General features: G+C 45.5%; 225 protein-coding genes, 7 tRNA genes, 23 pseudogenes, 2 CRISPR repeat arrays and 2 riboswitches. Of the genes and pseudogenes, 46 read left to right on the forward strand and 209 right to left on the reverse strand.

From position 1 onward, the window contains the following. Nucleotides 1–185: 185 nt before the first annotated feature. The 28 genes from ACWGOO_RS03025 to ACWGOO_RS03160 all read right to left on the reverse strand — a co-directional run bounded on the left by ACWGOO_RS03025 (nt 186) and on the right by ACWGOO_RS03160 (nt 21,480). Nucleotides 186–338, reverse strand: a complete 153-nt coding sequence (locus ACWGOO_RS03025) for a YjcZ family sporulation protein (RefSeq protein ID WP_452481367.1) — start codon at nt 336–338, stop codon at nt 186–188. 111 nt (nt 339–449) lie between these two features. Beyond that, nucleotides 450–1,070, reverse strand: a complete 621-nt coding sequence (locus ACWGOO_RS03030; RefSeq protein WP_452481368.1) for a glycoside hydrolase family protein — start codon at nt 1,068–1,070, stop codon at nt 450–452. Continuing rightward, nucleotides 1,070–1,336, reverse strand: coding sequence for a phage holin family protein (locus ACWGOO_RS03035; protein ID WP_452481369.1), 267 nt, complete (start codon nt 1,334–1,336; stop codon nt 1,070–1,072). The genes ACWGOO_RS03030 and ACWGOO_RS03035 overlap by 1 nt, the downstream gene beginning before the upstream one ends. A 2-nt stretch (nt 1,337–1,338) precedes the next feature. After that, entirely contained in the window at nt 1,339–1,596 is a 258-nt protein-coding gene (locus ACWGOO_RS03040) for a hemolysin XhlA family protein (protein ID WP_452481370.1), read from the reverse strand. A 72-nt stretch (nt 1,597–1,668) separates the two neighbouring features. After that, the gene (locus tag ACWGOO_RS03045; RefSeq protein WP_452481371.1) at nt 1,669–3,339 is read right to left on the reverse strand and encodes a tail fiber protein; all 1,671 of its coding nucleotides are present in this window, start codon (nt 3,337–3,339) and stop codon (nt 1,669–1,671) included. Between the two features lies 1 nt (nt 3,340). Then, nucleotides 3,341–3,901, reverse strand: a complete 561-nt coding sequence (locus tag ACWGOO_RS03050; protein WP_452481372.1) for a phage tail protein I — start codon at nt 3,899–3,901, stop codon at nt 3,341–3,343. Then, nucleotides 3,894–5,024: a baseplate assembly protein gene (locus ACWGOO_RS03055; protein WP_452481373.1), complete on the reverse strand. Its 1,131-nt coding sequence runs from the start codon at nt 5,022–5,024 to the stop codon at nt 3,894–3,896. Before ACWGOO_RS03055 ends, ACWGOO_RS03050 begins: the two co-directional genes overlap by 8 nt. Next, nucleotides 5,008–5,358: a GPW/gp25 family protein gene (locus tag ACWGOO_RS03060; protein WP_452481374.1), complete on the reverse strand. Its 351-nt coding sequence runs from the start codon at nt 5,356–5,358 to the stop codon at nt 5,008–5,010. Before ACWGOO_RS03060 ends, ACWGOO_RS03055 begins: the two co-directional genes overlap by 17 nt. Beyond that, nucleotides 5,355–5,756 (reverse strand): phage tail protein, encoded by a 402-nt coding sequence (locus ACWGOO_RS03065; RefSeq protein ID WP_452481375.1) that lies wholly within the window; start codon nt 5,754–5,756, stop codon nt 5,355–5,357. The genes ACWGOO_RS03060 and ACWGOO_RS03065 overlap by 4 nt, the downstream gene beginning before the upstream one ends. 2 nt (nt 5,757–5,758) lie before the next feature. Beyond that, complete coding sequence (locus ACWGOO_RS03070) at nt 5,759–6,328, reverse strand: phage baseplate assembly protein V (RefSeq protein ID WP_452481376.1); 570 nt, start codon at nt 6,326–6,328, stop codon at nt 5,759–5,761. Between the two features lies 1 nt (nt 6,329). Next, the gene (locus ACWGOO_RS03075; RefSeq protein WP_452481377.1) at nt 6,330–7,460 is read right to left on the reverse strand and encodes a phage late control D family protein; all 1,131 of its coding nucleotides are present in this window, start codon (nt 7,458–7,460) and stop codon (nt 6,330–6,332) included. A gap of 2 nt (nt 7,461–7,462) precedes the next feature. After that, on the reverse strand, nt 7,463–7,669 hold the full coding sequence (locus ACWGOO_RS03080; RefSeq protein ID WP_452481378.1) for a tail protein X: 207 nt from the start codon (nt 7,667–7,669) through the stop codon (nt 7,463–7,465). Continuing rightward, nucleotides 7,666–10,401 (reverse strand): phage tail tape measure protein, encoded by a 2,736-nt coding sequence (locus ACWGOO_RS03085; protein WP_452481379.1) that lies wholly within the window; start codon nt 10,399–10,401, stop codon nt 7,666–7,668. Before ACWGOO_RS03085 ends, ACWGOO_RS03080 begins: the two co-directional genes overlap by 4 nt. A 4-nt stretch (nt 10,402–10,405) precedes the next feature. Beyond that, a complete protein-coding gene (locus ACWGOO_RS03090; protein ID WP_430041974.1) occupies nt 10,406–10,603 on the reverse strand; it encodes a hypothetical protein in 198 nt (65 codons plus the stop codon). Between the two features lie 35 nt (nt 10,604–10,638). Beyond that, nucleotides 10,639–10,974, reverse strand: coding sequence for a hypothetical protein (locus ACWGOO_RS03095; RefSeq protein WP_452481380.1), 336 nt, complete (start codon nt 10,972–10,974; stop codon nt 10,639–10,641). Nucleotides 10,975–10,988: 14 nt separating this feature from the next. After that, a complete protein-coding gene (locus ACWGOO_RS03100) occupies nt 10,989–11,513 on the reverse strand; it encodes a phage major tail tube protein (protein ID WP_452481381.1) in 525 nt (174 codons plus the stop codon). 15 nt (nt 11,514–11,528) lie between these two features. Continuing rightward, nucleotides 11,529–12,980, reverse strand: a complete 1,452-nt coding sequence (locus ACWGOO_RS03105; protein WP_452481382.1) for a phage tail sheath family protein — start codon at nt 12,978–12,980, stop codon at nt 11,529–11,531. Nucleotide 12,981: 1 nt separating this feature from the next. Further along, a complete protein-coding gene (locus ACWGOO_RS03110) occupies nt 12,982–13,323 on the reverse strand; it encodes a hypothetical protein (RefSeq protein WP_452481383.1) in 342 nt (113 codons plus the stop codon). Further along, entirely contained in the window at nt 13,316–13,786 is a 471-nt protein-coding gene (locus ACWGOO_RS03115; RefSeq protein ID WP_452481384.1) for a hypothetical protein, read from the reverse strand. Before ACWGOO_RS03115 ends, ACWGOO_RS03110 begins: the two co-directional genes overlap by 8 nt. Then, entirely contained in the window at nt 13,786–14,331 is a 546-nt protein-coding gene (locus tag ACWGOO_RS03120) for a phage tail protein (protein ID WP_452481385.1), read from the reverse strand. The genes ACWGOO_RS03115 and ACWGOO_RS03120 overlap by 1 nt, the downstream gene beginning before the upstream one ends. Continuing rightward, nucleotides 14,328–14,732: a hypothetical protein gene (locus ACWGOO_RS03125; RefSeq protein ID WP_452481386.1), complete on the reverse strand. Its 405-nt coding sequence runs from the start codon at nt 14,730–14,732 to the stop codon at nt 14,328–14,330. Before ACWGOO_RS03125 ends, ACWGOO_RS03120 begins: the two co-directional genes overlap by 4 nt. Next, complete coding sequence (locus ACWGOO_RS03130) at nt 14,698–15,003, reverse strand: hypothetical protein (RefSeq protein ID WP_452481387.1); 306 nt, start codon at nt 15,001–15,003, stop codon at nt 14,698–14,700. Before ACWGOO_RS03130 ends, ACWGOO_RS03125 begins: the two co-directional genes overlap by 35 nt. Then, nucleotides 15,003–17,030, reverse strand: a complete 2,028-nt coding sequence (locus tag ACWGOO_RS03135) for a prohead protease/major capsid protein fusion protein (protein ID WP_452481388.1) — start codon at nt 17,028–17,030, stop codon at nt 15,003–15,005. Before ACWGOO_RS03135 ends, ACWGOO_RS03130 begins: the two co-directional genes overlap by 1 nt. Continuing rightward, complete coding sequence (locus tag ACWGOO_RS03140; protein ID WP_452481389.1) at nt 16,987–18,504, reverse strand: phage portal protein; 1,518 nt, start codon at nt 18,502–18,504, stop codon at nt 16,987–16,989. The genes ACWGOO_RS03135 and ACWGOO_RS03140 overlap by 44 nt, the downstream gene beginning before the upstream one ends. A gap of 5 nt (nt 18,505–18,509) precedes the next feature. Then, on the reverse strand, nt 18,510–18,743 hold the full coding sequence (locus ACWGOO_RS03145; protein WP_452481390.1) for a hypothetical protein: 234 nt from the start codon (nt 18,741–18,743) through the stop codon (nt 18,510–18,512). Then, nucleotides 18,734–20,554: a phage terminase large subunit family protein gene (locus tag ACWGOO_RS03150; RefSeq protein ID WP_452481391.1), complete on the reverse strand. Its 1,821-nt coding sequence runs from the start codon at nt 20,552–20,554 to the stop codon at nt 18,734–18,736. Before ACWGOO_RS03150 ends, ACWGOO_RS03145 begins: the two co-directional genes overlap by 10 nt. Then, nucleotides 20,532–21,065, reverse strand: a complete 534-nt coding sequence (locus ACWGOO_RS03155) for a hypothetical protein (protein WP_452481392.1) — start codon at nt 21,063–21,065, stop codon at nt 20,532–20,534. Before ACWGOO_RS03155 ends, ACWGOO_RS03150 begins: the two co-directional genes overlap by 23 nt. A gap of 121 nt (nt 21,066–21,186) precedes the next feature. Next, nucleotides 21,187–21,480 (reverse strand): hypothetical protein, encoded by a 294-nt coding sequence (locus ACWGOO_RS03160; RefSeq protein ID WP_452481393.1) that lies wholly within the window; start codon nt 21,478–21,480, stop codon nt 21,187–21,189. Nucleotides 21,481–22,258: 778 nt separating this feature from the next. On the opposite strand from ACWGOO_RS03160, the gene ACWGOO_RS03165 reads away from it, so the two are divergent. Both ACWGOO_RS03165 and ACWGOO_RS03170 read left to right on the forward strand, forming a co-directional pair. Then, nucleotides 22,259–22,828 carry a hypothetical protein gene (locus tag ACWGOO_RS03165; protein WP_452481394.1) on the forward strand — a complete coding sequence of 190 codons (570 nt, stop codon included), beginning with the start codon at nt 22,259–22,261 and terminating at the stop codon, nt 22,826–22,828. A 24-nt stretch (nt 22,829–22,852) separates the two neighbouring features. Continuing rightward, entirely contained in the window at nt 22,853–23,032 is a 180-nt protein-coding gene (locus ACWGOO_RS03170) for a hypothetical protein (RefSeq protein WP_452481395.1), read from the forward strand. Nucleotides 23,033–23,245: 213 nt separating this feature from the next. On the opposite strand, the gene ACWGOO_RS03175 is transcribed toward ACWGOO_RS03170, so the two are convergent. The 22 genes from ACWGOO_RS03175 to ACWGOO_RS03280 all read right to left on the reverse strand — a co-directional run bounded on the left by ACWGOO_RS03175 (nt 23,246) and on the right by ACWGOO_RS03280 (nt 33,285). Continuing rightward, nucleotides 23,246–23,680 (reverse strand): ArpU family phage packaging/lysis transcriptional regulator, encoded by a 435-nt coding sequence (locus tag ACWGOO_RS03175; RefSeq protein WP_452481396.1) that lies wholly within the window; start codon nt 23,678–23,680, stop codon nt 23,246–23,248. Nucleotides 23,681–23,772: 92 nt separating this feature from the next. Then, on the reverse strand, nt 23,773–24,051 hold the full coding sequence (locus ACWGOO_RS03180) for a hypothetical protein (RefSeq protein WP_452481397.1): 279 nt from the start codon (nt 24,049–24,051) through the stop codon (nt 23,773–23,775). Between the two features lie 2 nt (nt 24,052–24,053). Beyond that, entirely contained in the window at nt 24,054–24,287 is a 234-nt protein-coding gene (locus ACWGOO_RS03185; RefSeq protein WP_452481398.1) for a hypothetical protein, read from the reverse strand. 86 nt (nt 24,288–24,373) lie between these two features. Further along, nucleotides 24,374–24,868, reverse strand: coding sequence for a hypothetical protein (locus ACWGOO_RS03190; protein ID WP_452481399.1), 495 nt, complete (start codon nt 24,866–24,868; stop codon nt 24,374–24,376). Further along, on the reverse strand, nt 24,861–25,088 hold the full coding sequence (locus ACWGOO_RS03195) for a DUF7167 family protein (protein WP_452481400.1): 228 nt from the start codon (nt 25,086–25,088) through the stop codon (nt 24,861–24,863). Before ACWGOO_RS03195 ends, ACWGOO_RS03190 begins: the two co-directional genes overlap by 8 nt. A 49-nt stretch (nt 25,089–25,137) precedes the next feature. After that, entirely contained in the window at nt 25,138–25,530 is a 393-nt protein-coding gene (locus ACWGOO_RS03200; protein ID WP_452481401.1) for a hypothetical protein, read from the reverse strand. A 236-nt stretch (nt 25,531–25,766) separates the two neighbouring features. After that, a complete protein-coding gene (locus ACWGOO_RS03205; RefSeq protein ID WP_452481402.1) occupies nt 25,767–26,819 on the reverse strand; it encodes a phosphoadenosine phosphosulfate reductase domain-containing protein in 1,053 nt (350 codons plus the stop codon). 54 nt (nt 26,820–26,873) lie between these two features. After that, nucleotides 26,874–27,095 (reverse strand): hypothetical protein, encoded by a 222-nt coding sequence (locus ACWGOO_RS03210; protein WP_452481403.1) that lies wholly within the window; start codon nt 27,093–27,095, stop codon nt 26,874–26,876. Then, nucleotides 27,092–27,376, reverse strand: coding sequence for a hypothetical protein (locus tag ACWGOO_RS03215; RefSeq protein ID WP_452481404.1), 285 nt, complete (start codon nt 27,374–27,376; stop codon nt 27,092–27,094). Before ACWGOO_RS03215 ends, ACWGOO_RS03210 begins: the two co-directional genes overlap by 4 nt. A 51-nt stretch (nt 27,377–27,427) precedes the next feature. Then, a complete protein-coding gene (locus ACWGOO_RS03220) occupies nt 27,428–28,135 on the reverse strand; it encodes a hypothetical protein (RefSeq protein ID WP_452481405.1) in 708 nt (235 codons plus the stop codon). Nucleotides 28,136–28,164: 29 nt separating this feature from the next. Beyond that, nucleotides 28,165–28,575 (reverse strand): replication terminator protein, encoded by a 411-nt coding sequence (locus ACWGOO_RS03225; RefSeq protein WP_452481406.1) that lies wholly within the window; start codon nt 28,573–28,575, stop codon nt 28,165–28,167. Between the two features lie 88 nt (nt 28,576–28,663). Beyond that, complete coding sequence (locus ACWGOO_RS03230) at nt 28,664–29,185, reverse strand: Holliday junction resolvase RecU (RefSeq protein WP_452481407.1); 522 nt, start codon at nt 29,183–29,185, stop codon at nt 28,664–28,666. After that, a complete protein-coding gene (locus tag ACWGOO_RS03235; RefSeq protein WP_452481408.1) occupies nt 29,182–29,427 on the reverse strand; it encodes a hypothetical protein in 246 nt (81 codons plus the stop codon). Before ACWGOO_RS03235 ends, ACWGOO_RS03230 begins: the two co-directional genes overlap by 4 nt. Then, a complete protein-coding gene (locus ACWGOO_RS03240; protein ID WP_452481409.1) occupies nt 29,402–29,560 on the reverse strand; it encodes a hypothetical protein in 159 nt (52 codons plus the stop codon). Before ACWGOO_RS03240 ends, ACWGOO_RS03235 begins: the two co-directional genes overlap by 26 nt. After that, nucleotides 29,557–30,669, reverse strand: coding sequence for a DUF4373 domain-containing protein (locus tag ACWGOO_RS03245; protein ID WP_452481410.1), 1,113 nt, complete (start codon nt 30,667–30,669; stop codon nt 29,557–29,559). Before ACWGOO_RS03245 ends, ACWGOO_RS03240 begins: the two co-directional genes overlap by 4 nt. After that, nucleotides 30,620–31,009: a hypothetical protein gene (locus ACWGOO_RS03250; protein WP_452481411.1), complete on the reverse strand. Its 390-nt coding sequence runs from the start codon at nt 31,007–31,009 to the stop codon at nt 30,620–30,622. Before ACWGOO_RS03250 ends, ACWGOO_RS03245 begins: the two co-directional genes overlap by 50 nt. Continuing rightward, the gene (locus ACWGOO_RS03255) at nt 31,006–31,407 is read right to left on the reverse strand and encodes a hypothetical protein (protein ID WP_452481412.1); all 402 of its coding nucleotides are present in this window, start codon (nt 31,405–31,407) and stop codon (nt 31,006–31,008) included. Before ACWGOO_RS03255 ends, ACWGOO_RS03250 begins: the two co-directional genes overlap by 4 nt. An 83-nt stretch (nt 31,408–31,490) precedes the next feature. After that, nucleotides 31,491–31,853, reverse strand: coding sequence for a hypothetical protein (locus tag ACWGOO_RS03260; RefSeq protein WP_452481413.1), 363 nt, complete (start codon nt 31,851–31,853; stop codon nt 31,491–31,493). After that, nucleotides 31,838–32,017, reverse strand: a complete 180-nt coding sequence (locus ACWGOO_RS03265; RefSeq protein WP_452481414.1) for a hypothetical protein — start codon at nt 32,015–32,017, stop codon at nt 31,838–31,840. Before ACWGOO_RS03265 ends, ACWGOO_RS03260 begins: the two co-directional genes overlap by 16 nt. A 17-nt stretch (nt 32,018–32,034) precedes the next feature. Further along, on the reverse strand, nt 32,035–32,769 hold the full coding sequence (locus tag ACWGOO_RS03270; RefSeq protein ID WP_452481415.1) for a Rha family transcriptional regulator: 735 nt from the start codon (nt 32,767–32,769) through the stop codon (nt 32,035–32,037). Then, nucleotides 32,766–33,059, reverse strand: a complete 294-nt coding sequence (locus tag ACWGOO_RS03275) for a helix-turn-helix domain-containing protein (protein WP_452481416.1) — start codon at nt 33,057–33,059, stop codon at nt 32,766–32,768. Before ACWGOO_RS03275 ends, ACWGOO_RS03270 begins: the two co-directional genes overlap by 4 nt. After that, entirely contained in the window at nt 33,046–33,285 is a 240-nt protein-coding gene (locus ACWGOO_RS03280; RefSeq protein ID WP_452481417.1) for a helix-turn-helix domain-containing protein, read from the reverse strand. Before ACWGOO_RS03280 ends, ACWGOO_RS03275 begins: the two co-directional genes overlap by 14 nt. 229 nt (nt 33,286–33,514) lie before the next feature. Here ACWGOO_RS03280 and ACWGOO_RS03285 point away from each other — a divergent pair, with 229 nt between their 5' ends. Beyond that, complete coding sequence (locus ACWGOO_RS03285) at nt 33,515–33,880, forward strand: helix-turn-helix domain-containing protein (RefSeq protein ID WP_452481418.1); 366 nt, start codon at nt 33,515–33,517, stop codon at nt 33,878–33,880. A 154-nt stretch (nt 33,881–34,034) separates the two neighbouring features. Next, the gene (locus ACWGOO_RS03290) at nt 34,035–35,219 is read left to right on the forward strand and encodes a tyrosine-type recombinase/integrase (RefSeq protein ID WP_452481419.1); all 1,185 of its coding nucleotides are present in this window, start codon (nt 34,035–34,037) and stop codon (nt 35,217–35,219) included. A gap of 111 nt (nt 35,220–35,330) precedes the next feature. Here the strand turns inward: ACWGOO_RS03290 and ACWGOO_RS03295 are convergent. From ACWGOO_RS03295 to ilvB, 10 genes are all read right to left on the reverse strand, one after another. Beyond that, nucleotides 35,331–35,401 (reverse strand) — tRNA-Gly (locus ACWGOO_RS03295). A gap of 306 nt (nt 35,402–35,707) precedes the next feature. Continuing rightward, complete coding sequence (locus ACWGOO_RS03300; RefSeq protein ID WP_452481420.1) at nt 35,708–35,893, reverse strand: hypothetical protein; 186 nt, start codon at nt 35,891–35,893, stop codon at nt 35,708–35,710. Nucleotides 35,894–36,063: 170 nt separating this feature from the next. Continuing rightward, a complete protein-coding gene (locus tag ACWGOO_RS03305) occupies nt 36,064–37,167 on the reverse strand; it encodes an ATP-binding protein (RefSeq protein ID WP_452481421.1) in 1,104 nt (367 codons plus the stop codon). 342 nt (nt 37,168–37,509) lie between these two features. Then, a complete protein-coding gene (locus tag ACWGOO_RS03310; RefSeq protein WP_007429530.1) occupies nt 37,510–37,926 on the reverse strand; it encodes a hypothetical protein in 417 nt (138 codons plus the stop codon). 268 nt (nt 37,927–38,194) lie between these two features. Continuing rightward, nucleotides 38,195–38,734 (reverse strand): peroxiredoxin, encoded by a 540-nt coding sequence (locus ACWGOO_RS03315; protein ID WP_354452010.1) that lies wholly within the window; start codon nt 38,732–38,734, stop codon nt 38,195–38,197. 301 nt (nt 38,735–39,035) lie between these two features. Beyond that, nucleotides 39,036–40,112: a 3-isopropylmalate dehydrogenase gene (leuB, locus tag ACWGOO_RS03320; protein WP_452481422.1), complete on the reverse strand. Its 1,077-nt coding sequence runs from the start codon at nt 40,110–40,112 to the stop codon at nt 39,036–39,038. 204 nt (nt 40,113–40,316) lie between these two features. Further along, entirely contained in the window at nt 40,317–41,858 is a 1,542-nt protein-coding gene (locus ACWGOO_RS03325) for a 2-isopropylmalate synthase (protein ID WP_452481423.1), read from the reverse strand. A gap of 123 nt (nt 41,859–41,981) precedes the next feature. Further along, on the reverse strand, nt 41,982–42,974 hold the full coding sequence (gene ilvC / locus ACWGOO_RS03330) for a ketol-acid reductoisomerase (RefSeq protein WP_014280566.1): 993 nt from the start codon (nt 42,972–42,974) through the stop codon (nt 41,982–41,984). 163 nt (nt 42,975–43,137) lie between these two features. Continuing rightward, the gene (ilvN, locus tag ACWGOO_RS03335) at nt 43,138–43,623 is read right to left on the reverse strand and encodes an acetolactate synthase small subunit (protein ID WP_452481424.1); all 486 of its coding nucleotides are present in this window, start codon (nt 43,621–43,623) and stop codon (nt 43,138–43,140) included. 1 nt (nt 43,624) lies between these two features. Then, nucleotides 43,625–45,370: a biosynthetic-type acetolactate synthase large subunit gene (gene ilvB / locus ACWGOO_RS03340; protein WP_452481425.1), complete on the reverse strand. Its 1,746-nt coding sequence runs from the start codon at nt 45,368–45,370 to the stop codon at nt 43,625–43,627. Nucleotides 45,371–45,985: 615 nt separating this feature from the next. On the opposite strand from ilvB, the gene ACWGOO_RS03345 reads away from it, so the two are divergent. Beyond that, on the forward strand, nt 45,986–46,426 hold the full coding sequence (locus ACWGOO_RS03345; RefSeq protein WP_452481426.1) for a GNAT family N-acetyltransferase: 441 nt from the start codon (nt 45,986–45,988) through the stop codon (nt 46,424–46,426). A 34-nt stretch (nt 46,427–46,460) separates the two neighbouring features. Here the strand turns inward: ACWGOO_RS03345 and ACWGOO_RS03350 are convergent, their stop codons facing one another. From ACWGOO_RS03350 to ACWGOO_RS03390, 9 genes are all read right to left on the reverse strand, one after another. Further along, the gene (locus ACWGOO_RS03350) at nt 46,461–46,811 is read right to left on the reverse strand and encodes a hypothetical protein (protein WP_452481427.1); all 351 of its coding nucleotides are present in this window, start codon (nt 46,809–46,811) and stop codon (nt 46,461–46,463) included. Nucleotides 46,812–47,079: 268 nt separating this feature from the next. Further along, nucleotides 47,080–48,039, reverse strand: coding sequence for an ABC transporter permease (locus ACWGOO_RS03355; RefSeq protein ID WP_452481428.1), 960 nt, complete (start codon nt 48,037–48,039; stop codon nt 47,080–47,082). Between the two features lies 1 nt (nt 48,040). Further along, nucleotides 48,041–49,120, reverse strand: coding sequence for an ABC transporter permease (locus ACWGOO_RS03360; protein ID WP_452481429.1), 1,080 nt, complete (start codon nt 49,118–49,120; stop codon nt 48,041–48,043). After that, nucleotides 49,113–50,651, reverse strand: a complete 1,539-nt coding sequence (locus tag ACWGOO_RS03365) for an ABC transporter ATP-binding protein (protein ID WP_452481430.1) — start codon at nt 50,649–50,651, stop codon at nt 49,113–49,115. Before ACWGOO_RS03365 ends, ACWGOO_RS03360 begins: the two co-directional genes overlap by 8 nt. A 139-nt stretch (nt 50,652–50,790) precedes the next feature. After that, on the reverse strand, nt 50,791–51,828 hold the full coding sequence (locus ACWGOO_RS03370; protein ID WP_452481431.1) for a BMP family lipoprotein: 1,038 nt from the start codon (nt 51,826–51,828) through the stop codon (nt 50,791–50,793). 366 nt (nt 51,829–52,194) lie between these two features. Continuing rightward, a complete protein-coding gene (gene rplT / locus ACWGOO_RS03375; RefSeq protein ID WP_007429517.1) occupies nt 52,195–52,554 on the reverse strand; it encodes a 50S ribosomal protein L20 in 360 nt (119 codons plus the stop codon). A gap of 53 nt (nt 52,555–52,607) precedes the next feature. Beyond that, nucleotides 52,608–52,808, reverse strand: a complete 201-nt coding sequence (gene rpmI / locus ACWGOO_RS03380; RefSeq protein ID WP_013309379.1) for a 50S ribosomal protein L35 — start codon at nt 52,806–52,808, stop codon at nt 52,608–52,610. Between the two features lie 20 nt (nt 52,809–52,828). Beyond that, nucleotides 52,829–53,326: a translation initiation factor IF-3 gene (gene infC / locus ACWGOO_RS03385; RefSeq protein WP_014280557.1), complete on the reverse strand. Its 498-nt coding sequence runs from the start codon at nt 53,324–53,326 to the stop codon at nt 52,829–52,831. A 319-nt stretch (nt 53,327–53,645) separates the two neighbouring features. After that, on the reverse strand, nt 53,646–54,884 hold the full coding sequence (locus ACWGOO_RS03390) for a glycosyltransferase family 2 protein (protein WP_452481432.1): 1,239 nt from the start codon (nt 54,882–54,884) through the stop codon (nt 53,646–53,648). A gap of 593 nt (nt 54,885–55,477) precedes the next feature. Here ACWGOO_RS03390 and ACWGOO_RS03395 point away from each other — a divergent pair. Both ACWGOO_RS03395 and ACWGOO_RS03400 read left to right on the forward strand, forming a co-directional pair. Beyond that, complete coding sequence (locus ACWGOO_RS03395) at nt 55,478–56,005, forward strand: phosphatase PAP2 family protein (RefSeq protein WP_452481433.1); 528 nt, start codon at nt 55,478–55,480, stop codon at nt 56,003–56,005. A 51-nt stretch (nt 56,006–56,056) separates the two neighbouring features. Then, entirely contained in the window at nt 56,057–57,190 is a 1,134-nt protein-coding gene (locus ACWGOO_RS03400; RefSeq protein ID WP_452481599.1) for an MGDG synthase family glycosyltransferase, read from the forward strand. A 27-nt stretch (nt 57,191–57,217) separates the two neighbouring features. Here ACWGOO_RS03400 and trmB read toward each other — a convergent pair whose 3' ends face one another. Further along, nucleotides 57,218–57,931: a tRNA (guanosine(46)-N7)-methyltransferase TrmB gene (gene trmB / locus ACWGOO_RS03405; RefSeq protein ID WP_452481434.1), complete on the reverse strand. Its 714-nt coding sequence runs from the start codon at nt 57,929–57,931 to the stop codon at nt 57,218–57,220. Between the two features lie 103 nt (nt 57,932–58,034). Further along, nucleotides 58,035–58,232 carry a hypothetical protein gene (locus tag ACWGOO_RS03410; protein WP_452481435.1) on the reverse strand — a complete coding sequence of 66 codons (198 nt, stop codon included), beginning with the start codon at nt 58,230–58,232 and terminating at the stop codon, nt 58,035–58,037. A gap of 304 nt (nt 58,233–58,536) precedes the next feature. Between ACWGOO_RS03410 and ACWGOO_RS03415 the strand changes: the two genes are divergently transcribed. The 4 genes from ACWGOO_RS03415 to ACWGOO_RS03430 all read left to right on the forward strand — a co-directional run bounded on the left by ACWGOO_RS03415 (nt 58,537) and on the right by ACWGOO_RS03430 (nt 62,194). Then, nucleotides 58,537–59,490 (forward strand): TIGR01212 family radical SAM protein, encoded by a 954-nt coding sequence (locus ACWGOO_RS03415; protein ID WP_452481436.1) that lies wholly within the window; start codon nt 58,537–58,539, stop codon nt 59,488–59,490. Then, complete coding sequence (locus ACWGOO_RS03420; protein ID WP_452481437.1) at nt 59,491–60,072, forward strand: class I SAM-dependent methyltransferase; 582 nt, start codon at nt 59,491–59,493, stop codon at nt 60,070–60,072. 144 nt (nt 60,073–60,216) lie between these two features. Continuing rightward, nucleotides 60,217–61,191 (forward strand): type I phosphomannose isomerase catalytic subunit, encoded by a 975-nt coding sequence (locus ACWGOO_RS03425; protein ID WP_452481438.1) that lies wholly within the window; start codon nt 60,217–60,219, stop codon nt 61,189–61,191. Nucleotides 61,192–61,216: 25 nt separating this feature from the next. After that, the gene (locus tag ACWGOO_RS03430; protein WP_452481439.1) at nt 61,217–62,194 is read left to right on the forward strand and encodes an alpha/beta fold hydrolase; all 978 of its coding nucleotides are present in this window, start codon (nt 61,217–61,219) and stop codon (nt 62,192–62,194) included. Nucleotides 62,195–62,292: 98 nt separating this feature from the next. Here ACWGOO_RS03430 and ACWGOO_RS03435 read toward each other — a convergent pair whose 3' ends face one another. The 7 genes and pseudogenes from ACWGOO_RS03435 to ACWGOO_RS03465 form a co-directional block, all read right to left on the reverse strand. Then, a complete protein-coding gene (locus ACWGOO_RS03435) occupies nt 62,293–62,823 on the reverse strand; it encodes a YfiT family bacillithiol transferase (RefSeq protein ID WP_452481440.1) in 531 nt (176 codons plus the stop codon). A 138-nt stretch (nt 62,824–62,961) separates the two neighbouring features. Beyond that, entirely contained in the window at nt 62,962–64,248 is a 1,287-nt protein-coding gene (gene odhB / locus ACWGOO_RS03440; protein WP_452481441.1) for a 2-oxoglutarate dehydrogenase complex dihydrolipoyllysine-residue succinyltransferase, read from the reverse strand. A gap of 5 nt (nt 64,249–64,253) precedes the next feature. Further along, nucleotides 64,254–67,145: a 2-oxoglutarate dehydrogenase E1 component gene (locus ACWGOO_RS03445; RefSeq protein ID WP_452481442.1), complete on the reverse strand. Its 2,892-nt coding sequence runs from the start codon at nt 67,143–67,145 to the stop codon at nt 64,254–64,256. Between the two features lie 302 nt (nt 67,146–67,447). Beyond that, nucleotides 67,448–68,664: pseudogene (locus ACWGOO_RS03450) on the reverse strand (ABC transporter ATP-binding protein); the annotation flags it as partial. A 694-nt stretch (nt 68,665–69,358) separates the two neighbouring features. Beyond that, nucleotides 69,359–70,066 carry a tyrosine-type recombinase/integrase gene (locus ACWGOO_RS03455; protein ID WP_452481443.1) on the reverse strand — a complete coding sequence of 236 codons (708 nt, stop codon included), beginning with the start codon at nt 70,064–70,066 and terminating at the stop codon, nt 69,359–69,361. Next, a pseudogene (locus tag ACWGOO_RS03460) lies at nt 70,063–70,831 on the reverse strand (Tn3 family transposase); the annotation flags it as partial. The pseudogene ACWGOO_RS03460 and the gene ACWGOO_RS03455, both read right to left, overlap by 4 nt. Before the next feature lie 2 nt (nt 70,832–70,833). After that, a pseudogene (locus ACWGOO_RS03465) lies at nt 70,834–71,210 on the reverse strand (transposase); the annotation flags it as partial. Between the two features lie 575 nt (nt 71,211–71,785). On the opposite strand from ACWGOO_RS03465, the gene ACWGOO_RS03470 reads away from it, so the two are divergent. The 6 genes from ACWGOO_RS03470 (at nt 71,786) to ACWGOO_RS03495 (ending at nt 77,889) form a co-directional block, all read left to right on the forward strand. Further along, nucleotides 71,786–73,372 carry a spore germination protein gene (locus tag ACWGOO_RS03470; RefSeq protein ID WP_452481444.1) on the forward strand — a complete coding sequence of 529 codons (1,587 nt, stop codon included), beginning with the start codon at nt 71,786–71,788 and terminating at the stop codon, nt 73,370–73,372. A 13-nt stretch (nt 73,373–73,385) separates the two neighbouring features. Continuing rightward, on the forward strand, nt 73,386–74,486 hold the full coding sequence (locus ACWGOO_RS03475) for a GerAB/ArcD/ProY family transporter (protein WP_452481445.1): 1,101 nt from the start codon (nt 73,386–73,388) through the stop codon (nt 74,484–74,486). Then, nucleotides 74,483–75,631, forward strand: a complete 1,149-nt coding sequence (locus tag ACWGOO_RS03480) for a Ger(x)C family spore germination protein (RefSeq protein WP_452481446.1) — start codon at nt 74,483–74,485, stop codon at nt 75,629–75,631. Before ACWGOO_RS03475 ends, ACWGOO_RS03480 begins: the two co-directional genes overlap by 4 nt. A gap of 854 nt (nt 75,632–76,485) precedes the next feature. Continuing rightward, a complete protein-coding gene (locus tag ACWGOO_RS03485; RefSeq protein WP_452481447.1) occupies nt 76,486–76,620 on the forward strand; it encodes a hypothetical protein in 135 nt (44 codons plus the stop codon). 80 nt (nt 76,621–76,700) lie between these two features. After that, complete coding sequence (locus ACWGOO_RS03490; RefSeq protein WP_452481448.1) at nt 76,701–77,057, forward strand: RidA family protein; 357 nt, start codon at nt 76,701–76,703, stop codon at nt 77,055–77,057. A gap of 613 nt (nt 77,058–77,670) precedes the next feature. Next, nucleotides 77,671–77,889, forward strand: a complete 219-nt coding sequence (locus ACWGOO_RS03495; RefSeq protein WP_452481449.1) for a helix-turn-helix domain-containing protein — start codon at nt 77,671–77,673, stop codon at nt 77,887–77,889. Nucleotides 77,890–78,009: 120 nt separating this feature from the next. Here the strand turns inward: ACWGOO_RS03495 and ACWGOO_RS03500 are convergent, their stop codons facing one another. The 9 genes and pseudogenes from ACWGOO_RS03500 to ACWGOO_RS03540 all read right to left on the reverse strand — a co-directional run bounded on the left by ACWGOO_RS03500 (nt 78,010) and on the right by ACWGOO_RS03540 (nt 88,591). Beyond that, nucleotides 78,010–78,975, reverse strand: a complete 966-nt coding sequence (locus ACWGOO_RS03500) for an NAD(P)H-dependent flavin oxidoreductase (protein WP_452481450.1) — start codon at nt 78,973–78,975, stop codon at nt 78,010–78,012. A 563-nt stretch (nt 78,976–79,538) separates the two neighbouring features. Then, nucleotides 79,539–80,192, reverse strand: coding sequence for a hypothetical protein (locus tag ACWGOO_RS03505; protein WP_452481451.1), 654 nt, complete (start codon nt 80,190–80,192; stop codon nt 79,539–79,541). Between the two features lie 178 nt (nt 80,193–80,370). After that, the gene (locus ACWGOO_RS03510) at nt 80,371–80,508 is read right to left on the reverse strand and encodes a hypothetical protein (RefSeq protein ID WP_452481452.1); all 138 of its coding nucleotides are present in this window, start codon (nt 80,506–80,508) and stop codon (nt 80,371–80,373) included. Nucleotides 80,509–80,696: 188 nt separating this feature from the next. Then, nucleotides 80,697–80,933, reverse strand: a pseudogene (locus ACWGOO_RS03515) (RHS repeat-associated core domain-containing protein); the annotation flags it as partial. 242 nt (nt 80,934–81,175) lie between these two features. After that, a complete protein-coding gene (locus tag ACWGOO_RS03520; protein WP_452481453.1) occupies nt 81,176–81,760 on the reverse strand; it encodes a hypothetical protein in 585 nt (194 codons plus the stop codon). Beyond that, nucleotides 81,757–83,448 carry an RHS repeat domain-containing protein gene (locus ACWGOO_RS03525; protein ID WP_452481454.1) on the reverse strand — a complete coding sequence of 564 codons (1,692 nt, stop codon included), beginning with the start codon at nt 83,446–83,448 and terminating at the stop codon, nt 81,757–81,759. The genes ACWGOO_RS03520 and ACWGOO_RS03525 overlap by 4 nt, the downstream gene beginning before the upstream one ends. A gap of 822 nt (nt 83,449–84,270) precedes the next feature. After that, nucleotides 84,271–84,603 carry a hypothetical protein gene (locus ACWGOO_RS03530; protein WP_452481455.1) on the reverse strand — a complete coding sequence of 111 codons (333 nt, stop codon included), beginning with the start codon at nt 84,601–84,603 and terminating at the stop codon, nt 84,271–84,273. Nucleotides 84,604–84,632: 29 nt separating this feature from the next. Next, nucleotides 84,633–87,878 (reverse strand): RHS repeat-associated core domain-containing protein, encoded by a 3,246-nt coding sequence (locus tag ACWGOO_RS03535; RefSeq protein WP_452481456.1) that lies wholly within the window; start codon nt 87,876–87,878, stop codon nt 84,633–84,635. Between the two features lie 74 nt (nt 87,879–87,952). Further along, the gene (locus ACWGOO_RS03540; RefSeq protein WP_452481457.1) at nt 87,953–88,591 is read right to left on the reverse strand and encodes a hypothetical protein; all 639 of its coding nucleotides are present in this window, start codon (nt 88,589–88,591) and stop codon (nt 87,953–87,955) included. Between the two features lie 407 nt (nt 88,592–88,998). Between ACWGOO_RS03540 and ACWGOO_RS03545 the strand changes: the two genes are divergently transcribed. Continuing rightward, nucleotides 88,999–89,757, forward strand: a complete 759-nt coding sequence (locus tag ACWGOO_RS03545) for a DUF2087 domain-containing protein (RefSeq protein ID WP_452481458.1) — start codon at nt 88,999–89,001, stop codon at nt 89,755–89,757. A 32-nt stretch (nt 89,758–89,789) separates the two neighbouring features. Next, on the forward strand, nt 89,790–90,131 hold the full coding sequence (locus ACWGOO_RS03550; protein ID WP_452481459.1) for a GIY-YIG nuclease family protein: 342 nt from the start codon (nt 89,790–89,792) through the stop codon (nt 90,129–90,131). A 2-nt stretch (nt 90,132–90,133) separates the two neighbouring features. Here ACWGOO_RS03550 and ACWGOO_RS03555 read toward each other — a convergent pair. From ACWGOO_RS03555 to ACWGOO_RS03610, 12 genes and pseudogenes are all read right to left on the reverse strand, one after another. Beyond that, nucleotides 90,134–90,451: pseudogene (locus ACWGOO_RS03555) on the reverse strand (GNAT family N-acetyltransferase); the annotation flags it as partial. 66 nt (nt 90,452–90,517) lie between these two features. Beyond that, complete coding sequence (locus ACWGOO_RS03560) at nt 90,518–91,075, reverse strand: hypothetical protein (protein WP_452481600.1); 558 nt, start codon at nt 91,073–91,075, stop codon at nt 90,518–90,520. 264 nt (nt 91,076–91,339) lie between these two features. Next, nucleotides 91,340–91,756: an HD domain-containing protein gene (locus tag ACWGOO_RS03565; RefSeq protein WP_452481460.1), complete on the reverse strand. Its 417-nt coding sequence runs from the start codon at nt 91,754–91,756 to the stop codon at nt 91,340–91,342. A 53-nt stretch (nt 91,757–91,809) separates the two neighbouring features. Further along, the gene (locus ACWGOO_RS03570) at nt 91,810–92,754 is read right to left on the reverse strand and encodes a class I SAM-dependent methyltransferase (protein WP_452481461.1); all 945 of its coding nucleotides are present in this window, start codon (nt 92,752–92,754) and stop codon (nt 91,810–91,812) included. Between the two features lie 361 nt (nt 92,755–93,115). Further along, nucleotides 93,116–93,412, reverse strand: a pseudogene (locus ACWGOO_RS03575) (lysophospholipase); the annotation flags it as partial. A gap of 76 nt (nt 93,413–93,488) precedes the next feature. Then, nucleotides 93,489–93,962, reverse strand: a complete 474-nt coding sequence (locus ACWGOO_RS03580) for a ribosomal maturation YjgA family protein (RefSeq protein WP_452481462.1) — start codon at nt 93,960–93,962, stop codon at nt 93,489–93,491. A 107-nt stretch (nt 93,963–94,069) separates the two neighbouring features. Then, entirely contained in the window at nt 94,070–94,909 is an 840-nt protein-coding gene (locus ACWGOO_RS03585; RefSeq protein ID WP_452481463.1) for a hypothetical protein, read from the reverse strand. A gap of 191 nt (nt 94,910–95,100) precedes the next feature. After that, nucleotides 95,101–95,685, reverse strand: a complete 585-nt coding sequence (locus tag ACWGOO_RS03590; RefSeq protein ID WP_452481464.1) for a GNAT family N-acetyltransferase — start codon at nt 95,683–95,685, stop codon at nt 95,101–95,103. Beyond that, a complete protein-coding gene (locus ACWGOO_RS03595) occupies nt 95,682–96,395 on the reverse strand; it encodes an HAD family hydrolase (RefSeq protein WP_452481465.1) in 714 nt (237 codons plus the stop codon). The genes ACWGOO_RS03590 and ACWGOO_RS03595 overlap by 4 nt, the downstream gene beginning before the upstream one ends. Before the next feature lie 24 nt (nt 96,396–96,419). Then, the gene (locus ACWGOO_RS03600) at nt 96,420–96,599 is read right to left on the reverse strand and encodes a hypothetical protein (RefSeq protein WP_452481466.1); all 180 of its coding nucleotides are present in this window, start codon (nt 96,597–96,599) and stop codon (nt 96,420–96,422) included. A gap of 280 nt (nt 96,600–96,879) precedes the next feature. Further along, nucleotides 96,880–97,965, reverse strand: a complete 1,086-nt coding sequence (locus ACWGOO_RS03605) for a saccharopine dehydrogenase family protein (RefSeq protein ID WP_452481467.1) — start codon at nt 97,963–97,965, stop codon at nt 96,880–96,882. Next, entirely contained in the window at nt 97,952–98,737 is a 786-nt protein-coding gene (locus ACWGOO_RS03610; protein ID WP_452481601.1) for a class I SAM-dependent methyltransferase, read from the reverse strand. The genes ACWGOO_RS03605 and ACWGOO_RS03610 overlap by 14 nt, the downstream gene beginning before the upstream one ends. A 313-nt stretch (nt 98,738–99,050) precedes the next feature. Between ACWGOO_RS03610 and ACWGOO_RS03615 the strand changes: the two genes are divergently transcribed. Further along, nucleotides 99,051–100,163 (forward strand): LuxR C-terminal-related transcriptional regulator, encoded by a 1,113-nt coding sequence (locus ACWGOO_RS03615; RefSeq protein ID WP_452481468.1) that lies wholly within the window; start codon nt 99,051–99,053, stop codon nt 100,161–100,163. A gap of 101 nt (nt 100,164–100,264) precedes the next feature. On the opposite strand, the gene ACWGOO_RS03620 is transcribed toward ACWGOO_RS03615, so the two are convergent. The 8 genes and pseudogenes from ACWGOO_RS03620 to recQ all read right to left on the reverse strand — a co-directional run bounded on the left by ACWGOO_RS03620 (nt 100,265) and on the right by recQ (nt 106,141). Continuing rightward, on the reverse strand, nt 100,265–100,444 hold the full coding sequence (locus ACWGOO_RS03620) for a hypothetical protein (protein ID WP_452481469.1): 180 nt from the start codon (nt 100,442–100,444) through the stop codon (nt 100,265–100,267). Nucleotides 100,445–100,574: 130 nt separating this feature from the next. Beyond that, nucleotides 100,575–100,901 (reverse strand): annotated as a pseudogene (locus ACWGOO_RS03625) (sugar kinase); the annotation flags it as partial. Beyond that, nucleotides 100,898–101,515: pseudogene (locus ACWGOO_RS03630) on the reverse strand (SPFH domain-containing protein); the annotation flags it as partial. The pseudogenes ACWGOO_RS03630 and ACWGOO_RS03625, both read right to left, overlap by 4 nt. Before the next feature lie 17 nt (nt 101,516–101,532). Continuing rightward, nucleotides 101,533–102,198 (reverse strand): HD domain-containing protein, encoded by a 666-nt coding sequence (locus tag ACWGOO_RS03635; protein ID WP_452481470.1) that lies wholly within the window; start codon nt 102,196–102,198, stop codon nt 101,533–101,535. Nucleotides 102,199–102,324: 126 nt separating this feature from the next. Continuing rightward, nucleotides 102,325–103,037, reverse strand: a pseudogene (locus tag ACWGOO_RS03640) (NAD(P)/FAD-dependent oxidoreductase); the annotation flags it as partial. Between the two features lie 126 nt (nt 103,038–103,163). Next, nucleotides 103,164–103,511, reverse strand: a pseudogene (locus tag ACWGOO_RS03645) (GNAT family N-acetyltransferase); the annotation flags it as partial. Continuing rightward, nucleotides 103,503–104,192: pseudogene (locus ACWGOO_RS03650) on the reverse strand (B12-binding domain-containing radical SAM protein); the annotation flags it as partial. The pseudogenes ACWGOO_RS03645 and ACWGOO_RS03650, both read right to left, overlap by 9 nt. Nucleotides 104,193–104,242: 50 nt before the next feature. Further along, complete coding sequence (gene recQ, locus ACWGOO_RS03655) at nt 104,243–106,141, reverse strand: DNA helicase RecQ (RefSeq protein WP_452481471.1); 1,899 nt, start codon at nt 106,139–106,141, stop codon at nt 104,243–104,245. Nucleotides 106,142–106,387: 246 nt separating this feature from the next. On the opposite strand from recQ, the gene ACWGOO_RS03660 reads away from it, so the two are divergent. Both ACWGOO_RS03660 and ACWGOO_RS03665 read left to right on the forward strand, forming a co-directional pair. Further along, nucleotides 106,388–107,434 carry an RluA family pseudouridine synthase gene (locus tag ACWGOO_RS03660; protein ID WP_452481472.1) on the forward strand — a complete coding sequence of 349 codons (1,047 nt, stop codon included), beginning with the start codon at nt 106,388–106,390 and terminating at the stop codon, nt 107,432–107,434. 197 nt (nt 107,435–107,631) lie between these two features. Further along, nucleotides 107,632–108,481, forward strand: a pseudogene (locus tag ACWGOO_RS03665) (IS30 family transposase); the annotation flags it as partial. On the opposite strand, the gene ACWGOO_RS03670 reads toward ACWGOO_RS03665, so the two are convergent. Together ACWGOO_RS03670 and ACWGOO_RS03675 are read right to left on the reverse strand one after the other, a co-directional pair. Next, on the reverse strand, nt 108,453–109,301 hold the full coding sequence (locus ACWGOO_RS03670) for a hypothetical protein (RefSeq protein ID WP_452481473.1): 849 nt from the start codon (nt 109,299–109,301) through the stop codon (nt 108,453–108,455). The pseudogene ACWGOO_RS03665 and the gene ACWGOO_RS03670 overlap by 29 nt on opposite strands. A 323-nt stretch (nt 109,302–109,624) precedes the next feature. Then, nucleotides 109,625–109,792, reverse strand: coding sequence for a hypothetical protein (locus ACWGOO_RS03675; protein WP_452481474.1), 168 nt, complete (start codon nt 109,790–109,792; stop codon nt 109,625–109,627). 589 nt (nt 109,793–110,381) lie between these two features. On the opposite strand from ACWGOO_RS03675, the gene ACWGOO_RS03680 reads away from it, so the two are divergent. Then, a complete protein-coding gene (locus tag ACWGOO_RS03680; protein ID WP_452481475.1) occupies nt 110,382–111,800 on the forward strand; it encodes a malic enzyme-like NAD(P)-binding protein in 1,419 nt (472 codons plus the stop codon). Between the two features lie 89 nt (nt 111,801–111,889). On the opposite strand, the gene ACWGOO_RS03685 is transcribed toward ACWGOO_RS03680, so the two are convergent. After that, complete coding sequence (locus ACWGOO_RS03685) at nt 111,890–112,570, reverse strand: serine/threonine protein kinase (RefSeq protein ID WP_452481476.1); 681 nt, start codon at nt 112,568–112,570, stop codon at nt 111,890–111,892. Nucleotides 112,571–113,015: 445 nt separating this feature from the next. On the opposite strand from ACWGOO_RS03685, the gene ACWGOO_RS03690 reads away from it, so the two are divergent. From ACWGOO_RS03690 to ACWGOO_RS03700, 3 genes are all read left to right on the forward strand, one after another. Continuing rightward, nucleotides 113,016–113,882: a hypothetical protein gene (locus tag ACWGOO_RS03690; protein WP_452481477.1), complete on the forward strand. Its 867-nt coding sequence runs from the start codon at nt 113,016–113,018 to the stop codon at nt 113,880–113,882. Between the two features lie 110 nt (nt 113,883–113,992). Beyond that, a complete protein-coding gene (locus tag ACWGOO_RS03695; protein ID WP_452481478.1) occupies nt 113,993–114,748 on the forward strand; it encodes a threonine/serine exporter family protein in 756 nt (251 codons plus the stop codon). 20 nt (nt 114,749–114,768) lie between these two features. After that, entirely contained in the window at nt 114,769–115,203 is a 435-nt protein-coding gene (locus ACWGOO_RS03700) for a threonine/serine exporter family protein (RefSeq protein WP_452481479.1), read from the forward strand. Between the two features lie 133 nt (nt 115,204–115,336). On the opposite strand, the gene ACWGOO_RS03705 is transcribed toward ACWGOO_RS03700, so the two are convergent. Further along, nucleotides 115,337–115,858 carry an N-acetyltransferase family protein gene (locus ACWGOO_RS03705; RefSeq protein ID WP_452481480.1) on the reverse strand — a complete coding sequence of 174 codons (522 nt, stop codon included), beginning with the start codon at nt 115,856–115,858 and terminating at the stop codon, nt 115,337–115,339. 213 nt (nt 115,859–116,071) lie between these two features. Between ACWGOO_RS03705 and ACWGOO_RS03710 the strand changes: the two genes are divergently transcribed. Then, nucleotides 116,072–116,800, forward strand: coding sequence for an MBL fold metallo-hydrolase (locus ACWGOO_RS03710; RefSeq protein ID WP_452481481.1), 729 nt, complete (start codon nt 116,072–116,074; stop codon nt 116,798–116,800). Between the two features lie 73 nt (nt 116,801–116,873). After that, on the forward strand, nt 116,874–117,962 hold the full coding sequence (locus tag ACWGOO_RS03715) for a M24 family metallopeptidase (RefSeq protein ID WP_452481482.1): 1,089 nt from the start codon (nt 116,874–116,876) through the stop codon (nt 117,960–117,962). A 71-nt stretch (nt 117,963–118,033) separates the two neighbouring features. On the opposite strand, the gene ACWGOO_RS03720 is transcribed toward ACWGOO_RS03715, so the two are convergent. From ACWGOO_RS03720 to cobD, 9 genes and pseudogenes are all read right to left on the reverse strand, one after another. Further along, nucleotides 118,034–118,732 (reverse strand): queuosine precursor transporter, encoded by a 699-nt coding sequence (locus tag ACWGOO_RS03720; protein WP_452481483.1) that lies wholly within the window; start codon nt 118,730–118,732, stop codon nt 118,034–118,036. 103 nt (nt 118,733–118,835) lie between these two features. Further along, the gene (locus ACWGOO_RS03725) at nt 118,836–120,455 is read right to left on the reverse strand and encodes a cobyric acid synthase (RefSeq protein WP_452481484.1); all 1,620 of its coding nucleotides are present in this window, start codon (nt 120,453–120,455) and stop codon (nt 118,836–118,838) included. A gap of 39 nt (nt 120,456–120,494) precedes the next feature. Next, nucleotides 120,495–120,943: pseudogene (locus ACWGOO_RS03730) on the reverse strand (adenosylcobinamide-GDP ribazoletransferase); the annotation flags it as partial. Further along, a pseudogene (locus ACWGOO_RS03735) lies at nt 120,944–121,122 on the reverse strand (nicotinate-nucleotide--dimethylbenzimidazole phosphoribosyltransferase); the annotation flags it as partial. Between the two features lie 75 nt (nt 121,123–121,197). Then, nucleotides 121,198–122,064, reverse strand: coding sequence for an ABC transporter ATP-binding protein (locus ACWGOO_RS03740; RefSeq protein ID WP_452481485.1), 867 nt, complete (start codon nt 122,062–122,064; stop codon nt 121,198–121,200). Further along, the gene (locus ACWGOO_RS03745) at nt 122,061–123,107 is read right to left on the reverse strand and encodes a FecCD family ABC transporter permease (RefSeq protein WP_452481486.1); all 1,047 of its coding nucleotides are present in this window, start codon (nt 123,105–123,107) and stop codon (nt 122,061–122,063) included. The genes ACWGOO_RS03740 and ACWGOO_RS03745 overlap by 4 nt, the downstream gene beginning before the upstream one ends. After that, a complete protein-coding gene (locus ACWGOO_RS03750; RefSeq protein ID WP_452481487.1) occupies nt 123,104–124,108 on the reverse strand; it encodes an ABC transporter substrate-binding protein in 1,005 nt (334 codons plus the stop codon). Before ACWGOO_RS03750 ends, ACWGOO_RS03745 begins: the two co-directional genes overlap by 4 nt. A gap of 204 nt (nt 124,109–124,312) precedes the next feature. After that, nucleotides 124,313–124,506: riboswitch (cobalamin riboswitch) on the reverse strand. Between the two features lie 127 nt (nt 124,507–124,633). Beyond that, nucleotides 124,634–124,948, reverse strand: a pseudogene (locus tag ACWGOO_RS03755) (cobalamin biosynthesis protein); the annotation flags it as partial. A gap of 51 nt (nt 124,949–124,999) precedes the next feature. Further along, a complete protein-coding gene (gene cobD / locus ACWGOO_RS03760; RefSeq protein WP_452481488.1) occupies nt 125,000–126,103 on the reverse strand; it encodes a threonine-phosphate decarboxylase CobD in 1,104 nt (367 codons plus the stop codon). Nucleotides 126,104–126,264: 161 nt separating this feature from the next. Between cobD and ACWGOO_RS03765 the strand changes: the two genes are divergently transcribed. Further along, on the forward strand, nt 126,265–127,266 hold the full coding sequence (locus tag ACWGOO_RS03765) for a lipoate--protein ligase (protein ID WP_452481489.1): 1,002 nt from the start codon (nt 126,265–126,267) through the stop codon (nt 127,264–127,266). Between the two features lie 162 nt (nt 127,267–127,428). Beyond that, nucleotides 127,429–128,229: a Cof-type HAD-IIB family hydrolase gene (locus ACWGOO_RS03770; protein WP_452481490.1), complete on the forward strand. Its 801-nt coding sequence runs from the start codon at nt 127,429–127,431 to the stop codon at nt 128,227–128,229. A gap of 113 nt (nt 128,230–128,342) precedes the next feature. On the opposite strand, the gene ACWGOO_RS03775 is transcribed toward ACWGOO_RS03770, so the two are convergent. Beyond that, nucleotides 128,343–129,254, reverse strand: a complete 912-nt coding sequence (locus ACWGOO_RS03775) for a DMT family transporter (protein WP_452481491.1) — start codon at nt 129,252–129,254, stop codon at nt 128,343–128,345. A gap of 133 nt (nt 129,255–129,387) precedes the next feature. On the opposite strand from ACWGOO_RS03775, the gene ACWGOO_RS03780 reads away from it, so the two are divergent. Next, nucleotides 129,388–130,881 (forward strand): aminotransferase-like domain-containing protein, encoded by a 1,494-nt coding sequence (locus ACWGOO_RS03780; RefSeq protein ID WP_452481492.1) that lies wholly within the window; start codon nt 129,388–129,390, stop codon nt 130,879–130,881. Between the two features lie 9 nt (nt 130,882–130,890). Here the strand turns inward: ACWGOO_RS03780 and ACWGOO_RS03785 are convergent, their stop codons facing one another. Beyond that, the gene (locus ACWGOO_RS03785; protein WP_452481493.1) at nt 130,891–131,661 is read right to left on the reverse strand and encodes an MBL fold metallo-hydrolase; all 771 of its coding nucleotides are present in this window, start codon (nt 131,659–131,661) and stop codon (nt 130,891–130,893) included. Nucleotides 131,662–131,811: 150 nt separating this feature from the next. After that, complete coding sequence (locus ACWGOO_RS03790; protein ID WP_452481494.1) at nt 131,812–132,873, reverse strand: sulfate/molybdate ABC transporter ATP-binding protein; 1,062 nt, start codon at nt 132,871–132,873, stop codon at nt 131,812–131,814. Nucleotides 132,874–133,099: 226 nt separating this feature from the next. Here ACWGOO_RS03790 and ACWGOO_RS03795 point away from each other — a divergent pair. After that, nucleotides 133,100–133,231, forward strand: a pseudogene (locus tag ACWGOO_RS03795) (YjbQ family protein); the annotation flags it as partial. A gap of 169 nt (nt 133,232–133,400) precedes the next feature. On the opposite strand, the gene ACWGOO_RS03800 reads toward ACWGOO_RS03795, so the two are convergent. The 3 genes from ACWGOO_RS03800 to ACWGOO_RS03810 form a co-directional block, all read right to left on the reverse strand. Next, a complete protein-coding gene (locus tag ACWGOO_RS03800) occupies nt 133,401–133,982 on the reverse strand; it encodes a TetR/AcrR family transcriptional regulator (RefSeq protein ID WP_452481495.1) in 582 nt (193 codons plus the stop codon). 5 nt (nt 133,983–133,987) lie between these two features. Then, nucleotides 133,988–134,620 carry a YigZ family protein gene (locus tag ACWGOO_RS03805; RefSeq protein WP_452481496.1) on the reverse strand — a complete coding sequence of 211 codons (633 nt, stop codon included), beginning with the start codon at nt 134,618–134,620 and terminating at the stop codon, nt 133,988–133,990. A 149-nt stretch (nt 134,621–134,769) separates the two neighbouring features. Further along, nucleotides 134,770–136,125 (reverse strand): glucose-6-phosphate isomerase, encoded by a 1,356-nt coding sequence (locus tag ACWGOO_RS03810; RefSeq protein ID WP_452481497.1) that lies wholly within the window; start codon nt 136,123–136,125, stop codon nt 134,770–134,772. Between the two features lie 252 nt (nt 136,126–136,377). Here ACWGOO_RS03810 and ACWGOO_RS03815 point away from each other — a divergent pair, with 252 nt between their 5' ends. Continuing rightward, nucleotides 136,378–137,277, forward strand: coding sequence for an NAD(P)-dependent oxidoreductase (locus tag ACWGOO_RS03815; protein ID WP_452481498.1), 900 nt, complete (start codon nt 136,378–136,380; stop codon nt 137,275–137,277). Nucleotides 137,278–137,388: 111 nt separating this feature from the next. Here the strand turns inward: ACWGOO_RS03815 and ppnP are convergent, their stop codons facing one another. The 6 genes from ppnP to ACWGOO_RS03845 all read right to left on the reverse strand — a co-directional run bounded on the left by ppnP (nt 137,389) and on the right by ACWGOO_RS03845 (nt 144,142). Continuing rightward, nucleotides 137,389–137,703 carry a pyrimidine/purine nucleoside phosphorylase gene (gene ppnP / locus ACWGOO_RS03820; protein WP_452481499.1) on the reverse strand — a complete coding sequence of 105 codons (315 nt, stop codon included), beginning with the start codon at nt 137,701–137,703 and terminating at the stop codon, nt 137,389–137,391. Between the two features lie 171 nt (nt 137,704–137,874). Further along, a complete protein-coding gene (gene tkt, locus ACWGOO_RS03825; RefSeq protein ID WP_452481500.1) occupies nt 137,875–139,920 on the reverse strand; it encodes a transketolase in 2,046 nt (681 codons plus the stop codon). A 354-nt stretch (nt 139,921–140,274) separates the two neighbouring features. After that, nucleotides 140,275–141,390: an RNA-guided endonuclease TnpB family protein gene (locus tag ACWGOO_RS03830; protein WP_452481501.1), complete on the reverse strand. Its 1,116-nt coding sequence runs from the start codon at nt 141,388–141,390 to the stop codon at nt 140,275–140,277. 11 nt (nt 141,391–141,401) lie between these two features. Continuing rightward, nucleotides 141,402–141,800 (reverse strand): IS200/IS605 family transposase, encoded by a 399-nt coding sequence (gene tnpA / locus ACWGOO_RS03835; RefSeq protein WP_452481502.1) that lies wholly within the window; start codon nt 141,798–141,800, stop codon nt 141,402–141,404. Nucleotides 141,801–142,101: 301 nt separating this feature from the next. Beyond that, nucleotides 142,102–142,992 carry a formyltetrahydrofolate deformylase gene (gene purU, locus ACWGOO_RS03840; protein ID WP_452481503.1) on the reverse strand — a complete coding sequence of 297 codons (891 nt, stop codon included), beginning with the start codon at nt 142,990–142,992 and terminating at the stop codon, nt 142,102–142,104. Nucleotides 142,993–143,014: 22 nt separating this feature from the next. Further along, nucleotides 143,015–144,142 (reverse strand): deoxyribonuclease IV, encoded by a 1,128-nt coding sequence (locus tag ACWGOO_RS03845; protein ID WP_452481504.1) that lies wholly within the window; start codon nt 144,140–144,142, stop codon nt 143,015–143,017. A gap of 236 nt (nt 144,143–144,378) precedes the next feature. Here ACWGOO_RS03845 and ACWGOO_RS03850 point away from each other — a divergent pair, with 236 nt between their 5' ends. Then, the gene (locus tag ACWGOO_RS03850; RefSeq protein WP_452481505.1) at nt 144,379–145,293 is read left to right on the forward strand and encodes a TIGR01777 family oxidoreductase; all 915 of its coding nucleotides are present in this window, start codon (nt 144,379–144,381) and stop codon (nt 145,291–145,293) included. 126 nt (nt 145,294–145,419) lie between these two features. On the opposite strand, the gene ACWGOO_RS03855 is transcribed toward ACWGOO_RS03850, so the two are convergent. The 18 genes and pseudogenes from ACWGOO_RS03855 to ACWGOO_RS03940 all read right to left on the reverse strand — a co-directional run bounded on the left by ACWGOO_RS03855 (nt 145,420) and on the right by ACWGOO_RS03940 (nt 160,784). Then, nucleotides 145,420–147,315, reverse strand: coding sequence for a DUF6382 domain-containing protein (locus tag ACWGOO_RS03855; protein WP_452481506.1), 1,896 nt, complete (start codon nt 147,313–147,315; stop codon nt 145,420–145,422). Nucleotides 147,316–147,380: 65 nt separating this feature from the next. Further along, nucleotides 147,381–147,893: an A24 family peptidase gene (locus ACWGOO_RS03860; RefSeq protein WP_452481507.1), complete on the reverse strand. Its 513-nt coding sequence runs from the start codon at nt 147,891–147,893 to the stop codon at nt 147,381–147,383. Nucleotides 147,894–148,010: 117 nt separating this feature from the next. Next, complete coding sequence (locus ACWGOO_RS03865) at nt 148,011–149,006, reverse strand: pilus assembly protein (protein ID WP_452481508.1); 996 nt, start codon at nt 149,004–149,006, stop codon at nt 148,011–148,013. Then, on the reverse strand, nt 148,975–151,191 hold the full coding sequence (locus ACWGOO_RS03870) for a hypothetical protein (protein WP_452481509.1): 2,217 nt from the start codon (nt 151,189–151,191) through the stop codon (nt 148,975–148,977). Before ACWGOO_RS03870 ends, ACWGOO_RS03865 begins: the two co-directional genes overlap by 32 nt. A 39-nt stretch (nt 151,192–151,230) precedes the next feature. Beyond that, nucleotides 151,231–151,899, reverse strand: a complete 669-nt coding sequence (locus tag ACWGOO_RS03875; protein ID WP_452481510.1) for a TadE family protein — start codon at nt 151,897–151,899, stop codon at nt 151,231–151,233. Beyond that, a complete protein-coding gene (locus ACWGOO_RS03880; protein WP_013309278.1) occupies nt 151,899–152,090 on the reverse strand; it encodes a Flp1 family type IVb pilin in 192 nt (63 codons plus the stop codon). Before ACWGOO_RS03880 ends, ACWGOO_RS03875 begins: the two co-directional genes overlap by 1 nt. A gap of 13 nt (nt 152,091–152,103) precedes the next feature. Further along, the gene (locus tag ACWGOO_RS03885) at nt 152,104–152,982 is read right to left on the reverse strand and encodes a type II secretion system F family protein (protein ID WP_452481511.1); all 879 of its coding nucleotides are present in this window, start codon (nt 152,980–152,982) and stop codon (nt 152,104–152,106) included. Between the two features lie 12 nt (nt 152,983–152,994). Then, on the reverse strand, nt 152,995–153,792 hold the full coding sequence (locus tag ACWGOO_RS03890) for a type II secretion system F family protein (RefSeq protein WP_452481512.1): 798 nt from the start codon (nt 153,790–153,792) through the stop codon (nt 152,995–152,997). Then, nucleotides 153,789–154,196 (reverse strand): annotated as a pseudogene (locus tag ACWGOO_RS03895) (ATPase, T2SS/T4P/T4SS family); the annotation flags it as partial. The pseudogene ACWGOO_RS03895 and the gene ACWGOO_RS03890, both read right to left, overlap by 4 nt. Before the next feature lie 42 nt (nt 154,197–154,238). Beyond that, on the reverse strand, nt 154,239–155,954 hold the full coding sequence (locus ACWGOO_RS03900) for a recombinase family protein (RefSeq protein WP_452481513.1): 1,716 nt from the start codon (nt 155,952–155,954) through the stop codon (nt 154,239–154,241). Nucleotides 155,955–156,119: 165 nt separating this feature from the next. Beyond that, nucleotides 156,120–156,578, reverse strand: a complete 459-nt coding sequence (locus tag ACWGOO_RS03905; protein WP_452481514.1) for a putative toxin-antitoxin system toxin component, PIN family — start codon at nt 156,576–156,578, stop codon at nt 156,120–156,122. Further along, a complete protein-coding gene (locus tag ACWGOO_RS03910; protein WP_452481515.1) occupies nt 156,575–156,736 on the reverse strand; it encodes a hypothetical protein in 162 nt (53 codons plus the stop codon). Before ACWGOO_RS03910 ends, ACWGOO_RS03905 begins: the two co-directional genes overlap by 4 nt. Before the next feature lie 394 nt (nt 156,737–157,130). Continuing rightward, nucleotides 157,131–157,925: a hypothetical protein gene (locus ACWGOO_RS03915; RefSeq protein WP_452481516.1), complete on the reverse strand. Its 795-nt coding sequence runs from the start codon at nt 157,923–157,925 to the stop codon at nt 157,131–157,133. A gap of 163 nt (nt 157,926–158,088) precedes the next feature. Continuing rightward, on the reverse strand, nt 158,089–158,706 hold the full coding sequence (locus tag ACWGOO_RS03920; protein ID WP_452481517.1) for a hypothetical protein: 618 nt from the start codon (nt 158,704–158,706) through the stop codon (nt 158,089–158,091). Between the two features lie 29 nt (nt 158,707–158,735). Next, complete coding sequence (locus tag ACWGOO_RS03925; protein ID WP_452481518.1) at nt 158,736–158,960, reverse strand: hypothetical protein; 225 nt, start codon at nt 158,958–158,960, stop codon at nt 158,736–158,738. Nucleotides 158,961–158,996: 36 nt separating this feature from the next. Next, entirely contained in the window at nt 158,997–159,245 is a 249-nt protein-coding gene (locus ACWGOO_RS03930) for a hypothetical protein (protein ID WP_452481519.1), read from the reverse strand. A 482-nt stretch (nt 159,246–159,727) separates the two neighbouring features. Beyond that, nucleotides 159,728–160,501 (reverse strand): hypothetical protein, encoded by a 774-nt coding sequence (locus ACWGOO_RS03935; RefSeq protein ID WP_452481520.1) that lies wholly within the window; start codon nt 160,499–160,501, stop codon nt 159,728–159,730. A 37-nt stretch (nt 160,502–160,538) separates the two neighbouring features. After that, nucleotides 160,539–160,784: a DUF5659 domain-containing protein gene (locus tag ACWGOO_RS03940; protein WP_452481521.1), complete on the reverse strand. Its 246-nt coding sequence runs from the start codon at nt 160,782–160,784 to the stop codon at nt 160,539–160,541. Between the two features lie 1,829 nt (nt 160,785–162,613). Here ACWGOO_RS03940 and ACWGOO_RS03945 point away from each other — a divergent pair. Next, nucleotides 162,614–163,066 (forward strand): hypothetical protein, encoded by a 453-nt coding sequence (locus tag ACWGOO_RS03945; RefSeq protein WP_452481522.1) that lies wholly within the window; start codon nt 162,614–162,616, stop codon nt 163,064–163,066. A 440-nt stretch (nt 163,067–163,506) separates the two neighbouring features. Here the strand turns inward: ACWGOO_RS03945 and ACWGOO_RS03950 are convergent, their stop codons facing one another. From ACWGOO_RS03950 to ACWGOO_RS04005, 12 genes are all read right to left on the reverse strand, one after another. Continuing rightward, nucleotides 163,507–164,877, reverse strand: a complete 1,371-nt coding sequence (locus ACWGOO_RS03950; RefSeq protein WP_452481523.1) for a helix-turn-helix domain-containing protein — start codon at nt 164,875–164,877, stop codon at nt 163,507–163,509. A 727-nt stretch (nt 164,878–165,604) separates the two neighbouring features. After that, nucleotides 165,605–166,222 (reverse strand): recombinase family protein, encoded by a 618-nt coding sequence (locus tag ACWGOO_RS03955; protein ID WP_452481524.1) that lies wholly within the window; start codon nt 166,220–166,222, stop codon nt 165,605–165,607. Nucleotides 166,223–167,085: 863 nt separating this feature from the next. Next, nucleotides 167,086–167,439: a DUF3102 domain-containing protein gene (locus ACWGOO_RS03960; RefSeq protein ID WP_452481525.1), complete on the reverse strand. Its 354-nt coding sequence runs from the start codon at nt 167,437–167,439 to the stop codon at nt 167,086–167,088. A gap of 505 nt (nt 167,440–167,944) precedes the next feature. Further along, nucleotides 167,945–168,415: a hypothetical protein gene (locus ACWGOO_RS03965; protein ID WP_452481526.1), complete on the reverse strand. Its 471-nt coding sequence runs from the start codon at nt 168,413–168,415 to the stop codon at nt 167,945–167,947. 78 nt (nt 168,416–168,493) lie between these two features. Then, complete coding sequence (locus ACWGOO_RS03970; RefSeq protein ID WP_452481527.1) at nt 168,494–169,126, reverse strand: hypothetical protein; 633 nt, start codon at nt 169,124–169,126, stop codon at nt 168,494–168,496. 23 nt (nt 169,127–169,149) lie between these two features. Beyond that, on the reverse strand, nt 169,150–169,698 hold the full coding sequence (locus ACWGOO_RS03975; RefSeq protein WP_452481528.1) for an RNA 2'-phosphotransferase: 549 nt from the start codon (nt 169,696–169,698) through the stop codon (nt 169,150–169,152). A gap of 34 nt (nt 169,699–169,732) precedes the next feature. Next, the gene (locus ACWGOO_RS03980; RefSeq protein ID WP_452481529.1) at nt 169,733–169,945 is read right to left on the reverse strand and encodes a hypothetical protein; all 213 of its coding nucleotides are present in this window, start codon (nt 169,943–169,945) and stop codon (nt 169,733–169,735) included. A gap of 1,024 nt (nt 169,946–170,969) precedes the next feature. Continuing rightward, on the reverse strand, nt 170,970–171,605 hold the full coding sequence (locus ACWGOO_RS03985; RefSeq protein WP_452481530.1) for a restriction endonuclease: 636 nt from the start codon (nt 171,603–171,605) through the stop codon (nt 170,970–170,972). A 172-nt stretch (nt 171,606–171,777) separates the two neighbouring features. Continuing rightward, nucleotides 171,778–171,927, reverse strand: a complete 150-nt coding sequence (locus tag ACWGOO_RS03990; RefSeq protein WP_452481531.1) for a hypothetical protein — start codon at nt 171,925–171,927, stop codon at nt 171,778–171,780. A gap of 273 nt (nt 171,928–172,200) precedes the next feature. Beyond that, nucleotides 172,201–172,488, reverse strand: a complete 288-nt coding sequence (locus ACWGOO_RS03995) for a hypothetical protein (protein WP_452481532.1) — start codon at nt 172,486–172,488, stop codon at nt 172,201–172,203. A gap of 126 nt (nt 172,489–172,614) precedes the next feature. Beyond that, nucleotides 172,615–173,064, reverse strand: a complete 450-nt coding sequence (locus ACWGOO_RS04000) for a hypothetical protein (RefSeq protein WP_452481533.1) — start codon at nt 173,062–173,064, stop codon at nt 172,615–172,617. Nucleotides 173,065–173,109: 45 nt separating this feature from the next. Beyond that, nucleotides 173,110–173,757, reverse strand: coding sequence for a hypothetical protein (locus ACWGOO_RS04005; RefSeq protein WP_452481534.1), 648 nt, complete (start codon nt 173,755–173,757; stop codon nt 173,110–173,112). Nucleotides 173,758–173,943: 186 nt separating this feature from the next. Here ACWGOO_RS04005 and ACWGOO_RS04010 point away from each other — a divergent pair, with 186 nt between their 5' ends. Continuing rightward, on the forward strand, nt 173,944–174,180 hold the full coding sequence (locus ACWGOO_RS04010; protein ID WP_452481535.1) for a helix-turn-helix domain-containing protein: 237 nt from the start codon (nt 173,944–173,946) through the stop codon (nt 174,178–174,180). A gap of 116 nt (nt 174,181–174,296) precedes the next feature. Here ACWGOO_RS04010 and ACWGOO_RS04015 read toward each other — a convergent pair whose 3' ends face one another. The 4 genes and pseudogenes from ACWGOO_RS04015 to ACWGOO_RS04030 all read right to left on the reverse strand — a co-directional run bounded on the left by ACWGOO_RS04015 (nt 174,297) and on the right by ACWGOO_RS04030 (nt 177,472). Beyond that, entirely contained in the window at nt 174,297–174,995 is a 699-nt protein-coding gene (locus ACWGOO_RS04015) for a hypothetical protein (RefSeq protein ID WP_452481536.1), read from the reverse strand. A 193-nt stretch (nt 174,996–175,188) separates the two neighbouring features. Then, nucleotides 175,189–175,401 (reverse strand): hypothetical protein, encoded by a 213-nt coding sequence (locus ACWGOO_RS04020; RefSeq protein ID WP_452481537.1) that lies wholly within the window; start codon nt 175,399–175,401, stop codon nt 175,189–175,191. Between the two features lie 7 nt (nt 175,402–175,408). Beyond that, a pseudogene (locus tag ACWGOO_RS04025) lies at nt 175,409–176,299 on the reverse strand (CpaF family protein); the annotation flags it as partial. A 15-nt stretch (nt 176,300–176,314) separates the two neighbouring features. Beyond that, nucleotides 176,315–177,472 carry a ParA family protein gene (locus tag ACWGOO_RS04030; RefSeq protein ID WP_452481538.1) on the reverse strand — a complete coding sequence of 386 codons (1,158 nt, stop codon included), beginning with the start codon at nt 177,470–177,472 and terminating at the stop codon, nt 176,315–176,317. A gap of 239 nt (nt 177,473–177,711) precedes the next feature. Here ACWGOO_RS04030 and ACWGOO_RS04035 point away from each other — a divergent pair, with 239 nt between their 5' ends. Next, complete coding sequence (locus ACWGOO_RS04035) at nt 177,712–178,038, forward strand: hypothetical protein (protein ID WP_452481539.1); 327 nt, start codon at nt 177,712–177,714, stop codon at nt 178,036–178,038. Nucleotides 178,039–178,052: 14 nt separating this feature from the next. Here ACWGOO_RS04035 and ACWGOO_RS04040 read toward each other — a convergent pair whose 3' ends face one another. The 6 genes and pseudogenes from ACWGOO_RS04040 to ACWGOO_RS04065 all read right to left on the reverse strand — a co-directional run bounded on the left by ACWGOO_RS04040 (nt 178,053) and on the right by ACWGOO_RS04065 (nt 182,520). Continuing rightward, a complete protein-coding gene (locus ACWGOO_RS04040) occupies nt 178,053–180,380 on the reverse strand; it encodes a histidine kinase (RefSeq protein ID WP_452481540.1) in 2,328 nt (775 codons plus the stop codon). Continuing rightward, on the reverse strand, nt 180,367–180,558 hold the full coding sequence (locus ACWGOO_RS04045) for a hypothetical protein (protein ID WP_452481541.1): 192 nt from the start codon (nt 180,556–180,558) through the stop codon (nt 180,367–180,369). Before ACWGOO_RS04045 ends, ACWGOO_RS04040 begins: the two co-directional genes overlap by 14 nt. A gap of 357 nt (nt 180,559–180,915) precedes the next feature. After that, entirely contained in the window at nt 180,916–181,743 is an 828-nt protein-coding gene (locus ACWGOO_RS04050; protein WP_452481542.1) for a metal ABC transporter permease, read from the reverse strand. Between the two features lie 28 nt (nt 181,744–181,771). Continuing rightward, nucleotides 181,772–181,858: pseudogene (locus tag ACWGOO_RS04055) on the reverse strand (manganese ABC transporter ATP-binding protein); the annotation flags it as partial. Between the two features lie 46 nt (nt 181,859–181,904). After that, nucleotides 181,905–182,345 carry a metal ABC transporter solute-binding protein, Zn/Mn family gene (locus tag ACWGOO_RS04060; RefSeq protein WP_452481543.1) on the reverse strand — a complete coding sequence of 147 codons (441 nt, stop codon included), beginning with the start codon at nt 182,343–182,345 and terminating at the stop codon, nt 181,905–181,907. Continuing rightward, nucleotides 182,332–182,520: a hypothetical protein gene (locus ACWGOO_RS04065; protein WP_452481544.1), complete on the reverse strand. Its 189-nt coding sequence runs from the start codon at nt 182,518–182,520 to the stop codon at nt 182,332–182,334. The genes ACWGOO_RS04060 and ACWGOO_RS04065 overlap by 14 nt, the downstream gene beginning before the upstream one ends. Before the next feature lie 236 nt (nt 182,521–182,756). On the opposite strand from ACWGOO_RS04065, the gene ACWGOO_RS04070 reads away from it, so the two are divergent. Beyond that, nucleotides 182,757–183,566: a DUF3153 domain-containing protein gene (locus ACWGOO_RS04070; protein ID WP_452481545.1), complete on the forward strand. Its 810-nt coding sequence runs from the start codon at nt 182,757–182,759 to the stop codon at nt 183,564–183,566. Nucleotides 183,567–183,570: 4 nt separating this feature from the next. On the opposite strand, the gene ACWGOO_RS04075 is transcribed toward ACWGOO_RS04070, so the two are convergent. Both ACWGOO_RS04075 and ACWGOO_RS04080 read right to left on the reverse strand, forming a co-directional pair. After that, nucleotides 183,571–184,011, reverse strand: coding sequence for a thiol-disulfide oxidoreductase DCC family protein (locus ACWGOO_RS04075; protein ID WP_452481546.1), 441 nt, complete (start codon nt 184,009–184,011; stop codon nt 183,571–183,573). A gap of 124 nt (nt 184,012–184,135) precedes the next feature. Continuing rightward, entirely contained in the window at nt 184,136–184,462 is a 327-nt protein-coding gene (locus ACWGOO_RS04080; protein ID WP_452481547.1) for a hypothetical protein, read from the reverse strand. Nucleotides 184,463–184,897: 435 nt separating this feature from the next. On the opposite strand from ACWGOO_RS04080, the gene ACWGOO_RS04085 reads away from it, so the two are divergent. Beyond that, nucleotides 184,898–186,220 carry an Nramp family divalent metal transporter gene (locus tag ACWGOO_RS04085; protein WP_452481548.1) on the forward strand — a complete coding sequence of 441 codons (1,323 nt, stop codon included), beginning with the start codon at nt 184,898–184,900 and terminating at the stop codon, nt 186,218–186,220. A 96-nt stretch (nt 186,221–186,316) separates the two neighbouring features. On the opposite strand, the gene kdpC is transcribed toward ACWGOO_RS04085, so the two are convergent. From kdpC to ACWGOO_RS04115, 6 genes are all read right to left on the reverse strand, one after another. Further along, nucleotides 186,317–187,045 carry a potassium-transporting ATPase subunit KdpC gene (gene kdpC / locus ACWGOO_RS04090; RefSeq protein WP_452481549.1) on the reverse strand — a complete coding sequence of 243 codons (729 nt, stop codon included), beginning with the start codon at nt 187,043–187,045 and terminating at the stop codon, nt 186,317–186,319. Nucleotides 187,046–187,103: 58 nt separating this feature from the next. Continuing rightward, nucleotides 187,104–189,134: a potassium-transporting ATPase subunit KdpB gene (gene kdpB, locus ACWGOO_RS04095; protein ID WP_452481550.1), complete on the reverse strand. Its 2,031-nt coding sequence runs from the start codon at nt 189,132–189,134 to the stop codon at nt 187,104–187,106. Nucleotides 189,135–189,186: 52 nt separating this feature from the next. Next, complete coding sequence (gene kdpA / locus ACWGOO_RS04100; RefSeq protein WP_452481602.1) at nt 189,187–190,863, reverse strand: potassium-transporting ATPase subunit KdpA; 1,677 nt, start codon at nt 190,861–190,863, stop codon at nt 189,187–189,189. Between the two features lie 150 nt (nt 190,864–191,013). After that, complete coding sequence (gene kdpF, locus ACWGOO_RS04105) at nt 191,014–191,091, reverse strand: K(+)-transporting ATPase subunit F (protein WP_082067099.1); 78 nt, start codon at nt 191,089–191,091, stop codon at nt 191,014–191,016. A gap of 206 nt (nt 191,092–191,297) precedes the next feature. Further along, entirely contained in the window at nt 191,298–191,693 is a 396-nt protein-coding gene (locus ACWGOO_RS04110) for a hypothetical protein (RefSeq protein WP_452481551.1), read from the reverse strand. 115 nt (nt 191,694–191,808) lie between these two features. Further along, nucleotides 191,809–191,984, reverse strand: a riboswitch (cyclic di-AMP (ydaO/yuaA leader). A gap of 172 nt (nt 191,985–192,156) precedes the next feature. Next, a complete protein-coding gene (locus tag ACWGOO_RS04115) occupies nt 192,157–192,312 on the reverse strand; it encodes a hypothetical protein (RefSeq protein ID WP_452481552.1) in 156 nt (51 codons plus the stop codon). A gap of 136 nt (nt 192,313–192,448) precedes the next feature. Here ACWGOO_RS04115 and ACWGOO_RS04120 point away from each other — a divergent pair, with 136 nt between their 5' ends. Beyond that, nucleotides 192,449–192,934, forward strand: a complete 486-nt coding sequence (locus tag ACWGOO_RS04120) for a glutathione peroxidase (protein ID WP_452481553.1) — start codon at nt 192,449–192,451, stop codon at nt 192,932–192,934. A 157-nt stretch (nt 192,935–193,091) separates the two neighbouring features. On the opposite strand, the gene ACWGOO_RS04125 is transcribed toward ACWGOO_RS04120, so the two are convergent. Beyond that, nucleotides 193,092–193,174 (reverse strand) — tRNA-Leu (locus ACWGOO_RS04125). A gap of 90 nt (nt 193,175–193,264) precedes the next feature. Continuing rightward, nucleotides 193,265–193,561 carry a hypothetical protein gene (locus tag ACWGOO_RS04130; RefSeq protein ID WP_452481554.1) on the reverse strand — a complete coding sequence of 99 codons (297 nt, stop codon included), beginning with the start codon at nt 193,559–193,561 and terminating at the stop codon, nt 193,265–193,267. A gap of 196 nt (nt 193,562–193,757) precedes the next feature. Here ACWGOO_RS04130 and ACWGOO_RS04135 point away from each other — a divergent pair, with 196 nt between their 5' ends. Beyond that, nucleotides 193,758–193,979, forward strand: a complete 222-nt coding sequence (locus tag ACWGOO_RS04135) for a hypothetical protein (protein WP_025715646.1) — start codon at nt 193,758–193,760, stop codon at nt 193,977–193,979. 127 nt (nt 193,980–194,106) lie between these two features. On the opposite strand, the gene ACWGOO_RS04140 is transcribed toward ACWGOO_RS04135, so the two are convergent. The 6 genes from ACWGOO_RS04140 to ACWGOO_RS04165 all read right to left on the reverse strand — a co-directional run bounded on the left by ACWGOO_RS04140 (nt 194,107) and on the right by ACWGOO_RS04165 (nt 196,106). Continuing rightward, nucleotides 194,107–194,490: a helix-turn-helix domain-containing protein gene (locus tag ACWGOO_RS04140; RefSeq protein ID WP_452481555.1), complete on the reverse strand. Its 384-nt coding sequence runs from the start codon at nt 194,488–194,490 to the stop codon at nt 194,107–194,109. 107 nt (nt 194,491–194,597) lie between these two features. After that, complete coding sequence (locus ACWGOO_RS04145) at nt 194,598–194,972, reverse strand: helix-turn-helix domain-containing protein (protein WP_452481556.1); 375 nt, start codon at nt 194,970–194,972, stop codon at nt 194,598–194,600. A 185-nt stretch (nt 194,973–195,157) separates the two neighbouring features. Then, the gene (locus tag ACWGOO_RS04150) at nt 195,158–195,613 is read right to left on the reverse strand and encodes a MarR family transcriptional regulator (RefSeq protein ID WP_452481557.1); all 456 of its coding nucleotides are present in this window, start codon (nt 195,611–195,613) and stop codon (nt 195,158–195,160) included. Between the two features lie 161 nt (nt 195,614–195,774). Then, nucleotides 195,775–195,857, reverse strand: a tRNA-Leu gene (locus tag ACWGOO_RS04155). A 15-nt stretch (nt 195,858–195,872) separates the two neighbouring features. Next, nucleotides 195,873–195,948 (reverse strand) — tRNA-Lys (locus ACWGOO_RS04160). Nucleotides 195,949–196,034: 86 nt separating this feature from the next. Beyond that, nucleotides 196,035–196,106: transfer RNA gene (locus tag ACWGOO_RS04165), tRNA-Glu, on the reverse strand. A gap of 242 nt (nt 196,107–196,348) precedes the next feature. On the opposite strand from ACWGOO_RS04165, the gene ACWGOO_RS04170 reads away from it, so the two are divergent. Next, complete coding sequence (locus ACWGOO_RS04170) at nt 196,349–196,804, forward strand: HAD-IIB family hydrolase (RefSeq protein WP_452481558.1); 456 nt, start codon at nt 196,349–196,351, stop codon at nt 196,802–196,804. Nucleotides 196,805–196,898: 94 nt separating this feature from the next. On the opposite strand, the gene ACWGOO_RS04175 is transcribed toward ACWGOO_RS04170, so the two are convergent. From ACWGOO_RS04175 to ACWGOO_RS04185, 3 genes are all read right to left on the reverse strand, one after another. Continuing rightward, nucleotides 196,899–196,987, reverse strand: a tRNA-Ser gene (locus tag ACWGOO_RS04175). A gap of 1 nt (nt 196,988) precedes the next feature. Beyond that, nucleotides 196,989–197,064 (reverse strand) — tRNA-Asn (locus tag ACWGOO_RS04180). 34 nt (nt 197,065–197,098) lie between these two features. Then, nucleotides 197,099–197,620, reverse strand: coding sequence for a SprT family protein (locus ACWGOO_RS04185; protein WP_452481559.1), 522 nt, complete (start codon nt 197,618–197,620; stop codon nt 197,099–197,101). A gap of 161 nt (nt 197,621–197,781) precedes the next feature. Between ACWGOO_RS04185 and cmpA the strand changes: the two genes are divergently transcribed. After that, nucleotides 197,782–197,916 carry a cortex morphogenetic protein CmpA gene (gene cmpA / locus ACWGOO_RS04190; RefSeq protein ID WP_452481560.1) on the forward strand — a complete coding sequence of 45 codons (135 nt, stop codon included), beginning with the start codon at nt 197,782–197,784 and terminating at the stop codon, nt 197,914–197,916. 104 nt (nt 197,917–198,020) lie between these two features. On the opposite strand, the gene ACWGOO_RS04195 is transcribed toward cmpA, so the two are convergent. The 5 genes from ACWGOO_RS04195 to ACWGOO_RS04215 all read right to left on the reverse strand — a co-directional run bounded on the left by ACWGOO_RS04195 (nt 198,021) and on the right by ACWGOO_RS04215 (nt 204,139). Next, complete coding sequence (locus ACWGOO_RS04195; protein ID WP_452481603.1) at nt 198,021–200,243, reverse strand: Tex family protein; 2,223 nt, start codon at nt 200,241–200,243, stop codon at nt 198,021–198,023. Between the two features lie 180 nt (nt 200,244–200,423). Continuing rightward, entirely contained in the window at nt 200,424–200,774 is a 351-nt protein-coding gene (locus tag ACWGOO_RS04200) for a type II toxin-antitoxin system PemK/MazF family toxin (RefSeq protein WP_007429335.1), read from the reverse strand. Between the two features lie 6 nt (nt 200,775–200,780). Further along, a complete protein-coding gene (locus tag ACWGOO_RS04205) occupies nt 200,781–201,062 on the reverse strand; it encodes a CopG family ribbon-helix-helix protein (RefSeq protein ID WP_007429334.1) in 282 nt (93 codons plus the stop codon). Between the two features lie 294 nt (nt 201,063–201,356). After that, entirely contained in the window at nt 201,357–202,553 is a 1,197-nt protein-coding gene (gene alr, locus ACWGOO_RS04210; RefSeq protein WP_452481561.1) for an alanine racemase, read from the reverse strand. Nucleotides 202,554–202,816: 263 nt separating this feature from the next. Further along, nucleotides 202,817–204,139, reverse strand: a complete 1,323-nt coding sequence (locus ACWGOO_RS04215; protein ID WP_452481562.1) for a LolA family protein — start codon at nt 204,137–204,139, stop codon at nt 202,817–202,819. Between the two features lie 183 nt (nt 204,140–204,322). On the opposite strand from ACWGOO_RS04215, the pseudogene ACWGOO_RS04220 reads away from it, so the two are divergent. After that, nucleotides 204,323–204,430 (forward strand): annotated as a pseudogene (locus ACWGOO_RS04220) (Crp/Fnr family transcriptional regulator); the annotation flags it as partial. 5 nt (nt 204,431–204,435) lie between these two features. Here the strand turns inward: ACWGOO_RS04220 and ACWGOO_RS04225 are convergent. The 5 genes and pseudogenes from ACWGOO_RS04225 to ACWGOO_RS04245 all read right to left on the reverse strand — a co-directional run bounded on the left by ACWGOO_RS04225 (nt 204,436) and on the right by ACWGOO_RS04245 (nt 208,960). Next, nucleotides 204,436–206,067 carry a formate--tetrahydrofolate ligase gene (locus tag ACWGOO_RS04225; protein WP_452481563.1) on the reverse strand — a complete coding sequence of 544 codons (1,632 nt, stop codon included), beginning with the start codon at nt 206,065–206,067 and terminating at the stop codon, nt 204,436–204,438. Between the two features lie 271 nt (nt 206,068–206,338). Continuing rightward, nucleotides 206,339–206,842 (reverse strand): DUF6933 domain-containing protein, encoded by a 504-nt coding sequence (locus tag ACWGOO_RS04230; protein ID WP_452481564.1) that lies wholly within the window; start codon nt 206,840–206,842, stop codon nt 206,339–206,341. Between the two features lie 361 nt (nt 206,843–207,203). Further along, nucleotides 207,204–207,373, reverse strand: a pseudogene (locus tag ACWGOO_RS04235) (transcriptional regulator); the annotation flags it as partial. A 361-nt stretch (nt 207,374–207,734) separates the two neighbouring features. Beyond that, nucleotides 207,735–207,917 carry a hypothetical protein gene (locus ACWGOO_RS04240; RefSeq protein ID WP_452481565.1) on the reverse strand — a complete coding sequence of 61 codons (183 nt, stop codon included), beginning with the start codon at nt 207,915–207,917 and terminating at the stop codon, nt 207,735–207,737. Beyond that, a complete protein-coding gene (locus ACWGOO_RS04245) occupies nt 207,911–208,960 on the reverse strand; it encodes a hypothetical protein (protein WP_452481566.1) in 1,050 nt (349 codons plus the stop codon). The genes ACWGOO_RS04240 and ACWGOO_RS04245 overlap by 7 nt, the downstream gene beginning before the upstream one ends. A 116-nt stretch (nt 208,961–209,076) precedes the next feature. Here ACWGOO_RS04245 and ACWGOO_RS04250 point away from each other — a divergent pair. Together ACWGOO_RS04250 and ACWGOO_RS04255 are read left to right on the forward strand one after the other, a co-directional pair. Continuing rightward, nucleotides 209,077–209,163, forward strand: a pseudogene (locus ACWGOO_RS04250) (transposase); the annotation flags it as partial. Between the two features lie 309 nt (nt 209,164–209,472). Then, nucleotides 209,473–209,571, forward strand: a pseudogene (locus ACWGOO_RS04255) (IS3 family transposase); the annotation flags it as partial. Nucleotides 209,572–209,633: 62 nt separating this feature from the next. After that, nucleotides 209,634–211,843: a CRISPR direct-repeat array (repeat unit 30 nt; unit sequence ATTTCAATACATCTCATGTTGTGGTTAAAG). A 176-nt stretch (nt 211,844–212,019) separates the two neighbouring features. On the opposite strand, the gene cas2 reads toward ACWGOO_RS04255, so the two are convergent. From cas2 to ACWGOO_RS04295, 8 genes are all read right to left on the reverse strand, one after another. After that, a complete protein-coding gene (cas2, locus tag ACWGOO_RS04260) occupies nt 212,020–212,301 on the reverse strand; it encodes a CRISPR-associated endonuclease Cas2 (protein ID WP_452481567.1) in 282 nt (93 codons plus the stop codon). 4 nt (nt 212,302–212,305) lie between these two features. Beyond that, on the reverse strand, nt 212,306–213,316 hold the full coding sequence (gene cas1b / locus ACWGOO_RS04265) for a type I-B CRISPR-associated endonuclease Cas1b (protein ID WP_452481568.1): 1,011 nt from the start codon (nt 213,314–213,316) through the stop codon (nt 212,306–212,308). Between the two features lie 15 nt (nt 213,317–213,331). After that, nucleotides 213,332–213,826: a CRISPR-associated protein Cas4 gene (locus ACWGOO_RS04270; RefSeq protein ID WP_452481569.1), complete on the reverse strand. Its 495-nt coding sequence runs from the start codon at nt 213,824–213,826 to the stop codon at nt 213,332–213,334. Continuing rightward, the gene (cas3, locus tag ACWGOO_RS04275; RefSeq protein ID WP_452481570.1) at nt 213,823–216,534 is read right to left on the reverse strand and encodes a CRISPR-associated helicase Cas3'; all 2,712 of its coding nucleotides are present in this window, start codon (nt 216,532–216,534) and stop codon (nt 213,823–213,825) included. The genes ACWGOO_RS04270 and cas3 overlap by 4 nt, the downstream gene beginning before the upstream one ends. A 120-nt stretch (nt 216,535–216,654) precedes the next feature. Continuing rightward, nucleotides 216,655–217,485, reverse strand: a complete 831-nt coding sequence (gene cas5b / locus ACWGOO_RS04280) for a type I-B CRISPR-associated protein Cas5b (protein WP_452481571.1) — start codon at nt 217,483–217,485, stop codon at nt 216,655–216,657. A 3-nt stretch (nt 217,486–217,488) separates the two neighbouring features. Then, nucleotides 217,489–218,487, reverse strand: coding sequence for a type I CRISPR-associated protein Cas7 (locus ACWGOO_RS04285; RefSeq protein WP_452481572.1), 999 nt, complete (start codon nt 218,485–218,487; stop codon nt 217,489–217,491). Beyond that, nucleotides 218,471–220,531, reverse strand: a complete 2,061-nt coding sequence (locus ACWGOO_RS04290; protein WP_452481573.1) for a hypothetical protein — start codon at nt 220,529–220,531, stop codon at nt 218,471–218,473. The genes ACWGOO_RS04285 and ACWGOO_RS04290 overlap by 17 nt, the downstream gene beginning before the upstream one ends. Nucleotides 220,532–220,552: 21 nt before the next feature. After that, nucleotides 220,553–221,257, reverse strand: coding sequence for a CRISPR-associated protein Cas6 (locus tag ACWGOO_RS04295; protein ID WP_452481574.1), 705 nt, complete (start codon nt 221,255–221,257; stop codon nt 220,553–220,555). Nucleotides 221,258–221,568: 311 nt separating this feature from the next. Further along, nucleotides 221,569–223,648: a CRISPR direct-repeat array (repeat unit 30 nt; unit sequence ATTTCAATACATCTCATGTTGTGGTTAAAG). The last annotated feature ends 96 nt before the right edge of the window (nt 223,649–223,744 follow it).

Genomic DNA, 223,744 nt, shown 5'->3' on the forward strand with positions numbered 1-223,744 from the left:
ATGCTCCACCTTCATATCCACTCATGGCTTGAACCTCCTTTATTTGTAGTACAACATAATATATGCACAAAGACTTCAGAGTACAGGGTATACAGGTAATAATTACAAAAGATCATCGATCACATATCAATAGAGCCTTTTTACCTAAACAATGATTGGACATTACCGTGACATTGCTTTAAAAATTAAATCCAAAATGCTTTAGTGATGATAACCAACAGAATAAAGAGCACCAAAATTGCTGCTGGCGATGTGAAAGCACCAAAACAGTTTTCCCTACGCTCTTCCCTACGTTCAGCTCCTCCAACACATCCGCTCACATGAACTCCTCCTTTCATTTAGACACCATACACCGTATGTGTCACTCAATAAATTTGGCAAGGCTAAGTGGAAATGACTTCAACGAAAAAAAATCCCCGCCGACCAGTTAAGGTTAGCGGGGATTTGTCTTACTTGCTCAATGTAGCCGTATTAGTCTTACCATCCCAACCTACGGTAGCTCCTAATGCCTCGCCCACATCCCGCAACGCAACATACGTCGTGCCGTCAATAAGCTTAACGTCCGTAATGGGCTTGCCGTATAAGATTACATTTGCTTTTTCCATCTTTTCACCTTCTCCCTTTTCCGCATCCATCTTGTTAAATAAGGCCAATTCCGCCGCTCTGCGCCGTGTAAGGCCCACCAGCACCGTTCCGCTGGATTTATTGTACTTTGTTATATTGGCAGCTATCTGCGCCACCGTGCGGCCTTTACAGAGTGTTCTCAGACTTCCGGCCCCGCAGTTGTAACAGAAGCTAGTGAGCGCGTCGAACTGGCTTTGCGTTAGTTTGTCCGTCACTGGCACATACGCCTTATCGTTGACGTATGCCTCGTATTTAGCCATATCGGTGACCAGCATTGCGTCCGCCTGTGCCTGCGTGATGGTCATGCCTGCTTTGATATCCTGTCCATAATGCCCCCAGCCAATGGTCCAATACGTTTCGGTTGGTACGGGTTTATAGGCTGTCAAGCTGCAGCCCTCAAATGACTTGATTAGATCAATGCCTGCTTTGGATATTTTACGTGTCATTACTCGTCACCTCGCTTACCAAACTGCTTGACTACCTGATTGCCATAAACAGCAAATGCCCCGACCAGCACGCCCTGAATAACCGCCTGTGGTCCCCATCCTATCATCCAGACTGTCAGGATCACGGCGGCAGCAGTGACGATATATACAATGCTCCAGTCCGGCACGCGCGGTATTTGTTTTATTCCGATACCGATTACCCAACACACTGCCACAACGATTAATAATTTAGGGTCGATTAACGACCATACAGTATTCCAATCCATAATTAAACGCCTCCCATTTTAAGTACGGCGACGATTGCGCCGATTACTACAGTAATTGCGGAACCACTAACTGTGCGCCATAACCATTTTTGAGCGTCCTCGATCTTGTCCAGCCTATGGTGTGCTGACTTCGCTGACTGCGCTGCCGATATCGCCATATCTCGGACATCAATTGCTGAATCAAGCTTCTCTTCGATGTTGTCGATTTTAGTTTCTACCCTTGTGATACGTTGCAACGTTTCAATTTGTGGATCTTGCATCCTTCTTTCCCCCGTCTCTCACAATATAAGGCGCAAAGCCATAAAAACAGCGCATCCGATTGGATACGCTGGTTATTCAAATGCGAACCATTCGTAAGCCTCAACTACCGCGACGGGCGAGCCTCCGGCATAGTCGAGTATTCTGGTTGTTTCCACAGTGGCCCTAAACCCTCCGGGCTGTGCGGTAAGGCTGTATATGTTTACGCGGTTGTTAAATCTGCCTGACATTTCTATGTTGCCTGAACTAGAAGCTACAGCGAACCCATCAAGGTACAGGACATTACTGTTATCCCTCAGCCGCGTCCTGATGAATACACGGGCTGGCGAAAAAGTCATGCTGCTGACTGATAGGGTCATGGTCGCGCCGCTGCTAAAGTTTGGTGCGGTTGCTGACTGACCATTAAATGTGCCTGACGCGAACCTTTTTACAGGAAGGTTCGTTATAGCTGCTGCCAACTCTGCAAACGTATTGCTGCCGCTTGCATTGCCACCCTTGCCGTTAATTACGCCAGCAATAGCGCCTTTACCATTAACGACAGATGTAAAAAGGTCTTGGGACCAAGGCCCCCAAGTGTTATTCCTTCTTGTACGTATATAAAGAGAGTACTCTCCATGCAGGTTATAAAGTTTCTGAATTACGTAACCACCGCCTGGGTCCAAGGCCATAACCTCTACATACGCCCAAGCGCCAAAAGCTGTACCCAATGGACAATTCGTAAGATTTTCACCCACATATTCCCCGTTCTTCAACAGGTTGTTTAAATCGGTACTAGAGATAATTTGGTTAGAACCCACATCCGTTGTTAGTTTATGCTTTTGCCAATTTGAAGTCGTGTTGCTCGTTATTACCTCCGTCCACGCCCTCCAATCCGTATCATTGAAGGAAACGCGAGTGTATACACGTCCAGGGTTGTCGTGTGTGTGGTACGTTTGAATACGTAATCCATAATCGCCGTGAACAACAAGTTTCCCGTAAGTGTATGATCCAGCGGGGTAATTAGAGTATCCCGTCCAATTCGCAATCGACACGGCATAGTTGCCAGATAATATTGCGGTGTTCCAGTCGTTTGGCGCGTTCCCTCTATGTCTGTAAGCACTGTTAGCCAAGTCATAAGTAGTCTTCAATGCCTTGGCGTTCGGAGCTAAAGTTTCGGATGTGCTGTTCGTAGAGTTGGTAAGCTGTACGATCCCCTTTTGAGTTGTGCTGGCATCTGGCACTTTTACATTAGCTATTTGCTCGTTCGTGTACTCCTTAGATTCATTCAATGCCTCCGCTACATCTTGCGGGGTAGCATAGATAATTGTGTCGTCAACAACGACAGTTACTTGAGCTGTGTTACTGACGGTCAACTCGAAGTTAAAGAGTTTCTTTAATACAGCCGATGTATTTTGAGCATCTATATATTCCGCCCCTTCACCCGAATTTCCATAGGCGTAAAGTATCTCGCCTAAGTCTGGATCAGTGGCCCACAATCCAACCTCACGAAAGAAAAAACCAGCGCTGACACCTTGGTTGCTAAACTCGAAGCCTGGAACAACAACATTTTCATTTTGTATCTTCAACCGACTGACCGGGAAGGAGATTTTTTCGTTGATGAGTGCCTTTAATGCAATCGGCATTTGCCCAGCTAGTTTCCCGTCTCCCGCTGAAAATTTTGTATACGTAATCTTGGTCTGTCCAGCTTCTGTTTTAGCCAGAAGATTCCTGCCTCTATTAGTAATCTGAATACCATCAAACGCCAATTTAGTTCACCTGCCTTAAAGTAATAATATCCACTTGCTGTGTACCTACACCATAGTAATGTGTGCCCTTTGCCGAATCCAAGACGACAACGCGGCGCAAATGGGCGCTTTTCCGTTTTACGGACTCGACAACCTCGATGAACTGCTGCGCCTGTTCTTCTGTGGCCTTTGGATTGGAGACAACAACCTGAAAGTAACCAGGATCGTCGCCATACTCCCACCATTCCTCTACCTTGCCATAGCCGAATATAGTGGTCACCAATTCTTCCACAGCGCTTGGTGTCCCTTTTCGTCGATGGATGGGGATAGACTGACGTACAAGCTCCCTGCGCTGCTCAAGAGGCAATGTAGGGTCATAGTAGTCTACATGGAACTGCCAAGCCAATTCGTCGGTTTCTTCGTCTGTCCAGTCAGTACGACCGAACAAATCAACACGCTGAATCTTCGCTGTTAGCTCGTCCATCTTTACATCAAGAGCCATCGCTGCATCCTGTACTTGCTTATCAGTCCGTAAGTTATCAGGCAGCAGGTCTAATAAGCTTAATTCGGATAATTTAATCATCGACCAGCCCCCCGAAAGTCATTGTAACCGTGCCTTCCTTGGCAACCTGGTTTGACCCAAGATTCAGGAATATAGGCGATTTAATATCTACCCGTGAAGCTCCAGCCGCAACAAGCATATGTGTTAGCTGAGATGGGTTTATGTCTCGGCCTAATCGCGACTTTTGCCATAGCTTGTACTCGGATAAAGCGGCCTCTACTGCCTTTTGAATACTTGCTACGTCTGTTGCCCTTGATTTACGAATATAGTAGATCAAATCAATATCGTAGCTGACTTCTGGAGGAGCTTGAACGGTAACCTTATCCGTTAGAGGTCGCCGCTTTCTGTCATCTAGCACTGCAAATACCTCGTCCAATACAGTTTGTGAAGGGATAACGCCACCAGCAAGCAAAACAGTAGCCACTACCTGCATAGGGCTTGGTGAATCAACATGTACGTCGATAATTGAAGCACTGGCAGTTTTGGCCCAATATTCATAAGCCCCTTCCGGCCCAGCCACACTAAAAGACTCTGGAGCAATGTGAATACGCTCGCGGTATGGATCATTGTCCTCGACGGCAGCTCCGCCCGCTGTTTCGGTCAGATTGGTTACAGATGCCACGTATGGAAGAGGGTCAATCAGCGTCGTAAGTTGGCCTGCGATATATCCATTACCTTCTGTGCCAGACACATTACATTCGGCTGCAGCCGTGACCACAACATCACCGATCAGCACCGAAACGGCCTCCTTGGTAGAAAAATATATGGTCCCGTCTCCCTCAGTCGGACCTATACGGGTCCCTGCGGGGATAATCTGGACATTCGTGAGTGGCGTGGACAAAGTAAACTGTATTAACGTAACGGCATAATCAGCACCCAAACGCGGTGTTTCCACGAAGGCCCCTAGATGATCCAGCACAGTGCCGCGTGCATACCGGAGTAGTTGCCCCTTGGCGACCTGATTCAATTTAACCTCTTGCATTAACATCTTGTACGATATCGCATTTATGAAAGTGCGAAGCGGATCGGCTGGAGCAAGCTGTCGTTTTGCAATTGATTCGTACAGCTTTATAAGCGAATCCTGCATAGCCTTAACATCCGCTTGGACAAAATCAATATCTGGTAGTTCAGCCAATGTAGTCATCTGCGTTCACCTCCTGTTCCTCGAAGTAAATGACCGGAATTAACCGCCCGTTGTCAGGATCATCCTGCGGATTCACAAACTGCACTTCCTGAATTAAAATTCTTGGCTCATATTCACCAACCAGCTCATAGATTTGCGATGTGATAAGCGCCTTGGCAACTTCTGTCGACTCGTCCAAAGCAGACGGATCAAATCCAAATTGTCGATTTAAAACAACCGAACCACGCCAAGATGTGAGCAGCGTAAACAGGTTCTGTCGCAATTCAATCTCGCGTGAGGCCGGGGCAAAATCAATCGGGCGGGTACCGGATAACGTAAGATTGTACTGGCTCATTTAACGTACTCCTTTAGCGTTATGTTGATAGTTCCAGACAATAGGTTCCCTCGGTTATCCACGTGCGTCCAAGCCTGCTCAAGCCCTGTTACAACCCACAGACCAACGCCCAACTTTTTACCGCCAATCGTCAACGCTCCGGCTTTTCCTTTTCGATCCCAGTCAACCAGTTTGTCCATTTCTTTGCGGGGGTTCGTGCCATGCCATGCAGCAAAGTACATCGTGAATGTCACGGTGTCCAACCCCGGCCCTAAAAACTGGCTTTTGGGCTTTTTCAACATGATTTCATGGTCTGCCCATCGGCTGGCACTGGACCGGGTAAGCTCACGGAATGTGCGTATCACCTTGGGGGTGACGACAAAAGGAATATCCCCGTAACTGCCTATTTTAGCTGCCACATTCAGCCCCCTCCAATCTCCTGATTAAGTACATCCAACTTGCCTACAACCGTCACATTGCTGTTCATACGAACCTTAGGGGCATCGACACTAAATGACTTACCGTTTATTTGCACGGTTTCGGCGTTAACACTTACCGTCTTAGCCTGAATAGTCACGGATTCCCCATTTATTTGAACAGACTCGGCTTTAATGCTCACATCCTTGGCTTGTACATTCACAGCTCCAACCGCATTAATCTCTATTGAGCCAGTATTTTTATCAAAATACACGTAACTTCCATCCTCAAAATAGATCCCCCGCTGAGATTGGTCAGCAGGCATATCATAGCTACCGTCATATAATGCGCCAAGACAAACTCCATCTGTGCGCCCGTTCCCACGGAAAACGCACAGAACATTATCGCCCGGCTCAGGCATCGCGTTTGATAGCCCCCAACCAGTTCCGGTTGTTAGAAGCGGCAGTTCCGGGGAAACCATGTCGGACATGTCTGGAAAGACTACCCGGACCATTCCCGTGTCCGTATCTACGCTGGAAACAACGCCGATCCGTACTAATTCATCTGCCGCCATATTACCACCCCAATACCTTCCTAATTTCCAAATTGGTTGTATACCCCGATCCGCCCACCGCATGAGTAGCGGAAACGATAATGTACTTACCATCAAAGCGACCAAAGCCCTTGATTGTAATGGTCATCCCGGCTGCAAGACCGACATTACCCATAAGAGACAAAGTAGCTTTACCAGCCTCTTTATTCTTTTCACGGAGACTCTTACGAGCTGCGTTCAGGGCCTCCGCCTGTGACCCTACACTTTGGGACACCTTTAGAATCGGACCATCTTTTGGAGCACCAGGCGGACGATAAATAACCTTAATAGGCTTTGGCTGCTCGGATTTCTCTTTCTTCTTTTTCGAATCCTTAGAAGTAGATTCAGCAGCAGCTTTTGTTGTACTCTTATCATCTTTTTTCTTAGACGTGCTCTTTTTTGCGGCAGGCTGATAACTGACCTCACAGCCTGCATATGCTACGTCCTGAGTAGAGAATGAAAATCCATAGCTGATAATGTCCGACACTCCGCGCTCAATCGTCAACGCTGGCGCTTTCTGTTCATACACATATTCATCAAACAGGACTAGCTTTTTACCAGTCACTTTCAAGGCTATTCCTTCCTGTTTACAAAGGTCATTCAGGAAAGCGAGGTCAGATACATCCGTCTGATCCTGACGGTCGAACTTCGGGTTCCCATGAGCTTCATACATCAAGGCGAAACCCGCACGCTTGGCAATTTCAACAGCAATAGACTTGAGCGTCACAGACTCCCAAGCCTTCGTTTTTTTCTCCTGCCGAACATTTGTTGAAACCGGAAGCGATACCGCTTTAATACTGACGGTATCGGGTGGCCCAGCAAAGTCAATTGAGTCTACTTCGAACGTGCCACAATTAAGCCGTTTAATCTCTCCAGGCTTATCCCACCCGGTCGTCTTTATATAGGCAGTTATCCTGTCTCCAGCGCTTGGCGACCAAGGTCCTGACCATTTACGGTCCTTATCCTCCAGGTTAATCTGCAAATCATCCAACGTACCTGGCTCCGCATCGGTATAAGTAAAATCCAACAAATAACCGGACAACTCTTTTGTTATGTCCTTACCGTTGTAATTAACAACTACCTGGGCACGCCTTGCATTAATGATATTGTTCATTGTCACACCTTCCACGGTGGCAGGTCAGAGGCGGTTTCTTCAACCGTAGAAACATCCGGCAGTTGCAGAATTGTACCCGCTGAAAAAACAGAAACGTCGATGTAGTCCAAATTAAGATTCATAATCTGGATCATCAACGTTTCATCGGAAAATACCTTATAGGCAATCATATCCCAGGTATCCCCTTGGATTGTTGTGTATGTCGTCATAGGCTCGTCCTCGCATTCTGACGCTTCATGGCCTGATACTGCTGGCGGAAGGTCGGCTGAGCCGCCTGAATGGCCTGCTGTACCACTTCTTTATCCGCATTTCCTTGGATAGTGATGTCGAACTGTAATACGATGGAATCCCCGCCGTTATTAGTGGTGGTATACCCCATCATCCGGTTTGTTTTTTCCAGCAGGTTCATGCTCCGTTGCTTATTATTCAGCGGAATTACGGCTTCTGTTCCAGCCTCACCTGCGATGGACGGTCCTGTTGTAAATCCACCTTTTGCGAGCATCGGTATTTCAGGGATACCCAAACTACCGACCGTCCCCCCACCTGCCCATTCAGGTAGATCAAAGCTGAAGCTATTTATTTTTTGAATTGCTGAATTAATAATCCCAATGACTGCGTTAAACGCTTCTTTAACAGCACCTGTGATGCCATCCCAAATGCCGACTGCAACCTGTTTAATTCCATCCCAGGCCAATGACCAATTACCAGTAAATACCCCTGTCAAGAAGTCTATAACGCCACCCAATACATCAATAATCCCTCCGATAATCGGCTTGAGAATATTTATAGCACTTGTCACAACCGTAGTAATAACGGGCCACGCCCATTTGAATATACCGACCAAACTATCAATTACAGGCGCAATACCTGTGTTGTATATAGCCATAATCAGACCGCCGACTTTACTAAATAGCGCTCCGATTTTAGGCACCCATGCAGCCAATACAGAACTGACCTGAGGCAACAAAGTCTTCGTTAAATATCCAAAAACCGAAATGAACACAGGTGCAAGCTTGCTATATAAAGAGGACGCAAGTTTTAAAACTAAAGGAATTATTGCATTAAACGCCTGTTTCCCCATTTTCATAAGCGGGGTCAACAGGGACGTAACGGAACGTAAGGCCGGGGCAATGCCTGATAGCATAGCATCCAGTATAGGATTGACAGACTTTTGAAGCTCACTGACGTTATCTATTATGCTTCCAAAATCCAAAGAGCCGTCAAACGAAAATGCCTCCTTTAGATATCCCGTCATGTCGTCCAAAACGGGTTTCATACTTTTAACCAAACCATCGACTTTGCCTCTGATCCTATCAAATGTATCAACGACACCATTCGATATTTTAATGGCTTGATCCGGGCTGAACCCAATAGACTGCAAGCCTTTATTAATATCTTGCACGCCGCTGATATCTCCGGTACCCATTAATGCGTTGGTTAATAAGCTCCCTGCACCCTTGATTATGTTTTTTTCAGCAGCAAATTTATCAAATATATCAGATAATGCCGCCGAAAACTTATATGCCTTGTCTTCTCCAACACCGAGATTCATTAAGAACTTGCTAATGCCAGTAGCTGCCGACATATCCCCTGTGCCTGCCATCGAATTAGCAAACAGATCCCCTACATTCTGCAAGGCTTTAATAAAAGGTTGTATAACTTTCAGACCCTGCTTGAAATAACCCTTTATTTTAGGGATAGCTGTTTCCAATCCTTTACCAAAGCTAGCAAGGGCGGGCAATGCAAGGTCAGAAAGCGGGTATACAAATTCAGTGAGCAATTGCCTACCGATGGATCGGAAGGCATAGCTTATGGAGGAATATTTTATTTTCTGAACTTCTTGCATTGTATTTTTTGTTTTATCAAAGGCATTATTTGTACGCAAAATGGCCTGTATCGTTGATTTCTCTAAATCTTCACCCTGCGTACCAAATAGATTCAAAAGAGCCGTATTTTGCTTGATAGGGTCCTTAACTTTGTTCAATGCATCCCGAACTTCAAAATAAGCCTGACGTGCCACATCGCCACCAGAAGCAAACTTCTTCTGCATTTTATCTGCATTCAGCCCCAGAATCTTGTATGCCTCGTTCGTTGTCTTAGATCCATCTTTACTCCGAATTCCAAATTCCTTGATGGCATCACCAACTTTGTCCAGGTTGAATGCACCTGCATCCAGACCATTTTTAAAACTATTGAACATATCCTCCGCGCCCAAACCTATCGTTTTGTAATAAACCGCATACTCATTTGCAGAGTCCAGCAATTCTCCCGATTTATCAAGTCCCTTTTGCTTACCTTGTGCGAGTAGGTTGAAAGCTTCAGTATTGCTCAGATTTTTAAATTGCTTCGTCATGGTCTGTATAGCTTTATTTGTTTCTGGAATGTCATCCTTGAACACATCCCGAAAGACGATTGCATTTTTCGTCGCTTTTTCAAGCGCAGGACCTGTAAGTTGCAAAACCTGGCGCGTGTTCTCCATCGCGCCTCCAAGATCGTTCCAATCCTCACCAAGATTCTGATTATATAAATTCCGGGCTTCTTTTTTGATGGCCTGCATATCCTTAACGCTCGTGCCAGTGGATGCCGCATACTGGTTAAATGCTTCCTGCTGATCACCAATAGCACTACCGATATTGTTGATGGTACCCGTGACTGAATCCAATATAGCCATAGCACCTGATACTTCTGCGACTTTTCGAAAAGTGCGACCAAAAGAAGAAGCGGCGCTGCTCAGTTTCCCGAACGCGCCGCCTGCTTTTTTGGTTTGATCTGTAAGGTCTTCAACTTCACGTCGAGCCCGATCCGGGCCACGTGAATTTTGCAATTCTCGTAATTGACGCTGCAACTCCTCAACCTGATTATTAGCCTGGTCAAAGGCACGCCTGTACCTCTGATCAACCTCAGCAATGAGGTTCATTGCTACATCATATTCATGGGACATTAGATCACCGTCCTACGCGCCCTCTACGTCCGTTAGGAGCTTTGTTTTTACGTTTCTTTTCCGCTTCTTCCATTTGCTTTTCTAACGCCTCATTTTTCAAATTAACATAAGCTTCAAATGCCTCATGCCACTGATACAACTCATAAAGACTCTGGTCCAACCAAAAATCCAGAGAATTCCTTGTTTCAATTGAAAGTGTCATTATGATTTGCCTTATTTCCGCTCCGGCGTTACCGTTTATTCCAAACCGAGCAAAAAACTTTGTGCCATTGCGGTTGCACGCCCAAATACGCCGCCCGGTAATTCCTCAATTAGTTGAAACGGAACACCTGCAGCTTCGGCACACACGGCGGCCTGAAACTTCATGTTTACAGCTTTAATGGGTGAATCCATATCATTCAATGCCAAACGTTCGCTTAGAGCAATGAGTTTACGACCATTTACTTTGTCCCAATCAAAAGCTAATTCTGTAATTGGTTCTTGGTCTTCAAACTTAAAAGGCTTTGAGAATTTAAGGACATTTTTCCCCTCGTTATTTTCTTCTGCCGGGGTTGCTGTTTTCTTTTCAGTCATAGTCTTATCCTCCATTATTTGCCGAGCGCAGCCCGGATTTTAGCGCCGAAATCAACTTCATTCACGACAAAAACATCGTTAAATTTGTCAATTTCAATTTTATTCACACCGTTAATTGTGATCTTGATATAAGTGACCTCGTGTTCACAAGAATTATCCGACCCTGCTGCCGTCTCCAAACTGCCCATCGACAGAGTTTTCGGAGAACCTTTGATGGTTATTTTGATTGGAATAACGTCAATGCTGCCCGTTACCCGGTTCTGGCTCTGAATACCTGCACGCAGATCAACCGTATGTGTCTCCTGAGCAAATAGGTCAAAATAACCTTCTTCCCAAGTTGCAAAGTTGTATGTCACCTGCATGGAGTCAGTTTGTCCAAGCGTAGCAACGTTCACGGTACCGTTAATTCCAGCACCTGTGACATCATCAGCAAGCATAGCAATGTCCGGCAAATCAACCGTAGTTGTCCCAAGGTATTGGCTACCGTTACGTATAGCTTCGTATTTAATTGTCCGTAAATTAATTTTTTCTTGGCTCAAGGTTCAGCCCTCCCTTTACGCTGCTGTGAATAGCGCAGCAAAGTAAGATGCATCGTATTCCAGCACAAAATCAATATCCTGTGCCGGAGACGGCGGTGTAACATAGACATGAAACTTCATTTTCCCATCCATCAGTGCGGAGACAGGGTTTTCAGACGCATTAAATTCCACGCGTCCGCCCAAAATGTACCCTGCAGCAGCCAGGCCATTAAGCCAGAAATTCACTGCATCCGTAATCGACTCGATCAGACGCTTATCAGTGGAACCGTCAAGGTATTTCCAGTAAGTGAGCGTCAAGGTGTTGCTGATCCAGTCGAACATGCGGCGCACCGGAATGAATGACGACTGCGGGTCTTTTTGATCCGGGTACACACCTGTGCGGTTACCCCAAAGTACAAAGCCTCCAACAAAATTCAGTGCTGTGAAAATGCCATTCGCATTCATATACTGTGCCTGTTGGGGGCCAAGAGCAATACCCCTGCTATCCATTTTTGTTCCATCAATCTTTACCGATTTATTCGATGGTGATTCAGATGGAACCCCACCGTTATTGACGTCGGTTTGGATAATTCCCGCAGCTGCCACAGTAGATGAATGATAGGTACGTTCATCGTAGGTGAAAAGCGGATAAGTGTTTATCTGTCGCGGGTCAGTATAGGAATTTGTTTTCTTCCATGCTGGCAAGTCCGTATAAACACGATCTGCTGGCAGGTCTGTAATCGCCTGCGCTTTGAAGTGTCCACCGTTGAGGCTTGCTGCCTTTTCGGTCATTACTGCTGCAACAGTTGGATTTTGTGAAAATCCCGGTGCAACGATCAGAGCAGGAACGATTCGGAACAGCGGGAATACCTGATCAAGCAACTCCAGCCCCGTTGCCTCCCCTGTAGCCTCAATCACTCCGCCAATGATGTCCGCTGCTGTCACTTTGCTGCGGTCCAGCTTAGAGTATGAAATTTTAACAGCGCTGTTGGATGTCAGAGCGCCGGAAGCAATGCGGGATACTACGAGATTACCGGAAGTATTAAAGCTCACGCTGTAGTCCTTCCCTGCTGTGTAAGTGGTCGCTCCGTCATCTGAGGTGACGACCACAGACGATTTAATAATTCCTTGCACCGCTACAGTTACCACACCATCAGTCAATGAAAAGCTTGATGCGGCTACCGTTGCGTTATGTTTCGTTGGGTCCAAGACGTTCACGAACACAACTGGCGACAGCTTCGCCACTTTGAAGAAGTAATGCGTGAATTCAGACAGTGTGAAGCTTTCCCAGTCGTCCGAGTATCCAAAAGCAGCAACCACATCGTCCCGGCTTTCGCACAGGATTGGTTTATTTACTGGTGCGTCCTCCAGAGTTGTTAGATTGATTGGAGCAGTGCCGAACACGACTGGTAAAGTAATATTCAAAGGTACTGGCGTAATGACTTCCGCCGGCTGCTCGCTAACAAAAATGCCGTGACGTTCTGCCATTTTAAATTCCTCCTTTTACTGCTGCGATGACAGCAGCATAGGCAATTTGTAGGGCACTCCCTGGCACAGATAGTGCAGCTTTTGATGTTGCCAATTCGGCTACAGGTACGAAAAGCTGCCGTATTTCTGGTGCCTTCTCCGCTACATCTGCCAAATATGCCGGGAAGCCATCGCGAACAATAAGAGACTTCGCCAGCCGCCCACCGGGCAAATTCGGACCGATGTAAATAAGTTGCTCCGGTTCAGTAGCGTCCTTAGCTGCTTGAGCGACTTTTTCAGTCGCAGTAATAGTTCGTCGCGTTTTCGACTCCGTAGCTTCCTGTTTTTCTTGCTCTTTATCCAAAATAAACATCCTCTCTGCTTATGCCTGGAATTTTCCACTTCATGTTGACGTAGCCAAAAAAATATGGTGATAAGTCTTCGTCATCAAAAAGGGAACAGGTCAGGGGAAAATCCAATTCAAACATCCGTTCTAAAATCGGATGCGTCATGAATGCATGCCGGATACGCTGTGTGATGTTTTGAATTGTTCTTTCACCTTGCATATCCAACGATTCATCAAAAATGCCCACACCAAGCAAAACAGAACAAGATGACTGGACTTCATGCCCTTGGTCCACTGTCTCGCCAAAGCGTACAGTGATAAAAGGAAAATGAGCGCGGTCATCTTGCTCTTCTTTTGCAGGAAGGTTTTGGGCATAGATATTAAGAGGCACCATTTCATATTGAGCATTCATGTATACCGAATCATGAAAAAGACGCTTTAGTTTAGCTACCAAAGCGTCTTGCAGTATAAAGGGTGTCATTATCCGCCCAACTCCCTATTCAATTCGTGTTCCAGTCGCTGTGCATATAAAATACGGGCTTTACTTTCCACCGACTCCCGTATTTGCACATTGTTGAACATTTCTGGCGCAGGTGGACCGTATAATCGCTTAATCGGTAGCCTGTTTCTGCCTTCACGAATGAAGATTTTAACTCCATTTTTTTCAGCAACAAAAGCGCCTGTAACCTTTTTCATACCGCCCTTTTTAACAGCGACCTTTAGCACTTTTGGGCGCTTACCTGTCGTTCGGCGGGGTGAAAACTTGTATTTATCCAGACCTGTCCCACGGCTGCGGGAGCGTATAGTAGCAGACAAGCTCCCTTTGTCAGCTTTTTTTATGGAAAAGGTACTGCTTAAGTCCCCGGCCTTGATGACATATTTTTCTCTTATTTCCTTACTAGCGTTTGTCTTTGCGTTCTGAGCGACCCGATTAAGCGCCCGATACATAGCGACTTTCGTTTTCTTTTTGACTTCTTGAAGGTGCCGTTGCGCTTCTCTTAAAGCAGAGGTGTCAATTTCAATCATGATCCTTTACGCCCCAAAGTTACAGTTATCATGTTCCCATCATCCTGTAGATCCGCAACAGTGTAGATGCGACCATCAAACTTGATTTTGCTCTGTAGGGCCGGAAGCCTGCCAAAGTGTAGGAATAAGTCAGAACGCTGGGCATAAAACAAAAGATCGGCATCGTAAACGCCATCTGTTGGATTCGAGGCGCTGCTTTTCCGATCTCTTAGTTCATCATCATCTACAGTAACCAGCAAGCGGACAGGCGGTTCAGGGATGGCGGGCATTCCGTTTTTCGGCGGACTCATAAAAGATATTTCATGCCAATCCGCAAACTCTTTCTCGTTCAGAAAAACATCCTTCACATCCTTCTCAAGCTGATCCTTAAAGTTCATCATTTTCAGCCAGCCATTTTTCATATTGCTCTTGGCGGCCCTCTTTATTACTGGATGCTGTCAGCCCAAGCAATTCAAGGCGTGTTTTTTGTTCGTCCGCCCCCAATGCAGCAAAATCAGCAGCAGAAACAGCAGTAGGCGTTACGCCTTCCGCTTCCTGCGCCGGGGATTCTTCCTTATCAATCGCGCCGCTTTCTTGGAGCTGCAATATTAAATCAACGGGAAGCTGACCCGTTACTTTCTCGCCAGATTCGTATAATCTACCGCCGTAATTAAGTGGTTGCTTCAAAATCATTAGCCGTTACCTCCTGCGCCCGGATTTTTGAACATTCCGCGACTATCTAGCACCGTAACCCCGTAATCAAAGTAAATGCGGAAGTCCAAGCCAAGACGGTCAAACGGCACATCTGTTTCCAACGTTGGCTCCTCTTGTCCGCGCAGATAGGTGACCTCAATTGTGTCCGCAATATTCGGGTTAGCTGCCATATACCAAGCCGCTGCTGAGTATTGATCCAACTCCGCATCCACGATAATATCCATTGAGTTACGGAAAACGTTGGATACTCCGCTGTGTTTGCCAGATGGGTCCGCATCACTGTGCAGGAATTGATTAGCGCCAGTTTCCAAAGAAGCGGGAACCAACAAAAATTGTGGTGCGATATTCAGCGTTGCTTCCCCGCGCTGTCCCTTTTGCGTTCTCATAGCCGTGCGACCTTCGGACATTGAAACAGTATTGATATCTGCCCCAGTTCCCAGGTTCTTATGGTCCGTACCAAACAGGGCTTTTCCATCCCAAATAAGCGGGTTAGATGCCAGCATTTTATACACCAAAGCGTTGATACCACGTTTCGCAGCGATTACATAGGATTGTGGCACTTTGGAAAGCATGTCCAAGTCGTCATTAATGAACGCTTCCCGCGTGAATCCCCAGCGCTTGGAGTATGTGAGCACTGCTTTTGTTACCTTTTCATCCTTCATCGCTGCATCATACGGAATTGGAGCATTTTGCGCTGTCAGCTCCAAACTTCCCGCCTCGGAAAGTCGGTAATGCTCCGCTGCCTTGAAATCTGAGTTACTGCCGCGCCCTGTCCAGTGTTGGAACGTAGTCGGGGCCTCCGCATAAGCCTGTGACAGTGTTTTGTTAGCAGCGTTGGAGATAATGCCTTGGAACGTGCTATCAGGCGACAACGCCCGTTTCAACAAATCTTCATCGCGTAGCAAGTGTGCTCCCGACTCCCCAGCGCGTACCAAGCACTCAACAGCCAAGTCGCGCAGACGAAGCGAACGCAGCTCCGGCGCACCCGGCGCAGGCTTCGCAACACCTCTGCCAGCACGCATAAGCAGGGCATCGGATGCAGCGGCACGGAATTTGTCCGTTTCCTCTGTCGTGACCTGTACACCGGAAGCGTGTGGTTTACGATCTTCGATTTGTTTTTGCAAGATGGCCTGACGAACTTTATCAGTGCTGCTTCCATCCTCAATGTACGGTGAAGCATCTACGCCGAAGTTACGGCACAGCGCATTAATTTCTGTTACCCGGCTCCGTTCTGCCGCTGCCGCTGCTGCCCGAATACCCTCTTCGTTAATCGGCGGTGCTGGTGGTGCCTGTGGTTCGCCGGATCGTTCTCCTGTACCTGCCGGGGTTCCGCCCCCAATCCCTGCTCCTGTATCCGGTGCATGCATCAATCCCTGTGCGGCTAAAGCCAGCATTTTCAATCCCTTCATTCCTTCGTCCTCGCTTTCATTTTGTAAAGTACGACCAATGCCCACACTAGGATCGGCTGGCGTTGGCTCGATTGATATTTCAAACGGCTGCCATTTAAGAGCTACATAAGCTGGCCCAGTGAATCGACCATTGGCAGAAGTCTTTCCGGCCTTCACTTCTTCCCATGAACTGACCTCATAGCCAACTGACACCCCTTTGACAATCCCCTTTTTGACCTTCTGAAACACCCGGTCACTGTCAGGGTCGTTGTCAAACTCCACAATGGCCCGCGCTTTCCGCTCGGCATCATCAATCCAGACTTGTTTAATGGTACCGATTGGCATGTTACCGTAATTTGGATCACGTCCATGAGCGAATAATAAAACCCCGACATCGTTTAACCGTGATAGGTCAAGCGCTCCGGGGTCATGAGATAGAATTTCATCACCGAACCACCTACCATATGGGGCTTCGGATGAAAATGAAAGCTCAATCGTTCTATCTTCTTCGTTTACAGATTCAGTATTGATAGTCAATACACGAGATAGTTGCTTATCCGGTACCGTTGCATTTCTATGCAGCATCATCGGCATCTTCTGCATCTTTTTCTTCTTCATCTGGATCATTGTCTGCTCCTTCCTTTGGAATATCCGTGGCTGTCGGTTCTGGACCGGACAATTCGCGGATCAATTGCTGTTCTGCTGCACGCTGCGCCACCACATCGCGCCAATCCTCCCCGCGCTCGGCACAGATACGGGCTAGAGTGTCCTGATTGGAAGCAAGAGCTGTTTCATTTGCTTTCACCTCCTTCAAAGGGTCAATCCATGTCGAACCCGGTGGAATCCATGCATGGGTGGTATATTGCTCTTTATTTTGTTGGTATTTGGGTAGATCCAACTGACCGGAAAGAACCATAGCGTCCAAAAACTCCAAATAAATCGGGGTTAGCACACGCTCGGTCACCATTTTTTGCAGTTTCTTATACAGCTTCCGATCTTCAATAAGTCCTTGACGGGCAGAAGAATAATTGACTTGGGACAGATCCCGCGACACAGCTTCATAGCTAAGGCCGATTCCGGCAGACGTGAGCCGGACCAATGTGGTAATCCACTCCTTGGCATTCGATGCCTGACCGGACGGAACAACCGTTTGAACTTCATCACCTGGATTGAGTTCCCCGATCATCCCCGGAGCAAGTGACACTCCAGAATAATCAATCGTTTCGCTGCTGGTTCTCACTCCCCGCCCCATACTGCCGGAAGGAACATCTTTTTTTATAAAAACGGACAAGCAGGCCAGCACGCGTTCCTTGATGGAAACTGCTTCTACGAATTGATTCGCATCCTTAACACGCGGCAGAGCCGTTGCCAAATTGGATACCTCCCTGACCTGTTGCGGCGAAGTCTTTTTATACAAAAAAATCACGTCTTTAGCTGGAATCTTGACCGTTTTAACGGGATTGAGATAGTAACCATCTACATCCTTGAAATGGTAGGCTATGGGTCTGTTGTATTCGTCAATCTCTACACCTTCAACAATCCGGTTGCCTTCTCCCGGCGTGACGATGGTGTTTAATTCCTCAACTGCCCGGACTTGAAGTTTGAAAGGGAATTTATCATCCTCAACGTAGACCTTAACCAAGAAAATACCGCCATCTACCACATAACGACGGATAGCCATTTCCTCTATCTCTTCCAGCGATTGCGTAGCGGTCAGGTCTACATTTTCCGCCTTGCAAAATTCTTTCCAAAGCCTTTCAATCTGCTGATTAAGCTCACCGTTCATATTCCCAGGAATGTCATGCGCCAATTTTGCTTGCAGCATAATCCCGGTTCCGACAACATTGCGCTCAAATGCGGACAAGATTGCCCCGCCGATATCACTATTACGCTCCATATCCTGCGCCCGCGCCCGGATTAGTGACCTTTCTGTCGCCTTAATGTGCTCGTTTGGCGTTTGGGATGGGTTCCAATTATGGTTAAGCCGTCCACGACTGCCGGAATCAAAAACATCCATCCCGGTTCGCCACGCCATACGCTTATATGCCCACCTCGGGCTTACGGCGGCAATTGATCGGTCCAGCCAATTCATTACGATTACCTCCCCTCAAAATAAACTCGGCGGAACATCCCCGTTCCACTTTCCAAAGCGTCAATTTCCTTTTGTAGCCTATCCCGTTCGGCATACAACGTGGACAAGTCCGCTCGTTTCAATGAACGGTTTGCAATCGAGTATTCCTGCGCCCCTGTTTGTATGGCACTAATTGCCGTCTGAACCTCAAGCAGTTGTTCACGTAGTTGTAAGAGCCTTTCTTCCGGTGTCATAGCCATGATTCACTTCCACCACCTACCCAAGAATTTTGTTTTGCAACAGGTTTGCTGACTGCTTTTTCCGGTTCTGGCTTCGCTTCAAATCTCATGTACCGAATACCCAAACAGTCAGCAGCAAAAGCCGCATAAACCTCTGTGTCAAGGTAATGGTTATCCGCGTGCGCTGTCTTCGGTCGCCAAACTTCGTATTCATTGCGACCTCGCTTCTCAATGACCTTTTCCTCTGCTGTGACTTGCTCGGCATATTCCAGGTCACAACCCGTATAAACAAACCAACCGCCCGGCTCGTCATTTTTGCGAACCATGCGGTTGGAAATAAAATCTTTATAAAATCCGCCATCAACCATGTACAAGGATATGCCGTACATGCCACGTTCCTCGCGGTCAATTTTGGATAATTTGTACTTGCTGGGTAATGCCGCGTTGGAACCTTTTACCGCGACTGCCCACTCGCTGTTGTTTACGCAGAATGTATAGGTGTCGTCCGCGTTATAACCGGAGTCAATCGCACAGAGATTAACAAAATACTCCGTACCGTCTCGGGCGCAGTAGGATATATTCATCACGTCTTCAATCTGCGCCCATGTTTCGACCACTCCATGCCGAATATTTTGACTGCTCATTCCTTCGCCCCATGCCCGGATGGTGTAATAGAAGCGGTCTTTCTGCACGTCCACGCCTCCGGTCAATAGGATGGTTTGGTCAGGAACGACACCTTCCTCATACCCGCTGTCCTTCTCTAAAACCTTGTCACTGTTAAGCTTAATCTGAGTGTTTTCCCAACACTCCGCTAACCAAGAGTTAACAAAGTTCATTAATTCTTCTGGCGTTCGCTTGGACGTGATGAACTCCGCCGCCACATCCCCGAATCTAACCCAAGGACTGTAAATAGCATTTAGGCCGAATCCAGTTTTACGGCGGAGCTGCGTTGAGCCGGACTGATCGCGCCACCCACCAGCTCGAAGCATTGCAGGCTTGTGAGCATCCCGTATAGTTTCATTACATTGCTCGCATTGATAATGAGCTGTTCCCCGGATGGACTCGGCATCAAGGCCCTTATCAAACTTAATTTGTTTAAATTTGAACGTCTGATAATGTCCGCAATGTGGACACGGCACATAATATTCAAGTTGAACGTCAGCAGCTTCCCACGCCTGCCAAATAGGTCCGGTGCGAACGGTAGGCGTAGAAGTTTGCATGATCTTCTTATTAAATGGGAAAGTCTTGGTACGCTCTCTCGCCAGTGAACGTGGGTCCGCTTCCTTACCCGCCGATTTAGGATACTTGTCCACTTCATCCATGAACAAAAAGCGAATCGGACGGCTGGAAAGTGATGCCGGACTGTTTGCCCCAGCGATAACCGTATACATGCCATCAAATTGAAGTTCCAAATCCTTTGAGTTGCCTGGACGAAAGCGACTACGTAAGGCAGGGCTTAACTCCATCATTGGTTGCAGACGATTTTCTGACGTAAATTTAGCCATATCCAAATTCGGATACATGACAAGTGCAGGGCTTGGGTCCTGCGCGACAACGAAAGCCAGCATATTATTAAGGCATTCCGTCCCGCCTACCTGTGTCGGCTTTAGAAAAATAATTTCTTCGACACGCGGATCGGTAAAAGCGTCCATAATTCCGCGCAAATAAGGTGTCCTGTCTGTGGACCACTGCCCCGGCTCGGCGGATGTTTTACTATCCAACACCCGGTATCGGTCTGCCCATTCAGCTACTGTCAACTTTTCAGGCGGTCGCAATACTTGGAAAGCTTCAGTAAGCCAGTCAGCCCACTTACTTTTTGCCTTTTTTGGCATAATACACGCCCCGGACAGACATTTGTTCCAACACTGCTCCTGTTGTATCGGCTATATTTTGTTCAATCAGCCTGACCGTTTCAGGATCAACATAAGGTGCGACCTCCATTGCAACACGGCGACTAATTCCAGTCATAGACCGTTTTAACGTAGTAAAAAAACGTTGAAGCTCTGAAACTACTTCATCACGTTTGATATACTCGCCTTTGGTAACTGCATTTTTAAATTCCGCTGCTTCCGCCTGCTTCTCTTTCAACTTCGCTTCAAAACGAAGCTTCCGGGCAGCATCGCTTTTCGGTTCCTCATCGTCTTCGTCGTCTCCACCCAAACGGTACTCCATTACCCAATCAAAACAGGTTTTAAGAGGATACCAACCGTTTCCCGCTTTGGGCATTCCAAGCTTTACCCACTGTGCAAGTGTGTTACGGTGTACCCCGAACAGGTCGACAGCATAAGAAGCGCTGATACACAAGACTTCATCAATCATTTTCACCTGCTTTTCCATGCCCAAAATAACACCCCCAAAATGCACAATGCACAGTGAATTTTTTTAATAAAAAATAGCCAAATTCCGGGGTCATTCGTACCCGCATGGTACCCCCGGCCTGGGAAGGACCCAAATTTAAAATAATTTACAAATTAATCTTTCCGAATGCCTTCTGACCTAAATCATGAAAGTATTCCAGTTCAGCGTTCTTCTTACGGCAGATGCCTTCCCACTTCTCAAACACTTTCCATACCTTGTCCTGTATCTTGATGCCGCGAAGCCTATCCAACAGAGTCAGGTTCACAATGATCCTGTCCTGCTGGTTAACTCCGGGTATATGAATGCCTATAATCGCTTGAGAATAGCTCTTTATTACAACGCCCTTCATATACCAACTGTAGATGGTTGCGCGGTTGAACAAGCTGGGTCTACTCTTCATATGGTCGCCCCCTCCCGTAACCTTCTTATTTACGATGAACAACTACGGATACTATGACACATATGATTGCTATCACGACCCATAAGGGCCAATATGCAATTAGCCGTTCTCCCTCTGTCATGTGTATCATGTCATCTATGAATTGACTTATCACTACGGCGCTCCTTTCGGTTGCGTGGAGACTCTGAGCGGGCTGCTGTCAGTTGTACAAGCCACTTGAGTATTTTCATATCGCACCTACTTCCCCTTTCTACAGTCCGCCCACATGCATGTCTGCTTTGTTCCTGTCCAGTTACCCCATACACATCCTTTGCATTGATCGGGCTGGAGAGGTGATACAGCAGGCACAGGCGGCGGACGCTTGGTTGATTTAATCATGCGTGTTCCTCCGTATAGTAATGGCGCACAGCGGAATCGAACCGCCCATAGTCCTGTATGCACCACAAGCCCGGCATAAGCCGGGTAAGTATTACAATATATGGTTTATTGAAAAATCAAAAAGGCCAGCACATTGGCCGACCTGATCACCGAGCCTCGAAAGCTCCGGTGTGTTCCTTATTTGATTTTCCATGATACAAATTTACCACATAAAAAGTCTAACGAACGGCCATCATTCGGTCATAAATCATTCAACAAACAGTCACTATTATTTAAACGCTATAAATAGCTATTCTTAAAGGAAAAACAATCCACTATATCCCTCTATTTTACAAAACTATATAACTCATGGTAGTATATTGATGTAAAATACCAAATATATGAAGAGAGGATTGATTTTATGCAAAAGTTCAAGCAATTAGGTATCGCCTCATTATCAGCTCTTTTGTTGTCATCGTTTACACTTCCTGCTTTCGCCAATGCTCAAGCTACCAACAACGTAGAATCTTCTATAGCTTCGGAGACTAAGATAGACTTGGAAAATGGAATTGTTGATGAAAGAACAGAACAAGAATTAAGACAAGTTGATTATGACGACCTTTTCAAAACTGTAGGTACTAATCTTGGTCTGGTCGATAAGTCATCTGGAGAAGTAAGCACACAAGGTTGGAGAACAAAGGCCGCAAAAGAAGTTGCACTGAAATTAATCTCCAAACTCAAGAATATTGGATCACGTGCTTATAATGAACAGATAAAAATTTATGTAGATAAGATACCATTTTTGTCCGACGGCGCAAAAGAAACTTTGAAATATTATCTTGGCTATCAAGTATTAATGCAAGCTTTGGATATCATGGTAGATTTCTCAGGCACAGCAGAGGATGGTATTGCTTATGGCTTAAAATATGTTGGATTGCCTTGGTGGTTAGCCGAACCCGCATCCAGAGCTGTTGTCTTCTTCCTGCTGTAAAACCGAACAAAAGGAGGACTAAACGTGTACATACTCGCATTGATTATACTTATTACTACAGGTTTGGTATCCATAGCTGATATTCTGTTTGATATAAAAGATTCCAACGAAGGAATCATGTTGATGGTTAAAACTTCACAGGCTCTATTTTTCTTATCATCGTTGTTTTTTGTAATAAAAAGCGGTACCAAGAAAAAAGACTGAAATCATCAAACATAGAACAAGGGTGGAGTGATATATTTTATCAACTCCACCCTTGTTTGTTATGCTGCCCGACCTCTTATGCTCATACGCCCTTCGCCCAGTTAAGGAAAAGTTTCCTGATCACCAAATCTTTGATGATACAAATATAACACGGCAAAAGTCCAAGGATCGGTCATAGAGCGGACACAAAGCGGACATAAAGCGGACATTTTGTTATTCATCGCACAACACCACCAATCCAAGTATCCCAGCAAGGCGATGAATAGCCATAGATTTAATGCGGCGGTAATGTCTGGTACTGTAACCCAACTCTTCTGCTGCATCATAATCAAGTACATAATCATCCTCCATATATCGGAAGCGGATTAATCTTTGCTGTTTAGTACCCAATCTATTTATGGCCCGTTCTGCTCGTTCTATATGTCTTCTACGGCGTTCTGGCTCATCCACATTCCGAATAGCAAGATTCGCTGTTTGATCGCTCGTTTGACCCGTGTAACTACGTGGCATATCAGAATACGAAGCCGTTACCGATGCCTCAGCAGGGATGTACTCCGTTACCTTGTACTCACGGGCTTGAAGCAAATATTTTTCCACAGCGTCCTTTGTTGCTTCTTCGTCCACAGCTTGTATTGAAACTGCCTGCATCCTCTCAACCCCTCATGTGATATAATGAGTATGAGAGTTTTGTTCAACATGCCCCCGTGCGCCCTGCCAAGGATGCGGGGGCTTTGTTGTGTTCATCCTTCATATTTACGTACCATTTCTTGATATCGGTCATGCCACATCCTCGCCGTGGCTTTATGATCCTCTATTAGCTCGTCTGACAACCTAATTGTCTCGGATAAAGCAGAAGAAGATTCTTTCATGATAGTTTTCATCCGGTCTATTTCATCCACCAGTTGCCCCGCTACTTCTTGCCAATATGAATTACCACCTAATTTAAGTTCAAAGCGTATCCGGTTTATATTCAATGCTGGAGGACCAGGTAATCTAACTTTCTTTTTGAATTTAGGCAATATCATCCCTCCCTTGTAACATCACTCCACACTTTAGGATCAATGAACATCAACACCCCAACCGGAGCATCCCATTTCCGGGCTAAAGATTCGGCCCTAAAATCAGATACAGCAACCTTAATGAATCCTTTTTTTCGATCAGCGGACTTGTTAATCTCCAGCAGATTGCCGTTTAATGGCTGGCACTTTACCCCGCCCTGTTCTATTGCTTTTATAAGTGCTTCTTTCATTAACATATCCTTGCTCCTTTCATCATTACGTGCAAATGAACGATATGATAGATGCCGTGTGACCGACACCCTGTATAGGCTGTATTGGTGGATTACTCCCTTGCCAGCTTTTTAAGGCCAGAAATTCCGTACTGCCAACCGCTGATATTTTTGAATTGGAACCGATCATGGACATACTGGATGGCTGAAATTCTTCCTTCCAACCCAGTCAGTGTAACAACCACTCTATCCCCCGTTTGAATCAGCGGTGAATTTTTCATGTCAATTACATCCTGAGCGCATTCCACTGATTCTGGATCATCGCTGTTTTCAATGATAGCTTCAAGGGCCGTCTCCATTCGCTTGTTCATTATATTAGCGTCTTCAAGATCGCCTGTGAGCCGGGCTATTGTCCGCTGCTTTACCTCAACCTCATTATGGTATGCATCCAGTAGATCATCCTTAGCCGTTATTGTCCGGTCCCTCTCTGCCATCTGCTCCAAAAGGTATGGAATATCTTCGTATTCAGCGCCCATTGCTCCTATTGATTCTGCTATTTTTAAATTGAATTCGAATCTTTCTTTGATTTCTCTAATCCGTTCACTCACCTTTACCGCCTCCAATCAACTTGTCGATCTGCTCAGCAATATCTGCCGTATTGGTTGGGTAGGCATCCACATACTGCACGGCATCCTCCCATATAGCCTCATCTATTTTTGTATTAATCTGATCCCGGCTCAGTCCTGCCAACTCTTTATCATCTATTTCGACTTCTCCCTCTCGACGGGCGCCAGGGTAGCCGATAGACATTTCCCATTCAATTTTCATACTGCTATCGCTCCTTATATAGGGGTATAGGGTAAGAGACAGAAGATCTCTATTCATCCAAATCAATATCTTCCAGACCTGTCCAGTAAGTCTCGCCCATATTGTCGGATACACGCACATCAACTCCATGCTTCCCTTTCTTAGCGTCAATCACCTTAATTCGTTTTGTGGTGCTGCCTGTTTGTCCAATAAGGTCCCTTACTTGTTGATCTGTCAACTGTTCATTAGCAGATACATTTTGGTTATAGTGGAGCATCTGGTTGATTCTAAGAATGCGTTTCAAAAAAACTTGCTTGATTACTTGGTATCGTCGTTCTAATTCCGGTTCGGAGACTATCAACTGTCTGACCCGTGGAAGCTCTTCATATGTTATTTGTTCTTTTTCCTTTTTCAGGGCGACTACTCCCTGGCGTGACAACCAGCAAATATATCTTCTATCCATGTAAATCTCTCCTTTATAGGTAAGGGGGTGTATCCCCCTTAATCAATCGTCATCTATAATGTCAAATGGTGTTTCCCTGCTCCGATCCCGTATATATGTCTTCCAGCGGTTGCCGCAGTTACATTTCATAAAAGCTACGATGGACCATGGACATTGCCGCTTGAGGTCAACCCGTCGATGCTCTATACCCTCCTTGCCGCAGCTGGGACAAATGAATTGATGGAATTTACGCTCCATCACTCACACAGCCCATAGGCACTGGAGCAAGCTGGCACGTTGTCGAACTCAATTGCTTTCAGTAAATCGTACTGTTTGCCACCACGAACCGTCTTGGACCACTCTACCCAGCCGTCAATGCCCTCTGGCATATTTCGGGCCGTTGGAAAAAATGTAGCGGCCTGATGCTTTGATGCCATCTTAACGATTCGTTCCCACTCAGCCACTCGCGCTATTTCTTTTGTAAAGCGGCGCGCAATCTCGAACAATTCTGCTTTATTGCAGTTAATGCAGGGCATGCAACCTACTCGGCCCATACCAAGCTTGTACAAAGGGTTTGGATAAATTCCGTGTTTACGGTGCATCGCGAATACATCTTCCGCTGTCCAATGGATTAGGGGTCGATAAATGCTAAATCCATCCCCTTCTTCCCGTTCTGGCAGTTTAGAGCGGGCTGTACTTTCATCGGCCCGAACGCCCTGCCAACTCACAATGTCCCATCCTTCCGCCAAGATCGGGTCATATACCTGTTCCTCAATGACTCGCACCTTGAGAAATTCTGTACAGAACCGTGCTTTGGTACTTGGGAACCGCCCTTTCCAGATGCATAAATCAAGAAAAGGTATACCTGTTGGATACAGCACTGATAAAGCCCTCTTCACCACATCCGCTGCCTTTTTATCCGTCATGCCTTTTTGTGCAGGTAACCAAGTCCACTGTCCAGTGGTATGCTCGGATAGCTTGTCCTCTGGCTCCCAGTCAGGAGCTTCACCAGCCTCCTCCGTATCTGTCCACCAACGGCCCGGTACATCTGCCGTAAGCTTGCGGGGCCAATGCTCCTGTACATACTGCCGCTTCTTCTCGATCCGAGCGGTAAAGTCTGCTTTTACCCGCTTGATCGGTCCAAGCTGAGCCTCCAAATAGTCCAGATATCTATATGTCTCGGGGTGCTCGTGGCCCGTATCTGCAAATACTGGATACAAGTCGTCGCCCAGCTCGTACATGCCGTATATCCACATTGCCGTACTGTCTTTCCCGCCGCTAATGGACGTTACGTTAACTGTTTTATTCATGCTGTTCCCTCCTTCTTATCCCCTGGGCCTGTCCTCTCTGCCCTTGGGGGCGGTCTATTCGATCCAACGATCGCGCTCGGTCTTCTCCATCCAGTCCTTTTGAAGATTGTCTATGTTAAACACGTACTGTCTACGGCCCAGCACATAGGATACAAATTCCCCAGTGCTTCGCTCGTAAAAACATCCGTTTAATAGCTGCCCCTCCGTCCCTTTTCGTAAATCCGTTGTTTCCGGTACAACCTCAGCGGCATCGAAGTTAAATTCCAGTTGCGTCATACCGTCTCCAAGCCGTTCAACTGCTCTTTAGTACGGAAGTAGAAAGGGGCATATCGGTATTCGGATCGGTGTTTTGGATTGTACATGTATGCTACAGGTGTTTCGTTTTCCGCCACCGGGCAATTCATGGTTACGCAGCTCGTCCGCGTAAGCAATACCCCTCCAGCCGGAGGCACGCCATTGTGCCATTTGCCACGCTGTGCGTCCTTGTCCGGTACCAGCACGGGAACATTGATCTGCTTTACCTCGTCTCTCGAAAGCCAACCATTTGCATTCGGCATATGTGATATCTCCCTTGGTAGAGGGGCAGCCGTAGCCGCCCCAAGGATGTATTAAGCTATGATAGTTACAAAACCGGATTCAATTTCTTTTGCCAATTCTCTATTCAAATGCTCCTTGATACTCACCATGGCTTGCAGCTTCCACGCTCCCCCATCCGCCTCGAATAACGCGGCGCTAGGTCCTGTTTTCATCCGAAAGACAAAGCTGCATTCAGGCTGTGCAATGTCGATAAATGTACGGAATGGCTTCAAAGCAACCGGATTCGGAACCCTCACCTTTTCCACATTAGCGACACCGCTTTTAGCTACCACTTGCTGCGATACCCCATCATCTGTAACACCGCTGACTGTTTCCTCTTGGATATTTCCAACCAGTTTTAAAATGGCTGCGCTGTCTGGATTCGGAACAAAGCAGGATTGCAACATGATATTGAAATTTTCCACATCCATAAATCGTTCGAAGGAAATGGACGGTAACAGCGCGGACGCTTGAAGCAACACATTGCGTCGCTTGTCCCGGTTGAAGGTGCTAACGACTTGGACCTCCGTTTCAGATACGACATGGATCATGACAGGCTCCAGCTTGTCATAGTTCTTGGTGAGGTAGTCAACGAGTGCCGACAGACTACGAACCTTTAAAGCTGTAGACGTAGGCTCTTGAATCTCTTCCAACGATCCGGTGGAAAACATTTGTCCACCAACTTCTTTAATTTCCTTGTTTGCCAAACCCGCGATATATTGCATTGCTTCTTTAATCATTTATAATTCCTCCTAAAATTTATTTTTTATTATTTAAAGTTAACTACATTGCCTGCACCGGACTTTATTTCCCCGGTGCCTTGGTCAACCTCTTCTCCAGTACCAGTGCGGACAGTGCCTTCATTATCAAAAAAAGTCTGTTCTTCCTCGTCTCCGAAAAGTAACTCCTGCGCCACAATATTCCCGGCGTTGTCGGTACCCATGATAAAGGTAGTATCCAATGGGTTATCTGGAGCTATGGTTGACTTGGTGGCAACAGTGGAATTAATGGTTTTCCGCTTTGCATCCGGTTTAAGATTTACTGTTATTGTGATGCTGCGTGCAGCCGTTGCGGATGTATTAGGATCATCAATATTTTTCATGACCCGCTCCCACTCTTTATTAAATTTTTCCTGCACGCCACCTTGTATCAATTTACTTAATTCCACGCGATTCGACATGTAATTAACCTCCAAATATTTATTTTATAAGTACATATGTTTGGTTTAACGGCTGTGGAGGGCTGCGGCCTCTGTCCATAACCGGGGCCTAATCAACAAACCAAATTTTATCGACGGCTTTCAAATAATCTACCGGGACGCGTCCGGCAGGGACCAAGTAACCGTAAATATTCAAGTCGTCCTTGCTTATCGACTTCGGCCCGGTTCCCTTGTACTCCCGCCAGAAGAACGCCAGCGATTGAAAGGGCAGCAAGTACGTTTCTCGAAAAGCAGTAAACTCAATCAACAGAAAACTTATACCCTTGCCTATCCGGTGGTGCCTCTCCAAGTAATCGTATTGATGCCGCTCCAACATTCCCAGCGGAAAGCGTGACAAGGTTTTGATAGACTTGGCTTCAAACGCCACTGCCCGACCTCTGTACGCCCCGTCATAATCCACGGTGGAGGATTTTTCGAAATATCCGTCCTTAACCCTGTGTCCGCTGGTCTTTGTTACCTTGACTGGCGTAGGACGCTTACTGATCAGCGCCACATTAAGTCGCTCGTACCGCTGGTTTGAAAAATCAATCAGGTTTTCCAATCCCATTCCACGATTGCCGTATATCGTCACGCCCTTACCCCCTCTATCAGCATCACATCAGCACGCGGCTTGATGTATCCCCAATGCAATTGATCCAATGCAATAATGATTACTTCGCGCCAGCTCTGCCGACCAAAATACGAACGTATCTCTTCCACACTGCACCCGCGCCGCCACATGTCACGAAACTCCGCCAGGTCTTCCATGGACCATATAAAGTCCATTTCCTCACAAGCTACGTACAAATTATTTTTCGGCCTCGTTCTGCCCATTAGATCCAACTCCCGTCCGTCTTAATAATTCAGCTTCCGCCTGCACGCGAATGTCATAGTCCATTTGCTCGTCATGACTCATTTCACGCAACCGGGAAACAGACTGCTTTGCCATATATGCTGTTGGTGTCAATGCTGGTTGCCTCCTTTGCCTGCTTGCATACGTTCAGCAAGCCGCATAAGCTCGTCCACCTCGGCCTGTGAAACGCCAGCATCGTCCTCTAGCGGTTTAACAATATCTATAGACTGCTTATCGCTCCTACCAGCAGGCCGGGGCTGACGGTCCGGTTTACGCATTGCCAATACCAGTTTCCCGAACTGCTTGCGGAAGCTCTCTGCACTCAGTACATTCCTGCACCAAAAATTGTCCTTGACCACCCAATCCATTACGTCCTGTATAAGTCGGGTGTCAGTGTGCTTGTCCAGCTCGACCAGCTTGCGGAAGTCATCTGCCCATTTCTGCATATTGCTTCGGGCCGTTAGATGCTCTATCCCTTCGCCTTTTGCCATGCCATCAACGTTGTCTTTGAAATACACAGCCATTTTGTAATACCTGTTGTCGGGTTCGTACTTGTCCACCTTCTTCCCATTGGATGAAGATTTAGGGGGAGTACCCGGAACTGCCGGAGGCGGTTCAGGAGGTATATCTTTTAGTTCTTTATCTTCTTTACTTTCCTTTACTTTACTTTGTGTATTTCCTGTATACATTGAGTTACATTTATCCGGGTTAATGTATTCATTTACTAGTTTTCCGTCAGCATTAACTATAGAAATGGAATATGCTACCTTTTTACATTCCTCTGAGGGGTCAATCAGCACCCATTCTTCTCTGAATGCTATTGACTTCCTCCGTTTGGCAGCTTCAATATATCTCTTTTGAAATCCTCGTGAAGTAAGGACCTTATGGGATTCATATACTTTCTGATCGAAGAAATCCCATTTAATGCATTCATTAATGATGTCTATTACCAAGTTAATGTCTACATTTACCTTGCTTGAGAGCGAAAACTGCTCACGCTCTCCCCAAGTGTAAAAATAGCTGTTGCGATAAATGTTCATCATGACCTTAATAATGACCCCTAGTCCCTGCATCCCATATTTAGCTATCGGCACGACCAGTTTGTCGTCCTGGTCAAAGTCGATATCAAGCGGGAAGTAATCCAGGCTCTCCTTTAACGGCCGCGCCACGGCATCAGTCCCCTTTCCACCATTCCCGGCCTGAGCCACGGAAATAGTATTCAATAAGCTCGTCCCTCTTTTGAAGCTTCCACATCCGGCCTGCCGCTGTATCGTCCGCGAACTGGTGACATGTGCCCGTTTCTGTACGGGGGCCGCACAGATTCGCTATATTCCATGGCTCTCCACCACTACCGTATTGACTGGCATTAATCAGGTGAGCTTTTTCAAACCACAATGCTGGACGACTCGCACCGCAGCGCTCACATATCAGGTAACCCGTATGCTCCGCTGCCCGACGATCCACTTCATCCCGCACAGCGGCAGTTATAGCCGTGTGGTTCCCCCGCTTCTTTTTGCCGCGCTTATACGCAGGCTTTGGGGCAGGATTGTACCCGTAAATCATCCGTCACCATCCCCTATGTGCATATCCACGCGCAGTCGTAACCGCAATTCGTGGATATGCTCTTTTAATGAATCAAATTCATTGCGCCATAGATGCATTCTCTCGTAGGCTTTGGCCTCAGCTTCCCGAAGCGGTATAATAGCCAGCTCCGCAGCAGAAACCTTATCCCCTTTTGGGGCATTGGCCTTCACAAGAGTAAATGTGTTCTTCCGCTTGGCTTCTGCTCGCTTATACTCACCATTTAGCCAAGCAGACACCCTGCCGATTAACGTTAATGCCTTGGTCAACAAAGCAACCTTTTGCAACAACGCCCCGGCAGAATCATCACTTAATGCCTCTGCGGTGTCCCGGTATTTCTGAATATCACGAACATACTGCTTGAACTCTCTTGTATTCACGGCAGCACCTATTTCCAAAAAAATTAAATGTGTGTTATAATTCCGATAATTGTTTAGTGAAGCAATCGTGCTACCAACACGATTTATTTCCAGACTTGCCCCAACTGGCGCAGGTCTTTTTTATTTGCTCTCTCCAATCGGAATATCTCGCAACTAATTTCATTCAATTTGTTACTGTATTTACGTGGACTACGAAAATTATTTAGAGCATCTAACCTCAACGCAATTAGTTCACCCATTTCTTCCCTAAGTCTTTTACATTGTGACTGTCTTTCCAAAATGGCAGCTTCCATTTCTGTTAGCTCCAACTTCTCTTTGTCCAGAATTACCGCACCACTAAGCAAGCTGTTTACGTTGTATGCGGCCTCGAAGTAAGTTGCTCCCGGTGTCTCCAGATAATTGCGTAAGCCGGAAGCTTCTATGACTGGTATTAAGCGTGTTTCCAACGTGTATTTCCTCCTTCACCCAGTACAGCGCGCAAATCCAAAATCTCTTTAAGCATCCATCCAAAAGCAGCCTGAGACACTTTTGGATGTACCCAACTTGGATTATTAGCCAGCGCATCGTACATATTTTCAAGCGCGTTTAACCGTTGTTGTGCGTAGTTCATTCACGTTCACACTCCTTTCAGGAAAGTGTCCCTACGGACAATTCTTTGATAATCGTGGTATAAATCTCCTTTAATTTGGGATCGGCTTCAATAACATCGAGACGGTTTGTTTCAGCTATCTTGGTTTTGGTAGCGCCTGACTCATTCAGCCGATCATGAAGGTTACGCAGGCGACGATCCAAGTCACAACGCGCTCGGCTCTCCAGCATTTCATAACTGAGCCGCCGAAGATCCTTATAAACCCCGCCTGACCGCCTAGCCGCCCCGTTGAGCATCCCGTTTATCTTGGCTCTCCAATCTGAATCGCGCCGGAGGATTGTTTCCTGTATTACGGCTACCCTTTGGTCCGTCGCATCCTGACGCTGGATAATTGCTTGCTGTTGCTGCTCCTGCTGAATCAATAGCTGTAGAATCGGACTGAGCTGAGACGTGTCCACGGCTGCGGCCTGTAGCTGCTCACGCATTCGGTGGAACTCTGTAATGTAACGCTCCTTGAACTCCATTGCCCTTGGTCCGTTGTAGCCCATTACCAACATCGTGAATCCTTGCTCCGTAAGAATGAACTTCGGATACTCCCGGCCTCGATCATTTACATATGTTGACTCTCCAAAATTGGCGAGTGAAAATTCTTTACTGCAAGGTAGTAATCTAATATCACGCATCACTTTGTCGTGATCTTTTTCGAAAGCTTCTGCAACCATCAAACTGTCCGTTACGGCTTGTCCTTCACGGATAAATACCAGTTGGGTCATACCGTTTTCCCCTTCCTGTAGTTCTTCTCTTTCTCAGATGTCCATTTATCAAGCGAAATCTGCCGGAAGAACAATTTACCCCGCTGACGAAAGTGAGGAACTCCTTCATCCTTTATCATCCTGCGAAGTGTACTATCCGAAACTTTCAGGTATAAACTGGCTTCCGTTATGTCGAATATATTCGCATACAACCTCCGTTGAATCTCGGGCTGCAACTCATTCAGCAATTCTTCACGCAAGTTTTGTTTAATGTCTGAGCGGATAGATTCGAGAAGTTTAAGTGTCTCCATATTCATCACCTACTTGTATTTCCGTCATTTTTATAACGTTTAAATCTAGTTTCAAAACAATAGCCAACCGGGATAGCGCTTCAACACTTGGTGTATATCGTCCATTCTCAATGTCGGAAATATAATTTCTTGATAAACTTGTTTTTGCCGAAACTTGATCTTGCCTAAGCCCCTTCGCCTTACGACCTTTTTGAATAAATGACCCCAAGGCTTTTTTGTTAATCATCGTGTGTCACCTCCTGAATAAAATGTACAGTATTCACGACATTTTGTAAAAGTCTAAATACGCCTAAAAAAGAGCATATAAGAGAAATACACCTATAATGTCGTTAATTCACGTCATTTTACTTTAATTTACTTGTATTTACGACATTAAAAGCATTGTATATCCGACTTTCTGTGAGTATAATATAATAAAAAGTCGGTATAGCCGACCTGAAAGGGAGAGTAACCACTTGAATATCGGTGAAATATTGAAAAGGGAACGAAAGAAAAAAAAGATAACCCAATTAGAACTATCTAAAAAGGCTAACATGTCCAGATCGTATATAGCAGATATAGAACGTGACAGATATAATCCAAGCGTTGAAACTTTAACATCACTTGCCCGAGCTTTAGAAATAAATCTTTCTGTATTTTTCACCGACCAAAAAGCACCGGAATGGGCAACAAATAAAGACAACAAAGACCTCAAGGAATTACTACTGGGAAATGAAGATGTTCTATTTGATGGTGTTCCGTTGACTGAGGAAGATAAAAGAAAATTAAACGATATAATGACCGGATTATTTTGGGATTCAAAACGTAAGCAACACGACTAGAAATACAAAATACATACAAATTACAACAGGGCGGTTAATAACACATTTTGCCGCCATAAGTTCTTTTGGCTATAAATAGAACATACGTTCCTTTAAGGGGGTGATAAATACAAATTTAGATGATTTTAACTAATAATAAGAAAGGTTGTTTTGCATGGCTTGGACAGAACACTTAGGGGGTAACAAGTACAAATTAGTTGCCCGTGATCCATCGAAAGTAAATAAATCCAAAAGGTCCGTTTCCGTTGAAGTACCAAAAGAGATTGTTAAATCACAGAGGAAAACAGAGCAGTGGCTTACACTTGAATTAGCAAAATGGGCTGAAAAGGTTGAAGCTGGTCACGCGAAGAAGTCAGAGAAAGTCAGATTCATGGATTTTGTACCAATCTGGAAAAAAGGATACGCTGATAAAAACATGGGGAAATACACTCTTAAAACTAACATGTGGTACATCCAGTCTTTCTTACTGCCTGAGTTTGGCAACGTGGGAATTGAAAAAATCACCACATTGCAACTAGTCACGTTTTTTGCAGATTTGAAGCGTCAAGACGGCAAGGAATATGCAACAAATACAAAGCTAAATATCTTCAAGGCGGCTAAGTCCATTTTCGACGCAGCTTTTACATGGGAAGTGATTACTAAAAATCCCATTGAGGGTGTACAACGCCCAAAGGCGGGAAAGAAAGAAAAGAAGGCAATGCGTAGCGTGAAGAAGTCGTACAGCACTACTGAGGTTGGGACGCTTCTAGCAGCCCTATACAGCCTTCCTGACAGATGGAGGTTATATTTCACCGGGTCTATGCTTGGAGGCTTTAGACGGGGCGAACTGCTCGCTATAGAATGGCCTGACGTAAGCTATGACAACCAAGCGATTTGGATTGATAAACAGATAACCTTCAACGAAGAAGGCGAGAAAATTGAAGGCGAGGTTAAAACTGAGGAAAGTGAAGGGTGGATTGCAATGCCAAAATGGTATATGGACCAGCTATATGATTTTGAAAAAGAGTGGAAAAAAGAAGCAGCACGCTGCAAAGAATGGAAAGGTGAAGACAAACAATATGTATTCCATAGTGGTCAGGGCATAATGTACTACCCCACAACCCCTACCGTTACCTGGCGTAAGTTTCTCAAAAAGCATAATCTTCCGCATGTAAAACTACATGGTTTACGTCATACCGCTGGTATGCTGCTGAGAGAAACAGGGGCAGACTTGAAGACAATACAAGAACGATTAAGACATACCAAAATCGGAACTACAGCAGACATCTATACACACGCATCCGACATTATTAGTCGAGCAGCAGCAGACCGATTAGAAACGTTCAATCCAAACAAATGAAAATTTGCCCCATGAACTGCCCCATAAACAAAAATAGCTCTCTCGTTTTACTAATTAAGGGTAAAGAAAAAACCCTTGCGCCACAAGGGTTTCAAACATTTTTAGAATCAAAGCGGGTGATGGGAATCGAACCCACGCTATCAGCTTGGAAGGCTGAAGTTCTACCATTGAACTACACCCGCACTTTAAAATATCTCAATTCTTATGTATGACATTATTAAACTGTTGTCAACCAACAGAATCAGGATGTTATTTAGTATAACTTGCCTGCCTGTAAAATGCAAGCAAACTACATACCATCCGTAACCTTTAGCCTCAAAATGGTAGACCATAGAGGCAATGCAACGAGCTATAGCCTGTTCCAAAATCGTCGATACTGATTGCAACGCCAATGGCCTTTATTTCTTTAGCTGCTCAAAGACTCGATCCTTATCAAAGGTCTTACGCTCTGTAATCTCCAGCTCCAGATAGCACGGTTTCAGTCCCGTTTAGGCCAAAGTGCCCCGACTCACATCCACCAGCTTTTTTTGCTGAAATAGACGAATGGATAAATTTACATATATAGGGATCAGATGGTACTCTACCTTCTGCCAACGCTTGTTTTGCGGGCATGCTTTCCGCAGCACCCATTCCGCGATGAGGATGATTCCAATACACCAGTGAAAATTCTTCATTTTCAAGCACGCGCCGCAAATAAATAAGCTTCCAGCACCAAAAAAGCGCATCATCTTTTCAGATCTGCGCTCTATCCGGTCTTTTTCAAATGAGTGATACCTATACCCCAGTGCTGTAGAACACAAAAGAATCAGCAGCTACTACACCCCTTTGTGAACGTACCAGAACACTAAACTACAGGAAGCGTGATTTTAAACTGTGTCCCCTTTCCATGTGTACTGTCTACATGAATAAAGCCTCCGTGATTTTTGATGATCCGATAGCTCACTGCCAGTCCTAAGCCGGTACCGCTTTCTTTCGTTGTAAAAAATGGATCAAATAGACGTGACAATGTATTGTGATCCATTCCCAAACCGTTATCTTTAATGCAAATATGGACATACGAGCCTTCCAGCACCGTATGGATATCAATGCATCCCTCACGGTCCTCTCCGATACCTTCGATGGCATCCATTGCATTTTTGATCATATTGAGAATGACCTGCTTAATCTGCTTTACATCAATGGAAACCTTCATGAGCGTACTATTTTCATCCAGTGCGATCTGGCAATCCTTCATCAGCGCCTCGCTTTCGGTCAGCATCACAACCTCTTTCAGTAGACCCATCACAGGTACAGCCGTTTTTTGCGGAGCTGAAGGCTTGGACGAATTCAGAAACTCATAAATAATGTCGTTCGCGCGGTCTATCTCTGCCAAAATTATACGAGCATACTCATCTCTTCCCAGCTCCACCAGATGCGGCCGCAGCAATTGAATAAAGCCTCGGATGGCGGTAAGCGGGTTACGGATTTCATGAGCAATCGAGGCGGAAATACGTCCTAACATCGCGAGCTTGTCATTTTGATACGCCGTCTGCTCAATTTGCTTAAAATCCGACACATCCTTGACGCTGAACAAAAAATCGCCATCCATCTGATCCCCGTAGGTCACCGTAATCAACCAATGCCGACCATACTCATCAATCAATTCATGATGTCGTTTTCTATGAAAGATGGTCTCTTTGTATATCCGCAAAATTTTCTTTTTCTTAAATCGACTTAACTCGGGATGATTCAAAATTTGCATCAAGTTGCGACCTGCCAGCGAACTACGCGGCAGTTCCAGCAGTTTGGCCATTTGCACGTTAATAAAGGTCAGTACCCCGTCACTATCAAACAGCATAATACCACTATCCAGGTTCTCCAGCACATTTTCATACTTGTTATTGGCGATCTGTGTGGAAGGGCAAGCTCCCACGGTATCGAGCAAGGCTTCTTGGAACTCACTGATCATGCCAGGCTTCCCCCTTATTTCGGAATGATAAACTGGCCGTATCGGACGCTTAACATTATTGAAGAAGAGAAAGACATCATCTATCGACTACCTTCAACGGTTAGAAAACAGATTCACAAAATTCCGACCATCTCTTTCCAACTTGAGAGTCTAATTTTATGATAGACAAGATTTAGGATTCCAGTCAATCGGGAAAAGTGTCGAATTAACATTTTTATCCTGTTTTCTTTCGTCATAATATCTGCGCAACATTACCAAAAAAAGAAATAATAAGTTAGGAATAAGCGCCCTACACACCAAAAAAGCTCTCCAGGTGTGAGAGCTTCTTTGGTGTGTAGAGTGTCAACTGCCGCTCTTATTATGCTGAAGCCGAGAGCGTCTCTGGCTCATAACAGCCAGTCTTCTCTTGAGCTCTCCCTGCCATTTTTCATCGTTCATCTGTTTCGCTACCATCAATAAATCCAGGGACATGTCAATTTGGCGCTTCACAATTTCAAACGCATCTTCACTCTCCCGATTCACACAATTCTCAAATATCGTATCATCATCTTCCATGACGTAGTCCTGAAAATCAATCTCGCTTGCCCCGTCTCCATGTGCATACTCCGCCAAAATTTCATACTCATTCTCGACTTTATAATGGACCTCAATGCGACGACATACCGGGCAAAACAGCAAAGGAACATTATGAACTTGGGTGCGGTAATGCTTCAGCGTTCCCTTGGTTCCTACCATGCTTGCTCCACAGCAATAACTCATCCGGGCTCAGCCTCCTCTGAACAAAACCTGTTCTGCCTTGTTTATCCTCTATGTTACCTTATTCGCTTTCACCAGTTGAAATTCCTCCAAAACACAGTAACATTTCCACAATTATTTTCTTATTTCACCCTGGTACTGTTCACTTCAAACATGCATAATCATAAAATATTTCCCTGCATAACATAGGCAAGCAAGCCCCCAATGTCGGTAAAAAAACCGCTTGTTGGGGGCTTGCAAGTTTAATGTTCAACTTCTTCTGAAGCTTGTATTACAGGTTTTTGTCGCCTGGTTTCCAGTTCATTGCACACAAGCCGCCGGATTGCAAAGCTTGCAGTACACGCAATGTTTCTTCTACACTACGACCTACGTCGTTGTGGTTAACCACTTGATATTTCAATTCGCCTTCAGGATCAATGATGAACAAGCCGCGCAATGCAATTCCTTCTTCTTCGATCAGAACGCCATAATCGCTTGCTGTTTTTTTCGTGATATCAGAAGCCAACGGGAAGTTCAGTTTGCCCAATCCGTTGTTTTCTTTAGCTGTGTTGATCCATGCTTTGTGGCTGTGTACGGAGTCTACACTGATACCCAGAATTTCAGTATCCAGCTCTTTAAATTGGTCAGCAGCATCGCTCAATGCTGTGATTTCTGTTGGGCACACAAAAGTGAAATCCAGTGGATAGAAGAAGAATACGAGCCATTTGCCACGGTAATCGGAAAGCTTCACCGAACCAAATTCTTGACCGTCCCCAGTCACTGTTTCCAATGCAAAATCAGGTGCGGGTCTTCCTACCAATCTTTCTGCCATAATATGAAATCCTCCTTTTAAAATATGTAAGAAAAACATCAAATGTGTTTTCCTCAATCATCTGTATTGTATTGAAACAACCTACTTGATAAATGTTATCATTCGCAGAAATCAAAGTCAATATTGTAACCATTACTTTTTTAGAATTATTTTAAACTAGCTTTTGAAAATTCACACTTTATACACATTCACCAGGTTGTACACTTCCGGATATAACAGCAGCCCCTGATTGCTCAGGAGCTGCTGTATCATGCATTTGCTGTATAATCAGCTACCTTGTTTTAAGGAAGCCTCTAAGCTTTTATCGAATAGCCGCTGCGATCAGATCACCCATTTGGGTTGTCGAGATGGCTTTGGATTTATCCACCGCAATATCCGCTGTGCGATGTCCGGCATCCAGTACCTCAGCAACCGCCTTCTCAATGGCATCAGCAGCTTTCTCATATCCGAAAGTCATACGGAACATTAAAGCAACGGACAGGATCGTTGCAATCGGATTGGCAAGTCCTTGACCCGCAATGTCCGGTGCCGAGCCGTGGACCGGCTCGTACAGACCGAAGCTGCCTTCTCCGAGAGAAGCTGAGGATAACATACCGATGGAACCAGTCAGCATGGCCGCTTCGTCACTAAGGATATCGCCAAACATATTTTCCGTCACGATGACGTCAAAGCTGGACGGGCGACGCAGTAATTGCATTGCGCAGTTATCAACCAGTACATGCTCCAGCTCAACATCCGGATAGTCCACGGCGACCCGATTAACCACTTCGCGCCACAAACGGGAAGTTTCCAGCACATTCGCCTTGTCGACTGATGCAAGTTTTTTGCGACGCTTCTGTGCAATTTCGAAAGATTGGCGAACAATGCGCTCCACTTCCGTTACATTATATGCGCATGTATCGACAGCTTCCTCACCCTTCGGGCTTTCACGTCTGAACTTCTCACCGAAGTAGATGCCACCTGTCAGCTCGCGCACAACGATCAGATCCGTACCTTCCAGCACTTCAGGTTTCAGTGTCGATGCGTCCTTGAGACAATCGAAGACGACAGCCGGACGAAGATTGGAGAACAGGCCCAGCGCTTTGCGTATACCCAGAAGCCCTGTTTCAGGGCGAAGCTCCTTCGGATTGTTATCCCACTTGGGACCACCTACGGCTCCCAACAGTACGGCATCTGCAGATTGACAGACAGCCAGCGTTTCTTGCGGCAATGGTGTACCCTTCTTATCAATGGCAATTCCGCCAAACAGTGCATGCTCCGTTTCAAATGAATGGCCAAACACTTCCTCCGTACGCTTCAAAATTTTCTCTGCCTCAGCGACTACTTCCGGTCCGATTCCGTCCCCAGCTATTACCGCAATCTTTTTCACGTCTGCCATCACGTACACTCCTCTTGTTTTACAGCCTTACGGGCGTATTATTTATATCTTCTTTGTAACATACATGGCAGGACTTTGACCAAGATATAGAATCTATCAATTAATAGGCTTAGCCTATAAGCTGAAAATCTGTAGTACGACAAAACAAAAACAGGATCGGAAATACCCGATCCTGTAAACTCCAAATTGCTTGATTCGCAAACATTAAGACTTGTAATCTACACGATTGCTATAGGTTTTACGCTTGTCGATCAAGCCATTCAATGCATCCACATAAGCACGGGCACTTGCTTCCAGAATGTCAGTGCTTACCCCACGTCCCTGTACAGACAGATCGTTTTGAGTCAACACGACATGCACTTCACCCAGAGCATCCTTACCTTGGGTAACAGACTTGATCGAGTAATCCGAAAGAACGACTGCCTCGCTGCTGGCTTGGTCAATCGCATTGTAAATCGCATCGACCGAACCGTTCCCTTCAGCTTCCGTCTCTACAACCTGACCTTCGTCGGTAACCAGACGCACCTTGGCGGAAGGTGTAGCCTCGTTTCCATAGGTTACGAAAATCGTTTCCAGCTTGAAGACTTCCGGTGAATCGGCCAGTTTTTCTTCCAGCAACGCCAGAATATCATCATCCGATACTTCTTTCTTCCTATCAGCCAGATCCTTAAACTGCCCGAAAGAGCGGTTCAACTCCTCTTCGCTCAATTCGTAGCCCAGCTCGATCAAACGTTCACGGAAGGCATGGCGACCGGAATGCTTGCCCAGTACCAACTTGCTTTCCTTCAGACCAATACTTTCCGGCGTCATGATTTCGTAGGTCGTTTTTTCCTTCAACATGCCATCCTGGTGAATACCCGATTCATGTGCAAAAGCATTCGCTCCAACAATCGCCTTGTTGCCCGGCACGACCATACCCGTCAGACGGCTGACCAGACGGCTCGTACGTGCAATCTCGGACAGTTGCAAAGATGTTTTGGCCTGGAAAAATTCCTGTCTCGTCTCCAGCGCCATTGCGATTTCCTCAATAGCGGTATTTCCGGCGCGTTCACCGATACCGTTAATGGTACCCTCAATCTGATCCGCCCCGTTCAGGATCGCAGCCAGTGTATTGGCCGTAGCCATTCCCAGGTCGTTGTGGCAATGTGCGCTCAATTGAATCTTTTCCACATCAACCACATTCTCCTTAACATGCTTGAAAATGTTGCCGTATTCATAAGGTGTCAAGTAACCCACGGTATCCGGAATATTGACGACAGACGCACCTTCCTGTACAGCCATGGTGACCATTTCCACCACAAAATCAAGCTCTGTACGACCTGCATCCTCCAGGGAAAACTCTACCTTAGGCAAATACTTTAACCCGTAACGAATGGCTGAACGGGCAGTCTCCAATACCTGTGCCTTCTCCATCCGCAGCTTATGCTGACGGTGAATCGGAGAGGTTGCCAAAAAGATATGGATACATGGGTCCTGAGCTCCCTTAAGTGCCTCGCGGACCGCATCAATATCCTGTTCCCTCGCACGTGAAAGGCCAATAACCGTTGAATTTTTGACAGCCTTGGCAACTGCATTGACAGCAGCCAAGTCACCCGGAGAAGCAGCCGGGAAGCCAGCTTCCATGCGGTCAATTCCCAGTTTCTCCAACTGGTAGGCAATCTCTACTTTCTCACGGGTATTCAAGTTCACACCAGGTGACTGTTCTCCGTCTCTCAACGTTGTGTCAAATATATATATTTTGCGCAACGCAACGCACCTCCTTCAGGATAGAAGCATTAAATTACAATGCGGCTCACGCAATAAGCAGGGCCGCATTGTAAGATTACATTATAAATGAATCATGTTTTCAAACTCGTTGTACAAAAAGATCTATTTTTTGATCCAGTGCATCATTTCGCGCAATTGTCCGCCCACCACTTCAATCGGATGGTTAGCTTCATTACGGCGAGTAGCCGTCAGGAATGCACGTCCGGATTGATTTTCAAGGATAAAGTCACGAGCAAATTTACCTTGTTGAATGTCAGTCAATACGTCTTTCATTGCTTTCTTCGTATCTTCTGTTACGATACGTGGTCCAGTTACATAGTCGCCATATTCTGCTGTATTACTGATGGAATCACGCATTGTTGCCAATCCGCCTTCATACATCAGGTCAACAATCAGCTTAAGCTCATGCAAGCATTCGAAGTAAGCCATTTCAGGAGCATATCCTGCTTCAGTCAACGTTTCAAAACCCGCTTTTACGAGTGCGCTCACTCCGCCACACAATACCGCTTGCTCACCGAACAGATCCGTTTCCGTTTCTTCACGGAAGGAGGTTTCGATCACGCCTGCACGTGTACAGCCAATACCCTTTGCATAAGCAAGACCGATTTCTTTCGCCTGACCCGTTGCATCCTGCTCGATTGCGATCAGACCCGGTACGCCAAACCCTTCTACATAGGTACGACGTACCATATGTCCTGGGGATTTTGGAGCAACCAGCAGTACATCGCTATCTTTAGGAGCAACGATTTGTCCGAAATGAACGTTGAAACCATGGGAGAACAAAAGAGCTGCACCTTTTTTCAGGTTAGGTTCAATTTCATTTTTGTACACAGAAGCTTGTGTTTCATCCGGCAACAAAATTTGAACCACATCTGCACGGCTTGTTGCATCAGCCACGTTAAGAACTTCAAAACCATCGTTTCTTGCAACATCTGCTGATTTGCCTTCACGCAAACCGATAACAACATTCAGACCACTGTCACGCAAGTTTTGTGCTTGAGCATGTCCTTGGCTACCATAACCGATAACGGCAACTGTTTTTCCTTTCAATACGCTGAGCTCTGCATCTTTTTCGTAGTAGGTTGTAACTGCCATGGTTAATTTCCTCCTTTTAATTGGACCCTTCATAATGAGCGGGTACTCCAAGAGACTATGTCTCGTTACCAAAACTTGAAAATCTCTTCGAGTCCCCGCTCTTATGAGGGCGGTTCTTTATTGATGTAATGCGCTATAAGCGTTAATTCGTTAAAGCTCCGTATTAAGCATTGCCACGTATCATGGCTGTAACCCCGGTTCGGGTCAGCTCACGAATACCGTAAGGCTTCAATAACTCGATCATGGCATCAATTTTTTCGGTTTCGCCAATGACCTGAACAATCAAGCTCGTCGTTCCAACATCAACTACAGCTGCTCTGAACGTTTCCACGACGCCCATAATTTCTGGCCGCTGAGGTGGTTCTGCCTTCACCTTAATCATCGCCAACTCCCGCGCAACCATCGGCTTGGAGCTAAGATCAATAACCTTGATTACATCAACCAGTTTGTAAAGCTGCTTTTCAATCTGCTCCAGATTGTTCTTATCTCCTATGGTCACAATGACCATACGGGATAATCCAGCTTCCTCCGATTGACCCACGGTAATGCTCTCAATGTTAAAACCACGGCGACCGAACAGGCCGGACACACGCTGCAAAACGCCGGGATGATCATTTACCAGTACAGCAATGGTATTTTTAATCGTCATTTTACTCGTCCCCCATCAGCATTTGATCAATCGTCGAACCTGGCGTCACCATCGGATATACATTCTCTTCCTTGCTGACCACAAACTCGACAACGACCGGTCCGGGTGTATCAAGCGCCTCCTGCCAAGCCCGACGTGCCTCTTCCTTATTCGTAGCACGCAGTCCTTTTACGCCGTATGCCTCAGCCAGCTTCACAAAATCCGGGCTTCCGGCCAGATCAATATGGCTATAGCGATTGTCATAGATCAATTCCTGCCATTGCCGAACCATCCCCAGGACCTGATTGTTGATGATTACGATTTTGACCGGGATGTTATTGATTGCACAAATGGCCAGTTCCTGCGAACACATCTGCATGCCGCCGTCTCCGTTAATCGAGATAACCAGTCTGTCAGGACTCGCCATCTGAGCGCCAATCGCGGAAGGGAAACCAAATCCCATTGTACCCAGCCCACCGGATGTTACCCATGAGCGCGGCTGATTAAATTTATAATACTGCGCTGCCCACATTTGATGCTGACCCACGTCCGTCGTTACGATTGCGCCACCTTTGGTCGTTTCATCCAGTAGCTCGATAACCCATTGTGGCTTAAGAACTTTATCCGAATCCTTATAAGAATAAGGCTTCTCATTTTTCCATTGTTGAATTTGCGCTCTCCATGCATCCGCTCGATTCGCGCGTTTCACATCCTGATTCAGCAATTCCAGTACTGTCTTCACATCGCCTACAATCGGAATGTCTGTCGGTACGTTTTTACCGATTTCAGCAGGATCGATATCAATATGGACAATTTTGGCGTGAGAAGCAAAGCCGTCCAGCTTGCCTGTCACCCGGTCATCAAAGCGGGCACCGATACAGATTAGTAAATCCGACTGTTGAATCGCCTGATTGGAGGTGTACGTTCCGTGCATCCCCGGCATTCCTGTCCACAGTTCATGACCACTTGGGAAACCGCCCAATCCCAGCAATGTTGTCGTAATTGGAATTTCCGTTTTGCGAACAAACTCGTAAAGTGCCTCATTTCCGCCGGAGTATACAACCCCGCCACCTGCCAGAATAAATGGGCGTTCCGCTTCAGCAATAGCCTGAGTCAGCTTGTCTAGCTGAATTTTGTTCGGCAATACCTTCGGGTTATAACCTCGCATGGTCACAGGTCCCGTTTGCGGAACAAACAGCGTTTGGGCTGCCGATATATCCTTTGGAATATCAATTAGCACCGGACCCTTGCGGCCCGTGTTGGCAATATGGAACGCCTCATGAATGATTCGCGGCAGATCCTCCACATCTCTTACCAGATAGCTGTGCTTCGTAATTGGCATCGTGATTCCCGTAATATCGGCTTCCTGGAAAGCGTCCGTACCGATCAGGGAGGAAATAACGTTGCCTGTGATGACCACTAATGGCACCGAATCCATAAAAGCCGTCGCAATGCCGGTTACAAGATTGGTTGCTCCAGGTCCGGAAGTCGCGATACAGACGCCGACTTTACCGCTGGCGCGTGCGTAACCATCTGCCGCATGAATGGCTCCCTGCTCGTGACGGGTGAGGACATGCTTGAAATCCTCAAAGCCATACATGGCATCATAAATGTAGAGCACTGCACCACCGGGGTATCCGAAGACACAATCTACTCCCTCCAGCAACAGGCTACGGAGCAAAATTTCCGAACCTGTAATCACTTCAGGTTTCATCCACTTTTCACGTAATTCATCGGTCGACCGAACTTCAGGAATTTGTGCACTCATTGGTCATCCCCCTTTACAATATTTAAATACATCTGACATTTGTAAAAACAAAAAAACCTTTCATCCCTAGAACAGACTTGCTGTTACTGAGGGACGAAAGGCTGTAGCTTCCGTGGTACCACCCGTGTTTGCCCGATATATCGCGATATCGAACCTTGGCAGGTACAGAAATCACAAAGGATTTCCATATCTGGCGTCTGTAACGTAGACCGTACGATTTTCCCTAATAGGTGATTCAGCGCACCGCTAAACATCATCGGTTCCAAATACTTTTCAGGAAAACAGCTCCAAGGTGAGCTCGTTAAAAAGGGATTTTGGTGAAGCTTGCAGCTAATGCCTCACTCTCTGAACAAAAGAGCCCTAATCACTTCGTCCTTTTCATTGCTGTTGAGTTGATGTCATTCATTCAAATGTTTAGACACATTATATGTCCCCCATCTGGGATAGTCAATACTCAAATTTCATAAAAATTTATGTTTTTTCTCCGGGGTACCTCCGAATCGCACGCTTGCAAGAGGTACCCGCATATTATAAAAAAAGACCACACGGCGAGACTGTGCGCACCTTCAAAGCTGCGTCTTGCCTTGCTAAAAGGGTGGAAAAGGAGGCCCGCTTATGATCCGCAAACGCAGCACCCAGGATGACAGCACGATCCTTCGCCTGATCGAGCAAGAGCTTGTCCCCCTGTCGCATTTAGGAGCACAAGAAATGGATCAAATCCGTAAAGAATTACCCCGGCGCTTAAACCGGGGCATCACTTTTGTCGCTTGCAGGCCGGATAATATACAGCCTATCGGCTTCATTCATGTCATGCTGCATGGAGAGCTGCTGTACATTGATTTGATCGCAATCTCTTCGTCTCATCAAGGTCAGCGCTACGGAAAAAAACTGCTGGACCATGCAGAACAATACGGACAGCTACGACGCTGCAAGCGGGCAAAAGTCATGGTAGATGAAGACAATATCCGTGGAATCCGCTTTTATCTGCGTAACCATTACCAAATGCTACGATACGTCTCCCTGAGTCGATGCTATGAACTTGAAAAGACATTGTGATAAAGTGGATCCTACAGCTCATCATTCCATTAGCCTAGAATAAATTGGGGTAAATCGGATAACCTACTCCGGGGTATCCCCCATCTGTATATGGGCCGCACTGAGGGCCACAATATCCCGGCCCCCCATAACCTGCTCCGTAGCCGCCATACCCGCCACCATATCCACCAACGTAAGGAGCCGTGCCGATGGCAAGCAAGTCAAACAACACCAAGGGAATAATCGCCTTCGTCTTTACTTTTTTCTTACAGTTTGGGTGAAGAATCAGTCGGTTACCCGAAATGCGAATCAGCTTGCCGCTGACCTGGGAACCATCCTTGCGAGTAGCCAGAATGACTTTACTGACAAGCTTCTCCACCTGCTTTCTGGTTACTGCCTGTTTCATCGTATTTCCTCCTTCTTCCTCAACGGATGGACAGATTGAACGGCTCCTTGATAGCTCACCGCCACCACAAAACAGACTGGAGCTGACAGGGACCGAGCGTTCGTCCAATCTGCATAGCACAGTCTATTCCATCCATGCCAGAAGCGTATGTTTGAATGCCTGCACAACCTAAAAAAATCCGGTACCTGCGAATGCAGATACCGGCGGATTTGCGAACAAATGTAATTTTAGATTCCAAGACAAACAGCTTTTAGCTGCCCATGTAAAATTAGCGCTTGCTTGGATCATAGAGCTGCCCCAAAGCAGCAGGAGCACGCGAGCGCCCTACAGCCGCTACCAGCACAATAATCGTCAGGAGATACGGCAGCATAAAAATAATTTCCTGGGGAATACTTTGCGACCATGCGAACAACTGCACATAGTTGCGAATGGCCTGAGAAAAGCCAAAAAACACAGCTGCGCCAAAAGCGCCGAGCGGATTCCATTTTCCGAAAATCATAGCGGCAATGGCAATATACCCTTGACCAGATACCGTATTATGCGAAAACATATTTGTCGTCGTCAAAGTAATCGTAGCTCCGCCAATACCAGCCAACGCGCCGCTGATCATGACCCCGATATAACGCAGTCGGTTCACCTTGATACCAACGGTGTCTGCAGCTCCCGGATGCTCTCCGACAGAACGCAGGCGTAGGCCAAACGGTGTTTTATACAATGTAAAATATCCAATAATGACTAATAATATCGCCAAATAGGTCGTTGGATAGGCTTGGAAAAAGGCTTTTCCTAAAATCGGGATATCCACAAGATAGGGAATAGATATTTCGCTGAACCCCTGAATACGTCCAGTATCGCCATCACCATCAAATAAAAGCTTAACCATGTATAGCGTACTGCCTGCCGCCAAAAAGTTAATTACAATCCCGCTAATGATCTGATCGGCTTTAAACGTAATCGAGGCTACAGCATGGATCAGCGAAACCAGAATGCCGAATACCGCCGCCGAAAGCACACCCACCCAAGCGGCAGAGGTTCCCCCCAGCCCTGCTTGTTCCGCATAAAATCCGCCTACACCCGCCGCAAACGCCCCGAACACCATAAGACCTTCCAGCCCAAGGTTCGTTACACCGGATTTCTCTGAAAAAACTCCGCCAAGAGACGCAAATATAATCGCCGTCGCAAAAACGAGCGTTGTATGGATTAATTCACCAAGTGTTAACCAACTCATTTTACAACACCTTCTCTTTCTTCCGCTTGGAGTAGAGCGGCTTCACTACCCAACGAACAATTCCCTGAGCTGCAATAAAGAAAATAATCGAGCCTATGACAACCCGAATAATTTCGGGCGGTACATCCGCGCTAAAGCTCATCCCTGCAGAACCATACGTAAGCGTTCCGAACAAAACAGAGCCCAGCAATACACCGAACGGATTATTCATCCCGATGAGCGCCACGGCGATACCGTCAAAGCCGGTTCCCGGCGATCCTGCCATGACGGATTGATAATGGAAAACCCCCAGCACTTCAAAGGCACCCGCCAATCCGGCAAAAACACCACTAATGAACATCGCTTTTACGATGTTGCGATTCACATTCATACCTGCATAGCGGGATGCGTCCTGATTAAATCCGACAGCACGCAGCTCATAGCCCTGCTTGGTTTTCCACATGAAAATATAGAAAAACACCGCCGCCAGCACAGCAATAACCGTCCCCCAATGAACCCGGGCATTTCCCATCATCTGTGACAGCCATTCAATCGAAATTGAAGCGGAAGGCTGAATATCCACGGAACGGTTTTCACCATCCATGAGTGCGAACTGGTTAATCACCAGGTTAGCCAAATACAGACCAATCCAGTTCATCATAATACAAGTGATGACCTCATTAACGCCACGCTTGGCCTTCAAATAGCCAGCAATTGCAGCCCACAGACCACCGAATACCGCCCCGGCAATGATCGCCAGCGGCGCATGAATAATAGCAGGCAGTCCATGCAGCTTGATGCCCACAATCGAAGCAGCCGTCATACCCACCAGAAATTGACCTTCGCCGCCGATGTTAAACAATCCGGCACGGGCCGCAAAAGCAAATGCCAGCCCCGTCAAAATCAGTGGGGTCATCTCACGTATAGCCTCACCAAAGTTGTATGAGTCTCCGTACACACGGCTAAATAGTGCAGAATACGCCACAATGGGATCATAGCCGCCAATCAGCATCACGACTGCACCCAGAAGAAGACCCAAAATAATAGAGACCAGCGCCAGAACAAAGGAGTCTTTTGTGAATATTTTCAATAGGTTAGCCATTCTCTACTCCTTTCTTCACTGCACTTCCGGCCATCATCAGTCCCAATTCCTGATCATTCGTTTCTTCCGGTAGCACTTCCCCGATAATCTTGCCCTCATAGATGACAGCAATTCGGTCAGATACATTCATAATCTCGTCCAGCTCAAAAGAAATGAGCAATACCGCTTTGCCTTGATCCCGCTGGGCAACCAGTTGCTTCTGGACAAATTCAATCGCTCCAACATCCAGCCCCCGTGTAGGTTGGGCCGCAATGAGCAGGTCTGGATTTTTATCTATTTCACGCGCAATAATTGCCTTTTGCTGATTACCGCCAGATAATGCTCTCGCCTTGGTATGAATATCCGGCGTTCTCACATCAAATTTCTCAATGAGACTTTTCGCCTGCTTATCCATAGCCTCTTTATTCAGAAAGCCGTTTTTACTGTAAGGAGCCTGATAGTACGTCTCCAGGACCATGTTTTCGCTCATAGAAAAATCGAGTACCAACCCGTGCTTATGCCGGTCCTCCGGGATATGCGAAACGCCTGCCTCTGAAATTTTACGTGGTGACTGATTCGTCATTTCTTGTCCGAGCAATCGGATGTGCCCGCCATCGACCTTGCGTAAACCGGTCAGAGCTTCAATCAGCTCACTCTGCCCATTGCCATCCACTCCGGCGATTCCTAAAATCTCGCCTGCCTTGACTTGCAGATTCAGCTCATTCAGAACGCTAATGCCATCCTTGTTTTTAGAGACCACATTGCTCATTTCCAGAACGGTTTGTCCCGGCTTGGTAGGCTGCTTGTCCACTTTAAAGGACACACGGCGGCCTACCATTTTCTCCGCCAGCTCATTCGGCGTCGTTTCCGATGTCTTGACCGTATCAATGACCTGACCCCGGCGAATAATCGTAACTGTATCTGTAATTTGCATGATTTCTTTAAGTTTATGAGTGATCAGAATAATGGACTTGCCTTCAGCTACCAGACGCTTCATAATGTCCAGTAGCTCAATGATTTCCTGTGGAGTCAACACCGCTGTTGGCTCGTCGAAAATCAGGATATCTGCGCCACGGTAGAGCGTTTTGATAATTTCCACACGCTGTTGCATGCCGACCGATATATCTTCAATTTTGGCATTTGGATTCACCTGAAGGCCGTACTGTTCAGACAACCGCTGCACTTCGGCGGCAGCCTTTTTATAATTGATTTTCAGACCTTTGCGTGGCTCCGAGCCCAGGATAATATTTTCGGTTACGGTAAACGGCTGCACGAGCTTAAAATGCTGATGCACCATGCCAATACCCAGATCAATCGCCTTATTGGGGCTATCAATCTGTACTGGTTTCCCACCGATTTCTATCGATCCTTCATCCGGCTGATACAGTCCGAAAAGAATGTTCATAAGCGTAGATTTACCCGCACCATTCTCACCCAAAAGGGCCTGAATTTCTCCCTTATGCAGCTTGATGCTGATGGAGTCGTTGGCAACGATGCCGGGGAATCGTTTTGTAATTTGCTTTAACTCAACGACGGGGGTCGCTGCATCCATGAGATCACCCTTATACTTTATAGTATGTGCTCCAATGAGCTGATTGACCGTTATGATCTGTGTAACTCCAGACGTAAGAACAAGGCTAGTCTTGTGAACCAGCCTTGTCGTCACCTTTATTTATCTTGCAAGCCCAATCTTATTTCGAAGGAACTGTAATTTCGCCCTTAATAATTTTTTGCTTGTATTGTTCTACGAGATCAAGCACGTCTTTAGGAACGTTTTTACTGGATGTATCCGCCAAGCCAACTCCGTTGTCTTTCAGAGCCAGTGTTTCAATACCGCCCTTAAATTTACCGTCGATGACTTCCTGGGATACGCGTTTTACGGCTTCATCCACACGTTTGACCATTGAAGTCAACGTTACGCCGTCACCAAACTCAAGCGATTGGTCTTTATCTACACCGATAACCCATACTTGCTGACCTTGTTGCTTCCGTGCGAGTGCTTCGTTAAATACGCCTGTACCTGATCCGCCAGCTGCGTGGAAAATAATATCTGCACCATCGTTGTAGATCGTTGCAGCCGCAGCTTTACCCAGATCCGGCTTATCAAACGCACCTGTGTAGTTTACTTCCAATTTTGCATTTGGATTTACTGCTTTAATACCAGCTTCAAAACCTTTTTCAAAACGCTTGATCAGCGGGCTGTCTTGTCCACCCACAAAACCAATTTTATTTGTTTTGGTGAGTTTACCAGCTACAACTCCCACCAGGAAGGAACCTTCATTTTCAGCAAAAACAACCGATTTTACATTAGGCGCATCCACGACACTGTCGATGATCGCCAGATTTTTGTCCGGGTTTTCTTTCGCTACTTGTCCAATCGCATTCGCCAGATTAAAACCAATACCCCAAGTCAGGTTAAAACCATCCTTGACAAATTGGTTCAGGTTAGGAATGTAATCTTGGTCCGATTTACTTTGCAGGTATTTAGCCTTGATACCTGTTTCTTTTTCAATTGCTTGCAGTGCTTCCCAAGCAGATTGGTTAAACGACTTGTCGTTTACTCCACCTACATCTGTTACCATGCCGATTTGGACATTCGATGTTTTGGCAGAACTACCTGCGTCTTCGCCACTTGCATTGGACGCGCCCTGATTTTTGTTACCGCAACCTGCGAGAATGACTGAGATCGCTAGCAGCATAACCAAAGACATACTGAACATTTTCTTCATGCTGATACTGTTCCCCCTTAGTGTTAGATACCTGGACTGTCTCTTTTCTCTGAAAATGGACACGTCATACATGCCATTTACTGTCGAGACAGATCGTACAGAAGACTTACTTAAGAGATTATACAATTATGATCGACTAAAATCTAGATGATTAATAACCTTGGGTCAATTTTTTTTGAAATCCCATCAATACAAGCACTACACCTATTGCAAAATATCATCACATGTCATGTTTATTCGTATTTCGAATAATTTGGGCCCTTTTCATCTCGCTAAGTATGTACAAAAAAAGGCATCCCTAAACAGCATACTGCTCGGGATACCTTTTCAACCACTTTCGCGGTTTCCACGCCTTCATTTCAATAATTAAGCGTTGATTTTGCCTTTAGCAACAGTTGCCAAAGAGTTGAACGCATTGATATCGTTGACTGCAAGATCAGCCAAGATTTTGCGATTAATGTCCACACCAGCCAATTTCAGGCCGTGCATCAGTTTGCTGTAAGACAAACCGTTCAAACGAGCTGCTGCATTGATACGCACGATCCACAGTCTGCGGAAGTTACGTTTCGTCTGACGACGATCACGGTATGCGTAAACAAGCGATTTCATTACCTGCTCATTAGCTGTTTTAAAAATGCGGTGCTTGGAACCAAAATAACCTTTAGCAAGCTTCAATACTTTTTTATGACGACGACGAACGACGAATCCGCCCTTTACTCTTGCCATATCAAAAGACCTCCCAAATAATGTTTATGCTTAATTCATTGTCGTGCTGTGTGCTATTTCAGGTTAGCAAGACCTTGTTTCAGACGCTTAACGTCCCCAGGTGCCATCTCAGGGTTAGTACCCAGAACGCGTTTTGCACGTTTAGATTTGTGGGAAAGCAAGTGGTTTTTGTAAGCTTTGTAACGCATTACTTTACCAGTACCAGTAATCTTGAAGCGACCTTTAAGGCTGCTATGTGTTTTCATTTTAGGCATTGAACTTCCTCCTTAATTTGTCATTGACTCTTTGGAGCCAATATCATAATCATGCTGCGTCCTTCGAGCTTGGGTTGGCGCTCCACGGTACAAAGATCAGCAACTTCCACTTTCACACGTTCGAGAATTTTTTGACCCACGTTAGCATGGGTAATTTCCCGACCGCGGAACCGAACGGAGCATTTCACCTTGTCCCCTTCATTCAGGAACTTCACCACATTGCGAAACTTGGTCTGGTAGTCATGTTCCTCGATGTTGGAACGGAACCATACCTCTTTGATGTCAACGATCTTCTGGTTTTTACGGGCTTCCTTTTCTTTCTTCTGTTGCTCATAGCGGAATTTTCCGTAATCCATAATCCGACACACGGGCGGCTTCGCTTGAGGCGCCACGTTCACGAGATCCAAGTTTGCGTCAATCGCCATTTGCAGAGCTTCACGAGTCGGTGTAATCCCGATTTGTTCCCCGTTAGCACCAACCAGACGTACTTCTCTCACCCGAATCTCATCATTGATCATATGTTCCTTACTAATAACCCTCCACCTCCAGAACCTGTTATTGTTGTATTGTGTTAAAGCACAAAAAAGGGATGACGACTATGCAGCCGACATCCCTGTCTGATACTCAATTCATCATGAAAGTTCAATTCACAAATCATTGGATCAAGACCAGCCGGCAATACCGGACAGGTGAGAAGTCGGACCTTCTACTTGTTAATCCATACTTTTCAATTAACATACTCTAGTATCATATCACGCAACTCTCCAGAGTGTCAACACTTTTATTCAAAACAGTTGACACTTGGAATCTGTGAAACACTCATACCCTAATCTGCATTTAGCCCTGCTTGCTTTGGACTTCTTCCAGACGAACGACACGCGTATGCTGGGTGTGGCTCCATTGCTTGTTGTTCTGTGTGAAGAACGCATAGAACGTAATCGGATACCAAGAAACCAGATAGACTGGGAATAGCAGCAAGTACAGATACACTTTTTTGAACGTAACCTTTTCCAGGATCATCGCGATCAAAAAGGTGGTAATATTCAGACCAACAGCTATAGCACCGGTCCAAGCCGGAAATTGTACATAGATATTTTCGATATTAGGACCACCAAATAACGTAATGTCTACCCACATCGCTACTGTCATCAAGAAGGTAAGCAACACGATATACACGTTCAGACCATAAAGGGCCATATCGAATTTGATCAAGCTTCTATGCTTGATACTCTGCCACAGCAACGGGAAGAAATAACGGCGAGCGACTGTAAAATGACCCTGCATCCAGCGCAGACGTTGTCTGGAGGAAGCTTTAAAAGTCAACGGCTTTTCATCATATACCTTGGCATCATAATTAAACCTTGGATATACGTTGCGTTGCGTACAGCGCATGGTGAACTCCAAATCCTCTACCAGACTCGTCGCACCCCAGCCCATTTCCTTAAGCAGATTGGTTTCAAAGCACATGCCTGTACCACCAAGGAAGTTAGCCATGTTCAGGTTGTGACGCGACAGTTGCCACAAACGGTTGATGTACCAGTAAGATACTCCATATGCCGCAGTAATCCATGAATCCTCAGGATTCTTCGTATCAATGTACCCCTGAATAACACGGGCACCTGTGCACAAATCGTTGTTCATTTCACTTAAGAAATTCGTATGTGCCAAATTGTCAGCATCGAACATGACAATCGCATCATATTGACGTGGCATAGCCCACAATTCCTTGAGCATCCACTCAATGGCGTAGCCTTTACCACGCAAATTCGGATTTGTACGTTCACAAGCATTCATGCCGTGTGCGCGAACGATATCCGCCGTCTTGTCCGTACAGTTATCACAAATAACGAATACATCGTACATTTCCTTTGGATAATCAAGTTGCTTCAAGTTTTCCATCAATGCTCCAACAACCTGTTCCTCGTTGTGGGCAGCGACCAAAACGGCAAATGATTTTTCCGGAGCCGCATGCTCTTTTCTTTTTTTGCGAACCAGACCGAACAAGGAGAATGCAAACTGATAGGCCGCGATCAGCGCCAGCATAATCTGGAGCGTCACGAAAATGGCGTCTAACATAATCTCTTGTTACCCCCTTTTTTTATACCCCTTAAAAATCTTGCGTTTGTTTTCTATCTGTGTAGCGCAAGTTGGGGCGCTTTGCGCGCCTTTTTTTGTAGTTTGACCCGACCCTTGCTTTTTTCATTGGCTGTGCGCAGCCCCCTTTTGGCTGTCACAGGAATGCCATTACGATTTTCGTTGGTTTTCAATCTTTTGTCAAAGCCTTTAAACCGGTCTCAGCAGCAAAAAAACACGACAAACTCCCGTTTAAACTAGGAATACGACGCTGAGCCTTTCATTCATGACGTTAGGTCTTATTTTCATCCATTTGCTAGCTTTTTATTTCTTTAGTCCTCCTTTTTATGGGCCATTTAACAACCACTTCTAAATACTCTATCGTATTAGACGGATGAACGCAAAGAAAGTTATACAATTCAACTTATATTCCATTAACATTTTTGTGTAGAATTGAACCAGAAAAATTGTGATTCTTGAAATGAGCAGCGTTTAAAAATATGATGAGAGCAAGAGAATAATTACTTATCGCCTGATTCTGTCCAAGTGATTCAAAATATTTGCCGACCAACCCGACGGCAAGCGGAGGAAACCAAATGCAACGTCTAGTCGTAAAACTTGTAAATCTGGAGCAGCAGTTGTTCAAATGGATCAACGGACGCTTACACAATCGCTTTTTGAACTTCTGGCTTTATTATCTTACACATCTGGGTGGGGCGACCTTTACAATCACCTCCACACTGCTTGTATGGCTGCTTGCTCCGCTTCCATGGAAGGAATCCGGTATGAAGGGGGCTATCGCGCTTGGAGTCAGCCACATCCCTGTAGCCATCGCCAAGAAGCTGTATCCGCGGATTCGTCCATATCTGGCACTGCCAGATACGAATACGTTCCGTAATCCCCTGTCGGATCATTCTTTTCCTTCAGGGCATACAACCGCTATTTTTTCAGTGGCCGTTCCTTTTATGCTACAGTCACCCATTCTAACACTGCTTCTGCTGCCTGTCGCGCTGATTGTGGGTTTTTCCCGAATTTACCTGGGGCTCCACTATCCTACGGACGTCCTCGCGGGAGCGGTCATCGGCACATCTGCGGCAATAGGAACGGTTGCATTCTGGCCTTAAAGCCGATATGGTATGATTGAGAACATCCCAGCAGGAACAGGTGAAATGAGAGTGGCTAAAAAACGAGTGTTATTATTATCGGAAGGTTTCGGTGCCGGACATACTCAAGCTGCGTACGCGCTCTCAAGCAGTTTGCGCAAGCTTTCTCCGAATGTGCAAACCAGAGTGCTGGAATTGGGGAGCTTTTTGAATCCGAGAATGGCTCCGCTCATTATTACAGCGTACAAGAAGACTATCATATCGCAGCCTCGCCTGATCGGAATGGTTTACCGTCATCAGTATAAAAAATCATTAAACCGTCTTACAACGCTCGCTTTGCATCGTCTTTTCTACACGCAGACCCGAAACATTCTCCGGCAGCTTCGTCCTGATTTGGTGGTATGCACTCATCCCATCCCAAGTGCGGTGATTTCACGTTTGAAGCGCTTGGGCGTACATGTCCCGCTTTGTACCGTCATTACAGATTACGATGCGCATGGAACATGGATCAGTCCCGAGGTTGACCGGTACTTTGTATCTACGCCTGAGGTCATGCGTAAGCTGCGTATACGTGGAGTGCCTATGTCGAAAATTCAAGTAACGGGTATTCCGGTTCATCCTAATTTTTGGGAACATCCGGGGCACGACGAAATCCGGGACCAATTCGTTCTTAAGCCGATTCCCACCGTACTCGTTATGGGCGGCGGCTGGGGTCTGATGAACGACGAAGTCATTCATCGCACGCTTACCCAATGGAGAGAAAACATTCAATTAATTTTTTGTCTGGGTCATAATGATAAAATCCGTCGTAAAATGCAGCTGGATCCCCGCTTCAATCATCCGAATATTCATATTTTCGGATTTACACGGGAAATCGACAAATTAATGGAGATATCGAATCTGCTCATCACCAAGCCCGGCGGAATGACATGCACCGAGGGACTGGCTAAAGGGATTCCAATGTTGTTTCACAAACCTCTCCCCGGACAGGAAGAAGAAAATTGTCAATACTTTACAGCTCAAGGCTTCGGAGAACCGATTACTTCGCTGGATGTTGTTGTTAAATGGATGAACCGGCTGTTACACGAATTTCCGGAAATCGTTCGCAAGCGACAGGATCACGTTCATAATGTAGCACGATATTATCCTCTTCAGAGTGCACAGAGTATTTTGGATATACTGGAACCAAACAGGGTGCTTTCCTAAATAAGGAAGCACCCTGTTTTATTTTATTTATTTCCCATACTTCTCAAGACGTATTTTCTCATACTCTTCTAAAGCATCTTTGCCGATTAGCACCTCGACACGATGGATGTTCATGCCTTTGCCCATGAATTTATGCTCATATTCCGTCATGACATGCTCTTCGTTGATACCATCACGATGAAGGTTCAACGAAATGTTCGTCATTTGTAGACCACTGTCGGCAAACGAATTCAGCGAAAACTCAAACAGCGTCTCTGAATCGGTCTTGAAATGAATTTGCCCCTTGCTGTTTAAAAGCTGACGGTACTTGTCCAAAAAGCGCGGATGCGTCAAGCGACGACGCGCATGCTTGGCTTTAGGCCACGGATCGCTAAAATTCAAATAAATGCGCTCAATTTCCCCAGGTTCAAAAACATTTTCAATCTGTTCAATGTTCGCCAACGCCAATTTGATATTAGGCGGCGTATCAACCTCTGTATCACTCCAAGCCAGACGTGACTTTTCCGCTGCACGACGAACCAACTCATCGTACATATCAAATCCAATATAGTTGATTTCCGGATTCCGATAGCTCATTTGGCTAATAAAACGCCCTTTGCCCATACCGAATTCCACATGAATCGGACGATCATTGCCAAAAAGCTGCTGCCACTTTCCTTTATACTGCCCCGGCTCCAAGATAACCAGGTCCTGCTGTTCTTCCAAACTTTCCCGTATTCCTTTTCTTCCGCGTAAACGCATGTTACTCCTCCATATGCTCTGTTATCAAGGAAAAAGGAATCTCACCCCCGCTTGAAGATACGGAAATGAAATTCCTTTTTCAATATATTTGGATTGGGTCCAACTAATTTAATTGTTCATAGTCTACCCCATCAGCAGGTGAAAAATCAATCGTCTTTTGGCAAGCGGCTCTGATTTTTTGACGTGCGGCCGTTCCAATTTGGCGGTCCTGCCCAAAACGGACACCGGTCAGCGCCAATGCCTCATCAAAGGTTAACTCAACAGTAACTTTATCCATACGCTTTTTATCCTGCGTATTCATAAAAGATCACCTCACAGGTTATTAGTGATGGAACCGACGTGCATTTACCCTAAAGCAGGCGATAGAAGCAGCATAGCTGCCCTGAAAAATAATCATTAGCCGATGTTAACCTTTATTTTCAAGATCTCAAACAGTCCTTTTACAGTACTTTTGGTATCGCTTACAATATAACACATGGTGTAACCTTTTTCAATCCTGAATCCTATAAAATTCGTACTTTCTCCTGCCTTTCGCTGTCAAGTGATTCCCAATTCCGACTGATTTTTGTTACACTAAGGTGATCGCAAAAAAAAGGAGTACACCCATGAAAACAGATTTGTTGCCTGCTCCTCTCCTGTGGGGAGATAAACGGTTCCATACGTGGAATTACGAAATGCGCGAGCAATTTCAAAATAAAGTGTTTAAAGTCATGCTGGATGCGGGTTTTACCTGTCCGAACCGGGATGGTTCCATTGCCAAAGGAGGCTGCACCTTTTGCAGCGCACGGGGATCTGGTGATTTTGCCGGACGCCGCCGGGACGATCTCGTTACCCAATTCAATACGATTCGGGACCGACAGCATCTAAAATGGCCGAACGCCAAATATATCGGCTATTTTCAAGCCTATACAAATACGTATGCCCCGGTTGAGGAGCTACGCGAATACTTCGAGGTCATCCTGGAGCAGCCCGGCGTTGTTGGTCTGTCCATCGCTACACGTCCCGATTGCCTGCCTGACGATGTAGTGGATTACCTTGCCGAGCTAAACGAGCGCACATACCTGTGGATCGAGATGGGCCTGCAAACCGTCCATGAATCCACCTCGGAGCTGATTAACCGCGCCCATGACACTCAATGCTATCTGGAAGCGGTGGAAAAGCTGCGCAAGCGTAATATCCGCGTGTGCGCACACATCATTTACGGGCTGCCGCAGGAAACGCATGAAATGATGCTGGACACAGGTCGTGCAGTGGCAGCTATGGATGTGCAGGGCATCAAAATCCACCTGTTGCATCTCATGCGCAAAACGCCGATGGTCAAGCAGTATGAAGCCGGATTACTACGCTTTCTGGAAAAGGATGAATATGTCAAGCTGATCGTCGATACGCTGGAATTTTTGCCGCCCGAACTGATCGTTCATCGCTTGACCGGAGATGCACCACGCGATTTGCTGATGGGTCCGATGTGGTCGCTCAAAAAATGGGAAGTACTTAACGCCATTGACGATGAACTAAAATCACGGGAAACGTGGCAAGGTAAGTATTGGAGGCAGTCTTAAATGGGCTTCCTGTCTGTACTGAGCTACGCTCATCAATTGGTAGCTGCACGAGTCCAGCCGGGCGATGCGGCTATAGATGCCACAGTTGGCACCGGAGCGGATACACTGTTCCTAGCTAAGGCTGCCGGAAGGCGGGGACGTGTCTATGGCTTCGATATCCAGCAGGAGGCGTTGCAGCTCGCTCGTCATCGGCTGGACGAAGACGAATCACCCTCACTGGCGGAGGTGTCGCTGCTGCTGCAAGGCCATGAGCAGATGCGGGAGGCCGTTCCCGACAAGCTGCATGGCAAAGTCGCTGCGGTCATGTTTAACCTCGGCTACTTGCCCTCCGAAGGCGCTGATCCGTCTGTAATCACGCATACCGACAGTACACTCGCCGCTCTTGATGCGGCGCTGTATCTGCTGCGCCCGCGCGGTATTCTGACCGCCGTACTGTATCCGGGACACGCCGGAGGCGGCGAGGAAGCGGAAGCCGTTCTTCAATGGGCCTCCGCCCTCCCGATATCCAGTGGTCAAAGCATTATTTACCGCCAATTACAGCGAGCCACTTCGCCCTACGTAGTGGCGGTTGAAAAGAAATAATGTCGGTTTTTTTTAGCCGCCTTATATATATCTTTTTCGAGCGTCGTACGGGCTATTCATCCTAGTTTTATTGCCCCATCGGGACGTTTCTGATTCCCTATTCTGTTAGGTCGCACTCATTACTCATTATGGAGGAGAGAAATTATGCTAAAGCCATACCCGCTGCAATTTCAACCTGAGTTCAAAGAGAGAGTTTGGGGAGGACGAGCCTTAGAACAATTCGGTTTGACCCCGCCGGAAGGACATATTGGCGAAGGATGGATGATTGCCGATCATCCAAATGGAACCACAACGGTCATTAATGGCAAGCTGGCTGGCAAAGGACTGGATGAAATTCGCGAAACCTACGGGCAGGACTGGCTCGGGGCCAAGGGCGTATCGGAAAAAGGCGGACGTTTTCCGCTTCTGATCAAGCTGCTGGATTGCAATGACGATCTGTCCGTGCAAGTGCATCCGACAGATGATTATGCAGGACTTCCAGCCGGAGAGCTGGGAAAAACCGAAATGTGGTACGTGCTTGATGCCAAGCCGGATGCTAAAATTATTTATGGTCTGACCGAGGGTGTGACCCGGAACAGCCTGCGTACCGCTCTTGAAAGCGGAGACATCCTGGGCAGCTTGCGTCAGATTCCTGTTGAGGCAGGCGACACATTCTTCATCCCCGCTGGAACCGTACATGCGCTGTGTGCAGGCGTTGTTGTTGCTGAGATTCAGCAAAATTCAGATACCACCTATCGGTTATATGACTATAACCGTCCTGGTCTGGATGGCAAGCCCCGTGAGCTGCATATCGAGGATTCCCTCAATGTGACCTCTTACGAGGGGGCTGGTGCAACAACGATGAAAACAGGAGGTTTGCAACCGGGCGAATGGCTTCAACTCGCAGCCTGTGAGTATTTTGTCGTAGAAAAGGGTATCGTAAAAGGAAGCTGGGCGCTTTCCACAACCGATGACAGCTTTACCATTCTCGTGATTTGCGAAGGTAGCGGTACATTAACGTGGGACGATCATTCGGCGTCTCTCTCCTGCAAAGCCGGAGATTGCTTCCTGCTGCCCGCCAATCTGGGCGGTTACACGTTGCATGACGGAATGACTGTCCTCAGATCTTATCTTCCTTAAAGCTTAAAGGGTGTGTTGTCTAATCATGCGGGAATATACCTTCACCATCGCTGAAAATGACGGAACGGACCTTTTTGCCTACCGCTGGCTACCGGATGAGCATACGCCCGTGCGGGGAATCGTTCAGATTTCGCACGGGATGTGCGAGACGTCCCACCGCTATATTCACTTAGCCGAGAAGCTTACAATTTCCGGCTACGGTGTATATGCCAACGATCATATCGGCCACGGACGTACGGCTGGTGATCCTGATAAGCTTGGCATGCCGGGAGCGAATGCATTCAGACGAATGGCAATTGGTATGCTGGATCTGGGCCAAATTGCGGCCAAAGAGTTCCCTGATCAGCCTCGTTTTTTGCTCGGTCACAGTATGGGGTCCTTTTTAACCCAGAAAATCATGTATGATGGCAGGCAACAGTATCACGGTTTTATTTTATCGGGAACGAACGGGCGGCGTGGCCTGCTGAAACTTGGCGAACAAGTTGCCCTGCTGCAAGCCAAACTGCAAGGAATGGATCACCGCAGCATACTACTCAACGCTATGGTCTTCGGCGGATTTAATCGGGCCTTTCGTCCGGTGCGTACAGCGTTCGACTGGTTATCCCGCGATCCCGAGGAAGTAGATCAATTCGTGCATGATCCGTTATGCGGGGCCATCTGCACGACAGGTTTTTTCCTTGATTTTTTCCGGCTGTTACAGGAAATTCATAGTCCCTCCTCACTCGAAAAAATCAATCCCACACTGCCAGTCTATATTTTTGCAGGGGATCGTGATCCGGTCGGGTTGTTCGGCAAAGGTGTTCTATCACTGGTGGATATGTACCGAAGTCTGAAGCTTCAGGATGTAGAATATCGTCTCTATCCTGACGGCCGGCATGAGATGCTGCATGAAACGAACCGTGACGAGGTCATGACCGATATCGTTAATTGGCTGGATCGTCATATTAACACAGCAGCGAGCTCCGCTTCTATTTTGTCTGGAGGCTCTGAAGCATCCTCATAAATAGCTCTTAATAAAAAGAAACCTTCAAAACCACGATTACAGTGGACTTGAAGATTTCTTTTTGTGTTTAATTTTTTACTTTGAGGTTGTCTTAATAATTACCATTCATTCCGTTCTCTTAGGGAAGTAATATGAGCTATATGATGTTTGCCGTGCCAGGCATAGATGCCGATGTTTCGTTCCAGGCAGATCGTCTGACCCGATTCCGGATGGATAAACGTACGGTGTAATTGATCATCCCCCAGCGAACGCAACACAACCACCCACCGTTCATGCAGCCCTTCCAGCAATTGCAGAGAAGGCTCCAGCGGAAGCTCCCTTGCATCCGGTATTTCGGCCCAACGCCCCTCATCATATGGCTTAATCGTGGGTGTATCCTCTGTTAGCGCCAGCTTGAAGCGAATATAACTGTTCATATGGCTGTCTGCCAAATGATGGACAACCTGCCTAACCGTCCAGCCTCCTTCGCGATAGGGCGTGTTCAACTGTTGTTCGTCCAGCCCTCCGACCGCCTGACGAAGCTGGGAAGGCAGTTCGGCAATATCGTGAGTCCATGCCACAAGCTGTTCTTCTGTAATGGGTTCCGGAACGACGAATGACCCAATCGGGTAGCGCAAATCATGATTCAAAACAGTTCCCCACCCTTCTTTCACATCTGAGTACCTACTACCTGTAATCTTATGTTATAACTATGCAGGAAAAAAAGCAGACCCGCAAGAGCCTGCTTTTTCCTATACGTAACGTTTGGGTACAACTGTTGATCTATTTTATCCTTCCAGCAACAGCGATTCCGGATCTTCCAGCAATTCTTTGACCGTTACCAGGAAGCGAACCGCTTCGCTGCCATCAATAATCCGGTGATCATAGGACAACGCGATATACATCATCGGACGATTTTCCATACGTTCCTCGTCAATGGCAATCGGGCGAAGCTGGATTTTATGCATTCCCAAAATACCCACTTGCGGTGTATTCAGGATTGGCGTAGACAGCAGGGAACCGAAAATACCTCCGTTGGTAATGGTAAAGGTTCCACCTTGCAGATCCGCCAGAGAAAGCGAATTAGAACGTGCTTTGCCAGCCAAGTCCGCAATACTCTTCTCGATTTCGGCAAAGCCGAGACGATCAGCATCCCGTACGACGGGTACGACCAGCCCTTCCTTCGCAGATACAGCAATCCCGATATCATAGTATTTTTTCAGTACGATATCATCACCGTTAATTTCCGCATTCACCGTAGGGAACCGCTTGAGCGCGCCGACCACTGCCTTCGTAAAGAAGGACATAAAGCCCAGCCCAACATCGTGCTTCTCCTTGAACTTGTCTTTGCGGCGTTTGCGAACATCGAGAATAGCGGTCATATCCACTTCATTAAAGGTCGTGAGCATAGCGGCCGTTTGCTGTGCCTCAACGAGACGCTTGGCAATGGTCGCTCTGCGGCGGGACATGCGCTGACGTTCCACCGGCTTGCTGTACTCTGTCTGAGACGGAGTCGCAGCGGGTGTCGCAGGTGCAGGTGATGCGGCACGCGAAACATCGGTGCTGTTCGCATGCGTTTTAACGTCCGCCTGGAACACACGTCCGAGCGGGTCCTTCCCCTGTACTTGCCCCAGATCAATTCCACGCTCACGTGCCAGCTTCCGGGCAGATGGAGATGCCGTCTGACCGCTCCCGTCACCGTTAGACAGAGTAGGCTGTGCGGCCTGTTCCGCTGCTGATTTACCACCACCTGTGGAAGCGGGCGAAGTCGCTAGAGGCGGTGCTTCCGGCGCTTTGGTCGCTGCTGCTTCTCCGGCACCGGATGGCTCTGCGCTACCGCTCCCACTTCCGATCAAACCAACAGCTTCACCGATAACCACCGTTTCCCCTTCCTGACGAAGGATTTTCTGGACTACCCCCGCTTCTTCTGCGCTAATTTCCAGATTGACCTTATCGGTTTCCAACTCCAGTAGAACATCTCCCTGTCCTACGGAATCCCCTTCCTTCACAAGCCATTTGGAGATTGTCCCTTCCGTGATGGATTCTCCCATTGCTGGTACTAAAATATCGCTCACAGCCGCTACCTCCCCAGTGTAATATTATTTTTGGAATCCTGCTTCAACGCTGATTGAATAATTCGCTGCTGCTCTAGGCTGTGTACTTGCTGATAACCACTCGCCGGGCTGGAACGATCCGGTCTGCCTGCGTAGCGGATTTCCGCTCCTTGTGGCACTACATTCCGCAGACGAGGCTCAATGTAACTCCAGGCACCCATGTTTTTCGGTTCTTCCTGTGCCCATACGAATTCCTTAACATGCTGGAATCGGCTGAAAACATTCCGAATTTCCTCTTCCGGGAAAGGATACAACTGCTCGACACGAATGATGTGCAGACGATCCTCCGCTTCATACTTGTCTTTCTCCAACGCCTCTTCCAGATCAATGGCAATCTTGCCACTGCACAGTACAATCCGTTCTACACGATCCGGGCGCGCACCCAGTCCGGGCTGTTCCAGCACGGGACGGAATGTTCCTTCGCTGAATTCGGAAGCAGGCGAAGCGACACGATTGTTACGAATGAGACTCTTCGGCGACATCATCACAAGCGGACGAGCTTCCTCACTCTCGCTTAATGCAGCCTGACGGCGCAGCAGATGGAAATACTGCGAGGCACTGCTCAGGTTAGCGACAGTCCAGTTATTTTGTGCAGACAGTTGGAGGAATCGTTCCAGACGTGCGCTTGTATGTTCCGGTCCTTGTCCTTCACTACCATGCGGCAACAGCATCACCAGACTGGATTTCTGTCTCCATTTGGCGCGGCCAGCGGAAATGAACTGATCGAAAATAACCTGCGCACAGTTGGCAAAATCACCGAATTGTGCTTCCCAAATCACTAACGTTTCAGGAGAGTACACGTTATAGCCATACTCAAAGCCAAGGACAGACGCCTCAGACAACGGGCTGTTATGAATACTGAACGAAGCGCGTGCTTCTGGCAAAGTGTGCAAAGGGCAATGCGTATTGCCCGTTTCAGGCTCATGCAACACGAGGTTACGGTGAGCAAACGTTGCCCGCTCCGCATCCTGACCCGTCATACGGATCGGTTTGCCATCTGCCAGAATCGTTGCCAGAGCCAACGTTTCCGCCAAGCTCCAATCCACCTTTTCACCTTCGTTCAGAGCCGTTTTTCTACGCTGTAAAATACGATCCAGCTTCGGATATACCTGGAAGGCCTTTGGCCATTTTAGCAGGTTTTCATTGATCTGGCGTAACTTTTTCAACTCTACAGCCGTACGAATCACTGAATCCTGACCCCGTTTTGCCTTGGAAGGAGCAATTGTAGGCTCCTCTTCCGGGTTATTCTTCACATGCTCATGCGCTTCCTTGAGTCGATTTTGTACCTTATCGATAAGTCCAACATTGTACGCTTCATCCACGATTCCTTGCTTAATCAGGTTTTGAGCATACAATTTGCTAACCGTTGGATGGTTTTTCACCTTACTGTATACCAGCGGTTGCGTTGTTTCCGGATCATCGGATTCATTATGACCATAACGGCGATAGCCAATCAAATCAATCAGGAAATCCTTCTTGAAACGGTTGCGATATTCACCAGCCATTCGAGCTGCTGCAATACACGCCTCGGGATTGTCCGCGTTCACGTGTACGATCGGAATTTCATATCCTTTGGCCAGATCGCTTGCATAGCGGGTCGAACGGGAGTCCACGCTTTCCGTTGTAAAGCCCAAACGATTGTTAACGATAATATGAACCGAACCGCCATTACGGAAGCCGCGCAAATTCGTGAAATTGAGTGATTCGGCCACGATGCCTTCACCTGGAAAAGCAGCATCTCCATGCATGATAATGGTTGCCGCCTTGCTAACATCCAGCTTCGGGTAGCCCGCTTCACTACGATCCTCCTGCGCTGCGCGGGAAAAGCCCTGCACGACCGGATTCACGTATTCCAGATGACTCGGGTTATTCGCCAATGTCAGACGGGCTTGTACTGCTTCCCCATCCTTTACAAAACGATTGGCACCCAGATGGTATTTCACATCTCCGGTCCAGCCGTAATTAATTCCTGTCGAGCCTTCTGACGGAATCAGATCCTTATTCGGAGAATGATGAAATTCAGAGAAAATCTTGCTGTAAGGCTTGCCCAGCACGTGGGCCAGTACATTCAGACGACCACGATGCGCCATCCCCATCAAGACGTGGCTTGCACCTGCATTCGTGGTAAGACGGATAATCTCGTCAAGCACCGGTACAAGGACATCATTACCCTCGATGGAAAAACGTTTCTGTCCGACAAACGTTTTATGCAAAAACTCTTCAAATTGCTCCACCTCTACCAGTCTGCCTAGCAATGCCTTGCGTTCCTGTGTGGTGAGTGGTTTGGAGGACCAGTCGGATTCAGCATAGCTGTTCAACCAACGACGCTCCTCCTCGTTATGAATGTGACTAAATTCATAGGCAATCGGGCCTGTGTATGCCACACGCAAGCGTTGGATAGCTTCCCAACCGTTAAGTGTTCCAGCAGGAGCGTTATCCCATATTAAAGAGGACGGAAAAGCCTTTAGGTCCTCTTCAGTCAAACCGTAGGATGCCGGATCAAGCAAGTGTGTATCCTGCTCGGCATCCAGTCCCAGAGGGTCTATTTGTGCAGCCAAATGTCCGTATTCACGGATGTTCCACACCATTTTCCCGGCTGTAACCGCTTTCTGTAATGTGTTCGAATCAAGATGTCCCTGAGCACTTGCCGGGGGGCCTTGCAATTTGTAGTCTATCATGGAAGCAGTCGAGTATTCGGATTGTGGCGGCTCACCCCATTGATCAAACAGCTCGCGGTAAGCCGGATCAACTGTTCCGGGGTCCGCTACATACTTTTCATACTGGTCCTGCACATAACCTAGATTAGGTCCATAATAACTCTGCCAAGGTACCTGTCTGCTGCTCTCTTCCATTGTCATCTCGTTCCCTCCGTCAAATTTTGAAATTCATAGCTGGACGGAAATCATTTTCATTTCAGTTTTTGCAAAGTTCTCATTTTAAGTTGTTCACAATATGCTCACATTATATGAAATCCTTTATCAAAAGTCGAATTTCACAGTTCCTATCCTTCTCCATTGTATAAACTTTTCCGTCTATGAGCATTTCCTTTTTCTCAACATACCAATGCGTAAATTAGATGAATCGGGTTATTTCGTATGAATAAATGCGCCACAGGCGGAGTTGTCCCCAGCCCAGACGCTTTTATCGTACAAATCGTAGTTCAGGAACCAAATTGGGCAGTATGCAAACGACTGTACACTCCACCCGCCGCAACCAGCTCCACATGTCTTCCCTACTCGGTAATACCTTTTTCCATTACTACGATGATACGGTTAGCATTTTTGATCATCGCCAGTCGGTGGGCAATGACCAGTGTCGTCCGTCCGGCAGACAATTCTGTCAGTGATTGTTGAATTGTAGTCTCCGTCTCCGAATCCAGCGCTGAGGTCGCTCCATCCAAAATGAGAATCGGCGGATTTTTCAAGAACATCCGTGCAATCGCCAACCGCTGCTTCTAACCTCCAGACAGCTTCACACCCCGTTCACCGATCACCGTATCCATTCCTTCCGGCTGAGAACGGATAAAATCATGCAGCTGCGCACGCCGCGTAGCCTCCTATATTTCATCCTCCCCGGCATCCAGCTTGCCATACCCGATATTTTCGCGAATAGTGCCAAGAACAGGAACACATCCTGCTGCACAATCCCAATCTGTCGGCGTAGTGAAACCAGCGTCATACAGTGGATATTCATACCATCAATGGTAATGACATCGCCCTCCACATCGTAAAAACGGGAAGCAAGCTGCAAATCGTCGTTTTCCCGCCCCTGACAAACCTACAAAAGCAACCGTTTTTCCAGCCTGAATGCCGAGATCAATTCCTTTTCAGTACCTTGTCCTTGCCTTCATATCTACAAGGAACATCGCTATAGCGAATATCTTCTCTCAAATGGTTTGCGCGCCGAAAACGGTTGTTTTTTTTGTCAAAGAGTACCTTTTCAAACTACTCATTACCAAAAGATTGCACAACTCGGATACCGACAATTATACCTTCTACACGGGCATTAAACTCTTCCATGCTCGTATACATCGTATCGAAGGCCTTGGTCATCTTTTCATTAAAATAAATGGACACCCAGATTAGTACCGGAATCACCGCAAAAATTAGCAACGCGAGCTTCTAGTGAATCGAGCTCATCAGCACAAATGCCCCGATCAGCGTCATAATCGCAATGAACAAATCCTCCGGCCCGTGATGCGCCATTTCGCCAATCTCCACCAAATCATTCGTAATTCGCGACATCAGCTGCCTGTCTTGTTGTTATCAAAAAAAATCGGTAGGACATCTTTTGCATATGCTCAAACAGTCGCTGCTGCATCGCCGTTTCAATATTAACGCCCAGCATATGACTCCAATAGTTAATGATGTACTGCATCACCGTATTTACCGCATAGATCGCGCCAGCAAACCCGCGCAGGCTCACAGAATCAGCCTTAAGTTATTTTGCGGCAATAAGCCGTCCACCACACAATTGACGGCGAGCGGAAACCCCAGATCCAGCAACGCAGCAAAGACCACGCACAAAAAATCCAAAAGAAACAAAAAACGACGTAGCATGCTTCTCCCCATTTCTGTATGTACTCATTGGCAATAGACTTCCAATCGAGGAAAAATCTAATAAACAAAAAAATATCCGGCAGGCGCAAAATCTGCGTCATTAGGACATTTTGATTAGAATCGTAGTAGCGGGATTCGAACCCACGACCTCACCCACCCCAAGTGCCTCGTGGGGTCTGTTGTGAGGTAAAACTGTGAAGGTGGACTTTTTTGCTTACTCTTTTTTGTTAGGTAATCACCCAATTATGCATGGGCAATGACCCAAAAAGTATACAGCCAAATACAATATCTTAAAAAATAAGATTAAGATAAGGAATGATTGTCTTTAATGCATGACGTTCTGCCAAAGTACACCTAATCCAGGGACTTATCAAGAATATCATGATGCATGTAGATTGAATTTCCCACCAAAACCTATATAAGTTGAACTTAAAATTAGAAAACTCTGGTAAGGATTTCGTTGCTACATGGGGTTATACCAGCGTAGCTGACACCACCCGTAAACGTATAGATTAAATTGGTAATTTATTAATAACCTCGTTATATTCATTTTGAGCATCGGTAATTGCCAGCTTTGAGTATACTTCCAAAGATTTTCTGCTTTCATGGCCGGAATAGGGTTGAATCAGCGCGTCATCAATGCCCTGCTTTTTTAGCCAGGTTAATAGAAAGTGACGTAGTTTATGAGGAGAAAGGTTTTGAGATAACTTGGCCTCCTCTGAATATTTAGCTAAAATCTTGCGTATTCCCCTGTCCGTGTACTTATTCTTCCATGAGGACTCAAACAGATAGGCCGCTTGCTTCTTTTTCATCGAATCAGCATGCATGGCCAGTAGCTCTTTGAAAGTCTGAGGAAATGGAACAATGCGGTCTTTGCTGCCCTTTCCTTTGTTGATCCGGATCTGACAGTAATCAAAATCGATGTCCGCCAGCTTAATGCTGATTAACTCACTGACCCGGACACCTGTATACATGAGGGTCTTCACGATCATCATGTCTTGAAAATTCTTGGCCTTCCAAACTACTTCATAGTATCTTTTTAATTCTTCCTCTGAGGGTACGTAAGGTAGCTTTTTATTTGATTTTGGAATCTCAACTTCTAGCTCCCTTCTTAAATGCTGAAACAAACTCTTTAAGTAAGCATAGTCCGGTCGTTCTGAGCGAATGTACTTCGCCAGCTCCTGGGCTTTCTTTTTTGCAGATACGCGTTTTTCAATCATGCCAGCTCACCTTCCAATGGAAGTCTTTCCGTCATGTCCAACCGGAATGTGCCATATGGATTAACGTGAGTATAGATCAAGGGTGTCACCGCACGTAAATCTTCCGGAGTCATTAGATCAAACCATTTCTTCTCCGATAAAACGTTCTGGAACATGATGGTATTAATGTAGACTAAACAATTTTGTAGTAGATGAAGCGACAAAACGGCCATCTCTTGATCTTCTATGCGATTCGTAGCAATTTCTCCACCCTTTCCCATAGAAGATAAATCCGTTGGCCGAGTTCCAGTTTTCCACGACATTTAAACCAGCATTAATCTCCCGACGTAATTCTTCAGAATGCAAATATTCACAGAGGAAGATGGTTTTAACTGCCTTACCCAACTCACCTAGCGCCTGATACGTTGGATGCTTCAAATTGTTCCGGGTAAACCGCTTCAGAATGGCTTCCGTATCAGCCGTACCAAGCCGTAAAGCTGTTGCATACTTCATCATTTGATCATACTGCTGACGGATCAGTTCCCAATTAATCGGGCGCGTGAGTACATGCTGCAAGTTCGCAAAAGCGTCAGTCATTCCTGGCTCCGGTCGGTATAACTTTTGTGTATGAATAGCTTTTAATCGAGGCATGAGTTTGTAACCAAGCAAATAATAAAAGGCGAATGCAACCTCACTCTGTCCATGTGAATCAACATAATTCTTCTCCACTTCCGTATCGGTGCAGTGACGCAACAACCCTTCCATCATCGCAGCGACTTCGGTTGCCTGTTCTTTGGCTTCGTAGTAAAACGTACTTCTTGCGATTTGCAGGACGTCACACATTACTGATACCGAGTATTGATCACGATTGTTCTGGATGATAGCTACTTTCGTCCCATGATCAGCGCGGCTTGCTTTAAAATGTCGACCTCCATTTTGAGGCGTGGTTTTCTTTGCGTAAAGCAATGAGTTCATTCTCTTCCGCAGAGCGATTGTCCTTCTCGGAAAAGGAACCTGTTGTCTGAGCCTGTTTGATCCAGCGATCCAGAGCTGAGGCTGTGAGCCCATATTCGTCCACAAGGGCTGCTCTGGTTTTGCCGTTCTCGTATAACTGAACCATTTCTTTTTTGAACTCTGTTGTAAAGGTACGTCGTTGATTTGGCATTGTAGATAATCCGCTCCTTAGCGTAATAGGTTTATTCTACAAGCCCTCGTTTTTGTTATCCAACTAAGTGTAGCCGATCCATCCACAACGGGGACCGCAAGGTGGGCTCCCAACTAAGGAAGCAGTTGTCGCAGAGATTCCTCTGTGATGGCTGCTTTTTCTGTTATAGTCACAGTTGCAAGTAGCGTAGCACTGGAGTTGGGAAATGACGTAACTATCGATGTATTATCGGCGAAGCTAGAGGTTTTTGCACTCCTTCGTCCGGGTCACGATTGCTGCAGCGGTTAGTGACGTACTTGAGCTTTTTCCTTCCGCTATGCTTAACGTTTCCCATCATGGAGTAGTAGGTGCCGATGGTTTTTCGGCATTCCCCACGTACAATCAAGCCCCTCAGCAGATACGCCCCGGGCTAGTGCTTGTTGCCATCCATCTTCTCCTGCAAGCTGGAACGCTTCCTTCGAAATGAACTCAGGCAGGATTTGCAGCCTTTCTCGGCGAGTTCCGAAAATGTATGCAAATGATAAATACTGGTTATTATAATTATCAAAGTTAATTGAAGATTTGTGAGGTAGCCTATGCCACTCTTTAAAAGGATTTTTCACGGAGCCTTTTGGAAGCAATCGCATAATAACAAACCTATACAGGATTTCTTACCGTCGCAGCAAGCCGATGACTCAATAAAAGAGCATTTGGAAGAAAACGAAATGAATATCAAAGTGATTTTCGCAAATTGTCCGGATGTTATATTCAGAGCCTTTAAAATCAAGGGGGTCCAACAAGCGCTGCTCGTCTACCTCGACGGATTAAGCGATACGGATTTGTTGGATACACATGTATTGTTGCCCTTAATGCAGATGAAAGAGACTGAAGAAACTAGCATTGAACTGCTTCTCGAAGAAAAGCTGTCCATTGCTGATCTTACAATTGTTTCCATGATGCATAAAGCCGTTTCTGAAATTTTATCGGGAAATCCCGTATTATTCTTCGATCATGAACCGCGGGCAGTCGTTTTAGGACTGGCAAAATGGGAGAAACGCTCGATTGAAGAACCGCAATCGGAATCTGTCGTAAGGGGTCCGCGCGAAGGGTTTACAGAAAGCATAAGTGTTAATATGATGCTGCTTCGCCGTCGAATAAAGACTCCGAACCTCAAATTTCAGCCGTTCAAACTGGGGACTGAAACGCAGACTCAAATTTTTTTAGCGTACCATAAAGGAATCGCAGAACCAAACTTGATTGAAGAAGTCACGAATCGGCTTCGTAAAATCAATTTAGACGCTGTATTGGAGAGCTCGTATATTGAGGAATTAATTGAAGATAACCCCTATTCCCCATTTCCGCAAATTCTAGAGACCGAAAGAGCTGATGTTGTTTGCGCCTCCTTACTTGAGGGACGTGTAGCGATTCTTATCGACGGAACGCCTTTTGTTCTGATTGCTCCAATTACCGTATTCTCCTTAATACAATCGGCGGAGGATTATTATTCCCGGTGGTTTGTTGGCTCCATCGTACGTATCTTGCGTTACGTTTTTATAGCGTTATCTCTTTTATTGCCGTCCATATACGTTGCAATCGTCACGTTTCACCCACAAATGCTGCCGCTGTCTTTATTGTTCAGTTTTTCATCATCCCGGGAGTCTGTTCCGTTTCCAACCATTGTAGAAGCGTTAATGATGGAAATCGCATTCGAAGCGCTCCGTGAAGCAGGCATTCGATTGCCCAAGCAGATAGGCGCTGCCGTTAGTATTGTCGGGGCGATCGTGATCGGTGATGCGGCGGTTCGGGCCGGCCTCGTCTCTGCACCGATGGTCATCGTGGTTGCCATTACGGGTGTTTCTAGCTTTGTCATTCCCCATTATTCGATCGGGTTGACTCTTCGGGTGCTTCGTTTTCCCATCATGATTCTCGCCGGATTTCTTGGGATCGTCGGAGTCATGCTGGGAATTATGGCGATTCTTCTCCATTTATGCACACTGCGATCGTTTGGCGTACCCTACTTGTCAGGTATCGCGCCGACCATTAGAGAGGATCTTAAAGACCAGTTGATTCGAGCACCTTGGTGGGCCATGAATAAAAGGCCGCACTTGACTGGAGACATCCGTACATTCAGACATGCCTCGCCGAAACCGGGTTCAACTCCACAGGATGATGATTCAAAATAAAAGGGAGGACATTATGGAAAAAGGAAAAATATCCGCATATCAAATGTCGCTGATCATGTACCCCGCAGTTTTGGCAACAGTGCTTCTTTCGATTCCTGCACTCGTTGGCAAACTAGCGGAACGGGATATGTGGATCTCACCCATTTGGGCATCCGTTCTAGGCTATTTTACCGTTTGGATATCCTTTCGGCTGCATAATCAGTATCCCGGGGCTACATTGATCCAAATGATGGAGCAAATATTCGGAACCTTACTAGGAAAATTTATCGGTCTGCTGTATTTACTCTTTTTAACCTTCAATCTGGGCATCATGATACGGGAGTATACGGAACTTACTGTAGGCAGAGCTCTGTCCCTGACTCCTATGCCCGTAATCATCGGCAGTCTGCTTATCATTTGCGCGTTTACCGTACGCAGCGGATTAGAGGTTATAGGCCGGATGGCGCAAATTTGTGTTATACCTACAATCTTTTTCCTTATATTATTGACACTTATGATCAGTCCAGATTGGGATATTGAGCGTATGTTGCCGATTTTTGCCAATGGGTTACAACCTTCGGTTAATGGGGCATTGATTGTGCAGGGATGGTTTTCAGACTTTATCCTGCTTTTGTTTATGTTACCCTACGTAAAAGACCCGGATAAAGCGAAGAAATGGGCAAATATTTCTGTACTGGCCGTGACTTTAACTATGTGTTTGGTTAATTTGACAACTCTTCTCGTGTTCGGAAGCATTACAGGAAAAGTGGTCGATCCTTTGATGTCTACTATAGCGTATATTAGTATTGCAGATTTCTTCCAATCTATGGAGCCCGTTGGTATCGGCATTTTTGTGAGCGGATCTTGTATTAAAATCGCTATATTCGGATATGCTTTGTCTTTAGGTATCGCACAGTGGCTGAAATTGTCCGATTATCGTCCGATTGTGCTTCCACTTTATTTCACGCTCGTATTTCTTGCCCAGTTGGTTGTAAAAAATAGAATTGAATTGAACCATTTTTTAGCTACATTGTTTCCTTATTATTTAACTACATTCCAAACCGCCATCCCTTTGCTTATGTTGATCGTCTCCTTTTTTCTGACAAGAAAACATGCTATGAGAGTGAAACGATGAATTCGATTAGGTACATCATTCTCCTTACGTCGATATTCCTTACCCTCATTTTTCTTACGGGCTGCTGGAATTCCAATGAACTTAATCAATTGGCTATCGTTACGGGGGGAGGTATAGACAAAGCTGACGACAATAGAATCCGATTTACTGTCCAAATCCACGTTCCATCTTCCAAAAAAGATTCAAATGAATCACTCGGCAGCCCGTCCATTCTCTGGGCCGACGGGGTTAACACCGCCGATGCTTTATCCAAGCTTCAAATTAAAAGCCCGAGAAAGCTGTTTTTTGGGCAGATGTACGTATTCATCATCAACGAGAAGTTTGCTAAAGAAAACGGCGTCCGCGATCAGCTCGATTTTCTTGCACGGGACCCGGACACCCGGCTTCGCAATAAATTGTTTATCAGCGAAGATTCCGTAGATCAAATATTGTCTTCCAAAACCAAGCTAGAACAGAGCAGCGTGGCGACACTGAGTGGAATTTCTAAAAAGCTGGTTGTGCCGGCCATTGATTTAAATTACTTCTTGCAGATGCAGGAGGATAAGGGACAATCCGCTGTCATACCCAAAATTCGCATGATGGAACCAGATCAGAATGCAAGTAATTCTATGACCCCCGCAATAGTCGGTACTTCTATTTTAAAAAAAGATCGCATAGTAGGTGAGATTGATGTCGAAACGACTCGCGGTCTTATGTGGTTTCGCAATAAAATCGAAAACCCGATGATAACGATTGTCCTAGACGATGAAAAAGGTTCTGTGTCTTTTAAAACTCTACATGCCCGGACAGAATTACTGCCTCGGATTGAAAACGGCGAATGGAAGATGACCGTAAAGACATTATCGTCTGTCGATGTGGTTCAAAATGCAACAAATCTGCAAATCCCTAAACCGGATGTCACCGAAATGCTTGAAAAGAAATTGAACGAAGATTTACAAAAACGTCTGGAGCAGGTCGTTCAGCAAGTTCAACAGAAATTTAAAACAGATGTACTCGGATATGCCGAGGCTATCTACAGGAAATATCCAAAACAGTGGTATGCAAAAAAAGATCGCTGGGATGAAATTTTCCCCGAGATCGAGACGGAATACGATCTCAACGTAAAAATTCTCAAACCGGGCGAATACGTCCGCCAGCGGCAATGAAAGGGCAGTGATGAAATGAAATGGGTTCAGATTGCCAATGTTACTTGGATTCTCGCTTTAATTGTGCTTTACGAATGGCCTAAAATCGACAAGACCTTGAAAAGGGAAAAAAGAGCGTTTATTATCCTATGCGTGATCGCTTATAGCTTCTCTTTTCTACTTGTGCTTTTCCCTGACCTTTACAGTCCTGTAAAGGTCTTATTGACCCTGCATAAATCGTAGCTTACGAAAAAAATACAGAAAAAAAGGTACAGTCTCCTCAGTTTTCTTGAGCGACTGTACCCTTTGAGCATCAAAGGGACTTTTTCAGTGGTCTCGTATTGAACCGATCAGGGGTTCAATATGGTTTTAAGCCTGACCGAATGCTTTCTCCGGTCAGGCTTTTGTATGTTATGCTATTAAGTAGGAAGTAAGTATTTCTCGGAGGTGGTTAGATGCGTTGGGAAGAAGTTAGGGAACAGTTTCCTGATGAGTGGGTGGTGTGTATGATCAAGTTAAGCTTTCGTGTGTAATTGTTTTGAAAGCACTTAATGGGTGGTGAGAAAATGGGGTGAAGTCAAAATATTTTGTATTAGTTTCTCAAGAGTACGGCTACATATGGGATAACGAAAATCCCTTCAGTTGTTGAATAATCCCCTAATTAGTTTTTCAATGCAAGATATTGTTAGCCGTTATTACAAACGGCTGAATACTTTCGAAAACCGCCTCAGGGAAAATGAATTAGAGTTAATCGTAGCTCAATGGATAAATGAGAGTCCGATACGTTGAATGCGGTTTGCGGCCACTGGCATATGCGCCACTATTTGATGGAACGGACCGACCGGGAAGCGCGGTTTCTGCTCGACGTCCCGACGATGAACAAGTATCTTCCGATGTATCTGATGACGTTTGGCACAGCCATTCGAATTCGTGAGCCGCTGGCGCTGAAGCGCCGGGTCCAGGAGATGTCATCGGCAATCGCACATCATTACGAAATTGATTCCGATTGAAGTTCGCTGACGATAACTGTCAGTGAAGTTGCTTTATTATTAGATATAGAATTCAAGTCAAATCATGAAGGAGGAGACAAATGCCTACTTTTAAAATGAAGCATATAAACCCGGAAGGTTTATTCAAATCAAAAGCATTTAGTCAAGCGATTACCGTAACAGGGAAGGCAAAAACAATTTATATTGGCGGGCAAAATGCTATAAATTCAAAAGGTGAGCTGATTGGAGTTGGTGATTTGGAGTTGCAGACAAAACAGACACTTCATAATATCAAAACCATTTTAGCTACTGAAAATGCAAGTTTCGCCAATCTGGTCAAACTCAATATTTATTTAGTTAGCGGAAGTGACGAGCGTGATCCCGTCCGTATCGCAAACGTTCGGGCATATGTACATGTTCGAACAGCTCTATATGTACGTGCTTGCGGAAGTTCCTAACGAGGGCATTTTCCCGAAGATCCCGGGTTGGAGGGAGGAAGGTCAGCGGTAAACGGATGTGAGGAGAGGCAGGCCCGGTTTTCGGGCCTGCCTTTCCTCGTATGCTCAGTCATCAGAAGGTGAAGAGTGGAGTTTCCCAATGGTCATTTTTTTCGAAAAAAGAGGATGATGAAAAGGAACACATCACCTTCACATATATGAAAAAACGAGTGACGAATGGATAAATAATCTTTTATTCCGTGATTACAGAAGCTATCCAGAGAAAAGTATTAGAATATGCCAAACTTAAAAAGCACCTTGCATCCATCCATCTAAATATAGAGAGATGATAGAGTGGCTTATACCCGAAATAAAAGCAACATTCATTCGGTTATAGAATTGGCAAAGAAACGTTTAACGGATACATTATTAGTTAAACGAACAGCTATATATCATCACTCATAAAAAGAACTCTCCAAACTTGGAGGGTCCTTACATTTTTATCCATGCGTTTGCGGGTAATGTCAGCTACGCTGGAATTACCCCTACATGTCGAAGTATGTAGTAACTGACTTTAGACAGGCATGGGAATTCAATGGAACATTCAGCATCATTCCAAGAGATCCAAATCGCGATGAAACCAGCCAAAAAACGTCAAATGCACGAACGATACCAGACGCTGTATTTGTATCTGCAAGGAACAGAAATAGAGCAGATAGCTCATACCCTCAACCGAAGTGCAAAAACCGTAAAAGGTTACATTCTAGTCTATGAAACAGGAGGGATTCCAGGTCATGGAAGAGATTATGAAAGTACCTTTGCGATCATTGACCGTCTCTGTGTCAGGTTGTAGTCAGTTTTTTTCTTTAGTTCAATTTATATAGATTTGAGTATCTCGCGAAATAAAAAACCACTTCCGCTCGGAAATTCCAAGCTTAAGTGGTTAATCGTGCTTTTATATCTTATAACAACCTTAAGTTGTCGGGTTTAATGCCCCTTGATACTCATTCATTAAATTGTCGATAATCTGCTGTACGGACAAAATCTCTTTAATCTCATGAACTCTGGACCCAGCAAATACCAAACCGTTCTTAACATCTCCTCTAAGGGAAGTAAGCAGGGATTCCATTGTACAGAAGCGATGTGAACAGACCTTTAGACAATCATAGCATTTAACTATCTTTAATTTGGCATCATCACTGATCCGGTCCGTAAATTCATTCCGAATCGCTCTACCTTCTAGACCCACTGTAGACTTGATGAGGACAGTATCTCCTTGCTGAGCATCTACATACTTTTGCTTGAAGGCTAAGGGAGCATCGCACTCATGACTAGCCACAAAACGGGTGCCCATTTGAACACCAGATGCGCCAATCTGAAGGGCTTTTGCGATATCATCCCCTGTCAGAATCCCACCCGCAGCAATAACCGGAATCGAAACGGCCTCTAAGACTTCAGGAAGGATATCAAACATGGATCTGTCTGTACCTAAATGGCCCCCAGCTTCGAACCCTTCCACAACGACTGCGGAGGCACCGAGTCTTTCGGAAATTCTAGCTAATTTGGCGGATGAAACAATAGTTACCACAGGAGTACCATATTCTTTACCCCAAGCATAAATATCTCTAGAAATTCCGGCTCCGGAAATAATAAAGTCAACCTTTTCTTCCAAAGCTACCTTCATTTTTTCGGCAAAGTCCTTCACTGCGAATAGTACATTCACACCGATATAGCCAATCCCTTTAGAGAGTTCTCTTGTTTTGCGAATATGCATTCTCAGCTCTTCAGTAGTGATCCCTGTACCAGAGATGGTGCCGATCCCACCTGCATTGGCTACAGCAGCGGCTAGTCCACTTAAGGATATGCCTACACCCATTCCACCTTGAATAACAGGAACTCTGGATTTAATATGTCCGAATTGGATTGTTGGAAGTTTCAATTACACACCTCTTTCACAAGTTGTAGACATTATAAAAACTCCTCTGGAGTAATTAGCTATAGCGTAACATAGTTAAATCTTTCCCGATGTGACTGTGAGCATGCTCAAACTATGTTAAATATCATGTCTTTCAACTGTTTTCTTTTATGAAATTGTTCCTTTACATCTGAAGTAGTAATCAGTAACATGGATATAAATTCTAATTATGAAGATGCATATAGGATCTGCTTAAGCAGGTCCCTTTTTAATTTTTTATATTGGAAGGGGTGTTTAACTATGAATCAGATATCAATTTATCCTATTGAATTAATTAATTTTTTTTAGAGTACATACAACTACAGAAATATTTGTCTCGTCTTCGAGTTCAATAAATACATCTATATTATCATCCTCAATATCAGCTATCTGAGAGAGTGGAGTTGGATATACAATTTTTTCACTCTCATTTGGGCCTCCTCATTACCGTAAACTTTAATTACTATTTGTTCGTTGGCCTTATTAGCCTTAGCCAAAATATTCATGTGACCATTATTCATCGCATTGTGGTCACATGATTTAAAGTCCTACTTTATTATCTGCGCAGTACCCGCCTCTACATTGATTAGAAAAACTCTGGGATCGATATTGTAATCTCCCACAATCCCTTCTTCCAATGTAGACAGCTTATACCGATACGGTACTTCTGTTGGCTTTAGTATAGCCCACGCCCAATCATCACCACTTCCACTCAAATAGGGCTCTCTTTTTTTTCTTATAACAATTGGAATGTTCATTTCCTCTCCTGTCGAAACATTTTTCAAGCGTAATTGTTCCCTACTATTCCTCTGGAAAGGATTAATTAAATCTATACGGTATTCATATTTTTGATCTGATGTTAATCGCACAGGATCACTATCAACATTATCATATAACCATCCTCGGGTAGGAGTACCCTCCACCAACTGATAAGAAAAAAAGAGTAATGATGCCATCAGCAGCACTGATACTATATATTTTGTTCCGCTAAATGGTGCCCATCCTTGCCAGATATACATTAGAGATATCAACACGATGATAATGGATGGAATTCCGCATACCACTAATATCACTGTCTCTATTAAATCTTGACCTCGTTGAAACCCTCCAGTTGATCCTAAAACAAACCAGATTAAGGCTGCTATGTTTACAAAAATAGGTACCATCCATATTATCTTGAACCAAACAGGCATTTTATTCATTTACTCCCTCCTGTTTATGTTTTATTATTTTTTACATATCAATTTACATTAATCATAACTAAATTAGCGCTTACGTTTAATTTGTTGCTCTATTCTTCATTGAATTTTTATACCTATATAAGTTGAATCCCGTTATATTTGTTTTGCTGACGATAGTCGCGTGCAGATACCGTTGAATTTAGCAATCCATTTTTGTATCTACCTTTGTTTTACTAGCCTCTATTCCAATTGCTGCACTAATTCCTAGAGCCTGAAGTAGAGAATTAACTGAGGAACCAGCATTATTAACTGGTAGAGCCACTTCATCTTTAGCCAATCGAAAAACAGATATATTTTTAGCTTTATCAATCCCTTCCTTTTTTGTTTCTCATACATCTGAAGAATAGAACCATATGAATTATGCTAATTTGCTTTAAATAATGAATCAGGCACATATCTGGCGCTTCTACTTATATCGCTACATCTACCAATGTGGGATGATTTCCCCATCAACTGATTGGCACCATTTCCCGCCGGGTCCACATACTTCAGCGGATTGTTTGTCACATACGTATAAAGATTCAAACTGAGCGGATTCGCAATATCCCCTTCATACGTATCTCATTGATAAACCTTCCACTATCAGGATCATAGCAGGTATTGCAGTTCTGTTATATCATCCCATAGCTCACCCGAGTAACGGAATGGATTGTATACCTTCTCCTGTAAAGAAGCTATATTCCCCCAGATGTCATAGTTATGTTACTAGACTTATAGAATTATACAGAGATGAAAAAAAGCACCTGAAATCACCATAAAGGGTTTCAAGTGCTTTATAAGTTTGTTTTAAGTTGCTCGGACAGTTGTCCTTTGCAGCTTTGATTATGACATAAAGACTCGTTGACAACTGGTTATTGCTAGAACAAGTAAGAATTAGTCTCGTTTATGGTTTAATAAAGCCTCTTCTCGAAAAACGAAATTTCCATCTCTCCTTATTTCCCTTTTTAAGGAAAATAATTCTTGATTGGTGGGGTAGAGTCCCAACTTATCAGTTTAATATGGTACTTATCAAGTAATTCATTTGAATTGGAAAATTGAGTGTTAATAGTCTTTCCATCATTTTCAAAAACCCTTCCATCTTTTTTAATGATAATGCCACCTTGTTCAATAATTATAGAGTCAGAAACGGTTTGCTGATACTCTTCGGTGTCATCCAAATCACCCATATAGTACTCTGCAATCCCTGGATAATAGGATATTTCCGTGCTGCCATTGACTTCTAGCAACGGTAGTTCTCTATCTCCACCAGCTAATATATCCTTCCACTTACGATATTTGCCTTGACCTTCATTTGAACCAATGCCATCATATTCACATATTAACGTATCATGAATAACCTTTCGTTGCCCGTTAATTTCATATTCCAAACGAAATGGAAATTTCCCATATGTGATTTCAGGCTGAGGAGGATTCGGTTCTAATTGAATTCCTATGAATATTAGAAGCCAAGGTAAAGCAATGAATACTATGATTGCAAATGCCAACAACAACGGAATGCTTAGTAACAACAATGTTTTTTTCACTTTCATTTATACCCCACCTCCTTCAGAGCATTTATTACTGAGCCCATTCTATGATTTTGGACCATTTGCCAAGTCTTATATGCATCAGAGTGCCACCACTTAATTTTATACTGCGTAGGTAAGTAAATCGTTATTCCAGTGTCTACTGAACCCAAAGTTTTACTCAAAATTTCGTCCTTAACTACATAATTTATTGCGTTTGCGGTATAGTCCTTATTACTTAAACCATATTTACCTAGTGAAGGTACTGCAGGATTAAATGTAATGGCATTCTTATTATTTGCAACTGCATTTGCAATTGCTTCAGCACCACCCTTTGAATGACCCACCATAGTGATTTCACTATACTTATGAGTAGCCACAAAATACGAAGATTGTGAAATCGAATCTTTCATGTCATCTGAGTAACCTATTGGTTGTTGGATATCATTACCTACATCTCCCCATGTGTCAGTACCTTTATTAACCAGTGCGTATTCCAATGTGCCTTTTTTGTTTTTTCTAGAATACACGCCTATTTTTAATCCTTCTGAACCTGGTAAAATATCATAAATTCCCCAACCACCTAAAAGGTTTGTTCTACTACGATCATTAAGACTCATTGTTATATTATATACATTTTTCGCCATTTCGGCAGCTTCCATCGCAGTAGGAATATGTCCACTGGGGTCAATAAACCTCAAAGGATTATTCTTCACATACGTATAAAAATTCAAACTGAGCGGATTCGCAATATCCCCTTCATACGTATCCTCATTAATAAATCTTCCACTATCAGGATCATACCATCTGGCTCGCAAGTATTGAAGCTCTGTGGTACTGTCCCATAGCTCACCCGAGTAACGGAATGGATTGTATACCTTCTCCTGTGAAGAAGTTATATTCCCCCAAATGTCATAGTTATACGTGTTGAGAACATTTCCTTTCGAATCACGTAGTTCCACGATGTCGCCATGTCCGTTGTAGATCGGATACGCTTTTGTGCCATCTGCATACTGGATCGCTTCCAGCTTTTGACCCCAAATATAGCGAGCTTTGAGTTGAGGTGTGCCATTTTCCACAGTTGCTTCGGCAATCATTTGATCCCCATCATAGTAATAGCGAGTTTGCACGCCACCCTCTATCCGTCCAACCAATAATCCGTCACCGTTGTAATTGTACTGTACGTTCTTCCCGTTTTTCCGTACCTGGGTTAAACGATTCTCAGCATCATAGCTGTACTCAGACGGAACCGTTTTGAGCGGACGTTCTGTTGTCAGTGTCTGACGGTTACCACGTGTGTCATACTCGTATGAAGCTTTATACTCACTGGAATCCACAACTCGATTCAATACATCGTATTGGAAAAGGTCTGTGGTTTCCTCATGTTCAACTAGCGATTTTTGCTCACGCTTAACAATATTTTTGCTACCATCCCGTGTATATTTAAAATCATCTACGGTTTGTTCTCCTTGATTCACGTTTAGTCGAGCCAAATCTATCCCTGCATATTGGAACTGGTGTTTGAGTCCATTGAATCCAATCATCTGCTCTAACAAACCATTTTTGTAATACGTGTACTTGGCATCCGGAGAAGAAGGATCAGTGCCTGCTGATGTTAGACGGTTACGAGTATCATAGGTATAAGACACTTCGCTGCCAAAAGGCTCCTTCATCTTAATCCGATTCCCATTAGCATCGTATTGATTTTTCAAATGCAAACCATCCGGGAAGATAACTTTTACCAGTTGTTCAGTGTACGGGTCATATTGATACGATGTTAAATAGCTTCACGTCTGATGTCTTACTTTAGTGAGTCGGGGTATCGTGGCGAATAGTTGCGAAGTCGCCCACCGTCTATATCGCGGAACGGCAGTGAGGATGATGCGAATTGTACAGATTCCATTCATTTTGGAAAAACCGTGACAAAGCGAAGATAAGGTAATTGTGTTCAATGATGATAGTATATGTCAAATTTAATGTGGATTTGGTCAATCGTCATTCATCAATTAGAGGATACTCTTAGAGCATAAATGCTGTGCGTACACCATCATTGAAGAAATCTTGGTACGGGGCTTATGGGGGTTAAGTTCATTCTATTGTGATATAGTAATTCATTCGGTACTGGGTGGGGTATACGGGAAGCCGCCGCCACGATGAAAAGAAAAACCACAACACGAGGGTTAGTCGCATTGTGGTTGATTATATTTACTTCACCATACTCGATGTTCCTGCTAAGATGTCTATTTTAAATTTCTCTACAGGTATGTCAAGTTCTTCTGTTGTATATAGGATATATTGCGATGCAGTGTCAGTAGGTTCAAGCAAAACCCAATAATTAACCCTTTTTACTCAAAACCCCACAATCTAATCCGATCCTATACGTACAAAGTAAATCAAAAAATTCTTGTAGATGCATTACATGGGTGATATATGCTGCTCGTTGAATAATAGCTTTAGTAGGTACTGGGTATAGCTCCATCACAAAAGAATTACCACATGGAGTTGTTACACTCGCATGTGGTAGGAATTAAACTCTATTTTAACAGATTCAACCAACTAATGATTTTTTCTTGCATGAATTCTGTTGCCTGATCAGTCAAGTAACATGTATACACATCGTTAATTATATTTATTGTTGTTTCATCTGTTGTTTCAAATAAATTGTCAAGCCCTTCTCTCCATTTTGACCAATATGTCCAACACCATTTGGCAAAATCAGGATGAGAGAATTCATTCTTTCCCTCACTGAGTAATGTAAGCAACTCTTTTAGGTTTTCACGATTAAATTGTATAGCTTCCAAGTTGTTCAAAGAACTATCTCTTCTATCTTCTTCTAACAATTTTAGTAACGCGTCCAAGTTGTTCAAAGAACTATCTCTCCTATCTTCTAACAATTTTAGTAACGTGGCATCCAACCAATTATAGCATTTCGATTAATGTACTGAAATACTGAAATTTCTTTGTCGACCATTGCAAAGGCTGCAGCTCTACTATAATCAATGGATTTTGGATCAAGGTTTGTCAATGCATTAACATTCTTAGAAGTTAATGCACTACGTTGAATTGCAATAATTCCGTATTGATTGTTATAATATCCAGCTCTTACTAAATTTGTAGTAGTGGAAATCCATGGGTCATTAATATCTGCAGTTTTTTTAGATCCCCATGCAACATGTTCAGTAAGAGTCCATAACCCATACGGATTTTTGGCTTCTAGATCTTGTCCATTAACCAGTCTTTGTAAATCCTTACGGTTAATAGCCCTGTAAATAATATGATCGTTATTTTTGTTTTTTTCTATGCTTTCTTTACTTAAATAAGTTAATCCTAAATACTGGGCTTTACTACGATCAATATCCTCTTGGCTCTCACCAACTGGAGAAGCGCTCAGTAGGCCACCTAAAACAATACTAGCAGCCATACCAAAGGGACCACCTTTACTACCTTTACTCGCCCCCTTCGTTGCTCCTCCTGTGATTACTTTAAAGTCTCTCACTATTTCCTCAACGGATTTAGGTAAAGCTTCATGACCACTAGGATCAACAAAACCTAATGGATTATTTTGGACATACGTATACAAATTTAAACTCAATGGGTCATCTTGTTTTCCCTCATACGTATCCTCATTAATAAACCTTCCACTATCAGGATCATACCATCTGGCGCGCAGGTATTGAAGTTCTGTGGTACTGTCCCACAGCTCGCCAGAGTAACGGAATGGATTGTATACCTTTTCCTGTGAAGAAGTTATATTTCCCCAAATGTCATAGTTATACGTGTTGAGAACATTTCCTTTCGAATCACGTAGTTCCACGATGTCGCCATGTCCGTTGTAGATCGGATACGCTTTTGTGCCATCTGCATACTGGATCGCTTCCAGCTTTTGACCCCAAATATAGCGAGCTTTGAGTTGAGGTGTGCCATTTTCCACAGTTGCTTCGGCAATCATTTGATCCCCATCATAGTAATAGCGAGTTTGCACGCCACCCTCTATCCGTCCAACCAATAATCCGTCACCGTTGTACATGTACTGTACGTTCTTACCGTTCTTCCGTACCTGGGTTAAACGATTCTCAGCATCATAGCTGTACTCAGACGGAACCGTTTTGAGCGGCCGTTCTGTTGTGAGTGTCTGACGGTTACCACGTGTGTCATACTCGTATGAAGCTTTATACTCACTGGAATCCACAACTCGATTCAATACATCATATTGGAAAAGGTCTGTGGTTTCCTCATGTTCAACTAGCGATTTTTGCTCACGCTTAACAATATTTTTGCTACCGTCCCGTATATATTTAAAATCATCTACGGTTTGTTCTCCTTGATTCACGTTTAATCGAGCCAAATCCATCCCTGCATATTGGAACTGGTGTTTGAGTCCATTGAATCCAATCATCTGCTCTAACAAACCATTTTTGTAATACGTGTACTTGGCATCCGGAGAAGAAGGATCAGTGCCTGCTGATGTTAGACGGTTACGAGTATCATAGGTATAAGACACTTCGCTGCCAAAAGGCTCCTTCATCTTAATCCGATTCCCATTAGCATCGTATTGATTTTTCAAATGCAAACCATCCGGGAAAATAACCTTTACCAGTTGTTCAGTGTACGGGTCATATTGATACGATGTTATACCCGTCGAGTCCGTCATGCTCGTGCGCTTGCCCGTAGCATCATACGTATAGCCAACCGTTTCATCTTTACTGACTCGCTGCTGCAGACGATTATGGGCATCGTAGTCGTAACGGGTCGTCTGACCGTTACGGTCAACGCGCCGTATCAGATTGCCATTTTCATCGTAGTACTGTTTACTGATCTGATTTTTTTCATCCGTGACCTTAATAACCTGCCCCAACTCATCAAACTCTTTTCGCTTTTGGCTACCATCGGCATAGGTTACTGCAACAGGATTCCCCATCAAATCGAAGCTATATTGGGTCGTTTCTCCTTTAGCATTGGTGACTGAATTCAATTGCCTCAGTAAATCATACGTATAAGACGTTTTATTGTTATTACCATCCCAGTTTATCAGTACATTGCCGTTAATCTTGTCATAGCTCTGCTTGCTCAATAGCCTGGAAGTTGTATCCGCAGGAGCTTTTTCTTCTGTTTTACTTTTGCGACCCCACATATCATAGGTTTCAATCGTTTGGTAATTTTCCGCATCCACTCGGCTCACCGTACGATTGGCATCATTGTACAGCACTCTGGAAATAGAACCGTCCGCATAGCCGGTCTCCGTAGGTCGACTCCAATTGTCATAGAAGTACTTGGTGATATTACCTAAAGCATCTGTACTGGAATCCAACCGTCCGAAACTGTCGTAGCTGAGTTTGGACTGTATTTGATAATCTTGTCCGTTTAAATATCCTTCTTCCGTTTTCCATCCTAATGCATTCCATTTCGTCCGAGTTCGAACACCCGCTTCATTCTTAACGGTTACGCTGTTGTCGTCATCATCATAAGCGACTTCCAACGTGTTTCCATCTGGGGGCACAACCTTGGTTGCTCTGCCCAGCACATCATACTGATAGGCTGTTCGCTGATTTTTACCGTCTGTAGACGCTATGATCCGTCCTGTGGAGAGCTCATATTCAGAACTTATACGGACAACCGATTTTTTTCCATCCGCATCTGTCACTCTAACCGATTGACTTGTCGGATATGCTCCGGCATACTGGCCGTCGTATTCTGTACGAGTTGTTATTTGCTTGTCACCATTGTAAATAGTCTGGCTTGTTACATTACCATATTCATCTATACCGTCATACTTGATGTGCTGTAACAGTTCACCCGCAGCGTGATCCCGACGGATCGTTTGTTCCGTCACGTCGCCAAATGCATTCCGTACAAACTCGGTATAAAGAGAAGCATTGGTATCTGCCGATTCCCGGGTCGTTTTTAATCTTTGTTTATCATCGTAAGTGTTGGTTGTTGAAGCTCCTGTTTCGTCTGAACTTTGAGTAACGTTGCCATAGTCGTCATATTCAATATTGGTTACCAACGTGTCGCCATTGACATTGCTGGTTGTACGTGTTGTGGTAGGCTCTGGTGCATCATAATTACTTCCGGATACTCTCTTGCCATAGCTGAAGCTAGTTGTTTTCTCTACTTGATCCGCTTTAACTATAGAGGATTCCAAATAATATTGTTCACTTGTATTGGTGTCGACAAAGCTCTTTTTATAATTATAGGTAGATACAGTAAGTCCATTATCTATGGCTGCTGAAAATTGAATATTTTTTGATAGGAAGAACCCATATCCCCATTATAAAATATGGTTTTTCGATTTAATTCTCCATTTGTCCCTCGTTCGCTTAGCATCTGATCATTACGTGTTTTCAAACGATAGGCCTCGTTAAATGAGCTTACACCCATATATCTCTTCACCGGACTATTTTCATAGGTGTATTCCGTTGAAGCTCCGGTCGGATGCTGAATCTTCGTTAATAACGCATATGGATTGGATATTCCGCGTGATGCATCGAAAGATAGCAAGTTAAAGTCAGCATTGGCTAACAAATACGAATAGGAGGTTCTACGTCCCTTGGCGTCTGTCACACTATCCAGCAAGTCTACATTTTGCTCTTGGCGCTTATGGTATACTACACGTTCATTTCCCTTACTGAGTGTAATATCCGTTGAAGAATAATGAATCTGAATGACGTTCCCAACAGCATCTCGAACAGTAGTCAAAAGCGGTACACCAGATGCATCTCTGCTATACATAAACTGAATCTGATTGTTATGGTTGTCCGTGATCTGGAGGAGGCGCCCATCCGCGCTAAAATATTGCTTCCATGACCCTGTTATTGTGCTAAGCACATGACTGGAGCCTTCATTATAACTTTCCAATAATTCTACTAACAGTTAAATATTAGAAGAAAGTAAATTTCGAGCAACCTTAAAGAACCCCAACGCGCTTTGGACGGTTGGATCAGAGTAATTATGCGTTTTCATACTACTTGCAAAATGAGAAACCCTTCTCACGACAAATAAAAAAAATTTTGACAAGACCTATTTCCGTGTTAGAGGTTTCTCCCATTTTTTGCAGGACTCACTCGGAGCAACTCCTTCTGTAAAATAAGTATAGACCTCAGGAATAAATTCATTTGTATTCAGGTGAATTGGCTCTCCTGTGTATAAATTGACGACAGAGTCACTGGAAATCGCCTTTCACTCATTTCACTTATTGATTTTAAATAAACAAAATGTTATATTGTCTATAAAATAATCATCATTTAATCGAGGTGTTTGCTAAAATGGATCATTCTGAACTATTCTGGAATGCTGGAATCGAGGAACTGAAGCGTGGATATATCCATCAAGGGGAGCAAGTCGTTTGTCTACTGGACGGACAGCGCTACGAACAGGGAATCATATATCAGGATCAAGGGGTATTTTATGACGCGGAGCGGTACATGCGTCTTCATATTGAGCGGACGTATGGTTCGGTCTTTGACTATTTGATCGCCCTGGACAAAAAGCTGACCGGGCTGACAGATCATCAGAATCGGCTGCTCCAGTTATTTTATCAAGGCATGGGTGATGCGGAAATTCAAAAGGAAACCGGAATCGGCAGCGCATCCACCATACGCAATCATCGCTTTGGTCTCAAAGAAAAGGAACGGCAGGCCAAGGTATTTCTCACAATGATGGAGCTGTTAAAGGAGAAAGACCGCCACGCTCCCGCTATCGTGGAGGTGCCGGTACGGGCACGGTTGGTGGATCAACGATACAACATTACCGAAGACGAAAGGCAAAAGGTACTGGCAAAGTATTTTCCAGATGGCCCACACGGTCGCCTGAAAACCTTCAAAATGCAGGAAAAGCATAAGTTGATTGTACTGCGTGAAATTGCGGGACGTTTTGAGGTAGGACGAATATATCATGAGAAGGATATTAATGCCATTTTACAGGAAGTGTATGACGATTATGTCACGGTGCGAAGATATATGATTGAATATAGTCTACTGGATCGCAAACCGGATGGCAGTGAATATTGGTTGAAGGCATCTTGAAGCACGATATTTGTAAATTAGGAGGACTCAAAATGAATCGAAGAAAAGAACTGGTGCAGCAGTATATGGAGATCAAGACAGAGGCCGGAATCTACTGCATTCGCAATACACACAACGGAAAAATTTTTGTCGCTGGCACACCAAATTTAAAATCACTGAATGGTCGTCGGTTCGAGTTGCAAATGGGGGCTTGTAAGAACAAGCAATTACAACAGGAATGGAATGAGTATGGTGAAGATGCGTTTGAGTTTGAGGTGCTGGAACTTTTGAAGAAAAAAGATTCGGAATTCTTCGATGTCAAAGATGCGCTGGCCAAGCTGGAGCAGACCTGGCTTGATCGGCTCCAGCCTTACGGAGAAAAAGGATATTTGTAAAATTACCGATCCGCACGATATTCTTCTCGAAGGATGGCAAAAATAACAGCGTCGACAAACTGGCCTTTTTCATAAAAATAGCCTCTCAAGTGACCCTCTTGGGTAAAACCACTTTTGAGTAATAACCGTCTGGAGCCTTCGTTATGTGGATCAATGAAGGCTTCGATACGGTGAACCTGCGGCAAATGAAATTCATAATGAATCACTGCCTTCATCGCTTCTGCCATCAGGCCCTGTCGCCAGTATTCGGGTGCTAGCTCATAGCCAATTTCAATACGGGAGTGCTTCTTGTGCCAGTTATGAAATCCAATAGTACCAACTACACGTTCAGGAGCTTCTCTTTACGTAATCCCCATCATCTATCTCCTTCCTCATATATGAAGATACTAATTCATCAGCCACCAGCCGATTCCGACCATCACCCCATTGATTAAAAATAATAAAATACATGCCTTCCACTTGTTTATACCACTTGTTTGGAAAAATCCAGTCGCTGTACTACGGCACATAAACACCGTAAACAGCAAATTCCAAACAATACGCATGCCATACTTTACATAGTATAGGGCAGGACTTAGATGTACGCCCCCCAACATTGGAGGTACTTCCGGAATAAACAGGATCGCACACGTATAGCGCATCGTTTCATATGTAAAATAAAATACAGCCAGCCACCAGGCCCACTTCTTACCAAATAACATACCGACACCGGCAGTTGCCCCCGACAAACCGAGCAAAGCGATGAACCCTTGAAACATCCCCCTGCAGATTCCCACCCATGTAGAAGCCTCATTCAACGCATTAAGCATCAACAGCTGTGTCACCAGCAGAAGAGCTCCATTAAAAATCAATAAAATGGCTGCAATACTTACACCTAAAGGCCGTTCAAGGACTACGTTTGTTACGTAATCTTCTACTTCTTTTTTTGTATACAGATCTGACACTTCTTCTACTCTCCTAACCCAATCATATACATCCATTTTCGGACGGGTACAATAACAGTGTGTTTTCGCCCCCTTCAGATATATCGGCTTTTAGGAAAATAGGGTTTAATCCACTCTGAAAATTGCGGTTATTCGTAGGCTAATCATTGTTAACAGAATCCCAAATAGAGTATATATATCCTTATAATATCATTACAAGATGAACTCTTACAAATAAAAGGACTAAAGTCTCACCTAATGTCGTTCCTTTTTTTAAAAATGGGTTCAATCCAAAAGCTCTTGCAGCGCCTGCTTATACTTTTCTATTCGTGCTGTATCCTTCTCCGTAGGATGAGGGATACGTTCCAGATTCATATTTTCCTGAATATCCGCTATTTTCACCGCTCTGGACAATGGATTGTTTTTAGCTCGGCGTATAAAATCGCTGTACTCCTCTCCCTCGTTCCGAGTGAGTCCTTCCACCGCTTCAATGATATGTCTGTCAAAGCCCGCTTCTTTCAGCTGATCCGCTGTGACCTCTGTATCCTCCAGTACATCATGCAGCACGGCTACTATTTTTTCGTCCATACACTCTACTCGGTTCATGACCTGAAGCGGGTGGAAAATATAAGGCTGGTCGCCCTTGTCCGTCTGTCCTTGATGCGCCTGTGCGGCAATCGCAATCGCTGTTTCTATGTTCATTTTACGCCACCTCCATGCTCTGGTCTTTTTTACCTTTGAACACCCTTTAGCAATTACGAACGTAATCGCGTTATTTTTGTGGCTTCATAACCTTTAGATGACTGGATATGCTCTACTCGATAACCAGCTTGAATATCCAAAAGCTCTTCCATAAAAGAAAGGCACGGACTGTAAATAAAGCTTCCTCCCGGCCGGATTGCCCTAAGAAATTCCATATATTTGTGGGCGTATTCGTGAATATTGCCGTCTGCTTTCAGATGATGATGTATAAAATGATTGGAGAACGCCATATGAGAGATAATCGTTCCCCATGCGCCTTCCTCGAAGGATGTCTCCAGCCAGTCTCCCTGAGTTACACCTGTTCCTTTGTCAGCCAACCGATCTGTTCCATAAGCCTCAATCCCTAGGGAACGTAAATAACCGACCAACCGTGCCTCTGATCCGCAGCCTACATCGAGAACAGGCTCCTGCAAACGGGCAATGTCCAATCCTAACAGCTTTGCTTGCAATTCAGGCGTGTATTCCTCACAAGGTATCCAAAAGGTATACTCACTCTCTGCATACTTGGCAAACATCGTCCGTCCGTTGGTACGAATTAGAAAATCTCTTAAATGCCCGTAATGCTGTTGTAGCAGTAGATTTAGTATTCTCTCATTCATAACCTGGTTTTGGAACAGTTTTTGAATCCGGGTGAAGAGTCGATCATACAATTGCGTAAGCTCATCAAGATGATCTGAGTGAAAATGAATATACTGATTGACGCTCACAAACTGGTGCAGCGTCTTTACCGCTACGCCAGTGACAAAAGCGGTATACCCATGCTGAAGCTTCAAGCTTTGGAGCATGAGGAGCAGTTCCGGGCTTCTCTGTGTCAGCCAATACGTCATTTCCGGTGAAGGCCCCATCAGGGCGTTCACCTCATGCATATAAAACAAACTCCGATGCTGATTATAGAGTATTTGACCGTCCATGAGTCTGTTCAACTGGGCAACCGTCATTAGCGTTTCCTCCCAAGGCTCAAGATAAATGAAGCTTTTATTTTTACAATAAATTCCATATGCACATAAAATACGCAAGCGATGATGGAAATGCGATGTCTATGTGTAATGGAGGACACTTGAACTACAGCCGGGTACTCACTCCTGTCCTCTCCTTCTTCTGCCCAGAACGTTAAGGCCCTACCCAAGCTGGAACAGAGTCATCTTTGGGTAGGGCCAGCTTATTTTCTAAGTATACCATGCGTATGGAAATAGCGTTTTATGGTGAATGATTCGTCCGTACATAAGAGGATAAAGGGATATTCAGCTCACGGATACCCTGGGCTACCAGACGGGCTATTTGCTCCGCGCCGTACTCCTGAAAATCCGCAGGCGGCAAATTGACGACAAAGGATGATCCCTGAACACGAACGAAATCCGAACGAATAGCGTCATTTCCACCACGATCCTCTTCTTTCACCTTGGAAAGATCGGTAAATCCATAGCCTCGTTCAGGCGTGTATGCATCCTTGGCGGTGACCTGAGTGTAGCCTGTAGCAACGCTACCTGGGCCAAAGTCAAAACGAAGAGGCCCCGCGAGCTGTTTATCGGCCAATGCCTGCCCCGGAACAAGTATGGTCGCAAACAACAAGCTGAACCCCGCGCATAATCCGATCATTTTACCGAACAACCTGTGACGCTTCCCCTTTTGTCTCAAGCGCAACCCTCGCTTTACATGTTATTTGAATGACTCGTCATCGTTCTATACGTGTAGTGATGCCCGCCAGCCTTCTATACCCTTGGTCCAACGCCCAGGATACCGCAATACCGACCGTGTACCGGACCAGATCGGCGGTCAGGAACCCTTTTCCCAACACCAGCCCGCCCAGTGTCGTCGCCCGGATACTGTTAATCCAGGGAACCTGGTACATCTGACTAAACTCAATGGCGAAACAAAACAGCAAACTGCCCCACAGCGCTACAGACAACCGACGATCCACCCACAACATCCTCAGCCCAAAGTAAATCATGCACGCCCACAAGGCATCCCCAAAATGATTGGCAACGAATTGAGGCAACCGGGAGGAAAAGGTCCGGCTTCCCAAGCCCAACAGGATAGCGACCAGCACAGCAGCCAGATACACAGCTCGAGTCTTCCAGCGGGATTTCACACCTGTGCTCTGATTCGTCCTCCTGTCGACCTCGACGCTTTTACGAGTTCTTCCCATGCTAAATCACCTGACCTAACGCTGGAAAATCTTCGCCAAGCTGCTGGAATCTCGTCGAGTATACCCTGAGGTTAACGCTTGCAAGAGTGCTGATATTCCTGTTGGTGTCATATTGTATGCACACCAACCTGTCTGTATTTTTTATGATCCAATTCATCATTATGAGCCTCCGCAATATCGTACAAACGTAGCTTATAAATCAGATGATCTTCGCGCAACAACAGCGTATCCCCTCTGAAATCCCTGTCCACCGCCTTGATCACTTGGCCCGCTTCATTTACAAACCGGACCGTATGCTGTTCCTTGAATCCACGCTCAGGCTTGAGTCGGGCCAAAATATATTGTTCATGCTTTCCGTACCCTTTATCGAATAAAAACGCCTGTCCCTGCTTGATAAATCCGGACGCTCCCGAGATATGCGGATCTACAAACTCTACGCTGCGGCGATCGGTTATTTGTCCAAGATGAAAATCCATATAATAATAAAACCAGACTTCTTCATCCGAAATGACATTAAGCGCATAACAGTCGGAAATTTCTGCCGCCTGATTGGTATACAGCTTAGTTCCGTCACTGCTAAAAGCGACCAAGCCGGATTCGCCCACTGGCGTTGGCCAGCCATAGTTGCCGAACACTCCTTCATCAACATATCCCGCCCAGATCACACCACTAGCGGTTGTTTGCACATTTTGATTACCATCCCCCAGCAAAAGCTCGCGAATATTCGCACCGCTGCTACGGTTTACGATTTTGCCATTCAAATCATACTGGTCTGGACCGTAGTAGCTACATCTAGCGCCAACCAGCAGCAATTGATCCTCCCCTAACGGCTGCACAAAATGATAATTAAACTTCTGTCCAGAAAGCAGCATTTCCTCCATATGATCGCCACCGAGCGTTAACACTTTGTATGTATGCCTATCCGTTGTATGGGAAGGAACGAACATCCCCTGCTCCCTTTCCGGCGTACGGTCAAGCAGTAAAATATACAGCCTGTCGTCAAAGCCAATGGAGGAGGAAACGACTTCAAAACCATCCGTGTGTGCACTAATATCGGCATAAAGCTAAAGTTTGTGCTTAATTCTTGTCTGCTTGCTTTTTCGGTTCATAAAATTGTATCCCCATTCCACTTCTGATGCTAAAATTCAATACCACGCACCTTGGCAAAAATCATTTGGCTGGCCAATGTCCCTTCTTCATCATACTCGACATTCCGCAAAATACCCTCCAGCGTAAAACCTGCCCGTTCTGCTACCTTGGCGCTGCGCGTATTTCTGGAATCACAACGGATCTCCAGCCGATTCGCCTCCAAATGCTGTATGGCAAAATCCGTAATACCATGTACTGCCTCTGTTATAATGCCTTTCCCTGTGCAAGACGTTCTGAGCCAGTACCCGATTTCAAACCTACGTGCAGCCCAGTCGATCCGGTGAAAGCCACTGCTGGCTACAAAATCTCCCGATGCCGTCTCAAATGCGTACAACATCATGTCAGACCGGTCCAGAAATTGAAGTCTGGCTTGGCGTGAGCGGATTTCGGATTCCTCTGGCGTAGGAAGATTCCTCGCAAAAGGCAGCCAAGGACGCAATTCATCCACACTCTCCCGGATCGCTTCATTGACCTTCGCTCCATCGCCCCACTGTGGAGCGCGAATCGTCAACCGTTCTGTCTGAAATTGCTCCGGGAACGATAATAAGATGGGGCTAGTCTGATCCTTACTCATGATGCTCCCTCCTCCATATTCCCCGAATAGCTGGCATGATCCAGCCAACCGATGATTTCACGCAAACTGCCAATCCTGTAATCCGGTACAATACCCGTTTCCCGCCACGGCATAAAGCCCTCCAGCCAGATCGTATGCAATCCTGCGCTTTGGGCACCGCGAATATCATTCGTCGGATGATCGCCTACATACCAGACGTTGCCTGGGTCTGTTATCCCAAGCTCATTTAACGACAACTCGAATATTCGAGGATTAGGCTTCTCGATGTGGACGCCTCCCGAGACGATAATGGAATCAAAATAGTCCTTCAGCATAACGCGGTTGATCTTTGCTTGTTGCGTGCGGAGAGAGCCATTGGTGATGATGCCAAGCTTCAAGCCCCGCGACCGCAGCTCGGACAGCACTTCCTTTGCCCCGTCCATCAGTACCGTAAACTTATGAAATTCACCATACCAAAAACCCAGCATTTCCTGCACCGTCGTATCTGGATTTTTTAGTTCCAAATCTGTATGCAGCTCCGTATACAGCTCCCTTTTGTCCCGGTATCCATCCTGATCCGCCAGGCGTATGTGCTCGACTATTGCTGCCCTGCTCGCCAGGTCTTCCACCACAATGAATCGTTCCACAAAACGCTCCGTATATGCCGCAAACGCCTGTTTGCGATGAATTAGCGTATTATCCAGATCAAAAATGATCGCTTCTATGGACATAACGAACTCCCTTCTTTCGGTTTCTTATACCGATGAGGCGGAAACAAATTGAACAACTCCGATCAGCAAAAGCAAGAAAAATACAGACAAAAAAATGATAAGCATAATTTTCAGTATTCTTCCGGAAGTCGACCTTCGTTCCAGCTTCGCCTCAATCTGGGTCAATCTATCTTTGATTTCTTCCAAATCCTGTTCCACCTTCACGTCATCTCTCCCCTTCCTTCGTTGTAAGACTTCTCCCCAAACTCAAGCTTGAAATATTCCTGCAAACATTCCTCCTGTTGACTCACCTCCATTCGCTGTCCATTGATATCTGTATCCTAATATTCCATTCGAATCTATCTGAGTTGTCTCAGGTCCTTCCAAAAATATGTACTTGTTTCTAGTGTAATCTAACAGGAAAAGAAATCCAAGACCCATCCGCAATGAGTTGCCGAATAAGCTTGGATTACATAAGTACCTCTTGGGTCAGAAAATATGACTTCTACACATGCTGTCCATTCACCTGAATATCTACGGCTACCTGCTGCCCCAGCCATTCCCGCATGCGATTCCACGAAAAACACTGCTCCATGTGAAATACACCATGAGGAAGCTCAGAGCGATATAGCGCAAGCACTGCAAAGACGGCTGCCTTGGCGGTTAAATCGGATTGATGATGTCCCCTTAGTTGGCATTCGACTTTCGTTACCTTACCATGAAGGGTTCCTCGTGCGTCCACCTTGACCGCCACCGCGTTCCCTCCCAGATGCAGCTTGCTAAAGCTACGAACTACTGAATTACGCACGGACGGCCGTTGGAGCAGACCCGATATTCCTGTGGTCCGAAGTCCTGCCAGAAGGCGGGTAGTCAACCGCGAATCGAAGCAAAGACGGGTGCTGACCGTAGGAATCCCGAGCGTATGTGGAAGTGTCTGCTGGTCGGAAAAAGGGAAACGATATGCGCGATGGCGTCCCACACCTGCGCCGAAGTCTGCCACTCGCCCGTCGCTAAAGCTTTTTCGAATCACCGGGCGACCCTGTTCCATAACCTCCAAATCCGTATGAATCTGATCCACTGTCCATTCAATGGCAGCCTGACCGTGTTTGTCTCCCAAGCCCAGCATCAGAGATATGTTCAACTCATCTGTCTGATCCATAAGCTGCGTCGCTTGCAGTGCCAACAGATTCGTCAGTCCGGGGGCCAACCCCACACTTAGCAGGGCAGTAGCCTGATAAGCTCGTGCTTCCTGATGATACCGCTCGACCTGACTCAAGAAGGCTGCATTCGCAGTAATATCCATATAATGCACCCCATGATGAAGGCAGGCACGTACCAAGTCTGTATTTTCCTGATCCAGACACATGATAACGATCTTGGCCTGCTTTAAAATCGACGGGGCTATCGGCTCATGAATATTAAGCTGTAAAGGCAGCACCTTACCACCCGATTGCTTGCTGAATTCAGTGGCACGTTCCATGCTGCGCCCTGCTGCAAACACCTTGCCGGGAAACATTTCACTTAACTCCGTGCATAAAATTTTTCCGACATGACCGTATCCGCCAATGATGATAATGTTATCTTTTGTCATGAGTAGCTTCTCCCCCTTTTACTGCAAACCACGCATTCACTAAAAAAGCACCGAAATACCGGGTGATATGCGTAAAGCCTGCATCCACCAGCATTTCCTGTATTGCCGTATTGGACACCGGGTCAGACTCACGGCCAATGGAAGCAGCGAATCGCTCCCAATCCTCCAGCGGAATGCCCTGATCCAGCATATGGCTTTTCCACGCCTGCATTTGAATGGCAAAAGCAGGCTCCTGTGGATTTCCATTGATGGAGGCCAGGCAAAAAGGAGCGCCCGGTTTAAGACGAGCGGATATCTGCTGTAGCAGTGCCCGTTTGCTCTCCATGCTGTGAAGAAAATGAAGCACCAGCAGGCAGGTAGCCGCATCATAATTCAGCTCCGCGTGTACTTCCTCGGTCTGTTTTCCAGACTGCTCAATGGGCTGTTCTTGGAGTAGTTCTCCGTGAAGCTCTCCCAACGTACCTGTGACAAAAGATATTTTTGACCTTATACCCGCTTGCGCCACACGCTGACGTGCCAAATCCAGCATGCGTTCGGATGGATCAACTGCCGTAAAAGACCATGCCGAATGTTGTCCTCCGAGCGTGATCAGCTCCTGACCGCCGCCAGCCCCGATGATTAGTACATTCGGATCTGCGGCCTGCGTGCGGGCCTGAGCCTCAAGCTGTGCGGTTATCAAGCGGTCCGTCATCTCATACAGATGAGCATATCCTGGTATTTTTAGAGCAATCGTGTCCGGGTACTTGCGTACATTCGGATCGTTCCAGCTCATAGACTGGTTAGGAATCGTATGTTCAGCGCTTGTATGATGGCTGTTGCCTGTGTGATGAGCGTCCATAGAATCGTTTGGCTTACTACTGCTATATTCCATATATATAGTTCCCTCCAAAATTCGAATAGCTGGAAAAAGATGCGACTGGCCTTACATTTAGCCTTGATCTTCCCCGAGCATTCGTATATTGTTGATTTAATCAAGAATCATTCTCAATTATAACGACCACACGTATATCCACCATCCCATAGATGTGGGATTTACTTCGGATACAATTTTGCGAAACTCCAGCTTTTCACGATGGGAGCAATGTATGAGCGCACAATATACACCATTTTCACAGCTAAAAGATGCTCGACAGCAAATCATTCGACTGGGAGAAAAAACCCCTTCATCCCAAGCGCACAAACATACGCTAATCGACCGCTTACGTACTCAGGTTTCGTTCGATGCGGCGTGTTGTACGTCAGTAGATCCGCATACGCTGCTTTCCACGGGAGCATTCACCGAATCAGGCGTGGGTGGTATCCATTACAAGCTGTTAGAGTACGAATATCTACGCAATGATGTGATGAAATACGATCAATTGGTGCGGGAGGGACAGTCCATAGCGTCTCTAAACGGAGCTACGCAAGGTGAACCGGGTCGGAGTGCACGATACAGGGATGTTTTGCAGCCTGCCGGATTCGGGGATGAGCTGCGTGTTCCATTAATGTACAAAGGAAGCTGCTGGGGATTTCTCACGTTGTTTCGCCATCATACAGAGCCGGTATTTAGTGAGGAGGACCAGCAGCTTCTTGAAGCCTTAGCGCCGTCTATAGCCTACCATTTGCGTCAGGCCAGTGTGGGCTTATCTCCAGACCCCGGTATAATTATGGAAAATGATATGGAGCCAGGGATTCTGGTGCTTTCCGGCAAGCTAGAGTCGATTTCCTCCAATCCAACGGCAGACCAGTGGCTGAAGTTGCTTCAGCAGCAGGAAGACATCGACGAATATAGCCTTCCCGCGCCCGTTCGGGCGGTATGCTTTCGTGCACTATCCACAGCCCTTCCGGGAGCTTTCACTACTTCCGCTCCACCAGCCAAACTATGTATTCCCGCCGCAGACGCAGGAACCCCGTGGGTAACACTCAGGGCCACCCTCCTTCAAAGCGGGCAAGGTAAAGATGAAAAACAGCTTGCCGTATGGTTTGAACCTGCTAAAGCATCTGAAATGCTTCCGCTCATGGCCGAGATGTATGCATGGTCCGAGCGGGAAAGACAGGTTGTCCGGCTCATTGTTCAAGGCTTTTCGACCCGAGAATTGGCAAGCGCACTTCATATTTCAGCCTACACGGTGCAAGATCATCTGAAAGCGATTTTCTTGAAAACCGATGTAAGCAGCCGCCGTGAGCTGGTATGGAAGGTATATTCCAGATTCAACTAATTTCAATTCGTCTATTCCACAATAAGTATATGCCAAAAAGACAGATGACCCGATTAAGGATCATCCGTCTTTGCATGTCTGCTCTCTTTGTACGCAAGAGCTTATTGGTTCGAAGAGGATTTCGTATCATCGTAAGACACAGGTGAAGGCTTCGCAATCCATTCGTCAGCCTCCGGCTCGATATCCACGCCGTTTTCCAGCTTATTTATCTCCATCAAGGAATCTCCGTCCTCGTTCTTCTTGTTGCGGATTTTCGCTTCGTCTTGAGTGTGGTCGCTCATGTTGATTCCTCCTTTTAACTTCATGTGATTGATGTTCCTTACTCAACATTCCCCATTGCCGTCCTGTGCAAACCTCTACACGGCCAGACGCCCTTTTTTCTCCGCCGGACCAATGGTCGCCTCAATCCCGGACCCAACGCAAATCCGATACCGTAAATGGTAGCAGTGCCCCGTCTTGACCCAGCACCACCCCTGTATCCTGCTCACCAAAAATAAAGTTGGGCACATGCTCCCGCTCTACAATCTGAACCCGCCCCAAGGCTGTCCGCTCCGAAGTTGCCGTTGCTACCGCTCTGCGGTAATTTTCATCCTCCAGCACATAATCACTAAAATCAGCGCCTAGTCGTTCTATAAAAAACCGGGCCTGCTGCACGGTGTTATACCGGACAATCAGTTCCTCCAGGCGTGTTTTACGCTTCATCAGAATGATCTTGTGCTCTGTCATCCGGCTACTCATCGTACTCTTCCGCCTGATGCTCTCGTTCCTTCCGATCCACCTGTTCCCGTACCTGACATCAGACCTTGCAACAAATCCGATGTAATGTTTAACTGACCGATTCTCCCTGCATTTTCTGCAAGCTCCTGGAATGCAATGGCAATCAGATTATCCGGACTCATGTCCATGTTTGCCATAGCCTGAAGCACGTTCGGCTCGACATCCTTCAACGATTTCATAACTGCTGTCAGCTCATAGGCTTTGGCATCGGCTTCCGCCTTTTTATTCGTCACGGTCAGCTCACGTTTTTTCTCCTCCAAAGCCGTATCAAAACGTAGTTGCTCCTCCTTCGTCATGCTTTGGGCCAAACGTTCACTTGATTGGATAGCCTCTTTGAGTGGGGCACGCTCCTGATACTTTTTGGTCAACACCTTGGCAATGTTAATCACCCGTTGGGCCAGCTTGCCTGGGTCATCCGAAATATAGCATCTGGCCTTCAAATCATACGTATAATTCAAAATCTGCGTCGTTCTCCGATAGTCCACAATCCGATAGGTCAGTTGCCCCTGCACAGTCACCGCCTGAAAATCATGGGTCATTTCCTCAAAGATGAACGGCACATCAATAGAGGAAATAGCCTTATTGAAACACCTTATTGATCATCCACATTCCACTCTCTATAAAACTGCTCCAAATACATCTCCATCCATTGATGCCGGACAGCCGCCAACTCTTTGGCATACGTGGTATTCATTAAATCCTTGAGCTTTAACAGCTTTTCGTAAAAATGGTATATGGCACTTTTCCCCGTAGCACGATAATCATGCTGTGAAAAATCCTTTTCCGGGTGATGCATCATGCTGCCTTTTGAGCCTGCATACATAAAAGTCCTCGCAATGCCAATCGCCCCAAGTGCATCCAACCGATCTGCATCCTGCACAACCTGACCTTCCAGCGTATCCATAGGAGGGTTTTGTCCACCGTTGTAAGACATCGTAGCGATAATGGTCATCACATGTGTAATCACGCCCGGATCGCTTACATGTAGTCGCAGCCACTGCTCCACTTTATCCAGTCCTGCTTGTTTAGAGTCGTTTAATTTTTCATCCGCTACATCATGCAGCAGCGCTGCCAGTTCACAAACAAACGAATCTGCGCCCTCTTTAGCTGCAATTTCGAGGGACAGCTTTCTCACCCGGTCAATGTGCCACCAATCGTGACCACTGTGGTCATGCTCCAACTGCTGCTGTACAAAGGGTTCTGCCTTTTGAATAATATCTGCTAAAATAGCTTCCTGTTGCTCTATTTGATTCTCCATAAGTCACCTTCCGCTCCTACCCTTGTATTCCAAGGCGAGTTATTTTGATTTCTAACGCTTGTTCATTTACCTATTCATTGGCTTACTGCGGATCATAGAAAGCGCCTTACGGGCTGCCAGCTCTCCTTACTCCACGACACCAAGCTCGCAGTTTTTTTCCTTGAAACGGATTTTATGGGAATATATATAATCCGTTCTGTCTACTGCGGGATCAATGTACAGCTTGGCGCTGTTCAGCGCAAGGGCAGCATCTGTGAACGTACCCGCAATCAGATACAGCTTGCTTCCGTACTCGACAAAATCGCCTGCGGCGAAAATCCCCGGCAGATTCGTTCCAGCTTCTCACTCACTCTGGCATGTCACTCACCCATACCCAGTCCCCAATCCCGAAGCGGGCCGAAGTCCGATTTGAGACCATGATTCACAATGATCGCATCGACATTCAATCCCTGTGTTTCACCCGTCTCTACATGACTGATCGTCACCTGTTCAATCGTCTCGCCATTATTACTATACAGTTGACTCACCGCGTAAGGTGTAAGGACATGAACAGAAGACGCTTTCATACGAGCTATATTTTTCTCATGACCCCCAAAATGCTCTCGCCGATGGACTGCCGTCACACTTGCGGCAATAGATTCCAGCTCATTCGCCCAATCCAATGCCGAGTCGCCTCCTCCGGACATCAAGACATGCTTGCCTCGGAACGGCTCCAATTCTTGCACAGTATAATGCAAGTTTGTAACCTCATAGCGGTCAGCGCCTCCAATCTCCAGCTTGGCCATTTTGAGAATGCCATAGCTTACTGCCAGGACCACCGTACGTGTCCAATGCTGTTCAGAAGGATGAAAGAGCCTCTTCCACCTTAACCATAAGCTGCACCTTGTCTTGTCGCGAAGGTGTGGAGCTATCCTCCATCCCTTGCTTATATGTAATCGTCGGATCTATGAGTGTTCCTTCTATAATCAAAGTATTCTATGAGAACCAAAGCTTGCCAAGGATTGTTTTTTGGGAGGGAATTTATCGGAGTCACATACAACCAAAGCTCTGGAAATCCCCAGCTTTTTTGCTTTTTCCAGTGCCAACGCAAGCATAGTAAAAGCGTAGCTATTCCCCCGTGCAGAAGGACGGATACCGTAGCCGATATGCCCTCCTGCATTCGACAGCTTTTCGTTAAGCTCATGCCTGATATTCACCGCTCCGACGATCTGCTCATTTGCAGTCACCAGCCAGTACGTTGAGGTTTTGACCCAGCCCTCGGGCAGGTCAATTCCATTTTCCTGATTACCCAAAAACGTCAGCATAACTTCAAAGCCAAGTGCGACAGCTCCTCTGAAAAGGATTCGTGACTTGAACATTTCCAGTGCATAATCGCGTTTAATGTTAAAGGTCCGATCCACGAACTTGATCAGGTTGGCCACGTTGTCGATCAGATACAGAATATCTGACTTCGTACGCTCAATATCGTAATAACGTACTCCTACCTCAATACTGGACAGACAAAACTGGCAACTGAACGGGCAACCCCGACTGGTTTCAAAATAAACAACCCGTTTGCCTAATTCCGGTATATCCTCCGAAAGTGGTACGGTGACGGCAGCTCGTTCAAGTCCGCCTTTGGACGGCCCGGCATCTGAATGACTCTTCTCCCTTGCGGTAGGCCAGTCCATAGACAAAATGGTACTTTTGCCTACCCTCAATCTCCTGAAGCAGTTGATGAAAGGTTTCCTCCCCCTCACCGAAAACGATAAAATCCACATTCGGCAGGCGTTTCATCCAATGGTCGGTATCGTAAGAGACTTCCGGGCCACCGAGAATGATTTTGACCTCCGCTCCCCGCTGAAACAGGTCGGATACGATGTTCATCACAGGGTCCTTGATCGTATACTCCGCCAGCTCAATGTCAAAGTCCTTTTCACTGTAGGCTTTGAGGCACCGGGTCGACAGCGAGGTATAATTATATTTTGCGTTTAAGTTGATAAGATGACTTTCATAGGTCACACCTTTTATAGTTTGCACGATGCCTCATATCTTTATAGTATAGCTATTCAAAATCCTCGTACACATCGTCTGCATAAATCTCATCTTCGCTTACCGTTCCTCCGGCATTCCCCTGATTTTGAAAAAAATCAAGGAACAGCTTGCCGTACTTGCGGAACTTCACTTCACCGACACCCTTGATCCGCAGCATATCCGCCTCGGATTGCGGGTTCGCTACACTCATCTCACGCAGCGTAGCATCGTTAAATATGATGTAGGACGGCACATGCTCCTGCGCGGCCAAATCGCGGCGGATCAGGCGCAGTTGCTCGAACACCGTTTCGTTGACTGCCGCCGGGTACGCATCGCGTCCCTGTCGTCCACGTGAGCCTGCCCCACCTGCAAAAGCTGTGGCATGTCGCACCACACGCTGCATGACCTCGCGCTGACCTTTCAGCACTTCAGCCGCAGGCTGCTGCAAGCGCACAACCGGATATTGTCCCTCAGACAGCAGCAGATAACCTTCCGATACAAGGACGTTAATAATTTCAGAAATTTCTTTTTCCGTCCGATTGCCCATTACACCATAGGTTGGCAGGCTGTCAAAGCCATACTGTAGCACTTTTTTGTTACGCGAGCCTTTCAATACCGAGGCTACCATGGAAACACCAAAACGTTCTCGCATGCGGTGAATACACGAAAAAATCTTTTGCGCATCAATGGTCATGTCTACCAGTTCCCGTTCATCCGTACATGAGCTGCATATGCCGCAAGCTTCATGCTCCTCTGCCTCGCCGAAATATTCAAGCTGTGCCGTACGCAAGCAGCGAGTCGTGTAGCAATAATCAACCATCTGCTGGAGCTTTCGGTAGTCGTTGCGCTTGCGATCCTCGTCCTGTGGATTTTGCTCGATCAGGAACTTCTGAGTCACAATATCCTGCGGTCCGAACAGCAAAATGCATTGACTCGGATCGCCGTCACGTCCTGCGCGTCCCGCCTCTTGTACGTAAGCCTCCATATTTTTAGGCATATTATAGTGAATAACATATCGCACGTTTGATTTGTCGATTCCCATGCCGAAGGCATTGGTCGCCACAATGACACGGATATCGTCGTACAGGAACCCCTCCTGGCTGTCTGCCCGCTCCTGATCGGTCATCCCGGCATGATAGCGCCCAGCCGCCATTCCCGCATCCTGCAACCGTTGGTACAGATCGTCCACGTCCTTGCGTGTCGCCGCATAAATTATGCCCGATTCGCTATTATGCTCACGCGCATAATTCAGCAGAAAGCTACGCTTGTCTTCCCCACGCAGCACGCTGAACGACAAATTCGGCCGTCCCAGTCCCGTGACGAATGTCTCCGGCTCACGCAGGCGAAGCAGCCGCACGATATCGTCCATGACCTGCGGTGTCGCCGTTGCCGTGAATGCCGCTACAATCGGGCGCTCGTACAACCCTTCCACAAACGGTGCCACCGCCAAATAGCTGGTGCGAAAATCATGCCCCCACTGGGATACACAGTGCGCCTCATCAACTGCAACGCAGGAAATCGACAGTTGCGCCATCTCATCGCGAAACCAATCCAGCTCCAGCCGCTCCGGTGCGACATACAGCAGCTTCAAATCACCGTTCCGTGCGGCACGTATGCGGTCGTTCACTTCTCGGCCACTCAGCGTGCTATTGATATAGGCAGCCGCAATTCCCATCGTGGTCAGCGCATCCACCTGATCCTTCATCAGGGAGATCAGCGGTGACACAACAATCGTCAGCCCATCATGCAGCAGCGCAGGAATCTGGTAGCATATGGATTTCCCGCCACCTGTCGGCATAATACCTAACGTATCGTTGCCCTCCAGCATACTGGCGACAATTTTTTTCTGACCCTCCCGAAAATCGGGATAGCCATAAAATTTTTGCAGCAAATCCTGCGCCCGTTCCAATGTTGGTGCTTGTACACTCATAGTTTCAAAACTCCTCATATTTCTAGCGTCCCTCGACGCATATCGGCTTATCTTTCGTTACCTTTAGTTTACCGGGGTTCAGGGTAATGTTCAACCGCTGGAAGCCCATAGGCATGATGTATAATGAAATTCTTATTGAACCCTTCTACCATGGCGTTCGCTGTTTTCTCATGATATAGTGGACACGGTGCCGCAAGTTTGTCCATTACTATGATGAGACACGGTACCAAGAAGGAGAAAGAACCCATGAACAATCGTAAACCCAATCGAAAAAATCATACAAAATCCACGCCAAACACAAACAACTCCAAGCGCAGCCACAAACCCGCCGGAAAATCCGGCTCACATAAACCCGAAGCACAGGGCAAAAAAGGGGTTTTTGATAAAAATGCTACCCGGGAGCACGGTAAACCGGAAAAAAACATTGCAAAAACATACACCGTACAAGAGCCTGCCGAATTGTTGAACTTTTTGGTAGAGCATGTGTCTGGCATGGGCCGCAATTCCATTAAATCAGCGCTGGCCCGAGGGCAGGTGTCCGTGAACGGCATTCCTCGTACCGTGTACAATTTCCCTCTGGAGCAAGGACAGACTGTGGCGCTCTCCAAGGAAAAAATCACTCCCGTGGTGCCGCTGACCGGGCTACGTATTTTGCATGAGGATGAGGCCATTATTGTCATCCACAAGGATGCCGGGCTGCTGTCCGTCGCCTCTGCGCAGGAACAGGAAATAACAGCATACCGCCAGCTTACGGCACATGTGCGACGCGAACATCCATACAATCGTATTTTTGTGCTGCATCGTCTGGATCGTGATACATCTGGAGTCATGATGTTTGCCAAAAGCGAAGCCATACAGCAGGAAATGCAACAAGCGTGGAAGGAAGTCGTGTATGAGCGAACGTACATCGCTCTCGTAGAAGGACAGGTTAAAAAGGCTGCGGGTACGATCACCTCATGGCTGAAGGAAAGCAAGACGCTGAAAATGTATTCCAGCCCATATCCGAATGACGGACAGCACGCGGTTACTCATTACAAGCTGCTTCAGGCCAATCGGCATTTTTCCTTGCTGGAAGTACGTTTGGAAACTGGACGCAAGAATCAGATTCGCGTTCATATGGAGGATATCGGTCATCCGATTGTAGGAGATAAAAAATACGGCTCCAAAGCCAAATCTATCGGTCGCCTCGGTCTGCATGCTCGGGTACTGTCGTTTATTCATCCCGTTACTGGAGTATTACTGCGGTTTGAATCCGACATTCCTAAAACCTTTTTAAGTCCGTTTCGAGAGTAGACTTACGTAAGACAAGCAGGAATATTGGAGCGAAAAAAATCTACAGGAAAATCAGGGGGCTGTATGACACAGCACCCTTTTTTATTTGACGGATTGTAATATGAAGTGCGACATCCACTGGAAATCAATAAACAAAGGGCCCATGGCCGGATTCGTGTAGGATGAAAGTTCTCATACACCCATTCACACAAGGAGAATCCACCATTAGCCGAGAATTACGGCGAAACGTAGCGCAGGAGACGTATCGTGCAGAGTCTTCTCAGGAGAGTTATGTCCAGCGGCGAAAGGCCTCGATCCCTGGCGGGAAATGGCCCCCCCGAGCTGGCGATGATTATCGAAGAAAAGCTTCAGGCCACCTGGTCTCCCGAACAGATCGTAGAACGGCTCCGTCAAGAGGGGCCGTGTGTGGTCTGCTTCAAAACCGTGTATCGCTGGCTGTATGCGGGTCTGTTGGTGAAAGGTACGCTAACGATCCTACGGCATAAAGGCAAGCGCCAGAGACCTACAGAGACACGTGGCCAGTTTATAATCGGCAAGACGATCTCCCATCGCCCGAAAAAGGTCCGTTCTCGGGAAACGTTCAGTCACTGGGAACTGGACACGGTCGTTTCGGGCCGCGGGAAAAGCAAAGGCTGCGTAGCAACGTTCATTGAGCGCAAGACCCGCCTATACACGGCGATACGGATGCCTGACCGTACGGCTTGGTCTATGGAGATTGCCTTTGGGGTAGCTGCTTCGCAGTATCCCTCGGGGGCATTTCAAGCGGCTACAGCTGACCGAGGCAAGGAGTTTGCTTGTTATGCGAGCTTGGAGGCCACTCACGGCGTACAGGTGTATTTCGCTGACCCGTATTCCTCCTGGCAACGAGGCTCCAATTAGAACGCCAATGGCCTCTTGCGAGAGTTCTTCCCCAAAGGGACGAATTTCGCCCAAATCTCGGATGAAGCCTTGGGTGTAAAACTGCTCACGAATCCTTTTCAGAGGAACTGTCGCACTTGGCTTGACAATCCGTCATTTATTAAGCAGTATGCCTTCCGACACCATTAACCACTTTCACCAGCTCGTCCCAAATGAAGATCGGTGTAATGCAAATGGGGCAATTCAGCCGACCGTTTAAATAGGGTAAATGGGCCAAAAGGTTGTTCTCTTCAATTTTTTGGGCGTATTGATATAGCCATTGTAGTTTAGAAACTTTATGGTCTAATGTGCCGGGTTGGATCGGATGGGGAACCAGGTTGTTTGAGTTTACCGGATCTTTATCGTAAGCCACCAGGACATCACTCTGTTCAACAGGCCAAATATAGAGCGGGGTTCCGCAATGCGGACAATCCAGCGTATATTCATCACCAGTATCAAAGCTTTGCAGCATAAAAGCTACACATCGATAACCCTGAAAGGCAGCAGCAGCAGCCAAAACATAACGCTTGCCGACATTTCCTTCGCGGTCCTTGGCATACAGCACCATTTCCTCGGTCAATCCTGTTAGCCGGTCAATGGCTTGTCGATATTGTTCATATATATATTCAGACAGATCTGCATCCAATTCTACCCGATCCCTTGCAAATTCCAACGGAACTTTTGTATGTAAGGGATTAACATTTTTCGCCTCGAATATTCCGCAAATATTATAAATATCCGCTCGAATACTTATATCAGAACTGTTTAACGCAATATCTACGAGGTACGGTACAGCCGCGAAGGTACAAGTATATAACGTATTTTGGTGATACAGTTCGTCCCAATACAAGGTGTCAGCCATTTCGCCGTCATATCCGGCTTGGAGCTGCTTCAACATTTCCGGGATGTATTGAGAGGAACCATAGGGGCCTTGGAGCAAAACCCAGGCCGGATCGGACAAAGCCAGCATCTTGAAACTCCTTTCATCGTTTTACTCTCAGTGTAACATGGGATGGGATTATGAAATCCTTTTGGCTATCAAATTCATTTTAACTTCATGATTCTTAGCTTCTTACGTTTATTTCATTATACACTTAGTTTTAGCTGAAGTGTCTTTTTTTCATTTTTCGCAATGCCAAAAGTCACCATTCACTATCCTTGCAAGTCTATAATCTATTCGGTTAAGTTTGTGGTATTGTGAAGGTGATATGTGTTTTCTGGCCGAAAAAACTTGACTAATATAAAATCCGTTCAGGTATCCGCATTTTTCCGCAATGGCTCACATGCATGCTTTTAAAAATAGTGAAGCTCACGTTGAATCAGCAAGTCATTCATCTGGTTTGTAACCTCCACGCTCAGCGGCGTTATGATTTTACGGCGAAATGCCTCTTCAGACGGGCAAAGAATCATGGACCTGGCTTTCGCCTCCCCATATAGTATAGACAAACTTTCCTTCTTCAATTACATAGGTATTCCAGTGCGCATCCGTATCGAACGCCAGTTGAAAAGAGTTTTTCTGCTTCCAAATTTACATGCTGATGAATCTGTACCCCAAACATGGGCGTTCACCACCTTCATTTTCGATGTTCTGTTCATCATCTGCATGGTCACATTATAAATCCTGTTACTAAAGATTAGCTGAACATAAAATAAAGTATATACGCATGATGCTTCCATACATGTCAAAACGAGGCTCGCTCGGATAACATGATTTCAATAGATCCTTAAGGAGCGTGAGACTGCATGAGACAGGAAACGTTGATGCCTCCCTGTGTATGAATATTGCGACTATAAGGGGAAATAGCCCATGACCCTGACATCGCCTCTATACCAATGCAAGCTGAAACAGAGCCGGGCTTTTGTTCATTTTTTGATGCAAAATGAGAGATTTGATTCAGCTTTATCTGTACAAATGGGAGATTTTTCACTATGATAGGGAAAGAATCCACTAATTTGAAATATTAAATTCACCTTTTAAGCACGTTTTCGATTGTAAGCGCAGTCAATTGATCCTACTAATTTTGTTATGGAAGACAAAGGAGGAATTTGTATGCAAGGCGGTATTGGCGGTAAAAATATCATTTTACGACTGGAAATTTCTACTGAGTACATCCAATTTGGTCAATTGATTACGCTGGTCAACGAACATGGCGGGGATGTTATCGCGATTGACGTTATTCGCACCTCTGAAAAGGTCACCGTGCGGGATATTACAGTTACCATTGCGGACCCGGCCGAGATGGACCGAATGATTGCCCGGATTAAAAAAGCGCAAGGCGTAAAGGTACTGTCCATCTCTGACCGGACCTTTCTGCTGCACCTTGGGGGTAAAATTGAAATGCAGCCCAAGGTTCCGATTCAGAATCGTGACGACTTATCCCGGGTTTACACTCCAGATGTAGCACGCGTGTGCATGGCGATTCATGAGGAGCGGGACAAAGCCTTCCGTTTGACGATCAAACGTAACACCGTTGCTGTCGTCTCTGACGGAAGCGCTGTCCTCGGCTTGGGCAATATTGGCCCCTACGCGGCTATGCCGGTCATGGAAGGCAAAGCTATGCTGTTCAAGCAGCTCGGGTCGGTCGATGCTTTCCCGATTTGTCTGGACACACAGGACACTGAGGAAATCATCAAGGCGATCAAGCAAATCGCTCCAGCTTTCGGTGGTATTAATCTGGAGGATATTTCATCGCCCCGCTGCTTTGAGATCGAACAGCGGCTGCGCCAGGAGCTGGACATTCCTGTTTTTCATGATGATCAGCATGGCACCGCTGTTGTCTTGTACGCAGGGCTGATCAATGCACTCAAGGTCGTCGGCAAAGCGCTGTCTGATATCAAAATCGTCGTCTGCGGTATCGGAGCTGCGGGTGTAGCCTGCACTAAAATTTTGCTGTCTGCGGGTGCAGTTAACATCATTGGTGTAGATCGCCACGGAGCCATTACAGCCGATGAAACGTATGATCATCCGGTGTGGGACTGGTACGCACAGCATACCAACCCGGAACGGTTGTCAGGCACGCTGTCCGAGGTTCTGGAAGGCGCTGACGTGTTTATCGGCCTGTCGGCAGGCGGGCTACTCCAACGGGAAGACGTAAAACGTATGAACGAGGCTCCGGTGCTGTTCACCATGGCTAACCCGACCCCCGAAATTGCCCCCGAGGAGATCGAAGACATCGCAGGCGTCATTGCTACTGGACGTTCAGACTACCCTAACCAGATCAACAACGTGCTATGCTTCCCCGGCATATTCCGCGCGGCGCTCGACTGTCGCGCCCGTGAAATTAACGAGGAGATGAAGCTTGCGGCAGCAGAAGCCATTGCGAGTACGATCCGCCCCGAAGAATTAAATAAGCTGTATATCATCCCCGGTGTATTTAACGAGAATGCCGTTCAGCGGGTGCGTGAGAAGGTCATTCGGGCTGCGATTGATAGCGGAACCGCCAGAAGAATACCTCGCGATTTCAGGTAAAAGAGAATCGTCATGTAACGTGCCAAAAAGGATTGCTACCCTAATACGGGTGCAATCCTTTTGTATAAGAAGATCAATATTTCCTGGCATTATGGCTTCCATTTGGAAAACAACTGGCTGGCGCGTTGGGCAAACTCCTCCAGATTAAAGCTGGAGTTGTCCAGCTTGTAGTACCATTTTTTTATCGTATCCAGAACCCATGACGGAACTTTAACCTCCGAGATCCCTGAGTAAAACGTATAATACGCCCACACCAGATGCTCCCAGCGCTTGTCATCGCCCTCCTTCACGTATTCGGATACGTCCAATACCTTGGCGCGTCCATCTTGCATCAGTACGTTCTTGAGGTGAATATCACGTGGATTCAGCCCCTTGGACCGGACAAACTCCCTCGCCTCTTCCACGTCCTGGATCACTTGCTCTGGCACCGGAATGCCTTGCAGCAGACAATCCAACAGCGTAATACCTGATTCATAGCTAATAACGATATACTTATCGCCTTTCCCATAATAATGAGGAAAAAAATCGGCCCCCCGCAAACGCTCGTATACGTCGGCCTCCGCATCCTTCTTCTCGATCGCCATGTCTGAGTACACCTTGAACGCGTAGCCGGGCAACGTATCGAGTGTAAATACGGCCGCATCCGTCCCGATGCCAATGCAACGGACGTCTTGGGAGACTGTTTTAATCGTAACCGGATCATTATCCTCCGTACTGTAAACCGTCACTTGACTTATAATTTCGTCTGCCAGCCTCCATTGTTCAACCATGCGCGATCCCTTCCTTCTCTGTTCTAAACCACTTAAATGAAGCTAGACATATGCCGATAAGTTATATTACGGGCCGTCTTCAGGAATGGATTCAGGATGGTGTATGACCCGATACGTTGCACCTTACTCCTTCGCCATCCATAGCTCGTATCTGTAGTTTCGATATGAATTTGTAGTTGTTATTTGTATTCACTCCCGCATTCACACTTCACCTTGACGGTCATAAACTGAAAAGACATCTTTTTCGCAAGCTCACCTTACTTCTGTACTTATCTAAAATAGGTACCTCGTCCTGCTTTGCCCCAAAAGCGGTTTATTCCATAGCACACGGGTAAAAGTTCACATTTTTGAAAAGATTCAGAGATAGGTTTACATTTCGTGTAAAATCACGTACCTTTTAGGGATGAACGCTTTACGGATATACTTGGATAAGGAGGCATACACAATGAATTCCGGTTTTAACCCTGCCTACGGATCGGCTACACCTTTGATTGAGGCAATGATAGACTTTGAACAGGAGCTTGAAGCGAACCGGCATTCCCTGGGTTTTGATTTGGGATTGATTATGGAGCATGGCCGCGCGCCACGATATATGGCTACACCGCCGGATGTGATTCCCTTTGCCCACGCAGGCGTGGACGGAATACATTACGGCTTTTTAACAGATTTCGGACTTGAAAAAGATCTTTCGCAGGCACCCATTGTGTGCATATCCCCTGTTGACTGGACGGGTGTATGGGTGGTTGCCCGCCACTTGCAGGATTTTTTCAGTGTAGTTTATACAGAGAACAGTTCATTAAAGCGATACTTCGCCAGTGGACAGGATTATATAGGACATACAGGACATACAGGACAGCGGCCGCCTCAGGCCGTAGATGAACGCACTGCGTTTGTGCGGGAATGCTTTCGGGAGCGCTTCGGTGTCCAACCGATTCAGGATATGGCTGCTTACATCGACAGTTTGCGAACCGAGCGCAAGCAAAACGAAGCTGCCCCTACACTAAACGGCTTGGGCATTCCGGCATTTCCTTCTTCCGCAAAACAGCATTCCCCTACGAAGAGTGCTCTTTTAAGCGTGGTAGAGTCCTTTCATTGGGATAAACAAGGTGAAACGGTTCGTGATTTGTTCCGCAACGCTTCGCGTGAAGCGAGATTGGCCTTTATCCGGGATGCTCAAACACGCCATCTGTTCACCCATTCTGCCCTTCGTGTTTTTGTAGCAGGACAGCTTAGATCCATGGGCTTGTCTGAGGCTGCAACACATTTGGAAGAGTCCTACTATACAGTTATTCCCGATACGATGGAATCTTGACAGACTCCTTCTTATTTTCCACACAACCGCCTCTGAAAGGGCGGCTTTTTGTGCTACAATATATATCAATAATACGGCCAAACGGCCGGTACGAATGAAAGAGAGCGAGCATGAATAATCATTCCTATCCTACCCCTGAGATCATCGAAGTTTGTCTGCTGGCTGGCAAGCTCATGATGCAAAATGGAGCCGAAACCTATCGCGTCGAAGACACAATGTCCCGCATTGCCTCAGCCTACGGCATATCCCAGTCCCATAGCTATGTGACACCGACCGGGATTTTTTTTGCCATTAACGACGGGGAGCCTGCCAAGCTGATCCGGATTGTGGAGCGGACCACCGATTTGCATAAGGTAGTAGAGGTTAACGCGATTTCACGTAAAATAAGTCACGGTGACTTGTCCCCCCGCGCAGCAGTTACGGAGCTTTCCAAAATTGAATGCGGGCCTCTACGCTATTCCACTCGCGTACAGCTGATGGCTGCGACATTGGCCAGCGGCTGCTTTATGATTATGTTTGGCGGGGTCTGGCGAGACTTCCCCGCAGCCTTACTCTGTGGCGGGGCTGGCTTTGCGGCCGTGCAATATTTTCACAGACTCGTTAAAGTTAAGTTTTTCTCAGAGTTTTCTGCATCTTTTTTAATCGGCTTGCTGGCGGCCTTACTGACAATTGCAGGCTGGGGCCAGATGATGGACAAAATCATTATTGGCTCCGTTATGCCATTGGTGCCAGGCTTATTAATTACAAATGCCATTCGGGATTTGATGGCCGGGCACCTCGTTTCGGGCATATCCAAGGGCGCCGACGCTTGCTTGACGTCCTTTGGCATTGGGGCTGGCGTTGCGGTTATCATTTCGTATATGTGATTCGGAGGAGATCCAAGTTTATGCTTGCACAATTATTCACAAGCTTTATTGCTACGGCTGCTTTCGGCATTCTTTTCCACGCTCCCCGACATTCACTGCTACAATGCGGCTTCGTCGGCATGTTGGGCTGGCTCGTCTATTATTGGACTACAGACAGCATGGGACCCGTGAGCGCCAGCCTTTTGGCAACGGTTTTGATCGGAATCATCAGCCAGAGTTTTGCCAAACTGTACAAAATGCCCGTTATTATTTTCAGCGTGGCAGGCATGATTCCGCTTGTCCCGGGGGGAATGGCCTACAATGCGATGCGACAGTTTGTACAACATAATTATCCTCAGGCACTGGAGCTAGCTATGAGTACGCTGATGATCGCAGGTGCCATTGCTGTCGGCCTGGTGCTGTCCGAGGTACTCAATCAGATTTTTTGCAACATACGTTATAAACCGCAGCGCTAAACGACGGGGATAGGCAATATCATTTTTTCACAACATAAAAAGACTGCTTCCAAAACCACGCACGATTGTAGTGTACAAAGCATTTGGATGCAGCTTTTTTTCATGTTCCCCTCTATAAACGATGTTTGTTCGTCTATTTATCCTCAACATCCACTCGTTTACCCAAAATAGCCAGATCCCGCTCTATGCTGTCCAGCACTGCAACACGCGGATAATAACCCCATTGCTCAAAATCGAACTTCCGCAGCAAGGCGATACTCGGCTCGTTGTGACCGAATACAAACCCCAACACCGTCGTAACTCCAAGCCTTGGGCATTCATTCAGCACGTGCTGGACGAGACGACTTCCTGCTCCGGTTCCACGAGAATCTTCATGGACATAAATACTGATTTCCGCCGTACCGTTATAAGCTGGACGTCCGTAAAAAGACTGAAGGCTGGCCCACCCTGCAATCGCCTCTTTATGTTTCAGAACCCACAAAGGTCGATGGTCTTCTTGATGAGCCTCAAACCATGGGATACGGCTCTCCACTGTCACAGGCTCCAGATCTGCCGTTACCCTTCGTCCTGCAATGGTGGAATTATAAATGCCCACAATATCCGGGAGATCCTCCCTGCGCGCAAATTCAATCGAAAAAGATTGGTTCCTATTCATCGTTCGTATCGCCGCCTGTTCTGTTCATTTATTTCATTGTACAAGACAAGCACCCAAACAGCCATATTAAGTTGTTTTTTTGCGGCTCGGATACAAAGGGTTCTATAATAGGGCTTGAAGAAAAACAAAAGCTTCAAAGCTTGGTCAACCCATTAAACAACATGAGACGAGGAGGTGTGCTTCGGAGTTTACGAGATTCTGAAGCAGCTTAATATGAATATTGGAACTCAAATCTTGATTCTGGAAGTACCTATTGAATCCTTTTTTGGAAAGACAACAATTTATCCTGTACTGCTCAAGGATGAGGACGGGCTTACACTCATTGACACAGGGATGCTCGGTCAATTGGAGCCATTACTCAAGGCTATGGCAGATGTGGGAGAGGATATCAGCCACCTGAAGCGAATTATTTTAACGCATCAGGACATTGATCATATCGGGAATGTTCATGCACTAATGGACTTGCTGCCGAATACCGCTCTATTGGCTCATAAGGATGATATTCCTTATATGACAGGAGATCGGCCGTTTGTGAAGCTGACGCCGGAACGAATCAATCAGATGGATACTGCGTTCAAGCAGCAAGCAGAAGATATGATTCGCCGCCTGCCGGACTTGCGCTTTGCCCATATTCTTGAGGATGGTGAGCATCTACCATATGGTGGGGGAATACAGATTATTCATACACCCGGCCACACGCCGGGGCATATCAGTTTGTATGTGCCCGCGCAAAAGCTGCTTTTGGCGGCGGACGAGCTCCTTGTAGTTGAAGGCGAACTGGTCGGCCCTGCTGAATCGGCTACACCGGATATGCCACTAGCCTTGGAAAGCCTCGGTAAACTGACTGTATTGGATGTCGAGAAGGTGCTGTGCTACCATGGGGGTTTTTATGATCAGAATGTACAGGCACGTCTACAGACATTAAGTCAGGAACGAGACTAAAGTCAGTCAGATCTACAAACAAATATGTAATAAACGTTATCATGAATCCATGAGTAGAAAGGGATACATCTGTATGAATGATAAGATAACCCGGTTGTATGATGAACTGAAGTCACAGTCATGGAACGGATTGCTCGTCACTGATCCCAAGCATATCTACTACCTGACCGGCTTTGCCAGTGAGCCGCATGAGCGATTTCTCGGCTTGGTGCTGCTTCGGGACGAGGAGCCTGAACTGATCGTGCCTGCACTGGATGCAGAGGCGGCCTACGCTGCTTCTTCCGTGACTCGCATCTCCACCCACACAGATACAGACAATCCTTATGATCTGCTGCGCCAACGCACTGGTGCTGGGGTGAAGATGTTCGCCTTGGAAAAGGAACACGTCTCCGTACTCCGCTACGAGCAGCTACATACTGCCATTGGCGCGGCTCAATATGTGGATCTCGGTCCCGTGCTTCAGGATATGCGTGTAAGAAAAACACCTGAAGAAGTACAGCGTCTGAAACATGCCGTACATTTGGTGGAAGACGCACTTCGCCACGGCCTGACCCATGTGCGTGAAGGCGTGACAGAAGTCGAGCTGGTAGCCGAAATCGAATACCAGATGAAGAAAATCGGCGCAGATGGCCCGTCCTTTGACACCACGGTACTGTCTGGACCCAAAACAGCTCTGCCTCATGGTGTTCCGGGCACACGCAAGCTGCAACACGGCGATCTGCTAATGTTTGATATGGGCGTATATTCAGATGGTTACGCCTCAGACATTACGCGCACTTTTGCTTTTGGCAAGCTGTCAGCTGAGCTGGAGGTGATTTATCAGACGGTACTCCGCTCGAACGAGGCTGGTATTGCCGCCATTCGCCCGGGTGTATCCTGCGCGTCCGTAGACCAGGCAGCACGTGCAGTTGTAGAAGCTGCCGGGTATGGTCCCGCCTTTAACCATCGGGTTGGACACGGCCTTGGCATGAGCGTTCACGAATATCCGTCTGTGCATGGCGGCAATGAAGACCTGCTTTATGAGGGCTTCGTGTTCACTATAGAACCCGGCATTTACGTGCCAGGCCTCGGTGGTGTGCGGATTGAGGATGACGTTCTGGTCACCTCTGACGGCGTAGAAGTGCTGACTTCTTTTCCGAAAGAGCTGACGGTGCTGGGATAAAGCTAATTGCATTCATTACATTTGTGTCTTAAGAAGCCAAGTTAAAAAAAGAGGGGCAACCCCAAGCCAAATTACGGCTTGAGGGTTTGCCCCTCCTCTTCTGCCAAGCGGAAGTTGCGTGCGATGTACAATATCGGTGTACCCGCCGCGGTTAGTACAAATTTTAAGATATAGGTGGTGAACAGTAGCTCCAGCCATATTCCCCATTCATAGCCGTAAAAGGCGATGCTGCAAAAAATGAGTGTATCCATAAACGAGCTAATCATCGTGCTGCCATTGCCGCGAATCCAAAGCTGGTGACGTTCCGGGAAAAACTTGCGAATCCAGGAGTATAGACGCACGTCCAGTAATTGGCTAACCGCATAAGCTGTCAGGCTGGCAAGTGCAAGTCGTGGTAATAATCCGAATAATTGCTGCATCGGCGCCTGGGCAAAGTCTGTTGCATTAGGCTGAAACACCAGCGCCATCTGCATCGTTAGCGTCGTCATAATCAAGGTGAAAAATCCGAACCACACAGCTTTACGCGCCTCTTTGGGCCCATATTTTTCATTCAGCAAATCGCTGGCCATATACATAGAGACATACATCGTGTTTCCCAAAGTCGTCGTAATACCCAGCAGATCAATGGTTTTGGTTACCTGAATGTTGGCAAGTACAGTAGCCACACCAATCCAGGCGTACAACCCTTTTTTACCGAATAAACGATAACATAACAAAAAGAACATAAAATTGACGAGGACAAAAGCTGCCCCCCATAGCAAATTAAACATGAAATCCTCCTAGTTTTGATAGCGCGGGATGGTTGCGAACCGCGGTTCTTCCGAAGCAAGCCGGAAAGACATTATTTTAATGTTATACGGTCATCTATGAAGGTTAAGAGCCCATCCCCATTATGCGGTAGATTCGGTCCATGTCCAAATGAGCACGCACCACCTCAGCAACACGGTCAAACTCACGTTCCTTGGCTTCACGTACATTAAAGGTGCTGTCCAGCGCTGCCAAGCCCTTGGCTTGTCTCAATCCATCCAGCCAGGAACGACGAAAACGATCATTATCAAACACACCATGCAAATAGGTCCCCCATACTTTACCATCCCCTGTTCCCCAACCTTCCTCAAAGGCCGTTCCCTCGCCGCGACGGATATGGAATAACGTGTGCATTGGGTTCATTCCCTCGGCACGATCTGTAGGCGCGTGTGGTTCCGTAACACATTCCGTAACGCCCATATGTATTTCATAGCCTTCAATCATCGGCGCGGGAGCAGAATCCGAATCGGGCGCCGTATTTAGCGACAATGGACAGTGATTAGATAAGGTTCCCTGTACGCGTACCGTTTGCTTTTCCTTTAAGAAGGTCGTGGAAAGAGCCAGCCAACCCAATCCTTCTGCCTGCTGAGGCAACCCGGATTCGACCGCTTCGGGATCAAACAAGGCAGTACCGAGCATCTGATAGCCTCCGCAAATGCCAACCAACTGCGTGCGTCCCGCATTCATAGCCTCCCGAATGTCCTGCTCCAGACCTCTTGTCCGCAATTCAAGCAGGTCGCCAATCGTGTCCTTCGTCCCCGGTAAAATAATAGCATCAGGTACACCCAGTTCTCCGGCCTTCGTGACATAACGTACACTTACATCCGGCTCTGCGGCCAAAGCATCCGTGTCTGTAAAATTGGAAATACGCGGATAGCGAATGACCGCAATGTCCAGCGCTTTATCCTTTGCAGGCAGCTTGGGCTTCTTGTCCAGCACCACGGAATCCTCTGCCTCAATGCGGATATCCGGTAGATAGGGCAGCACGCCGAGTACAGGAATACCGGTCCGTTTCTCCAGCCAGTCCAGCCCCGGCTGAAGCAGGGACAGATCCCCTCTGAACTTGTTAATGACGAATCCACGAATACGCTGCACCTCATGCGGCTCCAGCAGTTCAATCGTCCCTACCAGAGATGCGAAAACACCGCCACGGTCGATATCCGAAATAAGCAGCACTGGAGCGTCCGCCCAGCCCGCAAGATTCATATTTACAATATCGCGGTCCTTTAAATTAATTTCTGCCGGACTGCCTGCCCCTTCCATAAGCACAATGTCATAGGTATCACGCAGCCGATTCAGCGCGTCCATGACCGTCTGCTTGGCTTGCGGCAAAAATTCCTTTCGGTAATCGGAAGCACTCATATATGCATAAGGCACACCGTGAACAATAATTTGTGAATGCATATCCTTAACCGGCTTGATCAAAATCGGGTTCATGTCGGTCGTTGCTTCAATTCCGCAGGCTTCTGCCTGCACACCCTGAGCGCGTCCAATTTCTTTGCCGTCCTCGGTGACATAAGAATTTAGCGCCATATTTTGTGACTTGAACGGTGCGGGACGATAGCCATCCTGCGTGAATATACGGCACAATGCAGTGGTCACCACGCTTTTGCCCACATCCGATGCTGTGCCCTGAAGCATAAGCACTGCTGCGGGATTCGTGCGGGACGGTTCGAAATTTGACAATGGCCTCTTCCCCTTTTACCAATTCATTTAAACATCTGCTTACAGTCCATGCAAAATCACAATAAACAGCAATAAAACGGTCTCCAGCAATTCGTTCAAGGCTCCGTAAATATCCCCCGTCAGCCCACCCAAACGGCGGTTAATACGGCTTGCTGTGAAGCTTCCAACACCATTGGCCAGCAGCGGCAGCAGCAAAAAGCCTGTCCAAATGGCTAATTCACCCGGATGAGAAAGGATTGACTGCCAATCCGCTGTAAAAGATGTATTGCCTATGCCGCCTGTTTCTGTGAACTATCCGGCAATGATACATTGCCCTGCTGCGGCACCCAACGTGATAAGTACAGCCCGGAACACAGCCAATTCGACACGTCTGCCAGTCATATCGGAAAAACGCGCCGCCAGCGCTTCATCGCGCTTACCATAAACCAGCGGCTCCAAACCTTCGGAAGCAGCAATAAACCGGACAGATCCCGTTCAGACAGCACCGTACGGTCAAACTCAGGCTTGTTAATCTCTGTAATGCCTGCCAGTTGTATAGCCAGACTTTCCAGCTTTCCAGAACTTCCCGATGGCTTCGTTAATTGATCCAGGTGCTCCGACGCCGCCAAGGCTACCGCCCCATCCGGCTGTCCAATGCTGGCGACAACTGCCGGAATTTTTCATTCATACCTTCCACTCCCTGCCCCCTATATGTGTTTAGCGATCTCATCATAAATTCTGTTGTTTCACCACTTTACTCCAGTTAATCAAGTCGTTCGCCCCGACCAGCTGCATCCCTTGCACTTCTTCGCAGTAAAAGCTGCGGCACACCACTATCCGGATGAGGCAACATTACAGGCTCAACGCCATACACATGGCGAATTCGCTCCTCTGTTAACAACTCTAATGAAGCTCCTAGCCCCTCAACCATTCCGTCCTTGAGCACAAGCAAGTCATCACAAAACTGGGCAGTCAAATTAAGATCATGCAGAACAGAAATAATCGTCACACCCGTTTCCCGGCGCCATTCCGCCAGCAGCTCCATAAATTCAAGCTGATAGCGTAAATCCAGATAGGTTGTAGGCTCATCCAGCAGCAAAATCTGCGGCTCCTGCACCATCACCTTCGCCAAAGCCACACGCTGCCGCTGTCCCCCGCTCAAACGGTCTAACGGCCTGTCCGCCAAGTTGGTAAGACCCAGCCTCTCCAGCACACGATCCGTAATGATTCCCGAGTCCATCCCTTTTTTCTTATCCACCTTTTCTCTACCAAACCAGTCCTGATGGGGAAAACGTCCCATTTCCACGACTTCCCTTACCGTGTAACCCACCGGGGGGAGCCCCTCCTGCTGGAGCACAGCTACAAGACGGGAAAGCTCTTTTCTGCCATAGCTACTGACCTTTCTACCATATATAAGAACGTTTCCCGAAGTCGCGTGATCCACACCGGAAAGCAGATGCAGCAGCGTCGACTTTCCACTGCCGTTCGGACCGATGATGCCCCACCAATCTCCTTCGTCTACACTCCAGCTTATATTTTTTAACGCACGGAATTCCCCAAAATCACGAGTCAGACTGGTAATCTCCAACGCCCGGACTCGCAGTGCCTGTGGTCCACTTGGTTCCTTCACAGCAATCCCCCCCTGCGCAGCTTCTTGTTCCGGTACAGGAGATATGCGAAGAACTGTGCGCCGACAAAGGCGGTCATGACACCAAGCGGAATTTCGGTTGGAGCCAGTAGCGTACGTGCCGCGGTATCGGCCCAAGCCATGAAAATAGCCCCGCCCAGCGCGGATAACGGAACAATCATCCGATAGTCGGGGCCCGTCACCAGACGGATGATATGCGGTAGAACGAGTCCCACAAAGCCAATCACTCCACATACCGAAACAGCAGCGGCTGTCAGCAGCGTGGATACGACAAGCACAGAAAGCTTCGTGGCATCTACGTTAACCCCCATATGAGCCGCTTGACGTTCGCCCAAAGCCAAAATGTTCAGCACTCGTGCCCGGTTCCACAGAAACACCAGCCCAATGACCACATAAGGTAAAAGGATGCCTGTATACGACCAGCCGCGCAGACTGAGGCTTCCCATTGTCCAGTACAAAATTTCATTGACCGTCTCCTTCGACATGGCTGTCAGAAAGGAAACGACCGCTCCCAGAAAAGATTGCATCACCACGCCCGATAAAATGAGGCTTTGCGTCGGGATTTTCCCGCCTTCCCGCGCCAGTGTAAGCACCAGCCACAACGTCAGCATTCCGGTCGTAAATGCCACCAGCGGCAGCGTCCATACGCCTACAAACGAAAATTGAAGCCCCCAATAAATCAGCACCGCTGCCCCTACCGAAGCACCCGAGGATACCCCCAGCGTGTACGGATCAGCCAGCGGATTGCGCAGCACACCCTGAAATCCGGCTCCCGCCAGCGCAAGCGCTGCGCCTACCAGCATTCCCAATAAGACACGCGGCAGTCTGATCTTCAAAATAATCTGCTCTGTGGATGGATTCCAATCCGGTGTAAACGTCTCACCTAACCACGGCAGATGGTTGACCAGAATACACGTGATTTGGCTGACGGGAAGCTTGACCGAGCCGATGCCGAGACAGAGCAGCAGCGTCAGCAGCAATAAGGCAAGACCTGTCCCTCCAAAGCCAATCAGTCTACGATTCATTTGAAAATTTCAGGATATACGCCCTTGGCCACTTCCTTGAGACCTTCCGTTACGCGCGGACCCGGACGACTGATCAGATTATCATCCACGGCAAACACCCGGTTGTGACGAACAGCCGATATTTGATCCCATCCACTACGGGCTTTGATAATATCGCCGAGCGTCTGGCCAGTTTTGTCGTCCTTGACATTTTTGCTGTATAAAATTACGTCTGGATTGGCCGCAATAATATTTTCCTCATTGATCTGGTACCAGCCCTTTTGGGTTGCAGCGACATTTTCCCCGCCCGCCAAAGAAATCAGCTCATCCATAAACTCGCCCTTACCGACCGTCCAACCGGGTGAAAATTCGACGTATACTCTCAGCTTCTGCCCTTTACCGATATTTTCAACACCGTTTTTCACTTCCGCTACATCTGCTCTCATCTTGTCGGTTACCGCTCTAGCCTCTTTCTGATGGTCGGTAATTTTCCCATATAGTTCAATATTATCCATGACATCTTCAACCGTTTTCGGCTCGGTTTTAAAAATCATAATTCCCAAGTCACGCAGCTTGGTCGTAGACTGCTCACTGAGTGATATCCCTGCAAAAACGACTTCCGGATTCGCAGCAATGATCGCCTCTTCATTCGGCTTCATAATACCGCCCACTTTGGGCTTCTTCGTAGCTGCTTCCGGGTAATCGGAATAGTCGGATACGCCGACAATTTCCTTATCCAGTCCGATGGCAAACAGCGCCTCGGTTTCAGCCGGAGAGACGGAAACGATTTTGTCCGGCGCTTTTTTGAACGTAAACTCCTGTCCGGTCGCATCCTTAATGGTCAGCGGGTAGACCGTTTTGCCCGGAGGCTCCTGAGCGGTTACTGTCTGTCCCGGTTGCTGTGAGGCTTGAACCCCTTTATTTTCAGCGTTCTTTCCGTTAGCTCCACATGCACTCAGCACAACCACCAAGATCAGAGCCAATAAGCCTGTGGTCCAGACCTTTAATTTATTCCCTGCCATGATTTACACCCCTCCATATAAATTCTTTTAAGAGCGTTACTTGAACATCATCCGATATCTGCTAAATCCAGCCTTCTTTTCCTTTCAAAAAAACCCTGCATCCTCAGGTAAGGACACAGGGGTCACATTAGCGCAGCTCGTACGCAGGCGGCAGTTTCTTCCGCATGGACAGTCACTGCGAACACGTCATCCTTTCCGAGGACTATGGTGACAGGCGGACGGGCAGGTATCCTGACTTACAGAAACATGCGACAGCCTACTGCTCCTTCATATGCTTTGTGGCACATAAAGCATAGCGGGCTGGCATTTTTCCATTTACAGTGGCGGGACCGCGCCGGATTCACACCGGCTTCCCTTTTAACAGCGCACTGGAAAGAACCCGAGGGTTTCATCCCACTGCGCCAACCTCGTCTGCTGGATATTTGATGTAGTGTTGGTCAAGCCGTTCTTTTACTTGATGATTATAGGTTAAAAAAGACGGGCTTACAACCCAAACCGCCTGTTTTTTACCTGCCCTTATCTGACCTAAAAAGAAAGCACCTTTCCTATCCACTGGTGTCGCTCTCCCAGCCTCAACCGAATCGTAATGGCCGCTCCCGGCTTCGGATTCAGGCTCCAAAAAACATGACCCAGTACCAGTATACAAGCCAACTGACGAATCACTCCACCATGCGTGACGACCAGAACAGAAGGTAGAGCATCAGACAAAATGGGTTCCCCCTTCAAGCCAACCATGGAATCGAGAGTATTCACGGCACGATAAGCCAGAGCTCATGGCACTCCCCCGATCAAGGTATAGAAAAGCGGGGAAATAATCGCGTCCACGATGTTTTCAGCCACCTCGGATCGCCGATCAGCCTGTCCAGAAGATATGCAGCCATCATGATCAAGCTAACTGTCACGCCGCCGTTCCTCTTCCAGCACTTCGCCCAATACAGACAGCAGCATACCGTTGGCTTCCGCGTCCTTGACCGCAATTCGAAAATGGCTCGTCGTCAGCCCAGGATACATGGCACAGCTCCGTATAAGAATCCCGCGCTGTCCAAGCGCCTGCTGAATGGCCGATGCGCTCCACGTCCCCGGCGCTCGTGCCAGCACGTAATTCGCTTCACCGGGGATGACACCGCAGCCCCATTCCGCCAAAGCGGTCAGCAGACGGCTGCGCTCCGTAGCTATCAGCTCCTGCGTGCGGCGCTCGTACGCCTCACCACTCCGCAAACACGCCTCACCAGCCAGCAACGCCAGTCCGTTCACGCTCCAGGCCACCTGCTTGGCCGTCATTCGCCGGATGTAGTCCGGATGAGCAATCGCATAGCCCAGACGCAAGCCCGGAATCGCATAAAATTTGGTCATCGACCGGATTAAAATCACATGGGGATACCGATCCAGCACAGGCAACAGTGAAATTTGCCGCTCCTGCGGGATAAAATCAATAAATGCTTCATCCACCACCAGCACAGTGCCCGTTTTCCCCGCCCCCTCTGCCAGCTCGCGCAGCTCCTGATCACCGTATTGTACACCGTTCGGATTATTCGGCTGACCGAGGAACAGAACATCCACCTGCCCCATGAGCTGGAGTATGTCTTCAACATCCGCCTTCCATTGAAGCGAGGCCTTGCCGTACACCCTGCTTACCTCGGCTCCAAATTTACCCGCTAGCTCGGCATATTCCGAAAAGCACGGCTCCACCGTGCCCACACGTTTGGGAGCCAGTCCCAGTAACAGCAACGCTATGCTCTCAGCCGCGCCGTTTCCGATACTCAGCGACTCTGGTGGAACATGCAGTCGCCGCGCCAGCATATTTTTAAAATTCCGGTGTCCAGGGTCTGGATAGCGAACCACAGTGTCCAACGCGCTTTGCAGCACCTCAAGCACCTCCGGTGGCGGACCCAGCGGATTAATATTTACGCTAAAATCCACAAAATCCGCAGCCGCCCCGCCGAATGTCGCCGCAGCCGTCTCCCTGTCCCCGCCGTGACCGTAAACCTCTATCATTGCCTATCATTCCTTTCCGACCGTTCCGAATCATTTAGCTCCATTATGGGGCTGCTTTTCGCGTCCCGTCAATGCAAATGAGCTTTTGTGTATCGCTCACTTGGGATACAATAGAAGGAGGTACACATAAAACTACACAGGTTATATACGGAGGAATGGACATGCTGTTCATCGACAACCAGGGCATACACGACCCAACCATTAATCTTGCCATTGAGGAGTACGCGCTCAAGCATCTTCCGCTGGATGACAGCTATCTGCTGTTTTACATTAATCAGCCTTCTATTATTATAGGCAAGCATCAAAATACCATTGAAGAAATCAACGCCGAGTTTGTCAGAGACAACAACATTCAAGTCGTTCGTCGCCTGTCCGGTGGCGGAGCGGTATATCATGACCTCGGTAATTTAAATTTCAGCTTCATTACCAAGGATAACGGGGAGTCCTTTCATAATTTCCTCAAATTCACACAACCTGTCATTGACGCCCTGCGCCAAATGAATGTGGAAGCCGAAATGACCGGCCGCAACGATCTTCAGGTCGGTGAGCGCAAAATTTCAGGGAACGCCCAATTTGCCACGCGCGGACGCATGTTCAGCCACGGTACATTGATGTTTAACCTGAATCTGGATAATGTGGCTACATCACTGCATGCCAATCCCGAAAAGTTTAAATCCAAAAGCACTAAATCTGTCCGCAGCCGCGTCGCCAACATCAGCGAGCTAATGGATCGTGAGATGACCATTGAGCAATTCCGCGAGGAGTTGTTGCGTTACATATTCGATGCAGAGCTGGATCAGGTACCCCAATATAAGCTAACCGATGCCGATTGGGCCAAAATCCATAAAATTTCCGCTGAGCGCTACCAATTGTGGGACTGGAACTACGGGCAATCTCCTGAAAGCAATATCAAGCACACACGTAAATTTCCGGTCGGCATTATTGATATCCGCATGGATCTCAAGGAAGGCTACATCCGTGATATTAAAATCTACGGCGATTTCTTCGGTGTGGGTGACGTCGCTGATATTGAAAATATTCTGCGCGGCAAACGCTACGATGAAGGTGAGGTTCGTCAAGCCTTGTCCTCTCTCGATTTGAAGCATTATTTCGGCAATATTGAGCTGGACGATTTTGTCGGACTCGTATTTTTGGAAGACTAACAGTTTCTTTTTTCCATGGATTCAATCCAATTCTTTAGTGGTTATAAGGGGACAGGCTCTTAAAGGAGTCGTCCCCTTTTCATTCTGATATTGTCATTTTGAATATTATAAGATACAATTTGAACATTGCCCCATGATAGAGATAAAGGAGAGAATACCGATATGTATAAATTAATTGCTATTGATATTGATGATACACTCATTAACGATCAGAAAGAAGTTACTCCTGCAACGCAACTGGCGCTTGAAGCTGCTGTAGCCAAAGGTGTCGTGGTTACACTTGCAACAGGACGTGCTTATGCATCTGCCAAACAACTCGCCCGCCAAACTGGCTTGAACGTTCCAATCATTACGTACCAAGGTGCCTTGATTAAAAACCTGCTGGACGAAAACGTGCTGTATGAGCGTTATGTTCCGCTCGTGGCCGCACGTCGCTTGCATGAATTCTGCGTGGAACGCAATCTGCATCTGCAAACGTATATAGATGACAAATTGTACACACGTGAAGATAATCAGAAAATCAAGGATTACACCGAGCTGAACAATACAGAATATTTTGTAGAGCCTGTATTCAGCAAAGTGGTAGCATTGCCTACTCCTAAAATGCTGATTATTGATGAGCCGGAAGTGCTGGACAAGCTGATCCCGGAACTTCGCCAGCTACTCGGCAGTGAAGTGCATATTACCAAATCCAAGCCCCATTTTCTGGAAATCATGCATCACGAAGGCACCAAGGGCCACGCTCTTACCTTCCTTGCTAACCATTATGGCTGTGATCTGTCCGAAACAATTGCGATCGGCGACTCCTGGAATGATCACGAAATGCTCGAATGTGCGGGTCTCGGCATAGCGATGGAGAATGCCATTCCTGATTTGAAAAGGCTGGCTGATTACATCACTAGCAGCAATAACGAAGACGGTGTTAAGCACGCCATCGACAAATTCGTGCTGAATGCTGAATAATTGAGATCAATGAAGCAGCACAACAAAACCTCCAAACGTCGCATGTTCAGTAACACGCGGCAGCTTGGAGGTTTTTTCTGTCAAATCATAGGATGCCTAACAAATTCAACATATCAGGCAGCAGAACGCACCTTTCGCCTGTTCACCAGACGGATCATTCCATTGTTCATAAGAATTAATCCGGTCATAATGAGCAGCACCCCCGCCAGCATCCACCAGCTTACCTGCTCTCCGTACAACAACGCTCCCAACCCCACCGCAATCGGCGGTGAAATATACAGCCACGTCGTCGGGAAAAGAGGATTTGTACGCTCCATGAGCCAGTAGAACAGTGTATGTCCAATCATCGACCCAAACAGAATCAGGTACAATAAAGAGCCCATAGCAGGAAGGTACTGCCACCCCTCAGAACTCCACGGCTCCGTAATCGCAGACAGTACCAGCAGCATCCATCCTCCATGCAGCATTTGCGCCGCATTCAGAGCAATCGGGCTCGTTTCACGAAATACATCCATCACCCGCTTGGAATAAAGAGCGCCCCCGGAATAACAGAGCTCCCCCAGCAAAATGACAAGGCATCCTGCTAGCCACAGGCCACTGATCTGAACTACCAATCCGGGCAGCAGCACCAGCACCACTCCGAGAAAGCTAATCATGCAGCCAATGACCGTAATCCGCGACGTTTTTTGCCTTAGAAGCATGGATTGCAAAATAACGATCATCATCGGTCCGGTAGCTGACAAAATGGCTCCGATGCCCGAGCTGACATATTGCTCTGCCCAATACAAGGCCGAAAACGTACCGAAGGTCGTGCCCACTCCAATGAATACCATTTCCTTCCGCCATAATAACGACCAGCGAACCTTCCCCGTCAGCTTCATGGCGATAAACAATATAGCCCCTGCTGCGAAAAAACGCACGCCTGCCGACAAAAACGGCGGAAGTCCTGCTTCTACCCCCACTTTTATAGCCAAAAACGTTGTACCAAAAATAAGACACATTACCGTAAACGCGATACCAACCATGATACGTCCCTCTCCCTTCAGCTGCTTTCAAGCATACAGGGAGACAGATAGAACAGATGTGTAACCACAGAACAGTTGTATGAGGTTTTGAGATGTTTTATAGTAAAATACACACAAAAGGAGCGTGGACAGCGTGGGCAAGAACAACAGCGAATTACTCTTTTCGGCCGATCATGCCTTAAAGCTATATGAGCAGGTTATCCATTATGTGACTGTGCGGATTGATCGCGGGGATTGGCAAGCAGACACGAAGCTGCCGTCCGTACGAAGCCTGGCTCAGGAACTGGGTGTACATCGGCTAACCGTTTTCCGGGCATATCAGGAGTTGAAGCAACGGGGAATGGTCTATGTAAAGGACAAATCAGGATATTACGTTCTTGCTTCCCAAACGCCCCGGCATGCGAAATATGCTGGCTACTCGGGGCATTCGTCCATTGATCTCACGTTTCACTCCGAATCGGCTCATGCAGCAGATGATCCGTCTGTTTCAGCCTGGAGGGGAATGGATGGACTTAGCCGCGTTCAATCGGTGAATGCGAATTTTCAGTTTTCCAAAGCGCTGATTGACCCGTCTCTCCTGCCCAACCGATTTTGGGGAGAACTGATGATGAAGGTATTTGAAAAGCATCCGAAAGTAGCGGCCACCTATTCCTCTGTACAGGGCGATGCCGAGCTTCGGGATGCGATGGCGCAACATTTTAGTGTCGATAAGCATTTTGCATTGTCACCGGACGAAGTGCTGATTACCTCCGGCGCTCAGCAGGCCATCGACCTGATTTCCCGTTCTCTGATCCGGACAGGAGACCGCGTGTTGACCGAGCGTCCCGCCTATGGTCCTGCTATGGAAATATTCCGCAGACAAGGTGCCCGTCTGACGATGACCGATATCCGACCGGAAGGTTATGACATGGAACAGATTGAATGGTGCATGAAAACAGAAAAGCCACGTGTGTTCTATATCAATCCAACGTTTCATAACCCGACTGGCTTCACGGTACCCGATGAACAGCGCAAACATCTGCCCGAGCTGGCCGAGCGCTACGGTTGCCTTATTGTCGAGGACGACAGCACCTATGACATCAGCTTTGGGCAAAAGCCGCCGTCACCTATTTTTGCTTATGATATTTCGGGAAGCGTCGTCTACATTCGCAGCTACAGCAAATATGTCGCGCCAGGTCTGCGAATCGCAGCCGTGACCTGCCGACCACAGCTCATGAACAGCCTGTTGAACGTCAAAGCGCTGGTAGATAACGGCTCGCCACTGCTGAATCAGAAGCTGTTCCTGCAATATTTTCAATCTCCACGCATGCAGCAGCATCTCAAAAAGCTATGTATCGCGCTCCAGATTCGCAAGGAAACGATGGAAGACAGCCTTCGCGATTCCGGCTGGACATGGACCAGCCCGGCAGGCGGTCTCAGTCTGTGGCTCCAGTTGCCTTCTACATTGAAACCAAATGAACTGCTCGCCAAATGTGCGCAGGAATCGGTCACCTTCGTACCGGGTAATGTATTCGATCCGATTGGCGTGGAAGGCAAAACGCATGTGAGATTGTCCTATTCGTATGCCAACGAGCTGCAAATCAAAGAAGGTATAGCTACCCTTCTCCGGATCAGCCGGACGATGTAAGGGACAGCATTACTCCAATGGCAGGCTCATACCGGTCTGTGCCAGGCTGATCCCTTCCAGAAGCCCGTAGTTGCGTGTGACATCCACATCATGAGACATATGTGTAAATACCGTGCGGTTGGGTTTGAGTCTTCCTATAAGCTCCTGAGCTTCCAGCATGTCGTATACCGAGCGGGTCGCATATTCAGCCTCCTCATGATAAAAGCTCGTTCCCAGCACGAGCAAATCCAGATTGTGCAGGGGCAGGATTTCCGCATCATTTAGTCCGATCGAATCCGAACAATAGGCCCACGAGAAGCCGTCCTTTTCCAGTCGATAAGCGTAGGCATAACCATTCTTCCCGTGATTCACACGCCATCCCTGGATATTCCATCCCCCAAGTTGCACTCCCTGATCGACAGGGATAAGGTCAAGATGCCCCGGAAGCCAGGAAAATTGACGCAGGATCGTGTCGATTACCTCTTGTGGAGCGTACAAACGGCCTCTGTTACCCGTCCAGCGACAGGCATCCGCCCATTCTGGCAGTCCTCCAATATGGTCAAAATGTGCGTGCGTCACGAGGATTGTACGGCTGAAGCGAAGCCCGCGCATTTCCATCTGCTTGCGCCAGTCCGGGCCGCAATCAATCATAAAGTCCTCCGTCCCACTTTCGATCAGCACAGACGATCTCAGCCTTACATTCGCCCCTGTCGTACGAGCCTCTGTGCATACGAAACAATCACAATATACACGCGGAACCCCCATCGCATCCCCCGTGCCAAGAAAAATAAGCCAATTCATGGTTTAACTCCTATCTATCTGGATGTTTTTACTATTATTATAGCGAACACATCAGGTTTACGTAAATCCTGCCAGCGCCCAACGCCAAAAGGAGCATGCCCAAACCTTGAAATCAGGCTGGACATCCCCTCATGCGTGATCATTTTATGATTAAATCATGATAGGCATTGGATCTTTCTTCAGGCGGTTTTCCACCATCCAACTGGACTGATCGTTATACAGATAAGCCCGATGCACCAGCACACGCACCTGCTGACCAGGCTCCAATGTGGACTTCTCCAGCGAACGGTACGTCATGAGCCGATGATCCCCGACCTGTACTTCAACCATCCACTCACTCCCCCGAAAATGCAAATGCTTCACAATGCCTTCCTCGGTCGCCGACAGAAGCGCAAACTCCTCGCTCGGTCCAACATCAATATACTCCGGACGGATCAAGGCACGTGCTCCCACTCCAGCAGCTTGATCGAAGCCTTTGAGATTCCCCGCCTGTTCGATCACCGTCGATTCTCCAATAAAGGAAGCTACGAAAGGGGTCCCCGGCTTTTTATAAATATCCCAAGGTGTTCCCTTCTGCTCCAGCCGTCCCTGATTAATTACCATAATTTCATCTGCTACTTCAATTGCCTCATCCTGATCATGGGTGACGAAAATCGAAGTGATCCCCACCCGCTCAATCAGCTCCCGCAGCCAGGTACGCAGCTCCTGACGGATCTTGGCATCAATGGCTGCAAAAGGCTCATCCAGCAACAATAATTGAGGCTCCGGTGCCAAAGCGCGCGCAAAAGCAACTCGCTGTCGCTGTCCACCAGACAACTGATGCGGATAACGGTGCTCGAAGCCTTTGAGTCCTGTCAGCTCGACCAGCTCTGTGACGCGTTCCTTGATGCGGAATTTAGAGCTTTTTTTCACTTTTAGACCAAAAGCAATATTGTCATACACGCTCATGTGCTTAAACAAAGCATAGTTTTGAAATACAAATCCGATTCCACGCTCCTGCGGGGCCAACTCGTTTACCCTTTTTCCGTGAAAACGAATTTCTCCCGCATCCGGTTGCTCCAGACCCGCCAAAATCCGAAGGATGGACGTTTTACCGCCACCACTCGGACCGAGTAAACCAATCAGATGACCCGCTTGAATATCAAAGGATACGTCCTTAACCGCATGAAAACTACCGAAATGCTTGTTTAAACCCCTTACCTCCACATGCATAACCGTACACTCCCTTTCCACTTCTGAACCTGTGTCGGAACAGCAGCATCCTTGCTTACCGCAAAGCGCGTACCCATTTGAAATCATTTTATTATTCCAATGTATATACTATGTTTTTCTTATGTGATACTTTATCAAAGGAAAGCTTTCGTCGTCAACTCTATATATTACGTCGGCTGTTAAATGGGTAGAGTAAAATGGGTAAAATATAAGAAGAAGGGAGAGCACCACGGAACCCCCTCAGACTGTCATTATTCATGATGGAAAGTTGCTGCTCGGACGGTGGCAGGGGCTTTATTTTTGCGAATTCGACGGGCCACGCAGACGTCAGTATTATGTAAAAATCATGAGAGGCTGACCATGCAAAAAAAACAGACGATGATGTTCTCCTGCTGGATGCATCATCGTCTATTACAATCTTAATCGCTTTCGCAAAGTACCGTAATGATAAGGCACCGTCATGAAGTGAATATACCCAGAAAAGTGTCCTACAGATTCATAGCCGAGGCATGTGATTGCAGGTACGCTCATAGGTTTCTGCACAGCAGCTTTACATGTGCCAAAGCAGCGGGCCTGATCTCTTCAAAAGTTAAACCATCCTGAATGTAAAAGGACACAAAGCCGTGCATAGACAAAAACAGACTTTTCGGTACTCGTGAGCATTCCTCCTCTGGATGTCCTTGATCACTTAATTCCTGACGGATCATGGACGCGAATAATTCTACACAACGGTTTTGCTCCGTGCGACAGTAAGCGAACAGTTCTTCATCGTGCATCATGAACATAATTTCGTACTGATAAGGATTTTCCAAGCCAAAACGGATGAACTTCAGCATCAAGTGCTCCAGTCTGTTCAGACCATCATCCGGCGTGCCTGTTGCTTCTTGCAGTAGAATCCCGCGTAACGTATTAAAATCCTCAATCACAATGGCGTAGAACAGTTCAGCCTTCTCTTTAAAATGATAGTATAACGAACCATGACTGTAACCCAGATGTTGGCCAATGCTGCGCATTGAAATAGCACGGTAGCCCTTGGTAATAAACAAGTGCCTAGCCGCTTCCAGAATCCGCCCTCTTGACAACTCCTGTTCTACTGCTCTTCTAGCCATATTATTTATTCCCCTTCAATAAAGTAAAGCTGCTCTCCCTCCGACACAAGCAATTGTCCCTGTGTCAAGTCTGTTATCCAGTTGCTGAAGGATTCCGCATCACCAGCCAGCGGCAGACAGGTTAAGGTAACTTTATCCGTAAACATGGTTTCTCCAGTACGGATGCTGCGATTCCGCAATTCATTTTCCACTTTGCCCAACCAGGTGTAATCCAATTTCACGAAAATTTCACGATGCAGCACACGCGTAATCGCATCCCCTGCCTCGATTGCTGCAACAGCACCGTCTGAATATGCACGAATCAGACCGCCTGCTCCCAGCAAAATCCCCCCAAAGTAACGGGTAACGACAATCGCCACATTTTTCAGCTTCTGGTTACGAATAACCTCCAAAATGGGCTTGCCCGCCGTACCGCTCGGTTCTCCGTCATCCGATTGCTTCTGAATTTCGTCTCGTTCTCCGATCATGTAGGCAGAACAATTATGGGTTGCGTTCCAATGCTCTTTTTTAATGCGCTCGATAAAAGCCGCCGCTTCTTCCTCGGTCTGAACAGGCTGGATGTGGCCGATAAAACGGGATTTCCGGATCACAATTTCCTTGCTGCCGGAGTCGCGTACAGTTCGGTATTGTTCCAACATATCACAAATAACCTTCCTTACTTCATTTTACAGGAAAGCAGTCCCCCGCTTCTGGCAGCTGGTGAACTGCTTTCCTGTACTCTATTTGGTGCTAGACGCTATAACGCTCCTATCTGAAATCCTGTTTCGGTCAGGAGTTTACAGCTTCCTTATTCGGACAATCTCGCTTCAAGCTCAGCCTTTTGCTCTTCGAAGCCTGGTTTACCCAACAGAGCAAACATGTTTTTCTTGTAAGCTTCTACGCCCGGTTGATCGAACGGATTCACACCCAACAGGTAGCCGCTGATGCCGCAAGCTTTTTCGAAGAAATAAGCCAGGTACCCGAAGGAGTAAGGGCTCAGGTCAGGAATGTTCACGATCAGATTCGGTACTTGTCCGTCTGTGTGAGCCAGCAGTGTACCCTGGAATGCTTTTTTATTTACAAAGTCCACCGTTTTGCCTGCCAGGAAGTTCAGTCCATCCAGATCATCCTCATCTGCTTCGATGGTGATGTGGCTAGGTACATTTTCCACTTGGATAACCGTCTCGAACATGTTACGGCTACCTTCCTGGATGAATTGTCCCATGGAATGCAGGTCAGTCGAGAAGTCGACGGAAGCAGGGTAGATCCCTTTGTAATCCTTGCCTTCGCTTTCGCCGTACAATTGTTTCCACCACTCGGAAACGAAATGCAGGGACGGCTCATAGTTCACGAGAATTTCAATGGCTTTACCTTTGCGGTACAAAGCGTTACGAACGGCTGCATATTGGTAAGCCTCGTTCTCAGCTACATTCGGATTGCTGTATTCCTTGGAAGCGTCTGCCGCCCCTTGGAGCATTTCCTCAATGTTAATACCAGCTGTAGCAATCGGCAGCAAGCCTACTGCTGTCAGCACGGAGTAACGGCCACCTACATCATCAGGAATAATGAAGGATTCGTAGCCTTCCTCGTTAGCCAGTTTTTTCAGAGCGCCACGTTCTTTATCTGTTGTTGCATAAATGCGTTTGCGCGCTTCTTCTTTACCGTATTTTTTCTCCAGAGCCGCACGGAATACGCGGAAAGCGATCGCTGGCTCTGTTGTTGTACCTGATTTAGAAATGACATTCACGGAGAAGTCTTTTCCTTCAATCAGTTCCAACAGATGATTTACATATGTAGAGCTGATGTTGTTGCCTGCAAAATAAACAGCTGGGCCTTTGCGCTTGTCCTTAGGCAGTGCATTATGGAAGGAATGCGACAGCATTTCAATCGCAGCGCGTGCGCCAAGGTAAGAACCGCCGATGCCGATGACGATCAGCACTTCGGAATCACTTTGGATTTTAGCAGCAGCTTTTTGGATGCGTGCAAACTCTTCTTTATCATAATTGGTAGGCAAGTCAATCCAACCCAGGAAATCGGAGCCTACACCGGTTTGGTTATGGAGCTGCTCATGAGCCAGCTTGATGGGTTCTGCAAAATAATCAATTTCGTGCTGCCCTACAAAGGAGAGCGCTTTGGTATAATCAAAAAGAACTTTTTTAGACATGTTTAAAACCTCCTGTTTTGTATTGCTAAGACTATGCATACGAACATAAGGACTTAGGAATAGGATACTTTAATTTGCAGAGCCTGACAAGCTTGCGTTACCTGTGTGTCCGGTGCCTTTGCCAAACCCTAGTGTAGATAGGGCGGCGTACCCATGCTACAATATATGGAGATCAACCTGTTTAAACAGTCAATTCAAGCCGAACTCGCATGTGCATCTTACGGCAACCTCCAACAAGAAAGGTGATTAGCTATGAAAAACATCGGATTTATTGGACTGGGCACCATGGGCGCCCCGATGGCATCCAATCTGCTGAAGCAGGGATATGGAGTCACGGTCTACAATCGCACCGCCTCACGCTGCCAACCACTGGCAGAGCAAGGCGCACGTACGGCTTCAACGCCTCGTGAGGCGGCTGAAGGTCAACAGCTGGTCATTACCATGGTCAGCGATGATCACTCGATCCGTGATATCTACTACGGCGAAGACGGCGTGTTTGCCGGTCTTACGTCTGGTGTAACCGTGATGGACAACAGCACCATTTCACCTGAACTGGTCAAACAACTAGCCATCGAGGCGGACAAGCTGGGCTGTTCCTTCATTGATGCTCCGGTAACGGGCAGTAAGCCTGCTGCTGTGGACGGTACGCTCGTGTTTATGGTCGGCGGTGACGCGGAGGCCATTGCCGCACAATCAGACGTTTTTGATACTCTGGGCAAAAAAGTGCTCCACATGGGACCGAATGGCAGCGGGGCCGTAGCCAAGCTCGCACATAACACGATGGTCGGTATTAACAACCTCGCTCTGGCTGAGGGCTTTGCCATCGCCGCCAAATCCGGTATTCCGGCGGACAGCTTCCTTGAGCTGGTACAGCTCGGATCGGCAGGCAGCAAGGCTGCTGACCTGAAAGGACGTAAAATTATCGAGCATGATTTCAGCAACCAGTTCTCACTTGCCTTGATGCTCAAAGACTTGAAGCTCGCTGCTTCGCTGACGGATAGCCTGTCCATCCCGACGCCTATGCTGTCCATTGCCAAAAGCCTGTTTCAAGCCGGGCAAACGCAAGGCTACGGCGACGAGGACTTGTCCGCTGTCGTGAAGACCTATGAGGCGTGGATCGGTCACACTATTGGCGGTAAGCCACTCAAATAAGCCGCATCCTTCTTTTTAACCATGTTGCTGTGCTTTTGTACATATCGCGTAGCTTATAGGGTAAGTACACTTGGCTTAAAGTCGAGTGGTGCTTGCCCTTTTTTCACTAACTTATTCCGGGTAAGAACAGCAGTAATCTGTTACGCTTCGTACTTCCAGCTTAAAGGAAGATTGCGCAGGCACGTGGAACGTTGCCGTTCCCTGTATTTCCAGCCATTGCTCAGTATCCGGAAGCAGTACTTTCAAATCCCCAGCCAAAATCTCCATGATCTCATGAGAATCCGTGCCGAATTCATACGTTCCCGGCAGCATAATCCCCAATGTTACCTTACTGCCATCACCCAAAATAACCGTACGGCTTGTGACCTGACCGTCGTAATATACATTTGCTTTTTTAACTACGCTGACTCCATCAAACTGTGTCATTCGTTATCCCCCTCATCTGCTCATCAATTGTTGAATGAATATTTATGGATCATAACATAAATTTGCTCCAAGCCTCAGTATGAAAATACGCACGGCTGCAAATTTCCTCGATGTATGAAACAAACAGCCGTAAGCCTTGCTTAGGTTACGACTGTCTGTTAAAAGATTGTTTTATTTCAACAAAGCTTTTACACGATTAACAACGTTCTCTACCGTAAAGCCATATTCCTTAATGACGCGGTCGCCAGGTGCGGATGCGCCAAATGTGCTAATACCAAGAATGTCGCCTTGGTCGCCGACATATTTTTCCCAGCCCAGTGGATAAGCCATTTCTACAGCCAAACGAGCTTTTACTTCAGGCAGCAGAACGGAATCTTTGTATGCTTTGTCTTGTTTTTCGAACAGATCCCAGCTTGGGAAGCTGATGACGCGTACTTGGATACCTTGCTCCGCAAGTGCTTCCTGAGCTTTAACAGCCAGTTGTACCTCGGAACCTGTAGCCAGAATTTGAGCAACCGGTGTACCGTCTGTCGCATCTGCAACGACATAAGCACCGCGTTTGATACCTTCGCGTGCATGTTCAGCAGTAGCAGCCAGGATTGGCAGGTTTTGGCGAGTCAATACCAGAGCAACTGGGTTTTTCTTGTTTTCCAGCGTGTAAGCCCAAGCAGCGGAAGTTTCATTACCATCCGCTGGACGGATAACCGTCAGGTTCGGGATAATACGCAGGGAAGCCAATTGTTCGATCGGCTCATGAGTCGGGCCATCTTCACCAACAGCAATACTATCGTGAGTCAGAACGTAAGTTACAGGCAATCCCATCAGAGCTGCCAGACGAACGGCTGGACGCAAGTAATCCGTAAACACGAAGAATGTACCGCCGAATACTTTTACCCCTTGATGCAATGTCATACCATTCATCGCAGCAGCCATACCGAACTCGCGGATACCGAAATAGATGTTACGGCCGGCATAGTCTTCTGGCGTAAAGTTCGTCAGGTTGTTCAAGTGTGTCATCGTGGAACTTTCCAGATCGGCAGATCCGCCAGTCAGGAATGGTACGTTTGGAGCCAATCCGTTCAGTGCGTTACCAGAAGCCACACGAGTCGAAACTGCTTTGTCTTCAGTTGTGTACTTCGGAAGATCACGGTCCCATCCTTCTGGAAGGTCGCCGCTTACGGCTGTTTCGAACTGAGCTGCCAGGTCAGGGTAAGCTGCTTTGTATTTCGCGAACTGCTCATCCCATGCTTTGTTCGCTGTGATGCCGCGCTCTTTTACTTTAGCAAAATGCTCGCGAACCTCTTGGGGTACGTGGAAGTCCTCTTCGTATACCCATTTGTAAAATTCTTTAGTCAGCTTGGCTTCGTCTGCGCCCAGTGGAGAACCGTGAGTACCGCCATGTCCGCCTTTACCTTGCTTGTTCGGGCTTCCGTAGCCGATGACTGTTTTCACTTCAATCAACGCAGGGCGTGTCGAGTCGCCTTGCGCTTCCTCAATCGCTTTTTGGATCGCTGAAAGGTCGTTACCATCCTCTACGCGCAGTACTTGCCAGTTGTAGGCTTCAAAGCGTTTGGCAACACTTTCGGAAGAAGATAGGTCCAGCTTGCCATCCAGTGTAATATCATTGGAATCAAACAATACGATCAGTTTGCCCAGACGCAGACGTCCAGCCAATGAAGCCGCTTCGTGAGACAGGCCTTCCATCAGATCGCCGTCGCCGCAGATTGCATACGTGAAGTGATCCACAACTTTGAATTGGTCTTTATTATAGGTTGCACCCAGTTGAGCTTCAGCCATTGCCATACCTACGGCCATAGCTACACCTTGTCCCAGAGGTCCGGTCGTAGCGTCTACGCCAGCGGTGTGTCCAAACTCCGGGTGACCTGGTGTAAGGCTGCCCCATTGACGGAATTGTTTCAGTTCTTCCATAGGCAGATCATAACCGCTCAGGTGCAGCAAGCTGTACAGCAGCATGGAGCCGTGTCCTGCGGACAGTACAAAACGGTCACGGTTAATCCATGTAGGGTGATTCGGGTTATGATTCATCGTTTTAGCAAAAAGTTGGTAGCCCATCGGCGCGGAACCCATCGGCATGCCGGGATGTCCCGAGTTTGCCTTCTCAATGGCATCAATTGCCAACGTACGGATTGTCGTAATGGACAAGTTGTCGATCGTGAAGTTTTCATCCTTTTGAATCGCTTGATTCTGGTCAGTCATGGTTAACCTCCTCATATTGTGAAAAGTATTCCAATTACATTCGGTCATGCTCGCCAATACCGCCGTCTGATATAGAAACGACGCTCATTGAAGTGAGTGAATCTGCTTGAATGTTTCAATATGACTTATACACTCTTGAATATTGTACCATTTGCCGTTCAGGTTTGCTAGATCGTTTATGAAGATCGTTGTGAACATGTAGTACCGAGTCCTTATACAAATATACCAGTATTAAGCTCATGTGAACTACCCTCCACTTACGCTAACGCTTAGAGGTGAGGGCTTCTAAGGTAATCGTACCTAACGGTACGAAATTTACTTAGCTATCAAGCCTGAACCATGCTCTATTGTGGACTACAATTGCTCTAACAGCCGCAATCCTTCGCTTCTGATATTGATAGAAGCGTTCCCATCCCTATCTGACACAAAACCACATTCACAGTGGAATATACGTTCAGAAAGGGATAGAGATTCCTTTACTTTACCGCAACACGAGCAAGTCTTAGACGATGGAAACCACTTGTCTATTTTTATCAGTTTTTTTCCTTGCTCCTCTAACTTGTATTGGAGAAATGTCGTGAACATTCCCCAAGCATTGTCAGCAACGCTTTTGCCAAAGTTCAGGGCTTGCGACATTCCTTTCATATTGAGGTCTTCAATGACCACGCCATCATACCGTTTGGCCAATTTGTGTGATTCCTTATGTAGAAAGTCTTTTCGTTGGTTGGTGATTTTTTCATGAATCTTTGCTACTACCATCCTTTGCTTGTTCCAGCGAGAAGAACCTTTCACACGTCTGGATAAGATACGTTGCGCTTTCACTAAACGATCTAACATTTGACGGTAGAAACGAGGATAATTGGCTTTCTCACCCTCACTACCGACATATAGTTTAGCCATTGTAAAGTCTAACCCAACAACGGTTTCGACTTGTTTTTGAATACGTTCCGTCTCATATTCAGTGAGAATAGACACGTAGTATTTCCCAGTGGATGTCATCGAGATCGTACATGACTTGATGATATGTTCAGCAGGGATTTCTCTATGTCGTTTTACTTTCACCCGTTTGAGCTTTGGTAATTTGATATAGCCATTCATAAGCATAATGTTTCCGTTCACAACATGGGTTGTGTATGATTTTCTTGCCTTCTTACTCTTGAATGCAGGGAAATTAGTCGTTCCACTATAAAAATTTCTGTAAGCAGTCTGCAAGTTTAATTGAGCATTAGCCAATGCCAAAGAATCGACTTCTTTCAGCCAAACAAACTCATCTTTATACTTAGCAGGGGTAGGGAACTTTCGCTTTTTCAAGGCTTCTTTATCGTCCTTGAATTGTTCGTATACTCCCTTGCGTTCAGCTAACATTTTGTTATACACAAAACGAACACAACCAAAAGTTTTACGCATAAGGTGGGCTTGTTCCTCTGTTGGATACAAACGAAACTTATATGCTTTATTATATTTATCCATATATTCTCACCTCACTTTTGACCATGATTTTCTATATACTTCTTTATTACCTCAACAGGCGAGCCACCTGTTGTAAGTAAGCAAAAACTTCTTGACCAAAACATTTCTTTCCAAAGCTTCTTTCTGACTTGCGGAAAATCTCTTTTGATGAGTCGAGAACTTGCACTCTTATACGCATTTATGAACTTTGTCATTTCAGTGTTCGGATGTGCTTTGAACAGAACGTGAACATGGTTATTGTCATGATTCCATTCTATTAGAGTTATGTTGTAACCCTCCGCAAGTCGCACAAACATGTCTTTTGCATAATCGGATATTTCATCATCAAATACATTTCTTCTATATTTCACGACAAGTACGAGATGATAATTCAATAAGAACACTGAATGATTATTACTATCTAATTTCATTGATATACCAATCCTTGTACTTGATACGACTGATTATAAACCTATCCAAATAATAAGCAAACCTTTTTGGCTACGCCAAACTGAAATTTATCTCCACCTTACCGTTGGAACTAACGTTCCTTAACACGCTTGAAGATGGAGACTTAATTTAGAAAATCGTTTAAAAATCATAAAATCGCGAAAACAACGTATTTTGTCCGGTTTTGGCACCCGATTTCCATAGAAAAAAGCAAAAACCCGTCATTTCGACGGGCTTTGCTTGTAAAAAGTATGAACTTTTACATTTTAAATCAATATAAAATCAGTTAAAAACGACCGTTTTATTTTCATGAACCAAAATTCGGTCCTCCGCATGCCACTTCACGGCTCTTGCCAAAACGACTCGCTCAATGGTGCGACCGATCCGTTTTAACTCATTGACATCATCACCGTGGCTTACCCGCTGTACGTCCTGCTCGATAATCGGGCCACCGTCCAGATCCTCAGTTACATAATGCGCGGTAGCGCCAATAATTTTCACACCGCGATTATAGGCTTGAGCATATGGCTTTCCACCCACGAATGCAGGCAGGAACGAATGATGAATATTGATGATCCGGTTGCGGTAATGCTCAATGAACTTAGGTGAAATAATTTGCATGTACCTAGCCAAAATAATGACGTCGATATCTTCACCAATGACCTCCAGCTGACGGCGTTCCGCCTCCAGTTTGGTATCGGCTGTCACCGGAATATGGTGGTACGGAATACCGAACGATTCCACATACTTCTTCATATCCGGATGATTGCTGACCACCAGAGAAATATCTGCGTCCAGATCCCCTGCCTGCCATTGCCACAGTAGCTCCACCAGACAATGATCTTCTTTGGAAACGAAAATGGCGAGCTTTTTCTTGCGGCTGACCGCTGAAATCGTCCACTCCATTCGGAATTGTTGTGCAACCGCGATGAAATCCTGCTCCAATTGGGGCTGGGCTTTACTCAAGTTTGGCAGATCAAATTCAACCCGCATAAAAAACATACCGCCGGACGGGTCCATCGTGTATTGATCAGATTGAACAATGTTGGCACCATGCTCGTACAAAAAGCGAGACACGGCCGCTACAATACCCGGGCCATCAGGACAGGATACGAGCATACGCGCACGGTTTTCATACACAGATTGAGTACTGCTTGGCTGATGTTTTACCATGTGGCTACAAATCCCCCTTGGCTTATACCGTCACTGGCAAATGACTGCCGGCAAACCAGGCAATCAGACGATGATTAATATGTTCTTCGCTCAACTCCGGAAACAATGCTGCTTCCGTTACCATGTCATACAGACGTTCCAGCGGCTCGCGCGGATCAGCTTTTTTCGCTTTGGCATCATTTTTCAATAGCGTCCAGGTATCCAGCACAAAGTTACGCACATCCACATCCTGCTTTTTGAAAAACGAATGCAGTTGCTCTACCTGACCCACAAACTCATCGCCAAAACGCTCTTTCACATTCCCGCGAAGCAAAGCGATTTCAACCTCATACATCGGACGCTGGGTTTTCGCTTCCTTCCCAATCCATGGCGTTTCCAAAATAAACGGGCGACCTTGAAGCGCATCGTGATGTACCACGTTATGAATGGTCTGGTAGCCAATCCAGCCTGATCCAATCGGAGTATGGCGGTCTTTATGGGCGCCAACCGTATTTTTACTGTCATTGACGTGAACCACTGCGATGCGATCCAGCCCGACAATACGATCAAATTGCTCCAGCACGCCGTCCAGATCATTCACAATATCATAGCCCGCATCGTGAATATGACAGGTATCCATACAAACCGTAAGACGCTCGTTGTGCTCTACTTTATCTATAATGGAGGCAATTTCTTCGAAGCTGCGGCCCATTTCGGTGCCTTTGCCCGCCATTGTTTCCAGCGCAATGTTGACATTCGTCTCCTTCACACCGTTCAGTACCTCATTCAAACCGTCGGCGATACGCCCAATTCCGTATTCTGCATCCTTATCAGTAAAAGCGCCCGGATGAAGCACGATGTTTTTCACGCCAATCGCGTGGGTGCGACGAATTTCCTCCTGAAGAAAGCTGACCGCGAGCTCATAGGTATTTTCTTTGTAAGAGCCGAGATTGATGATATACGGGGCATGCACCACGATATCCTCCATCCCTTTTTCAGCCATCAACTGCTTGCCTTCCTCCAGATACATGGATTCCATCGGCTTACGGCGCGTATTTTGAGGTGCCCCCGTGTATATCATGAACGAGCTGGACCCGTAAGAAGACGCTTCTTTTGCAGCGCTGAGCAGACCCTTGTCCGAGAAGGACACATGAGAACCAATTTTCAGCATGATTCGGTTTCATCCCCTTATCCTTGTTATCCTGTTATGCTTGTCTTATTTTGATTTAATCATTTTAACGTGATTATTGAAATCAAACAACATGGCTTTTATGGTAGTGCACACAAATCAGGATTACACGTAAGAGAACCGAGGCAAATGAACATTCAAATGAGGTTTTTTTCTCGAAAAGGGTTATATTGTATACATATATATTTTTTTGCGAATCGGAAGGAGAGTCGAACTCCATGAATATCATTATATGCGGAGGTACTGGATTGGTAGGGAGTGTACTGGTCAAAAGCCTGCTCGACGATGGAAACACCGTGAAAGTGATCACCCGCAAGCCGCTGGTAGGTCACGATACAAGCCCCCGCTTGCAATTCATGAGCTGGAACGAACTGAAACAAAAACCCGAATCACTAGAAGGCACAGACGCGGCCATTAATCTGGCAGGAGAGACGCTGAATCAGCGCTGGACGAACAAGTCCAAGCAAAGAATTCTCCAATCACGCCTGTTGTCCGTTGCCCAATTGGCCCAAGCGCTAAATGTTCTGCAAAAAAAGCCGGAAGTCATCATTCAAGCTTCGGCTGTCGCCGCATATGGCACATCTCTCACTGAAACGTTCGATGAAACCAGCCCGCGCCATTCGGAAGACTTTCTGTCTCAAGTGGTCGAGCAGTGGGAAGAAGCCTCCAATGCCTACACTTCCGAATCCCGGTTAATCAAGCTCCGCATTAGTCTCGTACTGGACAGCAAACGCGGGGCTTTCCCACTCATGAAGCTGCCTTACAGCTTCGGATTCGGCGGCAAAATAGGCAGCGGTGACCAATGGATGAGCTGGATTCATATTGAGGATATCGTCCGCCTGATCACTCACTGCATCCATACAACGGATATTACCGGGGCCGTGAACGCATCATCACCACACCCGTTGACGAACGACCAGTTTGGTAGAACTGTGGCTGAGGTTTACCACCGCCCACACTGGTTTACCGTTCCCGGAGTTCTCGTTCAGAAGTTAGTCGGTGAGATGAGTACCCTCGTTTTGGACGGCCAAAAAGTAATCCCGCGCAAAGCGCTGGAGCACGGGTTTCAGTTTAACTATCCTTCACTGAAGAAGGCACTGGGGGAGCTACATTCTCCTCATAAGAAGCATTGAATTTAAAAGAGGAACCCTAGCTGATAAAATCTTTATCAGCTAGGGTTCCTCTTTTCTATTAGAATACAAAAGAAGCCGGTAGCATTAATCGGGCTCCTTCTTTATACATATCAAACTACCCTTCACTCAAGAAGCGCTGGAGGGAAATTTAAAAGATTCCAGTCGATAAGTATAGGACACTCCGGCTATTTTAAAAGTGTCTCCTTCCTTCATAGCATACTCCTTGTAAGGCACCATTGGCTCTCCGTTCAGAGCGGTTCCGTTCGTCGAGGACAAATCCTTAACAATGTGACCTTGTCCTTCTGCATCTATACAAAGCTCAATATGAGAACGGGACACTCCATCCGTATGTTCTACAAACTGGACCAATTGCGGCTCTCTTCCGATGAAGAAGCTGCCTGCAACGAATTGGTTCGGCTGCAATCGGATACGCTCGGCCGCTTCACTTCCCGGTGGCTTGCGTTCCAAACAGGCAATCGGTGATTGCTGAACGTGTGGAATATGTATCCCCTGATCTGCATGAAGCAGCACCGTTTCCTGCCTCGATGTAGCATTTAGCAGTTCCGTCACACCAGACAGCGACTTATAATATGCCTCGCTGGTATCACTGGCTTCCAAATCACTTTCCCGAGCCGTATCTCTCCTCTGCGGCTCGTGCACGTCATGACGTGCAGAAGCTTTACCTATATCTCCCGCACCCCGACTACCCATATTTTCAGATTCAGCGTCAGGAAAAGACCATCTCCAGCTTTCCTGTCCTTGATCATCTGAATTGGAAGAGTGCTTATCCTTTTTCTGACGTCCTGCTACGAATCCGGTTAGCTTATCGACCTGATAACGGTCATTTTTCCGCTGTGCAGGAGAAGCTGCGCCAAGCCATTCCGAATCCAGCACAGGGACTGAATCCGCATAGGTATGAGACGAAGCGCCCTTGCGTCCCCATTTTCCCGTCCAGCTCATATAACCAACGGCTGCGAGTACCAAGGTCAGCACAACGGAAATAACGAGCGGCACCGTATCTGGATGGTCCAGATAAATATAGCGCCACACGATGGCCGAAGCGAGAAGACAGACTAAAGCAATGTACGTTTTATATTTCTGCAATGCAGGCTCCGTTTCTTCTATTTCTACATCTGCCTCATCATTCTCCTGGGGCTTCACGGACGGCTTGAGCCGATTGATCCGTTTAAGCTCCTGGATCTCCTGAAGCGTTTCCTGATCCTCATGCATTTTTTTCTGGAGTCTCGGTTCCCTTGAGGCGAAAAATTTAGATTCCTCTCCTTGCCCATATCCTCCTCGACTCGTCGAATGATCGGCTGACGGAAAAGATTTTCCGTATGCATCTGTTGAATGCAATCCGTCACGCTCTCCTTGCACTCCCATTCGAACACGGGTATCTCTGCTGCGTCCTTCTCCATCTTCACCTTGAACGCTAAAGCTGTCTGCGCCGACCGTCATCCCTTGCAGCAGCAGTTCCTTCAATGCTCCCGGATCAAATTCATTCCTGTCGCACAGTTCAAATATGCGCTGCATATGGTCCCCTTGAAAATGAACCACACGTGTCATCAAGCGAATGACCAATTGCTTAAATTGGCTCCCTGCCTGCCCTTCATTTCGTATACCCTGCAAAGGAACATAGGTTAAACTAACGTTTTCCCTTGAGCTTGAACCGCTAATAAAAATATAATCCTCATGCAAAATAAATTGAAGCCTATCCAGCATGTATTGCGGGCTACGATGAAGGGCATCCGCCACTTCAAAAAGAATCCGGTAGAAATCGGAAGTCGATACTCCTCCTCCCTTCCATACCTGAGACAGCATACGTTGACCCGAAATATCGTAGTGCAGCTCCACCTGAAAATCGACTTCCTTGATTCTTAGCTCCAGAAGACCGGGAATCCGATTGCCAGCCATCATTCCGGTTTGCACAGAATTTAAATCATCGGTCTTAAGCCCACTTTCCTTGTTCAAAATCATAAATGTCCCGCCGTTGCGGGCAAAATCCCTGCTTAAACCAAACAATTCATGACCTCCTTAGCATTTTCCCAATCTCCGTGAGTACCATGATATCTACCTAACCGGACATGTTATGGCAAAAAGTAAAGATAAGCGCTGATCGCTCCCGGAATAACTGCGGTCATAAAAGGAAACCTGAGATGTGCTTCCCTTCCGCTCGTCAGCGCCTTGCCGCTGCGAAACAGAAAAAATCCTCCCAAATTAAAAGCCACACGCCGCAATCTCATCATGGTTTCCCGTCTCCACAGCAGGATCACCACGCCAATAATACCCGCGAAAAAAATCGAATATAGAGCCGATTGCCATGCAAAAGCAGCCCCCGTCCATGCTCCGATTAAGCCAAACAGCTTCACATCGCCTGCTCCTACAGCTCCCATCCAGTACAGAATCAACATGAAGCCAAATCCCGTACCCAGTCCAGCGGCTGCAAATAAAAATCCATGCCAGCCCCCAAACACCGTATTAAACAGCAAGCCCATCGCCATGCCGGGCAGCGTAAGCTTGTTAGGAATTTTCATACTACGTAAATCCGTGACCAGCGCAATCGCTAGCAAAACACCACATACGATATACATCCACGTCAATGCAGTTCCCCCCTTAATGATAAGCATGAAGCATTCCAAACCTTTTTCATCGTTGTTATCTCTATCTACTCGTGTTATGCCTATGCATCCGTGCTATCGTGATCCATCTGTGTTCCTCTATCCGTCCGAAGTCTTCTCCACCGAAAATGGAACCTCGATACGTTGTCCATCCTCCGTTTCGATCACAAAGCTCCATTGACCAGGTGTCGTGTTTGTACCTACAAACCAGTTCCATTCAATAATCCCGTCTGCATCGGCAGAGATCCAGCCCAAGTGTTGAGCCGTGCTTTGACCCGACTTATAAAATATAGAAAGATTAGCAGTCGTTCCGGGTTCCACCTTGGCCTTAATCAAATTGTATACACCCTTCACGGCAGGCTCAGGCTTGGCAAGCAGCTGTATGGAACCCCCGGCATCCTTAACCGCTGTAGCATCTCCTGTACCTGCTCCCTCTCCCGTATCACCGATCCAAAGACGTTCCTCTGCCGCCGCCTGAAGCACAATACTACGATACAGAAAGGGAACCTTCATCGGAAGCTCATAAGACAGCTCCACCCTAAAATAAGGGTCCTTAGTTCCCGTAAGAGACGGCACATGCACGCTCGTTACGTGTATACGGTCGTACTCCAGAATGCTATCCTCTATAAAAGGCTTTAACAGCGGCTTTAGAGCAGGATCAAGCACGGCTTCTGTCAAGCGCCCTCGTAGCTCCTCCATAGGCTTTTTGCCCCCCTGCACAGCGCTTTCCACCCAATCACCGAGGGGAGGTGGCAGTTGGGCAGCGAATTGGCTTGCATATTCACTCACAGATAACTTGGGTAGCTCATCCAGCGGTTGGCGGACTGCATCTATTTTCGCAGACGCCGCATCCACCGCTAGAGACACCGGATAGATTTTAGCCGAAACCTGTTTGACCGCTTCAGAAGCGGTGGTCTGTAAGGCCGTAGATACCAGCGTCATCTGTACCATATAAATCAGAAAAATAATAAAAAACAAAAATAACGGCAACACCAGCGACGCTTCTAAAACGATACTTCCTTGTTCACGGCGACTCCGTCCACCAACTCGCTGTAAATACCGATTAATAAGAAAAATGCGCTGTTTTCGTAACATAGTACACACTTCCCTTAATACTTTCGCCTTCCTCTGAGGCAGTGCCCAGCATCTTCATCACCCCAGGTAAAAACCATAGCCGCATCCCGTTCTTAACCTCGCCCCTTGCATACGTTTGCCTTTCGGCAGGATTGACATCTGTATTCAGGCGGATCAGGGCCAGCATGCGGGACATTTTACGTTCATTATTGCTATGGAGCATGAGGAACAATCTCAAATGATCCTTGTACGTCATTCGAAATTTAAGAAAATCAGACAAAGGCACATACCCCTTCTGAGCCAGCATAATCATATCTTCAATCGCCTTCTCTACCCCATATAAAAGAGCTGCCGCCAAAACGACCAACGGATTGCCTTTGGAGCTATTTTTGACCAATCCCTCCATCGTACGAATAGACAGCCTCATAGCGAAAATCTCGCCATAAGCGGAGGCCAGGTTTCCGGTCGAATTATGGAAACCGTACAGGATGTACTCGACCTCCTGATTATTCAGCTCCAGTTGATCTCCCAAAATTTGCGTTGCGTTTCCCACATTTCCACCTGATCCGGCTAAACTGCCAAATCGACTAAAATCCACGTGATTAAAGTATGAGAGCGCATATTCATTTTGGAAAAATTCATCCCCCAGTTGCGTCAGCAAGCCGGATGCCGCACCGTATAGACCATCCATACTGTCCATGGAAGCTCCTGCCGCATCATAGGTGTCGTAGGACAAATCAGCGGCTACAGACGGGCTGGATGCAGACTGGTTAAAAGAAATACTTTCATTGTAATACTGCTCCAGCTTTTGAAATTGTCCGGCACTTTGCGTACCTTTGGAGAGCATTTCAATGATCTGATAGGCTTGCTTAAGCTTTTTCTTCGCCTCTTTTTCCATTTTTTTGCGTTCTTTATCAGGTCCGCGTCGCGTGTCCATGGCTCTGGCTTCATCATCGAGTACATTAGAAGGCCCCGTCCAGGCATATGCATTCAAGTATTTATCCATTTCCTTGAGCGTTGAGATCACTTCTTGTCTGAACATATCTGTATTGAGATTCGGATCTGTATAAAAAGATAATGTGCGAATCATACTCGTTAATCTGTTGTTAACCGTATGAATAGCCGTTCGTTGCTTTTCTATAGTCGCTTCCATCTGATCAAATTCCATATCAGGAATTAATAAGTCGTCAGCCTTCTGCCTTGCGCTTCCTACAGACGGATCAGCACTGGAGCTCCCTCCACTTGGTGTAGGGGCTGCGGAAACCTCATCATACCCTGCATTGGCAGCCCTCTGTTTATATTGAGCAATGACTTGACGCATCTCTTCGTTAATCTGCCTGGCCTCATTCAGCGGCTCCTTAGCCTCTACAAGCAGCTTGTCATGCTCTTCCCCTATCTTAATCATGGCTTGGCCCAGAAGATCAAGTGCCGATCTCGCCCTTCTTGCATATTTCTCGATCTGCATCATTTTAACGTCGTCTACACTCTTTTTATTATCCTCATACACATGCACATAATGCTTATATTGGGCGGCAATATCGGCTACAACCTCAAGGGAATCCCAAATATACTGATTAGGGATATACGCGCCCCTCTGTTTAATGATCCGTTTGCGAACCTCTTCCATATAAGCTCCTGCCTCACGCTGCTTTTCCAGCATGTCATCCAGCTTGGCCTCACGTTTGTCATACAGCTTTTGTAGCCGTTTCAGCAAATCAACCGTATGGGAAGCCTCTTTCATATTCTGAGAGAGCGGCTTCAGCTTTTCGAGCACTTCCACTGTAAAATCGACAGGCGCTTTATACTTCATTTCTTCACGGATTTGCTCATTAAATATGGCATATTTACCAAGCTCTCTTTCCATGTGCAGAGAACTCGAATCCAGCTTCGTATTCATAAGCGGAAGTGTGTTTGCATGCGGTGTGCGCTTGGCGCTGTCGTTCAGCACTTTGGCCATAATTTGTTCTCCGCTGCTCTCACCATAGGCAAAAAGACCGTAATCCTGTTGCAATGCCGGATCATAGGCAGACATAACTGAACGAACCGCCGCATGGGTCAACCGTTCAGTTTGCACATGCAGCGCAGCAATTCGTGCATAATCAATAAAAACAGCAATAAAGCCGAACATGACCGCCAAAATCAGAATCAAAAAAACCGTGACGGCACCTGACTCGCCATCCTTTGCATTACTTCCTGTTCCAAACACACGCTTCCTCCCTTCCAGTCCATTCGTATTCCCTGCTTCTTACTGACCGTTCTGACCATATTGCGTCAATACTTGTCCTGCAACCGCCGGATTTACCTTTTCCCCTGAGCCTCTGCCCATAAACTTTGCTCCATAATATCGAACCAGCTCCACCGTGCGAATCCATTCTACAGGCTCCACCACACCCGAGCTCATCGTCCCCTGCAAATCTGTCTGATCCAGAAACTGATTTAGCAAAGGTACCTTCACCATTTTATTCAGCTCTGTTGTCACCTTGCGGCTGATCAGGCTGTTATCATACGTCATCTGTCCTTGCATACCAGCAGGCATACCTCTTTCGGCATTGGACAGCTTCTGAGCAGGCAAATCTCCTCCCCCACCGCCACCGGGTACCTGCACACTTACCTGATTATTGGCTCCAGCCCACCCAAACAAAGCACCCAGCATCACATCATCCTTCAAGCGCCAATAGAGCGAATCCCGTTGTCCTTGGGTAAAAGCGCCTGTACGCGGTTCCTTGAAGCTGTTATCCCAGCTGTAAGCGGCTCGTTCCGAAGCCGTAGAAGCGACCTGCACCAAGATGGATTTTTGATATATGTACAGGCAAAAAAATAACATCACAAAAATGACCAACAACAGTATGGGAAAGACGAGGGAAGCTTCCAATGAGAAGCTTCCTTCCTCTTTGTGTGCCAAATTGCGCAGCATTATGAATCCATGAAGTCGTTACTCTTTTTATCCGCTTTTTTCAACAGACCTTCTACAATCTTCTTGATCTGATCCTTGAAAATAATCGCCACCGCAATCAGAATCGCGATAATCAGAATCATTTCCAACGTACCCAAACCGTCCTCATCCTTGTACAATTTACGAATACTGCCTGTTACTAATGTCATCATCGTTGTATTCCTCCTACATATTCATCATCATTAAGGCGGGAGCGCCCACCAGTACAATAACTGTTAGCAAAATCAGTGCCATCGGAAATACTAGCTTAGATGAAGCCTGCTCTCCTCTTGTGCGGCTAATCGAAGTCCGCTTGCTCCATAACGTCTGAGACAACTCACGTAAAGCCATCACAAAATCGCTCCCGCCGCGTCTCATATTCAGCAACACCGTTGTCGTAAATACCGTCATTTCCTGAATACCGCAGCGCTTGCTCAAATGCTCAAATGCCTGTTGAAAGGAATAGCCGCTTTCCCATTCCCCCACCGTCTGACGCAGCTCTTGATACAACGGATGTACCGTATCCGCTCCTTTACGCTCCACGCAATGAAGCAATGCCCGCTGTACCGTCTCGCCTGCGCCGACCAAAAGCATGATTTTACTTAGCAATTCAGGCAATTCCATTAAAATTTGCTGATCCCGCTTCTGTACCTTTCCGTGCAGATCCTTGACCAGCGCGATGGGCACCAGAATACCCAGCCCCAATCCGAGCACCAGCCCGGTCGCATCCCCGCCCATCATGAGCGATATTAAAGCTCCACCAGCGGCCATCATGTATCCGTAACCCACCATTTCGGCCAGAAAAAGCATCATTTTCTCCCCGCTGTTGCGCATACCGTACAGCTTTTGTACCGAGCGCTGTAGCTTGAACATCAGCAAAGGCAGTCTTTGGGCGGCACGTGAAGCATGGATCATGTGTACGAAAGGAACCGAGAGCCTTTGCAGCCGCAGTCCTTCCAGCTTCATATGACGAAAGCTCGCATACTTAGCAGCATACATCCGGTTCAGCACCACCCAACCTCCCACTTGCAGAACCAGCATGACCAGACAAATCAACATCACCATACCCATCTCTCCTTACACTTCAATCTTCATAATGTGGTTGATCCACAAGAGACAGCCACCCAGTACAAGCAAACAAAAGGTAGACAAAATCATACCTGTCCCGCTGTATAGCGGCATCATATAATCTCCCGCAGTCATGGTCATAAACAGTACAAACAGAAAAGGCGCCGCAAACATAACCCTCGATTCAAAACGTTTCTGCGCGATCATCACACCGATCTCTTGCTGAATTTCCAGCTTCTCCCCTATAACACTTGAAGCCCGTCGCACGACCTCCACCAGATCACCCCCGGTTCGCTTGCAAGCTGCAAACACGTCCGCAAAATTCGTAATATCCTCCATCTGCGCCCGACGAGCAAAGTCCTGCAAGGCCGTCTCCACAGGTTGTCCAATTTCCAGACAGGCTGTAATAATGTTAAATTCAAAAATCAGATCATGATCTCCATCCGGGCTAAGCAGCCTTAAATCTTCTACGGCCTCACGAAAGCCGTTCTCCACCGACCTCCCCGCCGAAAGGGAAGACGAGAGCGAATATAAAGCCTGCTTGAATTGAATGCTTAGAGCCGACCTGCGCCGTTGCACCAAAAACTTACAAAAATAACGAGGCGTCACCAAAGCTCCAGCAGCGCACAGCAACGACAATATCCATTGATGATAAAAAAGATAGCCGATCATCGCGAATAGCACGCCACTAAAGAGGATACACAGGCTTTTTTGCACAGGTGACAGTGTATATACCGTATAGTCCGGCAGAGAAGTAGTCTGACGGGATGCTTGCTCTAGCTTCGTAGCAGATTTTCCTTTCTTCATACCGACGCTTCCCCCCTGCTCCAGCTTTCCGGCTTCATCCCGGCCATTTGCAGCTTCAACGTATGTTGCAAACCTTCACCGCAACGCTCCAGCCCTCCGACGATGCGTCCTTTACTTTCGCCCCGCTCCTGAAAACGATAGAGAGGATTGAGCATCACTTCACCGTTTTCAAAGCCAATCACTTCGCTAATTTCCAGCACCCGTCTGGATTTGTCCCGCAACCGTGACAAATGCACGAATATATCAATGGCCGAGCTGATCTGCTGCCGTACCACACCTAGTGGCAGCTCAGCCCCGCCCAGCACCATCGTCTCCAGTCTACTGACCATATCACGGATATTATTCGCGTGCCCCGTCGATAACGAGCCATCATGTCCCGTGTTCATTGCTTGTACAATGTTTATAAAAAGGTCATTAAAAAACAAAAAAAGTGAGGGATACGCCCCTCACTCTCCATACTGCTCCATAAAGGCTATTTCCTCCTCATAGAGCATTTCCTCTTCGTAAATCTCTTGCTTTATAGTTGGGTTATTATTTATGATGTCATCCTCATCAGAATCAAGAAATTTCCAATTAATTTCTCTAAAAGTTTCACCCTCATAAGTTGTTATGGTAATTCGTTGAAGAAATTTACGTAATACCACATTACTCAAATTATTCAAATCGAGGTTATTCAACTCTTCATTGAAATCTTCAAATTTTAACTTTAGACTATATATTTCATCATCAATAAAATTCAATCTTTTAATTTCATTTTGTAACTTTTGCATTTCCAAATCAATAGATTGATTTCTAGTATTATATTCTTCGTCAGAAATAAATTTTTTAACTACCAACCTAAAGTTAGTCTCCTTCTCTTCAGCTAATTCAGTCAACCTTTCAGTATGTTCCTTTATTGTTTTAGCAAAGTCAACTGTTTGATATCTATTTTCAATTAGCTTTGTGTAGTACCAGTCATTTACTTCTGGAGCATTGATACGTTCCTTTATCTCTTCTTTTATCCATTCAAGCATTTCTTCTTCTCTTACTAAATTACGATATTCACATACAGAATTTCCGTATTGTTCATGATTACGACAATAATAATAATGGTGCGTCTGACGAGTTGTTTTTTGTACTTTTTTTCTCATCATCCCACCGCAATTTCCACAACATAATAAATTACTAAATAAATGAGAGGTTGAATATCTTCCCCTACCATTTGTCTCGGCACCTGTTCTAACCTTTTTCCCATCATCATGCTTTGTGTTGTATGTGAAGCTCTCAATATGCGGTCTACTAGCCATTTCAGCTTTTGCCCTAAAAAAAGTCTCGTCATCTATGATTCTAAGTAGTTGATCATCATAAATAATCTGCTTATCGATTGGAATTTTCTCAATTAGATTAGAATTAATATCAGACTTTCTTGTTCTGTGCTGTCTAACTTTACCTAAATAAATTTCATTTTTTAAAATCTTAGCAACATGCGACCCAGTCCATTTACCTCCACGCTTTGTTGGTATTTGATCATCTACATACAGTTTTTTAGCTATTTTATTTACTCCATATAAATCATCAATGTATAACTCATATATCCTTCTGACTACTTCAGCTTCATACTCATTAATAACTAATTTGCCCTGAACGATATTATAGCCGTATGGTTCTCTCCCTGACCAAATGCCTTTTTTTGCTGCTTCTTTCTTTGCCCACTGTATGCTATCACTCTTCGACGTACTTTCCGCTTCAGCTAAAGTTGCAAACAGTTGAATCTTAAGCATATCTGCATTATTTAGTGAAAAAGATTGTATATCTTCAAACCATACGCCTACACCAATTTTTTTCAGTTCGTCAATGTGAATCAACATCTCTTTTACATTACGACCAAATCTGCTGACTGATTTAGTTAATATAACATCAAAGAATCCAGCTTTAGCATCTTTCATCATTTGAAGAAAAGCTTTACGGTACTTAGTAGATTTAGCACCGCTAAAACCCTCATCGACGTATCCCTTGTATGGAATATTTCCTCCATCTCTACTACTGAAAACACCAGACTCAGACAATATATAGTCATGATCCTCTGCGTACTTCATTAAACCACTAATTTGATTCTCTATTGATTGCTTTTGCTCTTCTTTGTCTGTTGAGCATCTAGCATAATATGTAGCAATTTTCTTCATAAGCACCCTCCTTATAATGAATACTATGTTTATAATAAGGTTATCATAATGATGTAAAAAAATCAGTAACTTAAACGAGTTTAATAAATCTTTACTCAATGGAATTGAATACTTTTGTTTTACAAAAAAAAGAGCCAACCCATAATTGGATTGACTTTGTGCGTTTTAAATTACTTCGTCTTCTTGAATATCTTCACTGAATCCTTCAATAAAATCTTTCGCTGTTATGCCTATAAAATCATACTCGGTTAATTTAATAAGTCCGCTTTTCAAATCATTTGTAATAAGATAGTCTGCATTCCCTTTGATTGCACATTTTAAAAACATAATGTCATCGGGATCTTTTGGTAATGTATTGGGTGATATCTTAGAATCATTGTATGATTTTGATGTATAAAAAAGTTCCGCTATGTTTTGAAGAAGTTCAATACCTTCATTTTCATCTAAGTTGTGACGAGAGAAGTTCTTTAATATGTACATCAATTCACCAATTGTGTCTCGCGAAAAAAGTAAATTTAATTCATTGCTTTCAACCATATCCATGATTTTTAAGCAATTTTCATCTTCGTAGAATAGCGCATGAACAAAAACATTAGTATCGACAACGGCAGTATAACCATTCATTTGCTATTATTAAATGACTTTTCAATATCTTCTCTTGTTAACCCTTTTTCTTTTATTGCTTTTTGAATTATTTTTCTTGAATCCGAAAGAAATGTTCTTTTTTTAGTGTTACTTAAAGTGGATGGACTCATTTTTCTTCCTCCTTTTTTCTTGCTCATTTTCATGTCATCTCCTATCACTTTAGATAGAAGATTTATATGACGAAAAACAAGAAAATATGTTCAATAGGTTTACTAAGTAAACCCTATTGAATTTTATTGTATCATATTGCACGTGTTATATGCTACGTAAAACGCTCAAAAAGTTGGTACGATTTTCGTCTGAAAATAGACGATTTTTTGAGGGATCTTTCAAGTTGAAATAAGCGTAAAAAAATGAAAAGAAAAACGCCTAGAAAAAGGCGCTTGGAATTTACTTAATTCGTTAAGCTATTTGAGCTAATTTTAAGACACGGGATATCAAATAAACAATTTGCTTGTGAATTCTTTTATTCTTATATAAATTTTCTTAGCTTTCTACGTTTAATCTAAAAATCTTCACTTCTATGTATACTCACTCTGTTGGCGTTTTAAGAATGATCTTCATCCGTTCGAAACTGAATTGTTGATAAACCGTTTCTATCATCCCATCTCCGACTGAGGTCGCTCTAACAGGCAACCAACCTGAATAACTTAAGTCTTCGTCCGTTTCGTAATCTTCTATTTCCTTCCTAGAATAAGTAATATCCTCACTCTGTATGAGATATAGAGAACCCTCCACCTGATAGAAACGACCAGTATCGCTATGAGATTGTGGCAACCCGATTGATTTAAGCGCTTCTTTTTTAGTTTCATATCTACAAAACGATTGGGATTTATCAGGGTTCACGCTATCAAATACCTTAAAAACGTAGTGTGGCTTACGAGTGGCTTTAGAAGCATTCTCTGCATTCGTTAAAACTTGTATATTGTCAAAATTATAATTCAGATGCTCATTAATTCGATCAATGGTTGGCCTAAATGATTGCTTATAGTCATTATCTATGTATTTTACTGTTGCTTCTTTCCAATCAAGCCAAAACTGTTTTTTATGTTTCACTAGCTCTAAAAATGTTTTGCTTTCATCTTCCCATTCGCATTCTACATGCTTGTAAATGCCAGCGTTATGACGACAGTTAACAATACGACAGTATATGCTGCCATGAAGAAGGTACGCTGCGAAGCGCTCTTCTGTACTACTGGAATCCTTCTTATAGTAGCGCTCTACGAATGCGATTGCGCGGCGCTTGTAGTCAACGTAATTATGATCTCCATAGGTATCTATCCAATCCTGTATAACTTCTAATTGTACAACACGATTTTTACTCAATAATATAGCCTCCTAGTTTTCATAAAATGTTGGTTTTATCTTCTGTTCTCTTCTATAGGAGAAGGGTAAAGCGCCCAATACTCATCGGCTCACCAATCATAGATGTGTCGAAAGCATTAGAAGAGTCGAATTTTTTAGCTCCATCCCCTTCTCCCATAAATGCTTAGTTTAAGTTTTGGATGCTCTGCTTTACCTTTTGATAATATTCTTTGTAAAACTCAAGCGAAGACTCTTCATCCAAATAATCATCAAGGAGACAGGAGAATTCGCTAGCACTTTCAGAATCCTTATACAGTGCGTTGGAGTCATTTTTGTTGGTTTCATTCTGAATGAACTCATACAAATGATATGTATAGTCACTAGAAGAAATCCAAGTCCATAAGATAGTGTAGAATTCACGAATTTCATTCTCAGAAAGAGTAGCTTCATTTGAAACATCTTTAACCTTCAGTTTTTCAGTCTCTTGTTTAATAGATTCAAGTTGCAACGCCATATCATAAGAGTGTTGAAGCATATCAGCAGCTTGTACAGGCTGACCATTCTCCCACTTACGCAGCTTAGATTCCGAGCATCCTAGCAGTCCACTAAGTTTTCTAAGGCTGATATTCAGCAACTGTCTACGCTGTTTATATTCTTGACCTACCTCTTTCCATTCGGCGCTACTATCTCGTACAAATTGTTCTTTGGATTCCTTGCTATCAGCAAAGATAAGTCTTGAAGCATCGTTGTATAGTTCTACCAGTTCCTCTTTGTTCATGCTGCTCAGGTGAATTGTATTCATTATGTATTTCTCCTTTTACTGTATGATAATTATTTTTGTGTATAGCTACGTTTAAACTGTTTTACAAAATTACTATTGGTATATTCCGTACTCGCATTAGCGAATTCTAAGAATAAATCAGCGTTTTTTACGGCAAACTCCATTAGCATATCATGACGACATTCCAAATCATATTCTGCTTTCAAGTGTTCATCATGCTCCTCGTATCCCAATACGCTTTTAATAAATTCATTTGTTCCTTCAGTGTGTGGCATTTTCTATCTCCCCTATTAATTTTTAAAATGCTGTTTTTACTGCATTCTTGCTTCTACCCCTTCGACAAATGCAATATATGTATCAAAGCTAATCAATCGCTCTTCACTTAAATGCATTCGATCTTGTAGATACTCTTTGAATCCTTTGAATAGCCCATGTTCATGAATGAAATCCAGAACTACTTCATATGATTCTTCGTATCCCTCAACTACTTTTTCAAGTGATTCATTTTCTTTTTTTAGCGAAACAAATTCCTCTGGTGTCAGTGTGATAGTTTTATTCATTTAAAGTTCCCCTTATTATGTATGTATTATTTTATATAATTCTAATTTATTTCATGTGAAGGCAATCCAACACTAGCTCAATCCACATCACCCCTTTCATATCCATTTTGACGCTCTAATGCCTATAGATTTATCTATGAATAACAGCCTACATATATCCCCAATACAAATGCTCTACCCACACATCTGATTCACGATTTCCTATAGACTACTCAGAAAATGAACGCACTAAAGACGAGTCAATAGCAATCCATTTTTGACCAAGTACATTGCTTATTCTGTTATCCACCTGTCAACTAAATATGCTTCAAAAACCACCTCATAATGTTACTACTCTTTAGTCTAATAATATGAGGTGCTTAGAGATGGCCATTTAGTTGACACTTTTAATCCATTTTTGACGCTCTGAAACTGATTTCCTATAAAATTATGTATAACAAAACACAGGAATCAAAACCAGCTTCCACAGGTAACAGTAGGACTTATTTTTTTGTTTTCGTCCTCTTTTTCTTATCCCATTTTTTTATGTTCTTCTCAATCTGTTCTTGATAGGCTCTCAAAAAACCAGTCTCTTCTTGTAAAGTATTCATTAGATGGTGCTCAAAATATTTAGATCCTTTTCCGTTATTCCTGTAATCTGAATATAATATGTACTTTCTATTCATCTCTCGTATCAACCTATTCAAATAATCCTTGTCGTAACCTATACAATCAGCCATCTTTTGAATGCTCATAAACGATTTTCTTTCTGTATTGTTCTGCCATTTTTTCAATAAGCAATAAACAGGATAATAACTATGATTCAGCCCTCTACTTTTATACACGCCAAGCAGGTTTAAATCTACACTTATATAATAGTCCGACTCGGTTACAGGTTTATCATATGTAACGTTTTTATCATTTGTTTCTTTAATGGTAATAGGAACATCGGTGGCTACAATATGCAATATACGATCATCAGGGATTGTCTTGTCTGAATTTAAAAACCGATCCCATCTTGTTACATTCTCAAAATCTATTATCCCAAGCTTCTTTAATAGCCTCAAACAATCAAATGTCTCTTGCTTACTCAATTTCGTTTCTTTTCTTATGTATGATATAGAAGTTAAAAATGTATATTCATAATCTTGGTTGTGTAACCGAAATCTAAACAGCGTAAGATATATAAGAAACGCGTCAATCCCCATTTTTGAGAATTTACCGCCTGAATCAAACCAATTCGATTTGATCTTGATATGCTTTAACGTATAATTCAACTTCTCAGATTCTCCTTTGGAATGTTGTGATAAAAATTTAGTGTTTCATAGTGTGCAATACTTTTTTAACTTGATTCTGGTAGCGTGAAAATTGTTTAAACTGTGATGACTTAAACTGCTCAATTAACTCATTCAAATATTCACTACGTTCAAAATAAAACTGTAGCTTATTGTTAGTTGGATTGATCCTTGTCTCCCGATACTCTAATCCATTCAACAACAAATAAGAGACTAAATTTATATCACAAATATATTTCAAATACTCTTCCTCCATCATATTCATTATTGTTCAGGCTTCTTTTGACCTTGACCTTATCTTTTCCAAGCAAGCGTAAGCGAAACAAATATTTAGGTTGCCAAACCAAATATGAGATATTATATTAGTTATCTTAAGATTATTATACTAAGTTAATAATATGTCCCCTGAAACGCCATCTTTGTCATGAAACCAAGTCAAAAACATGTACCCTCTGACCTGTTTTGTCAAATAGGTGTTTTTACGAATAAGCCAAAAAAGGTAGATAGATAACGACATTTATGTGTAATTTTCGCCATGCGAGCATATATCCCTTAAAACGTCCATTTTGTCATAAAATTTAGAGAAAATACGATACCCTATATATTGCTTTGTCACGTTTTTTCATTATTTTGAGTACCACGAGAGCCATTTTGTCACATTTTATACTAGGTACATCAGAAAACTTATATGTATCGGGCATTTACTAGCGTACCCAACTGGATGTTTTGTCACGTTCAAAGCTTCAAAGGTACACTCGTAGCTATCCTTCACATACGAGTAATCATTTAAAGTAAAACAAATAGACCCACTACTAATGCGAATGAGCGGCAGTTACATTAGTCTAAATTAGACGAATCAATCTATTTCTCGAAAAAAGCATACAACAAATAACCTTTAAATCTTGATTAGACAAATCAGCTTGACATTATGCTCCACATCATAAAATCAATTTCATTCGCCTAAATAGACTTATAGTTCTGTCATAATTTCGAGCAAATTGAATAATACTCACGCAACTGAGCGTGAACGCCTACAACGATAATTATCCTAAACAAAAGATAACTCCACCTATGCAAGTACTATAATTTGGATTGTCAAAGATCGAAATAAATTTTATTTAACGAAACAGACTCCACCAAAATCCAGAAGTCGTGTCTCTGTAACACTCCCTCCTCTTTTTCTGTCTATCCAAAAAAAATCTCATCAAGACAAACAAATAATATTAAGTTGCCAACCTCAAACTATTTACTTATCTTAAATCTGGGTGTTACTTGGTACTTCATTCAATTACTTCTAATTTTAAAACAAAATCAAAGTTATATGTATTGTCTTTGTAATTCTTCAACCAGCATTCCCCAAACGCTTCACCTTCGATTCATTTTCCGCTTCATTTTGCGTCTCCTTTCAATTTATTGTTTTAATTTCTCTGTCACTGCTCCAGTATAGCATATATTCCACCAGAGTCAACACCTTCCTTTTATTTATTTTTCAGCCATGCTTATTCGTAGTCGCTGAAATATGTATATATAAAGGAAGCGAAAAATTCGAGTCGCTATTATTCGGGCAAATTGATTCATTACGTTCATTTTCACCAATCGACTCAGCCACATCCTTCATTGACCGCTGGTCCAATGGTCCAGCGCTTTGATCACCTGCGCTCAAGCGCAACAATTTGTCACGGTGGATATTGGAGCTGGTGAGCTAATTTTGACGCACTTTCGTTTGAAGCAAGGTGTATGTAAATCACATCTCCCTTCATTCAGGTATGTTAACTGTGTAAAAAAACTCAAAATACGTTATGTCCCTCAACCATATCCTGTAGTTCAGGAATACGGGTGAGGAGCTTTTTGTAATTATGTAGCTGTTGTTTGGTGATGCCGATTTCATGGGCAATGTCAGTTTAAGTTTTTTCCAAAGTAAAATTATTTTATTTTGGCTCTTTTGAAGGTATCTAATTTTATTTTGACGATTTTTATAGAAAAATAATAGGCCTATAGCATCAATTTACAATATATTCATAAAATTAAACAACTTATACCTTTTTTATGTTACAGTTATGTAGTAGTCCAAAAAATAGAAGAGGACGTGTTAAGATGTTAAAATTGAAAAACACAGCAATTATCTTTACAAGTGTTTTGGCCCTTACAGCAGTTGCTCCGCTGGCTGCTTCTGCCGCACCAGTTACGGGGATCGAAGTATCGAAGGATGGAGGTATAGTTATCCAAAAAACTGGTCAAGAGGTACATTCGGTTCTTGGCGGGACAAGTCCAACGATGGACTTGACTGTTGAAAAAGGTTATGGACATGTAAAGATTAAAGTGAAGAATACAGGAACATCAAAACTCACTTGGAGTTTGCAGGGTAACGGGAGAGAATATGTCTATAAAACTGTTGGCAAAGGAGACACAATAACGTGGACTAGCGTTAATTCATTCCGAAATGGGATGCCTTCAGGGAAATACGTAATTCAATTCAGAGCCAACGGTAACGAAGTTAAAGGCGAAGCTTGGGGTACTACTGGTCAGTACACAGGAGACATTAACTAACCGTTGGGGTTCTGAATTGAATAAAAAAAATTTTGAAAATTGTTGGCTTCTCAGCTTTAGCCATTGTTTTAGTTATCATTTTCTTGGCTATGTACTGCATTGTATACAATTGAATTGTTATGAATGCTGTACCACAGCTTTCCAAAAGACAAGAGCCTTCCTTAAAGGGAGGGCTTTTATTTGTGTAGACTTTTGAGAAAAAACACAACTTCTCCCTAACTCCCTACATACAAAAAAGGCTAGACGGACAATCCCATCTAACCTTCTTGAGAATAGTTGATTTTCTAGATTCTATTGTCATCTTGGCGAGACCACTTTACTCTCACATTCCTCCGTGTTGTCCAGTCGGCTCGTAAGTCGATCCTTTGTCTAGATGCTGAAGAGGGGGAATTACTATTGCTACTAGCATAAAACTGGTTACTAATAAGGTTAGAATTACTTTACGTTTCATCTTCATCCACCTCATTAATCAAATTTTTGTACGCTGCCATTGTCTCAGATGATGCATACTCCTGATAGGAATCATACAGCTTTACACATTTAATTATATACGATTTATTATTGATTAATGCAGATTTTGCCAAACAACTTAACAAAAAAGTAAATCCATCTGCAAAATCACTTTTGTTAAAATAGTAAACCGCTAATTCACATGTAAAATGAGCATATCGTTCTGTAATGACTTGTTGATTGTACACACCTGCACACTCAGGTTTATTCAGCAAAGCAAAAATTTCCGTTTCAAATTGCCTTAGAATATGATCAATATTTAAATGATGTCGATTTGCAGCTTCAACTACGTTATCTAATCCGGGAAGTGCCTCTTCTTTCTTTGAAGAAAAAAATGCTACATAATCAGGTAGAACGCTTACTTCGCCTGACATAAGCTTATTCACATAGGTATTGGCTTCAGCCCATTCTTTATATCTCTTTTTCCATTCCAAGGTGATTTCATCGGTTTCCTTCACCCAACTTAAGTCAGCATATGTGTATGTATGTTGGAGTGCCTGCTCATAGTCCTTTCTTGCTTCACAAACTTCAGCATGAAGTAGATGAGAAAACGCCCAATAAGCAAATGGTGGGGAAGCAGGTTTTTTTAAGTTCTCTTTTTTCGCATCATGATGTTGATCCAACTTGTATTGAATTTCTGCTCTCAACTTCATTTTTCTCGCCATTTCCTCTACCTTATCCCATTCACGCAAAGACCTATACACGTTGGCCAAATCCTTCAATGCGTCAAGCTGGTCTATTTCATCTAGGCGTTCGACAAAATCCTCAAATTTTGTAGCCGCATTGAGATTTCGTTTTTGATCGTCTCCAATCTGAATCGTGAATATACGATATTGACAGATGGCTAAGCGTTGAGAATGCTGGTGCTTCTCACTCTCAGCCACTTTTGTATACAGAAAAGCAGCGGATTCATTGTACCCGTCTTTGAAAGCATTTTCGGCTACTTTAAAGAGTAAAGGTGGGTAGGTAACATGGTCTAGCAAAAGATATACGACTCTCTTCAAACAATCCAACTGATGAAGCTCCACACATCGGTACAAGAACGGCCTAATTTTTCGCCAGTTCGGCGGTTCATCTTCAATACACTCTTCAAAATAGCGCTCATAAAAGTGATCCGGTAATAATCCCATTCCTTGCGTAATCAGATCTAATTGATTCACGGAAATGGACTTATTGCCCGTCGTAATACCACTGACGGTGCCCGGATTCAATCCTGAGATATGTCCAAACGCGGTCTTGCTCAAACCTTTTTGTTGCAGGTATTTTTCCAATTCTGCTCTTATCGTAGGTGTATGCTCCATGAATAAACCCACCCTTCAGCGTGAACTGTAATTTGATGCATAGTTAAATAAACTATGTAGTTGAGAAACAAGTAGTAAAATAAATTTGTTTTATTGCTCTTGATTGTACCATCTTTTGGAACAAGATCATAGACCTTTCAGTTATGTAGTTAAGATACCTTTTTGGGTAGTTTACGATGATTTCTTGATTAAGGGTATCATCATGTAGCCAAGCGATTTGTTCTATACTTGATAATCTATAGTAGAAAATAGCGGTACTACTCAAGCCATACAAAATTACCTGATTGAACATTGATACTCATTTTCCCTTGTAATTTATCTATAGATTCACCTTAGAATGGAGTGTGAAGCAGACCAACAACCGTCCACAATTTGCATATTGTATCGTGTCAAAAATTAAGCTGAATCGCGGAGTTGAAGTGCTATGCCATTATTTATGGAAATTGAATGGTAATTTGATTTTTACCACCCCCCGTTCCGGAAAATTTTCCGTATCGGTAAAGATGTAACCATGTCTCATTTACAATAATTGAATAGCTGGAACATTCGCTTATAAAATAACTTCAGTGTGTAGAAGGAAGTGCTACTGCAATATTTGGAAATTAAACAGGCGTTTTAGGTGTAAATACACCCCCCTCACTTAAATTATATACTAATATATGGATGTTAATAACAAAGAACCTAGACATATTATCTAGGCTGTAACAGTGTACACATGATTATTATTTCATCCTACTTGTTTCTGTTGCTCATATTCCTTTACCCTACGATAAAATGTGTTAGGCTTCATTTCTACACGTCTCATGGCTTCCACTGCTGTTATGCTGCCTTGTTTCCATTCCTCATATACCATAATGAAGTCATCGCTTATGGTCTGTTTAGGACGACCAAACACAACGCCATTGTTCTTAGCTGCTGCTATGCCTTCATTCTGTCTTCCGTTAATCTTCTCCCGTTCACGTTCAGCCATATACGAAAGCAACTCAAGCACAATACTGGATATAACCTTCTCTAAGCCATTATGGTATTGTCTGGTGTCAAGGATAGGCATATCAAGGATAACAATGTGTGCGCCTATCTCGTGCGTTATATCTTGCCATTCACGTTTGATTTCTTCTGCATTCCGTCCAAGTCTGTCCAGCTCCTTGATGAATAGGATATCACCTTTCCTAAGCACACTCTTCAATGCTTGATAATGTGGTCTGTCAAAATTCTTGCCGCTTTTCTTATCAATAAAGTAATCTCGTTCCATGATACCTAAGTCTTGCATTGCTTCCAATTGTCTAGCTTCATTCTGATCTTTCGTTGATACTCTTATGTAACCATAGTGTCTAATCTCACCCATATGGATCACCCTTTGCTATGTCATTGATTATATTATAGCAAAACTATGTCAAAATATATATCAATACATATGAAATGTTTCAAAATATTTTATATGCTATTTGACATGTATCATAACCACTTATGACACACACTAGACTACTATTGCAAAAGGTATACTTTATGACATAGAGTTAGCTCCGTTCTGCCCGAACAATGGTCGGTCAAAATAACCATCTTGAATCTCAAGACAGTATTAACCAAGTTGGTTAGTACTGATATGGATAGTTTTACGCTCCGTACAACCCTTATGACCAACTTAAAAAATTTCGAAGTCGATGTATTAGGTTGACGCTTTGTTAACCATTATAGGGGATGCTCAACTTTGAGCGTACTATAGAGGATAAGCCGTATCGACACCCGTATCGATGCTCAATCGTCAAACTTGACCATATGTTCAAAAACTCCTTATTACATATAGCTTTCTGAGTCATTGTGGTTCAAAATTATGCCTGAATATACTTACATCGTGCCGTATCGAAAAAACAGTGAAAGTATAGATAAATAAAAGGATTTGTGAAGCATTACTTTACATCGTGGTTTCAATCGTAGGTGTCGAGAAATAATGTGCAAAAAAACTTGATGCATCAAGGGGTTATTTGATTTTCATAGACTAAATTGTGAAAAACATAAACTTAAAAAATCCTTTATTCATCTATACTTTCACGCACACCACAGACGTATCGTCAATCGCAACAAGAATCGCGGAATGGATGACTTATAATTGTCATTTTGATATTATCAATAAGAGTATATTTTCATCAATTTTCACTTTATCAAGTTGGTTCATCTCATATATATAGCTCAACACTAATACAATTTGTCTCATGGTTGAATCATATTTCGCAGCTCACGCACAGTCATTTCATTCACTGTCTTCTGCTCACCAGTTGAAGGAATAACATGTTCTTTCTCAATAAATTCTTGAGTATTTGGAACAGATAAAAGTTCAAATAGCACTTGTTTGCCTAAATGATGGGACGACTCATCATTTGAAAACTTTTCACACACCTTAATATATCTGCTTGCATCAGTTCTATCTATTCCCACAGTCTTCAGCCATTTTATCCACTCGCCATGTACCAGATTATTCTCTTTTACGTGCTTCAGACGTTTCCCAATCTCAAACACAGACTGACCTGCTATTTGTTTGTAAATCGGTTTAACCGATTTGCTCATCTTTAATTGGTCTGATATGCTCCCATACCAATTTGGTACTCAACGGTGATTTACCTGTAGAGCCTCCTAAGTTTAACTTAGCAGCTTAATACTGAAATGATGTCAGTATTAAAGTGGAAGCAATCAGTATGATAAGAGAATAGAAAATAATTTCCTATCCAATGACAAAGAGGCAAACCAAAATAATTTTGGTTTGGCACTAAGTTAAACTTAGGACTCGGCTTCCATTTAAACCATGCAGGGAGGACGAAATTTCGTCCCCGTCAATCATGTCGCCAAGTGTCACCAAAGTTGGACGTTGTTTCCAATAGTTTTACGCACCGTACAACTGTTTAACACTACGTTAAACTTAGTCATATCAAGGGTTATGACAGTTTGTCAAAAGCCTGTAGCCGATTTCTTATGTACTATTGCCTATATATAAAGGGTTTCTTCAACTTGAGGAAAGCCAAATTTTTTTAATCCATTGCATGTAGAGGTTTATTTCAAATTGAAAGAAGCCTCATCATCTCTCAACGAAATACCTATTGGTCATATACCAAGCCTTACCCTTAACTGTATCAACCATTCCCTTCTTGCTATCCAAAAACACAATCTCACCACATTCTTTACAGCCCCATTTACTCCTCTTGTATGCTGACTCATCTATATAGGAAGCTCCACATTTACACTCCACTTGAATCAATGTCTTATGCTGACTGTATGCGTCTGCTAACTGTTCATTGGCCTTACGTGCTGCTGTAGGCTGTATTACAGCTACATGTTCCCTTTGCTCTGAAAATTCATTATGTACCTTAAAATCTGCCACAAGCTCAGGATTTAATCCAAAGTGTTCTTTACCCACTGTTGTTACATATTTGCTTCCTACACGATAAGATTCTATCCAGTCCTGTATTTGTTTGCTGGATAGATTGACAATTCCTTTGATTCCACTGTTTAGTGTGTAGGTCATTGTGTAATGCTGGTATAGATTCATTTTTAGATCATCATCTCCAAAGTAAAATAAGAACACACTGTTCTAATCAAAATCCCACACTAATTAATACATTATAAGCTAAGCACCCTCAACTGTTTGAGTTTTCTCATATGCTTCTGTAAGATCACAAATATAAACTTTCCTATGATTTTTCTTTACTGTTATTTCACCTATATACATACACTTCATCTTCGCAATAAACTCTTCGGGTAAATTGTCATGTAATTCATCAAGTATATCATCAAAGATTTTATCGGCATCAAAATTCTGATCACTGTAATTATCGTGAAACTTTGTCCTATAATAATCCTCGTATAAATTTTTGTGTTCACTTTTATACAAGAGCACATATTGATAGTCTAAACCTAGCGTTGAATAGGCTTCAGAATATTTTCCGTTCCTAGTGTCTTCGTCAGACTTCCAACGTATTTTATCATGATATCTCTCTTTAAGTTCATTCAATCTCGAATCATTGTGCCAATACAAGCACAAAACATAACCGCTTGATGAAGTTAGAGGTTCCGTTGCAACCTTGGCCCAATAGAACCAGTTATGATTTATTTCCTTTTTAGCTATCTCTATCAATGAATCTTTATCGTTAGAGAAAAACAAGTATTTACCATACGTTTCTTTATTTACAGTTATATTTTTGTAGTCATTGGAATAAATGTGCTGCCATCCTCCATGCTCTTCATATTGCAATACATCCACAACCTTTAGGTAAAGTTTACACTTTATTCAAACTTCTTTAAGTACTGTGGAGGTACAAGGTCAGCAAGCCAAACACCATTGTTTGCTTTATAAAACTTCACTTGATTAGCCAATGCCTTTGCTGTGTCTACTTCGAGAATAACTAGTTCTCCACGTCTTTTGCCCGCTAAGATTGCAAACTCAAGGGATTCAGACAGATGTACATACTTTCTGCCCATTGGTTTAATTCCTTCAGTGAGAATTTTATTTATTACCTTTGTGTTTGTACCGTGATAGAGGATTCTTGGTGGAGTAGCTTCCTTATAATCTAATCTGCCTGTGCTGTGTCCATAATTAGCTCTTATGTACCCATTAACAATCTCATACCTTTGCTTTGCACAATTCTTTACTACTTGCTTGATATCCGACTCACTGACATCAGACCATCTATTCTCTGATCTAATCCCTTTAATCAGGTCTTGAATGTCACAATAGCCCTCATGATCCAGATCAATTCCAAATTGTTCAGGTGTGTGTCTCAGAATTTTACTCATAAATTTACTAAGGCTCTCTTCTTGTTTTGGTGATAACATCGTATACTCCTTCTAATGAAATATTTTGTTTTACCTACTGCTTTTCACCCTCATAGACACACTTAGACATCCAAGCATCGAATTCTTCTTTCAAATGTCTGTACTCTTCAACCAATTTTTCAGAAACTTCTTTGTTAGGATTCTGATTGACAATGGTGTATTCAATAATTCTTCTTTCCGATTCACGTAGTCTAGATTCCATATCTTTTAGTTGACTGTATAAATTACCAAGCCCATGTTTAATCAAGTTGCCACTCTCCTCACTTTTGCTTTTAATCAAATCTCAATCATATCCGTATACAACAATCTCTGATTATTCGGCAGTTCAAAGTCATAATGAAAATGCCCAAAGTACCATTTTTTATAATCTGTTTTTTGCTCATTTCATCTTCTTCGAATTGAAATGGCGTACATCTTGCTCGATCAAAAAACTCGTCTATTGCACACTTATAGTTACAATAAAACTCTCCATATTCTTCACTGTACTCCACTTCTGTTTTGTTTGTTATCTTCTCACTGCATCTTCCACATTTTATAACGTCCACTTCTATCCATCCCTCCAATTTCAAATAGAACTCATATTTTACTGTCCCAACTTATCCTTTGCTCTCTCGTAACATGATTCGTGATACCACAATGGAAAATCTTCAAAATTCGAATCATTAATCATGTTTTTCACATCATCAATTTGATTACACCATTGACACATATCTTTTTCTTTATTCATTTTACATTCCTTTCCTGTTAAAAGACTAATTTCACCTATTCATACCTTCCACTTTGCAAGTTCACTTTGTGATAATCCATACTTTTCTCTGTCTTGCTTTAAGTTAATGAAATCCATGTTTGTTTTCGGTTTGGGGCAATCACTTACAGGTACGCCAAGATTTTTATCTAAGTCATAACCTAGCTCACACTTGTAATATGGACGTTCTATAATAGAAGCCTTACACCCTTTGCAACTCTTCTTCATGGACTCTCCTATCATAAATGTGTTATTTCATCTAGCCCAATAATTTGGACATAATTCATCTGGATAATACATTTTAACTGTCCTTGTATGATCACAAGTATTTGTTTCGCATTTTATATCAACATCAGTCCAGTAGTCATTGTTAAAATGAATTTTTGAAAAACTCATATTTCCTCTACCACAATAACAGGAATACTCCCTTAATTCCCTGATTACAAACATTACAATTTCGCGTTTCTTGTTCTCATTCATTTTAGTACCACCGCCTTCTGTATAAAATCATCGTTTTACTTGAAGCCTACTTACCTGAAACAACAAGTTTCTCAGCCTTACGATCCTTCTTTACAATCTTACCATTATCCCTATAATCGTCCCATGAATCCAGACTCAAGTAAGGTTCAGCTTCAATAATATCTTTTACCTTACTATGCTGCTGCGCTTTGAATAGCTCAATCATTTTAATTAAATCGTTGCGATCCAGCAACTTCACTCCATTATAACTGGCTAACTGTTCACACGAAATTGTGTATTTGCTTGAAGTAATGACAATGGACTTCTTAGCTCTATAAAATCGCATCGAGCTATACACTTCCTGAACTGCGCTCAAACCAACAGGATTGCTTATTGCATACCGTTTAGCCTGAATGACATTGCGGTAGCCTTCTCTATCCGTAAATACCAAATCTGTTCCAAAATCTCTACTGTCTTGCGTTTTATACGCATCACTATAGCCTAAACACAGGAACAGCCTGAACAGATACATTTCAAAGTCCTTACCATCCTCCATACGGTCTATCTCGTTAATGCCAATGTTGTAAGGGTCAATATCCTGCGTTACCTTATATGATTCCTGAACTCTAGGCTTCTTAAATAAGCGTAGCAGCACCAAAGCAATCAATACAGCAACGACACACACTATCACAAATATAGACAACAATGCTCCTCCTTAGCTGCTCTAGCTCTTTTGCACACTTCCTTATAATACAACAGGTAGGGACAATTTCCCATAGGTTTTGGATAAGTATAGTAAATTAGTAACAAAAAACGCCTATCGCTAGGCGCTTACATTCATATCAAAGGGGGGCTAAGTTTAACCCTCCTTGACTCTACATGCACATCCCTTCTTGTTTGATCTTCTTCTTCATACGTCGAATCACACTCAGTTGCTTTCTAATCTCCAGCCTTCTCTCAAGCTCTGTATCCTTCCCTGCTGCCTCTTTAACCAACTGCCTATACATTGAGTCAAGCCAGTCCATGTCCATGTTACATAGCCTTTCTGTCAGCCACAAGCATCTTAAGATTGATCCATTCATTATTCCACGACTTCACATACAATTTTCCATTGATTAACCGTCCAGTTTTATACATATTCATTTGCTCCTTTTTTTAGAATGGTAGCTATATAGAATTTACATGCGTTAATGCTTAATTTATTTCAGTATTCGAAACGTTGATAATCTGTCCCTGCCGTTCCTCTTGACTAGCCATTGGGACTGTCCATTCCTATAGATTAATCAATGATTTATGATTCAAAAGCTCGACTCATTGTAATGTGCTGCCGCTTCCTGAAGACTTGTCTCATCGAATACACGATACATTTTATTTATCACTTTTTGTATCTCAACTTTTTCATAGTCTAATTGCTCCAATGCTAGTATGGTATAGCCCATTGCTGCATTATTACTCCACTCATGAAATCCGAATATAGATGATTGCTCATAGCCAGCCTTGTATGCTTCGGTGAGTCGCTTTTCTATATCATCCAGCAGATTAATTTGAGTAGCATTGACACCGTTAGGGGAAATGCTTTCGTTCAATCTCCATACGTTGTGCTATAGGAAATGGTAATTGTGTCATGTAAATAGCCTCCTTATTTATTGTTAATTCGTTGTTAGATGATGAATATGTTGATTAGTTTGTGTATTTACCAGCCATTTGTACGGTTAGGCGAACAATGCAACTTGCGTCATAGAAGAATACTTGCCTTGCTCTACGTAGGTATCGTAAATTCGTTCGGGATCATCACATGTGAAACGTTCCATCTTCCAATCGTGTGCTGGCTCTTGGAAGAGTCGTTCAAATGCGGCTTTCTTATCACGATAGTAATCATGTACGAAAGTGAATTTATCAGTATAGCTATGAGCGTCAATATCTTCTTTCCACATCTTTACGATCAATTGGAATGGTGAATCTTCATACAGCATCCGATTAGCAAATTGATTCATGCGTTCAACAGTGTTCAGATGGAACTTCATCAGGTCGATAAGGATAACGGCTGTAGGTTTGATTTCAAATTCGATCAGCAGTTGTTCAAATACAACGTTTATGGCAGACACCTCTTTGTTGTTAGTGGTGGATTGAGTTGGTTGCAGTTTTCTCAGTGCGATTGTCATATATGTATCTTCCCCATTCGGTTTATAATTGTGTAACGTGACAGATTAGCAACCAGAGGCCATATCCATAGCTTCATCCTCTGCACGTTCAATGGCTTGAATAAACGGCATCAATCGTTCCTCACGTTTATATTGGATAGTCTTCTCAGCCGTACCTCCTGCCGCTTCCCATTCCCAATATGCGATGATATCAATAGGCTGCAAGAAATACATGGACAATGCTTCCACGGGATTTACAGCATACATCTGCATAAACTGATCATCTGTAAGTTGATCATGCTGAAGGTATTCATCCTTCATTTGGTGGAGTAAAAGAAATGTGTCTTCACGATTAACGTTGACGATACGATTTACATACTCATTACGGCGTTCAACTGTGTTCAAGATGATTTGCATGTCATTGCGAATACGACAAGCTTTAGGGCTGATATTGAGCATATTGATTAGGTCATTGGTGGACAGGTCAGGATTGTACGGGGCTGGTTCGATAATACGAGTCCAATTGTCGTCATTGCCATGCTCGAATACTTGGATAGCGTCTGAGACATTCAGGCCAATCGTTTGCCATTTGCGGTTGAGAGCATCGGTAATATGGTAATAGTGCAATTCTTTTTCGGTGTCTTCTTCTGATTCCCAAACTTGATTCATGCGTATAATGTCGATGATGGTTATCTCATTAACTTTTTTGGACATTGGGTATCTTCCTCCTTGTGAAATTGATAAAATGGTGATAAAAGTGCCAAAGAAAGTACTGCATCTTTCTTTGTTTAAGCGCTATAATCATTTAGCGAGCATAATCATTTGATGTCTATATGAACAATATACGAATATAGACGTTTGATGTCAATATTTTTATTTGAGCATATTTAGGAGGAAATAATGAGGACTAAATTTACACTTACTTGTAATCTAGATAAAATACTTAAGGAAAAAGACATCACGCCCTATAAATTATCGAAGGAGACTGGTGAAAGAATCGGAACTATTTATAAATTAGTAAATAATCAGAATTTAGATAACTCTCGTCTTTCTACCGCGATGATGGCTAACATTTGTGGATATTTAGGTATCAGTTTAGGGGAGTTGTTCGATATATTAGAGGAAACTGAAGAATAACCTACATTCCACTAAATTTAACTACATAGACATAGTAAAGAGCCTAGACAGTAATCATCTAGGCTTGTTTGTTTTAAAAGTAGTCTTACTTAGTTAATGGTTTTCATAATATAAACCTAAATATCTTCCCCTTTTTTATTTACATACCATAAGCCCATAAGTAATACATGTGCAGCTAAATGTATACTAGTATAGTTTTTTGTCATGTGAAAAATTAAATCTTTCTCTTTTTTTGCATCTTTTATAGAATCGACAAAACATTTTGTAATATCATCCCAGTACTTATCTATTTCTTTATAATAAATATATACTGTATTGGACAATATATGAGATATTTCATCAAGTTTTATTTTTTCACTATTGTAGCGCTCTAATATCTTTTTTATATCTATCATTTTTATCTTTTCTGTTAATTCCTCATAAATTTCTTTTGTTCTGGTTTCTTCATATTTAGCATAACTATTGATTCTAGCAAGAAGATCATGGATTTCCCCAATAAATACGATATAATATGTGAAATTATTTTCAATTCTTTCATATTCAAGTTTTTCACGTCGATTACTTTCCAATCTAAATGCAACAATAACACCGAATAAAGTTAGACCGCCACTTATCATTCCACTAATAATGCTTCCCCAAAAACTCAAAATTTCGGGCGTAACCGTTTTGAAAATGTAATCTAAAAAAAAGTATAAAAATATTATAAAACTCAAAATAATAATCAATTGATTTCTTGTTAAAAAATTCCTCTCCTTTTTTCTTCCGAAACTAAAATGCTCTTTTTTAATTTCTGTGTCCTTCAAAATTTCATACATTTCCTGACCTCCAAGTTATAACATTCTACTTACTTGAAGTATAGAAAGCTCCAACTTATATGAACAGTAAATTTCTTCTAATACATCACAAACATAGAAAACACACTTAATATTTCAATCCACTTCTTTCTGTACATTGAACATATATTGCTTGTTAGACGCTCTCACGTTCGTTTTAAGGCTGTTATTCACATTATGAATACGGAAGTCTCAAAATCCCCGTCACTCTTACCTGTGTTGCCTTAACGCTCTCGTTTAAGCTTATCTCATTTACTATTTTCTGCTGCTGATATTCGTAATCTTTTAAGCTCATTTGATATTTCATAGTTGTGGTTCTTTTCTCTAGAATAAACTTGCCTAAGCCATTGTTACGAAGAATGCTATACCGTACAATCGTTTTGCCCATATACATCTATCTCCTTTTTGAATGACCTTTTTATAGATTTGTCATGCAGCATATCCAGGGCCTCGCTCCCCCTGACCTCGCCCACCACAATGCGATTGGGCCGCATACGCAGGGAGGAACGAATCAGATCACGAATCGTGATTTCCCCTTTCCCCTCAGTGTTGGCATTCCGTGTTTCCATGGAAACCAGATTAGGGACAGTTACAATTTGCAGCTCTGCCGAGTCCTCAATCGTAATAATCCGTTCCGATGGCGGGATAAACTGGGATAATGCATTCAGAAAGGTGGTTTTACCAGACCCCGTACCCCCGCTTATAAAAATATTGTACTTGCTACGTACCAAGTCCTTGAGCATATGGGCGGCTTCTGCATCCAGCGCACCCATTCGTATCAAGTCATCCATCGTCATTGGACGCTCGGGAAACTTCCGTATCGTCATCGTCGGTCCCTTGAGGGCAACTGGCGGTAGCACAATATTTACGCGTGACCCATCCTTTAATCGGGCATCGACAATCGGCGAAGACTCATTCACAATCCGGTTCACTCCGGCTACAATCGTCTGGATCAAATCCTCCAGTCGCTCACGGGACTCAAATTGATCGGGTGCCTGGATCACCTCACCTGCCCGCTCCACAAAAATTTCCCGGTGACTGTTAATCATAATTTCCGTAACCGTAGGATCATCAATCAACGGCTGGAGCACATCTAGCCCACGGAAAGAATTAAAAATTTTGCGGACAAGTGCATGCTTTTCTCTGGAGGTCAAACCTGCCAGCTCTGTGTCATGCAAAATTCGATTTTCAATATGCCTCACTAACTCTGCATCCCCTACCGAGGACGTGACGTTCAGGCCTCCCCGGATATCGTCTCGTAGTGCACGAAACCATTCTTCATTCATGTTCATCGGCCCCCTTTAAGACCAAGCAGCGGGCGGCTGTGCTACAGTCTCCACATTCAGCAGCTCGCGGCATAGCTGGCGAATTTCCCGTTGATAAATCGGCGAACTAAGCAGCAGCTCACGATGCTGCATCTGCTTCCATGAAGGAATGTAAGGCAGCGCCCCGTTCAGCTCCATAAAATCCCGAGGTAGCGAGTTGGCCATAGTCCCCATATAACGGTTCACCACAAAGCGGGTTTTAGTCAGCATCGCTTCAAGTCCTTCCGGCTGTGTTTCCTCCAGAACATCCAGCCATAGCCCGCACTTGTGCATGCTCATTAAATCGTCAGCCAGCAGCCAGATCAGCTTATGACTGGCTTCGAGTACAGCCTGAGCCCGGTCACCATTTTCGGATTCGCCATCTACGATTACAACATCATACTGTCCGCTTTCGGCAATCGTCCGAATCAGCTCTACCGCCTCATCACAGGTCATGTCCATCAGTTCCTTGCGGTTATCGACAGGCTGAAAGGTGTCGGCCTGAATTTCAGAACGGCGCACACAATATGAAGCGACAGATAAGGGGTTTCCCTCAGGCCCCGCTGCCTTGAGATCATAAAGCAGTCTGGACAGCCCCTCTCCTTCTGCTCCGCTAGAACTGCCGGAACCCGTGAACAACGAGCTTGAATCCACCGTTTCCAAATTCAAATAAAAAACTGAATACCCCTCATTTCCTAGCTGCTTGGATATATTGAGCGCGGCCGTTGTCTTACCCAACCCACCGGAAGCTGCAACTATGCCAATAATCATTCCGCCTTCCCGGCTGGTTACACTCTGCTGCCCACTTGTCCGCTGTCTCGCCGTTTCCAAAATAAAGCCCACCAGTTCAGACAAGGGCTGATATTTTAATAAAGGTTGTCCGTATTCGCTCACCTGTTCCCCCTCGTGAAGCACCAGACAAGGAATATCAGAAGCCTCCCGATCTGCCCACTGACTCAAAAAAGCCGCTTCACCCACCACGACATCCGGCTTTTTCATTCCAGCCGTTTTCATCATGTATTGCCGAAATGCCTCCGGCTGCGAAAATGCCGTTACTCTCAGCCTTCTGGCGTACTCGCTTCCATGTACATAATTCAGCAGTGGCTCGATATAATCCCGGCTACCTACAGCCAGAACCACTTTTACCGGAATCATGACGCTCATCCCCCTCCCTAAAACAACAACGCAAAAAAGCACCGTTCATCAAACCGTACATACATACGGTTGGTGAACGGTGCTTCCGTCACATGCAATCTATTTACTGGTAGAATAGCACAGCGCCTTTTTTAGAGCAAGCATTTTTTATGTTAGAATTTCTTCAAATCCTTATGTAAACGAAAGACGGGCATTCAAGCCCGCCTCCCATTGCCTTAATCTTAGAAGAATTTGTGGTGATGATGACGGTGATGACGGTGATGACAATGACAATCATGATGACGATGATGACGATGTTTCCGGTGGTGATGGTGATGTCCTTTCAGAACGCCACATTCCACATGAGTGAAATGACGACGTTTAACTTTAGGAACAAATTTAATTGTAGTCACCGTTGTTTTGAAAATCTTCTTAAAGAAACGTTTTTTGGGCTTAGGGAAATGACAATGATGATGATGATGACGATGATGTTTAAAATTCATATTCATGTTCGCCTCCAATTCTTTGAGATAGAATATACTATGGAAGCACTGAACAACCGGAAACCAGCATCTGACTATTTATAAAAGGATTGGGCGATTCAATCCTCTTCCTCCAACTTGATATCCGGGTCATAGTCCGCCACGATCAGAACATCCATATGACGCGCTTGACGGAGAATTTGCGGAACGACCGCATCCTTTCCCCAACGGCTGCTTCTGGAGGACTGCCCCACAATTAACTGCGTCCCCGTGTACCCTTCCACCGGAGTAATCAATATATCAGCAATCTTTCCCCGACTGGAAACAAGCCGGATTTCGAAGGTTCCTCCCAGACGGTGAGTTAGCATTTTCAACTGTTCCAGCCGGGAGTTTAGCTTCTCCGGTATGCTTATACCGACATGAACATAGGTCACGATCCATACCGCCTTCAGACGAAAAGCAATACGAAAACCGCGTCGAATCAGCCTTTCGGCATTGTTACTGAGCGTCACCCCTACGAAGATTACTTCCTCTCTACGCCACGGCCCTCTAAGCGATTCGTGTCGATCCCAGGATTCCAGCCGTTCGTCTACGTCATCTGCCAATTCCCGCAAAGCAAGCTCCCGCAAGGCAATCAGATTGCCTAATTTAAAAAAATGACTGAGCGCCTGCTCCACCTTGGCAGAATCGTATATTTTGCCATCACGCATACGCTGCTGCAACGATTTGGGAGCCACATCAATGAGCTGTACCTCATCGGCCAGCCGCATCATACGGTCGGGAACGGTCTCTCTCACCCGAATCCCGGTAATCTGCTCAACCGCGTCATTCAGGCTCTCCAGATGCTGTACATTCATTGTGGAAATGACAGAAATCCCTTGATCCAAAATCGTCAGCACATCCTCATAACGCTTGGATCTCGGACTGCCGGGAACATTGGTATGCGCCAGTTCGTCAATAAGGACCACCTCGGGATTGCGCCTGAGAATCGCTTCGGTGTCCATTTCCTCCAAATGTACGCCATGCCGCTCGATAGTCTGACGGGGAACGGTATCCAGCGAGCCTACTTGTGCCAGCGTTTCTACCCTTCCATGCGTTTCCAGCAGTCCGATAACAACATCAATCCCGCTTGCCAGCAGGTCATTTCCCTCTCTGAGCATCGTGTACGTCTTGCCAACACCGGGAGCAGCACCAATATATACCTTGAGCTTGCCGCGCCGAATTTTGGCAGCCTCAGCCTGCGCTTCCTCATCGCTCAGACGATGGTACGGATCATTGTCTCCTTCCTCCTGCCTCATCGTCGGCAAAATACGTTCACCCTCCTGCTCTGCGCGGTCGGCAATAAGCAGCAGGTCCATATTTTTCATCCGCTTAAAAATTCCGTTTACCAGCGAGCCTCTGATCAGCTCCTGCCACCGGGTCTGCCGGGAATGTCCCATAACGATCCGGGTAACATTACGCGCCACCGCATAATGGATAAGCTGCCGAGGCAATCTTCTGCGGGAAATGAGCGGGATTTCTTCAAATTCCGATCCTACCTTTTCAACCAACTGCTCAATCGAGCGCTTGAAGGCCGTCGATTCCTTGGACAGCTTGCGCTTCGGATCGACAAAGGAAGCCACCAGCATATCTCCACCCAGCCGCTTGGCGACCTGCTCCCCCCTGCGTACATAAATGGACCCATTCCAATGATACTGGACAGGCACCAAAATGCGCTCTGCGGCTCCTGACGCCCCGTGCAAACCCAATTCCTCCCGGTGCCGTTCCAGCGAATCGTTCACATCCTCTGCCACCAATCGCAGAGCCAGCTCACGCAGCTTACCCAGATTCCCCCGGTGAAACATCTCAGGATTGGGCGCATGCATGTATCCTTTCGCCAGCCGTTCCAAAATCGTTTCCGGTGTGACATCAATCAGACGAATTTCATCCGCCAGCTCGAGCGTATCGACAGGAACCGTATATTCTGCTTCTATCCCCGTTAGCTGATAAACCCACTCCGTAATCCCTTCCAGCTCATAGACATTGACCGTCGTAATGACGCTAATCCCCAGCTCCAGCAGATATTGAATATCCTCCAACCGGGTTGAAAATGGGGCGCCTTCCCGGTTGCGATGCGCCAAATGGTCCACCAGCACCACCTCGGGATTGCGTTCCTCCAGTGCTTTCAGATTCAAATCCTTCTGCTCCACTCCATCCTGAATCCAATGGATACTGGGTATCCGCTCCAGCGTGCCCACCTGCTCCACCGTCTCGCGCCGCTGCATGGTCGATACTGCACAAATTACAACATCAATACCTTCACGCTGAAGCGATTGTCCTTCCTGAAGCATATGATACGTTTTGCCCGACCCACTGACCGCTCCAATGTATATTTTGAGTCTGCCCCGATGCAGTTTGTTAATGGAATCCAATATTTCCTCTGGTGATTTACGTTTAAAGCTCTCCATTTTCGTGCCTCCCTGCAACGTGACAGATCGTTTCGTCCGTTCTTGTATCGCTGTAATGAATGTACTCCCGTGTCCCCAACAATTCAAGACGATCCACTCCAGCTTGCGCAAAATAAGCCACACAGAGCAGCATACGTGCAAAAAAACGCGCATTCAGGCATTTTCTACCTGCCTGCACGCTATTTTAGGTAACCCATAGATGATTGCTTCCCGCGAATTACTTGCTGTATGCACGAACCATTCCCCGTTGCTGGAGTAACTTTTGCCACACCACCCCATGGGACGGGGAAAAGAGAAAGGCCAGCAACAACAGTAAACCCGACGCTATACACAATCATACGGGATAACTTCTCCGTCAGCAGATAATGAAAAAAAACAACTGGAATGCCTACCGAAGCCGCCAACGCAGGATCGAAGGAAGTAATTTTAAATTGCTGAAAAATACCCCTATCACGAACAAATTAAACAAAAACATCGCCAACAATACTGCATCCCCCTGCCACTAACATTCCCGTCAAGATCACATAAAAGGTACTCACAGCGCACGCTCCTTTCCCTGGTGTGTTGCGGTTGCCTGCTCCAGATTTTTTCTGACGTTCAACTGAACGATAGCCTTGGAAATTAACCCGCGCTGCGGCGCAAAAACCAGACTCACACCGAACACGGCAGTCGCACACAGCACACACAACGGCCCTGTGGGCAGATTTTGCCCCAGAGAGCTGATGACCGTTCCACCGAAGCCCGCTATAGCACCAAATAAGCCTGAGAGGCACACCATGACACCCAGCTTCTCCGTCCAGTATCTTGCAGACACCGCGGGTGTAATCAACAGGGCCGCCATCATAATGACACCCACCGCCTGAATCCCGGCAACTAAAGCAATAACAATCAGCAGCATCAACAGCTTATCCAGCAAACCTGCCGGAAAACCAAGTCCACGGGCAAAGACGGGATCAAAGCTAAGCAGCTTAAATTCTTTGAAGAACAATATACAGATTCCGATCAATACCACCGAAATTGCTGCCATCGTGTAGACATCAGACAATACCATCGCCGCTGCCTGACCAAACAGACATTTATCCAGCCCGCTCTGATTCCCCGCCCCGCTGTGCTGGATTTCCGTCAAGAGCATGATGCCAAACCCGAAAAATACAGACAGCACGGCTGCAATCGCCGAATCGCTTTTGATTCGTGAGTACCGGGTAAGCGCACTGATGGCAAAAGTCGCAACAATGCCTGCAATGGCGGCCCCGATCATAAATCCAAATACGGATTTTGTGCCCGTAATCATAAACGATACACATACCCCCGGCAAAATCCACTGCATATTCGGATCAGCCAAAAGCGTAGCCAAGCTTGTCATACCGCTCACCTCACTCCGAGTATCGTGTCGGCACCTCGAAGGAAACGTCGAGCAGAACGGGCTTTTTTTGATAAGCTACAGATAAATCACGAACCTCAAGCGGTGAATGCCCCATATGTATTCGCCTCCTTTATTTGAGCGCTTTAACAATCGTATTAACGTTATGATTGACCATTCCAATAATACGTACCGTCTTCCGTGCCTTCTTCACCCATCGCATCCGAATACAGCACGCCGCCAACATTGATCGTATGACCCTGCTGCCCCGCTCCCTGAATGACCGCATCTATGGCCTTTCTCGGAACGCTGGATTCTACGAATATGGCCTTGATTTTATGTTCAACCAAATAATCACGCAGCTTGGTCACATCCTGAGAGCCCGCTTCTGATTCTGTGCTCATTCCTTGAAGCCCTCTCACTTGAATGTCGTAAGCATCTCCGAAATAGCCAAAAGCATCATGGGCCGTGACGAGCACGCGCTGGGTTTCCGGTATGCTGGCAATCTGCTCCCTCGTGTAAGCATACAGCTTCCGTAGCTCAGCGAGATAGGCTTCTGCATTGGCCTTATAATCCTCCGCATGAGCAGCATCAAGCGCCGACAATATCAGAAATCATGCCAATGGTAGCTGTAGCCTTTATTTTTTGCCCCGCCTTTCCAGTAGCTCCCTGCTCCGCCTTCTTACTATTAGTGCATGCACTTACTACAACTAAAACCAGGAACAATTTTCCTGCCATCAAAGCCCAACACAGTACAGCCGTCTTAAAACGTTTATTCATGCTTCAACAGCCTCCTTTATTTATATGCATTTGGGACAAACTATTTCATGATGTCAATTATTTTTTATCAATACTATATTTTAGAGTATGAACCAAAATGTTTATCTAGGTAAACATTTTAAATATAAAAACCTATTTATACTGTCAGTCCGTTCGATTTTAGCTCTTCGAATGTGTAATATATAGAAGATATCCAATCGTTATATGAAAGAACATAGATAAAGAAGGTGAAGATCATGGAGCAAACAGGATATGGCTCTTACCGGGACAAGCATCAACCAAATCGAACACGGAAAATGCTGCTCATTTTTGTGCTGCTGTGCTGTCTGATCCCTCTCACTTCCTGTGCACGTGGGGACGTTCATGTAGATGTTCATCTGGATCAGAGCGTGGACATGAATGCTTCGTTCAGTGTAAACAATCAGACACTGTTGATGCTGAATAATCCCGGGCTGCTGGACCGCTTGGCCAAGCGGATTCAAAGCAACAGCCTAAATGTTCAGCCACTATCTGAGCAGGGAAGAAAGGGTTATCAAATCAAGGGGCACTATCAAGGAGATTGGATTGCAAGCGGAAAAAATCCCAATCAGGGTTTAAATCTACCTGAGGGATTAGAATTTAAACGCGCTGTGACTCAACATTTTTTCACAACGAATGTTGATCTTACGATGAAACTCGATCTGCCACGGATGCTTCCGGAAGAAGCTCGGGGACTGAGTGACAAATTGGAGCAAATGAATGTGTTCGCACGCAAAATACTGGAGCGGCAGCTTGATCTTAATTTTAGCCTGTCCTTACCGATCCAGCCCGCTGCGAGCAATGCCAACAGTGTATCGGCAGACGGGAAAACGCTACGTTGGGATATTGCCCCATTAGAGTCTAATGAGCTAAAGTTATCCGTCAACGTACCCAATCTGCGTCATATCATATATGTAGTCGTTGCGGGCCTGATCCTGATTGCGGCAATTGTGATATGGCTGATCCGTCGTCATCGCTCCAAAAAGGGCTCTAATAAGGAAGCTGCTCCTCCGAAACCTGAATCCTGAACAGTTAAAAAAATCGTTGCCTTACTTCTGGAGGGGGGATCTGACATTGATCCTCTTCATCCTTGCCAAACCAGCGGTATCGGTTACGTGCCACCCAGTTATAGATTGCATTGCGTATAAAGCAGGGAACGAAGATGAAGACATAGGCCAGCGGATATGGAAAACGAAGACGTCTGGCAATCCGCAGAGCTGCGGTTGACCTCGTGTAATACATACCGTCTTCAATGAATACGAACGTATCCAGCTGATCCGTTGACAATCCTCCTGCACGCAATAGCTTTTGTCCCTGCTCGGATTGCAGGGAACCAAAATGAAACGTCCCCTTCGGGTCACGCTTAATAATGAAGCGGGCCGCCCCCTGACAAAAATGGCATACACCATCCACCAACACAATCGAATAATCTTGCTGAGAAGGATTTAGATTAGCATCGCCAGATTGCTTCATAAATGCATTTCACCTCCAGGAAATAAACAACAAAATACAATCAACAATATGAGTATAAGCAAAAAAACGCCGAAATCATCCGACGCTTGTTTAACAATGTATAGGCTTTTACCTGTTTTGAGAACTAGCTCAATGCTTTCTCAAACAGCTGTTTCGAATTAATTTGCTCTAAAAACTCATCATGGAACTTATCCATACACTTGCAGATAAAATCCTTATGGCATACCGGGCAAGGCGTCGTTAGCAATCGACTGATATTCGTCAAGGTCCACTCCGGATTACGTTGAGAAAAAACGCGGCACTCCGTTCCATCGGCCAAACTCATTTTAAACTCATAAAGCCCTTCTTTTTCGTTGCTGCCAGCCAGCGTGAAATTAACAATATTCGGTCTGTAAGACATCATATCACCCGTATTTTTCAAATTTGTTTCGTACATGATGACCAGAATCACCTAAGCCATCTTAATGAATTTTGGCGATGATGTCAAATGGTCGCGGATCTCGGCGAATCAAGGTCTATATGCAAAAACCGCCGATCAATCAGCGGCAGGTAGCCTGCCGCAAACGAACCATGCAAATGAATCATTTGAAATAAGGATGTTAATCATTTTATTTTCCGTTTAATTCCATAGCCACCCTCCCGCAACATAAAAAAGATCGAATTCAGGAAACCCAAAAAACCAAGCTGCTCCCTCTTACGAGTGTTATAGCTTGGTTTTTTTCGTTAGTTGGCTTCGTGAGGTTGCCATATTACTTCAAAAATAAGATTAATTTGCTTGACCACATAAAAGTTGCACTAGACAAAAACTATTGTAGCTGTACAATAGGGATAACGTGATCGTTATGTCACTAATAATATTTCAACCATAATAAAGAAGGTGAAGCGTATGAAAAATACAAAGGGAAACTTGGCGGAAATCGCTTCATTATCGGAAGTGAATCGTTCCTTGAACGTCCCGAAGGACGGCACGTGGTTTCGGAAATTCCTCGCCTTTGCCGGACCCGGCTATATGGTTGCTGTCGGCTATATGGACCCCGGCAACTGGGCTACAGACATTGCGGGCGGATCGCAATTTGGCTATACACTGCTCAGTGTCATTCTGATCTCTAATCTGATGGCCATCTTGCTGCAGGCCTTATCCGGCAAGCTCGGCATTGCTACAGGGAAAGATTTGGCTCAAATGTGCCGTGAAGCCTACAGTCGCCCGGTCGCGATCAGCTTATGGCTTTTATGCGAAATCGCTATTGCAGCCATGGATTTGGCCGAGGTCATCGGCTCAGCCATTGCACTAAAGCTGCTGTTCGGCATACCGCTATTGTACGGTGTCCTGATTACTGCATTTGATGTCATGCTCATTTTATTGCTGCAAAACAAAGGTTTTCGTGCTTTGGAAACGCTAGTCATTGTACTGATGGCGACGATTGCGGGCTGCTTTGGCATCAATCTCATTTTGGCCCAGCCGGAATGGAGCGGCGTGTTAGGTGGCTTTGTCCCGGACTCGCAAATTTTGACCAATCCAAGCATGCTGTATATCGCCATCGGTATTATGGGCGCTACCGTGATGCCCCATAACCTGTACCTGCATTCGTCCATCGTACAAACTCGTAAATTCGAGCCGACGTCAGCAGGCAAACGGGAGGCTATCAAATTCGCGACATGGGATTCGAGTATAGCGCTCATGTTCGCCCTGTTTATCAATGCCGCCATTCTGATCGTGGCCGCAGCCGTGTTCCATACAGCAGGAAAAACAGATGTGGCGGAAATCAGCGATGCTTTCTATCTGCTGTCGCCATTGCTCGGAACCACACTCGCCAGTATCCTGTTCGGGGTGGCGCTGCTCGCTTCCGGGCAGAATTCAACTATAACGGGTACCCTAGCCGGGCAAATCGTCATGGAGGGCTTTCTCAGCCTTCGTCTCGCGCCTTGGCTGCGCCGTCTCGTCACCCGACTCATTGCTATCATTCCAGCGGTCATCGTCACAGCTATCGCGGGTGAAAAAGGTGCCGAAGAGCTGCTCGTGCTAAGTCAAGTTATTCTGTCCATCCAGCTTCCCTTTGCCATCATCCCGCTCCTAATCTTCACCAGCGACAAAAAGCGTATGGGTGAGTTCGCGAACAAAACATGGCAAAAAGTATTAGCTTGGATCGTGACCGCTGTCATTATTATCTTGAATGTGGTGCTCATCGTTCAAATGATTTCAGGTCATTGAGAGATAAGCAACACTTTAAAATCAAGAAAAAGGTATCTCACCAGCCAAAATGGCTGCGAGATACCTTTTTTGATCACTCTATTCCAACCTCTAGACTTACCGCTTGGCAGGCTGTGCCTGTGTTTGGGCTTCAAGCGCAAGGTTCAGCTTGAGCACGTTCACACGCGGCTCTCCGAATACTCCGGCGCTGCGGTCTTCGGTCTGCTCCTGCACCAGTGCTTTCAGTTTATCCTGCGCAATACCCGTCAAGCCGCTAATACGCGGGATTTGAACCTGTGCCGCCTGCGGCGAGATATGCGGGTCCAGACCGGAGCCGGAGTTCGTAATCAGGTCCACCGGAACCTGACTGATCGGTACATCCAGATTATTTTTCTGCCAATCCGCTATCGAATCCTTGACCCTCTGTATTAAAGCCGGATTGGACGGTGCGTAGTTACTGGAGCCTGAACCAGCCCCGTTATAATCAATGCTCGATACCCGCCCCTGAAAAAACGCCGGATTCGCAAAAGACTGCCCGATCAGCTCGGAGCCGACTACCTGACCCTCCGCATTACGAAGCATGCTGCCGTTCGCCTGCTGCGGAAACAATACCTGTGCCACGCCCGTACTAACCAGCGGGTAAGCGAGACCGCATAGGAGGATCATCAGCGCCGAGGTACGTAAGACCACTCCTATAATGGTGCCTCCCCGCATCTCTTCTCTCTCCGGCTGTCCATTCGGCACAGCATCCGTCTCTGGACGCTTGTTATTCCCCTTCCCGGCAGACCCGCCTTTTTCGTGCGCAGCAAATCTGCGTCCGGACATCATCCGATAAAAGCCACTCATGTTGCTCACCCTTTCCGCTTCCATTCAGTATCCGAAATGTATACCTTCACAGGCTACGTTAAATCCACAAATGCACCAGCAAATCAATGGCTTTAATGCCGACAAACGGCACCACCATACCGCCCAAACCGTAAATCAGCAAATTCCGTCCCAGCAGGCGATCCGAGCTCATAGGCTTATACTTCACGCCCTTCATGGCCAGCGGGATCAGAAGTGGAATAATAACAGCATTAAAGATCAGCGCCGACAAAATAGCAGACAGCGGAGAGCCAAGCCCCATCACGTTCAATGCGCTCATTTGCGGAATCGCCAGCATGAACATCGCCGGAATAATGGCAAAATATTTGGCAACATCGTTCGCGATACTGAACGTTGTCAAAGCACCTCGTGTCATAAGCAACTGCTTGCCGATAGCGACTACCTCAATAATTTTGGACGGATCGGAATCCAGGTCCACCATATTGGCGGCTTCCTTGGCTGCAACTGTACCGCTGTTCATGGCCAGCCCGACGTCAGCCTGCGCCAGCGCAGGGGCATCATTTGTGCCATCTCCGGTCATGGCAACCAGCTTGCCCAGATCCTGCTCACGGCGAATGACTGCGATTTTATCCTCCGGCTTGCTTTCAGCCACAAAATCATCCACACCCGCTTCCCGCGCAATCGTCGCAGCCGTCAGCGGATTATCCCCGGTACACATGATCGTACGGATACCCATTTCCCGGAGCTGATCGAACCGCTCCTTCATGCCCGGCTTCACCGTGTCCTTCAAATAAATAATGCCATATATCCGATCATCCAGCGCGACAGCCAGCGGCGTACCTCCTTCAGAGGCCACCTGATTCGCTTTTTCCTCCAGATCGGCTGGAACGCTGCCGTTTTGCGATAGTACCCACTGCCGGACAGAGTCCACCGCGCCTTTACGTACCTTTCGTCCATCGGCCAGATCCAGACCGCTCATCCGGGTTTCCGCCTTGAACTCGATAAAGGTTCCGCCTGCTGCCAAGGATTCATCCAGCATGTGCTCCTGCTTACGCATCAACTCCAGAACTGAGCGCCCCTCAGGCGTCTCATCCTTCATCGAGCTCATCGCAGCCCACTTTACTAACTCTGTCTCCTCTACGCCCCCTACAGGCACGAATTGGCTCGCCATTCGGTTACCGAAGGTGATTGTACCCGTTTTGTCCAGAATCATCGTATTGATGTCCCCGGATGCTTCTACCGCCTTGCCTGACATCGCCAGCACGTTAAACTGGGTGACCCGGTCCATACCGGCAATCCCGATGGCTGACAACAGTCCTCCAATCGTGGTCGGAATCAGGCAGACCAGCAATGAGATAAGCACGGGAACAGGCAAGTCAATGTTAAAATGACGGGCAATCGGTGCCAGTGTCACCACCACGATCAGAAAAATAATCGTCAAGCTGATCAACAGGGTATTCAGTGCAATTTCGTTCGGCGTCTTTTGCCGCTGTGCGCCTTCCACGAGCGAAATCATTTTATCGATGAACGTCTCACCCGGCTCTGTCGTAATCCGCACCTTAATTCGGTCACTGACCACGCGCGTCCCGCCGGTTACCGAGCAAAAATCACCGCCCGATTCCTTGATCACCGGAGCCGATTCCCCCGTAATCGCTGATTCATCCACTGAGGCAAGACCTTCAATCACCTCACCATCACTCGGAATCATCTCGCCCTGGGACACCATCACAATGTCACCTTTGCGCAGCTCGGTCGAGCTGACCACCTGAATCTCATCCCCGACAAGTTTGCTTGCTTGTGTATCCTGCTTGGATTTTTTCAAAGAGGCCGCTTGCGCCTTACCCCGCCCTTCCGCGAGCGCTTCGGCAAAGTTAGCAAAGAGCAACGTGAACAGCAGGATGATAAAAACCGCCAGATTAAAGCCCATTTCGTTGCCAGTTCCAAAATAACCGGGGAACAGCAGCATAAGCAGCACGACCAGTGTGCCGATCTCCACGACGAACATGACAGGATTTTTCATCATGATCATCGGATTTAATTTCATAAAGCTATCCTTGATCGCATGCTTCAAGATGCTTTTATCCAGCATGCGTTTGCGTTGTTCCTTCATGATCGAGCACCCCGTTCATCCATTCTCATTTTCTTCTTCCTGTTCATCTTCTTCACATGGTCAGAAATTCAGCCACAGGCCCCAATACGATGACGGGCAAAAAGGTCAACGCGCCAATCAACAGCACAACCCCGATTAAAATCGCCCCAAATAGCTTGTTGTCTGTGCGAAGTGTGCCCGTCGTCACTGGAGTCGGTGCTTTAGTATTCAATGAAGCCGCTACAGCTAACAATGCAACTATAGATACATATCGTCCGAAGAACATAACAACCCCTGTTGTCGTGTTCCAGAATACGTTGTTATCCGCAAGACCTTCAAATCCCGAACCGTTATTAGCCGCAGATGACGCATATTCATATATCACCTGAGTCAACCCATGATATCCGGGGTTTGTGACCGCATCGTATCCCCAATGACTCATAAAGGCGAGAGCAGTCGGCACTAGAATGAGAAACGGATGTACCAAAATGGCAATCGCGATCAGCTTCATTTCCTTGCCTTCAATTTTCCTGCCCATAAATTCCGGGGTCCTGCCGACCATCAATCCACATATAAACACACCCAGAATCGCGTACATCAGCATATTCATCAGCCCGACACCCTTACCGCCGAAAATGACGTTCAGCATCATTTCTCCCAAAGCAGCCATACCGCCCAGCGGGGTCAGTGTATCGTGCATATTATTGACTGAACCTGTCGTAGCCGCCGTCGTTACCGCCGTGAACAGCACCGATTGTCCAATGCCGAAGCGAACCTCTTTCCCTTCCATGCTTCCCTGAGAAGCATCCACACCCAGTGCATGAATCAACGGATTGCCCGTTTTCTCCGACACATACGTAATGGATAGGAATACAAGGAACAATACCATCATCGAGCTAAAAATAATCCAGCCCTGCTTGCGATTACGAGCGAACAGCCCAAAGGTATACGGCAGAGAAGCTGGCATCACCCACATCGCCAAAATTTCCAGCACATTCGTCCAGGGACTTGGATTTTCAAAAGGATGCGCCGAATTGGCTCCCGCAAAACCGCCCCCGTTCGTACCCAAATGCTTAATCGATTCCAGCGAAGCAACGGGTCCCAAAGCAATCTGCTGCTGTGTTCCGCTCAACGTCGTAATATCCGCCGTAGGCTGAAGCGTCTGTGGTACTTTCAGTCCGACCAGCACCAGCGTAAGCACAAAGGCCAACGGCAGAAAAATCCGTATAATCGCTTTGATAAAATCCTGAAAAAAGTTGCCCATTCCTTCACCGCGCCGCGTCAATCCTCTCATAAAAGCCGCAGCAACCGAAAATCCGGAAGCAGCCGAAGTGAACATCATCATCGTAACGAACGCCATCTGCGTCAGATGCGTAAGCCCGCTTTCTCCGCTGTAATGCTGGAGATTCGTGTTGGTCATAAAGCTGATCACTGTATTAAATGCCAGTGACGCTTCCATATTGCCATTTCCAGCCGGATTACCGGGAAGCAGTCCCTGCAAGCGCAGCAGCACATAGCTGATCGCCACAAGCACGACATTCGTAGCAATGAAGCTCATAACGTACGTGGTCCAACGCATGCTCTCCAACTTCTTCAAACCTATAACCTTATAAATCAGCTTCTCCGTTCCGCCAAACACCCGATCCGTCCGATTCGGTTCATTTGAGAATACATGATAAATATAGGTGCCCACTGGTTTCACCAAGAGCAGCAATATCACAATCACAATTCCAATTTGCAGCAACTCCATCATCTATTCCCTCCTCCAAAATGCTCCTGCGTTTGGAACAACAGACGGGTTCATAGCACCAAGCGAGTGCACACGTTTGCGAAAGCCCGCTACCTCTGATGCCTCATCCTTGATCTGCTGTCCCCCGCCCGCTTTATCCTGTTTAGCTGATTAGAACTTTTCAGGATTCAGGAGTGCGTAGATTAAATACACAAACACAATAGCCGTAAGCGTAAGCACAACCATCATCCTTTTCGCCCTCCTTTGGAGGTCTGCGCATCACACCAGCGTACAAACATCAGTATCACTCCATAACTCACAGCCATCACGAGCAGCATGTATATATCCATCATGTTCATAACCCTCCCGTATCGGTCCTCAGATCGTCATTCTTACATCCTCGTACAATCACCATACAATGAATGCGAAAATTTTTATTTATATTACCTATACGACTATCCGTTCAGCAGGAAACCCACCTCTCCATTCAAAGTGTAGATCACATGGTCCGCTCCCAAACCTCGATAAATCCCTTGAGGATTATAGCCGTGCGTAATGACATAGATCGAATCTGATGTCAGCGGCCGGCATATTTGCAGAAAACGGCAAGTCAGATTCAAGCTGTTCTCGAACAAATACACGCAACCAATTTCTTTTTTGGGAAAATTCCATTTCCCTGCTTGCATCGTATTGATCCGAACAATATGCTCCACACCCATTTTTTTGAGCTGTCGTTCCTCCTGAGCGCTATTCGTAAGAACCGCAAACGCCAGTTTTTTGAACATAAGCAATTTCACAAAATTTCTGCCCGATTCATTCGGTGCAGTGACAATGATTAGCCGACCTTCCATCAGTAGCTCCTCTCCCGGTATAAAAAGACAACAAAAAGAAGCCAAAGGAAAAAGGCTTTCCTCCGGCTTCTTACATACCCATGATAAAATAAACCATGGCTGCACACGGCGGTTTGTTGCCTCTCCCTGTACGCTTACGAGGTTAGCTGTCGGATTCGGACGTGAGAGTCGCCCTATTTCTGGCACTTGGCCGGAAAATTCACCCCATGAGACACACGGACCTCTAAAAGCCGCATAGATCTCGTTTGGTTCCCCCGCTTTTGCAACTGCAAAATTCAGCGCTATAGACAATTCGTTGCTGCTTCATTCACTTCATTTGAAATTACGTCTGAATCATACACCCGCGCAAGGAATACTGTAAAGCTCACCTGCGGGGTTATAAATCCGCCTTTGGAGCATAAGAGATTAATTATAGCGCTTACAACATAAATATCCTTCTCCCAGCTCCTTCAAGCTCGGTTTTTCATCTCTTTTCAAAAATATCAGGCATGTCAATATTGGCGTATGGAGAGCATTTTTTGTCCTTTTTTTGTAAAAGAGAAAGAAAAACTGCTGTATGCACCTGATAAGCGCCGATTGAGCCTGTTTTTACGATGAGAAACAACGCAATTCGCCCCATTTGCAGTGCAATTTTCCGTTTTGGACAAAATACGATTTTACAGTTGCAGACGTCGCATTACATCTATTATAGACTTGCAAACCTTCGTTAAATTTCTTACAATTTAATTGTAGAAAACCAAATCAGGAGGGAAACCATGACCGTTTATGAATATGATGCACAAACTCTGCAAGGGAAAGAGATTCCGTTGTCCATATATGATGGTAAAGTTCTGCTCATCGTGAATACAGCCAGCAAATGCGGGCTAACCCCCCAATACAAGGCGCTACAAGAACTATATGACCAATACCATGAGCAGGGTCTTGAAATCCTGGGGTTTCCCAGCAATCAGTTTGCCAAGCAAGAGCCGGGTTCCAGCGAGGACATTTCGGAGTTTTGCCAAATCAACTATGGAGTTACATTTCCGATGTTTGCCAAAATAGATGTCAATGGCGATCAGGCGCACCCTTTATTCCGCTACCTCACCCAAACAGCTCCAGGCATATTCGGCTCCAAAGCGATCAAATGGAATTTTACTAAATTTTTGATTACACGCGAAGGGAACGTATTTAAGCGCTATGCCCCACAGACAACTCCGGATAAACTGGCGGGGGATATTGAGAAGCTCTTGCAGCAAAGCTGATAGGCCACTTCATCACCGTTCACAAGCAGCCAATCCAGGCGGCTGCTCCTGTGGCTAGGAAAAAGGGATATTTTAGTGCAGCTTATATAACAAAAAAAAGCATCCAATCACGTTAAAAACGTGTCAGAATGCTTTTTTAACTGTGTCTTGCATGTAATGCGGTCGAGAGGACTCGAACCTCCACGAGCGTACGCCCACTACCCCCTCAAGATAGCGTGTCTGCCATTCCACCACGACCGCAAATTCTAATGTTTCGAGGCAACAGGTTTATTATACTCCCTTGTATTCTATTTGTAAACATAAATACAATAAATATTTTAAATGAGCCGTTTAACCTGTCTGCAAGACCTGGAACACTATGTACGTACCGATCTGCATCCTCAGCTCACATCCCTCGATGGCATGGCTATCAAAAACCTTTATATCGTTGTTCAGCCACCCTATATGAGCAGCAACCGCCAGCGCGGGTGAAATTAACTGATTTCTTCGTCCTGCCCCATTACACGCCTCCAGCATCCCCCTGATGCCTGTTTTCACCCTTCCAGCACCAACGCCAAAAGCACTCCCACCACTTTCTTCAGTGACAGAGTGCTTTTTTATCCAGAATACAACTGCAATTTCGTACAATTAACAGGCTCCCGATGGATTATTCAGACCATCCATCACTTTAATAAGTAATATTTTTATCCAAATTACGTATTTAAGATTGTAAAAACACGTATAAACGTGTATCATAGTTTCAGATGGTTAATTATAACATGTTTACTGATGATTATTATAACACACCAATTATTCCGCAAGAATCCGTAAGGGGCGATTTCACTTGAACAACAAAATGCCTGTTACCTCCTTCGGGTGGGCCATCAAACAAAGGCTTGTCGAACTTCGGCTGGATCAGAAAACATTTTGTGAAACGCATAATATCCCGCCTTCACGCTTGTCCAATCTGATTCACGGCACCCGCAAAGCACAAAGGCACAGAAAACAAGTTGCTGCAATCCTCAACATCGACGATAACGATTATAAGGAGGCACCACCACTCTGAAACCAACGATGTGAGCGTCCCCCAAGTATACGGCACGCTATAACGTCGGCAAACCAAATAAACTCGTCAATCGAACCCACCGGTCCGTTTTACGGGTTTTTAACCTGAGTGATCTTTAGCGAGAAGATCATTCAGGCTGTGTTTTGTCATTCTCACCTTTTTGCTTACGATATTTCGCAAATTCCACATATTCTAATATGAAATTCTGTTCTTCTGTATCCAGGTCCTCTGCCTGGTAATTCAATGGCCCCATCACTCCAAAAAAATAAGCAGCCTTCTGCTCCTGAAGTACGCCCTCACCTGGCTTGACGCCTTTCATTAACCAATCCAGCGATACATTAAAAAAGTCCGAAATCTGGATTAAATGCATCGTTCCCGGCGTTGTTTTGCCTCTTCTCCAGTCCCCAAGATTCCCCGAGCTGATTTTGAGCTTTTCACAAAACGCCTTCTTCGTCATTCCCCTATCCTTAATCAAGGCTTCAATTCGCTGATAAATCGTTTGGTCTCCCAAAATTATCCCCCTCCGACACCCTAACTTTTCTTGAGCTATCCCCAAAATTCCAACCAACATTACAACCATACTTATTCGGTAATCATCACTTTAATAGCTGCACTCGTTTATTCCGTAGTTGAATTTTCCTGCTTTTTCTCTTTACGGAAGCGGGTAAATTCAATATACTCAAATATAAAATCCTTTTCTGTTTTACTAAGCTGCTCTCCCTGGCAATTCAGTTGCCCATATGCATCAAAAAAATAAGGGTCCTTCGACTCCCTCAGCACCTCACCCTGTACATCCCGCCCCAACATGATCCAGTCCAGACTGGCATCAAAAAACGAAGCGATTTCAATGAGCTTATTCGTGCCCGGTGTCGTCTTGCCTCTCTTCCAATCACCAAAATTCCCTGTACTAATACCCAACTGCTTGCAGAACGCCTTTTTCGTCATTCCCCGTTCCTTGATAAGCTCCTCAATTCGTTGGTAAATAGATTGCATAGAAGTCCCTTCCTCCCTAGCAGGCTCTCCAATAACGATATCATGTTTCCTGTTTCCATTTCAAAGATCACGTATGTTAAAATTCCCGAATTATGTATGTTGGTTTTCATTATACCACAATATGCAACAAAAACCGCCTGTTTTCCGAAGAAAACGGCGGCCCTCCGTCAGTTTGCTTACATCAATTACGTAGTAGCGTTGTCGATTTTAAGAAAAATCCGCTTTAATTCGTTCAAAGTATCACTCAAGTGCAATAAATCCTCTTCCGACAGAAGCACCAGTCTTTCTTGAATTTTACCGGAAAAGGTATTGAACACCTGCTCACAAAAAGCATCGCCCTCTTGTGTAATCGCCACATTCACGACTCTGCGATCCGAGTCACACGACTGGCGATCGGCCAACCCATGCTCCACCAGCTTGTCCAAAAGAGGGGTCATGTTCGGACGCGAGACATTAAGCTGTTTGGATAGATCAGATACCGTAGACAAGCGCACCTCCCGCAGAAGCATTAATACCTGAAAGTTGTTAGGCGACAAATGTAAAGGAATATTGAGCGTGCCGAAGGTGAAAAATTTCTTCCTCACAATCGGAAACAAACCCAAAATATTTTCTGATATATCTCCCAACAGTTGAGCGTCCATATTTTTCACCGTCACTTCATCAGTTTATACTTATCATTCTATAACATTATGGCATTAGATTATACTATGGAATCATTATTTCATAAGTATGGCTACTTTATTCTTCATTACACAAATAAAAAAGCCTCTACCGTGAGAGACTTTTCCGTTCATTCCATTTATGCGGTCGAGAGGACTCGAACCTCCACGAGCATACGCTCACTACCCCCTCAAGATAGCGTGTCTGCCATTCCACCACGACCGCATAATAAAATATAAATGGTGAGCCATGAAGGACTCGAACCTTCGACACCCTGATTAAAAGTCAGGTGCTCTACCAACTGAGCTAATGGCTCGTGCTGTTCATCCAAGTTGTCTGCCATCAGATCAGACCTCAAGAATTTCCCTTAAGCATGCAACATGAAGTCCATAAAGACAACAATGACCCGTAGGGGAATCGAACCCCTGTTACCTCCGTGAAAGGGAGGTGTCTTAACCGCTTGACCAACGGGCCGCATTTTCACACCAACTTGGCGACAAGAAAGAGTATATCAAATAGAAGAATGAATGACAATACTTATTTTAAAAAATTTAAAATAAGTTGTTTACCGAGAATTACAATGCATTTTTACTTACGTAAATTTGCTTTATTCACGCCCGCCGGGATCTGGTAAAGCTAGAGGAGCACCGTTTTGTCTACGGTTCTTCGGGGGCATTTCTGTCCATGGATTGAGCATTAATCATGAAGAGGACGGTATGCTCAAGCACCAAATGATGAAACAGGCCGGGCATACCCGTATCCCCTCATATGAAGACATTCCGCTGGATGTAGAGATTTATAACGTGCTGTGCTTCTCCTTTGATCAAGCCAAATTGAACCGGGGACGCGAGCGTTATCGGGAATTCCCCGGCCTGAACATGGTCATTTCCTTAGACCGTAACTTTGAAGTGGAGCATAAGGATGCCTCCAAAGGAAACGCACTGCGTTATCTTGCAGATCATCTGGGTATTTCCATGGAGGAGGCCGCAACTGTAGGAGACAGCTATAATGATATTCCGATGCTGACGATGGCGGGTAAGGGCATCGCTATGGGCAATGCAAAAGAAGACATCAATGCCGTCTGCTCTGAAGTTACCCTGACCAATGTAGAGAATGGCCTAGCTCATACTCCTCTAAATATACTGGTTAGACTCCCGAAGCCGACCTTGTAAACTGAAAATCCACAGGCTTTCATAGACAAAAAAGAACGCTCGCAAGCATCATTCCGATGCATACAAGCGTCCTTTTTCTGATCTGAAAAATCAACGGAGAGAGAGGGATTCGAACCCTCGCACCGCTTTCGCAGTCTAACCCCTTAGCAGAGGGTCCCCTTATAGCCACTTGGGTATCTCTCCATGGCTCCCCGAACAGGACTCGAACCTGTGACAACTCGATTAACAGTCGAGTGCTCTACCAACTGAGCTATCAGGGAACATTGCTGTAAATCGTCATACAGTACGTTTAATTTACCATGATTCAGGGGGTGCGTCAAGTGCCAGTAGATGAAGTTTGCCTCCGCATTTGCCGCAGCGGTAACGCTGGGGGTTCATTTTACGCTTCCGCAGGTATTCCTGACTACAGGAGGCGCACACCAGCTTGTAGCGATAGGGCTGCGGCCTTCGTTCCGCTCTCCCCGGCAGAGTTTGGCAATGCCTACTCCCTCCTACACGGGCCAGCCATGCTTTAAAATCCGCATCTCGGTGCTGGTAGCCCATCCCGCGCAAATGCAAATGATAATGGCACAGTTCATGCTTAATAATTTTTTCCACCTCGGACCGCCCGTTGGCTGCAAGCTGATGCGGATTAATCTCAATATGATGGCTTTTCATAAAATATCGACCGCCTGTGGAAGACAGACGCGAATTAAAGCTGGCACGATGGCGAAACGGTACGCCAAAACTCTCCATTGAAATGTGCTCCACCCATTCCTGAAGCTCTTCATCGCTCATGGAATGGTTCATCGAATTGCTAAGGGACTTGGGCTCCATCCTTACACGTTCTCCTCCTTTGCTCCATACCGCCAAGCATATTACAAAATAACGTCCAAAGTCTAACCCTCAATTCATAAGCCATCCAATTGATAAGCACACTTTAGGCACCCACCCCATATGCTAAACATACAAATGTTAACGCAGAGGAGGAGATTGGCTTGCCTCAATGGCTCAACAACCAGCTTATGCGGGCCTTTTACAAAAAGGACCGGCGCCAGATTAAACTGTTGAATGACTGTTGGTTTTTTTATCATAAAGCACCGGGTGTGGAGTTTGATGCCAACAATGGGTAGAAGTTCAGGGCAGTAAAAAAATGAAAGCCGGAATCTCCGAAGTGGTTCGGAGATTCCGGCTTTTGTTATACCCTAATAAAGCGGTTATACGGATTTTTAGAGTTTTATACCTGCGATTGCACTTCTGCCGGAGCTTTCATCGTCAGACCGACTCTGCCTTTTTTCAAGTCTACATTCAGCACCCACACGGTCACGTTATCACCAACGGATACGACATCCATCGGATGCTTGACGAAGCCGCTGCGTAGCTGCGAAATATGAACCAATCCGTCACTCTTGATGCCGATATCGACAAATGCGCCGAAATCAATCACATTGCGGACGGTTCCCTGAAGCTCCATGCCCGGTGCCAGATCCTCGATCTTGAGCACATCCTTGCGGAATACAGGCAACGGCAGCTCGTCACGTGGGTCACGGCCCGGACGCTGGAGGCTGTCCAGAATATCCTTCAATGTCGGCACGCCGACTTCCAGCTTCGCCGCCAGTTCGTCAATGTTGGACACGTTCAGCGCTTCCGTCGCAGCCTTGGTGCCCAGATCGTGGGCGCTGATGCCCAGTTCAGCCAACAAACGGTCTACGACAGCATACGATTCAGGGTGAATCGGCGTGCGGTCCAGCGGATTTTCTCCACCTGGTATACGGATAAAGCCAACCGATTGCTCGTAGGTTTTCGCGCCAAGACGCGGTACCTTTTGCAACTGACGACGGTTGTTAAATTTGCCGTTTTCCTCACGGTATTTCACGATATTTTTGGCAATTGTCGCGTTAATGCCCGCTACATAGGACAGCAATGCCGAGGAAGCAGTATTCACATCCACACCGACATGGTTAACTGCCGATTCTACAACATCCTTCAAGCTTTCATCCAGATGCTTCTGTGACACATCATGTTGGTACTGGCCTACGCCAATGGCCTTCGGCTCAATCTTGACCAACTCAGCCAACGGGTCCTGTACACGACGTGCAATGGATGCCGCGCTGCGCTCAGCCACGTCCAGATCCGGGAATTCCTCCTGCGCCAGCTTAGAGGCCGAGTAAACGCTCGCGCCTGCCTCATTGACGATCAGGTACGCCAGGCTGCTGTCACCAATGTCTGCGATGACTTCAGCCACGAATTGCTCTGTTTCACGCGAAGCCGTTCCGTTACCGATGACGATCAGCTCAATGCTATATTGGGCAATGAGCTGCTTGAATTTCTCGGCAGCCTCACGCTTCTTGTTGTTCGGTGGTGTCGGATACGTCACTGCCACTTCCAGCAGCTTGCCTGTATCATCTACAACCGCCAGCTTGCAGCCTGTCCGATACGCCGGATCGACACCGAGCACACGGCGGCCCTTGATTGGGGCCTGTAACAGCAGGCTACGCAAATTGCCCGCAAAGATAGAGATGGCCTGCAGCTCGCCCTTCTCCGTCATTTCAGCGCGCACCTCACGCTCAATAGAGGGTGCGATGAGCCTTTTATACGCATCCTCAATGACGCTGCGCAGCAGCTCTTCCACGACGGATGAGCCTTTAATCACTTGACCTGCGACGTAATTGTGAATTGAATCAGGCGCTACCTCCAGCCCGACCTTGAGAATGCCTTCACGCTCTCCGCGATTAATTGCCAAAATGCGATGAGGCGGCATTTTCTTAGCCAGCTCACGATAGCTGTAGTAATTCTCGTAGACAGACTCTTGCTCTGCATCCTTCGCTTCGGAGGTAAGCATGCCATGATCCAGTGTATAACGGCGTACCCACTGGCGAATACCCGCGTCGTCCGCTATATTTTCCGCCAAAATGTCCAAAGCTCCCTGAATAGCCGCTTCGGCGCTTTCAACTCCCAGCTCTGCATTTACATAGGACTCAGCTTCTTTCAGAGCATCGCCCTGCTTCGGCTGACTCCAGATCCAGATGGACAGCGGCTCCAGCCCCCGTTCCTTCGCCACACTCGCGCGGGTTTTGCGCTTTTGCCGATATGGACGGTACAGATCCTCCACTTCCTGAAGCTTAACCGCAGAAGTGATGGCAGCCTGAAGGTCTTCTGTCAGCTTGCCCTGCTCATCAATAATGCGAATGACCTCTACCTTACGGTCCTCCAAATTACGTAAATACAGCACACGATCCTCAATTTCACGCAGCTGATTTTCATCCAGTTCCCCTGTCATTTCCTTACGGTATCGCGCGATAAAAGGAATCGTATTCCCTTCATCCAGCAAACTGATCGTCGTCCGGATTTGCTTGAGTGCCAGCGACAGCTCTCTCGCCACTTGTTTGACAATCCGCTCCTGGCGTTCTGCTTCGTTCGGCTCCTGCCGGATTTCCGTTTTCGTTTCCTCGTTAGACAAAGCTATCCCTTCTTCCTTACAACTCTTGTCTTTCATCATGTCTTTCATTATCACAAAAAAAGAATCAAAGCGCCAGCACGTAACGATGAAGCCAGGCCCAGCCTGCGTTTTTCATCGGACACGCAAAAGGACAGCGCTCACGCGCTGCCCTTTTCCCGTTTCACTCGTCGTTCCAAAATGCTAAAAATCAATCAAACCAAGACTGATTTGTAGCGAATCGCTCACTTTGCGCATGGTTTCTTCATCCAAATGGGTGATTTTGTCGGTAAGCCTTTGCTTGTCGATCGTCCGAATTTGCTCCAGAAGAACGACAGAATCACGATCAAAGCCATGCGTCGCCGCGTCGATTTCCACATGTGTGGGCAGCTTCGCCTTTTGAATCTGGGCGGTGATGGCTGCCACGATCACGGTGGGACTGAACCGGTTGCCGATATCATTTTGAATGATCAGCACAGGCCTGACGCCACCTTGCTCGGAACCGACTACGGGTGAAAGGTCTGCAAAAAAAACGTCGCCGCGCTTTACGATCAATATGGATTACACCCCGCTAACTGTACGGCCCAAGGTGCTGTTTGCATCTTCCTCCGCATGAAAGGCTTCGGAGGCCATGGTCAAGTTAATTTTAGCCATCTCCATATAACCACGCTGCATGGCTTCACGAATGTAACGTTTCTTACGTTCGCCCACATACAGCTTCATGGCCTGCCTGATAAATTCACTGCGGTTGGAATTTTCCATGGCTACGATCCCATCCACTTCCTGCAAGAGATGATCCGGCAAACTGATCATTATTCTTTTGGTGTTCTGCAAATTGGCCAACTTCTCTTCCACCCCCAAAACCTTGTCGCCATTGTACCATTATAACGTTATTCCCGGTAATTTATTCAAACGGAATACAAGAGAATGTATATGATATTCGTATATCATCTATGCTGCATTCCATTATAAACTACGCAGTTCGTTTTCGTATAGGCGCTTGATCCTCGAAATACAAGTGTCAGCGGAGCCTGATGCGTCGATTTGACAGTTACAGCGCTCTTTTCTTTCCTTTGTACATATTTCGGGACATTCTGCGAAAACTCCTGCTTTTATCCGGTCATTTGCGTCATGAAATTAATCCCAGCGGGTTGGAAGAAGCGAATTCACTCGAACGACAGGAATATTTCCCCGTGTATATACACGCGGTACCCTGTGTGCGATCATGCAGATCACCTCATAGTGGATGGTATCCAGCTTGGATGCCAGCTCATCCGCAGCAATCGTTTCGCCGGACTGCTGGCCGATGAGAACAACCTCTTCGCCGATTTGAATTTCTTCCGCATCCTCTGCGAAAGATTGTAAGGATACCATACACTGGTCCATGCAAATGGTGCCGAGCACCGGGACGCGGCGGCCGCGTATCAACACTTCGATGTTCCCACTCAGCATGCGGGAGTATCCATCCGCGTAACCAATCGGCAGTGTGCCAATTCGTTCTTCCTCAGTGGTCACGTACCGGGTGCCGTAGCTAACCCCCCAGCCGGGAGGGAGCGTCTTGGTGTAAACCACTGCCGTCTTTAATGACAATACAGGCAGCAGCTCAATGGCTTGCCGGTTAACCTCATCAGATGGATACAGGCCGTAAATACTGATGCCAATCCGCACCATATTGGGGGAAAGTGCAGGGGTATCAATGGTGGCCGCGCTGTTGCCCGTATGTATAATGGGAATGGTGATGCCTTGTTCCCTTAGCGCTTCCGCCACGCCCTGGAACCGATTATACTGTTGCAGTGTATAGCTTTTGTCTTGTTCATCCGCGCGGGCAAAATGGGTGTACATGCCTTCCAGCAGCACTTGCTCCAACCGGTGAATCTGCCGAACAAAGGCAACCGCCTCTTCTCCAGGCAGCAGGCCTAGTCGTCCCATGCCGCTGTCTATTTTGATGTGCGCCTTCAGCTTGCGTTCGCTTCCTTTGCGGTCCAGTCTACGGATACCCTCCAGCACTTCTTCATCGAACACAGTCAGTGTAATATCATGCTCCCAAGCCGTCTGCACAGCTTCGGGCAGGGTATATCCGAGTACAAGGATAGGCAGTCTGATCCCCGCCTGCCGAAGCTCCAGCGCTTCGTCCAGAAAAGCGACGCTCAAGTAATCCGCACCAAGGCGTTCCAATTCCTTGGATATTTCCACGGCACCGTGTCCGTAGGCGTTAGCCTTGACACAAGCCAGCAACAGCTTATCCGCTGGCAATGCCTTACGAAAAGCCTCATAGTTGGCGCCAAGGTGATCCAGGTTGATTTCGGCCCGGGTCGATCTATATTGTGCTTGCAAAATCCAGTCACCTTCTTCAATTGTTAGCCTGTAACATAACCTTTTACCATGCGGAATGTGGCAGTCCTTACTTCCAAAGGTTAATGGTAATGTTCAGAAACGTGGCTGTCAATGGCAGATGGCGTTTACCAGCATCCTCCACAAAGAACATGACTCCCAAGCGAGAGGTACACACACCCCTAGACCTCGAATGAACAAAAGACGGATACGGGCGGAAGCAGAGCAAAATACACTCTAAACCGTCTGCATCCGTCTATAAAGTTTTATTTACCCGATTGATCCTGTATAGAAGCGGCAATTTGTATCATTTTGCTCACAGGCAGGTCAGCACTGGTAATTCGGAACTCTATACCGTCATTCATCCAGGTCATCGTCTGCTGCTCGCTGCCCGTCAGAACGGCAAAGCTCCCTCCAATATCGACCAGTTCACCTGCGGCCAGCGATACCGCCCGATCTTTCGGACGCGCCTCCACAATCGTATAGTTATACGTTCCACTATACCGCAGCATCACCGCATGTGTACCATTATCCTCCAGCTCCGGTGTATCCTTGATCTGTACCCCGGCCGGCGTATAGGACGGTTCAATCAAGCCGAACTCACCCATCACAGCTTCAGCAGCATCCGTGCCTGCCGATGTCCCCGTTGCTGCATCAGACGCACCCGGAGCTTGCTGTTGTGCCTCTGTGTTGCCCGCTGTATCCGGCTTGGCCTTCGTATCCGTGCTGCCCGTCGCGTCCGCGCTATCCGGTTTTGACGTATCGCCTGTGGTAGCTCCATCCACCGACGCTTCTCCTGACGGCTGCTGTACCTTCTCTCCTGCTGTTCCCTGCTCTTGTCCGGGTTCGCTGGACGTCACACCTGTCATACCATCAATCATACCGAAAGAATCAAGCTGCCCACTGGAATTCACTGCTCCGGCTGCAGGCGCTCCTTCACTTCCCTTGCCTGTTTTTCCAGAAGCCATATTGCGCTCCATATCAAAAGAGTCCTTATCGAACTTCGTATCAAACGCAAATTGATTGAATTTCAGATCCACAACTACCTTGGCGTTCGCATCAGATACCTGTACCTGCGTTGGTGCATAGTTATTTTTGGACAGCCATATTTTTTGTCTTACCAGCGCGTGGCTGTTGTAGCTCGCCGCCACATCGAACACATAGGATTTATCGTCCGAAGCCAGTTGACGTGAGGCATCACCGATAATACTGCGAACCAGGGTTTCATATAAATACACCTGGCCCTGGTTGTTCGGCCAATCGCTTTTGAAGCGGAAGCTCTTGTTCAGACTAGGCGTCAATACGAATACACCCTCATCATTGCGTAACACGATCTGAGTAACGTCCTTTTTCTCGTTCGTCATGGCAATTCGGTAATAAGAAGGTTTGCGGTAGGAAATGTCCACCTTGTACTCCTGCGACGTGTCGCCGGTATGCAGCGTCATCAAAGCTGTACCGTGGTAGCTGTTCAGGTCGCTCACCACATCACTCAAATCTTTAACCACATCGTCCGCGCTCTTCTTGCCGCACCCCGCCAGCAGCAGCATTACACACATGACCATGGCAAGCATCCATGAAATCCGGCGCATATCATCAACCCCTTCAGCACATGTTTTAAATGAATTAGTACATGTCTATGAAGGAATTGTTCGATTTATGCAGACTGGCATGACAAGCTTATACGTATCTATTGCATTTCCCCCATCAACTCGATTACTTTATTAACGATTAGATCTTCTTCGTGACTAACCTTTTCTGTGCAGGATCACAAATTTAATAATGAGCTATTAAAGCATCTTTCTTATAAGCTCCTGACCTGTACAACTGCTTCACAAATAAATCTATTAGCTTCTGTAGAAAAACGTTTGGCAAGCTATCTATTATACTACATCAAGCCCTGAATGCTCCCATCCGGCTCCAGCGACATATGCTCGGCTGCCGGGATTTTAGGCAGACCGGGCATGGTCATTGCGTTGCCCGTTTCCACGACCACAAAGCCTGCTCCTGCGGACAATGACACTCTGGACACGTGGATCGTAAAGCCCTCCGGTGCGCCTAGCAGAGACGGCTGATCTGAAAAAGAATACGGCGTTTTGGCCATGCATACAGGCAGTTGTCCAAACCCAAGCTGCTCCATACCGGACAATGCCCGTTTAGCCGCAGGAGTATATACTACCTCTGCCGCGCCATAAAGCTCCTTCGCAATGACACTAATTTTCGCTTGCAAATCAAGCGCATGATCATATAATGGTGCAAAATGGGCTTTACCCTCTTCTAGCAGATTCAGCAGGCTTTGGGCCAATTTTTCTCCCCCTTGGCTTCCCTGTGCCCACACCTGAGATAGCTCTGCGGATACACCCAGCTTGCGGCATTCCACGAAAATCAGTTCCAATTCGGCTTCGCTGTCCGTTACAAAATGGTTGATCGCTACCAGTACAGGCACGCCGAATTTTTGCAAATTCCGTACATGCCGATTCATATTGGCTAATCCAAGCTGTAATGGCTCCAGATTTTCCGCGTCCAGCTCATTTTTATCTACACCACCGTTATATTTCAACGCTTTGGCAGTTACGACCAACACAGCCACATCCGGCTGCAAACCGGACTGACGGCATTTGATATCAAAAAACTTTTCTGCCCCCAGCTCAGCCCCGAACCCGGCCTCCGTCACAACCACCTCTCCCAGCTTTAGAGCCAGCTTCGTACCGATCAGACTGCTGCATCCGTGCGCAATATTGGCAAAAGGACCACCATGCACAATGACGGGTGTTCCCTCCAGCGTTTGCACCAGATTCGGCTTTAACGCATCCCGAAGCAGCACAGCCATACCTTCCACTGCTTGCAAATCCTCGGCCGTCACCGTTTCGCCCGCTTCATTATATCCGATGACCATCCGGCCCAAGCGTACTTTAAGATCAACGATATCTTCACTCAGGCACAATACCGCCATCACTTCCGAGGCCGAGGTAATCAGAAAGCCGCTTTCTCTCACAGCTCCATTGTCTGTTCCCAATCCGGTTACTATACTTCGCAAACTCCGGTCATTCATATCTACAGCCCGTTTCCACATGATTCGTTCCGGCTTCAAGCACAAAGCATTGCCATGAAACAAATGATTATCAATCATCGCTGCCAGCAAATTATGCGCCGCCGAAATCGCGTGAATATCGCCTGTAAAATGCAGATTAATATCTTCGGCCGGAACAATCTGGGCTTGCCCTCCCCCGGTTGCTCCCCCTTTCATGCCAAAGCAGGGGCCGAGTGACGGCTCCCGCAGTGCAGCTACAGTCTTGTGTCCCAGCGCATTCAGCGCCTGCGACAGCCCGATGGTCGTTAGCGTTTTTCCTTCTCCCACCGGAGTCGGATTCATTGCCGTGACCAGCACCAGCTTTCCGTTCGGACGATCCTTCACCTGCTCCCACAGGGACGGATTCAGCTTCGCTTTATATTTTCCATACGTCTCCAGATGCTCTTCTTCAATTCCTGCCTCTTTGGCTATCTCAATAATCGGTTTCATAATTCGTTATGTACCCCCTGTTTTTAAGTCTGACCGATGGTGTAAAATACTGTATCGTTTTATTTTACCAAAGTATGCCGCTTTTTGCGCTATGATTCATTTCATCGCAAATGTTGTTATCATATTGAGTTGTAAAAAAAAGAGCATCCCCCGCCCAGATGGACTTTGGTGGATACTCTTTGGGCACTTCTGTTTAACGTTTAGAACTACATTAGATTATATAGTATAGAGGGAATAAATGGAGCCTATTATCAAAAAATAATAAATTATCTTAAACATTCTCTAGTTTATAATGCTTTTCCAAAGCTTCTTCAAAAGCATCGACCGGATACTGGTATTGAACCGTTTTGAACACAATCCGGTTGTTCCACTGGTTTTTTTCCAAATCGCTTCCATGCTCCATATCCAGTTCCTTCATGACAAAAATAATCTCATCCAAGATTCCCATCACGCTATGGCTGTTCGTCGTAGTAGCCAGCATCTGCTCGCCTTCCTGTGTGTACGCCTCTACAATTTTCTCATCAAAACCCTCACTGATCATAAGTTCCTTCAAGGCTTGGACGAAAAGAGTGGGCAGGTTTTTGTACTGCGCCTTTTTGATTCCGAACAGTGTAACACTCAAGTGGGATGCATCATGCATAAACACAATATTTTTTCTCCGATTAAGCAAAAACAAGTTGGCATGCCAACTATTCAAAGGCGGATAAATATCAACTTGAAGTGGTTCGGTATCCCATTCCTTCAACAGTTTTTGTGTTCCCCGTATGACAAACATCGTTGCTCTCCTTTATGACGGTCCTGTGCCGTAGCTCATGTTTCGATCATGCTAATCTTTCGTATAAGACATGTCCCGATTATCATAACACCATATTCCAGATATCGGATTATAAACTCTTTCAGTATAATATAGGAAGGTGGTGAATTTCCAGTGATTTGATCACATCTTATTAATGGGGATAGAGAAAAAAATCTACTTTAGTAGCTTCGGGAACCTGAATTTTGACTCTGCACCCTCTGTTTCCTAAATTACGCCGTAAATGTACGTCTTGGTTTTGACATCGTAGATCCGCTTCTTCTTCTGATCTGCTTATTCTACTAGCCCTTATATCTTCTGTTCAACCAAGTGTAGCCGATCCATCAAAGAGTGAAGTAATATAGGCCGATGGATGATCTAGCAGCATACCTACAACTCGCTCTAAGCAATCCAATCGTTTAAGCTCCACACAACGGCTTAAAAATGGGCTGAAGGTAAACCCATTCCCATAGTAACACGATCTAACTGGTTAATGGATATAGAACGACTTCCTATCTTATAATATAATGAAATATTTGTAATTTACGATAGTGCCATATTTCGGAACAAATTACATACTTCAGGTGTACTTAAAGTGGGTTTCTATAATTCTCATTTGAAGGAGAGGGATTTTCTTGTAACTTGTGTAATTTAACTGAGGACTTAACCTATTTCAGGGATTCACTTTTATGTAGGCAATGTATACTCGATTTACAACAATTGAAAAAACTAAGAAGTCTCATACGCGAACATCCCCATGTCAACCAAAGTAAATATGCAAAATGGCTTGGCGTGTCACCAAGCCGTATATCCCAACTTAAAAGGTTGTTGTAAAATTAGGATTTGAAACCGTTATTCCAGCCGGAATATCCTCTTAGCTGATCCCGGTGGTCGTCTCGATCAGCGGGTGAATGCGATCATGAAACTGCATGTGCGTATCGGCTTGTAATGCCTCGCCGTAGTTCTGCCCTAGTAGATCAAGCAATGGTATTTTTGAAATGAGGCACGCGAACCATTTTCTCGATCCTTTGATGAACACTACTTTTCCTTTTAGCATACCGCTTCTTCTGCTACGGCCAGTAAGGATGAAGCTCCCAAAGACCACGTAGGAACAAACGGCACCTCATATTCTTTACACAACCGTTTAGTTAATATCATCCCCCCATGACCAGTGATGCGGAGAAGATAAACCACCGCGTCCGCCTTGCGGATAAGTCCAGACAGACGATTGCCAGAAAATTTTGAATCCGCCCAAAGCATCTCGGCTCCCTGCCTGGTGAAATACTCCCGACATTTTTCCGGCTCCGCATCATTCCCCACTACCAAAATTACCTTTCCTTCCAACGTTAAGCCCGGCTCTGCAACTCGCGTTTTCTCTTCTATACGATCCTTATGCTTTCTTGAAACTGTTTTAACCATATCCGCTTCTTTCGGCACGGGATGCTTATACACCACCCGCGGTCTCTCCGGTGCATTCTCCCAATAAGCAATATCGACCAGGTCTCCTTCGCGTAGCGAATACTCCCTTATATCATTATCTTGGAGCACCAATTCCATGGAAACCTCACAAAACCGAATCAGCTCACCCGTCTCATAACTTTTACGAACAACTAAAAAATTACCAACCGCTTCAACCGGACAGAAGCCTAGTCCGACTCTTTGAACGGACATTTTCCTTTCACGGCGCTCCGCTACCTCGTACCAGTAAATCGGTTGCGATCCATAGGCGCCTTCTTTGGGTTCTGCATACAACAGATCCCCATTTTTCAAGTCCAGGTTTCGGACCAGTTCTTCTGTCAAAAGTGCATGGTTTAATTTAGAAAGGCACCCTCCTTTGAGTTTACGCTCAAAAACATAAGATGGACGAATCTCCCTGGCTGGAGCTTGCTCTGGAACCGCTTTATTTTCTGTGTCCATGTGGGCAAGCTCACTTCCCGGATCAGGTGCTTTCAAAACTAGGGATTCTGTCCACTTTTCATAATCTCTTAACGCTTTCCAAAGGCTCAAAGTTTTTGCATATCCTTCCTGACACTTGTCGAAATCGACCAAGGTTGCTTGTTCTATGAGCTCCGTTAACGTTTTTTTCGTTTCTTTAAACATTTGCCTTGCATCCATCTAACCACCTCTTTACATTTTTTCATAAATATATTCTTCTCTATCATGAAATTCCCTCTTTGTCAGCGCGAAAAATAGGATAAAAAGTTTGATTGGGCTAGTACAGTTCAGGAAAGTTCGCAGCAACGAATAATCGGACTGCTAAACGAGGATTAAAGAGGCTACGAAGAGCATTATATTTGGCCGTTGCCTATAAATAGTGGATCGACTACATTGGGTTGAACAGAAAATATAAGGGCTAGTAGAATAAGCAGATCAGAGAGGGAGCGGATCTACGATGTCAAAAACAAGACGTACATTTACAGCGGAATTTAAGAAACAGAGGGTGTAGAGTCAAAATTCAGGTTCTTTTACAGAACACGCAAAACCAAAGTGGAGTTAAAGAAAAAAGACGCTCACACTTCACGTCATAAAATCGGTCGTATGATGAAAAAGCAGTGTTTAGTCTCCAATTATACTGTAGCTGAAGCTACCTTTAATCAGAGGAACAGCTTAATGTCGAGTTGCGCGACTATGTCCACGGGTTCAACCATCACCGTATTCAAGGTACACTCGGGTACCTCACACCTGTAGAAACCAGGAAAGCGCCCTCATAATAGTTGTTCAGTTTAGTGTTGATTAACCCAATGGTTAAAGAAAGGGAGGAATCGTCTTCCGAATTTCAATACATCTCATGTTGTGGTTAAAGGCATATTGTCATTCGCTATCCCCTGCCCTTATTTTTGATTTCAATATATCTCATGTTGTGGTTAAAGGTTTTAGCGGCACCATTGGCGATATCAATACCCTTGATTTCAATACATCTCATGTTGTGGTTAAAGGTTGGATCGAATTGTCCATCGCGCTGAACTGAAACCTATTTCAATACATCTCATGTTGTGGTTAAAGATAGGTAGACTCAAGTAAAAAGGATCAAGGTACCTAATTTCAATACATCTCATGTTGTGGTTAAAGCAGAAATAGCCCCGGCCGTATCGTCGTCCAAATCGGATTTCAATACATCTCATGTTGTGGTTAAAGTAGATTGGGTCTTGCTCTCCACAGCACTCACAAACCATTTCAATACATCTCATGTTGTGGTTAAAGTGGAGTTATACAGTCACTTATCTTAAAAGTTTTTTTATTTCAATACATCTCATGTTGTGGTTAAAGTTCGCTAATGAGCGCCATATTACAGCCCCCTTCGCTATTTCAATACATCTCATGTTGTGGTTAAAGAAAGCAGTTGCCCGTGCCAGAAATGTCCTTCTTGTTATTTCAATACATCTCATGTTGTGGTTAAAGCTGGATCATCCGGCGCAGAAATGGACGGTTAGCGTATTTCAATACATCTCATGTTGTGGTTAAAGTCATAGGCATAAACTTCCCTACTATCAATCCTCTTGATTTCAATACATCTCATGTTGTGGTTAAAGAGGTGACTAACGGAAAAATTAACGTTTATATGTGTCATTTCAATACATCTCATGTTGTGGTTAAAGGCGCGGGTTCCGACCTCGTATAATTACGTCAAACTAATTTCAATACATCTCATGTTGTGGTTAAAGCTTGTCGTCCGCGTTCAACGTGTTCGAGTATGAGATATTTCAATACATCTCATGTTGTGGTTAAAGGGTAAATTTGATTGAAGTAGTCCTTTCCCTTTTTCTATTTCAATACATCTCATGTTGTGGTTAAAGAGATCGTCGAAAGCATTGGAGATATCAGCGAAGTCTTATTTCAATACATCTCATGTTGTGGTTAAAGTCGTCACGGTTGCACCGGAACCAGCTACACCTACATATTTCAATACATCTCATGTTGTGGTTAAAGGAGGAAATGACCTCATGATTCTCAGGGTCTTGCCCCATTTCAATACATCTCATGTTGTGGTTAAAGGGACAAGGAAACGAAGGTGTAGCCGCCTGCCTGCCTATTTCAATACATCTCATGTTGTGGTTAAAGTTATTTGTCAAGGATTTTTCATACTAGGGTAACTCGATTTCAATACATCTCATGTTGTGGTTAAAGGGATTTTCTTCGCTGTCTAAAGCGGATCAACGAAAAAATTTCAATACATCTCATGTTGTGGTTAAAGGAGGCTGTAGAAATGGCTGTGAGCCTTATTATGGAATTTCAATACATCTCATGTTGTGGTTAAAGCGCGGCGCCTGCTGCTGGTAATGAGGCCAAATAGCCATTTCAATACATCTCATGTTGTGGTTAAAGGGGCGAAAAAATGCAGACAGCCGTTAGACTCGACGGATTTCAATACATCTCATGTTGTGGTTAAAGGAAACTAACGTTGCCTGATAGTGATTGGCAGTATATATTTCAATACATCTCATGTTGTGGTTAAAGGTTGCTTTGGGAATTAAGCGGGTCATTGTGGATCTAATTTCAATACATCTCATGTTGTGGTTAAAGTTGTCCCACTCACTGACCTATTTAACCGAAATTTTAATTTCAATACATCTCATGTTGTGGTTAAAGGTACGGCTGTACTGCAAGGAAGAAACGTAAAAGGAGATTTCAATACATCTCATGTTGTGGTTAAAGAGGTATGCTGTACCCTTGGGGTCTAGGGCTATCCATATTTCAATACATCTCATGTTGTGGTTAAAGCGGATTCTTTTTCGCTGCTCTCGCTTCCATATCGCTATTTCAATACATCTCATGTTGTGGTTAAAGTTCAAGAAGCCAATGGGCTAAAGACTGCTGCGGATAATTTCAATACATCTCATGTTGTGGTTAAAGTTGGATGCGAACGCATATGCGGACGAATCAAAAAAATTTCAATACATCTCATGTTGTGGTTAAAGCCGCCCTTGACGGCGTAATATAGCCTTAATATAACTTATTTCAATACATCTCATGTTGTGGTTAAAGGCTAGTAAAATCAACGTTTTTTCAAATGCATATATGCCTATTCTACTACAGCCGCAAGGGTTTCACAAAATTTTCCCAACCGAAGAGGGTTTGTTGAAAATAATGAGGGAAATACCCTCCACCCCTTGGCGCTGTAAGGTTAACATGCTGTCCTTCTTTTAAGACGGTTGGGAAAATTACAGCAATAAGGACTCAGAATCGTTCATACGGACACCGATAATTTCCTCATCGAAGACGTAATCTCCTGTCATCTTAAACACAGCCACAAAATCTGTTCCTTCATCAATCACCTTTTTTAACTCTGCCCGTAATTGAATTAGATTGGCGGGTGTAATCTCACCCCGAAAGACTGACTTTTGAAAATGGACGAGATACTTTTTGCATATTTTGAATACCTTACCCACTCGCTTTTCTCCGATATCATAGACCAAGATAACATAGTTATAATTTTTAGCCATAACTCTATCTCTGCTCCTTTTCCAAGAAAGGGACAAAGGGCGTTCCTTCAACGATATGCTTTTTCAACTTATAAGCGTCATATTTAATAGCAGATACATAGCTGACCTTCCGTTTGAGTGTGCTGTGATCAAATACCTGGTTCATCCGATCCTCTAGCGCCATAATGAACACGTCCCGACCTTTTCCGTTCAGAATACAGTAATTATAATCCTTCTCAAAATGCTTACTCACCTGTATTCGGCGGTTGTTCACCAGCTCAAAAATAGTACGATACACCAATAACGGCTTGAACGGCTCGGACAGATCAAGACTGAGAGAGAAACGACGGTCGCTCGGCTCATGTAAAAAACTGATACTTTGATCCAAATGAGTGTGGTAAATCTGTGAAATCGTTTTGGTATATAAAATCGTATTTCCAAAGCTAATCAACGCATTTAACGGGTTATCCGGCGGGCGTTTGACTCGTTTGTTCATTTGGAAGTCTTCGGGCAGAAAGGTTTTGAAGGTATCATAAAACCGTCTCCATATTTCTCCTTCCACACTCATCAGCCTTGGGATATCCTCCATTTTTCCCAAAAGGCGAGGTACGTCCTTCTTTAGCCAATCCAAATAAGGCTTGATCTCTTTGTTCCCGTGTTTGTAATAATGATACAGCACTTCATGGATGTTAGCTGCAATCGCACCGATGAAAGCCGCAGCAATAGGTATCCTTCTTTCCAGACAAACTTTAGCTTGCAAAAGCTTGACCTTACCGCTCACTCTTGCCTCTTTCGGATAAAAAGTACCTCTGAAATGACCGTAGTAATCGAAGAAATGAACCGTAATACCCGCCATGGACAGGAAAGAAAGGAGCTTGCTGTTCAGCGAGATTTCATTCAACAAATAAAGTTCCTTCAATCCATGAATCGGCAGATGAATAATTCCTTTTTCACTCCGAAAGGTCAACGAATTATCTTCCCGACCCAAAGTGCCTGGCGTGCGTATATATCTGGTGGATGATGCTGTTTTGGACATATTTGTTCTCCTTTCTTATAAAAAACAGTACGCAAGGTATGCGCAGCGAGTGCATTTTTTCTCTCGTACCGCCGGGTCAGGCTGCTCTTGCCCCAAGTATTGCTCTAATTCATGAAGCAACCGGGTCATGGCCTGTTCGGTTGCTTCATCCAGCTCCAGTTCTATGGTTTTACTAGCCTGCTTGTTACGCTCGTTAAACTGAATTTTACCCTTGCGCTCCATTCCTTTTTGTTTAAGTACATACATATAGTACAGCGTCTGCCATGTAGTAGCTTCAACGTCGGCGTCAGACTTTTTAATCTCGGTCACATAATCACGGGTCAACTTGTCCACTTTGATACCCTCAATAGCGACTTCGCGGTTTTTCTTCCCTTCACTCTGCAGCTCATGCATGACCTTGCCGATCCGCACGTCCTCGCTATCGTCTTCAAAACCCATTCCATTGGCAAATAACCAGCATTGTCTACGGCAGTGTACATAATAGTTCACCATCGTTCCGGTAATTCTCATAGGAAAAGCCCCTTTTCATCCTCAGTATACTTGGCACGATTAAACTTTTTGGTTTTAGTTAGTTCATCCCATTCCATATATTGTTCACCGTGCTCCACGAAATACAAAGTACCTATACAACGGGTATATATCCCCGGCTTTACCTTTCCCCATTTTATACACATTTGGGGAACTGGATAAATAAAAGTAAAGTTATTCATTTGAGCGCGTACCTTTGACAAGCGGATCATTCTTTCGGAATAGTCCATTCCTAACCGCTTGTCTGACAATCTAACAAACTCATCCCATACGTCTTGACCGTTAAGCGGGGGAGCGTTTTTCATTAGACAGGTATAGTTCAGGAACAGCGTCACGCTTTGATCTGGTATGAGGTTCATATGCTTTTGTACATCTGGAAATTCAAGCTCTTGTATCTTTTTGATAAACTCGCCCCAATACTGCTGATCTGGCTTTTCACGAGACTCATTGATTTCATGAATAACACGCTCATAAAATCCACTAAAGTCCTTATCTTCAAGCATTTTTTGATACACTTCTTCCTTGAGATCAAATGTAACACGCAAGTCGTTTTTATATATCCCGCTCGCCTCGTCACAATCAAAGAAATAAGCCTGGCAATAGTCACGCAGACAAGAACGATTCAGCCGTCCCAAAAATTGCTCCTCGCTATCCAGCAAAGAAATATCTTTAAAGCCCACATCCATGTCAATATCTACCCCGGCCTCAATCACCTGTGTTGCAACGACAATCACATCACTCAGTTCAAAGCTCCCTTGTGCGTCCTTCCCCAATTTCTCTAACAGCTCTTGACGATAGGAGGAGCTATCATCCCCAGTAAGCTCATAGACGTGAAAGCCTAAATCCTGCTCCAGCAACATGTTATACAATTGGCGTGCGGTCGTTTTGGTAATAAACTCGATCAGTATCCTGTTCCCTTGTCCATCCCGCTTTCGCTGCTCTATTACGGATAGTACATGCTCCAATACTTGTTCTGGCAGCATCTTGCCCCGTTTCAGCAAATTAAAATCCAGCTTCACACGATCTCTAAACAACGAATGTGTAAAATAACGCGCCCGATTCTGCACCAGTGAATAGGTTTGAATGGGCTTTTCATAATCCTGCTGTTCCATTAATAGATCCAGGTTCGGCAATGTAGCGGACATGATAATGATTTTAATATTCAGAATATCCGCAAAAGAACGTAGAAAATGAATAATCTCCTTCCATAGCTCATTCCGGTAACTCTGAATTTCGTCCAATACAATGACACTATTACACAAATGAGCGAATGCTAGATTGACCTCTCGTCCTGTGCCAAACAGATAATTAAAAAAGTTCACGTGAGAAGTCAATGTCACCGGATATTGCAGCAATTGCCGCTCCAGCAGCACTCTTTTGTAATCCGTATTGTCCGGCTCCTTGTCCTTCCCTTCCGTAGAAGCTTCTGCTTCTAATTCTTCCGTGGTCACCATCGGTGTGATGGCATTAATAACCTCCACCTGATATCCGTTCTCCTTCTCCTTTTGGAAAATTCCATCCAGTGTCTGCCTTGTCTGCTCGATCAGGGAGTTGAATGGAAACACGTAGATCAGCTTGTTCAGTCCCAAACCACTATTCAGTAAATGCAATGCCAGATTAATAGACATGTTGGTTTTTCCTGAACCTGTAGGAGCTTCGAGATAAAAAACAGGCTCTTGCAGTCTCTCCAACAGCCGCTTTTCCGTTTCGATAAACAACGCCACCCGTAGCTGATTCATCTCAGACAAGCTGGAAGCGTCAGGACCTTGCCGATAGGACTCAATCCCCTGCACAATTTCCGTCTGGCTGTAGGCATCCAGCATCGGTTTCAGTGGTAGGTGTTCACCAAAATAATGCATCTCTGGTGCCTGCTGCTCCATATATTGATACGTTGCCCGAAAATCCGATGCAACCATCGTGGAGTATAGCAGCTTGACCAACACATAGAAAGGAAAAGGACTATGTATTTTATTCTGACGTTTATTGCCTTCCATACGGATGTCCGCTAATACGTTATCATTCTGTAATAGATCCTGCTGATCGCGGTAATAGCGGATATAATCAGGATTCTCTTTGATTCGGCTATATTGATTTTTTATTTTCAACTCAAATTCGTTGATTTGCCCTCCAGTATCTTGATCCATATTTCCCAGATGTGTGTGGTGGCGGGAAATCGTATACGCGAACGAATAGAGCATATGACGTAGCAACGCAAGCACTTTGCGCTTGTGCTTTTTACGGTTCGGATATAGCTCTGTGGTATCATGCCATTTCTGCACATGGCGTAAATGAATATGTAAATAAAGTACCGCCGATAACATAGAATGATTACTGTCTCCCAGCTCAGCGTTCCGTTTAACTTCTGTATTCTTCATTTTCATACGCTGAAAGGCCGGGTTCACCTTGCCCAGATCATGCAAATAAATAGCTTGTCTAAAAAAGTACATTATCAGTTCGCGCACCGATTCATCCAACGGCTCTTCATCCACACTTAAGCGATCTAATGCCCTATATACCGCCGCTTCCACACCGTTATCTTTCATCAATACCTCGGCATGGTGCATAACCAGATCGCTATGTTCCTCCAGCATCTCATCCTGTTGAAGACTGCCTTCCTTGGCCGTATGTGCCTTTAACATTCCCTTCGCTTCTTCTGTCAGCCAATTCTGTATGGATACATGTGTAAGCATGTCTTACTCCCTTCTTTTCGTATAACCAAAATAAATCCACATAAAAAAACCAGGTGCCCTCCATCTCTACATTAGAGAACACCCGGTATTGATTCCATCCATAAAAGCGACTGCCCTTATTTAGATAAAATACAAGGTGCGGTTATACTCGACATCCTGGTACATTTTTTGTAGATCCTCAGCTTTTAACTCATCTACATCTATTTCCTGATTGGAAAATACCAGCGGCTCCAGTATATAACCGTTGTTCGCTGCATTCAGCCCTACGGGGAGATACTCTTGTAAGAAGGATTGCATTTGCCCCTCTTTCAGATATCCTCCCGTATCCACAGGGACATGTGCAGCCCGAAGGGAGTCGATATATTCCGGTTCATCCGCTGGCTCCAACTCAACCAACCGAGCCTTGGATATCGTAGCCGGATGATCGTTTTTCCCGAGATAAGGAATATATTCGGCCTTGGAATGCTGTACATAATCTGCAAGCCGATCAAATACCTCCCGATCTACGCCCCCATCATCTGCCACATAAATCGTCCAGCGCGGACGCTCCAACCACTGCTCTCGTACATTCAGCACACCGCCCTCTTCTTGGCTGGCATAACCGACGGTATTGTTGAATATCTGAATTTTCTTCGCAAAATATCCCCGGTCCCCGTGTGGCACGATGCTCACCGATGTATGACGAAACACCTCGTAAAATTCAGGATACAGCATCGCAGGACTATCCTGCTTGCCTTTCCCGCCCAACGCCACATTCCGTTCATACTGCTGCGTATAGCCGCCCAGTCCAAGTACCGCACCCAGCAAGCCGTATAACGCAACCTTATGAATATGGCTGTATGTAAAATACGCATATACGTTAACGTCCGGCTTTTTAAAAAAAGCCGTTTCTCCGCTCAACTCAAAGCGTAACGCCCGCATCATCGCTTCCTCCTTCCCCGATGTAGCCATCCGCTAGCCTTGAGGCAGCTCGCTGCGCGTAAAGATGTTAAACGTACGCAGCCCCGGAAAATCCAGCTCCACACGCGATGCATACGGATTAACGTATACTTCTACCGTTTCAATCTCCTCGTTTACATCCTTCAAAAGCGGTGCAAGGGCCGACAGATCATAAACCGTCTGCTCTCCATCCTTATCTACCTTCACATAAGGGTCCAAATTAGGTAAATACGCCGGGCTACCCGCCTTAAATTCCACGAATAGGGCGAAAGCATTTTCCGCACCGGACTTACTGTTGGTATTTTGCAGAGTAGCCCCGGTCAAAGCTCCTGTTTTGAAAGCCTGATATGCTTCCTCTGTGTACCCTTCAAAGCCCTCGGCTGCCAGCAGTTCCAGATAGTTATCATAATGCTTTGGATTGACGGAAAACGGATATACATAATGGGATTCATCCACCGTTCTCTTTTTACCAATGGAGGTGGCGTCGTTGTCCTCGCTCTTTTCATTCGAGTTACGGAACGGAGATAAAATATCCTGTACCTCCAGATTAGACCACTCATATTTATTAAACCCCTGACCAATCTGCACCGGACCAGCCAGACCAATATTCTGATCCTTCACCGCAAAGGTCGCGCCAAAATTCATCACATCCACACACTGGAACAGCTTACTCAGCACTTCACGTGAGTTTTTGGATACCTCTTCACCGAAAAGATATTCATAACGCTCTGCAAGATTTCGCGGCTGGAGTTTCTCTTCTTTCCCTTTGTCCCCATCCTTCGCCTTGTCCGCCTTTTTATCCTTCGCACTGCTGACCTTGTACGAACGGATATACAGTACCTTCTGTCCTTCCTCCGCCCATAAGCGCTTAATGCTATATTTTAACGCCTTGTCGCTACCAAAAATATCGCCCGTACTGGTCGTCTTCGGCTGCCCGCTAAAGTCCGCATTCCAGTTCGCCATCCGGCTCACAATCCCGATCAGTCCCACCACACGATTAGTTTTTTTCGCCATGTCCGTTCTCCCCTTCGCTGTTTGGTTTCTCGCTCTCGCCTTTCTTCCAGAACCAATTGTCCGAAAATAACCCCGCCAGGAACATTTCCCTTGCATCTTCATGCAGGAATTCCTTGTCAGGCTGATAGGCATTCACATTCGCTAAAGCCCAATTTAATTTGGTATAATGCAGCAGTATTTTGTGGCGGTGCAAATGATATGCCTCTTCGAGTCGTCGCTTGAGCTGTGCGCTGCGCTTGGCCATAAAAAACGGTCCTAGCAAATCCCCCTTTTTCTGTTGAGTTTCGGACTGGCTTTTCAAGTAAAAAGCAAGCTGCCCGGCCAAATAATAAAACTCATCATCCGTCTCTACATAGACTGGATCTGGATTGGCTGTCTGTTCCATTTGCCCTGCTCCATCCACATTTTCCTTCGGTTTCTGTTTTTCCAACGTATCCAGTTTATCTTTCAGTCCATTAGACACTGCGATCAAACGATTTCCCATAGCTGTATATTCCTCTCCTTCCAAATAAGCCATTAGCGAAAGTCTTACATTCATCGCATCGGCTAATCCACGTAGATCCAACCTCGACTTCTCTTGTCCTGCTGGCTCCACCCGTAGTAGCTGTTCCTCTAGGAGTCGAAGCGTCACCCGTGCAAATTGAGAGCGAATCGTAGCGGTCGTTCCTTTGAAAATCCAGTCATAGAAGCCCTTTTTGCTCTGCATAAACAACGCGACCATCACACTCGTAAAATCCTTTTCTCTCGCCTTCGGCTCATCACGAAGAAAGTCACCGTTCATCCGATTGCGGAAAAAACGTATGCTGATCTCTTTTTGCAGTTGCTCTACATTTTCCAGATAACCGTAATCCTTAACAAACTCTTCACCAGACTTATTTTTGGTCATGAGCCCTAGTACATTCTTGAGTCGGATATTTACATGGACTTTTTTGGAAAAAGGGACATTCTCAAAATCTTGTACCTCGTTATCCTTGCCATCTACATACACAAAAAAATAGCCTTCTGCTACGTCTACGGCCTTTTTACTAAAATCCGTATGATAGCCAAATTTGTTCGTTCGAAACTTGGGCTGAGAAAGGAGCCATTCAGACGCTTCCTTCACCAGCAACGCTTCCTCCAGAGAGAAACGGACAGGCGCACCGACAAGCATCGTTTTATGCTCCAAATACGGTTTCTTGCTATTCATGCTCATATTAAAACCGGGAAGACCTGTCAAAGCTCCGTCTACCATTTGGTTATAGTCATTACTATTAAAGATTTTTGGGATGGTATATAGCAAATATTCATAGCCATACATTTCGTCCCATGAATAAAAGCTGGAAGATTCGTTATTCGGGTGATTCGTTATGGAGTGAAGTGAAGTAGATTCTGAGGTGAAAAAGATTTTAATATAATTCTTAAAAGGAATCGTTCGGATATATTCGATGAAAGCCGACAGGTTGGTAGCGTACCATTGTTCAATCTGCGCAATACGTGTCCGGCGTGCCTCACTTATGAGATATTCCAGTGCCGGAGCATAATCCGTTTCGGAGAAAAATTGCTGCGTAGGACTGGTGAAAATAGTCTCATTGCTGCTTTCCTTGCCCGCTTTCTTGCTGCTCGTCTTCTTGGTACCTATCAGCTCATCCCACTTTTTCTGCACCTCAGATGCCTGAGTCTTGTCCAGAAAACGGGCAATATGCGTGTTCATCGCGGTGGTTCCATCTGCCTGTGCCTCGGTTAAAAATACATCCCTTTTTGCGTATAGCGTGTACGGGTTATTGGAATGAAGCTGTTTGCCGGGATCTACGGCTTTGTTCATAGAGATGAGAGAACTCACATAATCTTTTTGCTGGAACCATTCAAAAAGCTTATTATGTGCTGGATCAGGTTCTTCTTTGGTAATAATCATATGCTCGCTATCAAACTGGCTGACCTGTTCATCCCAGCTTTGATCCAGCCGCAAACGGATATATAGCCCTTCCTTGGGTCGATGTCTTAGAAATGTAATGTTGGGAAAATCATTCTTCGCCAATAGATAGCTGTTCGTCAAATCCTTCAGCATACCTCGCGCCTCCTCTCCACGTTATTCCAGTCCTTTGGCGATGCAAAAGCCTGCCCCAAGGATGCTATTCTTTTCTGCCGCTCCTGAACCTAATACTACATTCGCCAGCTTCTGAGAATATTCATCTTCTCTGATAAGCAGCCGCAACTTATTACCTAATAGCTTACGTCCTTTGTAGGCCAAGGCAATCGGTTTATGGTTCAACACCTGAATCCCTTCGATGAAAGGTTGTTCCAACCGAATAGGCTGATCCGGGTATAGATGATTGTATTTTTTCTCCGCATTAGCATGAATCCGTTGCAGTAAAAGCTCCACACTCAGACCCGGCACCCACGGTTTGCCTTCAATCGTAACAATTGCAGGAGTAACGGTGGTAAGCTCGATAATATGGGCCAGCTTCTTGGACTGCACAGGGGAGGCGGTGATAAACTGGAAATATTCATCCTCCTGCAAGGCATGCAAAGCTGCGGATATTCGACGTAACGTAAGCTCTATGGAACTACGAATCGTAATGACGTATACACGACCTTGCTTGTATATCCCCTCTTTTTCACGCGGAAAAGGCGATCCAAATGTATAGTGCTTGTAGTCCTTGTCGTAGTGCGTCTGCTTCAGCATTTCGTCCTTCAATCCCGCCCTACCAATCCATGCTCCGATACGCTCGGGTATCTCCAGATGGTGAGATGATTGTTTAATTAACGTTGTTATCTGAATTTCGAAATACAATATGTTCACCTCCTGACTTGATATATAGAGTATAGACCTCACTCCATGATTTGTAAATATTTTTTTCATTATAATTTTACTTTTAAATCAAGTTCGAAGGTACTTAGACCGCTACACGTACAGATTGTTCTTCCGATTGCTGTTATCCCCCGATTTTCTGGATTGTATAAACCCGTCAAGGGTTAAAATCCGGGGATAAAGGCAACCGCTTACGCTTCTCCAGAACAACTCTGCCCGCTCCGCTACTTAGGACTTAGTACATTCATGTTGTGGTTAAAGGTAAACCAATCCAGCCGACGATCCTTACTCAAATTTCAATACTTCTCATGTTGTGGTTAAAGCATCTTTATCCCAACCTTGCCGCGTTTCCGGCTCTATTTCAATACATCTCATGTTGTGGTTAAAGTTGGCTACCATCACCGCAGCGATTACAGGATCACTATTTCAATACATCTCATGTTGTGGTTAAAGGTATTGACCTTTCCCGAGGGTTCAGCCGTATAGCCAGATTTCAATACATCTCATGTTGTGGTTAAAGTCGACAAAGCTACGATAGACGGTATCTCTTCACCCCATTTCAATACATCTCATGTTGTGGTTAAAGTAACAAAGGAAACGGAATCGTCTGCGCCTGTTAATTATTTCAATACATCTCATGTTGTGGTTAAAGACGTATTCCTCAAATATATTTCCAGCTTCATAGACAGATTTCAATACATCTCATGTTGTGGTTAAAGTGTAAAAAACCTGTATCAGCAGCCACGCTATCATTGATTTCAATACATCTCATGTTGTGGTTAAAGGCTGCTCTTGCGAAATCAAGAAAACAAATGCTTTTGATTTCAATACATCTCATGTTGTGGTTAAAGTGTATCCCCCTTATGGAGGGCTGTTCCCTCCTACATATTTCAATACATCTCATGTTGTGGTTAAAGTTTTAGGGATGCGGTCGCCTATTTTTACATCGCCAAATTTCAATACATCTCATGTTGTGGTTAAAGCCGATGCCAGTAACGGCAATGGTCAGATCGTAAGCAATTTCAATACATCTCATGTTGTGATTAAAGACAGACAGCTAACAAACAGCTAACAACTAACAAGAAATTTCAATACATCTCATGTTGTGGTTAAAGGAGCCAGATACGGACGAATGTGGGGAAACTTATAAATATTTCAATACATCTCATGTTGTGGTTAAAGAAATTTCTGTTCCAAAAGCTACTTACTATAGACACAATTTCAATACATCTCATGTTGTGGTTAAAGAAGCATTATCGTGTTCGACGAAGCGCAATCCAATTTATTTCAATACATCTCATGTTGTGGTTAAAGATGCTTTCAGGGGCCAAGCTATTCGCAAATTTTCCGAATTTCAATACATCTCATGTTGTGGTTAAAGGGTGCAGTCGGACAGGCGTTCCTCTCGCTTGTGTCCGATTTCAATACATCTCATGTTGTGGTTAAAGGCCTATGGATTTTCCGCAGACGAAAGAGGGGTACGTATTTCAATACATCTCATGTTGTGGTTAAAGTTTACAAAAAATTGATAGTAATACTGCATCGTTGCAATTTCAATACATCTCATGTTGTGGTTAAAGAGCCAGTGGTGCTTAATCAGCTATGGAGAAATTTCAATTTCAATACATCTCATGTTGTGGTTAAAGAGATCAATATTCGGTGCCTACTTTCACGAAAAACGCATTTCAATACATCTCATGTTGTGGTTAAAGTAACATACTTGATATCTATCAATCACACGTAACACCATTTCAATACATCTCATGTTGTGGTTAAAGAATTCAGGAGTCAGAGTAGCGCCAGCCCGTAATAGATTTCAATACATCTCATGTTGTGGTTAAAGGGCTCTTATCATGGGGTGTCCCTCACAATATTCTTAATTTCAATACATCTCATGTTGTGGTTAAAGGGGATGGATACGAGGTAATCGAAAAGGAATTCGATCAATTTCAATACATCTCATGTTGTGGTTAAAGGATGAATATTTCCATTGGATCACCCACACATATACCCATTTCAATACATCTCATGTTGTGGTTAAAGATGGTCGTCTGCCAGAGATAGCTTTTCTCCGACAGAATTTCAATACATCTCATGTTGTGGTTAAAGGGACACGCTACGCGACGACGATAAGGATTCGCTGCCATTTCAATACATCTCATGTTGTGGTTAAAGGAATTTGCAGTTATTTGCCGAAGGCGACAACCAGGAATTTCAATACATCTCATGTTGTGGTTAAAGTGCATATGCGGTCACATGGGCCGCTACAGCAGCAAAATTTCAATACATCTCATGTTGTGGTTAAAGTGCCACACTGGTTCAGTAGGGAATACAAATATTTCTATTTCAATACATCTCATGTTGTGGTTAAAGGCTAGGGCGTGTATTCAAACTACAAAACAAAGTTAAATCGTGGTAAATTAAGAAGTATGAAGAGACGATACGAAATCCAAGATGATCAGTGGAAAA

It is taken from the genome of Paenibacillus sp. NPDC055715 (genome assembly GCF_053617595.1).

Coding starts and splice junctions, on each gene's coding strand:
- ppnP (WP_452481499.1), bottom strand. CDS start 137,703: ATGACACAGTTTGATGGAGTCAGCGTAGTTAAAAAAGCAAATGTATAT.
- ACWGOO_RS03115 (WP_452481384.1), bottom strand. CDS start 13,786: ATGACACCCTTTATACTGCAAGACGCTTTGGTAGCTAAACTAAAGCGT.
- ACWGOO_RS04120 (WP_452481553.1), top strand. CDS start 192,449: ATGACCGTTTATGAATATGATGCACAAACTCTGCAAGGGAAAGAGATT.
- ACWGOO_RS03875 (WP_452481510.1), bottom strand. CDS start 151,899: ATGCTGCGCAATTTGGCACACAAAGAGGAAGGAAGCTTCTCATTGGAA.
- ACWGOO_RS03085 (WP_452481379.1), bottom strand. CDS start 10,401: ATGTCCCATGAATATGATGTAGCAATGAACCTCATTGCTGAGGTTGAT.
- cas1b (WP_452481568.1), bottom strand. CDS start 213,316: ATGTCCAAAACAGCATCATCCACCAGATATATACGCACGCCAGGCACT.
- ACWGOO_RS04270 (WP_452481569.1), bottom strand. CDS start 213,826: ATGAGAATTACCGGAACGATGGTGAACTATTATGTACACTGCCGTAGA.
- ACWGOO_RS03865 (WP_452481508.1), bottom strand. CDS start 149,006: ATGTTACGAAAACAGCGCATTTTTCTTATTAATCGGTATTTACAGCGA.
- ACWGOO_RS03415 (WP_452481436.1), top strand. CDS start 58,537: ATGAAAACAGATTTGTTGCCTGCTCCTCTCCTGTGGGGAGATAAACGG.
- ACWGOO_RS03505 (WP_452481451.1), bottom strand. CDS start 80,192: ATGAATAAAATGCCTGTTTGGTTCAAGATAATATGGATGGTACCTATT.
- ACWGOO_RS04005 (WP_452481534.1), bottom strand. CDS start 173,757: ATGTCCAAAAAAGTTAATGAGATAACCATCATCGACATTATACGCATG.
- ACWGOO_RS03095 (WP_452481380.1), bottom strand. CDS start 10,974: ATGACTGAAAAGAAAACAGCAACCCCGGCAGAAGAAAATAACGAGGGG.
- ACWGOO_RS03475 (WP_452481445.1), top strand. CDS start 73,386: ATGGAAAAAGGAAAAATATCCGCATATCAAATGTCGCTGATCATGTAC.
- ACWGOO_RS03105 (WP_452481382.1), bottom strand. CDS start 12,980: ATGGCAGAACGTCACGGCATTTTTGTTAGCGAGCAGCCGGCGGAAGTC.
- recQ (WP_452481471.1), bottom strand. CDS start 106,141: ATGAGTGTACAAGCACCAACATTGGAACGGGCGCAGGATTTGCTGCAA.
- ACWGOO_RS03420 (WP_452481437.1), top strand. CDS start 59,491: ATGGGCTTCCTGTCTGTACTGAGCTACGCTCATCAATTGGTAGCTGCA.
- ACWGOO_RS03975 (WP_452481528.1), bottom strand. CDS start 169,698: ATGTTATCACCAAAACAAGAAGAGAGCCTTAGTAAATTTATGAGTAAA.
- ACWGOO_RS04015 (WP_452481536.1), bottom strand. CDS start 174,995: ATGTATGAAATTTTGAAGGACACAGAAATTAAAAAAGAGCATTTTAGT.
- ACWGOO_RS03710 (WP_452481481.1), top strand. CDS start 116,072: ATGAATATTGGAACTCAAATCTTGATTCTGGAAGTACCTATTGAATCC.
- ACWGOO_RS03430 (WP_452481439.1), top strand. CDS start 61,217: ATGCGGGAATATACCTTCACCATCGCTGAAAATGACGGAACGGACCTT.
- ACWGOO_RS03480 (WP_452481446.1), top strand. CDS start 74,483: ATGAATTCGATTAGGTACATCATTCTCCTTACGTCGATATTCCTTACC.
- ACWGOO_RS03805 (WP_452481496.1), bottom strand. CDS start 134,620: ATGTTGGAACAATACCGAACTGTACGCGACTCCGGCAGCAAGGAAATT.
- ACWGOO_RS03900 (WP_452481513.1), bottom strand. CDS start 155,954: ATGAAGAAAATTGCTACATATTATGCTAGATGCTCAACAGACAAAGAA.
- ACWGOO_RS03715 (WP_452481482.1), top strand. CDS start 116,874: ATGAATGATAAGATAACCCGGTTGTATGATGAACTGAAGTCACAGTCA.
- ACWGOO_RS03565 (WP_452481460.1), bottom strand. CDS start 91,756: ATGAACATAGAAACAGCGATTGCGATTGCCGCACAGGCGCATCAAGGA.
- trmB (WP_452481434.1), bottom strand. CDS start 57,931: ATGCGTTTACGCGGAAGAAAAGGAATACGGGAAAGTTTGGAAGAACAG.
- kdpC (WP_452481549.1), bottom strand. CDS start 187,045: ATGAGTGGCTTTTATCGGATGATGTCCGGACGCAGATTTGCTGCGCAC.
- ACWGOO_RS03365 (WP_452481430.1), bottom strand. CDS start 50,651: ATGGATGCAGCGACCCCCGTCGTTGAGTTAAAGCAAATTACAAAACGA.
- ACWGOO_RS03885 (WP_452481511.1), bottom strand. CDS start 152,982: ATGGTGATGTTGATTTGTCTGGTCATGCTGGTTCTGCAAGTGGGAGGT.
- ACWGOO_RS03050 (WP_452481372.1), bottom strand. CDS start 3,901: ATGATTAAATTATCCGAATTAAGCTTATTAGACCTGCTGCCTGATAAC.
- ACWGOO_RS03880 (WP_013309278.1), bottom strand. CDS start 152,090: ATGATGACATTAGTAACAGGCAGTATTCGTAAATTGTACAAGGATGAG.
- ACWGOO_RS03610 (WP_452481601.1), bottom strand. CDS start 98,737: ATGAGCTGGAACGATCCGAATGTACGCAAGTACCCGGACACGATTGCT.
- ACWGOO_RS03125 (WP_452481386.1), bottom strand. CDS start 14,732: ATGAAAAATGGCTGGCTGAAAATGATGAACTTTAAGGATCAGCTTGAG.
- ACWGOO_RS03080 (WP_452481378.1), bottom strand. CDS start 7,669: ATGACGACATACACAACAATCCAAGGGGATACCTGGGATATGATTGCC.
- ACWGOO_RS03660 (WP_452481472.1), top strand. CDS start 106,388: ATGAACAATCGTAAACCCAATCGAAAAAATCATACAAAATCCACGCCA.
- ACWGOO_RS03090 (WP_430041974.1), bottom strand. CDS start 10,603: ATGACACTTTCAATTGAAACAAGGAATTCTCTGGATTTTTGGTTGGAC.
- ACWGOO_RS03185 (WP_452481398.1), bottom strand. CDS start 24,287: ATGTTAATGAAAGAAGCACTTATAAAAGCAATAGAACAGGGCGGGGTA.
- ACWGOO_RS03595 (WP_452481465.1), bottom strand. CDS start 96,395: ATGTCCATAGAAGCGATCATTTTTGATCTGGATAATACGCTAATTCAT.
- ACWGOO_RS03685 (WP_452481476.1), bottom strand. CDS start 112,570: ATGGTTGAACAATGGAGGCTGGCAGACGAAATTATAAGTCAAGTGACG.
- ACWGOO_RS03275 (WP_452481416.1), bottom strand. CDS start 33,059: ATGGAGACACTTAAACTTCTCGAATCTATCCGCTCAGACATTAAACAA.
- ACWGOO_RS04000 (WP_452481533.1), bottom strand. CDS start 173,064: ATGACAATCGCACTGAGAAAACTGCAACCAACTCAATCCACCACTAAC.
- ACWGOO_RS03550 (WP_452481459.1), top strand. CDS start 89,790: ATGAATCGAAGAAAAGAACTGGTGCAGCAGTATATGGAGATCAAGACA.
- ACWGOO_RS04020 (WP_452481537.1), bottom strand. CDS start 175,401: ATGGGCAAAACGATTGTACGGTATAGCATTCTTCGTAACAATGGCTTA.
- ACWGOO_RS03225 (WP_452481406.1), bottom strand. CDS start 28,575: ATGTCGAATCGCGTGGAATTAAGTAAATTGATACAAGGTGGCGTGCAG.
- ACWGOO_RS03200 (WP_452481401.1), bottom strand. CDS start 25,530: ATGGATAGAAGATATATTTGCTGGTTGTCACGCCAGGGAGTAGTCGCC.
- ACWGOO_RS03570 (WP_452481461.1), bottom strand. CDS start 92,754: ATGACGGTTGCCCAGTTGAACAGACTCATGGACGGTCAAATACTCTAT.
- ACWGOO_RS03800 (WP_452481495.1), bottom strand. CDS start 133,982: ATGGCTAGAAGAGCAGTAGAACAGGAGTTGTCAAGAGGGCGGATTCTG.
- ACWGOO_RS04240 (WP_452481565.1), bottom strand. CDS start 207,917: ATGCTAAAAGGAAAAGTAGTGTTCATCAAAGGATCGAGAAAATGGTTC.
- ACWGOO_RS03545 (WP_452481458.1), top strand. CDS start 88,999: ATGGATCATTCTGAACTATTCTGGAATGCTGGAATCGAGGAACTGAAG.
- ACWGOO_RS03910 (WP_452481515.1), bottom strand. CDS start 156,736: ATGAGCAAGAAAAAAGGAGGAAGAAAAATGAGTCCATCCACTTTAAGT.
- ACWGOO_RS03950 (WP_452481523.1), bottom strand. CDS start 164,877: ATGGAGCATACACCTACGATAAGAGCAGAATTGGAAAAATACCTGCAA.
- ACWGOO_RS03635 (WP_452481470.1), bottom strand. CDS start 102,198: ATGGAGAATCAAATAGAGCAACAGGAAGCTATTTTAGCAGATATTATT.
- ACWGOO_RS04110 (WP_452481551.1), bottom strand. CDS start 191,693: ATGGAAGGTCGGCTAATCATTGTCACTGCACCGAATGAATCGGGCAGA.
- ilvN (WP_452481424.1), bottom strand. CDS start 43,623: ATGACGATTAAAAATACCATTGCTGTACTGGTAAATGATCATCCCGGC.
- ACWGOO_RS03990 (WP_452481531.1), bottom strand. CDS start 171,927: ATGGACTGGCTTGACTCAATGTATAGGCAGTTGGTTAAAGAGGCAGCA.
- ACWGOO_RS03315 (WP_354452010.1), bottom strand. CDS start 38,734: ATGGCAGAAAGATTGGTAGGAAGACCCGCACCTGATTTTGCATTGGAA.
- ACWGOO_RS03810 (WP_452481497.1), bottom strand. CDS start 136,125: ATGTCTAAAAAAGTTCTTTTTGATTATACCAAAGCGCTCTCCTTTGTA.
- ACWGOO_RS03350 (WP_452481427.1), bottom strand. CDS start 46,811: ATGAAACAGGCAGTAACCAGAAAGCAGGTGGAGAAGCTTGTCAGTAAA.
- ACWGOO_RS03210 (WP_452481403.1), bottom strand. CDS start 27,095: ATGACGCAACTGGAATTTAACTTCGATGCCGCTGAGGTTGTACCGGAA.
- ACWGOO_RS03145 (WP_452481390.1), bottom strand. CDS start 18,743: ATGGCTATGACACCGGAAGAAAGGCTCTTACAACTACGTGAACAACTG.
- ACWGOO_RS03270 (WP_452481415.1), bottom strand. CDS start 32,769: ATGACCCAACTGGTATTTATCCGTGAAGGACAAGCCGTAACGGACAGT.
- ACWGOO_RS04145 (WP_452481556.1), bottom strand. CDS start 194,972: ATGCAATCTATTTACCAACGAATTGAGGAGCTTATCAAGGAACGGGGA.
- ACWGOO_RS03705 (WP_452481480.1), bottom strand. CDS start 115,858: ATGAATAGGAACCAATCTTTTTCGATTGAATTTGCGCGCAGGGAGGAT.
- ACWGOO_RS03490 (WP_452481448.1), top strand. CDS start 76,701: ATGCCTACTTTTAAAATGAAGCATATAAACCCGGAAGGTTTATTCAAA.
- ACWGOO_RS03695 (WP_452481478.1), top strand. CDS start 113,993: ATGAATAATCATTCCTATCCTACCCCTGAGATCATCGAAGTTTGTCTG.
- ACWGOO_RS03215 (WP_452481404.1), bottom strand. CDS start 27,376: ATGCCGAATGCAAATGGTTGGCTTTCGAGAGACGAGGTAAAGCAGATC.
- ACWGOO_RS03605 (WP_452481467.1), bottom strand. CDS start 97,965: ATGACAAAAGATAACATTATCATCATTGGCGGATACGGTCATGTCGGA.
- ACWGOO_RS03135 (WP_452481388.1), bottom strand. CDS start 17,030: ATGAAGAAGAAAAAGATGCAGAAGATGCCGATGATGCTGCATAGAAAT.
- ACWGOO_RS03930 (WP_452481519.1), bottom strand. CDS start 159,245: ATGAATAAAACTATCACACTGACACCAGAGGAATTTGTTTCGCTAAAA.
- ACWGOO_RS03965 (WP_452481526.1), bottom strand. CDS start 168,415: ATGAATCTATACCAGCATTACACAATGACCTACACACTAAACAGTGGA.
- ACWGOO_RS03370 (WP_452481431.1), bottom strand. CDS start 51,828: ATGAAGAAAATGTTCAGTATGTCTTTGGTTATGCTGCTAGCGATCTCA.
- ACWGOO_RS03355 (WP_452481428.1), bottom strand. CDS start 48,039: ATGAGTTGGTTAACACTTGGTGAATTAATCCATACAACGCTCGTTTTT.
- ACWGOO_RS04010 (WP_452481535.1), top strand. CDS start 173,944: ATGAGGACTAAATTTACACTTACTTGTAATCTAGATAAAATACTTAAG.
- ACWGOO_RS03520 (WP_452481453.1), bottom strand. CDS start 81,760: ATGAAAGTGAAAAAAACATTGTTGTTACTAAGCATTCCGTTGTTGTTG.
- ACWGOO_RS03290 (WP_452481419.1), top strand. CDS start 34,035: ATGGCTTGGACAGAACACTTAGGGGGTAACAAGTACAAATTAGTTGCC.
- ACWGOO_RS03940 (WP_452481521.1), bottom strand. CDS start 160,784: ATGAATATGATGGAGGAAGAGTATTTGAAATATATTTGTGATATAAAT.
- ACWGOO_RS03265 (WP_452481414.1), bottom strand. CDS start 32,017: ATGAACTACGCACAACAACGGTTAAACGCGCTTGAAAATATGTACGAT.
- ACWGOO_RS04050 (WP_452481542.1), bottom strand. CDS start 181,743: ATGACAAGCTTGGCTACGCTTTTGGCTGATCCGAATATGCAGTGGATT.
- cas2 (WP_452481567.1), bottom strand. CDS start 212,301: ATGGCTAAAAATTATAACTATGTTATCTTGGTCTATGATATCGGAGAA.
- kdpF (WP_082067099.1), bottom strand. CDS start 191,091: ATGATGGTTGTGCTTACGCTTACGGCTATTGTGTTTGTGTATTTAATC.
- ACWGOO_RS03075 (WP_452481377.1), bottom strand. CDS start 7,460: ATGAACAATATCATTAATGCAAGGCGTGCCCAGGTAGTTGTTAATTAC.
- ACWGOO_RS04245 (WP_452481566.1), bottom strand. CDS start 208,960: ATGTTTAAAGAAACGAAAAAAACGTTAACGGAGCTCATAGAACAAGCA.
- ACWGOO_RS03250 (WP_452481411.1), bottom strand. CDS start 31,009: ATGATTTACGGGTACAATCCTGCCCCAAAGCCTGCGTATAAGCGCGGC.
- kdpA (WP_452481602.1), bottom strand. CDS start 190,863: ATGGAGTTGCTGCAAATTGGAATTGTGATTGTGATATTGCTGCTCTTG.
- ACWGOO_RS03345 (WP_452481426.1), top strand. CDS start 45,986: ATGATCCGCAAACGCAGCACCCAGGATGACAGCACGATCCTTCGCCTG.
- ACWGOO_RS03390 (WP_452481432.1), bottom strand. CDS start 54,884: ATGTTAGACGCCATTTTCGTGACGCTCCAGATTATGCTGGCGCTGATC.
- ACWGOO_RS03130 (WP_452481387.1), bottom strand. CDS start 15,003: ATGATTTTGAAGCAACCACTTAATTACGGCGGTAGATTATACGAATCT.
- ACWGOO_RS03770 (WP_452481490.1), top strand. CDS start 127,429: ATGTATAAATTAATTGCTATTGATATTGATGATACACTCATTAACGAT.
- ACWGOO_RS03120 (WP_452481385.1), bottom strand. CDS start 14,331: ATGATTGAAATTGACACCTCTGCTTTAAGAGAAGCGCAACGGCACCTT.
- ACWGOO_RS03955 (WP_452481524.1), bottom strand. CDS start 166,222: ATGGGTGAGATTAGACACTATGGTTACATAAGAGTATCAACGAAAGAT.
- ACWGOO_RS04150 (WP_452481557.1), bottom strand. CDS start 195,613: ATGGACGCTCAACTGTTGGGAGATATATCAGAAAATATTTTGGGTTTG.
- cas3 (WP_452481570.1), bottom strand. CDS start 216,534: ATGCTTACACATGTATCCATACAGAATTGGCTGACAGAAGAAGCGAAG.
- ACWGOO_RS03890 (WP_452481512.1), bottom strand. CDS start 153,792: ATGAAGAAAGGAAAATCTGCTACGAAGCTAGAGCAAGCATCCCGTCAG.
- ACWGOO_RS04215 (WP_452481562.1), bottom strand. CDS start 204,139: ATGCGCCGGATTTCATGGATGCTTGCCATGGTCATGTGTGTAATGCTG.
- ACWGOO_RS03485 (WP_452481447.1), top strand. CDS start 76,486: ATGAACAAGTATCTTCCGATGTATCTGATGACGTTTGGCACAGCCATT.
- cas5b (WP_452481571.1), bottom strand. CDS start 217,485: ATGGCTACATCGGGGAAGGAGGAAGCGATGATGCGGGCGTTACGCTTT.
- ACWGOO_RS04085 (WP_452481548.1), top strand. CDS start 184,898: ATGAAAAATACAAAGGGAAACTTGGCGGAAATCGCTTCATTATCGGAA.
- ACWGOO_RS03745 (WP_452481486.1), bottom strand. CDS start 123,107: ATGAATCGTAGACTGATTGGCTTTGGAGGGACAGGTCTTGCCTTATTG.
- ACWGOO_RS04115 (WP_452481552.1), bottom strand. CDS start 192,312: ATGGGGCGAATTGCGTTGTTTCTCATCGTAAAAACAGGCTCAATCGGC.
- ACWGOO_RS04230 (WP_452481564.1), bottom strand. CDS start 206,842: ATGTTTGTCATACGGGGAACACAAAAACTGTTGAAGGAATGGGATACC.
- ACWGOO_RS03470 (WP_452481444.1), top strand. CDS start 71,786: ATGCCACTCTTTAAAAGGATTTTTCACGGAGCCTTTTGGAAGCAATCG.
- leuB (WP_452481422.1), bottom strand. CDS start 40,112: ATGGCAGACGTGAAAAAGATTGCGGTAATAGCTGGGGACGGAATCGGA.
- ACWGOO_RS03205 (WP_452481402.1), bottom strand. CDS start 26,819: ATGAATAAAACAGTTAACGTAACGTCCATTAGCGGCGGGAAAGACAGT.
- ACWGOO_RS03070 (WP_452481376.1), bottom strand. CDS start 6,328: ATGGCGGCAGATGAATTAGTACGGATCGGCGTTGTTTCCAGCGTAGAT.
- ACWGOO_RS03590 (WP_452481464.1), bottom strand. CDS start 95,685: ATGAGTAAGGATCAGACTAGCCCCATCTTATTATCGTTCCCGGAGCAA.
- ACWGOO_RS03235 (WP_452481408.1), bottom strand. CDS start 29,427: ATGGGCAGAACGAGGCCGAAAAATAATTTGTACGTAGCTTGTGAGGAA.
- ACWGOO_RS03395 (WP_452481433.1), top strand. CDS start 55,478: ATGCAACGTCTAGTCGTAAAACTTGTAAATCTGGAGCAGCAGTTGTTC.
- ACWGOO_RS03310 (WP_007429530.1), bottom strand. CDS start 37,926: ATGAGTTATTGCTGTGGAGCAAGCATGGTAGGAACCAAGGGAACGCTG.
- ACWGOO_RS04225 (WP_452481563.1), bottom strand. CDS start 206,067: ATGAAACCGATTATTGAGATAGCCAAAGAGGCAGGAATTGAAGAAGAG.
- ACWGOO_RS03845 (WP_452481504.1), bottom strand. CDS start 144,142: ATGCTGAAAATTGGTTCTCATGTGTCCTTCTCGGACAAGGGTCTGCTC.
- ACWGOO_RS04075 (WP_452481546.1), bottom strand. CDS start 184,011: ATGAAGCAATCTGGCGATGCTAATCTAAATCCTTCTCAGCAAGATTAT.
- ACWGOO_RS03720 (WP_452481483.1), bottom strand. CDS start 118,732: ATGTTTAATTTGCTATGGGGGGCAGCTTTTGTCCTCGTCAATTTTATG.
- rpmI (WP_013309379.1), bottom strand. CDS start 52,808: ATGCCTAAAATGAAAACACATAGCAGCCTTAAAGGTCGCTTCAAGATT.
- ACWGOO_RS03690 (WP_452481477.1), top strand. CDS start 113,016: ATGAATTCCGGTTTTAACCCTGCCTACGGATCGGCTACACCTTTGATT.
- ACWGOO_RS04185 (WP_452481559.1), bottom strand. CDS start 197,620: ATGGAGCCCAAGTCCCTTAGCAATTCGATGAACCATTCCATGAGCGAT.
- ACWGOO_RS03670 (WP_452481473.1), bottom strand. CDS start 109,301: ATGCTGGCTTTGTCCGATCCGGCCTGGGTTTTGCTCCAAGGCCCCTAT.
- infC (WP_014280557.1), bottom strand. CDS start 53,326: ATGATCAATGATGAGATTCGGGTGAGAGAAGTACGTCTGGTTGGTGCT.
- ACWGOO_RS03140 (WP_452481389.1), bottom strand. CDS start 18,504: ATGAATTGGCTGGACCGATCAATTGCCGCCGTAAGCCCGAGGTGGGCA.
- ACWGOO_RS03850 (WP_452481505.1), top strand. CDS start 144,379: ATGAATATCATTATATGCGGAGGTACTGGATTGGTAGGGAGTGTACTG.
- ACWGOO_RS03830 (WP_452481501.1), bottom strand. CDS start 141,390: ATGGATAAATATAATAAAGCATATAAGTTTCGTTTGTATCCAACAGAG.
- ACWGOO_RS03960 (WP_452481525.1), bottom strand. CDS start 167,439: ATGAGCAAATCGGTTAAACCGATTTACAAACAAATAGCAGGTCAGTCT.
- ACWGOO_RS03925 (WP_452481518.1), bottom strand. CDS start 158,960: ATGCCACACACTGAAGGAACAAATGAATTTATTAAAAGCGTATTGGGA.
- ACWGOO_RS04040 (WP_452481540.1), bottom strand. CDS start 180,380: ATGGAGAGCTTTAAACGTAAATCACCAGAGGAAATATTGGATTCCATT.
- ilvC (WP_014280566.1), bottom strand. CDS start 42,974: ATGGCAGTTACAACCTACTACGAAAAAGATGCAGAGCTCAGCGTATTG.
- cobD (WP_452481488.1), bottom strand. CDS start 126,103: ATGATAGAGGTTTACGGTCACGGCGGGGACAGGGAGACGGCTGCGGCG.
- ACWGOO_RS04285 (WP_452481572.1), bottom strand. CDS start 218,487: ATGGCGAAAAAAACTAATCGTGTGGTGGGACTGATCGGGATTGTGAGC.
- ACWGOO_RS03030 (WP_452481368.1), bottom strand. CDS start 1,070: ATGACACGTAAAATATCCAAAGCAGGCATTGATCTAATCAAGTCATTT.
- ACWGOO_RS03410 (WP_452481435.1), bottom strand. CDS start 58,232: ATGAATACGCAGGATAAAAAGCGTATGGATAAAGTTACTGTTGAGTTA.
- ACWGOO_RS03765 (WP_452481489.1), top strand. CDS start 126,265: ATGCTGTTCATCGACAACCAGGGCATACACGACCCAACCATTAATCTT.
- ACWGOO_RS04065 (WP_452481544.1), bottom strand. CDS start 182,520: ATGAATAAACGTTTTAAGACGGCTGTACTGTGTTGGGCTTTGATGGCA.
- ACWGOO_RS03905 (WP_452481514.1), bottom strand. CDS start 156,578: ATGAATGGTTATACTGCCGTTGTCGATACTAATGTTTTTGTTCATGCG.
- ACWGOO_RS03585 (WP_452481463.1), bottom strand. CDS start 94,909: ATGTTCGTTCCTTCCCATACAACGGATAGGCATACATACAAAGTGTTA.
- ACWGOO_RS03280 (WP_452481417.1), bottom strand. CDS start 33,285: ATGATTAACAAAAAAGCCTTGGGGTCATTTATTCAAAAAGGTCGTAAG.
- ACWGOO_RS03680 (WP_452481475.1), top strand. CDS start 110,382: ATGCAAGGCGGTATTGGCGGTAAAAATATCATTTTACGACTGGAAATT.
- ACWGOO_RS03055 (WP_452481373.1), bottom strand. CDS start 5,024: ATGACTACATTGGCTGAACTACCAGATATTGATTTTGTCCAAGCGGAT.
- ACWGOO_RS03445 (WP_452481442.1), bottom strand. CDS start 67,145: ATGACAATGGAAGAGAGCAGCAGACAGGTACCTTGGCAGAGTTATTAT.
- ACWGOO_RS03220 (WP_452481405.1), bottom strand. CDS start 28,135: ATGATTAAAGAAGCAATGCAATATATCGCGGGTTTGGCAAACAAGGAA.
- ACWGOO_RS03025 (WP_452481367.1), bottom strand. CDS start 338: ATGAAAGGAGGAGTTCATGTGAGCGGATGTGTTGGAGGAGCTGAACGT.
- ACWGOO_RS03790 (WP_452481494.1), bottom strand. CDS start 132,873: ATGCATGTGGAGGTAAGGGGTTTAAACAAGCATTTCGGTAGTTTTCAT.
- ACWGOO_RS03495 (WP_452481449.1), top strand. CDS start 77,671: ATGAAACCAGCCAAAAAACGTCAAATGCACGAACGATACCAGACGCTG.
- ACWGOO_RS04170 (WP_452481558.1), top strand. CDS start 196,349: ATGCTCAAGCACCAAATGATGAAACAGGCCGGGCATACCCGTATCCCC.
- ACWGOO_RS03945 (WP_452481522.1), top strand. CDS start 162,614: ATGTTAAAATTGAAAAACACAGCAATTATCTTTACAAGTGTTTTGGCC.
- purU (WP_452481503.1), bottom strand. CDS start 142,992: ATGGTAAAACATCAGCCAAGCAGTACTCAATCTGTGTATGAAAACCGT.
- ACWGOO_RS03165 (WP_452481394.1), top strand. CDS start 22,259: ATGCAAAAGTTCAAGCAATTAGGTATCGCCTCATTATCAGCTCTTTTG.
- ACWGOO_RS03150 (WP_452481391.1), bottom strand. CDS start 20,554: ATGCCAAAAAAGGCAAAAAGTAAGTGGGCTGACTGGCTTACTGAAGCT.
- ACWGOO_RS04035 (WP_452481539.1), top strand. CDS start 177,712: ATGATGACGGTGATGACGGTGATGACAATGACAATCATGATGACGATG.
- ACWGOO_RS04290 (WP_452481573.1), bottom strand. CDS start 220,531: ATGCTGAAGGATTTGACGAACAGCTATCTATTGGCGAAGAATGATTTT.
- ACWGOO_RS03580 (WP_452481462.1), bottom strand. CDS start 93,962: ATGGGAAGAACTCGTAAAAGCGTCGAGGTCGACAGGAGGACGAATCAG.
- ACWGOO_RS03920 (WP_452481517.1), bottom strand. CDS start 158,706: ATGAATACAATTCACCTGAGCAGCATGAACAAAGAGGAACTGGTAGAA.
- ACWGOO_RS03750 (WP_452481487.1), bottom strand. CDS start 124,108: ATGGCAGGGAATAAATTAAAGGTCTGGACCACAGGCTTATTGGCTCTG.
- ACWGOO_RS03305 (WP_452481421.1), bottom strand. CDS start 37,167: ATGATCAGTGAGTTCCAAGAAGCCTTGCTCGATACCGTGGGAGCTTGC.
- ACWGOO_RS03815 (WP_452481498.1), top strand. CDS start 136,378: ATGAAAAACATCGGATTTATTGGACTGGGCACCATGGGCGCCCCGATG.
- ACWGOO_RS03620 (WP_452481469.1), bottom strand. CDS start 100,444: ATGAGCGACCACACTCAAGACGAAGCGAAAATCCGCAACAAGAAGAAC.
- ACWGOO_RS03785 (WP_452481493.1), bottom strand. CDS start 131,661: ATGAATTGGCTTATTTTTCTTGGCACGGGGGATGCGATGGGGGTTCCG.
- ACWGOO_RS03035 (WP_452481369.1), bottom strand. CDS start 1,336: ATGGATTGGAATACTGTATGGTCGTTAATCGACCCTAAATTATTAATC.
- tkt (WP_452481500.1), bottom strand. CDS start 139,920: ATGACTGACCAGAATCAAGCGATTCAAAAGGATGAAAACTTCACGATC.
- ACWGOO_RS03360 (WP_452481429.1), bottom strand. CDS start 49,120: ATGGCTAACCTATTGAAAATATTCACAAAAGACTCCTTTGTTCTGGCG.
- ACWGOO_RS03775 (WP_452481491.1), bottom strand. CDS start 129,254: ATGGTTGGTATCGCGTTTACGGTAATGTGTCTTATTTTTGGTACAACG.
- ACWGOO_RS03040 (WP_452481370.1), bottom strand. CDS start 1,596: ATGCAAGATCCACAAATTGAAACGTTGCAACGTATCACAAGGGTAGAA.
- ACWGOO_RS03160 (WP_452481393.1), bottom strand. CDS start 21,480: ATGAAGAGTAGACCCAGCTTGTTCAACCGCGCAACCATCTACAGTTGG.
- ilvB (WP_452481425.1), bottom strand. CDS start 45,370: ATGAGTGCACAAATTCCTGAAGTTCGGTCGACCGATGAATTACGTGAA.
- ACWGOO_RS04070 (WP_452481545.1), top strand. CDS start 182,757: ATGGAGCAAACAGGATATGGCTCTTACCGGGACAAGCATCAACCAAAT.
- ACWGOO_RS03455 (WP_452481443.1), bottom strand. CDS start 70,066: ATGATTGAAAAACGCGTATCTGCAAAAAAGAAAGCCCAGGAGCTGGCG.
- ACWGOO_RS03700 (WP_452481479.1), top strand. CDS start 114,769: ATGCTTGCACAATTATTCACAAGCTTTATTGCTACGGCTGCTTTCGGC.
- ACWGOO_RS03300 (WP_452481420.1), bottom strand. CDS start 35,893: ATGAAGAATTTTCACTGGTGTATTGGAATCATCCTCATCGCGGAATGG.
- kdpB (WP_452481550.1), bottom strand. CDS start 189,134: ATGAAGGAACAACGCAAACGCATGCTGGATAAAAGCATCTTGAAGCAT.
- ACWGOO_RS04030 (WP_452481538.1), bottom strand. CDS start 177,472: ATGATTCCGGTAAAAGTGGTTCTGGCTGTAGGTAGCCGGGATTATATC.
- ACWGOO_RS03425 (WP_452481438.1), top strand. CDS start 60,217: ATGCTAAAGCCATACCCGCTGCAATTTCAACCTGAGTTCAAAGAGAGA.
- tnpA (WP_452481502.1), bottom strand. CDS start 141,800: ATGAAATTAGATAGTAATAATCATTCAGTGTTCTTATTGAATTATCAT.
- rplT (WP_007429517.1), bottom strand. CDS start 52,554: ATGGCAAGAGTAAAGGGCGGATTCGTCGTTCGTCGTCGTCATAAAAAA.
- ACWGOO_RS03195 (WP_452481400.1), bottom strand. CDS start 25,088: ATGAAAATTGAATGGGAAATGTCTATCGGCTACCCTGGCGCCCGTCGA.
- ACWGOO_RS03175 (WP_452481396.1), bottom strand. CDS start 23,680: ATGCAGGCAGTTTCAATACAAGCTGTGGACGAAGAAGCAACAAAGGAC.
- ACWGOO_RS03060 (WP_452481374.1), bottom strand. CDS start 5,358: ATGAGCCAGTACAATCTTACGTTATCCGGTACCCGCCCGATTGATTTT.
- ACWGOO_RS03615 (WP_452481468.1), top strand. CDS start 99,051: ATGAGCGCACAATATACACCATTTTCACAGCTAAAAGATGCTCGACAG.